Consider the following 229,752-nt stretch of genomic DNA (forward strand, 5'->3'; position numbering starts at 1 on the left):
GGGCGGGGTGGCTCGGGCCGGGGGTGCAGGCGGGCGTACGGCGGCGTGATGGAGCGGTGGGGTGGCTTGGGCCGGGGGTGCGCGCGGGCGTGTGCCGTGGGGAAGGAGCGGGGTGGTTTGGGTGGTGGGGCGAAGTGCATGGGGTTGCGCGGGGTGCCGATGGCAGATGCCCGGGGTGCAATGGCGGATGCACGGAATGCCGATGGCGATGCGCGGGATGTGAATGGCGATGCGCGAGTGCGCTTTTATGGGCCGGCGGCTACTCGTCAGCGTCGCGGTCTTTTCAGCCCGTCCGGCGTTTGAGGACGAGGCCCTTCAAGGGCCGAAGCGGGGGGTCTGGGGGCGGCAGCCCCCAGGAGCACCGGGGTCGAAGGGGCGGAGCCCCTTCAGGATGGGACGGGTAGGGGCGGCGGGGGCGAGAAAAACCCCGGGGCAGGCCTCACGCGCTCAGCTGCCTGGACCACGTCGGCGTAGTCCCCGTAACCCGGCACAACGCCAAATACAACGGAATCGGCGGCGTATAAGGCACCGACCCAGCCGGCCGATGAATCAACCGAGGCGTGTCCAGCACCACCGCCCCCGTCATGTACCGCACCGCCGCCGGCCACTCCAACGCGTAGTCGGAGTCCGCCGGCACGATCCACCACCAGTGCGTCTCATCGGCGTACACACACCCCACCCGAGGCAGCCGAGGCAACACAAGAGGCCCGAAACGGGCGGGCACCGCGACCGCGTCGCACCCCAGAGGAGCCGTCATCCCGTCCGGAACGGGCAGCCGCCGAGGGCCACCGGCATCGGTACGCAGACCGCGACGCAGCCGGACCAGCGAGTCCAGGCTCAGCACCTGCCCCCCGCCGGACGCACCGCTCACAGCCATCCGAGCCCCGTCCCCCCACCGTACGGCCCCCGCGCCCGTGCCCGCCCCTGCGCCTCGTCCTCGTCACCGGAACCGTCGGACGGCCCGGGCTTGGGGCGGGCTCCCCAGCCGAGGTCGCTGCGAGGCCCCGTGTCACCGCGGGAAGCGTCCCCGCGTGGCAGGTCCGCCCAGACCACCACCCCGGACCCCTGCTCATGGGCCCCCCACGCCTGACAGAGGGCGTCGACGAGGAGCAGTCCCCTCCCGTGCTCCTCCTCGGGCCGTACCGCCATCGGATGTGGCTCACCCGGCGCGCAGCCCTCGTCACGCACGGCTATTCGCACCATCTCGGCACCGTCGTTCAGCTCACAGACGATGTGCTCGCTGGCGGTGTGCACGATCGCGTTGGTGACCAGCTCGGACACGACGAGAGCCGCCGTGTCGCAGGTGTCCTCGCACACCGACCAGCCGTTCAGCCGCGCCCTGGTCAGGCGTCTGGCCTGCGCGGGGGAACCCGGATGCGCGGCCAGTTCGAAGCGGAACCGGCGCTCGGCGGCGGCGCCCCGCTGGGGGCCGACTCCGGTGTCGGCGCCGAGGCCGTGGGGGACCGCGGCGGCGTCTGTTCCTAAGGGCGGGGACGGAATCACGCTTGCCACTATCGCCCCGCCGTGAACACTTGGCAAGTGTCACTCTGAAAATTGCAGAGTGCGGTGTGACTCTCTGGAAGGCCGTGGCACACTGCTCGCAACAGCATGTCGAACGGCGCCAGTTGGGATCACCGAAGATCCACCGCGATCTTCGAAAAGGTCTTCGAATGGCGCCGTCGGCCTGTCAGGATTCAGCCACTCTGCCAGGCTTCGGGCACGCTGCCAGGCTTCGGGCACGCTGTCAGGGTTCAGGCACGCTGTCAGGGTTCAGACGGCCCGTCAGGGCTAAGGCAGCCTGCCGGGATTGAGTCGATCTGTCGGGAATCGATCGGGAAGCGATCGGTCTGGTCGGGATCCATCGTGGAGGTGGAGCGTGAGCGAGCCGCGGTCCGCGCCGACGGTCGGTCAGGTCGTCCTCGGTCGGCGCCTGCTGGATCTCAGGGAACGCGCCGGGCTCAAGCGCGAGGAGGCCGCCCGCATCCTCCGCGTCGCCCCCGCCACGGTCCGCCGTATGGAGATGGCCGAGGTCTCGCTCAAGATCCCGTATCTCCAACTGCTCCTGAAGGCCTACGGCATCCCCGACGACGAGGCCGACGCCTTCGTGCAACTGGCCGAGGATGCCAACAGACCCGGCTGGTGGCAGCGGTTCCACGACATCCTGCCGGGCTGGTTCTCGATGTACGTCAGCCTGGAGGGCGCCGCCGGCCTCATCCGGTCGTACGAACCCCACTTCGTGCCCGGTCTGCTGCAGACCGAGGACTACGCGCGCGGAGTGCTCCGGTCGGGCGCCATCGGCCAGACCAGCCCCGATGACATCGAGCGCCATGTCGCCCTGCGCATGCAACGCCAGCAACTGCTCACCCGTGAGGACGCGCCCCGGCTGTGGGTCGTGATGGACGAGACCGTGCTGCGCCGTCAGGTCGGCGGCCCGGAGGTGATGCGTGCCCAGATCGACCGGCTGCTCGAGGCCACGAAGCTGCCCAACGTGACGCTGCAGGTGGCCCCGTTCGCCAACGGGCCGCACCCGGGCACGTACGGGCCCTTCGTGCTGTTCCGATTCGCCGTGCCGGAGCTTCCGGACATGGTCTACAGCGAGTACCTGACCGGCGCCGTCTATCTCGACGCGCGCACCGAGGTGGCGACCCATCTCGAGGTCATGGACCGCATGGCGGCGCACGCCGCTACGGCACATCGCACGAAGGAGATCCTCCGGGATCTCCGCAAGGAGCTGTGAATGGATCGCATCAGGCCGCGCATACGCGTCTACAACGGCATGCCCGCGCGGGACTTGGGCAGCGAGGGCTGGCACAAGCCGTGGAGCGGCGGCAACGGAGGCAACTGCCTGGAGGCGATGAAGCTCGCCGACGGCCGGATCGCCGTCCGTCAGTCCACCGACCCGGACGGGCCGGCGCTGATCTACACGGCGGACGAGATGACGGCATTCATCGAGGGCGCCAAGGCGGGGGAGGCGGACTTCCTGTTGTCCTGACCCGGCACGGCCCCCTTGCTCACCCTTTCTGCCACCCCGTTGCGTTCAGCCAGATCTGTTCAGTCAGCCAGTTCTGTTCAGTCGATTCACTTATTTTGGTGCCGAGTTGATCACTTACCGTCCTTACTGTTCTTACCGTCCTCGAACCTTATGGAGTTCGTCATGACCGGGTCGAACCCCGTCGAGATCGACACCAGCAAGCCGCATCCCGCGCGGATGTACGACTGGTATCTCGGAGGCAAGGACAACTACCCCGTCGACGAGGCCATGGGGCAGCAGATGCTCGCCCTCGACCCGCGGGTGCCGGTGATGGCGCGGGTCAACCGCGCGTTCATGCACCGCGCCACCCGCTGGCTCGCAGGCCACGGCGTACGTCAGTTCCTGGATGTGGGCACGGGGATCCCGACCGAGCCGAACCTCCATCAGATCGCCCAGGGGATCGCCCCCGACGCCCGTGTCGTCTACTGCGACAACGACCCCATCGTGCTGGCCCACGCGGCTGCCCTGCTGCGCGGTACGGACGAGGGCGCCACCGAGTACCTGCAGGCCGATGTGCGCGACCCCGACGCCATCGTCGACGGCGCCCGGAAGGTACTGGACTTCGGCCGACCGGTGGCGCTTTCCCTCATCGCGCTGCTGCACTTCGTCTCCGACGAGGACGGCGCGCACGAACTGGTCCGCCGGCTGCTGTCCGAACTCCCCTCCGGCAGCTACCTGGTGGTGACCCACGCGACCGCCGACTTCACCCCTGAGGAGTCGAAGGCGGCGACAGAGAAGCTCAAGGCGGCCGGCGTCACGCTGCCCCTGCGCTCCCGCGAGGAGTTCACCCGCTTCTTCGGCGGCCTCGAACTCGTCGAGCCCGGCGTGGAAGTGCCCCACCGCTGGCACCCCGAACTGGGGGAGCCGGTACCCGGGCAGGACGACGGGGTCATTCCCGGGTACGGGGCGGTGGGGCGCAAGCCGTAGTGCCACGGCCACATGTGGCCGTCACCGGCCTCAGAAGTACGACATGATGCGCCGCGGAGCGTCCACCAGGCGGCTGAGCACCACCACCGGCAGCGGAGGCTGCTCCGCCTTCGCCGGGCTGAGGTTCAGTCCGTAGTAGATCTGCTCGATCGACGGCGGCCCGACCGCGAGGTTGCGTCGAACCGCCATCGACGGCGACTCCTCACCGGTCTTCACGAGGTACGAGGCGACCATCGCGCCCGTACGGCCGACACCCGCGCCGCAGTGCACGAACACCGGGCCGGAGGACGACGAGACGATGTCGAGGAAGCGCTGCACCTGCTTGGGAGACGGCGTCTGCCCGTCACGGATCGGCAGGCGTACGGCGTTCAGCCCGGCCTCGCCCGGTTCGGCCAGCTGGGCCGCGGTCATGCGCTCGGCGCGCAGGTCGACGACTGTGGTGATGCCCATGCTCGCCAGCGCCCGGTAACCGGCGGGGGAGGGGGCGGAGCCGCGCCACAGGCGGCCGTCGGTGTCCACGGCCTGGAAGTGGTTCACATCGTGCGACCAGTTCCGCCCACCGCAACAGCCCGAGGCGCTCCACGCCGATACCCAGCCGCCGCGCCACGTCGCGCGCGAGCCGGACCTGCAGTTCCTGTACCCAGCGGATACGGAGGCGGAGGGCTTCGCGGGGCGGGAGGGGGGTTCGGTGGGTCGGCAGAGGGTGGGTGGCTCGGGTTGTCGATGTGGTCCGGGAGCGCGCGGCTGGCGTGGCTGGTCCTGTTGGTGGGGGTTCGGTGGCTGGGGGCGGGGGCTGAGTGGGGGTGACGGCCTCAGGTTGGGGTGTCGGCGCGTACGGGCCGTCGGTGTGGCGGTGCGGAGTGAGGGTGGCCTGGGTGGTCCCGGTGAACGGGGTGGCGTAGATGGCGAAGGCAGCGCTGGTCGGGGTGGTCGCGGTCATGGGGATTGGCGAAGTGGTCGCGTTGGTTGCCGTGCCCGGCGGGGTGGATCGCTCTGCCGGCTTGTCGAGGGCGGGCGGCCGCGGAGAGGGCGGGCGGCTGCCGTTGCCGGTAGGTGGCGTGGGGGTGTGGGTGGTCCTGGTTGGTGCCGCTTCGGGGCGGGCGGTGCCGTTGGCTTTCCGGATGGGGGACGGCTCCGGGGCGGCGGTACCGTTGGCAGGCGGGTTCGCCTGAGGCCAGGGGGCTTGCTGGTCCGGTGGCCGTGGGCTCTGCTGTTCCGGTTCCGCTGCTGCCTGGTCTATCGCTGCCTGGCTGATCACTGCCGGGCCGGTCGGGTCGGCCGACCTGGCCGGTGTCGTCGGGTGCCGTAGCTGTCCGAGCTGTCCGAGCCGGCCACGTGCCGGTGCCTCTCCGGTGTGGGCCGTTGTCGGCGCTTCTGCGGGGTCGGTCGTCGTCGGTGTCGCCGTCGCCGTAACCCCGGGCAGTCGTCCCCGGCCTCGCAGGCTCGGGGCTGTGAGGGCCAGGATCACGGGGTTCGTGGCGGCCAGCTGGTCGTCGGGTATGCCCTGCGCGCGTGCTTCGGCCAGGGCGGCGAGAGCCGTGCCCGCCGCTGTGCGGCTCTTGGGCGGTTCGTTGAGGAGGGCGCCCGCGAGGGCCTCCTGGGCGCAGGGAGACCAGGGCCCGGCGGGTCCAGCGGAGCTCAGCGGCCAGGGCGGAACTGGAGAGTCCGCTGGGTGGCGGGATCTCGGCGAGACGGCGGTCGACGTCGGCGACGAGATCGGTCGCCAGCCCGGGCAAGGAGGACGCGAGACGCCCCACCCGCCAGGCCGCGACGAGCCTACGCGCTCCCGGCGCCGGGTTCAGCAGCGCGAGCCACCGGTGCCGCGGCGGCACGGCGCCGAGAAGACGCAGGTCGGCGGCGGCGCGTCCGGCGACCGTCGTGACCACGGGCACCGACTTCAGCAGCCGGCGCGGCGCGGTGCCGCCGATGTCGAGCGCGGCCGCGAGCCCACGGGCCATCGGCGCCACCCACAGGTCCTCCTCCAGCGGCGCCAGCTGATCCGGCAGCGTCTCCGCGACTGGGCCGGGCCCGAGGAGCCGCGCTCCACGGGCCGGCCGCGCCGCCATCGCCGTGATCGGTCGGCTCTGGAACAGCCACAGCCGCCCCTCCGCGTCGAACCCGAACTCCACGTCCTGCGGCCCGCCGAAGACCAGCCGAACCCGCCGGGCGAGCCGCGCCAGCCGGAACAGCTCGGCCCGCGTCAGCAATGTGCCGCCCTGCACGGACACGGCATGCGGGTCGCCCGAAGCCACGGCATGGGGGTTCGCCGGGGGTGGGGGGTGCGGGTCCTCCGAGGGTGCGGCGAGGTGCGGGTCGCCCGAAGCCACGGCATGGGGGTTCGCCGGGGATATGGCGTGGGGCTCCTCCGAGGGTGCGGCGGCGTGCGGGCCGCCCGAGGGCGCGGCCTGCCGGTTCCCCGGCAGCGCGGCGTTCGGGTTCGCCGACGACACGGCCTGCGGACCCCTGGAAGGCCTCCTCCGCGGGCCTTCCGACGACGCCGTCCACGGCTCCCCCGAAGACGCGGCTCGGGAGTCCCCCCGAGCCTCGCTCCCGAGGTCCGCCGAAACCTCTGTTCGCCGACCGTCCGGAGCCTCCGTCCGCTGATCTTCGCGAGCCTCCGTCCCCGGATCTCCGCGAGCCTCCGCCCCCGGATCTCCGCGAGCCCCCGTCCGCCGACCCTCCGGAGCCTCGACCCCGGGGTCCCCCGGGACCTCTGTCCGCCGACCATCCGCGGCCCTCGTCCCCGAATCCCCGGAAGCCTCCGTCCGCAGCAGCCGTCCGTGCTCGCTCAGCCAGTAGTCGGTGCCGGCCTGCACGCCGCTGACCAGGCTGTCCGGCCCGCCGCGCACCGCGCTGACCAGCATCCGGTCGGCCCGCCCCGCGACCGGGTCGGCGCCGAACATCACCCCGCCGACCCGTGCCGTGAGCATGGGCTGCACGAGCACCGCCATCGGCGCCGTGGACCCGTCGGCCCGGTGCGCCGAGTCGAGGACGGTCTGTACGGCCGTACGAAAGGCCCGCCAGCCGCGCACGTCGAGCACCGAGGTGAACTGGCCCGCCAGGGAGGATTCCTCGGTGTCCTCCTGAGGCGAGGAGGACCGCACCACGAGTGGGCGGGCGCCACCCTCGGAGAGCTCGTCCCAGGCGCGCCGCAGGGCGACCATGTCGCCGCCCGCTCGGTACGGAATCACGAACCCGGGCAGCACGGGCAGTCCGGCGCGGGCCGCGCGGGCGAGGTTTGCGGCCTTGGACCCCATCAGCTGTGGGATTGCCGCCTCGGGCTGGTCCAGCGGGACGATGGCCGGGCCGTACGCCTCGCCTGCCCGGTCGAGGGAGTTGTCCCCCCGGTGCACTTCCCTGTCGCGAGCACCGTCTCCATGACGTTCTTCGATCGTCGTCATCGAACACCCTCCAGGACCGACCGCCAACAGGGGGGACGCGCGGGGGTGGCCCTGCGCCTGACGGCGGAACGAAGGATGGGGGCGAGCCGCTACCGGCCCGGTCCGGGTGCGGCTACGGCACGCCTCCCGCTCCGATGATCCCACTCCTGTTCGCCTGCATGTAGCCCATAAGTCACTTTTCAGGCAGATGGGAGAACAAATCCGAATGTGGTGGTATGCCGGGACGGGGTGACTCGTCCGGCGGCAGCGGCCGCCGGCTCCTTCGTGGGCAGGACCGACGTGGGTGTCTCCGCCGCGGACAGGACCCCGGCAGGGCCGTCTGCCTCTTGGCTCCTCACCGCCGTGCACCCTCCGGCTCCCCACCCGGCGGCAGCACCCCGCACAACGCCTCCAGCGCCGCCGTGTACGCGTGCTCCGAAGGCGTCGCAAAGCCCACGACCAAGCCGTCATGGACCGGAATTTCCGGCTCCGCCGCCTCCGGGTGGCGGAACTCGGCGAGGCCGTCCAGGGCGATGCCCTGCCAGCCGGCCGCCTTGACGACGGAGCGCTCGGTGCCGGGCGGCAGCCGCAGTACGGCGTGCAGTCCTGCGGCGACACCCGTGACCTCGACCTGCGGCGCATGCGCGGCGAGCGCCGTGACCAGGCGGTCGCGGCGGCTCCGGTACCGCTGCCGCATGCGCCGTACATGACGGTCGTACGCCCCGGAGACGATGAGGTCGGCGAGGCTCAGCTGGTCGAGGACGCTCGCCCACGCCTCGCGCTCGCCCTTGGCCGCGAGCACGCCGTCGACGTACCGCTCCGGCAGTACCATCCACCCGAGCCGCACCGCCGGCGACAGGCTCTTGCTGACCGAGCCGATGAAGATCACCCGCTCGGGATCGAGGCCCTGGACGGCGCCGACGGGCTTGCGGTCGTAGCGGAACTCACCGTCGTAGTCGTCCTCAAGGACCACACTCCCACGCGCGCGTGCCCAGTCGATCACCGCTGCGCGGCGCTCGGGATGCAGCGGGCCGCCGGTCGGGAACTGGTGCGCGGGTGTGAGCAGCACGGCCCGCTCACGCGCCAGCCGGTCGACGCGTGCTCCGTCCTCGTCGAGGGGGAGCGGTACGGTCCGTACGCCCGCGGCGGCGAGGAGTTCCCGGTGGAAGCCGAGCCCGTACGCCTCGACCGCCAGCGGCCCGCGCAGCACGCTGCCACCTTTCTCCTGGGAGAACAGCAGCCGCAGGGCGTGCGCGAAGCCGGAACAGATCACGATGCGGCCCGGCTCGGTGCGCACGCCGCGCGCGCGTGCCAGGTACTCGCTGAGCGCCTCCCGTAGTTCGACCCGTCCGGCGGGGTCCCCGGGCCCGAAGACCTCGCTCGGCGCCTGCTGCAGAGCCCGCCGGTAGGAGGCCAGCCAGGCCGCACGCGGGAACGCCGACGCGTCCGGGGTGCCCTGCCGCAGGTCGTGGTGAGGTCCACGCGCGCGTGGAGGTGCCTTACGGGGCACCCGCTCCGCCCGCCGAAGCGGTTCGGCACGTTCCGCCACCCTCGTGCCCGAGCCCTGCCGGGCGGTGAGCCAGCCCTCGGCGACCAGTTCCGCATACGCGTCGGCCACCGTGTTGCGGGCGACTCCGAGGTCCGCGGCGAGCGAACGGTAGGGCGGCAGCCTGGTGCCGGGAGCCAGCCGCCCACTGCGCACGGCCTCCCGCAACGCCCGGGTCAACGCGGCCCGCCGCCCGCCGGGCCCGGCCGATTCCGTCAGATCCAGATGCAGGTCGGCGCCGATCCGCTCCGCAGAATTGACCCATGACTTTGCCATGGATTGCACCCTACCGTCGGTCTTTCGGGGCCGTAGCTTGGAGCGCATGACGACGAACACGACTACTGCGCACGGAACTTCCGACATCGACTCCGGGGCCCGTTCCGGCATCGGCTCCGGAGCCGGCTCCGGTATCGGCTCCGGAACTGGCTCCGGCATCGACGCCGCCATCGCCGCCGCCGAGGCCGCGAGGACCCGCCTGGATTTCGCGAAGTCCGCCCCGAAGGTCTTCCGCGCCATCGTCGGCTTCGACGCCGCCGCCCGCGAGGGCCTGGATCCGACCCTGGTCGAACTGATCCAGATCCGCGCCTCGCACCTCAACCACTGCGCCTACTGCCTCCACATGCACACCAACGACGCCCGCAAGGCCGGCGAGAGCGAGGACCGGCTGCACATGGTCGCGGTCTGGCGCGAGGCCCGGCACTTCTTCACCGAGAGGGAACAGGCGGCCCTGGCCCTGACGGAGGCGGTGACCCTGGTGGCCGACGGCGGGATCCCGGACGAGGTCTACAGCCAGGCGGCGGCCCACTTCGACGACGGGGAGCTGGCGCACGTACTGGCCCTGATCATGACGATCAACACCTGGAACAGGGTGGCGTTGGCTACGGGGAAAGTGGCGGGGACGGACGAGCGGAGGTAGCGGAGACGCAGGCTTCGCGCGCCGTCGGCGGCCCGGCACTGTGCGGCTTGCTTCCTTTGTCGGTCAACCATGAGTCCGCCGCAACGGCCCGCCGCAACGGCCGCCACCACGGCCCGGAACGACGGCCCGGAATGACGGCCCGGCCGTGCCGAACTCGCCGGAACCGCCCCCGCATTCCTCAAACGGTCATGGGCCGGTCATACGGCGAGATCGGTGCCGGCAGCCTCGAGCTCCCCGTCAGGTAGTGGTCGACGGCCGCCGCCACCGCCCGCCCCTCGGCGATCGCCCACACGATGAGCGACTGCCCCCGGGCGGCGTCCCCCGCGGCGAACACCCCGGGCACGTTCGTGGCGAAGCCGGCATCCCGCGTGATCGTGCCGCGAGGCTCCATCTCCAGCCCGAGCTGCTCGATCAGCCCGTCCTCCCGGTCGGGGCCGGTGAAGCCGAGGGCGAGCAGCACGAGGTCGGCGGGCAGTGTCCGCCCGGTGCCCGGCATCGGGCGGCGCTGCGCGTCCACCTCGACCAGGTGCAGCGACCGTACGTGCCCGTCGGCGTCACCCGTGAAGCGGAGCGTGGACGCCGCGAACAGCCGCGCGTCCGCGTCCGCCGCCGGCGCCGTCTCCAGATCACGCGCCTCCTCGTGCGCCGCCGACAGGCGGTAGATCTTCGGATACGTCGGCCAGGGCTCGGCCGCCTCGTCCCGCTCGGCGCCCGGCTGGGCGTAGATGTCCAACTGGGTCACGGACGCGGCACCCTCCCGCACGGCCGTGCCCAGGCAGTCGGCCCCGGTGTCCCCGCCGCCGACGATGACGACGTGCTTCCCGGCGGCGGACATCGGGGAGCTCTCCAGGTCCCCCTCGCACACCCGGTTGGCCAGCGGCAGATACTCCATCGCCTGCTGGATGCCGCTCAACTCCCGTCCTGAAACGGGCAGTTCACGCCAGGCCGTGGCTCCCGTGGCGATCACCACGGCGTCGTAGCGCGACCGCAGGTCGGCCGCTCCGACGTCCCGGCCGACCACCGTCGACGTACGGAACTTCGTCCCCTCGGCCCGCATCTGCTCGATCCGCCGCTCCAGATGGTGCTTCTCCATCTTGAACTCGGGGATGCCGTACCGCATCAGCCCGCCGATCCGGTCGTCCTTCTCGTACACGGCGACCGTGTGCCCCGCCCGGGTCAGCTGCTGCGCCGCCGCGAGCCCCGTGGGCCCCGACCCGACGACCGCGACCGTCCGCCCGGACAGCCGATCCGGCGGCCGAGGCGGAGCGAACCCGTCCTCCCAGGCCCGGTCCGCGATGGCGCACTCGACGTTCTTGATGGTGACGGCCGGCTGATTGATCGCGAGCACGCACCCGGCCTCACAGGGCGCCGGACACAACCGCCCGGTGAACTCGGGGAAGTTGTTCGTCGCGTGCAGCCGATCCGCCGCCGCCCGCCAGTCCTCCCTCGACACCAGGTCGTTCCACTCGGGGATCAGGTTGCCCAGAGGACAGGCGTCGTGGCAGAACGGTATGCCGCAGTCCATGCAACGATCGGCCTGCTTGCTGATGATCGGCAGCAGCGCCCCTGGGACGTACACCTCGTCCCAGTCCTTGACCCGCTCCTCGACGGGCCGGCGCGGCCAGTCCTGGCGGGGGGTGGTCATGAAGCCCTTGGGATCGGCCATGGCCGTCTTCCTCGCGTGCGCATGTGACGTGTTGGAGCCGTGCGTCATCGGGCGGCACTCTTCCCGCAACGATACGTCCCACCGGCCACGTACGCAGGGTGGGGGACAGCGCTTTCTCCCCGGCTTTCCCGCGGATTCCCTCCCGGCTCGGTCCGCGCCCGCGCGTCAGCTGATCGCCAGGACGTACGACACCGTCGCGGCGGCCGAGGCGACCATGCGGACGTGGTTCCACGCCGTCCACTCGCGCACGTACGTCGGCCAGTAGTCGGCCGCCTCAGGAGTGCCCGGGTCGAGCTTGAGCAGCGTGTCGTTGCGGGGGACGTTCGCCACCATGGTCACCCCGAACGACCCGAACAGATACAGCCCGCTGCCCAGCAGCAGTTCCACCGTGCCCTCGTCCGGCCACAGCACGAACGTCACCACGGCGATCACCGCGCACAGCACCGCCGACCCGAGGAACACCAGCATGAACGCCGGCGTCAACGCCGTCACATTGATCGCCTTCATCGCGGCCACGCCCTGCGCCGGCGGCAGCGCGGCCAGCCCACGCATCACGAAGGTCGAGAAAGCGCAGAAGACCCCCGCCACGAGACCGGTGCCCACCACGCCGATCACCACGAGCACGAAGTACGGCCCATCAATCATGTCAACGTCAACTCCCCGTATCCCGCCGAGATCCTTCCCGGCCCGGCCCATCTGTCACCTCAAGTGAAACCCTGAACGAGAACGGTCACCATGGCCGAGCGACGCGGGCACATACGCGAGCGTCCAGCCGGACGAGGCCCTGGCGCCGCGCCTTGAGGAACGGCACTGTGGGCGGCCGTTGGGTGTCCGAGGCCTGGCCGGCTGGTGCGTGTCGCCTGCCCGGCGCGTCCGCGTCCGCCACGCCCCTCCGCCTGCCGGTCTTGCCCGCCCGGCTTTCCCGACCGCCGGTCTGCGGTCCGCCTGCCCGGCCGACCCGCGCCGGCACGGCGGGCGTACGCATCCCGAGTGCGCCCTGCGTGGGCGGGTCCCGTCGGCATCGGCCGTTGCCGAGTCCGTCGACCGAAGGGACCCACCGAAGAGGATCACCGTCAGCCGGCGGCCTCCGACACCTCGGCCCGCCACGCCCGCAACGTCGTCTCCACCGCTGCTGCGATCCGCCGCCGAGCCTCGTGCCGTGGCATCCCGCCCATCAGCAACTGGTCGTACGAGGTGTCCAGATGCCGTACGGACGCCACGACCGCCGACGTCACCGCCCCTTCGGACAACGCCCGCCCCGCCGCACTCCGCCCCACGCGTCCGCTGCCCCGCACCGACGCATGCCCCGCGATGTCCCGCGCCCGCTCCACCGGACACCCCGGGAACAGCCGCAGTATCTCCGCCGCGAACGCTTCCGCGAGCCGCACGTCCTCCCGCTCCCGCCGCCGCGCGTCCCGCACCCGGCGCCGCCGCCGGGCCTCCGCGTCCGCCAGACACCGCCGCTCGGCCCTGGCGAGCGCCGCCTCCTCGACGAGCACGCCCTGCCGCTCGTAACGGCTTCTGCGCCGGTTGAACCGTACGACCACCGCCGACAGCGCACTCTCCTCCCGTGACCGACGCGTCAGCGCCGTGTCGCCGCGCGGCAGGAACACCAGATGCCCGAGATCGGCACAGTCGAGACAGCGTGGCGCCCCGTCCTCCAGCACGAGCATCTGCAACGGCCCCGCATGACACTCCGCACAGTGCCGCCGCTTGACGGGCTGAACCACCAGAAGGCCGGTACGGTGCGGGGTAGTTGCGAGGTGCGCCATACCCGGTTCATTCCCCTCGGGGCGGGCCTGGGGAACTACCCGACGCGGACCGGAAACTGCCTGATCGGGAGCGGTGTGCGGTTTGATCGATTCGGGTGGGCAGCTCGCTCGGGTCAGGTGAGTGGCCTGGTCGGTCTGTGATGTCGAGCCGATCGAGCTCGCCCCCTTCTTGGCGCCCCGCACCCCGCACCACCCCGACCACCCCTTGTCGCATCATGGGTCCTGTGCGACTCGAAGCGATCACCTGGGAGCGGCTCGGCGACCGGCTGGCCGAGCGGCTGCTCGACCGGAAACCGGCCGACGGCAGCCCCTGGCCGCGTGTCGCCTTCGACGGCGCCCCGGCGGCCCGGCCGGGAGACCTCGCGGAGCGGGTCGGCGAGGCGCTGCGCGTACGCGGACGCCCCTCGCTCTGTGTCGGCACGGAGGGCTTCCTGCGCCCGGCCTCGGTTCGGCTGGAGTACGGCCACCAGGATGTGGACGCCTATTACGACGGCTGGTTCGACACCGGTGCCCTGTGGCGCGAGGTCTTCGGCCCGCTCGAGCCCGGCGGTGACGGTCGCGTCCTGCCTGACCTGTGGGACCCGGAGACCGACCGGGCGACCCGCAGTCCTTACGTCCAACTCCCGCCCGGTGGCTTCCTGTTGATGCATGGTCCCCTCCTGATGCGCCACTGGTTCCCCTTCGACCTGACCGTCCACGTCCTCCTCTCACCCGGCGCCCTGCGTCGCCGTACCCCCGAGGCCGAGCACTGGACCCTCCCCGCCTTCGAGCGCTACGACAACGAGACCGATCCGGCCGGTACCGCCGACGTCCTGGTGCGCGCCGACGATCCGCGGCACCCGGCGTGGAACGGCTGAGCCCTCCACGAGTGATCCGATCTCCTTCGACGACTCCGTCCGCTCCCTGCTCGACGGGAAGAACTTCTACGACGGTGCGCTTATCGGCCTGATCGCCCCCGTCGCCGGTGGCCGTCACCGCTCGGTTCCGGGTGCACGCACGGGACGGCGCGGCGAGAATGAAGGGCGCCGGGACTTAGCGGTGCGTCCCGCGCCGCGCCGGCCGTCCGGCATCGGGAGGTACTCCAATGACCACTGCCGGAGACATCATGCACCGTGGCGCCCAGTGGATCCCCGCCCACGAGACCCTGGACCGCGCCGCCCAGCTCATGCGTGAGCTGGGCGTCGGAGCCCTGCCCATCAGCGATCAGAACGAACGGCTCTGCGGGATCCTCACCGACCGCGACATCGTCATCGGCTGCGTGGCCATGGGCCGCGACCCGAGCAAGGTCACCGCCGGCGAGATGGCCCAGGGCACCCCGCGCTGGATCGACGCGAACGCCGACATCAGTGACGTGCTCCGGGAAATGAAGGAGCACCAGATCCGCCGGCTTCCCGTCATCGACAACAAGCGCCTGGTCGGCATGATCAGCGAGGCTGATCTGGCCCAGCACCTGTCGGAGGGCCAGATCGGACAGTGGGCCGAGAGCGTCTACGCCAGGACCGCGGCGCCGACGACGCACTGACGCGGCGAACGCCCCACCCTCACCTCCAGTGCCGTCCTCGGCCGGCCGACCGTGCCGGTCGGGGACGCACCGGAGCAGCCCAAATCAGGCGTCAGAGCCATCCGTTGCGCCGGAAGCCCCGGTAGAGGACCACGCACGCGACGGATATCACCGCTATGACCAGCGGATAGCCGAACGTCCAGCGCAACTCCGGCATGTAGTCGAAGTTCATCCCGTACACCCCGCACACCATCGTCGGTACGGCGATGATCGCGGCCCAGGCCGTGATCTTCCGCATGTCCTCGTTCTGCGCGACGGTGACCTGCGCCAGGTGCGCCTGCAGGATCGAGTTCAGCAGTTCGTCGAAGGCGGCTATCTGCTCCTTGGCCCGCAGCAGATGGTCGGACACGTCGCGGAAGTAGGCCTGTATCTCCGGCTCCACCACCCGGATCGGCAGCGTGGCCAGGTCCTCGAGCGGTCGGCTGAGCGGGACGACGGCCCGCTTCAGCTCCAGGAGCTCCCGCTTGAGCTGGTAGATCCGCCCCGGGTCGGCCCGCGCGCCGTTCGCCGCGAACACATCCGTCTCGACCTCGTCGATGTCCTCCTGCACGGAGTCGGTGACGCTCAGATAGTCGTCGACCACATGGTCCGCGATCGCGTGCAGCACCGCCGCCGGCCCCTTGGCGAGCTGCTCGGGGTTCGACTCCAGCTCCTCGCGCAACGGCCCCAGGGAGCCGTGCCGCCCATGCCGCACGGTGATCACGAAGTCCTGGCCGACGAACACCATGATCTCGCCGGTGTTCACCACCTCGCTCGTCGCCGTGAGTTTCTCGTGCTCGACGTAGCAGACGGTCTTGAACACGGCGAACAGCGTCTCGTCGTAGCGCTCCAGCTTCGGCCGCTGATGCGCCTCGACCGCGTCCTCGACCGCCAGCGGATGCAGAGAGAAGAGTTCGGCGATGCCCGCGAACTCCTGGTCCGTCGGTTCATGGAGGCCCAGCCAGACGAACCCGCCCCCGCGTTTGCGCATCCGCTGCACGACGTCTACCAGATCGCCGTTCTCCTGGACCCGCACGCCGTCCCGATACGTCACGCAGTTCACCACGGAGGAGCCCAGCGGGGACCTGGCGGGATGGCTGAGGTCGACACGAGGGCGCCGTCGAGCCAGCCGTGCCACCCTGCGGAGGCTGCCGACCTTGTCGAGGCCCGTGACCTTCCGCAGATTCCCTGCCATGGACATCTGGATCTCCTTGCGTGGATCCTCGCGCCGCATTTCTGCGCCCTGGCTGGCCAGTTTGCCAGTTGGGGGTGAGCTGCGGGTAAGCCTGTGGGAGTACGGGATTCCGCTTTGTTCCCGCCTGTGGATGAAGGGCTTTGCCCAGGTTGCCGTGCGGAGTGGGCGTGATTCGGCGTGGATGGTCGGCGCGGGAGCAGGGCGGGCGGAATTCGCGTCCATCCCGCCGAGCGTCGACCGCTTCCGGCAAACAAGGCAAATGGGATGATCTCGGCATGATGCGAACCAATGGGTATCTCCTGGACAACCGGCAGGCCGAGGCGGACGAGCAATGCGACGCACTGGGCCCTCTCTTCGATCCCACGACGTTCCGTTACCTCGAAGGGTTCGGCATCGGACCCGGCTGGCGCTGCTGGGAAGTGGGCGCCGGCGGCACGTCGGTGGTCTCCTGGCTGGCCAAGAAGGTCGGCCCGACCGGAAAGGTGGTCGCGACCGACCTCGACACCTCACGGCTCGCCCCGGCCGCGCGCCATCCGGTGGAGGTCCGCGTGCACGACGTGGGCGCCGAGGAGCCGCCGGGGGAGGAGTACGACTTGGTGCACGCCCGGGTGGTCCTCTCTTATGTACCGGACCGCGAAAGGGCGTTGAGGTCCATGATCAAGGCCCTGCGCCCTGGTGGCCGGCTCCTGGTCGAGGACGCCGACCCCGTCCTGCAGCCCCTGCTCTGCCCCGACGAGTACGGCCCCGAACAGCAACTGGCCAATCGTCTCCGCGACGGCGTCCGCGCCCTTCTCGCCGAGCGTGGCGCCGACCTCTCCTTCGGCCGCAGACTCCCGCGCCTGCTCCGCGCGGCCGGACTGCGCCGGGTGGTTGCCGACGCGTACTTCCCGCTCTCCTCGCCCGCCTGCGCCGCCCTGGAGTCCGCCACCATCCGTGAGAACCGCGACCAGCTCGTCACCGCGGGCCTCGCGACCGACCACGACATCGACCGCCACCTCGACAACATCACCACCGGCGGCCTGGACCTTGCCGCGAGCCCGATGATCTCGGCGTGGGGGCGCAAGGCGTAGCCAGGGAGCGCGCACGGTGGAGGCAACTCGCCGTACGAGCGGCCGTCACCCCAGCCGTGGCGGCCTCCCTCCCACCCGCTCCACCGCCAGCGCCCCCGCCCGGCACCCCTCCCGAGCCGCGGCTTCCGGTACGGCGCCGGAGAGGAGAGTCGCGAGGAAGGCGCCGGTGAAGGCATCGCCCGCACCCGTCGTGTCCTTCGGCGTGGCCGGTACGGCGGAGACGCGGGCGCTCACGGTGCCCGACCGGGCGACCAGGGCGCCGTGAGCGCCCTGCTTGGCCACCACCAGCGGGACATGACGGCTCAACTTGGCCGCCGCGTCCGCCCCATCGGGCAGCCCAGTGAGCAGGCACGCCTCGTCGCGGCTGGGCAACAGGACGTCCACGCCCTCCACCAACGCCAGAAAACGGCCGACGCCGAGATCTGCGAGGAACCCCGCCGACGCCGGATCCAGGCTCACCGGCACGCCACGCGCGCGTGCCGACTCCAGAGCCACCGCCACGAGCGCCCGGCCCTGCTCGGAGAACAACAGGTAGCCCGAGAGGTGCAGTCGGGCGACACCGTCGAGCACCGCGTCCGACCAGTCACCGGGCTCGAGCCGCAGTGACGCGCCGCTGTCGGTGAGGAACGTGCGCTCGGCGGCGGCCCCGGTGTCGACCAGGCAGATCACCGTCCCGGTCGGCGCGTGCGGATCCACGACGAGGCAGGGCCGTACTCCGCCGGCGGCCAACTCGCGCTCGTGCCATGCGGCCGTGTCCGCGCCGACCCGCCCCAGCAACCGCACATCCGCACAGCCCCAATGGGCGGCCCAGCAGGCCACATTGGCGCCCGCGCCGCCCGGCACCGTCCGGATGGCCGCAGCCGTGTCCGTGCCCGAGGCGAGCGGTCCCCGGTGCCGGGCGATGACGTCCGTCACCACGTCCCCGACGACCAGCAGGGCGCCGCCGTGGGACCCACTGTCGGCCGGTGCGCCCCCCGAACCGGCGGTCCCCGTCCCGCCACCGGCGGGCTCGTGCGCCGCTGCCTCGTTCCCCGGCTCGTGACCACGCGGCGCCTCGTTCCCCGGCTCGCGACCGAGCGCCTCGCTCCCGGTCCCGTGTGCCCCCGTCCCGGTCACGTCCCGCTCACGCCCCGGTCCAGGCTGCCGCGATCCGACCCGCCAGCCGTACATTGCCGCGCACCGCCGCGAGATTGGCGCTCAGCGAGGCACCGTCCGTGTGCCGTACCAAGTAGTCCAGCAGGAACGGAGTGACCGCCTGACCGGTGACGCCCCGCTCCTCGCACGCGTGCAGCGCGTCGGCGAGTACACGCGCGTGCAGTTCGGGATCGAGCTGCTCCTCCTCCGGCACCGGGTTGGCGACGATCAGCGCCGACTCGGGCCCGTCGAGCGTGTCCTGAGCGCGCATCACCTCGGCCACCTCCTGCGGCGACTGCAGCGTCCAGTCCACGGGATGGCCCGAGTCGGAGAGGTAGAAGCCGGGGAAGCGCTCCGTGCGGTAGCCGGCCACCGCGACACCCAGGGTCTCCAGTCGTTGCAGGGTCGCCGGGACATCGAGGATCGACTTCACGCCGGCACACACCACCGTGATCCTCGTGCGCGCCAGGAGCCCCAGGTCGGCCGACTCGTCCTGCGTCACCGTCCACTCCCGGTGCACACCGCCGAGCCCACCCGTCGCGAACACCCGTACGCCGGCGAGGGCCGCGAGCAGAGCCGTCGCCGACACCGTGGTCGCTCCGCTCGCCCCGGAGGCCACCGCGAGCGGCAGATCCCGGTGGCCCAGCTTGCGGATCCCGTCCTCGTTCGCGACCCGCTCCAGCTGCTCCTTGTCCAGCCCGACATGGGGTCGGCCGTCCAGCACGGCGATCGTCGCGGGAACGGCGCCTTCCCGCCGTACGACGTCCTCCAGCTCCAGCGCCACCTGCAGATTGCGCGGACGCGGCAACCCGTGCGCGATGATCGTGGACTCCAGGGCCACCACGGGTTGACGCGCGTCGATCGCCCCCCGCACTTCTTCGGACACCACCAGCACCACGCGCCTGCCTCCTGTCAGTCGGTCTTCCCTCATCTCTGGCGGTCGGCGCACCGGGTCAAACCCTTGCGGCCTGTGGGAGACGACACCAGCCTGGGGGCATGACGGACAACACTGCACGTCTCGACCATGTCGTCCTCTGGGTACGTGATCCGGTGGCGTCGGCCGACTTCTACGAGAAGGCGGTCGGCATGGAGCCGGTCAGGCTCTCCGAATACTCCGCGGGGGCGGTTCCGTTCCCCTCGGTGCGCCTCAACGCGGAGACGATCCTCGACCTCATGCCGCTCGCCATGGCGGAGCGGATGACGATGTTTCCCGGCGCCGCCGACAGCTCCGGCCACCCGGTCAACCACGTCTGCCTGGCCCTGCCCGGAGACGACCTCGATGCCCTGCGGGCCCGCCTTGAGGAACGCGGCGCGCCCGTGTCGGACATCTCCCACGACTCCTTCGGCGCCCGCGGCAAGGCCAAGCGCAGCTTCTATTTCCGCGACCCCGACGGCAACGTGTTCGAGGCCCGGCACTACGACTAGGGAGCCGCGAAAGGGGGTCCGCGCGCGGGCCCCCTTTTTACGGCTGGAGCCCCGGTCCAACTCGGCGCAGCCGCGCGGTGCATCCTCACTTCCGGCTGCCAGTCGGATGCCAGCGGTTGTGGGCACGCCGGAGTCTGCTACCGCCGCCGTTTCCCGGGCAGCCTTCGCGCGCGTCCCGAGAGAACCCGGCCGCGAACCGGCACGGCGACCAAGGCCGCGCCGGACGTGGGGCGGCCACGCTGTGTTCGCTGCCTGAACCCCACGCCCGTGCCTGCGCCGTACGAACGCCACGTGGGCGCCTCGATCACCTGGCTCGGCCACTCACCCACGAGTGACGGCCCGGCGCGACCTCAACCGTTCACCGAGACATCCCGCGCCCGCCGCCTGCCCCGCGTGACCAGCGCCAGCGCCGCCAAGGGGACGAGCAGACACGCGGCCGTGAAGTTGAGCCAGGCGTAGCTCGCCTGGGCGACCACGAGCCCGGCGATCGCTCCGCCGACGCCCGCGGAGGCGTTCATGATCAGGTCCGACAGCCCCTGGGCGGCGGCCCGCGCGGGCTGTGGCACGGAGTCCGTGAGCAGTGCGGAACCGGAGACGAGCCCCGCCGACCAGCCGAGCCCCAGCACGAACAGCCCCAAGGCCGTCTGCCCATGACTGCTGCCCGCCGTACCGGCGAGGAACACCGCGCATGCCAGCAGTCCCACGGCGAGCCCGATCCCCGACAGCCGCCCCAGCCGGTCCGCCAACCGCCCCATGAGCGGCGCGAACGCGTACATGCCCGCGATGTGCCCGCTGATGACCAGCCCGATCAGGTCGATACCCGCGCCGTGGTGCGCGAGGTCGACCGGGGTCATCGACATCACCGAGACCATCGCCGTGTGCGCCACGGCGACCGTCACCACCGCGAGCCGCGCCCGCGAAGAGGCGGCCACCGCGGCCAGCCCGGCGCGCAGCGAACGACCCGCGGGCGACTGCTCCTCGGCGGGCGCGAGCGCCCGCGCCGTCAGCAGCGGGTCCGGCCGCAGCAGCACGGCCACCACGACCGCGGATATCAGGAAGATCCCGGCCGCCCACAGGAACGGACCCGCCGCCGGGGGTATCCCGAGACCCGTCACACTGCGGCCGGCGGGCGCGGCGATGTTCGGGCCGAGTACCGCGCCTATGGTCGTCGCCCACACGACGAGCGAGATGGCCCGGGCCCGCCGCTCCGGCTCGGCCAGATCGGCGGCCGCGAACCGCGCCTGCAGATTGCCGACGAGGCCGCGCCGAACGCGGCCATCCCGCACAGCAGCAGCGGAAAGCTCCCGACCCTGGCCGCGATCACCGTGACACCGGCGCCCACCGCCCCGATGAGATAGGCCAGCACCAGTCCGGGACGGCGCCCTCGCGCGGTCATCAGCGCGGCCAGCGGCATCGACAGCACCGCTGTACCGGCGACGGTCGCGGTGGGCGCGAGCCCGGACAAGGACTCGGCGCCACTGACTTCCGCGGCCAGCACGGCCGCGAGCGCGATGCCGGTGGCGACACCCAGCCCGCCCAGGATCTGCGTCGCGATCAGCACGGCCGATATACGGCGCCGCAGGGCCGGCAACCGGTCGGGCGTGACGGTCGCGACGACCTGCCGCTCGACGGCGGTCACCGGGCGCACCCGGCGTCCGCGTACAGGTGCGTGAAAAGTGTCCTCACAGGCGCAGTCTCCCCCTCTTGGCCCACCCGCCCAACCCGTGCGCCCCGCGCAGGCGACCGACGCAGAACGCTGCCGAACTCTCTGAGGCCCACACAGCCCTCAGAACAGCGGCTCCGGCAGCACCCCCTCCAGCGCGAGCAGCTTCCGCTTGGTCTCCAGGCCACCCCCGAATCCACCGATTCCGCCGTCGCTCTCGACGACCCGGTGACAGGGCACCACCACAGGCAGCGGATTGGCGCCCATCGCCATCCCCACCGCCTGCGCGGCACCCGGCTGCCCGACCCGCCCGGCCAGATCGCCGTACCCGACGACGGTGCCGTACGGGACCCCGGAGGCCAGCTCGCGCAGCACCTCCCGGTTGAAGCCGGAGATGAGCGCCCAGTCCAGCGGCAGCTCGAAGTCGCGCCGCGTACCCGCGAAGTACTGCTTCACCTGACGTATCGGCTCGGCCAGCAGTGGGGAGTCCGGCGCCTCGACCGGCTCGGTGCCCAGCCGGGACGCCAGTCGGCCGAGCGCCTTCTCACACACCTTCTCGGTGGCGTGGAAGACGACGCTGACCAGGCCGTCGCGGGTCGCGGCCAGCATCAGTGGACCGATGTCGGTACCGACGACGGCCCACGCGACCTGCTGCTCGTACTGCCCATGGCTGTCCATGCGCCCACCGTACGACCCGCCACTGACAACGCCACGGGAGCGGACGTGCGCTCCTGCGCGGGCCCCGCATCCTCGGACACGGCGTCCCGCACCACGTCGGGATTGTTGGTGATGATGCCGTCGACGCCGTACCCGGCGACCAGCCGGGCGGTGTCCGCGTCGTTCACGGTCCACGTGAAGACCTCCAGCGGCCTGCCGTGCGGTCCCGTGAACGCGTGGACGGAGGCGACATAGCTCCGGGAGATGGAGCCGTACGAGGGGTTGATCTGGTCGGCGAAGGTCGCGTAACCGGCGAGGTCGGCCGTGGGTGGCGTCCCGAGGAAGCCGGTCTTGACCGCCGGCTTCAGCTTGTGGACGGTCCGTGTGCTGTCGACGCTGAAGCTCTGCACGATCAACCGGCCCGCGAGGTGGTGCGGATCAAGCCAACCCGCCTTGTCCAGCACTTTGAGGGTCTGTCGCTCGATGCCCGGGTACAGATCGGGATTCTTGATCTCCAGGAGCAGGTTCTGGTGGTGAAGTTCCACGCGGTCCATGAACTGCTCCAGCGTCGGCACGCGCGCGTCCGCGTACACGGGGCTGAACCAGCCGCCCGCGTCCAGGCGGGCGATCTCGGCGGCGGTGAAGTCCTTCACCTTCCAGGGCGCCCGGTCGGGGAAGACCTGTTCCACATCGGTCGTGCGCTTCAGGTTGTCGTCGTGCAGGACGACCAGCTTGCCGTCCTTCGTGCGCTGGACGTCGTTCTCCACCCAGCTGATGCCCAGTTCAGCGGCCTTGTCGACGGCTGCCAGCGTGTTCTCGGGGGCGTAGGCGGAGGCCCCCCGGTGGGCGATGACCGTGGGCGGCTCGGCGCCGGCCCGGGCGTCGGAGCCGGGGAGCAGAAGAGCGGCGGTCCCCAGGAGCGCGGTCGTCGTGGCGACTACAGCGCGCGCGTGCATGCGTACTCCTCGCGTCGAACGATCACGGACAGCTCAACTGTGACAGCAGAGGGTCAACGGCGAAGGAGTACAGAATGGCCACAGATTGAATGGAGTTGCCCAGGCCCGCTCACCCGTGCCGCACAACTGGGGCAAGCCCGTGTTTCTTTGCCGGAAAATCGTTCGACCATTGCGGTGGGAGTTACTCTCTGCCTCAACCCTGACCGCTCGGGCGGTCGTGGGAGGGGGCGCATTTCACGGAGTTCCGGGACGTAAGAGGGCGGGAAGGGCAGCCGCGAATGCAGGGCACGATCGACGGTTTCAGCTACGGACTCGTCACACCGCTGGTGGCCTACCTCATGGCCTGCCTCGGCGGTGCCCTCGGCCTGCGCTGCACCACCAGATCGATGCTCGTCTCGCACTCCTGGCGCCCCGGCTGGCTCGCCCTGGGATCGGCGGCCATCGGCTCCGGCATCTGGACCATGCACTTCGTCGCGATGATGGGGTTCACGGTCGAGGAGACACCCATCCACTACGACAAACCGATGACGTTCGCCAGCCTGGCCGTCGCCATCGTCATGGTGGGTATCGGGATCTTCATCGTCGGCTACAAGGGGGCCAGCGGAACGGCCCTGTTCACCGGCGGCACCATCACCGGCCTGGGCATCGCCTCGATGCACTACCTCGGCATGGCCGGTATGCAGCTGAACGGCAAGCTCGAGTACAACACCTTCACCGTCGCCGTCTCCGTCGTGATAGCGATGGTGGCGGCCACGGCCGCCCTGTGGGCAGCCGGGCAGGTCAGAGGATTCCTGTGGAGCGTGGGCGCGAGCCTCGTCATGGGCCTGGCCGTCAGCGGCATGCACTACACGGGCATGGCCGCCCTCAGCGTGCATCTCCACGGCACTGAGTCCGCCTCGCAGGGCGACTCACCCGCCTCCCTGCTCGCGCCGATGCTGGTCGGCCCGCTCGCCTTCCTCCTCCTCGCGGGCGCCGTCGTGCTGTTCGACCCGAAGATGGTCATGGGGAAACCCACCGGGGCCCCCGTCGAGCACAAGCCGGGCGTCCCGGCCCACGCCACCGTCCCGCACCCGACCCGCCGCCCCCCGCTGCGGCCGCGCCGCGCGCAGGGGCACCGAAGCTCCCGAACCCCGCAAAACCACTGATCGGACCGCGTTGTCAGTGGCGGGTCGTACGGTGGATTCCATGCGGCCCGTTTCCAGCATCGAACGCACGGTGGCGCCCTTCGAGGTCGTCAGCCCCTACCAGCCCAGCGGCGACCAGCCGCAGGCCATCGCCGATCTCGCCCGGCGTATCGAGTCCGGCGAGAAGGACGTCGTCCTGCTCGGCGCGACCGGCACAGGCAAGTCCGCCACCACCGCGTGGATGATCGAGAAGCTCCAGCGCCCCACCCTGGTGATGGCGCCGAACAAGACGCTGGCCGCCCAGCTGGCGAACGAATTCCGCGAGCTCCTGCCGAACAACGCCGTCGAGTACTTCGTCTCGTACTACGACTACTACCAGCCCGAGGCGTACGTCCCGCAGTCGGACACCTACATCGAGAAGGACTCCTCGATCAACGAGGAGGTCGAGCGCCTGCGCCACTCCGCGACCAACTCGCTGCTCACCCGCCGCGACGTCGTCGTGGTCGCCTCGGTCTCCTGCATCTACGGCCTCGGCACCCCGCAGGAGTACGTGGACCGGATGGTCCCCCTCAAGGTCGGCGAGGAGATCGACCGGGACCAACTGCTCCGTCGCTTCGTGGACATCCAGTACACGCGCAACGACATGGCCTTCAGCCGCGGCACCTTCCGGGTGCGCGGCGACACCATCGAGATCTTCCCGGTCTACGAGGAGCTCGCCGTCCGCATCGAGATGTTCGGCGACGAGATCGAGGCCCTGTCCACGCTGCACCCGCTCACCGGCGAGATCATCAGCGACGACGAGCAGCTGTACGTCTTCCCGGCCTCCCACTACGTCGCCGGCCCCGAGCGCATGGAGCGGGCCGTCAACGACATCGAGAAGGAGCTGGGGGAGCGCCTGGCCGAACTGGAGAAGCAGGGCAAGCTCCTGGAGGCCCAGCGCCTGCGGATGCGCACGACGTACGACCTGGAGATGCTCCGCCAGATCGGCACCTGCTCCGGCGTCGAGAACTACTCGATGCACTTCGACGGCCGCTCGCCCGGCTCCCCGCCCAACACCCTGCTGGACTACTTCCCGGACGACTTCCTGCTCGTCATCGACGAGTCGCACGTCACCGTGCCGCAGATCGGCGCCATGTACGAGGGCGACGCATCGCGTAAGCGCACCCTCGTCGACCACGGCTTCCGGCTGCCCTCCGCGCTCGACAACCGGCCCCTGAAGTGGGAGGAGTTCCAGGAGCGCATCGGCCAGACGGTCTACCTGTCGGCGACCCCGGGCACCTACGAGCTCTCCCGCTCGGACGGCCAGGTCGAGCAGATCATCCGCCCCACCGGTCTCGTCGACCCGGAGGTGGTCGTCAAGCCCACCGAAGGCCAGATCGACGACCTGGTCCACGAGATCCGGGCGCGGGTCGAGAAGGACGAGCGCGTCCTGGTCACCACCCTCACCAAGAAGATGGCCGAGGACCTCACGGACTACTTCCTGGAGCTCGGCATCCAGGTGCGCTATCTGCACAGCGACGTCGACACCCTGCGCCGTGTCGAGCTGCTGCGCGAGCTGCGCGCCGGCGAGTTCGACGTCCTCGTCGGCATCAACCTCCTCCGAGAGGGCCTCGACCTGCCCGAGGTGTCCCTGGTGGCGATCCTCGACGCCGACAAGGAGGGCTTCCTGCGCTCCGGCACCTCCCTCATCCAGACCATCGGCCGCGCGGCGCGCAATGTCTCCGGCCAGGTCCACATGTACGCCGACAAGATCACCCCGGCGATGGAGAAGGCCATCGACGAGACCAACCGCCGCAGGGAGAAGCAGGTCGCGTACAACAAGGCGAACGGCATCGACCCCCAGCCGCTGCGCAAGAAGATCAACGACATCGTCGCGCAGATCGCCCGCGAGGACGTCGACACCGAGCAACTGCTCGGCACGGGTTACCGCGCGAAGAAGGACGGCCGGGGCACCAAGGCGCCCGTGCCCTCCCTCGGTGACAAGGCGGCCAAGGGCGCGAAGGCGGCCAAGTCCGCCAAGGGCAAGGCCAAGGAGACGGTGCCCACCGACCGTCCGGCGGCCGATCTCGCCGAGCAGATCGAGGAGTTGACGGAGCGTATGCGCGCCGCAGCCGCGGATCTGCAGTTCGAGATCGCGGCCCGGCTGCGCGATGAGGTGTCCGAGATGAAGAAGGAACTGCGCCAGATGAAGGAGGCGGGCCTGGCCTGACGGGACCACGGGCGCCGGTCCACGCCCCGCGACCGGCGCCCCGGAAGGCCTTCGAGGTCTTGCCGGGCACGCGCTGTGTTGCAAGACCGACACAAAGTACGTACCGGGGTACGGCACTGTCAGTGCCCCTGCGTAGGGTTCTGGTCATCCGCGGAGCCCGCGGGCAACAGGGGACAGCTCGAGAGGGGAATCAGCACGTGACCGTCAACATGACCAAGGGTCAGGCCATCAGTCTGCAGAAGAACGACGGCGGCAGCCTGACCGCGGTGCGCATGGGTCTCGGCTGGCAGGCGGCTCCCCGGCGCGGCCTGTTCGGCTCGCGGACGCGTGAGGTCGACCTCGACGCCTCCGCCGTCCTGTTCGCGGACAAGCAGCCGATCGACGTCGTCTTCTTCCGCCACCTGGTGAGCGACGACGGCTCGGTGCGCCACACCGGTGACAACCTCGTCGGCGGTGTCGGCCAGGGCGGCGACGACGAGGCGATCCTCGTCGACCTCGCGCGCGTCCCGGTCCACATCGACCAGATCGTCTTCACCGTGAACTCCTTCACGGGCCAGACCTTCCAGGAGGTCCAGGACGCGTTCTGCCGCCTGGTCGACGAGACCAACGGCCAGGAGCTCGCCCGCTACACCCTCGCGGGCGGCGGCTCCTACACGGCCCAGATCATGGCGAAGGTGCACCGCTCGGGCCCGGGCTGGACGATGACGGCCCTCGGCACCCCGGCCAACGGCCGCACCTTCCAGGACCTGATGCCGGCGATCCTGCCGCACCTGTAGGACCTGCGAGGCGGCCCCGGCGGGCGGCACACGACACGACAAGCGACACAGGGGGACGAAGGCATGACGGCCGAGCTGGTGCGGGGGCAGAACCACCCGCTCTCCCAGGCCCGACTGGAGATCCGGGTCTCGGCCGGCACGCCGATCGTCGCCGGAGCCACACTCGGCGACGAGCAGGGCAGGATCGACGGCGTCGAATGGGTGGCCCACCCCGGCGCCCCCACCCTGCCCGGCCTCGAGGTCTCGAGGCAGGCAGCCGCCGACCATCGCCTCGCGGTGGACCTGGACGCCATGCCGGAGGCCGTCCACCGAGTGAGTGTGCTGCTCGCCCTGCCGACCGGCGTCGCCGGCCCGACCCGCTTCGGCGCTGTCCGCGCCCCCGTCGTCGCGGTCACCGGCCTCGACGGCACCGAGGTCGTCAGTTACACCATCGCCGGCCTGGAGGCCGAGTCCGCCGTGGTCGCCCTGGAGCTGTACCGCCGCCAGGGCGCCTGGAAGGTACGCGCCATCGGCCAGGGCTACGCCGGTGGGCTCGCCGACCTCCTCACCGACCAGGGGCTGGCCCAGGCCCACCAACTCGCGGGCGGCATCAACGAGGCGGTGGCCCAGGGCATGGCCCGCTCGCTGCCGGCACCCCCGCCACGGGCGGACGGCGACCGCACCCGGCAGGCGGCCGCACCGGCGCTGGGCCCGGACCAGGGCGGCCCCGCACCGCAGAGCGGCCCCGGCCCCGTACCACCGCAGCCGACGTCGCCCTACGGTACCCAGGCACCGGGCGGTCCCGGGCAGCCGACACCGCAGCCCAACTCCCCGTACGACCTCCAGACGCCCGGTGTATCGGGGCAGCCCGCGCCGCAAACGTCGTACCAGGGCGGAACCGGCGCCGCCGACTCCGCGCAGCCGTCCGCGCCCACGTCCGGCGGCTCGATCAACTACAGCCACCCGCGCCGCCAGAACGCGGCTCCGCCGCCCCCGCCGACCGCGCCTCCGGCCCAGCCCGGGCAGCCCGCGCAGCCCGTCGCCGGCGACGCGACCGGCTGGTCCATGGACGAGCGGCTCTACAACCAGGTGTGGGGCATGTTCGAGGACCTGGCCCGTACGACCGCCGCGTACCGCAGCGCGGTCGACTTCGCCGACTCGCGCATGGACAAGGAGCTCGACCAGGTCCTGTCGGACCCGCGCAGCCGGATCGGCGGACAGGGCGACGCCGCGCGCGAGGAGGCCCAGGCCAAGCACGCCCAGCTCGTCAACCAGGCCAGGGCAGCGCTCGACCGGGACATCGCCCAGCTCACCGCCGAGGCCGAGGTCGTCGAACCCGCGCTGCCGCCCGCCTACGCGCGCTGGGACAACCCCGTCTGGCACGGCTACCGCGTACCGATGGAGATACCCATGGCCCTGCGCCTGGGCGACCTCCACCTGCCCGAAAGCGACCGGTTGCGCATCCCGATGCTGGTCCGGCTGCCGCTGGAGCGCGGTCTGTGGATCGACAGCGGACGCAGCGGATCGCTCGACGGCTCGTTCACCGACTCCCACGACCTGCGGCGTCTCGCGATGGAGACGGCGGTGGCGCACGCGGCACGGCTGCTCGCCGTCTATCCGGCGGGCGAGTTCACCGTGCACGTCATCGATCCGGCCGGTTCGGGCGCGCAGCCACTCGCACCGCTGGTGCAGACCGGCGTGCTCGCGGCCCCGCCCGCCCTAGGTGCCGCGGGAGTCGCGGAGGCCCTGGCGCGGCTCACTGAGCGCGTCGACCTTGTGCAGATGGCGGTGCGCGGCGGGGCGCCCGACTCCCTGCCGCCCGGGTTCGACACTGCCGAGCAACTGCTGATCGTCAACGACTTCCCGCATGGTTTCGACGACCGGGCCGTCAACCAGCTGCGCTACCTGGCGGACGAAGGGCCGGCCGTCGGCGTCCACCTGATGATGGTCGCGGACCGTGAGGAGGCGGCCGGCTACGGCCCGTTGCTCGACCCACTGTGGCGTTCGCTGCTGCGACTGACCCCGGTGCCGGACGACCACCTCGCCGACCCGTGGGTGGGGCATGCCTGGACCTACGAGCCCTCACTCGTGCCGTCCGGCAGCCAGGTGCTCCAGCAGGTGCTCACACAGGTCGCCGCAGCTCGGGCCAAGCGCTGGTAAAACGCCTCTGACCTGCCAACTTGGTGTTTCTTTTGCCAAGCGCTTTACCTTTCCTTGGTGATTGGGGTACTGTTCATCCCACGGAGGGGAGTACTCCCTGTCTGCTGCGACGTACCCGTCAATACGGATCCGGCCAGATCCCGGGGCGTCGGCCCATCGTGGGTGGAAGAGACCTCCGGCGCGCGACGACGCTGACATTTGCCGTTACGACTGCCGGAGGCGCAGTGGAAGTTTCCACGACCCTGTGGGTCCTGACCATCGTGGGCCTTGCCGCCCTGATCGCTGTCGATTTCTTCATCGGCCGCAAGCCGCACGACGTATCCATCAAGGAAGCCGGAATCTGGACGGTCGTCTGGATAGCCCTGGCCGGCCTCTTCGGCCTCGGCCTGCTGATCTTCGGCGGCGGACAGCCCGCCGGTGAGTTCTTCGCGGGCTTCATCACCGAGAAGTCGCTGAGCGTCGACAACCTCTTCGTCTTCGTCCTGATCATGGCGAAGTTCGCGGTGCCGTCCCAGTACCAGCAGCGAGTGCTGCTTGTCGGTGTTCTCATAGCCCTGGTGCTGCGGGCCATCTTCATCGCCGCGGGTGCCGCGATCCTCGCCAGCTTCTCGTGGGTGTTCTACCTCTTCGGCGCCTTCCTGATCTGGACCGCCTGGAAGCTCATCCAGGAGGCCCGGGCCGACGAGGAGGACGAGGAGTACGAGGAGAACAAGCTGCTCAAGGCTGCCGAGCGCAGGTTCGGTGTCGCCGACCGCTACCACGGCACCAAGCTGTGGATCCAGGAGAACGGCAAGCGGGTCATGACCCCGATGCTGGTCGTGATGCTGGCGATCGGCACCACGGACGTGCTGTTCGCCCTGGACTCCATCCCGGCGATCTTCGGCCTGACGCAGGACCCGTACATCGTGTTCACGGCCAACGCCTTCGCGCTGATGGGTCTGCGGCAGCTGTACTTCCTCATCGGCGGCCTGCTGAAGAAGCTCGTCCACCTCAGCTACGGCCTGTCGATCATCCTGGGCTTCATCGGCGTGAAGCTGGTGCTGCACGCGCTGCACGAGTCCGGCGTCCACGTCCCCGAGATCAGCATTCCGGTCTCGCTCGGCGTGATCTGCTCGGTCCTGATCGTCACCACGATCACCAGCCTGAGGGCCTCCAAGAAGCAGGCGGCGGCCGAGGCGGCGCAGGAGAAGAGCGCAAGCGCTCCGAAGGACAGCATCGACGTCTGACCACGGCGGACGTAGGAAAAACCAACACCGGGAGTGGTGCCCAGCGAATTGCGGCACCACTCCCGGTGCTTCGTCGGGTGATGGGTGTCCCCGGCCGGGGACACCACCGCCGGGGCTGAGGCACCTGTGGATGCACCCATGAAATTCGCGCAGATCATCGACTTCGAGACCGACCGCATCGACGAGATGAGGGAACTGGCCCAGGAGACGGAGCAGCGCCTGGCGGGTCGCAGCGGCGGCCCCACACGCCGTCTCGTCCTCAAGGACCGGGGTCAGGCCAACCGCTGACGTACAGGACATGACCGATTTCGCGTAGCGACATACGACCCACAGGGGCCCCGCATCCCGAGGGCGCGGGGCCGCCTGAGACCCCCACGGACCGGAATGCGAACCCCCAAGCCCTCTGCGACGATCGCTCCATGATCGCTCGGCTCAGGCCGCTCACAACCCGGTGGACGTCCTTCGTGCCGGTGCTCGCGGTCGTCCTGCTGGTCTTCACCTGGGGACGGGACCTGCCCGGCGCGGTCGTCGCGCTGGTGACGCTGGTCCTCGCGGGGGCCGTTCTGGCCGCCGTACACCACGCCGAAGTGATCGCCCACAGAGTCGGCGAACCCTTCGGCTCCCTCGTCCTCGCCGTCGCCGTCACGATCATCGAGGTCGCCCTGATCGTGACCCTGATGGCCGACGGCGGCGACAAGAGCTCCACCCTCGCCCGGGACACGGTCTTCGCCGCCGTGATGATCACCTGCAACGGCATCGTCGGCCTGTGCCTGCTGGTCGCCTCCCTGCGGCACCGTACAGCGGTCTTCAACCCCGAGGGCACGGGAGCCGCGCTCGCGACCGTCGCCACCCTGGCCACACTCAGCCTGGTGCTTCCGACGTTCACGACGAGCAAGCCCGGGCCGGAGTTCTCCAGCGTGCAGCTGACGTTCGCCGCGCTCTCCTCGCTGATCCTGTACGGCCTGTTCGTGGCGACCCAGACCGTGCGGCACCGCGACTACTTCCTGCCCATCACCCGGCAGGGCGAGGTGGTCACCGCGGACGACCACGCCGACGTGCCATCCGCCCGCACCGCCTTGATCAGCCTCGGGCTGCTCGGCCTGGCCCTGATCGGCGTGGTCGGTCTGGCCAAGGGGGTGTCACCCACCATCGAGTCGGCAGTGGCGGCCGCCCACCTGCCCCACGCCGTCGTCGGCGTGATCATCGCTCTGCTGGTGCTGCTCCCCGAGACGATCGCCGCGCTGCGCTCCGCCCGCCGTGACCGCGTGCAGACCAGTCTGAACCTCGCGCTCGGCTCGGCGATGGCCAGCATCGGCCTGACCATCCCCGCCGTCGCCCTGGCTTCCATCTGGCTCTCTGGGCCGCTCGTCCTCGGCCTCGGCCCCACCCACATGGTGCTGCTCGCCCTCACAGTGGTGGTGAGCTCGCTGACGGTCGTGCCGGGGCGGGCGACACCGCTCCAGGGCGGCGTCCACCTGGTGCTGTTCGCGGCGTATCTGGAGCTCGCGATCAATCCGTAGCCGCCGTTCATCGATGGTCGCCGTCCCTACGCAGTCACCCTCTGCGTCGGCCGCGGGCCATGTGCCCCTCGCCGTACCGGAACCCGTCACCCGGTGGCGGGCTCCGCCGCCACAGCCGGCACCGGACGCGTCTCGGGCAGCAGCGCGAAGCACCCCAGGCTGAGCAGCGCGATGCCCGTCAGATACGCCCCCACACCCCAGGGCACCCGACCGCCCTGCTCGGCGAGCGCCGTAGCCGCGATCGGCGTGAGCGCGCCCCCGAGAACGCCGCCGAGGTTGTAGCCCACCGCGGCGCCCGTACAGCGCACTCGGGGCTCGTACAACTCCGGGAGGTACGCGGCGATCACGGCGAACATCGTGATGAACGCGAGCATCGCCCCGAGGAAGCCCAGGAACATCAGCAACGGCTCACCCGTGGCGAGAAGCGCCACCATCGGGAACATCCACAGAGCGGCGGCAGCGCATCCGATCAGGGTCAGGGGACGCCGCCCGTACCGGTCGCCGAGCACCGCCGCCACCGGTGTGAGCGACCCCTTCACCAGCACCACGGCCATGATGCAGCTCAGCATGACGCTGCGGTCCACTCCCAGCCGTTCCGTGGCGTATGCGAGGGACCAGGTCGTCACCGCGTAGAAGATCGCGTATCCGATGGCGAGCGCCCCGGCGGTCAGCAGCACCAGCCGCCAGTGGTCGCGCACGACCTCGGCGAGCGGCACGCGCGCGTGGTCGTCGATTTCCAGGAACCGAGGGCTCTCGGTGAGCGACGACCGCAGCCGCAGCCCCACCACGGCCAGCACGCCGGCCGCCCAGAACGGCACCCGCCATCCCCAGGCCGCGAACTGCGCCTCGGACAGCGTCGCCGACAGCCCCAGCACCACCCCGTTGGCGAGCAGGAAGCCGAGCGCGGGCCCGACCTGCGGGAAGCTCGACCACAGACCGCGCCGGTCGGCGGGTGCGTGCTCCACCGTCAGCAGCACCGCCCCGCCCCACTCGCCGCCGAGGCCGAGCCCTTGCAGGAAGCGCATCAGGAGCAGCAGCAGCGGAGCGAGCACACCGAGCGTGTCGTACGTCGGCACGCAGCCGACCGCGACCGTGGAGGCGCCGGTCAGCAGCAGTGACGCGACGAGGACCGGCCGGCGGCCGTGGCGGTCACCGATGTGCCCGAACAACACCGACCCGAGCGGCCGCGCCACAAACCCCACGCCGAACGTCGCGAAGGCGGCCAGGGTCCCCGCGACCGGCGAGAACGTCGGGAAGAACAGCGGCCCCAGGACCAGCGCCGCCGCGGTCCCGTAGACGAAGAAGTCGTAGAACTCGATGGCCGTCCCGGCGAGCGAAGCGGCCGCGAGCCGCAGCATGGAGGGTGCCTTTACGGTGCGTAGATCGTGCATGCTGCGTCAACTACCCACGGTGACCACGGGTTACGGGGGCGCACGGGCGCGCCGGGGCTTCGTCAGTACGTGACGGTGATGCGCCGGGCGGGGCCGTCGACGCGGACGAGGCCGCCGTAAGGGATGACGAGTTGTGGGTCTGTGTGGCCGTAGTCGACGTCGAAGACGATCGGGGTGTCGGGGGCATACGTGCGCATGGCCCGCAGTACGGCCTCCCGCTGCTCCGTGGCGTAACGAGCGGCCTCCTCCGGGCTGTTGGGGCGCTCGAAGGACCAGGTCTTCGCCCGGCCCATCAGCAGCGCGGAGAAGCGCTGGAGCAGCCCGCGTTCACCCATGTTCCGGAAGGTCCAGAAGACCTCGTTGGCACTCGGCATCTCTTCCGAGGTCTCCAGCAGCAGCACTCCACCGTCGTACTCCGAGAGGTCACGCGCGATCTCCCGGTCGGCCATCAGCAGCCAGCCGACGATCTCCAGACAGCCGCCCCAAGTGCGGCCCTCCACCACCCGGTCGGCGTTCACCCAGGTCCACCCGTCGCCTGGCCTCGTCTCCGGCTCCGCGTCGAAGGTCGCCGGGTCGGCCCAGTCGCGGTTGATGTCGTTCCAGCGCTCGGCTGGCCTGAGTTCGTAGTCCCCCGAGGTGAAGAGTGCGGCCCGCAACGAGTCCGTGGTCTGCGGGTGCATGGCACCGGGGCGGCCCAGCTCGCACATCACGCTCGCGCCGTGGAAGCCGACGATTCCGGTGTTGCGCAGGAACATGAGCAGGTTCGTGTTGTCGCTCATCCCGAAGAACGGCTTCGGGTTCGCCCGGATCAACTCCCGGTCCAGCAGCGGCAGCACGGTGATCTGGTCGTCGCCGCCGATGGAGGCGATGACCGCCTTGATGTCGGGGTCGGCGAACGCGGCGTGGATGTCGTCGGCCCGCTCCTGCGGCGTCGAGCCCATCTTGCGGGTCGCCGGGTACTCGACCGGTTCGAGCTCGTAGTCCTTGCGCAGCCGCTCCAGCCCCAGCTCGAAGGGGCGCGGGAAGAGCCCGGGCAGGCCCGCGCCGGGGGAGATCACGGCGACGCGGTCGCCGGGGGAGGGCTTGGGAGGGTAGGAGATCATGGTCATGACTGGAGGGTAGGACCCACTGCGTGGCCCGTGCACCGTGATAAACCGGGGTCTGAGCAGCGGTCGTCGACGGACCGCCCGACCCCGAACGGACCGGAGGAACCGTGCCCCGCACCCTGGCCAACGCCCCGATCATGATCCTCAACGGCCCCAACCTGAACCTGCTCGGCCAGCGCCAGCCGGAGATCTACGGTTCCGAGACCCTCGACGATGTCAGGGCCCTGTGCGCCAAGGCGGCGGCCGCGCACGGCGGCACGGTCGACTTCCGGCAGTCCAATCACGAAGGTGAGCTGGTCGACTGGATCCACGAGGCACGGCAGAACCACAGCGGGATCGTGATTAATCCCGGCGCCTACTCGCACACGTCGGTGGCGATCCTGGACGCGCTCAACACCTGTGACGGACTACCCGTGTTGGAGGTTCACATCTCCAACATCCACAAGCGCGAGTCGTTCCGTCACCACTCCTACGTCTCCCTGCGGGCCGACGGCGTCATCGCGGGATGCGGTGTGCAGGGGTACGTCTTCGGCGTGGAGCGGGTCGTGGCGCTGGTGGGGGCGGGACAGGCGGACACGTGACCTCGACAGGCGGGGCGGGCGGACAGGCGCCCTCGGTGTAAGTACCGCCGGCCATGGCGAGCGGTCCTTACAGCCGTCCCGCCTCCACGATCCGCCGCAGGAAGCGCCGGGTGCGTTCCTGCTGCGGATCGCCGAAGATCTGCTCAGCTGTGCCCTGCTCCAGCACCACGCCTCCGTCCAGAAAACAAACCTGGTCGGCGACCTCGCGCGCGAATCCCATCTCATGGGTGGCCAGAACCATCGTCATCCCGTCCTCCTTCAAGTCGCGGACGACGGTGAGGACTTCGCCGACGAGTTCCGGATCGAGGGCGGCGGTGATCTCGTCGAGGAGCAGCAGCCGAGGCCGTACGGCGAGAGCGCGCACGATCGCGACACGCTGCTGCTGGCCGCCGCTCAGCCGGTCCGGGTACTCGCCCGCCCTGTCGGCCAGCCCGAGCCGCTCCAGCAGCTCACGCGCGCGTGCCTCGGCCTCCGCGCGGGAGACGCCGTGTACGCGGCGCGGGGCGAGGGTGATGTTCTCCAGGACCGTCATGTGCGGGAACAGGTTGTACGCCTGGAACACCACGCCGATACGGCGCCGTACGGCGTCCTGGTCGACCCGCGGATCGGTGATCTCCTCGCCGTCCAGCCAGATCGCGCCGTCGTCGATGTCCTCCAGGAGGTTCGCGCACCGCAACAGCGTGGACTTGCCGGAGCCGGAGGCGCCGATCAGCGCGGTCACCGTGTGCGGGGCGACCTCCAGGTCGACGTCCCGCAGTACCACCGAGTCGCCGAAGGTCTTGCGGACGGACTCCATCCGCAGCACGGGTGCGTCGCTCACAGGGCCCCTCCTTGGGCGCGCCGACGGTCCATCCGGGCGGTCACCCAGTCCGTGAAGCGGGTCATCGGAATGGTCAGCGCCACGAAGACCAGGCCCGCGACGATGTACGGCGTGTAGTTGAGGCTGCGGCCCACGATGATGTCCGCGGCCCGCACGGCGTCCACCGCGCCGCCGATCGACACCAGACCGGTGTCCTTCTGCAGCGACACCAGGTCGTTCAGCAGGGGCGGCACCTGACGGCGTACCGCCTGGGGGAGGACGACGTGCCGCAGTGCCTGGCGGTTGGTGAGGCCGAGGGAGCGGGCCGCGGCGCGCTGCGAGGGGTGGACGGACTCGATGCCCGCACGGAACACCTCCGCGACGTACGCCGAGTACGTCAGCGTCAGCGCCGTACCGCCCAGCAGCACCGGATCGACGGTCACGCCCTGGAGCCGCAGCGCGGGGACGCCCAGGACGACGATCATGAGGTTAATGATGAGCGGAAGGCCCCGGAAGAAGTCCGTGTACGCGGCCGCCAGCACCCTCAGCGGGAAGAACACCGGGCCACGCAGGGTGCGGGCGACGGCGATGAGCATTCCGAGAACCAGGACGCAGGCGCCGCAGATCAGCAGCAGCCGGACGTTGAGCCAGAGCCCTTCGAGGACCTTGGGGAACGCCTCGCGCGCGTACTCCCAGCTGAAGAACGTTTCCTTGGTGCGCGGCCAGCCCGGCGCGTTGACCACGACCAGATAGAGAACGACGCCGGTGACCAGTGTGGACAGCGCCGCGACAGCCGTGGCTCGGCGGGCGCGGGCCCGTTTGTAGCGCTCGCGGTCGAGACGTCGCTGAGAGGGGACGTAACCGTCGCCACCGGCGCCGGGCACGTCACCCTTGTCGTCGGCGCCCCCGTGGCCGGACTCCTGCTTGATGACCGTCACTTGAGCACCGGCGCGTCGACGGCGTCCGACAGCCACTGCTGCTCGAGCTTGGCCAGCGTGCCGTCCTCGCGCAGGGTGTCCACGGCGTCCGTCACACATGCGGTGATCGCGCTGCCCTTGTCGAGCACGAGCCCGAACTGCTCCGGCGTACCGCCCTGGTTCTCGAACTGGCCGACGATCGTCGCGTCCGTCACCTCGGCCGCGGTGATGTAGAAGGCGGTCGGCAGGTCGACCACGACGGCGTCGACCTGGCCGTTCTTCAGCGCGGACTTGGCCTGGTCGTTCTTGGCGTACGCGGCGGCCTGCTGCGTCGGCTTCACCACGTCCTCGATGTAGCCGAGACTGGTGGTGCCGACCTGTGCGCCCAGCTTGAGGCCCTTCAGGTCCGCGATGCTCTTCGCCTCGGCGGCCTGGGTGCCCTTCAGCGCGATGACGGCCTGACGGACGTCGTAGTAGCCGGACGAGAAGTCCACGGCCTTCTTGCGCTCGTCGCTGATGGACACCTGGTTGATGTCGAAGTCGAAGGTCTTCTCGCCGGGCGCGAAGGCCTTGTTGAACGGCACGCTCTGCCAGACGACGGCACTCTTGTCGTAGCCGAGCTGCTTCGCCACGGCGTAGGCGACCGCCGACTCGAAGCCCTCACCGTTGGCGGGCTTGTCGTCCTTGAACCAGGGCTCGTACGCCGGTTCGTCGGTGGCGATCGTCAGCTTGCCGGAGGTCTTGGTGGCCAACTTGCCCTTGGCGCAGGTGTTCCCGGCCGACCCCGACGGCGCGTCGGCGGCCTTCTCCTCGGGCTGTGGGGCGCAGCCGAGGGCGGTGGCGAGCAGGGCTGTCGTTGCGACGGCGACGGCGCGGCGCAGCGCGCGAGGGGCAAGGTGCATGGCGGGAGATTGACAGTACACCGTCGTTTTTGTCGAGGTCGCGACGGTGAATGTCCGCATAGTGGGAGCGGGTGTTGCGTTCCTGTGAACAGTTCCCACGGCAGTCGCCGGGGCCGCCGGTCGAGGGCGGGGATGTGAGACCGGCGGCCCGTACCGCTCAGGAGCCGTCATCCTGTGCGGGGCTGCTTCCAGTTGACTGCGCAACAACGCCCGCCGGGAGCGCGCGCATGACACCGGCGCGTGTGAATCGTTCACACGGGGCGCGTACGCGGGGGCGCGCGTGCTCACCGGCCGGCAGCCGCCGGCCTCGTTCTCACCAGCCCCGCGCGCGCCACTCCGGCAGATGCGGCCGTTCCGCGCCCAGCGTCGTGTCGTTGCCGTGCCCCGGGTAGACCCAGGTCTCGTCCGGCAGCGCGCCGAAGATCTTCGTCTCGACGTCGTGGATCAGGCTGGCGAACGCCTTCGGATCCTTACGGGTGTTGCCCACACCGCCCGGGAACAGACAGTCCCCGGTGAACACATGGGGATGCCCGTGCGGGTCGTCGTAGACGAGGGCGATCGAACCCGGCGTGTGCCCGACCAGATGGCGCGCGGTGAGTTCCACGCGCCCTACCCGGATGGTGTCGCCGTCGTCGACCAGGACGTCGGTCGGCACCGGGATGCCCTCGGCGTCGTCGCGTCCGGCGTAGGTGCGCGCGCCGGTGGCCTCGACGACCGCGGCGAGTGCCTGCCAGTGGTCGCCGTGCTGGTGCGTGGTGACGACGGACGCGATGCCGTCGTCGCCGATCATGCCGAGCAGTGCGTCCGCGTCGTTGGCGGCGTCGATCAGCAGCTGCTCGTCCGTGGCCCGGCAGCGCAGCAGATAGACGTTGTTGTCCATCGGACCGACCGCGATCTTGGTGATCATCAGGTCCTTGAGCTCGTGCACGTCGGCGGGGCCGCCGACCGTCACCTGTCCGCTGTAGGTCATGTCGGCAGCCTATAGCGGCAGAGCCGTCCCTGGGCCGGCCGGACGACGCGGCGGCCGAGCGGCCCAGGAACCGCCGGGTGCCGTGGCCGCCCGGCGACCGTCCAGGTGCGGAAACGGCCCCTCCGGCCACCAGGTGCCAACGGCCCCTTCGGCCACCAGATGGCTACAGCGGGGGAAGTGACGGCAGCGGGCCTCCCTGCGCGCTCAGGCCGGATCCGTCGCGGCGCCCGGCGAGCCAGCCCAGCAGTTCGGCTGCGGACCCTGTGACCGTGACCTCGGCGGCGCCGGCGTCCCGGCCCGTACTCCACGCGCGCGTGCCGTCCGTGAGACGGGTCGGCGGCACATCGGGGTGCCCGGTGAACCGCTCCGCGAGAAAGTCGATCTCCCGCTCCACGAACTCCGCCGGCAGGTCCTCCAGCTCGTACCCGATCCCGAGATCCACGTGGTGCAGCTCCACCTCCACCCACCGCCGGAACGGCACCCGGGCCGCCGCGTCCGTGACGCCGTTGCGCAGCTCCACCGTGCGCGACCAGTCCGCGGGTGCCGCTCCCGTGGCCTGGAAGCGGGCCGCGCTCTCGCGCACGTCGGTGAGCTGGACGTCGAGGGGGCGCGGGGCGTCGCGCTCGATGTCGGAGTCCCGGGCGGTGGCGGAGACGTACATGGGGCGCCCTTCGAGGACGTTCACGAGAGCGTCCGCGTTGCGGGCGAGATGGGCGAGGACGTGGCCGCGGCTCCAGCCGGGGAGCCGTGACGGCTCGGCCACCGACGCGTTGTCCAGCTTGGCCGCTGCGGTGAGCAGCCGCTCGGTGGCTTCACGTACAGACACCAGGTCACGAGCGTGATCAATCATGGTGCTGACACTAGCCCCGCCACACCTTTGGGTGAAGGTGGTGAACGGGTGCCGTAAATCGAATGCGCGTGCTATAGGGTCGGTCGTGGCGTCGGGCATGCTGGATGGCCCGGGATTGTTGTCGCATCCGGGAATCCGACCGGCGTTGTCAGTGGCTCCCCCTAGTCTGAGAAGGCACGGGGGCCTCGAGTCTGAGAAAGCACGGGGGCCTCGCCCCCCTGTCACTTCTCTCAAGAAAGGTGCGGACCGGCGTGGCCGACCGTCTCATCGTCCGTGGCGCGCGCGAGCACAACCTGAAGAATGTCTCGCTCGACCTGCCACGCGACTCGCTCATCGTCTTCACGGGCCTGTCGGGGTCGGGCAAGTCCTCGCTGGCCTTCGACACCATCTTCGCCGAGGGACAGCGGCGTTATGTGGAGTCGCTGTCGTCGTACGCCCGGCAGTTCCTCGGCCAGATGGACAAGCCGGACGTCGACTTCATCGAGGGCCTTTCCCCGGCGGTCTCGATCGACCAGAAGTCGACCTCCCGCAACCCGCGCTCGACGGTCGGCACCATCACCGAGGTCTATGACTATCTGCGTCTGCTCTTCGCGCGCATCGGCAAGCCGCACTGCCCCCAGTGCGGCCGGCCGATCTCGCGCCAGTCGCCGCAGGCCATCGTCGACAGGGTCCTGGAGCTGCCGGAGGGGAGCCGCTTCCAGGTGCTGTCGCCGCTGGTGCGCGAGCGCAAGGGCGAGTTCGTCGACCTCTTCGCCGATCTTCAGACCAAGGGCTACTCCCGCGCGCGTGTGGACGGCGAGACGATCCAGCTGTCCAACCCGCCCACGCTGAAGAAGCAGGAGAAGCACACTATCGAGGTGGTCGTCGACCGCCTCACGGTGAAGGACTCCGCCAAGCGCCGGCTCACCGACTCCGTGGAGACCGCCCTCGGCCTGTCCGGCGGCATGGTCGTGCTCGACTTCGTCGACCTGCCCGAGGACGACCCCGAGCGCGAGCGCATGTACTCGGAGCACCTGTACTGCCCGTACGACGACCTCTCCTTCGAGGAGCTGGAGCCCCGCTCCTTCTCCTTCAACTCGCCCTTCGGCGCCTGTCCCGAGTGCACCGGTATCGGTACGCGCATGGAGGTCGACCCGGAACTGATCGTCCCGGACGAGGACAAGTCCCTCGACGAGGGCGCCATCCATCCCTGGTCGCACGGCCACACCAAGGACTACTTCGGCCGCCTGATCGGAGCCCTCGCGGACGCGCTGGGATTCCGTACGGACATTCCCTTCGCGGGGTTGCCGCAGCGGGCCAAGAAGGCCCTGCTCCACGGCCACAAGACGCAGATCGAGGTCCGGTACCGCAACCGGTACGGCCGCGAGCGCGTGTACACGACGCCCTTCGAGGGGGCCGTCCCCTTCGTCAAGCGCCGGCACAGCGAGGCTGAGAGCGACGCCAGCCGTGAGCGCTTCGAGGGCTACATGCGCGAGGTGCCCTGCCCCACCTGTGAGGGCACACGTCTGAAGCCGATAGTCCTCGCGGTCACGATCATGGAGAAGTCGATCGCCGAGGTCTCCGCGATGTCCATCAGCGACTGTGCGGAGTTCCTGGGCGAGCTGAAGCTCAACGCCCGCGACAAGAAGATCGCCGAGCGCGTGCTGAAGGAGGTCAACGAGCGGCTGCGGTTCCTGGTCGACGTCGGCCTGGACTACCTCTCGCTCAACCGCGCGGCGGGCACGCTCTCCGGCGGCGAGGCCCAGCGCATCCGCCTGGCCACCCAGATCGGCTCCGGACTGGTCGGCGTGCTCTACGTCCTCGACGAGCCGTCCATCGGCCTGCACCAGCGCGACAACCACCGGCTGATCGAGACCCTGGTCCGGCTGCGCGACATGGGCAACACGCTCATCGTCGTCGAGCACGACGAGGACACCATCAAGACCGCCGACTGGGTCGTCGACATCGGCCCCGGCGCCGGTGAGCACGGCGGCAAGGTCGTACACAGCGGCTCTCTGAAGGAACTGCTCGCCAACGCGGAGTCGCAGACCGGCCAGTACCTGTCCGGCAAGAAGGCCATCCCGCTGCCCGACATCCGGCGCCCGCACGACCCGTCCCGGCTGCTCACGGTGCACGGCGCCCGCGAGAACAACCTCCAGGACATCGACGTCTCGTTCCCGCTGGGCGTGTTCACCGCGGTCACCGGCGTCTCCGGGTCCGGCAAGTCGACGCTGGTCAACGACATCCTGTACACACACCTGGCGCGCGAGCTCAATGGCGCGCGCAACGTCCCCGGGCGGCACACGCGCGTGGACGGCGACGACCTCGTCGACAAGGTCGTGCACGTCGACCAGTCGCCCATCGGCCGCACCCCGCGCTCGAACCCGGCGACGTACACCGGCGTCTTCGACCACATCCGCAAGCTGTTCGCCGAGACCACCGAGGCGAAGGTCCGCGGCTACATGCCGGGCCGCTTCTCCTTCAACGTCAAGGGCGGCCGCTGCGAGAACTGCGCGGGCGACGGCACGATCAAGATCGAGATGAACTTCCTCCCGGACGTGTACGTCCCCTGCGAGGTCTGCCATGGCGCCCGCTACAACCGGGAGACCCTGGAGGTCCACTACAAGGGCAAGTCCATCTCCGAGGTCCTGAACATGCCGATCGAAGAGGCCATGGACTTCTTCGAGGCCGTCCCGGCGATCAACCGCCACCTCAAGACGCTGAACGACGTCGGCCTCGGCTACGTCCGCCTCGGCCAGTCCGCGACCACCCTGTCCGGCGGTGAGGCACAGCGTGTGAAGCTCGCCAGCGAGCTGCAGAAGCGCTCCACCGGCCGCACGGTCTACGTCCTCGACGAGCCGACCACCGGACTGCACTTCGAGGACATCAGCAAGCTGCTGAAGGTCCTCTCCGGCCTGGTCGACAAGGGCAACACGGTCATCGTCATCGAGCACAACCTGGACGTGATCAAGACCGCCGACTGGGTCGTGGACATGGGCCCCGAGGGCGGCGCCGGCGGTGGCCTCGTCATCGCCGAGGGCACGCCCGAGGCGATCGCCGCGGTTCCGGCCAGCCACACCGGCAAGTTCCTGCGGGAGATCCTCGGCGCCGACCGGATCAGTGACGCGGCCTCCGTGACGGCCCCGCGCAAGACGGCGGCCAAGAAGACGGTGGCGGCGGGTTCGACGGCGAAGAAGACGGCGACGGCCAGGGCCACGAACGCGGTCAACAACAAGGCCACGGACAAGGCGACCGGAGCCACGAAGAAGGCGGCCGCCGCGAAGAAGGCCACGCCCGCGAAGAAGACGACCCGGGCCCGCAAGGCCTGAGGCCGGCGGACAACGAGTCCGAACAAATTCAGAAAAGTGCGGCGCCCCGTGGGAACTCCCCGCGGGGCGCCGTCCGTTGGATCATCAGCCGCCCGATCCAGGCGGCCATGACGGACCTTGACTCCTCAACAGTGGAAATCAGTGGATTGGAAAGCGAACGCCTCCTAGAAGTCCCCTAGTTCGGAGGCGTACGGCGGTTCTGCTCCCGACCGGGAGCAGGTGATCGCGGCAGCCCGCGCCGCGAACCGCAGCAGCCGTGTCCAGCCGTCGGCGCCGAGTCCCACGAGCGCCTCGGCGGACAGGGCGTCCTGGGTGGCCAGGCCGTGCAGCAGGGCCGCGTTCACGGTGTCGCCCGCACCGATCGTGTCGACGACGTCGACGTCCTCGCCCGGCACGGAATGAACGGCACCGTCCCGTGTGAAGGCGGTCAGCCCGTCACCGCCCTGAGTGATCACGACGGCCGCAGGTCCCGCGGCCAGCCACTCGCGCGGCGTGCCGCCCAGCCACAGTGCGTCCTCCTCGGAGAGCTTGAGCAGAGACACCGACGGCAGCCAGCTCTTGAACCGCGCCCGGTATCCGTCCGGGTCCGGGATCAGTCCGGCCCGGATGTTCGGGTCGAGCGCTGTGAAGACCCCTTGCGCGGCCGCGCTCCGCATCAGCTCCTCGTAGGCGCTCGCCCCGGGTTCCAGGACGAGCGAGCAGGTACCGAAGGAGACCGCGCGGGCCCGCGCGGGCAGCTCCGGAGGGGCCGTGAAGAGCCGGTCGGCCGTGCCCTCGACATAGAAGGAGTAGGCGGCCGAGCCCTTCTCGTCGATGGTGGCGACCGCGAGCGTGGTCGGCTCCATCCCACGCTGCACGGCCGACACGTCCACCCCGGCCTCCCGCAGCCCGTCGAGCAGGGCCTCACCGAAGGCGTCGTAGGAGGTGCGGGAGCAGAAGACGGTGGGGGAGCCGAGCCTGCCGAGGGCCACGGCGGTGTTGTAGGGGCCGCCGCCGAGCGCCGGCTGCAGACTCGCGAGGGCGCCCGTGCCCTGCGGTACCAGGTCGATCAGGGCCTCACCGGCGACGACGATCACGAGACGGTTCCTTTCACGGACGTCAGGGGCTGTTCGGAACTGTCGGATGTCAGGGGCGCGATGCCCTCGGTTCTCCCGGACCCCCGCGGCTGCTCGGCGCAGCCGCACGAGGTGCGGTGCACGAAGGTGCAGGGGAGACGCACGGTACGGGCGGGCCGGTCCGGTGAGGCGAGGCGGTCCAGCAGTACACGGACCGCCTCGGCGCCGATGTCCCTGCTGGGCTGGGCTATGGCGGTGAGCCGGGGCGAGAACAGGTCGGCCCAGGCGAAGTCGTCGAAGCAGCACAACGCGATGTCGTCCGGCACGGACAGACCCCGGTCGCGCAGGGCCCGCAGGGCGCCGATCGTCATCGCGTTGTTGGCGGTGACGAGTGCGGTGGGCGGTGAGGCCAGTGACAGCAGCTCGGCGGTGGCCTGTTCGGCGCCGGCCGACTCGGAGTTGCCATGCACCACGAGGTGTTCGTCGGGGGCGAGCCCGGCGGTCGTGAGTCCCTCCCGGTATCCCGTGAGTCGCTCACTGGTGGTGCTGAGTCCGGGCAGGCCGGCGATCATGGCGATCCGCCGGTGGCCGAGTCCCGCGAGATGCGTGACCAGCCGGGCAACGGGTTCGGCGCCGTCGGCACAGACCTGGTCGAAGCGCGGCGAGCCGTCAGCCGGGCTGTCGACCACCCGGTCGAGGAGGACGGTCGGCACCTTGTGGCGCCCGAGATACGCGACCAGTTCGCCAGGGTCGGCGGAGGGCGCGACGATCATGCCGTCCACCCGGCGTTCGTGCAGGAGCTGGACGACCTTGCGTTCATGCACCGGATCGTCGTGCGGGTCGGCGATCAGCAGGCTGTAGCCGTGTTCCAGGGCTGCGGCCTCGACGCCCTGGAGGATCTCCGTGAAGTACGGGTTGCTGATCGCCGACACCGCGAGCCCTATGGACCGGGTGCGGGAGGTCACCAGGGAACGGGCGAGGGTGTTGGGGGTGTAGCCGAGCTCGTCGATGGCGTCCAGCACCGCCTGGCGGGTGTGGGGCAGCACCGGCCGGGTGCCGTTCAGCACATGAGAGACGGTCGCCACGGACACGCCGGCACTCCGCGCGACGTCGGCCATGGTTGCCATCGGATCCCTCCCGGTTCCGCCCCCGCCACGCGACTCCCCGGGGCGCGGCGGTTTCTCTGGCCGGGAAGGTATCTCATTCGGAGCCGGACGTAAACGTTTGCGCAAGCGTTTACGTCAACGTCTGAGCCGCAGAGGGAGCGTCATGACGCGCCGGAACCAGGCCGCGCCGGAATCACGCCGTGCCGGAACGAGGCCGTTGTACCGGCATCAGAACACGGTGATCGGCCGTCCAGAGGGCATGCGGAAGCAGTGCCTCAGTCCCACTCCCACCCGATGCCCACGATCCCCGTCCGCACCCGTGGCTCGACAAGGTGGACGGAACGGTGCAATCCGCTGAGTGCGAGTCCCTGGCGGCCGCTGCGGGGCGCTGCCGCGGAGTGCTGGGCGAAGCGGTGGCAGCGGACGGGGAGTGCGTTCTGCGCGAAGTGGACCTGGAGGGCGTACTGGCCGCCCGCGAGATGGAAGCCGCGGGCGTACTCGCGGGACACGTCGGCCGTGCCGTCCTCGACGCCGTAGCGGAAGAGGTAGGTGTCGCCGGCCCGTAGACGCGTGCCGAAGAGCAGCTCGGCCACGAGGACGCCGGTGTCGTGGTGCCAACGGACGCGTCCGGTGCGGCAGTTCTCCAGGGCGTGCACCGTCATGTGCTCCGGCGTGCACCCCGGGTCGCCGTGGTGGACGGCCACGAAGCGGTCCACGCCGTCCTTGTGGGCGCGCACGATGTGGTGCGACTCGCGACCCGCCAGTTCACGGCGCGGCCCGATCCGGACCCGCTCGTGGTGCGCGAGGGTGTGGACGCCGCAGTCGACCGGGGAGTCCAGCTCGGCCAGCAGTTGTTCCAGAACGCCGGAGGCCTCGACCAGGGAGCGGTAGGAGCGGGCCGCGGGGCGTTGGAGGGCGGAGTGGTCGTCGGCCTCGGCGAGCAGCCGGATCAGGGACTCCTCCGGCAGCTGGAGTATCTCCTCCAGTGCCCGCACCGCGCGCAGTGACTCGGGGCGCTGGGGCCGACGCGCCCCCTGCTGCCAGTAGCTCAGGCTGGTGACGCCGACTTTCACGCCGCGACGGGACAGATGGTGCTGCACGCGCTGCAGCGGCAGTCCCCGGGCGGCTATCGCGGCGCGCAGGGCGACGTGGAAGGGGCCGCCTCGCAGGGCCGTGTCCAGTTCCGCGGTGGCGACGGCGGGGATGTCCGCTTGCTGTGTGGCGTGCGGCATGCAGGGGCCTTTCTGTGGTTGTTCACAACGGCTGGTCGGACCGTTCGCGCGGCTTGTCGGGGCCACCCCGTCGGCACGGCATGGGTCGTCACATTCGTACGCCGTCGTTCACGGCCCCGAGTTCCCCCGCATTGAAGCGTGTTGACCAAGTCCCGACAACACCTGATGTCCAACAGTGACGCTGTCTGACCGAGTCGTGATGCCGTCCCGCGCCGCGCTGCCCCGGCAGGGTGCGCGGGGCCGCCAGGAAGCGGGTACTGCCATCCACGAGCAGACAGCGCATGGACATGCCCGCAGCGCGTGGAGTGCTCACAGCGTGCCGATCGCTTCGCTGCCGCGTTTTCCAGTCGGCTGGAAAACGGCCCGTGCGATCCGCGAGCGCCACCTGCCGTGGGCCCCTCGTTCTGCCGGCATCCGTCGAGGTCGGACGACGCGGTCGGCCGAGGACCACCGCCGCGTGCCGGCCGTTCTGACCGCCCTGGAATCCTGGCAGGGCCCGGCGCTCCGCCCCTGCCCGCATGCTCCCCCGCTGCCCCTCGCGCAGCCCCAGGGCCCGGAGGCCCCGTTCTCGTCCACAGCCCCGCCGGACTGTCACCGCTCGCCAGTAGGGTGTGAGACATGGCCGATCCCTCCAGCTACCGCCCCAAGCCGGGACAGATCCCGGACTCTCCCGGGGTGTACAGGTTCCGCGACGAGCACCGCCGGGTGATCTACGTCGGAAAGGCGAAGAGCCTGCGCCAGCGCCTGGCGAACTACTTCCAGGACCTGGCGGGCCTCCACCCGCGTACCCGCACGATGGTCACCACGGCCGCGTCCGTGGAGTGGACCGTGGTGTCCACTGAGGTCGAGGCACTGCAGCTGGAGTACTCCTGGATCAAGGAGTACGACCCCCGGTTCAACGTCAAGTACCGCGACGACAAGAGCTACCCGTACCTCGCGGTGACGATGAACGAGGAGTACCCGCGCGTGCAGGTGATGCGCGGTCACAAGAAGAAGGGCGTCCGCTATTTCGGGCCGTACGCGCATGCGTGGGCGATCCGGGACACCGTCGACCTCCTCCTGCGCGTCTTTCCCGTGCGCACCTGCTCGGCCGGCGTCTTCAAGAACGCCCGCCGCACCGGCCGCCCCTGCCTGCTCGGCTACATCGGCAAGTGCTCCGCCCCTTGCGTGGACCGTGTCTCCGCGGAGGAGCACCGCGAACTGGCCGATGAGTTCTGCGACTTCATGACCGGCCGCACGGCCACCTATCTGCGCCGCCTGGAGAAGCAGATGATGGAGGCGGCCGAGGAGATGGAGTATGAGCGCGCCGCCCGCCTGCGCGACGACATCGAGGCCCTGAAGAAGGCCATGGAGAAGAACGCGGTCGTGCTCGCCGACGCGACCGACGCCGACCTCATCGCGGTCGCCGAGGACGAGCTCGAGGCGGCCGTGCAGATCTTCCACGTGCGCGGCGGCCGGGTGCGCGGCCAGCGCGGCTGGGTCACCGACAAGGTCGAGGAGATCACCACCGGTGCCCTGGTCGAGCACGCCCTTCAGCAGCTGTACGGCGAGGAGACCGGGGACGCCGTGCCCAAGGAGGTCCTCGTCCCGGCCCTGCCCGACCCGCTGGAGCCCGTGCAGGAGTGGCTCACGGGCCGCCGCGGCTCCAACGTCTCGCTGCGCATCCCCCAGCGCGGGGACAAGCGCGCCCTCATGGAGACCGTCGAGCGCAACGCCCAGCAGGCGCTCGTCCTGCACAAGACCAAGCGCGCCTCCGACCTGACCACGCGCTCGCGTGCCCTGGAGGAGATCGCCGACGCCCTCGAACTGGACAGCGCCCCGCTCAGGATCGAGTGCTACGACATCTCGCATCTCCAGGGCGACGACGTCGTGGCCTCCATGGTCGTCTTCGAGGACGGGCTGCAGCGCAAGAGCGAGTACCGCCGTTTCCAGATCAAGGGCTTCGAGGGCCAGGACGACGTCCGCTCCATGCACGAGGTGATCACCCGCCGCTTCAAGCGCTACCTGGCCGAGAAGGAGCGGACGGGTGAGTGGGCCGACGGCGAGAACACCCTCGCCGACGTGTCCTCCGACGGCGACAACGGCCTCACCTCCTCCGACCCCCTCACCGACACCCCCCTCGCCAACGGCCTCAAGGACGACGAGGGCCGCCCCAGGCGCTTCGCCTACCCCCCGCAGCTCGTCGTCGTCGACGGCGGCCAGCCGCAGGTCGCGGCTGCCCAGCGGGCTCTCGACGAGCTCGGCATCGACGACATCGCCGTCTGCGGTCTCGCCAAGCGTCTGGAGGAGGTCTGGCTGCCAGGCGAGGACGACCCGGTGGTCCTGCCCCGCACCAGCGAGGGCCTCTATCTGCTCCAGCGCGTCCGGGACGAGGCGCACCGCTTCGCGATCACCTACCAGCGCACCAAGCGCGCCAAGCGTTTCCGCTCCAGCCCGCTGGACGACGTGCCCGGCCTCGGCGACACCCGCAAGCAGGCGTTGATCAAGCACTTCGGTTCGGTGAAGAAGCTGCGGTCCGCGACAATCGACCAGATCTGCGAGGTCCCGGGCATAGGTCGAAAGACGGCCGAGACGATCGCCGCGGCCCTCGCCCGGGCGGCCCCGGCCGCACCCGCTGTGAACACGGCGACTGGAGAGATCATGGAAGACGAGGAATCCGAAACGACGGCGGAGACCTCGGGGGAGCCCGTGTCCGCGGGCGCCCCGGACGAACGACGGGGGCAGGAGAGATGAGCGAGCACGAGACACACCCCACAGCCGAGCGAGATCAGCAAACCCGCGAAGCACACGCAGCCCAGGAAACACACAAGAAGACCGGCGAAGATCTCACCCAGCAGGACGCACCCCAGGAAGACGGAGCGCAGGTGAGTACGGGCATCGACGCAGGCGGGGTCCCCGAGGCGGCCATCCCCGAGCTGGTGATCATCTCCGGCATGTCCGGGGCCGGCCGCTCGACCGCCGCCAAGTGTCTGGAGGACCTCGGCTGGTTCGTCGTCGACAACCTTCCGCCCGCGCTGATCCCCACCATGGTGGAGCTCGGCGCCCGCTCCCAGGGCAACGTGGCGCGGATCGCGGTGGTCGTCGACGTCCGCGGCCGGCGGTTCTTCGACAACCTCCGGGAGTCCCTCGCCGAGCTCGACACCCGGGGCGTCACACGCCGGATCGTCTTCCTGGAGTCCTCCGACGACGCCCTGGTGCGCCGCTTCGAGTCGGTGCGCCGCCCGCACCCCCTCCAGGGCGACGGCCGTATCGTCGACGGCATCGCCGCCGAGCGTGAACTGCTGCGTGAGCTGCGCGGCGACGCCGACCTGGTGATCGACACCTCCAGCCTGAACGTGCACGAGCTGCGGGCCAAGATGGACGCCCAGTTCGCCGGTGAGGAGGAGCCCGAGCTGCGGGCCACCGTCATGTCCTTCGGCTTCAAGTACGGCCTCCCGGTCGACGCCGACCTGGTCGTGGACATGCGCTTCCTGCCCAATCCGCACTGGGTTCCGGAGCTGCGCCCCTACACCGGCCTGAACGAGGAGGTGTCGGCGTACGTCTTCAACCAGCCTGGCGCGAAGGAGTTCATCGACCGCTACTCCGAGCTGCTGCAGCTGATCGCGGCCGGATACCGTCGTGAGGGCAAGCGGTATGTGACGATCGCGGTCGGCTGCACCGGCGGCAAGCACCGCTCGGTCGCCACATCGGAGAAGCTCGCGGCACGCCTTGCCTCGCAGGGCGTGGAGACGGTGGTCGTGCACCGGGACATGGGACGGGAATGACGGGACGTTCTCCGCGGCTGAGCAGGCTGCGCCGGGCGGTGCCCAAGTCGCGCGCCGGCCGGCCCGCCGAGGCTCGCGGTGCCAGGCCGCGCCGCCGGGGCACCCAGCCCAAGGTCGTCGCCCTCGGCGGCGGCATGGGTCTGTCCGCCTCACTCGCCGCGCTGCGCCGGATCACCGGCGACCTCACCGCCGTCGTCACGGTGGCCGACGACGGCGGCTCCAGCGGGCGCCTGCGCGACGAGCTGGGTGTGCTGCCGCCCGGCGACCTGCGCAAGGCGCTGGCCGCGCTGTGCGGGGACGACGACTGGGGCCAGACCTGGGCCCGGGTCATCCAGCACCGCTTCCACTCCAAGGGCGACCTGCACGACCACGCGGTCGGCAATCTGCTGATCGTGGCCCTGTGGGAGCAGCTCGGCGACCATGTCCAGGCGCTCGATCTGGTCGGGCGGCTGCTCGGCGCGCAGGGCCGCGTCCTGCCCATGTCCGCCGTACCGCTGGAGCTGCAGGCCCTGGTCAAGGGGCATGACCCGGACCGACCGGAGGAGGTCGACACCGTTCGAGGCCAGGCCAACGTCGCCCTCACCCGTGGCGAGGTCCAGTCGGTGCACGTCGTGCCCCACGACCCGCCCGCCGTCCCGGAGGCCGTCGCCGCCGTCCGGGATGCGGACTGGGTGGTGCTCGGCCCGGGCTCCTGGTTCTCCTCGGTCATCCCGCACCTGCTCGTGCCCGAGCTCCTGGACGCCCTCACCGAGACGAAGGCGCGCCGGGTACTCTCCCTGAACCTCGCCCCGCAGCCGGGAGAAACCGAAGGCTTCTCCCCGCAGCGTCATTTGGAGGTTTTGGGACGACACGCCCCTAAACTCGCCCTGGACGTGGTGCTGGCCGACGAGGCCGCCGTGCCCGATCGCGATGTCCTCACCGAGGCGGCCAAGCGGCTCGGTGCCGCGGTCGAGCTGGCCCCGGTGGCCCGGACGGACGGGACGCCCCGGCACGACCCGGAGCTCCTCGCCGCCGCGTACGACCGTATTTTTCGGATGCATGGAAGGATCGGCCCATGGCGATGACGGCAGCGGTGAAGGATGAGATCTCCCGGCTCCCCGTCACCCGGACCTGCTGCAGGAAGGCGGAGGTCTCCGCCATTCTGCGGTTCGCCGGCGGCCTCCACCTGGTGAGCGGACGCATCGTGATCGAGGCGGAGCTGGACACCGCGATGGCGGCCCGCCGGCTCAAGCGGGACATCCTGGAGATCTTCGGCCACAGCTCCGAGCTGATCGTGATGGCGCCGGGCGGGCTGCGCCGCGGTTCGCGCTACGTCGTGCGCGTGGTCGCCGGCGGTGACCAGCTGGCCCGCCAGACCGGGCTGGTCGACGGTCGGGGCCGGCCGATCCGCGGTCTGCCTCCGCAGGTGGTCTCCGGGGCCACCTGTGACGCCGAGGCCGCCTGGCGTGGCGCCTTCCTGGCGCACGGCTCGCTGACCGAGCCCGGCCGCTCGTCCTCCCTGGAGGTGACCTGCCCGGGTCCCGAGGCCGCGCTCGCCCTGGTCGGCGCCGCCCGCCGGCTGTCGATCGCCGCCAAGGCCCGTGAGGTGCGCGGTGTGGACCGCGTGGTCGTCCGCGACGGTGACGCGATCGGCGCCCTGCTGACCCGGCTCGGCGCGCACGAGTCGGTGCTGGCCTGGGAGGAGCGCCGGATGCGGCGCGAGGTCCGTGCCACCGCGAACCGGCTGGCCAACTTCGACGACGCCAACCTGCGCCGCTCCGCGCGCGCCGCCGTCGCCGCCGGCGCCCGTGTCCAGCGTGCCCTGGAGATCCTCGCGGACGAGGTCCCCGAGCACCTCGCCGCCGCCGGACGCCTGCGCATGGAGCACAAGCAGGCCTCCCTGGAGGAGCTGGGCGCGCTCGCCGACCCGCCGCTGACCAAGGACGCCGTGGCGGGCCGTATCCGCCGCCTGCTGGCCATGGCCGACAAGCGGGCCCAGGACCTGGGCATCCCGGGCACGGAGGCCAACCTCTCCGAGGAGCTGGCGGACAACCTCGCGGGCTGACGCGAAGGATCGTCAATACATCGGTGCCGACGTCCACTTGGGACGTCGGCACCAGTATTTGTCAGTCTTTGCGGCACTCTTGACTGGGCCATGAAGTGGCATGAGCCTGGCAGCTATTCGTCGCTGTGGCGAAACACTGCTAGGGGGGTTCATGAGACCCAGAGCGAGATCGATCCTCGCTGCCGGTGCGCTCCTGATAGGCGGAGCGAGTATCGCACCCATCGCCCAGGCACAACCGGGAAGTTCACAAGAAACGGACCCGAGCGAAGTCAAGGTCTTCCGGGCCGAGGTCACCAAGAAGCAGGTACCCCTGCTTCTGGCGGCCGGCCAGGACGGCCACGAACTCAGTGAGCAGGCGCCCGAGAAGGGCACGGCCACCGTCGAGGTCTACCTCACCGACGACCAGGCCAAGAAGCTCGAGAAGCAGGGAGTCGAGCTCACCGAGCACGACCTCTCCGCCCAGGCCGAGGCCCGCACCGAGAAGGCCGCGGAAGGCGTGTACCGCCCGTACAGCGGCAGCGGGGGCATCAAGGAGGAGATCGTCCGGACCGGACAGGAGAACCCTGGCCTCACCAAGGTCGTCTCCATCGGCAAGACGATCAACGGCCAGGACATCCTGGCGGTCAAGCTCACCAAGAACGCCAAGAAGACGAAGGACGGCTCCAAACCCTCCGTCCTCTACCTCTCCAACCAGCACGCGCGCGAGTGGATCACGCCGGAGATGACCCGGCGTCTGATGCACTACTACCTGGACAACTACAAGACGGACCAGCGCGTCAGGAAGATCGTCGACACGACCGAGCTGTGGTTCGTCATATCGGCCAACCCCGACGGCTACGACCACACCTTCAAGGACTCCACGACCCGCCTGTGGCGCAAGAACCTGCGGGACATCAACGGCGACGGCGCCATCAGCACCGGCGACGGCGTCGACCTCAACCGCAACTTCGCCTACAAGTGGGGCTACGACGACGAGGGTTCGTCCCCCAACCCCACCAGCGAGACCTACCGCGGCGCGTCCCCGGCCTCCGAGCCCGAGACCAAGGCGCTGGACGCCTTCCAGCGCCGTATCGGATTCGACTACGGCATCAACTACCACTCCGCGGCCGAACTCATCCTCTACGGCGTCGGCTGGCAGGTCGCAACCGACAGCCCGGACGACGTCCTCTACAAGGCCCTCGCCGGCACACCGGACAACCCCGCGGTCCCCGGCTACCACCCGCAGGTCTCCTCGGAGCTCTACACCACCAACGGCGAGACCGACGGCCACTCCGCGAACGTCAACGGCATCGCGATGTTCACGCCCGAGATGTCGACCTGCCAGACCGCGTCGAACATCGACCCGAACGACCAGTGGAACGCGCGGGACTGCCAGTCGGTCTTCAACTTCCCGGACGACGAGAAGCTGATCCAGGACGAGTTCGCCAAGAACGTGCCGTTCGCGCTCTCCGTCGCCGAGTCCGCCGCCAAGCCCGACCAGCCGAAGTCATCGGTCGGCCTCAGCGCCGCCGACTTCACCCCGGCGCCGTTCACCACGTCCTACTCCCGCGGTGCGGACCAGGAGGTCTCCGTCGTCGTACGCAAGTCCGTGCGCGACAAGGAGCTCAAGTACCGCGTCAACGGCGGCCGTACGAAGGACAAGGCGCTCAGGCCGTGGAAGGGCGGCGAGACGTACGGCGGTGAGGACAACCTCTACTTCGACGAGTACCGCGCCAAGGTCGCCGACGGCGACCCGGGCGACAAGGTCGAGGTGTGGTTCACCGGCGAGACGCGGAGCGGAAAGCCCGTCTCCAGCCGGCACTTCACGTACACCGTGGCGCAGCGGCCGCGCGCGGACGTCCTCGTGGTCGCCGAGGAAGGCGCCACCGCCACGCACGCGCAGAAGTACGTCGACGCTCTCAAGGCCAACGGCCGTAAGGCGATCGTGTGGGATGTCGCCACGCAAGGCGCGCCCGACGCCCTCGGTGTGCTGAGCCACTTCGACACCGTCGTCCACTACACCGGCGCGAGCGTCCCGGGCAACGCCACCCAGCTCCAGCTGCGCGCCTACCTCAACGAGGGCGGCAAGCTGATGGAGGCGGGCGAGGAGGCCGGCGGCAACGTCGACCTCGGCGGCGGCAACCTGTCGAACGACTTCAGCCAGTACTACCTGGGCGCCTACTCCCGTACGTCGCTGCCCGGGGCGACCGGCTTCAACGGCTCCGGCAGGCTCGGCGGCTTCACCGGAGCGCTCGGCGACGCCACCGGCAACCCGCTCGACAAGGCCGGCAGCTACAGCGTCACCTCGGACGAGCTGCCCGCCGCCACGTACCCGCAGTTCGCCAGCGCGGGCGCCGGCCAGTTCGCCGGGACCGTCAACCCGTACGGGCCCTACGCGGGCTCCTACATGGCGGCCGCCGTGCACACCGACGACGCCTACAAGCGGCTCACCAGGACCGTCGACCTCACCGGGGTGACCGCGGCGCAGAAGCCCACACTGCGCACCCAACTGCTGTGGGACGTCGAGCCCGGCTACGACAACGTCCTTGTCGAGGCCCACACCACCGGGGCCGAGGACTGGACGACGCTCCCCGAGGCGGGCGGCGCCAGTAGCAACACCGTGCCGGCGGACTGCGAGGCCGGGTTCTACGTGGGCGAGCACCCCTGGCTGGCCCACTACCTCACCGTGGCCACCAGCGGCTGCACGGCCAGCGGCAGCAGCGGTTCGTGGAACGCCCTCACCGGCGCCTCCGAGGGGTGGAAGCAGGTCGAGTACGACCTGAGCGCGTACGCCGGCAAGACCGTCGAGGTCTCGATCGCCTACGTCAGCGACCCGGCGTTCGGCGGTCGCGGCGTCCTCGCCGACGAGGCCTCGCTCGTCGTCGGCGGTGCGGCGACGCAGACCGAGGGCTTCGAGACGTCACTCGGCGCCTGGAGTGTGACCGGACCGCCCGCGGGCAGCCCGGCCGTGCTCAAGGACTGGGCGCGCACCGGGGCCCTGTTCCAGACCTATGGATCGGTCACCACGGACGACACCGTGCTGCTGGGCTTCGGCCTGGAACACGTCTCCGCGGCGGCCGACCGGGCGGCGCTCATCGGAAAGGCCCTCGACTCACTTGCGGAGTGACACGCCGAGGTCAACAGTGCACGACGCACCGTGACCGAAACGAGTGATCCGGGCTTCAAACCAGGGCGGTCCGTACCCCTACTGGCGGGTACGGACCGCCGTGCCGTGTATGGGACATCTGGATGTCACCACGGCGGCCTCAGAGAGGTAGGGTCGTAGGCGGTCGGGGACATCCCAAATAGAGCTCGCCGGCACCGCATGGCCGGCGTACCAACGAGGAGATCGGTTCGTGACGATCCGCGTAGGCATCAACGGCTTCGGTCGTATCGGTCGCAACTACTTCCGCGCGCTGCTGGAGCAGGGTGCTGACATCGAGATCGTGGCTGTCAACGACCTGGGTGACACTGCGACCACCGCTCACCTGCTGAAGTACGACACGATTCTGGGCCGCCTCAAGCAGGAGGTCACCCACACCGCCGACACGATCACCGTCGACGGCCACACCATCAAGGTCCTGTCCGAGCGCAACCCCGCCGACATCCCGTGGGGCGAGCTGGGCGTCGACATCGTCATCGAGTCGACCGGCATCTTCACCAAGAAGGCCGACGCCGAGAAGCACATCGCCGGCGGCGCCAAGAAGGTCCTCATCTCGGCTCCGGCCTCCGGCGAGGACATCACCATCGTGATGGGCGTCAACAACGAGAAGTACGACCCGGCGAACCACCACGTCATCTCCAACGCCTCCTGCACCACCAACTGTGTGGCGCCGATGGCGAAGGTCCTCGACGAGAACTTCGGCATCGTCAAGGGTCTGATGACGACGGTGCACGCGTACACCAACGACCAGCGCATCCTGGACTTCCCGCACAAGGACCTGCGTCGCGCGCGTGCCGCCGCGGAGAACATCATCCCGACCACCACGGGTGCCGCCAAGGCCACCGCGCTGGTCCTCCCGCAGCTCAAGGGCAAGCTGGACGGCATCGCGATGCGCGTCCCGGTCCCGACCGGCTCGGTCACCGACCTCGTCCTTGAACTCGGCCGCGAGGTCACCAAGGAAGAGATCAACGCCGCCTTCCAGAAGGCCGCCGAGGGCGAGCTCAAGGGCATCCTCGAGTACACCGAGGACCCGATCGTCTCCTCCGACATCGTCAACGCCCCGGCGTCCTGCACCTTCGACTCCTCCCTGACCATGGTCCAGGAGGGCAAGAACGTGAAGGTCATCGGCTGGTACGACAACGAGTGGGGCTACTCCAACCGCCTCGTCGACCTCACGGTCTTCGTCGGCAACCAGCTCTGATATCCAGAGCAAGCACATGATGTGAGTCAGGGCTCGGGCGACGCAGGGACGCGTCGCCCGAGCCCTGACGCGCGTGCAGAACAGACCTGTTGGATCACGAGCGCTTTCGAGCGATCAAGAGCGATCACGAGCCCTCCTCAGGAGTCCCCTTCATGAAGACGATCGACGAACTTCTCTCCGAAGGCGTCGCAGGCAAGCGGGTCTTCGTCCGCGCCGACCTGAACGTGCCGCTGGACGGCACCACGATCACCGACGACGGCCGTATCCGCGCCGTGCTGCCCACCGTCAAGGCGCTGGCCGAGGCGGGCGCCCGCGTGGTCGTCGCCTCGCACCTGGGCCGCCCCAAGGGCGCCCCGGACCCGGCCTTCTCCCTCGCTCCCGCCGCCGCACGCCTCGGTGAACTGCTCGGCGCGGAGGCCAAGTTCGCCACGGACACGGTCGGCGAGTCCGCCCAGGCCACGGTGGCGGCCCTGACCGACGGCCAGGTCGCGGTCGTCGAGAACCTCCGCTTCAACGCCGGCGAGACGAGCAAGGACGACGCCGAGCGCGCCGCCTTCGCCGACCAGCTGGCCGCCCTCGCCGACGTCTACGTCGGTGACGGCTTCGGCGCCGTGCACCGCGGGCACGCCTCGGTGTACGACCTCCCGGCCCGCCTGCCGCACTACGCCGGTTACCTCATCGCGAACGAGGTCGGCGTCCTCAAGAAGCTCACCGAGGACGTCAAGCGGCCGTACGTCGTCGCGCTCGGCGGCGCCAAGGTCTCCGACAAGCTCGCCGTCATCGACCAGCTGCTCGGCAAGGCCGACCGCCTGCTCATCGGCGGCGGCATGGCGTACACCTTCCTCAAGGCCAAGGGCTACGAGGTCGGCATCTCCCTCCTGCAGGAGGACCAGATCCCGACCGTCATCGAGTACATGGAGCGCGCCGAGAAGAATGGCGTCGAGCTCGTCCTGCCGGTCGACGTCCTGGTCTCCACCGAGTTCCCGGACCTGAAGACCAAGGCACCGGCCAACCCCACGACCGTCGCCGCGGACGCCATCCCGGCCGACCAGGAGGGCCTGGACATCGGTCCGGAGACCCGCAAGCTGTACGCCTCGAAGCTCGCCGACGCCGGCACCGTCTTCTGGAACGGCCCCATGGGCGTCTTCGAGCACCCCGACTACGCCGAGGGCACCAAGGCGGTCGCCCAGGCCCTCGTCGAATCCAAGGGCTTCACCGTGGTCGGCGGTGGCGACTCCGCCGCGGCCGTCCGCACCCTGGGCTTCGACGAGTCGGCATTCGGCCACATCTCGACCGGTGGCGGCGCCTCCCTCGAATACCTCGAGGGCAAGACGCTCCCCGGCCTCGCCGCACTGGAGGACTGACCTAGATGAGCACGCGCACGCCGCTGATGGCGGGCAACTGGAAGATGAACCTCAACCACCTCGAGGCCATCGCCCACGTCCAGAAGCTCGCCTTCGCCCTGGCCGACAAGGACTACGAGGCCGTCGAGGTCGCCGTCCTGCCGCCCTTCACCGACCTGCGCTCCGTGCAGACCCTGGTCGACGGCGACAAGCTGAAGATCAAGTACGGCGCCCAGGACATCTCGGCCCAGGACTCCGGCGCCTACACCGGCGAGATCTCCGGCCCGATGCTGGCCAAGCTGAAGTGCACGTACGTGGCGATCGGCCACTCCGAGCGCCGCCAGTACCACGCCGAGACCGACGAGATCGTCAACGCAAAGGTCAAGGCCGCCTACAAGCACGGCCTCACGCCGATCATGTGCGTCGGCGAGGAACTGGAGGTCCGCGAGGCAGGCAACGCCGTCCCGCACACGCTCGCCCAGGTCGAGGGCGGTCTGAAGGACCTCCCGGCCGAGCAGGCCGAGACCATCGTGATCGCCTACGAGCCCGTCTGGGCCATCGGCACCGGCAAGGTCTGCGGCGCCGAGGACGCCCAGGCGGTCTGCGCGGCCATCCGCGGCAAGCTCGCCGAGCTGTACTCGCAGGACGTGGCCGACAAGGTCCGTATCCAGTACGGCGGCTCCGTGAAGTCGGGCAACGTCGCCGAGATCATGGCGCAGGCCGACATCGACGGCGCCCTGGTCGGCGGTGCTTCGCTGGACGCCGACGAGTTCGTCAAGATCGTGCGGTTCCGCGACCAGTGAGTATGCGGTAGCGGCGATACGTCGTACCCTTGCGGGGGCTAGTAGGCGTCTACTAGCCCCCCGTCGTTATCCGAATCCGAGGAAGTTGGTCCAGCCGTGGTTCTGGGGTTCTCCATCGCCCTGATCGTCTTCAGCCTGCTGCTGATGCTGCTGGTGCTGATGCACAAGGGGAAGGGCGGCGGCCTCTCCGACATGTTCGGTGGCGGCATGCAGTCGTCCGTCGGCGGCTCCTCGGTCGCCGAGCGCAACCTCGACCGGATCACCGTCGTGGTCGGTCTGCTGTGGTTCGCGTGCATTGTCGTGCTCGGCATCCTGATGAAGGTGAACAACTGACCGGCACGCACAATCGGTACGTAAGGCCCCATGTTCGGTACGCGCAGCTGAGCGCGGCCTATCATGGGGCTTGCGTCTAGGTGTGAGGGCTCTGTAACTCCAATCACTGGACGCGCGTTGGGCCTTACGTAGACTGAGGCGCTCGCAGCGAAGCGAAACGCCGACTCGCTTCGCGGCACCATCACGCAGGGAGTTACAACCGTGGCAAGTGGCAACGCGATCCGAGGAAGCCGGGTCGGGGCGGGGCCGATGGGCGAGGCCGAGCGCGGCGAGTCCGCGCCGCGGCTGCGCATCTCCTTCTGGTGCTCCAACGGGCACGAGACGCAGCCGAGCTTCGCCAGCGACGCGCAGGTACCCGACACCTGGGACTGCCCGCGCTGCGGCTTTCCCGCCGGGCAGGACCGGGACAACCCGCCGGACCCGCCGCGCACCGAGCCCTACAAGACGCACCTGGCGTATGTACGGGAACGGCGCAGCGACGCCGACGGCGAGGCGATCCTCGCCGAGGCACTCGCCAAACTTCGGGGCGAGATCTAGGAGTTGAGGACCGGCCGGGCGCCTGCGGGTGCCTGGCCGGGCCTGTTTGACGCACCGGCACGGAACCGCTCGCGGACCGATTGTCAGTGGTGCCCTCTACGGTTTGTGTATCGATCTTCTGCATCGGTGGACCGTAAGGGGGAGTTGTGGCGACGGCTGAGGCGGCGGGACTGCGTGTGCCCGCGTGGCGCGGGGGATTCGGGCGGTTGTGGACCGCCGCCGTGGTCTCGCGGTTCGGAGACGCACTGCGTACGACCGCGCTGCCGCTGCTCGCCGTGCAGCTCACGGGCGATCCCCTGATCATCGCCTCGGTCACCGCCTGCGGCTATGTTCCCTGGCTGCTGTTCGGGCTGCTCGGCGGCGCCGTGGCGGACCGGGTGGACCAGCGGCGCGCGATGTGGGCGGTCGATCTCGTACGAGGCCTCCTCGTCGCCGTATTCGCGCTCGCCGTCGGACTCGGCCACGCGTCGATCCCGCTGCTGCTGGTGCTCGCCTTCACGTTGACGACGCTCCAGACGCTGTTCGACAACGCGTCCACGGCCCTGCTGCCGTCCCTCGTCGACCGAGCGGCACTGGGCAGTGCCAACGCCCGGCTGATGACGGGCCAGCAGCTCGCGGGCGGCCTGCTGGCGGGCCCGTTCGTGCCGCTGCTGCTCACGGCCGGGGCCGCCATGCCGTTCGCGGCCGACGCGGGCACCTATCTGCTGGCCGCCGCCCTGGTGGCGTCCCTGCGGGTGCGGCCGCCCGAGCGGGCGCGGCGCGCGCAAGGCAGCACACTGCGGGCCGAGATCGGCGACGGACTGCGCACCCTCTGGCGCGACCGGGCGCTGCGGGCGGTCTGCGTGGCCACGCTGCTGTGCAACATCGGTATGGGTGCCCTGATCGCCACGCTGGTGCTGCATGTGACGCGCTGGCTGGACGGGGGCCACGCGGCGTACGCGGCGGCCATGACCGCATACGCGGCCGGCGGCCTGGCCGGCGGTTTCGTGGCCCGGCGCATCGCGCACAGGATCGGGCGGGTGCGGGCATTGCTGCTGGCCGGGGCCGTCCAGACGTCCTCGCTGCTGCTCACGGGGACCGTCCGCCACCTGGCGGCCCTCCTGGTGGCCATGGCACTGCTCGGCGCCATGGGCATGGTGTGGAACGTCAACCAGGTCACGCTCATGCAGCAGCGCAGCCCCGAGTCCATGGTGGGCCGTATCGCCTCGGCCTTCCGCACCGCCTCGACGTCCGGCGCCCCGATAGGTGCCCTGCTCGGCGGCGCCGTGGCGGGGGCGTTCGGGCTCAACTGGCCCGCCTTGCTGGCCGGGGTGCTCTTCGCGCTCGCCGTCACCTCGTTGATACCGGCGCGCAAGGCGGACGTACCTGTTGTTGCGCCGGACGACGACGCCACGACGGGTCACGCGGTGCGCTGATCAATTAGGTTGGAACAGCTGGGACAGGCACGAAAGAAGGCTGAAGTCGGACATGAACGCAGACGGCCGTACCAGGCTCAACCGGACGCCCGAGTGGACCGCGCTGGCCAAGCACCGCGAGGAGCTGGGCGAGGTGCGGCTGCGGGAGCTGTTCGCCGCCGACCCGGGCCGCGGTGCGGGGTACACACTGCAGGTCGGCGACCTGCACATCGACTACTCCAAGCACCTGGTCACCGACGAGACACTGCGGCTGCTGCGCGAGCTGGCCGCCGCGACGGACGTGTTCGGGTTGCGGGACGCCATGTTCCGCGGCGAGAAGATCAACACCACCGAGAACCGCGCCGTGCTGCACACGGCGCTGCGCGCCCCGCGTGACGCGGTGATCGAGGTCGACGGGGAGAACGTCGTCCCCGATGTGCACGCCGTCCTCGACAAGATGGCCGACTTCGCCGAGCGGGTCCGCTCCGGCGCCTGGACCGGCCACACCGGCAAGCGCATCAGAAACGTCGTCAATGTCGGCATCGGCGGTTCCGACCTCGGCCCGGCGATGGCGTACGAGGTGCTGCGTAGCTACACCGACCGCGACCTGACGGTTCGCTTCGTGTCGAACGTCGACGGCGCCGACCTGCACGAGGCCACGCGCGACCTGGATCCCGCGGAGACGCTGTTCATCATCGCCTCCAAGACGTTCACCACGATCGAGACGATCAGCAACGCGACCTCGGCGCGCAACTGGCTGCTGGGCGAGCTGAAGGCGGGTCCGGAGGCCGTCGCCAAGCACTTCGTCGCCCTGTCGACGAACGCCGAGAAGGTCGCCGACTTCGGTATCGACACGGCCAACATGTTCGAGTTCTGGGACTGGGTCGGCGGGCGGTACTCGTACGACTCGGCGATCGGGCTCTCGCTCATGATCGCCATCGGCCCGGACCGCTTCCGGGAGATGCTCGACGGCTTCAGGATCGTCGACGAGCACTTCCGCACCGCGCCCGCTGAGACCAACGTGCCTTTGCTGCTGGGCCTGTTGGGCATCTGGTACGGCAACTTCCACGACGCCCAGTCGCACGCGGTGCTGCCGTACAGCCACTACCTGTCCAAGTTCACGGCGTATCTGCAGCAGCTGGACATGGAGTCCAACGGCAAGTACGTCGGCCGGGACGGGCGGGAGGTCGACTGGCAGACCGGGCCGATCGTGTGGGGCACGCCGGGCACCAACGGGCAGCACGCTTACTACCAGCTGATCCACCAGGGCACCAAGCTGATCCCGGCGGACTTCATCGGCTTCGCCGAGCCGGTCGCCGAAATGAGCGACGAACTCAAGGCGCAGCACGACCTGTTGATGGCGAACTTCTTCGCGCAGACGCAGGCTCTGGCGTTCGGCAAGACGCCGGAGGAGGTGCGCGCCGAGGGGGTGCCGGAGGAGCTGGTGACCCACAAGACGTTCAAGGGCGACCACCCGACGACGACGATCCTCGCGCGCGAGCTGACCCCGTCGGTGCTCGGCCAGCTGATCGCGCTGTACGAGCACAAGGTGTTCGTGCAGGGCGCGGTGTGGAACATCGACTCCTTCGACCAGTGGGGCGTGGAGCTGGGCAAGGTCCTCGCCAAACGGGTCGAGCCCGCGCTGACCGAGGGGGCGGACGTGCCGGGGCTGGACGCGTCGACGAAGGCGCTCGTCGCCAAGTACCGGGAGCTGCGCGGCCGGCAGTGACGGGTCCCTCCGGGGGTCGGGCGGGGCGCCTATGACCTCGGTGCCTTCTGTTTGATGGCGGCTGCGGGGGTGTGCGTGGTTGCTCGCGCCCACGCGGCGGAGCCGCATAGGGATACAGCCCCGCGCCCCTTGGCTGCAGCGGCTGCGCCGCTGCAGCCAACCTCAGGCGACCGCGCTCAGCGTGTCCGCGAGGCGGCGGCGTGCCGCGCGGGAGGCGGGGACGGCGGCGAGCGCGGCCGCTCCCGTGACCGCGGCCGCGCCGAACAGCAGCAGGAGCGCGGCGGACGGGCCCTGGGCGATCCCGGCGCCGATGCCGCTCGATCTGCCCTGTTCGTCGATCAGCCAGTGAGCGAGGGGCGTGCCCAGGGCCGTGCCGATGACGACCGCGACGAGGGCGGTGCAGGCGGTGGACGTGACGGTGATCGCGGTGATCTGCCGCGGGGACAGGCCGATGGCCTTGAGCGCCAGCAGGTCGCGCTCGCCCTCGCGGACGGTGCCGCCGATCGCGGTCAGCAGTTCGATGAGCCCGATGAGGGCCAGGACGGCGATGAGGCCCACGACCACGCCGCGCAGGGGGGAGAGGCCGTCGGCGGGGTTCGGGACGGTGTGTACGTCAAGGCGTCCGTGCCCGGCGGTGGTGAGGCGGTCGGCGACCCGCTGCGGATCCGCGCCCGGGTGGAGCCGCAGCTCGTAGAGCGTGGGGCCGAGGTCGGGGTCGTTCTCGCGAAGGGTGTCCAGGGAGGTGGAGATGACCCGGCCGGCGTTCTCCGGCTCGATGCCGCGGCCGACGATGTGCAGGATCTGCGGCTGGTCGCCGACGGTCATGCGGACCCAGTCGCCGACCTCCACGTCCAGCAGGTCGAGCAGTCCCTGCCCGGCCACCGCCTCGTCACGGCCCTGCGGGGGGCGGCCCTCGACCAGGGCGTACGGGTAGGGGTCCTGGTGGGTGCCGAGGCCGCGCAGGGCGATGGTGGCCGTCTGGCCCGGGACCAGGGCGGCCACCTCGACGCCCGGGTAGGCGGCGGCGACCTGCGGATCGCGTTCCAGCAGCGCGCGGGCGTCCGGGTCGGGCAGGCCGGAGTCGGCGCGGGCGGTGAGGGCGGTCGGCAGGCCGATCTGGTCGGGCCTGCTGTCGAAGCGCTCGATGGTGGTCCACGCGCTCATCGCCACCACGATCAGCAGCAGGGGCAGGGCGAGCCGGGCGACGGTGGCCAGCGAGCGCAGGCGGCGCGTGAAGGCCCGGTGCCAGCCCAGTACCAGCGCGGGCGGCAGCCGCAGCCCGAGCGCCTGCCGGGCCGCACCGGAGAGCCGCCCGCCGAGCGGAGCCGCGGGCCGTGGCACCGGAACCGGTGGCACCCGCCCCGCGCGCCATGCCGCGAGCCCCGTGGTCGCGCCGATGAACAGCACGGCACCCACCGGCACCGCGAACAGCGCCACGGTGTGCCCGGGCAGCCCCTGCCACACCCCGACCGCGTCCCCGAGCCGACCGGGGATACGGCTGCCGAGCGCCTGGATGAGGGACGCCGCGGCCACGGCGCCCAGGAGCGCGTAGGCGAGGTGCTGGAGCAGGAAGACACGGACCACCTGGCCCGGGGTGAAGCCGATCGCCTTCAGTACCGAGATGTCCCGCAGATGGCCGCGGATCCGGGTGCCGATCGCACCGTGCACGGCGAGCCCGGCGGCGACCAGCGCGCCCAGCCCGAACAGTCCCAGCACCTGCCCGAGCAGCCGGTTGTCGCCCTGCGCCTCGGAGCGGGCCTGCTTCCAGGTGGAGACCTCGCTGACCGCGCCGGCGCCCAGTACGGTCACGGCGCGCTGCACGGCGTAGTCGGTGTCCTCGGAGTCCGTCAGGCGCAGCCCGATCACCTGGCCGTCCACCTGGCCGCCCGGGTCGCGCACGGCTGACGGCGGCGCCCAGACGAGCCCCGGCTGTTCACCCGCCCGGTAGCGCGGCTCGGCGCTGTCGGCGATGCCGAGGACGGTCAGGGTCCGGGTGCCGGTGCCGGTGCCGGTGCCGGTGCCCGTGTCCGTGCCGGGCAGCGTGAGGGTGTCGCCGGGTGCGGCCAGCAGGGCGCGCGCCAGCCGGGTCTCCAGGACGACGCCGTCGGGCTTCGCGGGGTCCAGCCAGCTGCCGGAGGTGAGCAGTGGGCGGCCGACGGTGGGGCGCTCGGAGGTCCCGCGCAGTTCGACGGAGGCGCGGGTGCCGCGGGAGGAGGCCAGGGTGGTGGAGGCGGTGGGGTAGGGGCCGGCGACGGACTCGACGCCGTCGAGGCCGGACAGTTTCCCGGTGTCCGCCGAGGTGCCGGTGTGCAGCCAGACGTGCGCGCCGTGCGCCTGGGTGAAGACACGCTGCCACGGGTTGGTGGCGTAGCCGAAGAGCGCCGTGGCCAGCAGCAGTGAGACCACGATCCCGGCGGTGGCCAGCACGAGGAACAGCGCCTCGCCACGGTGTGTACGAAGATCGGAGTGCGCCCAGCGCAGGGTGGCTCGCATGGGCGTCAGCCTCGCCGCTCGCGACCAGGAGGCCTGCGGAGGGGATGGGGAGCGTCGTAGTCCCGCATGTCAGTCCTTGAGCTCCAGTACGCCCGATATCCCGGCCCGGCGCGGCGGGGTGCCGCCGTCCAGTTCGGCGTCGTCGGCGATCCGGCCGTCGAAGAAGCTGATCACCCGGTCCGCGGCGCTCGCCAGCCGGGCGTCATGGGTGACCAGCACGATCGTCTGGCCGCGCTGGTGGAAGCGGGACAGCAGCCGCATCACCTCGCGGGTGCCCTTGCTGTCCAGGCTGCCCGCGGGCTCGTCGGCCAGCAGCAGCGGGGGACGGTTGACCAGGGCCCGGGCCAGCGCGACGCGCTGCTGCTCGCCGCCGGACAGTTCGCCCGGCATGCTCCGCTCCTTGCCCGCGAGCCCCAGCTCGGCCAGCAGCTCCGCCCGCTCGGCGCGCGCCCGCTTCGGCGGGACGCCGGCCAGCAGCGCGGGGAGCTCGACGTTGTCGGCGACGGAGAGGTCGGAGACCAGGTTGAAGAACTGGAAGACGATCCCGATGCGCTTCCTGCGCTCCACCGCCCAGCGGGCCTCGCGCCACGCGTCCGCGCACTCGCCGTCCAGCCAGATGCTGCCGCTGTCGGGCCGCTGCAGCCCGCCCAGCAGATGCAGCAAGGTCGACTTGCCGGCACCGGAGGGGCCGGTGACGGCCACGAACTCGCCCTGCCGTACGGAGAGATCGACTCCCCGCACGGCATGCGCCGGAGCGCCCTCGCCGTAATGCGTCTTGACCAGGCCCTCGGCGCGCAGCACCGGACTCCCGGCGCCCGGCACAGGAGTGGAATCGTCGTTCACTCCAACTCCTCCAGCTCTTCCTGGCACCGCTCCAGCCAGTCCAGGTCGGCCTGCAGATGCAGCATCGCGCCCTCTATCAGCAGCTGGGCGATGCGGTTGTCCCGGTCCTCGGCGGCGGCCAGTTTCGACAGTTGACGCATGGTGTTCAGGTACTGGCGCCGCTGTCGGTTGATGAGGGCGATCTGTTCGGCGAGACCGGTCTGCGGGGCGAGGGCCAGCTTCATGAAGAACTCGTCCCGGACCCGCGGCTCGTCCTCGGGCTCCTCGAACCAGGCGCGCAGCGCCTCACGCCCGGCGTCGGTGAGGTGGTAGACCTTTTTGTTGGGCCGGCTGGACTGCTCGACGTCCTCGCCCTCGATCAGTCCCTGCTTCTCGAGGCGGCCGAGGGTCACATAGATCTGGCCGACATTCGGCTGAGGGTACGCGGAGCCCAGCGTCTGCTCAAGGTCCTGCTTGAGCTCGTACCCGTGGGCCGGTCCGCGTGCGAGCAGGGCCAGGAGGGGCAGCCGCACTCGTGCTCTCCTCCTCGCATCTGGGTAATGTGCCGCGAGGCCTAGTATCGCGCATACCTAACAGGTATACATGGCCCCTGACAAAGGGTGAAGATGCCCGATGCCGGTGTGCAAGGAGGAACCTATGCGGTGGATCCACGCCGCCGGTAGGGGCCTCCTCGTTCTGGTCGTGGTCATGACCGGCTACATCACCTCCGGCGTCAACGCCGACGAGGGCGCCGGCAGCGGCCGAGGGCCGCTGACCCTCGCCACCGCGGGGGACCTCACCGGCTACCTCGGCTCCGTCCTGGAGGGCTGGAACCGCACCCACCCCGACGAGAAGGTCACCCTCGTCGAGCTGCCGGACTCCGCCGACGAGACGCGCGCGCAGATGATCACCGACCTGCGCGACGGCGACGACGGTGGCGGCCGCTTCGACATGCTCAACATCGACGTCAGCTGGACCTCGGAGTTCGCGGCGCACGGCTGGATCCGCCCGCTTCCCCGCGACCGCTTCCCGCTCGGCACCTTCCTGCCGCCGGTCGTGGACACGGCGACCTACGACGGGCGGCTCTACGCGGTCCCGTACGTCACCAACGCCGGCTTGCTCCTCTATCGCGCGGACATCCTCGCGAAGGAGGGCGTCGACCCCCCGCGCACCTGGGCCGAGCTGGAGAAACAGGCGAAGACCCTGGCTCCCGAGCACGGTCTCGACGGCTACGCCGGTCAGTTCCTGCCCTACGAGGGCCTCACCGTCAACGCCGCCGAGGCCGTCTACTCGGCGGGCGGCTCGATCCTCGGCGACGAGGGCGAGCGCGTCACCGTCAACTCCACGGCGGCCCGCGAAGGCATCGAATTCCTCTCCCGTGGCGTGCGTGAGGGCTGGATCCCCAAGCGGGCGCTCACCTACAAGGAGGAGGAGTCCAAGCAGGCCTTCCAGGACGGCCGCCTGCTCTTCCTCCGCAACTGGCCGTACGCCTATGTCGGCGCCTCGGCCGAGGGCTCACCGGTCGCCGGGAAGATCGGCGCCGTACCGCTGCCGGGTCCGGACGGGCCCGGGACGAGTGTGCTGGGCGGCTCCAATCTCGCCGTCAGCACCCACGCCCGGCACCCCGACTCGGCCGCCCGCCTGATCGCCTACCTGACCAGCGAGCGGGTGCAGCGCCAGGTCTTCACGCGCGGGGCGCTGCCGCCCGTGCGGGCCGACCTGTACGAAGATCCCGAGCTCGTGCGCGAGTTCCCGTATCTGCCGACCCTGCGCGAGAGCGTGCTGACGGCCGCCCCGCGCCCCAAGAGCCCGCGCTACGACCAGGTGAGCCTGGTGGTGCAGGCGGTCGTGCACGACGCGATGACCGGCCGTGAGACGCCCGAGGCGGCCGTGCGACGGCTGGCGCGGGAACTGGCGGCCATCTCCAGCCGCTAGTTACTTGTTAAGTAACGGCGACGTCTCATCTGTCGTGCGGTTGTCCCAGTAAGTCCATATTTGGCTGGCCGACTGGGCAGTAACTCCTGTTCTTTTCATTGACACTCCCGCGACACACCTACCTAACATGCATGCATGTTGAGTAAGTACCACTGGTGGCGCGACGCGGTGATCTACCAGGTGTATGTCCGCAGCTTCCTGGACAGCACCGGTGACGGCATCGGCGATCTGGCCGGGGTCCGCGCCGGACTGCCGTATCTGAAGAAGCTCGGCGTCGACGGCATCTGGCTGAGCCCCTTCTACCCCTCGCCGCAGCACGACCACGGCTACGACGTCGCCGACTACTGCGACGTCGACCCGCTCTTCGGCGACCTCGCCGAGTTCGATCTGCTCGTCGCGGCGGCCCGGCGGCTCGGGATCAAGGTGCTGCTCGACATCGTCCCGAACCACTGCTCCAGCGAGCACCCGTGGTTCGAGGAGGCGCTGGCCGCCGAACCCGGCAGCGCCGCCCGCGCCCGCTTCCACTTCGCCGACGGCCGTGGCGCCGACGGGTCCGAGCCGCCCAACAACTGGCACGCGATGTTCGGTGGCCCGGCGTGGAGCCGGGTGACCGAGGCGGACGGGCAGCCCGGTCAGTGGTACTTGCACATGTTCACTCCCGAGCAGCCCGACTGGAACTGGCGCAACCCGGAGGTCGGCGCCGAGTTCGACCGGGTCCTGCGCTTCTGGCTGGACCGAGGCGTCGACGGCTTCCGCATCGACGTCGCCGCCGGTCTGTACAAGCACCCGGAGCTGCCCGACTCCGACGACCCGGAGGCCGACGCCCGCACCCGCGACTCGGTCAACCCGCTCGCCTGGAACCAGCCCGAGGTGCACGCGGTGTGGCGCGGCTGGCGTTCCATATGCGAGGAGTACACCGCCCGCGACGGCCGCGAGCGGCTCCTCGTCGGCGAGGTGTCCGTCCCGACCGCCCGCGAGCACGCCCTCTACGTCCGCTCCGACGAACTCCACCAGGCCTTCTTCTTCGACCTGCTCAGCGCCCCCTGGGAGGCCGACGCCTTCCGCAAGGTCATCTCCGAGGCCATGCAGGACATCGCCGGCACGGGCTCGACGGTCACCTGGGTCCTCAACAACCACGACCAGGTCCGCACCGTCACCCGCTACGGCGAACCCGCCACCGAGGGCAGCGGCCTCGGCGCCGCCCGCGCCCGCGCCGCCGCGCTGCTGATGCTGGCGCTGCCCGGAGCCGCGTACATCTACCAGGGCGAGGAACTGGGCCTGCCCGAGGTCGTCGACCTGCCCGACGACGTGCTCACCGACCCGATCTTCCGCCGCACGGGCAGCCGCGCCCGCATCCGCGACGGCTGCCGGGTGCCGCTGCCCTGGTCGGGACAGGCGTCGCCGTTCGGCTTCACCTCCGGCGTGGAGAGCGCCAAGCCGTGGCTCCCGCAGCCGGACTACTTCGCCGAGTACGCCACCGACCGCGCCCTCGCCGACACCCGCTCCTTCTGGCACCTGTACCGCGACGGTCTCCAACTGCGCGAGGCGCTGCCCCAGTTGGGCGAGGGCACGCTGCGCTGGCTGGAAAGCCCGCCCGGCGTCCTGGCCTTCGTCCGCGGCGACGGCCTCGTCTGCGCCGTCAACTTCGGTACGGCGCCCACGTCGGCGCCGGTCTCCGGTACCCCGCTGCTGTCGAGCGGCCCCTGCCCGGCCGGCGTGCTGCCCGGCTCCACCGCGGCCTGGTGGATGAGCGACGGGACCGAGTCCGTAGCCCCCTGAACCTCCGCCGAAGCCCTGAACCCCCGTCAGTTTCCCCATTTCCGAAGGGACATCGATGATGATGCGACGACGTACCACCCTGCTCACCGGCTGCACCGCCCTCGTCCTGGCACTCGGCGCGACCGCCTGCGGCGGCGGACCGGTCTCCGCCGGCGGGGGTGACAAGGCGCTCAGCGGTCAGACGGTCACCGTGGCCGGTGTCTGGACCGGCACCGAGCAGAAGAACTTCCAGAAGGTGCTGGACGCCTTCACCGAGAAGACCGGCGCCCAGACCGAGTTCGTGTCCACCGGGGACAACGTCTCCACCGTCGTCGGCAGCAAGATCGAGGGCGGCAACGCCCCCGACGTCGTGATGGTCCCGCAGGTCGGCGTGCTCCAGCAGTTCGCGAAGAGCGGCTGGCTCAAGCCGCTGTCCGGTGCGGCCCAGAAGTCCGTCGACGCCAACTTCGCACCCGTCTGGAAGAACTACGGCAGCGTCGACGGCGCCCTGTACGGCCTCTACTTCAAGGCCGCCCACAAGTCGACCGTCTGGTACAGCCCCGACGCCCTCGCCCAGGCCGGCGTCGAGCCGCCGAAGTCGTACGACGACATGCTGAAGGCCGGACAGACGGTCTCCGACTCGGGCCTCGCCGCCTTCTCGGTCGCCGGGCAGGACGGCTGGACGCTGACCGACTGGTTCGAGAACGTCTACCTCTCCCAGGCCGGGCCGGAGAAGTACGACGCCCTCGCCGCGCACAAGCTGAAGTGGACCGACGCCTCGGTGGTCGAGGCGCTCACCACGCTCGGCAAGCTGTTCAAGGACAAGCAGCTGATCGCGGGCGGCCAGAAGGGCGCCCTCAACACCGACTTCCCGGGCTCGGTGGAGAAGGTGTTCGGGCCGAAGCCCGAGGCGGGCATGGTCTACGAGGGCGACTTCGTCGCGGGCGTCGCGAAGGACCAGTTCGGCAAGTCGATCGGGGAGGACGCGAACTTCTTCCCCTTCCCGGCGGTCGGCGGGGGCAAGGCGCCGGTGGTCAGCGGTGGTGACGCGGCCGTCGTCCTGAAGGACGGCAAGAACCAGAAGGCCGGCATGGCGCTGCTCGAGTACCTGGCGACACCGGAGGCCGCGGCGGTGTGGGCGGAGGCGGGCGGCTTCCTGTCCCCGAACAAGAACGTCGACCTCGCGTCGTACGGCGACGACGTCACCCGCGAGACGGCCAAGTCCCTTGTGGCGGCGGGCGATTCGGTTCGCTTCGACATGTCCGACCAGGCCCCGGCGGCCTTCGGCGGCACCAAGGGCGCGGGCGAGTGGAAGCTGCTCCAGGACTTCCTGCGCGACCCGTCGGACCCGAAGGGCACCGCGGCGAAGCTGGAGGCCGCGGCGGCCAAGGCGTACCAGGGTCAGGGCTGACCGGACATGACCGCCACACTCGTGAAAGAGGCGAGCCGGGGGGCCGCCGTGGGCGCCGGCAGGGAACGTGCCCGGCGCTCGCGGCGGCGCGCGCGGATCATCGCCCTGCTCTTCGTCTTCCCGGCGCTGCTCCTGTTGGGCGCGCTGGTGGTGTATCCGGTGCTGTTCTCGGTCGGCCGCAGCTTCTTCGACGCCTCCGGCACCCGTTTCGTGGGCGGCGAGAACTACGCCGAGATGTTCCGCGACCCGGCCACCCTCAAGGCCATCCGCAACACCACCATCTGGGTCGTCGTGGCCCCGGCCCTGCTCACCGGCCTCGGCCTGATCCTGGCCGTGCTGGTGGAGAAGGTCCGCTGGGCGACCGCGTTCAAGCTGCTGCTGTTCATGCCGATGGCCGTGTCCTTCCTCGCCGCCGGCATCATCTTCCGGCTCGCGTACGACGAGGATCCGGACAAGGGCGTGCTGAACGCCGCCGTCGTCTCGGTGCACGACGCCTTCCAGGGCACGTCGACGTATCCGACGGCCCGCGCGCGTGACGGGCAGGGGCTGGCGAAGGGCACGGACGGCTCGTACCGCACGAACGGGACCGTGTCCCCGGGGGAGTCTGTGACGCTGGGGCTGGTAGGCGTCCTGCCCGCGGATCTGCCCGGGGACGCCCGTCCGGCCTACACCGCGGCGGAAGGGAAGGCCGGCCCCGGTGAGCTGCGCGGCGTCGTGTACCTCGACTTCACGCCCGGTGGGGGAGGGGAGCAGGGCAAGGTCGACCGGCGGGAGAGCGGGCTGCCGGAGATGACGGTCGAGGCCGTGCAAGCCGGGAAGGCGGTCGCCTCGACGACCACGGCCGCCGACGGTTCCTTCCGCTTCGAGGGGCTGGACGACGGCTCGTACACGGTGAAGCTGCCCGGGTCGAACTTCGCCGCTCCCTACGAGGGCGTCTCCTGGCTCGGGCCCACGCTCGTCACACCGGCGATCATCGGTGCGTACCTGTGGATCTGGACCGGGTTCGCCATGGTCCTGATCGGCGCCGGTCTCTCGGCCCTCCCCCGGGACGCGCTGGAGGCGGCGCGGATGGACGGCGCGAACGAGTGGCAGATCTTCCGCAGGATCACCGTGCCACTGCTGGCGCCGGTCCTGACGGTCGTGTTCATCACCCTCGTCATCAACGTGATGAAGGTCTTCGACCTCGTCTACATCATCGCGCCCGGCCCGGTGCAGGAGGACGCGACCGTGCTCGCGACACAGATGTGGCTGGTGTCGTTCGGCGGCGGCAACAACCAGGGCCTGGGAAGCGCGCTCGGCGTACTGCTGTTGCTGCTGGTCATCCCCGCCATGGTCTTCAACGTCCGTCGTTTCCGAGGGAGTCAGCGATGAACGCGGTCCGGCGCGGACTGGGCAACGGCCTGGTCCAGGCTTTTCTGGTGGTGGTCGGGCTGGTGTGGATGACACCGCTGGCCGGGCTGTTCCTCTCCTCGCTGCGGTCCGCCGAGGACACGGCGAACGGCGGTTGGTGGACGGTCTTCACCAGCCCCGGCCAGCTGTCCTTCGACAACTACTCGGCCCTGCTGGAGAACGCCGGGATCAGCCAGGCCTTCTGGAACACGGTGCTGATCTCGGTGCCGGCGACCCTGCTCGTCGTGGTCATCGCCGCGCTCGCCGGGTACGCCTTCGCGTGGCTGGACTTCCCCGGGCGCGAGGCGATCTTCCTGGTGGTGGTGGCGCTGCTGGTGGTGCCCGTGCAGATCGGACTGCTGCCGGTCGCCAAACTCTTCGGCCAGCTCGGGCTGTTCGGCACGATTCCCGGGGTCGTCCTCTTCCACGTGGCTTACGGGCTGCCGTTCGCGGTGTTCCTGCTGCGGAACTACTTCGCCGAGATGCCGAAGGAGATGCTGGAGGCGGCGCGGATGGACGGCGGCAGTGAGTGGCGGATCTTCACGCGGCTGGTGCTGCCTGTGGGGCGCCCTGCGATCGCCTCGCTCGCCATCTTCCAGTTCCTGTGGGTGTGGAACGACATGCTGGTGGCCCTGCTCTTCGCGGACAGCGCCTCGCAGCCGCTGACCGTTGAACTCCAGTCACAGATACGGCAGTTCGGCAGCAACATCGATGTGCTCGCGCCCGGGGCCTTTGTGTCGCTGGTGGTGCCGGTGGTGGTGTTCTTCGCGTTCCAGCGGCACTTCGTGCAGGGGGTCATGGCGGGGTCGGTCAAGTAGCGCACGTGATTCGGGCCCTCGCTTCACATCGAAGCGAGGGCCCGAAAGGCGTTCACGGTGACGCAGGTGGATACAGCGACCTCGGCAACTGCGAAGCCGCCGCCGCGTCCAGCAGCCACAGGGTCCGCCTACGGCCGTACGCCCCCGCCGCCGGCGCCTGGATCTCTCCCGCGCCCGACAGGGCGATCGCCGCGGCCTGCGCCTTGTCCTCGCCCGCTGCCAGGAGCCACACCTCACGCGCGGCCCGGATCGCGGGGAGCGTGAGGGTCACTCGGGTCGGGGGCGGCTTCGGGGCGCCGTGGACGCCGACGACCGTGCGCTCGGTCTCCCGTACGGCGGGGAGTTCCGGGAACAGGGAGGCGACGTGGGTGTCGGGGCCCACGCCCAGCATCAGGACGTCGAAGGTGGGCACCGAGCCGTGGTTCTCGGGGCCCGCCGCACGCGCCAGTTCCTCCGCGTACGCGGCAGCGGCCGCCTCCACGTCCGTGCCGAACGGGCCGTCCGACGCCGGCATGGCGTGCACCCGCTTCGGATCCAGCGGCACCGCGTCCAGCAGGGCCTCGCGCGCCTGCGTGACGTTGCGCTCCGGGTCGCCCTCGGGCAGGAAACGCTCGTCGCCCCACCACAGGTCGAGGCGGGCCCAGTCGATGGCGTCCCGGGCGGGGGCGGCCGCCAGCGCGGCCAGCAGGCCGTTGCCGTTGCGGCCGCCGGTGAGGACCACGGACGCCGAGCCCCGGGAGGCCTGCGCGTCCACGATCTTCGTGATCAGCCGGGCCGCCGCGGCCTGCGCCATCAGCTCCTTGTCGTGGTGCACGACCAACTGCGGAGTGCTCACTTCGCCGCCGCCTTCTTCACCGGTTCCGGCGCCGCCGTTTCCTGCGCAGCGGCTTCGACGGGAGCTTCGACCGGTTCTCCTTCGGCCGGTTCTCCTTTGGCCGGAGATCCCTCCCCGGCCTGTTCGGCTTCGCCGGCCGGAGAATCCTCGGCCCGCGCCACGGCGGCCTCCGCCAGCGCCACGGCCTGCACGGCCTTGGCCACGGCGGCCTCCGCTGCCTCCGCCGCTTCAGCACCCCGAACCGCGGCGGCCGGCACCGAGTTCAGCCGCTCCACCCCGAACCGCAGCGCCGACGCGTAGGTGTCGTCCGGGTCGAGCCGCCGCAGCTCCTCCGCGATCAGCTCGGCCGTCTCCCGCCGCTTCAGCGCCACCGCACGGTCCGGCTGGCCCTGGATGGAGAGGGTCGCCAGGGAGCCGTCCGCCCGGTCGAGCGTTATCGGGCCGCAGTCGGTGTCCATACGGACCGCCGTCAGACCGGGGCCCGACGACAGCGACCGCTTCACGGGCACGTCCAGCCGGTCCGCGAGCCACATCGCCAGCAGCTCACAGCTCGGGTTGAACTCCTCGCCCTCCACCTCGACGGCCTTCACCTCGCAGACCACCTGGTCCAGGGCCGCCGCGAGCATCGAGCGCCACGGCGTGATCCTGGTCCAGGAGAGATCCGTGTCGCCGGGTGTGTAGGTGTCCGCCCGCGCCGACAGCTCCCGCACCGGCTGCTCCGAGGCGTACGTGTCCGTCACCCGGCGCTGGGCCAGCGCGCCCAGCGGGTCGTTCGCCGGGTCGAGCGGCGCGTTCACCGGCCACCAGACCACCACCGGGGCGTCCGGCAGCAGCAGCGGAAGGACGACGGACTGGGCGTGGTCGGACACCTCGCCGTACAGCCGCAGGACGACCGTCTCACCGCTGCCCGCGTCGGCGCCCACCCGCACCTCGGCGTCCAGCCGGGACTGCGTACGGTCACGGGGCGAGCGCGAGACCCGCTTGATGACGACCAGCGTGCGCGAGGGGTGCTCGTGCGAGGCGTCGTTCGCCGCCTTGAGGGCGTCGTACGCGTTCTCCTCGTCCGTCACGATGACCAGCGTGAGCACCATGCCGACGGCCGGCGTCCCGATGGCCCGGCGGCCCTGCACCAGCGCCTTGTTGATCTTGCTGGCGGTGGTGTCCGTGAGGTCTATCTTCATGGCCGGCGCCAGCTCCGTCCGTCTCGCTCCAGCATGTCGTCCGCCTCGACGGGGCCCCAAGTACCGGCCGGGTACTGGGCGGGCGCGCCGTGCGTGTCCCAGTACTCCTCGATCGGGTCGAGGATCTTCCAGGACAGCTCGACCTCCTCGGTGCGCGGGAAGAGGTTGGAGTCACCGAGCAGGACGTCCAGGATCAGGCGCTCGTACGCCTCCGGGCTCGACTCCGTGAAGGACTCGCCGTACGCGAAGTCCATCGACACGTCCCGGATCTCCATCGAGGTGCCGGGCACCTTGGAGCCGAAACGGACCGTGACGCCCTCGTCCGGCTGGACGCGGATCACGATCGCGTTCTGGCCGAGCTCCTCGGTGGCCGTCGTGTCGAAGGGGGAGTGCGGCGCCCGCTGGAAGACCACCGCGATCTCCGTGACACGCCGGCCGAGCCGCTTGCCGGTGCGCAGATAGAAGGGGACGCCCGCCCAGCGGCGGTTGTCGATGCCCAGCTTGATCGCGGCGTACGTGTCGGTCTTCGACTTGGGGTCGATGCCCTCCTCCTGGAGGTACCCGACCGCCTTCTCGCCGCCCTGCCACCCGGCCGAGTACTGCGCGAACACGGTGTCCCGGCCCAGGTCCTTCGGCAGCCGTACGGCACCGAGCACCTTGGTCTTCTCGGCGGCCAGCGCGTCCGCGTCGAAGGATGCCGGCTCCTCCATGGCCGTCAGGGCCATCAGCTGCAGGAGGTGGTTCTGGATGACGTCACGGGCGGCGCCGATGCCGTCGTAGTAGCCGGCCCGGCCGCCGATGCCGATGTCCTCGGCCATGGTGATCTGCACGTGGTCCACGAAGGACCGGTTCCAGATCGGCTCGAACATCGTGTTGGCGAAGCGCAGCGCCAGGATGTTCTGGACGGTCTCCTTGCCCAGGTAGTGGTCGATCCGGAAGACCTGGTCCGGGGCGAAGACCTCGTGGACGACCTTGTTGAGCTCCTCGGCCGAGGCAAGGTCGTGGCCGAACGGCTTCTCGATGACCGCGCGACGCCAGGAGCCGGACGTCTGGTCGGCGAGGCCGTGCTTCTTCAGCTGCTGGATGACCACCGGGAAGGAGCGCGGCGGCACGGAGAGGTAGAAGGCGAAGTTGCCGCCCGTGCCCTGGGCCTTGTCCAGCTCCTCGATGGTGGCGCGCAGCCGCTCGAAGGCGTCGTCGTCGTCGAAGGTGCCCTGCACGAAGCGCATGCCCTGGATGAGCTGCTGCCAGACCTCCTCGCGGAAGGGTGTGCGGGCGTGTGCCTTGACCGCGTCGTGGACCTCCTGCGCGAAGTCCTCGTGGGCCCACTCGCGGCGGGCGAAGCCGACCAGCGAGAAGCCCGGCGGCAGCAGACCCCGGTTGGCGAGGTCGTACACGGCGGGCATCAGCTTTTTACGTGACAAATCGCCCGTAACGCCGAAGATCACCAGGCCCGACGGCCCCGCGATACGCGGGAGCCGTCGGTCGGCGGCGTCACGAAGCGGGTTCGCTTCAGTGACGGTAAAGGGTGACAAGGGATCAGCCCTCCGAGGGGGCGAGGCGCTCCAGCTCCGCCTCGGTCGACTTGAGCAGGTCGTTCCAGGACGCCTCGAACTTCTCGACGCCCTCGTCCTCAAGGAGCTGGACCACGTCGTCGTACGAGATCCCGAGCGCCTCGACGGCGTCCAGGTCGGCACGGGCCTGCTCGTAGGTGCCGGCGATGGAGTTGCCGGTGATCTCGCCCTTCTCCTCCGTGGCCTGGAGGGTGGCCTCGGGCATGGTGTTGACCGTGTTCGGCGCGACCAGGTCGTCGACGTACAGGGTCGGCTTGTAGGCCGGGTCCTTCACGCCGGTGGAGGCCCACAGCGGACGCTGCTTGTTGGCGCCGGCGTTCTCCAGCGCGCTCCAGCGGTCCGACGAGAAGACCTCCTCGTACGCCTGGTAGGCGAGACGCGCGTTCGCCACGCCCGCCTTGCCACGCGCGGCCTTGGCCTCGTCCGTGCCGAGCGCGTCGATCCGCTTGTCGATCTCCGTGTCCACGCGGGAGACGAAGAAGGACGCCACGGAGCGGATGAGCGACAGGTCCAGCCCGCGCTCCTTGGCCTTCTCCAGGCCGGCCAGGTAGGCGTTCATGACCTCGCGGTAGCGCTCCAGCGAGAAGATCAGCGTGACGTTGACGCTGATGCCGAGGCCGATGACCTCGGTGATCGCCGGGAGGCCCGCCTTGGTGGCCGGGATCTTGATCAGGGTGTTCGGGCGGTCGACCAGCCAGGCCAGCTGCTTGGCCTCGGCGACGGTCGCGCGGGTGTTGTGCGCGAGCCGGGGGTCGACCTCGATGGAGACCCGGCCGTCCTGGCCGCCGGTGGCGTCGAAGACCGGGCGCAAGATGTCGGCGGCGTCGCGGACGTCCGCCGTGGTGATCATGCGGATCGCCTCTTCGACCGTCACCTTGCGGGCGGCGAGGTCGGCGACCTGCTGCTCGTAGCCGTCACCACTGCTGATCGCCTTCTGGAAGATCGTCGGGTTGGTGGTGACACCGACGACGTGCTGCTGGTCGATCAGCTCGGCGAGGTTGCCGGACGTGATGCGCTGGCGCGACAGGTCGTCCAGCCAGATCGCGACGCCTTCCTCGGAGAGGCGCTTCAGTGCGTCTGTCATGGAAAATCAAACTCCTACGTCTCGTATATGAGCGTCAGCGCTGGGCGGCAGCGAGGGATTCCCGCGCGACGGCGGCCACGTTCTCGGCAGTGAAGCCGTACTCCCGGAAAAGGACCTTGCCGTCGGCCGAAGCACCGAAGTGCTCCAGGGAAACGATGCGACCCGCGTCCCCGACGTACTTGTGCCAGGTCAGACCGATACCCGCCTCGACGGCGACCCGCGCCTTGACGGCCGGCGGCAGAACGCTGTCCCGGTACCCCTGGTCCTGCTCCTCGAACCACTCCACGGACGGCATGGACACCACCCGCGTCGGCACGCCGGAAGCCTGGAGCTGCTCGCGCGCCTCGACGGCGATGTGCACCTCGGAACCGGTCGCGATGAGGACGACCTGCGGCTCGCCGCCGTCGGCCTCGAACATCACGTAACCACCGCGCGCGGCGTCCTCGTTCGCCTCGTACGTCGGCACGCCCTGACGGGTCAGCGCGAGCCCGTGCGGGGCGCCCTTGCCGAACTCCTTGGTGTAGCGCCCCAGGATCTCGCGCCAGGCGATCGCGGTCTCGTTGGCGTCGGCCGGGCGGACGACGTTGAGACCGGGGATGGCCCGCAGGGACGCGAGGTGCTCGACCGGCTGGTGGGTGGGGCCGTCCTCGCCGAGGCCGATGGAGTCGTGCGTCCACACGTACGTCACCGGCAGGTGCATCAGCGCCGACAGACGCACGGCGTTGCGCATGTAGTCGGAGAACACGAGGAACGTGCCGCCGTAGATACGGGTGTTGCCGTGCAGCGCGATGCCGTTCATCTCCGCGGCCATGGAGTGCTCGCGGATGCCGAAGTGGATCGTGCGGCCGTACGGGTCCGCCTCCGGCAGCGGGTTGTCCGCCGGAAGGAACGACGACGTCTTGTCGATGGTGGTGTTGTTGGAGCCGGCCAGGTCGGCCGAGCCGCCCCACAGCTCCGGGATGACCGCGCCGAGCGCCTGAAGGATCTTGCCGGACGCGGCACGGGTGGCGACGCCCTTGCCGGGCTCGAAGACCGGGACCTTCTCCTCCCAGCCGGTGGGCAGCTCGCCCTTGCTGATGCGGTCGAACTCGGCGGCGCGCTCGGGATTGTTGTCCCGCCACAGCTGGAAGGACTTCTCCCACTCCGCCTTGTCCTGGGCGCCGCGCTCCAGGGCCTTGCGGGTGTGGCCGATGACCTCGTCGGAGACCTCGAAGGACTGCTCCGGGTCGAAGCCGAGGACGCGCTTGGTGGCCGCGACCTCCTCGTCGCCGAGCGCCGAGCCGTGGGCGGCCTCGGTGTTCTGGGCGTTCGGGGCGGGCCAGGCGATGATCGAGCGCATGGCGATGAAGGACGGCTTGTCCGTCACCTTCTTCGCTTCCTCGATCGCGTTGTAGATGGCGTGCGGGTCGAGGTCGCCGTCCGGCTTCGGGGCGATGCGCTGCACATGCCAGCCGTACGCCTCGTAGCGCTTGACGGTGTCCTCGGAGACGGCCGTCTCGGTGTCGCCCTCGATCGAGATGTGGTTGTCGTCCCACAGCATGATCAGGTTGCCGAGCTTCTGGTGGCCGGCCAGCGAGGACGCCTCCGCGGAGATGCCCTCCTGCAGACAGCCGTCACCGGCGATCACGTAGACGAAGTGGTCGAAGGGGGAGGTGCCCTCGGCGGCCTCCGGGTCGAACAGACCGCGCTCGTAGCGGGCGGCCATCGCCATGCCGACGGCGTTGGCGACACCCTGGCCCAGCGGACCGGTCGTCGTCTCCACACCCACGGTGTGGCCGTACTCCGGGTGACCGGGGGTCTTCGAACCCCACGTCCGGAAGGCCTTCAGATCGTCCAGCTCCAGGCCGAAGCCGGCCAGGTACAGCTGGGTGTAGAGGGTCAGGGACGAGTGGCCGGCGGACAGCACGAAACGGTCGCGCCCGACCCACTCGGCGTCCGCGGGGTCGTGCCGCATCACCTTCTGGAAGAGGGTGTAGGCGGCAGGCGCCAGGCTCATCGCCGTACCCGGATGGCCGTTACCGACCTTCTGTACGGCGTCGGCGGCCAGGACACGGGCGGTGTCGACGGCCCGCTGGTCCAACTCGGTCCACTCGAGGTCTGTGGTGGTCGGCTTGGTGCTCACCCTGGGTCAGGGCTCCTCTCCACATGTCGGTTGCCGGTGTCACGGGCACACGCCCACCGGCTGCCGGCGTTCTCGGCGTCGGCCGGCCGCTGTCGAGCCTACCCCTGGAAGTACGTGCGTTTTTTCGAGTCATTCCAGACTGCCGGGAGTCTTCGGGATGTGCCTCCCGACCGGGTCGTTCCGCATTCGACACGTGAATACGCAGCCGCTCATCCGGGTGCTCAATCGAGCTTCGGCGCGCCCGTCGGACGGCCCCCTCCAACACGACCCCACCCCCGCGAATGTCCGGGTCTGGGCAACGTCTACAGTGGCGTGGTACGCGCGAGCCTTTACCGGGACTTCACACGGGGAGGCTTGCTGGGATGTCTCTGTCAGGGGTGTGCGTGACGGCCGTTGAATCCCGTCCAGCGGGGATTATCGGGACGAGCCAGAGCCCGAGCCGGCGGCCGGTAGGGGCCCGGGTCAAGGCGTTCGTGGCGCTGACCAAGCCGCGGATCATCGAGCTGCTGCTCATCACCACCGTTCCGGTGATGTTCCTGGCCGAGCAGGGTGTGCCCGACCTCGGTCTGGTGCTGCTCACCTGCCTCGGCGGCTACCTCTCCGCCGGTGGCGCCAACGCGCTGAACATGTACCTCGACCGCGACATCGACGCGCTCATGGACCGCACCTCGCAGCGCCCCCTGGTCACCGGCATGGTCAGCCCCCGCGAGTGCCTGGCCTTCGGCATCACGCTGGCGGTCGTCTCGACGCTGCTGTTCGGCCTCACCGTCAACTGGCTGAGCGCCTGGCTCTCACTCGGCGCACTCCTCTTCTACGTCGTCGTCTACACGATGATCCTCAAGCGCCGTACCTCGCAGAACATCGTGTGGGGCGGCATCGCGGGCTGCATGCCGGTGCTGATCGGCTGGACGGCCGTCACGAACTCCCTCACCTGGGCGCCGCTCATCCTCTTCATGGTGATCTTCTTCTGGACGCCGCCGCACTACTGGCCGCTGTCCATGAAGGTGAGGGACGACTACGCGCGCGTGGGCGTGCCGATGCTCCCGGTCATCGCCTCCAACAAGGTCGTCGCCAAGCAGATCGTCATCTACAGCTGGGTGATGGTCGCGGTGTCGCTCCTGCTCACGCCGCTCGGCTACACGGGCTGGTTCTACACCGTGGTCGCGCTGGGCGCGGGCGGCTGGTGGCTGTGGGAGGCGCACGCCCTGCAGAACCGCGCCAAGGCCGAGGTGACGGGCGCGAAGCTGAAGGAGATGCGCCTGTTCCACTGGTCCATCACCTATGTGTCGCTGCTCTTCGTGGCGGTGGCGGTGGACCCGTTCCTGCGGTAGCTCCGCTGAGGCACGGGTCACTCACCCCGCCCGTCGCCATTCGATCTACTCGTCGGTAGCATCCTGGCCATGGCAGACAAGGTGGCCAAGCTGGCCAAGCAGATCAACTCCTTCGCGAAGTCCCACGGCGGCGCCGAGGCCCAGGTCGCGTACATCGGACAGCGCGGCGCCCGCATCGTGCTCGTGGGCGAGGACGGCGGCTGGGGCGACCTGGTGGCACCGTCGTACGAGACCGCCGAGAAGGCGGTGGAGAAGGCCGGGATCACGCGCCACGAGTCCTTCGACGGCGAGTTCGCGGCGAAGGTGACGACCGGCCCGTACGAGTGGAGCCGTATGGCGGGCATCCAGGTCGGTGGACCGAGGAACGGCTGAGACCTGTCGGCTTTTCGCACGAGGTGCGTGACACCAACACCTGAGGCCTGTTCACCCGTTAGGACCTGTGAGGAGCACACGGTCCAGCAACGGGGAGCCCGGATGATCGAAACACCGTCCCTCGTGGACCAGTACTGCCACGGCGTACTGAGAACGGAACTGGGCCTCGGCACGTTCGAGGCCCAGCTGGCCCGCACCGAAGGTCCCCCGGCTCCCGGCACCACCCTCTTCGACACGCAGACAGGCTTCGCCGTACGGCGCTGGTGCCCCCCGTTACTCGGCCTGGAACCGCACTGCCCTCCCGCCCGCTATCTCGCCCGCCGCCGTGAACTGGGCGTACTGGAAGCGGGCCGCAGGCTGCTGCGCGGCAGCGGCATCACGACGTATCTGATCGACACCGGCGTCCCCGGCGACCTGACCAGTCCTGCCGAGATGGCCTCCACGGGCGAGGCCGACGCCCACGAAATCGTGCGCCTCGAGCTGCTCGCCGAACAGGTCGCCGACACCTCCGGCACCGTCGAGTCCTTCCTCGCCAACCTCGCCGAATCGGTGCACGGTGCGGCGGCTAACGCGGTGGCCTTCACGTCGGTCGCAGGCGCCCGGCACGGACTCGCGCTCGCCCCGGAGCCCCCGGGGCCGGGAGAGGTACGGGGCGCGGCGGGCCGCTGGCTGGCGGGGCGCAGGGTGGGCGGGGAGCTGAGCGATCCGGTGCTGCTACGGCACCTGCTGTGGATCGCGGTGGCGTCGGGACGGCCGCTGCAGCTGCACGCCGGGCTGGGGGAGCCGGGCCTGCGCATCGACCGTACGGACCCGGTGCTGCTCACGGACTTCGTCCGCGCCACGGTCGGCCTCGGCACCGATCTGATCCTGCTGCACGGCTACCCGTACCACCGGCACGCCGCCCACCTGGCCGGCGTCTTCCCGCACGTCTACGCCGACTCCGGCGCCGCACTCATCCGCACGGGCGCCCGCGCCGCGACGATCCTCGCCGAGATCCTGGAACTCGCCCCCTTCGGCAAGATCCTCTTCTCCAGCGGCGCACAGGGCCTGCCCGAGCTGCACGTGGTGGGCGCGGGACTCTTCCGCGAGGCCCTCGCACGGGTGCTCGGGGGATGGGTCGCCGAGGGGGCGTGGTCGCTGGCGGACGCGCAACGGGTGGCGGGGATGGTGGCGGCGGGGAACGCCAGACGGGTGTACGGGCTGGAGTGAGCCGGTCCGCTGCACGCGCGCGTATGCCGAGCGGGAGCGCTACGCGCGCGTGCCCACCGTCGCCTCGGGCGCCGGAGCCGGGAGGCCGGTCTCGTCCTGCGGCCGTTCCCGCAGGGCGAGCAGCACCCGCAGCACCGCGATCCATGTCACGGCCGAGCCGAACATGTGCAGGCCGACCAGGAGCTCCGGCAGGTCCGTGAAGTACTGGACGTAGCCGATGACGCCCTGGGCGAGAAGGATCAGGAACAGGTCGCGGGTGCGGTTCAGGGGGCCCTTCGGGGCGTCGACCGCCTTGAGGACGAACCACAGGGCGAACGTCAGCGTCACCACGATCCAGGCCAGCACGGCGTGCAGCTTGGTGACGTTCTCCCAGTTCACCGGCATCCGCTCGACCTCGCTGGAGTCGCCCGCGTGCGGGCCCGCGCCGGTGACCACTGTGCCGACCAGGATCAGCAGCACCGAGGCCCCGACCAGGAACCACACCAGCTGCTGGACCGCCTTGCCGACCAGCGGCCGCGGCGCCGCGTCGCCCTCCCGGGCGCGCTGCCACATCACCGTCGCGACCGCGATGAGCGCGGACGTCGCCACGAAGTGGGCCGCGACCGTGTACGGGTTGAGGCCGACGAGGACGACGATGCCGCCGAGCACCGCGTTGCTCATGACGATCCAGAACTGCGCCCATCCCAGGCGGGTCAGGCTGCGCCGGTACGGCTTCTCGGAGCGCGCGGCGATGATCGCCCAGCCGACCGCGGCGCACAGCACATAGGTCAGCATGCGGTTGCCGAACTCGATGGCGCCGTGCAGGCCCATCTCGCTGGTGGCGGTGAGCGAGTCGTCGGTGCACTTGGGCCAGGTCGGACAGCCGAGCCCGGACCCGGTGAGGCGTACCGCACCGCCGGTGACCACGATGACCACCGACATCAGCAGCGCGGCGAGAGCCGCCCGCTGGACCGTCCTAGGGGTCGGGGTCCAGCGTGCGGCGATGAAGGCGAGGGGGTTGCGCACGGCCGCTACGGCGTCGGCGCGGGTCAGCTTTGGCACGCGCCCTATCGTAGGCGGCCGCTTGTGCACGTTTTCACGTGGGGCCGACAGCCGCCTGGATGCCCTGAGCCCTGGCCAGGTACTCCGAGGTGAGCTGTGTGCCCGTGCTGCACGAGGCGAGCCTCTCGTACACGGCCACCAACGAGGGATGGACGTCCCCGAGCCGCCCCCGGATGATGCCCTCCGCCTCGCGCAACGCGTTCTCCGCCCCTTGGCGGTCCCCGCAAGCGAGCAGGACGGGCCCCAGCCTCGACAGTGTCTTGGCACGGTAGTGGTGGTCCCTGCCGTACTGGGCGATGTAGATGGCCTCGGCCTCGCGCAGCGTCTCCAGGGCCTGCGCGGCGCGACCCTGCGCGTGCTGAAGGGAGCCGAGCTTGTTGAGGCAGGCGGCGTACTTGTGGGCCTCCGCGTCGCGGCGCTTGCGGTGCAGTTCGACCACCGGGCCGAGCAGCTCGGCCGCTTCCCGGAGCCGGGCGCGCGCATCCCTGCGCAGTCGTCGTCGGCGTAACGGGCGGTGGGTCGCCCGGGATCGCGCGCGCAGTTCCTCCCCTTGGCGTCGTCGTATGTCCCCGAGGAACTTGGCCACCTGCGAGGTCTCGAAGTCGTCGGTCCCCCGGAAGGCCGTGAAGACGTCGAGGGCGTGTTTCAGCTCCCGGGCGGCCTCCTCCAGGTCCCCGCGGTCCTGGGCCACGATCCCGAGGTCCCGCCGGAGCATCGCCCGGAAGACCTGGTGCTCCCGTGGCTCCTGGCTGCCGTTGCGCGGGATCATGTGACCGGCTCGCGCGTAGCGCTCGAGAGCCTCCGTGAGCCGCCCGGCATTCCGGTGGATCATGCCGGCCTCCTGCTCGGCGACGGCCCGGTCCATTGCCTCCCACTCGGCGCCGTACCGCTCGTAGATGTCGATCGCCTGCTCCACCGCGGCCATGGCCTCGCGGAACTCGAGGTTCTCGCGCAGGATGCCGCCGAGCTGCCGCAGGCAGCGTGCCCGCAACGGGAGGAAAGCCGGATCGTCCGGTCGGCGCAGGCACTGCTCGAGCGCCAGCCTGCAGTGTTCCTCCGCCTCTCCCAGGCGGGCGAGAAGATAGAGCTGGCGTGCGACCCCGAGCTGGGCGGTGGCCAGGCCCAGGACGTCGCCCGGGTGGGTCTCGCGAAGTGCCGCTTCCTTCTCGAAGTACTCCAGGGCGTGGACCCAGTCACAGCGGTGTTCCTGGTAGACCCCCACACGGTGCAGCAGCCGGGCCAGCGCCTGGGGGTCGCGGGCCGCCCCGTACTCGTGGTCGTCGCTGTCGGCGCCCCACACCAGTTCCGCCGACACCGCCTCGACGTGCGGCATCAGCCGCTCACACGCGGCACGCTCGTCCAGTAGCTCCGGCGCCCGTGGGAAGGCGGCCTCCAGCAACTGGACCGCCGACTGCGACCACAGCAGTCTGGCCTGGGGGTCCATGCCCTCGCGGACGAAGGACTGGACCTGCGGATGCATGGCGTAGATGACGGTGGCCGCCCTGCTGTCCCCGCTCCGGCTGAGCAGGGAGTGGTTGGACAGGCGCCGGACCACGCGGTTGAACTCGGCCTCGTCCTCCATCACCTCCCGCAGGGGCGAGGGGATCACCTCACAGTGGCCGAGCAGCATGTCGCGTCGTACGTCCTCCGACGCCAGAAAGGAACAGAGCCGCATGAGGTCCTCGGCCACGGGGGCGGCCGAGACGATCCTGTCGATCGAGAGCCGGAAGGTGGCGGCCGCGCTGCTGGTGGAGTGGCCGGGCAGCCGGCGCAGATACTCCTTCACGGAGATCTCGGCATCCGCGATGTACGCCCCCGCCTGATCCAGGGCCAGGGGCAGCCAGTGCAGTTGGGCGCCCAGCTCGTCCAGCGCCCTCTCGTCGTCCTCGGCCTCGATCCTCTTGCGCAGGAAGGCGCGTCCGTCCGCCGAGTTCAGGTCGGGCAGGGCGATCAGCTCGACCGACTGGGCACGCAGGTGCTCCCAGCCCTCACGCCGCTGGGTGGTGATCAGTACGGCTCCGTCTCCGGCGCGGGGCAGCAGAGAGGGACGAGCATCGCTCACCCACTCGTTCAGCGGCCCCAGGCTGTCCTCCTGCACGTCGTCGTAGACCAGGAGCCAGCCGGGAGCGTCGCGCAGCCGGCCCCAGAGCCGGTTGAGCATGACGCTCTTGGAGTTGTGCTCGGGTATGCCGAGGCACGCGGCGAGTTCCAGCAGTTCCCCCATCAGGCGTTCGTAACTGGAGGCGGAGAGCCACCAGACGAGGGACCGGTGCTGCTGCCGCAGCCGGCCGTCCGCGACGGTGGCGGCCAGCTGGGTCTTGCCGAGGCCTCCGCGGCCGTGCACGACGCAGATCCGCACGCCGCCGTCGCGGTCCCGGGGTGGCCGCAAAGCGCCTTCCACAAAGGCCAGTTCGGCCCTACGCCCGGTGAAGTAGCGGGAAGGTGCGGGGATGTTCGGCGGGGGTACGTACGTCGCCTCGTGATCCGTGCTGCCGAGGGCCGAGGGGGCGGTGCGTGGGCGGTGCACCGAGAAGTAGCCCGTTACTGCCGAGATGCCACCCAGGACCCCGGCGCTCGATGCCAGCAGCATCAGCGCGGTGCCATGGGTGTCCTGAGCGAGCACGGACAAAAAGATCGCTCCGGCCCCGGTCACGGAGCTGAGAGCGGACTTCAGGCGCCGTTGGGCGACGGGCGAACGGGAGCGAAGCCGTAATGCGGTGCGTATCGACATTGTCGTCCCCCCGGCCGCCGCGCCTGTACTACAGTCCATTCTCCTCGTCGGTGGCACGGGCATCCAGGAAAATCGGCACGGAACCGAGCGGCGTCTAATCAGTGTCCTCACTCTGTACTAGTCGTTGATTTCTGCGTTTCGGCATCTACGACTCGCGGAGGCGCGGTGGCTCAGCAGCAGACGGGACCCGGCGGGGACGCCGGGCCCGATCAGGGGCCGAAACTGCACGTCGGCCTGGTCCACTGGTCCTTCCCGCCGTGTGTCGGCGGGGTGGAGACCCATCTCTGGGACTTCTCCAGGGCATTGGCGGGCCGGGGCCACCAAGTCACCGTGTTCACCGGATCGGTCGGAGCCTGTTCACCCTGTGACGGGGTGCGCGTCCTGCGGCACCCCCTGCTCGACCTGTCGGCCGAACGCCCGGACGACGACGCGTCGATGCGCCGGCTGTGCACGTGGTTCCAACAGGTGTGCACCGACCCCGACGCGCCCGTCCACCTCATCCACGGCCACAACCTGCACCACTTCTCCAGCGCCCCCGCCCGCGCGCTGCACACGCTGAAGCAGGAACTCGGCCTCGTACTGCTGCACACCTACCACAGCATCTGGCGCACTCCCGAGGACGAGGAGCTCGCCAGGACATGCGCGGTCTGGGACGTTCACCACGCCGTGTCGGACTTCCTCGTCAAGGCATGTACGGACGTGCTGGGCGAAGCCGCACACGTCGACCGGACCTACCTCGGTGTGAACACCGGCGCGTACCTGGGCATCCCGGATCTCGACGAGGCCGAGCGGCATCCGGTCGTCCTGCTGCCGGCCCGGCTCATCCCCAACAAGGGTGCCAAAGTGGCCATCCGGATGCTGAAGCACCTTGTCGTACTCGCGGAGAAGTCCCCGCGGGCGGACTCGCCGCGCCCCCGACTGGTGCTCACGGATCCCTTCGACACCGTCGACTTCCATGGTGAACGCGGCTCTTTCCGTGATGAGTTGTCGCGGCTCGTCAAGGAATTCGGTCTGAGCGAGGGGCAGGACGTCGAGTTCAGGCCGGCGGGCATCGACGACATGCGGAAGCTGTACGAGGAGGCCACTGTCGTCGTCTACCCTTCGCGTTTCGACGAGCCCATGGGCCTCGCTCCGCTGGAGGCCATGTGCGCCGCCCGTCCCGTGGTGGCCACCGGCGTCGGAGGGCTCGGGGAGGGCGGCAGCACGCTGGTCGCGCCCGACGCGGACGAGGAGGAACTGGCGTCCCGCTTCGCCAGGGAGGTGTGGCGGCTGCTCGTCGTGCCCGCGGAGGCCAGGGCTGCCGGGCGTAGGGCCCGCGAACACGTCCGTGACCGCTTCGACCTGGAGCGTGTCTACGTGGAGCCCATGCTCGCCGAGTACGGACGTCTCGTGCGCGGGACCGGGCAGGCCGGGACCTCCGGAGGGCATCGGCGCTCCACGGCCCGACAGCATGTCTAGGAGTGCGTCACCCGCCAGCCCGGCGGCAGGTCCGAGACCTCGGCCCGGCCGTCCCCGTCCACCTCGACGGTCAGCCGGTGCCCTGCGAGCACCAGGCCTCCCACCGACATCGGCCACCGCGGCGCAGGGTTCAACCGCAACGTCCGGTGAGTGACGTCGGGCTTCAGCCCGAGCAGCGCCGCCAGCACGGCCACACCCGAAGCCGCCGACCAGCCCTGCGGGCTGCAGGCGGCGGGATAGGCGAGCGGCGCCGGGGAGTCGTCCGTGCGGGCGTCGCCCGCGTACAACTCCGGCATCCGGTACGAGAAGTGGGGCGCGGCGTCCAGCAGGCCGTCCACCAGCAGGGTCGCCTCCTTGTGGTGTCCGGTCGCACACAGTCCCTGTACGGCTATCGCGGTGTCGTGGGTCCACACCGAGCCTCCGTGATAGCTGAGGGGGTTGAAGCCGGGCACGGCGGCCGAGCGGCTGCGCAGTCCCCAGCCCGAGTTGAGCTCGGGGTGCGCCAGCCAGGCGGCGACGTCATGGGAGCCGTCGGGGTCGAGGATGCCTGTGGAGAGCAACTGGCCCATGTTCGATGCCGGACCGCTCACCTGGGACAGCTCCTGCCCCACGGCTATGGCCACATAGCGGGGTGCGGGGCCGCCGGAGGCCGGGATCCAGAAGCACTCGGCGAAGCGTTTGCGCAAGTCCCGAGCCCAGCCGGCCAGCCGTTCGGCCTCCCGGGACTTGCCGCGGGCCGCCAGCAGCCCGGCCAGTCCGCTCGCGGCCTGATACGCGTACCCCTGCACCTCGCACAGCGCCAGCGGCGGCTCGATCGGGCGTCCCGCCGCGTCACGCACCGCGTCGTCACTGTCCTTCCAGGACTGGTGGCGCAGGCCTCCCGCGCGGGGGTAGTAGCGCAGGAGGCCGTCCTCGTCGGCGGCGCTGGTCTCCACCACCCAGTCCATCGCGCGCTCCGCGTACGGCAGCAGGGCGTCCACGTCCGCGTCCGGCAGGCCCCAGTGCCAGGCCTCCACCAGAAGAGTCACGAACAGCGGAGTGGCGTCGACCGAGCCGTAGTAGCGGGAGGGCAGGAACAGACCGTTGCCGTGGTCGACGTCCGCCGGACGCAGTTCGTGCAGGATGCGTCCGGGTGCCTCCTCGCGGAAGACGTCATGGGCCGTGCCCTGGCGGCGGGCCAGCGCCCACAGCGTGCCGCGGGCGAGGCCCGTGCCCAGCGGCAGCATCATCCGGGCCGCCCAGATGGAGTCCCGCCCGAAGAGCGTCAGGTACCAGGGGCAGCCCGCCGCGATGAACTGGTCCTCGGGGCCGCCGGGATCAGTGCGCTCCGGGTCCGCGAGGCGCAGGGCACTCAGATCACCGAGGCCCGTGCGCACCAGCGCCATCAGCCGGCGGTCGCCGTGCACGTCGGGCTCGGACCAGGGCGCCGGCGAGCTCGGTGCGCGAGGGTGGCCGGGAGGCTCGGGGACGGCGCTTCCCGACACGGCCAGCCGGATCTGCCGGCTCTCGCCGGGGCGGAGCAGCACCCGGGGCCACGTGAGAGTGCCGCCCTCCGGGCCGTCCGTGACCTCGGGGGCCCGGCCCGGCTGGGTCACGCGGACGTGGGCGCGGCCGGTCCGGGAATGCCAGTCCAGCCCCGGGGCGTCGACGGCGGTCGTGCAGCGCACGGTGGTGCCCGTCCGCCCCCGCTTCACGTCGGCGATGTCCGCGAGGTCGGTCGCCAGGGCCAGTTCCACATGTAATCGCCGTATCACGGTGCCGACGTTGCGTACGAGAATGCTCTCGCCCTCGCCGGCGGTGCGCACCCGCTCGATGATCACCGTCGGGTCGTTCGTCCGGTCCCTGGGGTCACGGTGCACCGAGGTGAACCGCACCTGGTCGGGACCCAGCGGCTGGATGCCGATGGGTTCGGGTTCACGCCCGTCGATCAGCAGGCACGCCGTGTGCAGCAGTCTGCGGTCGTGGCCGTAGAACCCCTCCGTGCTCCGGCCGCGCAGCTGCCCGTCCCGGGGGGAGGCGGCGAACGCGGGGGCCATGACGCAGATCACCACGTCGTGGAGCAGTGGTTGCAGAGCACGCACACTCGGGGAATCCGCGGACTCATACACGGAGCGTCTCTTCCCACTCCATGCGAACGTCACTCACATCGCCTACGCCGAGATGTTCACACCGTGCTCACTCCCAGCGGAAGAATCTCCCCGCCGCGCCCAACCCCACAACCGCCCACACGGCCAGAATCCCCAGGTCACCCCAGGGCATCCCGGCCCCGTGCTGCACCACGTCCCGCAACCCGTCCGACAGCGCCGAGATCGGCAGCAGACCCAGCACGTCCTGCGCGCCCGCCGGGAACTTGTCCAGCGGCACGATCACCCCGCCACCCACGAGCAGCAGGATGAAGACCAGGTTGGCGGCGGCCAGGGTGGCCTCGGCCTTGAGGGTGCCGGCCATCAGCAGGCCGAGCCCGGAGAAGGCCGCCGTACCGAGGATGAGGAGGAGCAGTACAGCCAGCGGATTGCCCTGCGGCGACCAGCCCAGCGCGAAGGCGATCACCGTCAGCAGGACGATCTGCAGGACCTCGGTGACCAGCACCGACACCGTCTTCGCCGTCATCAGGGCCCAGCGGGGCAGCGGCGAGGACGCCAGCCGCTTCAGCACGCCGTACCGGCGTTCGAAGCCCGTGGCGATCGCCTGCCCGGTGAACGCCGTCGACATCACGGCGAGCGCGAGGATGCCGGGGGCGAGGAAGTCGACGGCCTCGCCGGCGCCCGTGTCGACGATGTCCACCGAGCTGAAGAGGACCAGCAGCAGGGTGGGGATCACGACGGTCAGGAGGAGCTGCTCGCCGTTGCGCAGCAGCATCTTCGTCTCGAGGGCCGCCTGGGCCGCGATCATGCGGGGCAGGGGGGCGGCGCCCGGCTTTGGGGAGTACGTACCCGTACCGGCGGTGGTCACGAACGCAGCTCCTTGCCAGTGAGTTCCAAGGCTGTGCCTTCCCGGGGGCGCTGCACCTGATTGCGGCTGCGCCGCGGGCCGGACCCCCGGCCGATCTCAATGTGGGCCGGAATCATGAGCGCAACTCCTTGCCCGTGAGCTCCAAGAACACGTCCTCCAAGGTGTGCCGCTCGACCGAGATCTTCTCCGGCATCACCCCGTGCTGCGCACACCACGACGTCACGGTCGCGAGCAGCTGGGGGTCGACCTTGCCGACGACGCGGTACGAGCCCGGCGTCAGCTCCGCGGCCGTGCAGTCGGCGGGCAGGGCCTTCAGCAGGGACCCCACGTCGAGGCCGGGGCGGCCGGTGAAGCGCAGGGTGTTCTCGGCGCCGCCGCGGCACAGCTCCTCGGGGGAGCCCTGGGCGATGACCCGGCCCCCGTCGATGATCGCGACGTCGTCGGCGAGCTGCTCGGCCTCGTCCATGTAGTGCGTCGTCAGGATCACGGAGACTCCGTCGGCCCGCAGGTCCCGGACCAGGTCCCAGGTGGCCCGGCGGGCCTGCGGGTCGAGCCCGGCCGTCGGCTCGTCCAGGAACACCAGCTCGGGGCGGCCGACCACGGCCATGGCGAGCGCGAGCCGCTGCTGCTGGCCACCGGAGAGGCGGCGGTAGGTGGTCCGGCCGCAGCTGCCGAGGCCGAGCCGCTCGATGAGCGCGTCGACGTCCAGGGGGTGCGCGTGCAGCTTCGCCACGTGCCGCAGCATCTCGTCGGCCCGCGCGCCCGAGTAGACGCCGCCGGACTGCAGCATCACGCCGATCCGGGGCCGCAGCTCGCCGGACTGTCGTACCGGGTCGAGCCCCAGGACGCGCACCGAGCCGGAGTCCGGTTTCCGGTATCCCTCGCAGGTCTCGACCGTCGTCGTCTTGCCCGCGCCGTTGGGTCCGAGCACGGCGGTCACGCCCGCCCGGGCCACCAGGTCGAGGCCGTTCACCGCGGTCTTCGTGCCGTACCGCTTCACCAGGGCCTGGACCTGGACCACGGGCTCAGTTCGCATGGCTCCAGAGTCTAGGTACGCGGGCCGGGCCCGCTGCGGGCGGGTTCAGATCTCCTCCTCACGGGGCCGGTGCACGGCAAGCCACCGCTGCGCGTACGCCACCGCGTCGGCCAGCGGGAACAGTCGTACGTCGGCCGACCCGACCTTCCCGCGTACGACGGGGCGGTCCCGCTCGAAGTCGTGACCCAGCTCGTCGAACCGGTCGGAGGTGATCGACACCTCGGTCACCACCTCCCAGCCCGCGGGCCCCGGCCGGCCCGACTTCACCAGCGGCGACGGGATCCGGTACTCGGCCAGGTGGAAGCCGGTGCACGTGTCATAGCCGGCGCCGAGGAGAAGCACGCGCGCGTGGAGCTCCTCCAGCCGCGCCAGCGGGCTGCGTTCACCGAGGCTGCAGTCGAGGGCGTGACCGTCGGTCACCTGGGCCGCGTGAGGGCCGATGGCGGCGAACGAGGCCTGGGGATGCGCACTGCGCAGGGCGCCCGGCCAGGTCCGTACGGTCTCCGGGATCACGCCCATCCCGCGCGTGGGCGTGAGCAGGGGGTCGTAGACGGGCATCGTGGCCCGGATCGTCTCCCACCACTCCTCGGGCACCGGCGGATTTCCCCACTCGGCCGGGTCCGAGAGGTCGGCGGACTGGGTGGGGACGACGAGCGTGCCGTCCGGGCCGAGGGTGTCGAGGAGTCCCTGGACGACCGCGACGGCTCCTCCGCAGACCCAGCCGAGGGAGCTGAGGGAGGAGTGCACGAGGAGGGTGTCACCGCTTCGGACGCCGAGCTCGCGCAGTTGTGCGGCGAGGGTGTCCCGAGTGACAAGAGGGCCGGTCGGAGGCGGTATCGACATGCTTCGGGAGTGTCCCGGAGAGGGCCTCGCGACGCCACCGAATTGATCGATCAAAGATCGTTTCCGCAGGTCAGATTAGGTATGCCTAAGTGACGCAGCGCACCGTCGAGGCGCCCGGACGCGGCTTGCCCGGTCCTGAGGAATTACGCAACAATGGCGTTGTGAAAAACGTCGGCGAGGCTCGGGAGACCCCCATGGGAACCCCACAGGAGGAGCTCGCGACCGGTGAGCGCTCCACGCGCAACCGCGTCGCGCGGTCCATCCTGGACCACGGCCCGTCGACCGTCGCCGAGCTGGCCGGCCGTCTGGGGCTGACCCAGGCCGCCGTACGCAGGCATCTGGACGCGCTGGTCGCGGACGATGTCGTGGAGGCCCGGGAACAGCGGGTGTACGGCACGCGCACGCGTGGCCGTCCCGCCAAGGTCTTCGCGCTCACCGACTGCGGCCGCGACGCCTTCGACCAGTCGTACGACAAGCTCGCCGCGGACGCCCTGAAGTGGATCGCCGAGCGCGAGGGCGGGCAGGAGGCGGTCGCCGCCTTCGCCCGCGCCCGGATCGCCTCCCAGGCGAGCGCGTACCGCAAGGCGATCGAGGCGGCCACCCCGGACCAGCGGACCGAAGCCCTGGCCAAGGCCCTGAGCGCAGACGGGTACGCTGCAACGGCGCGCAGCGCACCCCTCCCTCAAAAAGGCGAGCAGCTCTGCCAGCACCACTGCCCGGTCGCCCATGTCGCGGAGCAGTTCCCGCAGCTGTGCGAGGCGGAGACGGAGATCTTCGCCGAGCTGCTCGGAACGCACGTCCAGCGACTGGCGACCATCGCGCACGGCGACGGCGTCTGCACGACGTTCATCCCAAAGATTTCCCATACCTCACATAACGCATCTGCAAGCACGGCCGGGAGGAACCCCGCATGACTCTCCCCATCGAGGAGACTGCCCACCCTGAGCTCGAGGGGCTGGGCAAGTACGAATACGGCTGGGCGGACTCCGACGAGGCCGGTGCCGCTGCGAAGCGCGGTCTGAGCGAGGCTGTCGTCCGCGACATCTCCGGCAAGAAGTCGGAGCCGGAGTGGATGACCAAGCTGCGCCTCAAGGGCCTGAAGCTCTTCGAGAAGAAGCCCATGCCGAACTGGGGCTCGGACCTGTCGGGCATCGACTTCGACAACATCAAGTACTTCGTGCGCTCCACGGAGAAGCAGGCGGAGTCCTGGGAGGACCTGCCCGAGGACATCAAGAACACCTACGACAAGCTGGGCATCCCGGAGGCGGAGAAGCAGCGCCTCGTGGCCGGTGTCGCCGCCCAGTACGAGTCGGAGGTCGTCTACCACCAGATCCGCGAGGACCTGGAGGAGCAGGGCGTCATCTTCCTGGACACCGACACCGCGCTGAAGGAGCACCCGGAGCTCTTCAAGGAGTACTTCGGCACCGTCATCCCGGCCGGCGACAACAAGTTCGCCGCGCTGAACACCGCCGTGTGGTCCGGTGGCTCCTTCATCTACGTGCCGAAGGGCGTGCACGTCGAGATCCCGCTCCAGGCCTACTTCCGGATCAACACCGAGAACATGGGCCAGTTCGAGCGGACGCTGATCATCGTCGACGAGGACGCCTACGTCCACTACGTCGAGGGCTGCACGGCGCCGATCTACAAGTCGGACTCCCTGCACTCCGCGGTGGTCGAGATCATCGTCAAGAAGGGCGCCCGCTGCCGCTACACGACCATCCAGAACTGGTCGAACAACGTCTACAACCTGGTCACCAAGCGCGCCGTCGCCTACGAGGGCGCGACCATGGAGTGGATCGACGGCAACATCGGCTCCAAGGTGACGATGAAGTACCCGGCCGTCTACCTGATGGGCGAGCACGCCAAGGGCGAGACCCTGTCCATCGCCTTCGCGGGCGAGGGCCAGCACCAGGACGCGGGCGCCAAGATGGTCCACATGGCGCCGAACACGTCGTCCAACATCGTCTCGAAGTCCGTGGCGCGCGGCGGTGGCCGTACCTCCTACCGCGGTCTGATCGAGATCGGCGAGGGCGCTCCGGGTGCGAAGTCCAACGTGCTCTGTGACGCTCTGCTCGTCGACACCATCTCCCGGTCGGACACGTACCCGTACGTCGACGTCCGCGAGGACGACGTCTCCATGGGCCACGAGGCGACCGTCTCCAAGGTCTCCGAGGACCAGCTCTTCTACCTGATGAGTCGCGGTCTCTCCGAGGACGAGGCGATGGCGATGATCGTGCGCGGCTTCGTCGAGCCGATCGCCAAGGAGCTCCCGATGGAGTACGCCCTTGAGCTCAACCGGCTGATCGAGCTGCAGATGGAAGGCGCGGTCGGCTAAGGCCCGCCATCCGGTTCAGCAGCAGGCGGCCCGCCCCCTGGGCGGGCCGAAGATCGCAAACGTAGGAAAGAGAGCAGACCGACAGCCATGGCTGAGGCTCAGAACATCCCGGTGGGGTCCACCACCGCCGGCTCGATCGCGGTCGCCGCGGAGTCGACCGTCGTCTCGCGCATGAGCGCACCCCCGTCCTTCGACGTGGCGGACTTCCCGGTCCCGCACGGCCGTGAGGAGGAGTGGCGGTTCACCCCGCTGGAGCGCCTGCGCGGGCTGCACGACGGCACCGCCGTCGCCACCGAGGGCCTGAAGGTCGACGTCCAGGCCCCCGAGGGCGTCACCGTCGCGACCGTCGGCCGCGACGACGTGCGGCTCGGCAAGGCGGGCACCCCGGTGGACCGCGTCGCCGCCCAGGCGTACTCCGCGTTCGAGAAGGCCGGCGTGATCACCGTCCCCAAGGAGACGGTCCTCACCGAGCCGATCCGCGTCGCGGTGCACGGCGAGGGCGGCACCGCCTTCGCCCACCAGGTCATCGAGCTGGGCGCCTTCGCCGAGGCCGTCGTCGTCATCGACCACACCGGTGACGCCGTGCTCGCCGCCAACGTCGACTACATCCTGGGCGACGGCGCCAAGCTGACCGTCGTGTCGGTCCAGGACTGGGACGACAAGGCCGTGCACGTCGCTCAGCACAACGCGCTGATCGGCCGGGACGCGTCCTTCAAGTCCGTCGTCGTCACCTTCGGCGGTGACGTCGTACGCCTGCACCCGCGCGTGACGTACGCCGGCACCGGCGGCGAGGCCGAGCTGTTCGGCCTGTACTTCACCGACGCCGGGCAGCACCAGGAGCACCGCCTCCTGGTCACCCACAACACCCCGCACTGCAAGTCGAACGTCGTCTACAAGGGCGCGCTCCAGGGCGACGACGCGCACGCCGTGTGGATCGGTGACGTGCTGATCGAGGCAAAGGCCGAGGGCACGGACACGTACGAGATGAACCGCAACCTGGTCCTGACCGACGGTGCCCGCGTCGACTCCGTGCCGAACCTGGAGATCGAGACCGGCGAGATCGTCGGCGCCGGCCACGCCTCGGCGACCGGCCGCTTCGACGACGAGCAGCTCTTCTACCTGATGGCCCGCGGCATCCCGGAGCACGAGGCCCGCCGCCTCGTCGTCCGCGGCTTCTTCGCCGAGCTGGTCCAGCAGATCGGCATCGAGGACATCGAAGAGCGCCTGATCGCCAGGATCGAAGAGGAGCTGGAGGCGTCGGTCGCATGACCACGTTCGTACGCGCCTGTGGGCTGAGCGAGCTGGAGGAGGACACCCCGAAGCGGGTGGAACTCGACGGCACGCCGGTCTCGGTCGTCCGTACCGAGGGCGAGGTGTTCGCGATCCACGACATCTGCTCCCACGCGAACGTCTCCCTCTCCGAGGGCGAGGTGGAGGACTGCCAGATCGAGTGCTGGCTGCACGGCTCCAGCTTCGACCTCCGCACCGGCAAGCCGTCCGGCCTTCCCGCGACGCGCCCCGTCCCCGTATACCCCGTAAAGATCGAAGGGGACGACGTTCTCGTCTCCCTCAACCAGGAGTCCTGAGGCACCCATGGCAACGCTTGAAATCCGAGACCTGCGCGTCACCGTCGAGGCCGACAACGCCACGAAGGAGATCCTCAAGGGCGTCGACCTCACCGTGAAGCAGGGCGAGACGCACGCCATCATGGGCCCCAACGGCTCGGGCAAGTCGACCCTCGCCTACTCGCTCGCGGGTCACCCGAAGTACACGATCACCGGCGGCACCGTCACCCTCGACGGCGAGGACGTCCTGGAGATGTCCGTCGACGAGCGCGCCCGCGCCGGCCTGTTCCTGGCGATGCAGTACCCGGTCGAGGTCCCCGGCGTCTCGGTCTCCAACTTCCTGCGCACCTCCGCCACCGCCATCCGCGGCGAGGCCCCCAAGCTGCGCACCTGGGTGAAGGAGGTCAAGGAGGCCATGGAGCGCCTCAACATGGACCCGTCCTTCGCCGAGCGCAACGTCAACGAGGGCTTCTCCGGCGGTGAGAAGAAGCGCCACGAGATCCTTCAGCTGGAGCTGCTCAAGCCGAAGATCGCCATCCTCGACGAGACCGACTCCGGCCTGGACGTCGACGCCCTGCGCGTCGTCTCCGAGGGCGTCAACCGGGTCCGCGAGACCGGTGAGGTCGGCACCCTTCTGATCACGCACTACACGCGCATCCTGCGCTACATCAAGCCCGACCACGTCCACGTCTTCGCGGCCGGCCGGATCGCCGAGTCCGGCGGCCCCGAGCTCGCCGACAAGCTGGAGGCCGAGGGCTACGAGGCATACACGAAGGGTGGCGCATCCGCGTGACACAGCTGCCGGGCCTCCTCGACACCGAGGCGCTCCGCAAGGACTTCCCGATCCTGGACCGCGTCGTCCACGGCGACAAGAAGCTCGTGTACCTGGACAACGCGGCGACCTCGCAGACGCCGCGCCAGGTGCTCGACGTGCTCTCCGAGTACTACGAGCAGCACAACGCCAACGTCCACCGTGGCGTGCACGTCCTCGCCGAGGAGGCCACGGCGCTGTACGAGGGCGCGCGCGACAAGGTCGCGGAGTTCATCAACGCGCCCAGCCGCAACGAGGTGATCTTCACCAAGAACGCCTCCGAGTCGCTCAACCTGGTGGCGAACATGCTCGGCTGGGCCGACGAGCCCTACCGGGTGGACTCCGACACCGAGATCGTCATCACGGAGATGGAGCACCACTCCAACATCGTGCCGTGGCAGCTGCTCGCGCAGCGCACGGGCGCGAAGCTGAAGTGGTTCGGCCTCACGGACGACGGCCGTCTCGACCTGTCCAACATCGACGAGGTCATCACGGAGAAGACGAAGATCGTCTCCTTCGTGCTGGTGTCGAACATCCTGGGCACGCTCAACCCGGTCGAGGCGATAGTGCGCCGCGCTCAGGAGGTCGGCGCGCTGGTCTGCGTCGACGCCTCGCAGGCGGCGCCCCACATGCCGCTGGACGTGCAGTCGCTGCAGGCCGACTTCGTGGCCTTCACCGGCCACAAGATGTGCGGCCCGACCGGCATCGGCGTCCTCTGGGGCCGCCAGGAGCTACTGGAGGACCTGCCTCCGTTCCTGGGCGGCGGCGAGATGATCGAGACGGTGTCGATGCACTCGTCGACCTACGCTCCCGCCCCGCACAAGTTCGAGGCGGGCACGCCCCCGATCGCGCAGGCGGTCGGGCTGGGCGCGGCGATCGACTACCTCAACTCGATCGGCATGGACAAGATCCTCGCCCATGAGCACGCGCTCACCGAGTACGCGGTGAAGCGGCTGGGGGAGGTCCCCGACCTGCGGATCATCGGCCCGACGACGGCCGAGGACCGCGGCGCCGCGATCTCCTTCACCCTCGGCGACATCCACCCGCACGACGTGGGCCAGGTCCTCGACGAGCAGGGCATCGCGGTCCGGGTCGGCCACCACTGCGCCCGCCCCGTGTGCCTGCGGTACGGAATTCCTGCGACCACGCGAGCGTCGTTCTATCTGTACTCCACGCCGGCCGAGATCGACGCTCTGGTGGACGGCCTGGAGCACGTACGGAACTTCTTCGGCTGACGGGACGAGCGATCGCATGAAGCTGGATTCGATGTACCAGGAAGTCATCCTGGACCACTACAAGAACCCGCACGGGCGGGGCTTGCGGGATGGCGACGCCGAGGTGCACCACGTGAACCCGACGTGCGGTGACGAGATCACGCTCCGTGTGAAGTACGACGGCACGACGATCGAGGACGTCTCGTACGAGGGCCAGGGCTGCTCGATCAGCCAGGCCTCGGCGTCCGTGCTGAACGACCTGCTGGTCGGCAAGGAACTCACGGACGCGCAGAAGATCCAGGAGACCTTCCTGGAGCTGATGCAGTCCAAGGGGAAGATCGAGCCCGACGACGCGATGGAGGAGGTCCTGGAGGACGCGGTCGCGTTCGCCGGGGTCTCCAAGTACCCGGCCCGGGTCAAGTGCGCCCTCCTCAGCTGGATGGCGTGGAAGGACGCGACGGCCCAGGCCCTGGGCGGAGCCGACGCCGAAAGGAAGACGGCATGAGTGACACCGTGGAGATGAAGCCGGCCTCGGAGGAGGAGCTCCGCGAGGCCCTGATGGACGTGGTCGACCCCGAGCTGGGCATCGACGTCGTCAACCTCGGCCTGATCTACGGCATCCACGTCGACGACTCGAACGTGGCGACGGTCGACATGACCCTGACGTCGGCGGCCTGCCCGCTGACGGACGTCATCGAGGACCAGGCCAAGTCCGCCACGGACGGCCTCGTCAGCGAGCTGCGCATCAACTGGGTCTGGATGCCGCCGTGGGGCCCGGACAAGATCACGGACGACGGCCGCGAGCAGCTTCGGGCGCTCGGGTTCAACGTCTGATATCCCCACGCGTGGGAAAGCGGCGGCACCTGCCGGGTGCCGCCGCTTTCATGTGTTCAGGCCGGCCCGCCCACCAGGTGGAACGACGAGTCCGCCAGGTACAGGGAGCTGTACTCGAAGCGTTCGAGGCGCAGGACGAAGTTCTTGTGGCGGAGGAAGTAGCCCGGGTAGTTGACGGACTCGAGCATCTTCGCGCCGGAATAGGCCGAGTCGCGAGGGCAGAAGGTGGCGTCCTGTGCGAAGAGGCGCGAGCCGTCGCCGCGTTCGGCGCGCAGGACGAAGTCGTGGTGGCGCAGGTACTTGCCGTCGTGTGTGGCGAAGGAGTAGCAGGAGCTGTTCGCCAGGCCCTTGACCTGCTTGAAGGTCGAGTCCTCGCGGGATTCCGAACCACGGACCGGGTCCAGCTTCACGTAGCCGTCACTCACGTGCCAGTAACGGTCGGCGTAGTTGACCGAACGGACGGAGCGCCAGGTGACGGTGGCCGTCGGCTTCGGTTCTGCAGTCGGTGAACTGCCCTCGCGGGAAGGCGACTTCGACGGCTCGGGCGCCGGCTTGGGCGTGCCGGCGTGCTGTTGGCCGGGTGCCTCGGCGGTCGGCCGGTCCGTCGACAGGCCGCTCTTGCCCTTGGGAGGAGTCTCCGAAGGGGTGGCGAAGGAGATCAGACCGGGGAGCGTCGTCGCCTCCGTGGAGGGCGACGCGGAGGATGACTCGTCGTCATATTCCTTCTCCGATACGGCGATCGCCGTGAAGCAGGCGATGATCGTCGCCACCGCCATCCCGCCCGCCAGCCACAGGCGGCGCGTCCCCGGCGCCCGTGAGGTGTCCGGGGCCCAGCCGTTCTCCCAAGGTTGCTCCTGAGACGGCCGGGACTTGTTTTCCTGCATGCGCTGTTCCCCCCAGCGGCGTCATGGGGTTGACGACCGCGGCTGCGAAGGCCCGGTGTGTGAATGGTGAACAACACTAATGGACCCAGTGGTCCCACAGCAGCCCTTGGAACCAGCCGTATCCACATCGATTTCTCAGCGGTCTTTGAGGCTCGCCCTGTCCGGCACCGACAGCATGGATCCGGGACGACGCTCCTCGCACTCATGCTGCCCGCCTACGCCCTGTATGCGTGAACCGGGGCCGTTGGCGGCGCAGTTGGGGGCCCGAGGTCGCGCCGCCCGTCCAGGATCCACCGCCCCGGCCGGATGGGCGCCCCCGCGGTCTTGGCACCAGGGCATCATGATCCGGCAGCCCCGCAGCTCACGCACCGACAGGAGCCCCCGGATCATGGTCCACCGCAACTCCCAAGCCCTTCGCCGGGCGCTCGCGGCAACGGCGTTGTGCGGTGCCCTCGCCATGGCCGCGGGCGGATGCACGGCGTCGTCCGACGATGAGGGCACCGACGCGAAGAAGGTGGAACTGCCTGAGCCGGGGGTCGCCTTCGACTACCAGATCGGCGGCTCCTACCCGCCGCCCGCCGGTGTACGTGCCGTCTCCCGCGACCGCACCGCGAAACCGGCGCTGGGGGTCTACAACGTCTGCTACGTCAACGCCTTCCAGGCCCAGCCGGACGCCGAGGGCTGGTGGCAGGACCACCACCCCGACCTGCTGCTCCGGGCCGCCGACGGCGAACTGGTCGTCGACGAGGACTGGGACGAGGCCCTGCTGGACATCTCGACGGCCGCCAAGCGTGAACGCCTCGCCCGGATCGTGGGGGAGTGGATCGACGGCTGTGCCGAGGCCGGGTTCCAGGCGGTCGAGGCCGACAACCTCGACTCCAACGAGCGGTCCGACGGGCTGCTGACCGCCGCCGACGACCTGGCCTTCGGCCGGCTGCTCGTCGACCGGGCCCACGCGGCCGGTCTGGCCCTCGGCCAGAAGAACGCCGCCGGCCTGGCGCGGCAAGCACGGCGCCTCGGCTTCGACTTCGCGGTCGCCGAGGAGTGCGGACAGTACGACGAGTGCGGCGCCTACGCGGACGCCTACGACGACCGGGTCTTCGTCATCGAGTACCGCTCGGACGGCCTCGCCGCGGCCTGCGCGGACTGGGCCGACAGGCTGTCGGTGGTCCTGCGCGACCTGGACGTCGTCAAGGCGGGGGAGGACGGGTACCGCCGCCGGACCTGCTGAACCGGGCCGCCGTCTTGTGTACGGGCGTACGCAACGTTGTGTACGCTCGTACACATGGGATACCTGCTGCTCGCCGGAGCCATAGCGGCCGAGGTGGCCGCCACCACCGCCATGAAATACAGCGACGGCTTCAGCAGGCTGTGGCCTTCGCTGCTGACCGCACTCGGATACGTCGTCTCCTTCGCGTTGCTCGCCCAGACGCTGAGGACCGTCTCCGTGGGCACGGCCTATGCGATCTGGGCCGGTGTCGGCACCGCGGCCATCGCGACCATCGGGATCCTGTTCCTGGGGGAGGGAATGACGGTCACGAAGGCCGTCGGCATCGCGCTGATCATCGTCGGCGTGGTGGTGCTGAACCTGGGAGGTGCGCACTGATGGCCCGGCGCTACGACCCCGATCGACGTCAGCGGATCATCGACGCGGCGATCCGGGTCGTCGGGGCGAAGGGCATCGCCGGGCTGAGCCATCGCACCGTCGCCGCCGAGGCCGACGTGCCGCTCGGCTCCACGACGTACCACTTCAAGACCCTCGACGATCTGCTGGTCGCCGCTCTGCGCCAGGCCAACGAGGGCTTCGCCAAGGTGATCGCCTCGCGCGGCGGACTTGAGGACCCGCAGACCGACCTGGCGGCCGAACTCGCGGGCTGGATGGGCGAGTGGCTCGCCGGGGACCGTACGGGCGTCGAGCTGGAGTACGAGCTCTACCTCGCCGCCCTGCGCCGGCCCGCCCTGCGCCCGGTCGCCGACGAGTGGGCACGCGATCTCGCCGAGCGGCTGTCCCGCCGCACGGACGCGGTCACGGCGCGGGCGCTGGTGGCGGTGATGGACGGGATCTGTCTGCAGGTGCTGCTCGCCGGTGGCACGTATGACGAGGCCTACGTACGGGAGGTGCTGGCCAGGGTCATCCCGTGACGGGCGCGGACGCAGGAGTACGCAAACGCAGACGAGAGCCGGGCCTGGACCCGGACCCGGACCTGGCACGTACCGCCCGGCACGTGAGACGCACTCCCACCGGTTCGCCCCTGCGGGCAGCGTCACGTTAGGTTGCCCTTATGACCGACACGACTGCTCCTCGCACCACCGGCGCCGTGGCCGCCGGCCTCGCCACGATCGCCGCCGACGGCACCATCCTCGACACCTGGTTCCCCGCGCCCGAGCTCGTCGCCGAGCCCGGCCCCTCCGGCAGCGAGCGGCTGTCCGCCGAGCGCGCCGCGGAGCTGCTCGGCGGCGGTGCCACCGCAGCGATCGGGCCGGACGCCCGCCGGGGCGTCGAGGTCGTCGCGGTCCGTACGGTCATCGCCTCGCTCGACGAGAAGCCGATCGACGCGCACGACGTCTACCTGCGCCTGCACCTGCTCTCCCATCGCCTGGTCAAGCCGCACGGCCTGAGCCTGGAGGGCCAGTTCGGCTTCCTCGCCAACGTCGCCTGGACCTCGCTGGGCCCGGTCGCCGTCGACGACGTCGAGAAGGTCCGGCTGAACGCCCGCGCCGAGGGCCTGCACCTCCAGGTGACCTCGATCGACAAGTTCCCGCGCATGACCGACTACGTCGCCCCCAAGGGCGTCCGCATCGCCGACGCCGACCGGGTCCGCCTGGGCGCCCACCTCGCCGCGGGCACCACCGTCATGCACGAGGGCTTCGTCAACTTCAACGCCGGCACGCTCGGCACCTCCATGGTCGAGGGCCGTATCTCCGCGGGCGTCGTGGTCGGCGACGGCTCCGACATCGGCGGCGGCGCGTCCACCATGGGCACGCTGTCCGGCGGCGGCAACGTGATCATCACCATCGGCGAGCGCTGCCTGATCGGCGCCGAGGCGGGCGTCGGCATCGCGCTCGGCGACGAGTGCGTCGTCGAGGCCGGTCTCTACGTCACCGCGGGCACCCGCGTCACCATGCCCGACGGCCAGATCGTCAAGGCCCGCGAACTCTCCGGCGCCTCCAACATCCTCTTCCGCCGCAACTCGGTCACCGGCACCGTCGAGGCCCGCCCGAACAACGCGGTCTGGGGCGGCCTGAACGACATCCTGCACAGCCACAACTGACGACGGCCGACATCGACGAACGCCCTCCGGCAGCCGGACCCGGCTGCCGGAGGGCGTTCGTCGATGTGGCGCCGCGGCGCGCTCACGTTCGGGTTACTCGTCGTGACCTCAGCACGGTCCAGGCAGATGAACGGGTGGACGCAGTTTCCGATCACACGCCGAACCGACGAAATGAGGGCCGTGGGCTGATGACGGGTCGAGGGATGACGAGCGAGCGGACCAGGACCGTGCTGCGCCTGGTGGTGGGGGTGCTGGCCGCGGGGGCGGCGTGCTGGTTGCCGGCCGGGACCGCGTACGCCGACGAGACCAACACGGGTTCGCACAACGGTCCCCGCATCGGGCTGGTCAATGTGGGGCAGGTGGACGACCCGATGGAGGATGTGCTGGAGCACTTCCTGCTCTTCGGCGACGGGTACAAGTGGGGCTGATCGCGCACCGGGCACGACGCGGGGCTCTTGTCGCACAGGGATGCGGCAAGGGCCCCGGCTCTTTTTCCGACTTCTTCCTGTGCGCAGGCATAGCGGCGGCACGCGGCACGCGTCACGAAGGGTAGGAGAGGCGGGCACCCGGTCCGTCCGGGGGAAGAGAAGGTGACGATGGATGCCCAAGCGCAGGACAGCTTTCGGAAGTTCGTGGAGAACCGGTCGTCCGCGCTGCTGAAGACGGCCGTACTGCTGACCGGCGGCGACCGGCACGCGGCGGAGGACCTGCTGCAGAACGCCCTGATCAAGGCGGCCGGCCGCTGGCATCGCATCGACGAGCCGGAGGCGTACGTGCGCCAGATCCTGTACCGGCAGCAGATCAGCCGCTGGCGACTGAAGTGGTGGCGGCGTGAGCTGACCGTCGCCGAGCCGCCCGAGACCGGCGCGAACCCGGACGCCGCCCCCGCCGCGGAGCTGCGGCTGCTCATGCGCGGCGCGCTGGCCCGGCTGACCGACCGGCAGCGCACCGTGCTGGTGCTGCGCTACTTCGAGGACCTGCCGGAGGCCGACGTGGCCCGCATGCTGGGCTGCTCCGTGGGCACCGTACGGTCCACCACCCACCGCTCACTGGCCCGGCTGCGTTCGCTCGCGCCGGAACTGGCCGCCCTCGGCGAGGCCGAGGCCGAGCGCCGCCCGTCCCGTGACTACTCGCCCATGGAGGTGCGGCCGTGAACGTCGACGAACTCATGCGCGACGCCCTGCGCGAGCAGGCCGCCGAACAGCCCCCGGCGGCAGCGGGATTCGCCGACCGTGTGCTGGCCGTCCGCCGGCGCCGCCGCAACCGCAGGCTCGCGGCCGCCGCCGTTGCCGCCGTGGCCGCGGTCGCCGTCGGGGTGGCGGTGCCCCTGCTGGACTCCGGCAAGCGGGACGTCCGCCCCTCGGGCGGCGGCATCGTGGAGGAGGAGAAGGAGACGAAGGCGCACCCCGACCAGTCGCCGCCGCGCGAGGAGATCTCCGTCGGGGGCACGACCCTGGCCGGGTACTTCATCCCGGAGACGGTCAAGAAGTCCCAGGACACCGCCGTCTACGAGCGCACCTATCACCTGCTGAACCCGACGACCGGCAAGTACACCAAGACCGAGAACTGGTCCTGGGTCGCCGTCGCTCCCGGCATGAAGACCGCCGCCGTCCTCGAACGGGACCTGCCCGTCTCGCGGATCGGCCTGCTCGACCTGCCCACCGGCAAGGTTCAGCGGTGGATCCCGGTCGAGCACGACGTCGCCGGGCTCGCCTTCTCCCGCGACGGCCGCAAGTTGGTCGCGACGACCTACAGCGACAACCCCGACCGGCGGATCAAGACGGAGGGCTCCGAAGGGTGGGGCCAGCCCTGGGAGTCGAGCCGCACCGGCTTCTACGTCCTCGACGTGGCCTCCGGGAAGGGCCCCTGGACCGAGGTCGCGTCGGAGAGCGACCCCGACGACCCCATGGGCGGCACCTTCCTCAACTCCCGCCAGGACTTCGCCCTCACCGACGACGCCCGGCATGTCTGGTCCGGGCACCCCATGGGGGACATCGGCAAGGAGTTCTGGGACCTCACGGGCAAGAAGGTCTCCGCACCCGCGGGCGAGGAGCATCTGAACTGGTTCGTCGACGCGGGCAAGTCGCCGAACGGCAGCCTCGTCGCCGGCGAGTTCGCGGGGGAGAAGTGGAAGACCTCCTCCTACGTCGTCGACGCCATGACCGGCGCGAAGACCGAGGTGCGCGGGCAGCAACTGCTCGCCTGGGTCGGCAACAAGCAGCTGATCGCCTGGGACATCGGCAAGGACGACGACAACGAGTTCCACCAGCGGCTCGTACTGGTCACGATCGGCAGCGACAAGACCGTCCCGCTCAGCGGCTTCCGTCAGGGCAACGACGGCGGCGCCGGGCGCTGGGAACCGGTCTTCTCGCAGCCCTGATCAGGCGGCCACGAGTCGTTCGTACTCCGCCAGCAGCCCGTCGGTCGCCTCCCGGCCGGCGGGCCGCAGCGGGGCGCGGACCGGGCCCGCCGGCAGACCGAGCGCGTTGAGCAGCGCCTTGGCGGTCACCGTGCCGGGCAGCCCCGCCGACATCATCAACTCGATGAGCGGCGTGGCACGTTGTTGGAGGCGGGCGGACACGGGGGTGTCGCCCGCCTCGAACGCGTCGAGGACCGCACGGAGTCGGGCCGGTACGACGTTCGCGACCGTACTGATGTAGCCGGCGCCGCCCACCGCGTACAGCGCGAGGTTGTGCTCGTCGCAGCCCGCGTAGTACGCCAACTCCGTGCGGGACAGCACCTTCTGGGCGCCGAGGAAGTCGTAGGAGCAGTCCTTCACCGCGACGATCCGGGGGTGCTCGGCGAGCCGGATCAGCGTCTCCGGCTCGATGCGGGTGCCGGTGCGGCCGGGGATGTCGTACAGCACGAGCGGCAGCCCGGCCGCGTCGGCCACCTCACGGAAGTGCGCCTCGACCGCGTCCTGCGGGGGCCTGCTGTAGTACGGCGCGACCACCAGCAGGCCGTCGGCGCCCGCCTTCTGCGCCGCCTGGGCCAGCTCGACGGTGTGCCGGGTGTCGAAGGTGCCCACGCCCGCGACGACCGACGCCCGCTCGCCCACCGCCTCCTTCACGGCCCTGACCAGCTCCGACTTCTCGGCGTCCGTCGTGGTCGGCGACTCACCCGTCGTACCGGAGAGCACCAGACCGTCACATCCCTCGCTCACCAGCCGGTCGGCCAGGCGCTGGGCGCCGTCCAGGTCGAGCGCCCCCGCCTCGGTGAAGGGCGTGATCATGGCGCACAGGGCGCGGCCGAAGGGAGCGGCGGGGGGCGAGGCGGAGGCGTCGGCAGTCGTCATGGGAGTAGTGTCGGCTCGACAATCGCGTAGCTCCACTTAATTCTCCTAAGGGGTATTGCTTAGCGCTGCTTTGGTGTGGGGGTTTGCCCTATGTCCAAAGCCGGGCACTTGGGTCACCATGGCCAGGACGGTCAAGGGCCCCTGGTCATGGGAGGCGTCATGAAGCTCGGCAAGGCACTCGCCACCGGAGTCGCGGAAGAGCGGCCGCAGACCCACGACGAAGAACTCGGACTCGATCAGGAACTCCAGGACCTCGAGGTGTCCGCGCCCGAAGAGGTCCCGGCCGCCCGATGAGGCTGCGGCTTCCCGAGGAACGCCCGACGGAGCCGCCGACCGGATACAAGATCGCCCACCCGATGCTGTTCCAGGACGGCACCCGGGCCGGGTTCACCGGTGTGTCGCTGGGCGGCGCGCTGCCGTACGGAGTCCTGGCCGACGCATCCTGCGTCTACGGCCTGCGGCACCGGGCGCCGAGCCGCCGCTGCGACTGCGGCTTCCACTGCGTGCACGACCGTACGACGGCCGAGGCGCTGCTGTGCACCGCCGAGCACCGGACGGCCGTACTGCTCGAAGTCACCGTGCTGGGCCGGTACATCCGCTTCGAGCGCGGCTTCCGCTACGCCCGCCAGCGGGTGCGCACCGCCACGGTCGGGCCGTGCGTCTGCGGTACGGCCGCCGCCGCCCTGGCCGACGCCGGCTGGGGCCGCCCAGGCTGGCGGGCGCTCGCCCCGTCCTGTGCGGGCTGTCTGCGCGGCCGTACGTCCGTCTCGCTCGCGGGGTTCGCCCGGCTGGCGGCGGAGGGGCTGCGGGTGGTGGCCGGCAAGGGAGTGTCCGTCGGGACGACCGACCCGGTACCGGCCGACGACCTCGGGGTGCCCGAACTCGCCGCCGAGGCCGCGCTGTTGCAGGCCCGCCTCGACTGGTTCCAGGCCCAGCTTGCCCGGCTGGGCGAGCACGGCCCGGGCGGCGGTGAACGGCAGGGATAGCACAGGCCGGTCCGGGTACCCGGGGTTCCGAACCGGGGCAGCGGGCGCCTGACCGGAACCACGGCTTGCGAGCCCGGCACGGGACGGCCACCGCTCGGTGCGCGGAGCCGGTGCGCGGGCCGGTGAACCGCTCGCCCGGTTCGGACCGGACATCGGGGAGACCGAGGAGATCGAAGGAAGGGCACATCGATGACGGACAGGAGGACGGGGCCGGAAGGGGCCGCAGGGGAGCCGGGCGGCGAAGCGGCCAAGGGTGCTGCCGCGAAAGGCGGAGCCAAGGGGCCCGAGGAACTGCGGCGGCAGATGGAGGAGCCGGTGACCGGGAGCGGCCCTGGCGACACCGCGGCGGACCTCGCGGGGACGGCGGACGCCAAGGGCCGAACCCTGACCCGTGCCGCCGACCTGATGGACAAGGCGGGCGCCATGACCGTGCAACTGCGCAGCAGCGTCGGTCAGGCCGGGCACGCGGTACATGACAAGGCGGCGCAGGCCGGGCACGTCGTGCAGGACCGGGCGACCCGCACCGGACACGCCGTTCACGACAAGGCGACGCGCGCGGGTCACGCGGTGGAGGACAGTGTGCCGCGCCCCGTCCGCACCGTCGTCCAGGCCGGCCTACGTCATCCACGGCCGGTACTGGTCGCCGGGGTGGCGGTGGGAGCGGCGGTCGCGACGGGGATACTGCGGCGACGGCACCACACGCACCACTGAGACGCCGGACGACGACGCGGCGAGACGGCGCGGGACCGGTCACCGGTCCCGCGCCCCGCTGTGTTATCCCGCCTCCTGCGAACCGCGCCCCCCTCAGGGATCGCTTGACCTCAAGTCCGGTTGAGGCCGAAAGGTGGTCGACGCACCCACCGACCACCGACTCCCGGAGGCCTCCGTGACCCGCCGCACCACCACCCACCCCGACCTCACCCGCCCCGAAACCGGCGCCCTCTTCTTCAGCACCTGGCGCGTCGGCACCCCCGTTCGGCAGCGACAGACGGTCGAGGCGATCGCCGATACCTGGCAGCGCCGCCCCTGGCCCGCCGACGGCCTCCTCGGCTACCACGTCTACACCGGCCACGACGGCTCCACCCTCCTCCACTACTCGCAGTGGAGGAGTGAGGACGCCTACGAGGCGTTCGTCAAGACGCACCGGCAGGAGCGCGTCGACGAGATCGACGTCGCCGTACCGGGCATCGAGCGACTGTGGCTCGGCCGGTACCGGCACCACCGCAGCGGCGGCCGGGAGGGCGACACCCGCGTCCCCGGCTGCGTCGTGATCGTCGACGTCGAGTTCGAGGGGCCCGACCCCGACCGTCAGCGCGCCTGGGTAGACGCCGTCTTCGAGGCGCTGGAGAGCGAGCCGACCCCTCACCCCGGCGGCATCGCCGGCCACTTCCACCTGAGCACCGACGGCACCCGCGTCCTCAACTACGCCGAGTGGGAGAGCGCCCAGGCACACATCGAAGCCCTCGCCGCTCCGGGCGACGGCATCGGCTCGGCGACGGAGCTGTGGCACCGCGTACAGAACTGGCCGGGTCTGAAGAGCAGCACGGTCAGCCGGTACGAGCACGCCCTCGGTCTCGTCCCCGACTGAACCGCAAAGGCCTCCTCCGAAAACTCGAACTGTCTGGACAAAAAAAGTTTTCGGTGAGACGGTGGAACCATGCTGGACGTCACCGTGATCGAGGACCCCGAGGCCGCAGCCGTCTCCCTGGACCCCATAAGGGCCCGGCTGCTCGCCGAGCTGGCGGCCGGGCCCGCGTCGGCCGCCATGCTCGCCGGCAAGGTCGGGCTGCCCCGGCAGAAGGTGAACTACCACCTCAAGGCGCTGGAGCGGCACGGACTGGTCGAGCTGGCCGGTGAGCGCCGCAAGGGCAACGTGACCGAGCGGCTGATGCGGGCGACCGCGGCGTCGTACGTGATCTCGCCGCTCGCGCTCGCCTCCGTACAGCCCGACCCGGACCGTTTCCGGGACCAGCTCTCCGCCCGCTGGCTGCTCGCGCTCGGCGCCCGGCTCGTCCGGGACGTCGGTTCGCTGATCACCGGCGCGACCAAGGCCCGCAAGCGGCTGGCGACGTACGCGCTGGACGGCGAGGTCCGCTTCGCCTCGGCCGCCGAACGGGCCGCGTTCATCCAGGAGTTGACCGCGGGTGTGAGCGCGCTGATCCGCAAGTACGACGCGCCCGACGCCGAGGGCGGCCGGGATCACCGGATCGTCATCGCCGTACATCCCACGGTCAAGGACCAGCAGCCGACCCAGGAACTGAACCAGTAGTACTCAGGAGCCCATCATGTCCAAGGAATTCGAGATCGCCCGCGAGTTCGAGGTCGATGCCACGCCGGAGCAGGTGTGGGACGCGATCACCAACAACACCGGTGGCTGGCTGTGGCCGTCGGAGCCGCCCGAGCCGCGCGTCGGCGGCAAGGGCGCGATGGGCTCCACGGTCACCGCCTGGGACCCGCCGCACCGGTACACCAACCGCATCGAGAACGTCGAGGAGATCGCCGAGCAGACCCTCAACCAGCTCGACTACACCATCGAGCCGCGCGAGGGCGGTCGGCGTGCCTGGGTGCGGTACGTGCACAGCGGCATCCTCGTCGAGGACTGGGACAACCAGTACGACGCCGCGAACCGGCACACCGACTTCTATCTGCACACCCTGCGCCAGTACCTGACGCACTTCGGCGGCCGTACCGCCGCCTTCGCGACCTTCGACGGACCGGAGGCCTCGAAGGCCGCGGACGCGCTCGTCGCCGTCGGGCGGGCGCTCGGCGTCGGGGAGGACGTGGCCGAAGGGACGCGGTTGACGGTCCACGGGCCCGACGAGTTCGACGCCGTGGTCGACTTCCGCACCCCGTACTTCATCGGACTGCGCACGGACCGGGGCCTCACCCGGGTCTTCGGGCGCAACCACTGGGGCTACCCGGTCGGCATCTCCCTGCACGACTTCACACCGGGCGCCGACATCAAGGAGTGCGAAGCCGCCTGGCAGGACTGGCTGAACGGCGTGTTCAGCCAGTCCTGAGACCCCACCGGAGGTTACGGGCGGAACCGCAGCACCTGCGGGTCGTGGTCGCTGATCTGGTCGTTGAACTCCGCGTTGATGTGCACGCTGTCGTACTCGAAGTCGCAGTCGCGCCGGATCGACGGGCTGACCAGGATCTGGTCCAGCGTCTGGGCGTTGCCCTGGTAGACGTACGAGTAACGCTCGCTCTTCGGCAGCGACTTGATCGCCGACCAGAGCACGCCGTCGCCCTCGAGGATCTTCACGGTGTCGGAGAACTCGAAGTCGTTGATGTCGCCGAGGGCGATCACGTCCGCGTTCTTCTGCGTGTCGAGGATCTCCTTGACGAAGGCGTGGAGGGCCGTGACCTGCGCGTGGCGCTGAACCTCAGAGCTGCGGGCCGGCGGCTGGTACTGCGAGGTCAGACCCTGGTCGCCGCCCTTGGAGTTGAGGTGGTTGGCGATCACGAAGACGGTCTTGCCGCGGAAGACGAACTCGCCGGCCAGCGGCTTGCGGCTGTTGGTGAAGGCCGCGTTCGCCGGGTCGATCCGGCCCGGCGAGACCGTCAGCGCGGCCTTGCCGCGCACCTTCGTCACGCCGGCGGCGGTGGTGGCGTCGCCGCCCGCGCGGTCGGTGAAGGAGACCCGCTCCGGGTTGAACAGGAACACCTGGCGGATGTTGCCGCCCGGCTCACCGCCGTCGGCCTTGTCGACCGGGTCGATCGAGCGCCAGTCGTACGTCGGGCCGCCTGCCGCGACGATCGCGTCGATCAGCTTCTGCATCGTCTGGTCGGCGGCGACCGTACCGTCGTTCTTCGCACCGTTGTTGTCCTGGATCTCCTCCAGGGACACGATGTCCGGCGACTGCAGGTTGTTCACGATCGCGGAGGCGTGCTGGGCGAACGTGGCGTCGGACGGGTCGAGGTTCTCCACGTTGTACGTGGCGACCGCCAGCTCCCCGCGCGACTGCTTCCGCGTCGTCTCCCGCTCCAGACCGGCGCTCTTGAGCGTGCCGATCTGGTTGGCGATCAGGGTGTAGCCGCCGAACTGGTTGTAGTCGAGGGGGCCGGCCGTGGCGCCCTGGAGGACGTCACCGACGTTCGCGACGGGGAAGTCGGCGGTCTTGCCCAGCGACTGGATCTGGATCCGGCCGGTGTTCTGGGAGTCGTAGGAACCGTAGACCGTACCGCCGCGGCGGTTGCGGTGCTCCCACGGCTTCACCGTGACCCACAGCTCGGTGTACGGGTCGGTGGCGCCGACCACGCGGGTGTCGGCGACCTGGACGTTCTCGCCCTCCAGGGACTCGTAGTAGTCCAGGGCGTACTTCGCGGGCTCCAGGGTCAGACCGTTGACCGAGCCGCCCGCGGAGCTGTCGCCCTGCGGGCTGTAGGCGGCCGGAACCGACTTCGCGTCGATCGCCTTGGCGGCCGGGACGGCGTTGCCGCTGGAGACGACGGTGATCGTCGGCTTGGTGATCTCGGTCAGCGACTGGTTGCCGGAGGACGCGCCGCCCGGGACGTACTCCGCGACCGTGCCGGAGACCAGGACCGAATCGCCGACGGCGACCTTCGGGGCGGAGCTGGTGAAGACGAAGACGCCATCGCTGGTGGCCGGGTCGTCGTCCGCCTGGGCGTCCTGGATCCAGAAGCCTTTGGACGAGCCGTAGGTGCGCACGCCGGTGACGATGCCGGCCACGTCGGTGACCTGCTTGCCGGCGTACGGGGATATTCGGGTGCTGCCCTGGATGTCATGGATGCGCACGGAGTCGGCGTGCGCGGGCGCGGTCAGCGCGACGGTGGACGCCGCGGAGCAGACGGCGGCGACGGTGAGCGCGGCAAGACGCGCGGACTTGTTGCTCGGCAACGGGATCCCTCCGGGGACATACGTGGGTGCCGGGACGAGGGTGGTGCGTGGAACGTGGGGGGTGCGACCGGTGGGGCGGCGGCAACGCGCGTAGAAAACCCAGTGAACAGATGTCCGCCAGACTTCTACGCGCGTAATCTCCTGCCTGGTCACGCCACTTGTCAAGGTTTCGGCCATGTACGCCGCCTGACGGGGAGATGAACCGGGCGGCATGGGTGGAAATCCGTCTAGGCTGAGCGGTTGAGCCGTGATGTGAAGCGGCAGAGCCGTGATGCGTCGTGATGCGTACGGCCACGCAGAGCGCCCTAGGAGAAACAGCAGATGTCAGACAGCTCCCGCTCCCCCCTGCCGCCGGTGCGGCTGCACCCCGAGGCGGAGCTGGCGCGGGACGCGCTGTCCACGCCGTTGCTCTCCCGGGCTGCCCGGCTGGCCCGCTGGGCCGGGCCCGACACCCGGGTCGACGCCGGGGGAGGGCTCGTCGAGGAGCAACTGCCGGCCGCCGCCGAGGTGCTCGGGCTGAGCGGGGACGACGCCGCCGCGTACGCGAGCGAGGCCTGGCGGGTGGCCGTCGACACCGGACTGGTCGAGATCGCCGACGAGGAGGCGGGCATCGTCGCGGCCGGCGCGGAACTGGCCGTGCTGACCGGCGGTTCGCCGCAGGACGTGCTCGGCGTGTGGCTCGGCGCGCTGGACACGGTCCTCGCCGATGCGAGCGTGCCCGACCTCGACGACCTGGTCGACGCCATGGACGCGGGCGGCGAGGTCGACTTCTCCTCGCTGGACTGGGACCCGGAGGCCGAGGCGGAGTTCCTCGACGGCGTCCTCGGCAACCTGTACCTGCTGACGGTCAGCGACGACGGCCCCGGCGACAGCCCCGTACCGCTGCCCGCCCTCGCCGCGTCGATGATCGTGCCCAGCGACATGGGCGAGCCCACGAACGACGTGCTGGAGCAGGTGTCCGACGCGATGATGCGCCTCGACGACCAGTTCCGGCTGCTGGCGCCGGTCGGCCTCGTGGACTACCAGCCGGTGGACGAGGCGCTGATGGCGGACGCCGAGGGCGCGGCCGATGAGCAGCTGGGGGGCGTCGACGACACCGACGTGTCCCGCTACGGCATGGTGCGGCTGACCCCGCTCGGGCGGTACGGGCTGCGGGCGCGGCTGCTGGAGGCCGGGTTCGAGGCGCCGGCGGTCGGGGAGCTCGCGGACAAGGGCGCGGACGCGCTGCTCGACGGGACGGCCACGTTTCCGCAGGGCGCGGCCCAGGCCGAGACCGAGCAGTGGCTGGCCGCCCGGCCCGAACCGCTCAACGCGGCACGGGAGTTGCTGGCGGCGGCACGCGGCCTGGACGCCGGGGCGCCGCTGCGGCGGCTGCGCTGCCAGCAGGCGCTGTCCCTGGTGGGTGCGGAGGCCGAGCCGGCGCTGCGGGAAGTCCTCGACGATCCGGAGCTGGGCGGGCTGGCGCGGGTGTGGCTGACGGAGGCGGGGTTCGGTGATGTTCCCGCGCCGACGCAGGACCTGGTGTTCTGGCTTACCGTCGACACGGTTGCCGCGCAGCTGGCTGCGGAGGGGAACTCCGATGAGCTGAGGGCGTTGGTGGAGGGGTTGGCCGCGCAGCACAGTGGGTTCTTCGCCGCGGCTTGGCGGGTGGGTCATCCGGCTACGGCGGATGTGCTGGAGGCGATGGGGCGGTTGCATCCGGACAAGAAGATCGCGAAGGAAGCGAGGAAGGCTGCGTTCAAGGCGCGGTCGCAGCAGGGGGGCTGAGCTTGTTGTGCGGGTGCGGGTGGGGTGTGGCTGGTCGCGCAGTTCCCCGCGCCCCTAGGGGGTTGCCCGCACCCGGCGTTGAATCATGGAAGCGAGTCTTCTGAGGACGTCTGGTGTTCAACCGGTGTTCACGCGTGGGCGGGACCCTTGCGCCGTCCCGGAGTCCGCCACCTCCCACGGCACACCCACTGTCACAGGAGACACCATGTCGCTCACCCGTAGGGACTTCGCCCGGAACTCAGCGATCACCGGTGCCGGTGTCGCGCTGGCGGGCAGCGCCGGCGTTCTCGGTACCGCGCCGAACGCGCTCGCGTCCGCGGACACCGAGATCGCGAGCGAGGAGTCCGCGGACGCTCAACGTGGCGGTGTCGGATACGGACCGCTGATCTCGGACCCCAACGGCATCCTCGCGCTGCCGGCCGGGTTCAAGTACCGCGTCATCACCTACAGCGGCAAGACGAAGCTGGAGTCGGGCGAGTTCACCCCCTCCAACCACGACGGCACGGCCGCCTTCGACGGCCCGCGCGGCACCACCCTCCTCGTCAACAACCACGAGCTGAAGGGCCCGCGCGCCAACTGGAAGCACCCCGTCCCGCTGACCGAGGGGCTCGTCTACGACCCGGCCGCGTCCGGCGGCTGCACCGTCGTCGAGGTCCGCCCCGACGGACAGGTCGCCGAGTGGGTCGGCATCGCCGGCACCTCCACCAACTGCGCGGGCGGCCGCACGCCCTGGGGTACCTGGCTCACCTGCGAGGAGAACTCCGACAGGGCCGGCACCAACGGCATGACCAAGGACCACGGCTACGTCTTCGAGGTCGACCCGAGCGACCGCCGGGCCAACCAGAATCCCAAGCCCCTGAAGTTCTTCGGCCGCTACGACCACGAGGCCGTCGTCATCGACCCCAAGCGCGGCCACGCCTACCTCACCGAGGACGCGGCGAACCCCAACGGCCTGCTCTTCCGCTGGACCCCGCCGAAGGGCTTCGAGTACGGCCGCGGCAAGTTCCGTACGCTCGCCGACGACGCGGGCGTCCTGCAGGCCCCCAAGTGCTTCGACTCCGGCGGCAAGTTCGTCGACGACCTGTCCCGCGCCACGAAGATCGGCACGGTCTACGGCGTCGACTGGGTGGACGTCCCCGACCGCGACGCCAGGACCGTCGCCGTGCGCAAGCAGTTCGGCGCCGGCGAGATCACCCGCGCCCGCAAGCTGGAGGGCATGTGGTGGGGCGACGGCGGCGCGTACATCGTCTCCTCCTACGCCCGTGCGGAGAGCCCCGGTGCCGCGCACGACGGCCAGGTCTGGTTCTACGACCCCAAGCGCCGCACCCTGACCCTGAAGGTCCTGCTCGGCGTCAACCCCGACCCGTCCAAGGACGGCGCCTTCGACGGCCCGGACAACATCACCGTCTCCCCGTACGGCGGCCTCGTCATCGCCGAGGACGGAGAGGGCGTCCAGCACCTCTTCGGCGCCACCGACAGCGGCCGCACCTATCCCATCGCCCGCAACGAGCTGAACCTCGGCACCGAGGACGAGCCCGAGTACAGCGAATTCGCCGGCGTGACCTTCTCGTGCGACGGCAGGACCCTGTTCGCGAGCATCCAGACGCCCGGCATCATGCTCGCCATCACCGGGCCGTGGAAGCGGCAGCGGCGGTAATTAATTCGTTCGCCCGGCCCGCGGTACGCCTCCTAGAGTGATGAACGTCCAGGTGCGAAGGCAGGACCTACTTCCACTCATAATGGGGCGGCCGCGGGTTCGAGTCCCGCCACCGGTACAACGCGCCGGTGTAGCTCAGGGGTTAGAGCACCTACGTCGGTTCCGCCGACTTCGATCTCTGGACACCACAACTTCATGCACCTCCCGGTGCGCAGGCCGCGGCTACTTCTTCTCCAAAAAGAATCCCATGCCGCAGCCGACTTGATCTCGGGAGGCGCAGCTCATGGTGGGTGCCCGGTGCGCAGGCGGCGGATACTTCGGGAACTGGTGGGGGACACCCCTCGTGCGGGTTCGAATCCCGTCATCGACCCAGGGTCGATGTGGCGGAACGGAAGACGCGCCAGTTTATAAGCACCGCAACCGACTTCGACCTCGGGCACCCTCCTTTTGCTGCGCCTCCCTCCGAAACCACAGTGAATTCGGGGGAATTCAGCATGGCGCGATTCAACACACGTGCGGCCAAGGCGCGTCCCACTTCGCGAGTGACGTCGACGGGGCGTGTGCTGCGCACCTATGAGGGCGGCCGCGGTCATGAGCGCGACGCGCGCTCCGAGCTCTTTCTGCTCGCCATCGCCAATTTCGTCTCGCAGGAGACCTTCTACGAGAGCGGCGCCGACCGCGACGACCGTTTCGCGACCCTAGTACGCGAGCTCGCCGTCACCGACCCGGTCTGGACGGCCGGCCTGCTCGGCTGGCTGCGCGGCGAGGGCAACCTCCGTACGGCCGCTCTCGTGGGCGCCGCCGAGTACGTGAAGGCACGCCTCGACGCGGGCGCCACCGACGGCCCGTCCAACCGGCAGGTCGTCGACTCCGTGCTCCGGCGTCCCGACGAGCCCGGCGAACTGCTCGCGTACTGGACGGCGACGTACGGCCGCAACGTGCCCAAGCCCGTCAAGCGCGGTATCGCCGACGCCGTACGGCGTCTGTACAGCGGCAAGTCGCTGCTGAAGTACGACACCGCGTCCAAGGGCTACCGCTTCGGCGACATCCTCAACCTGACCCACGCCGCGCCGGACCCGGCGAAGCCCTGGCAGGGCGAGCTGTTCCGGTACGCGCTCGACCGCCGGCACAACCCGGACACGGCTGTGCCGCCCGCGTCGAACGCCGTACTCACCGCGCACCGCGAGCTGATGGCGCTGCCGGTCGGGCAGCGGCGTGCGGTCGTCACGTCCACGGGCGGCGCCGAGCGGCTGGCGGCGGCCGGGATGACGTGGGAGGCGCTGGCCGGCTGGCTGCAGGGCCCGATGGACAAGGCGGCCTGGGAGGCCGTGATTCCGTCCATGGGCTCGATGGCGCTCATCCGTAACCTGCGGAACTTCGACGAGGCGGGTGTGTCCGACGAGGTGGCGGCCCAGGTCGCCGCCCGGATCAGCGACCCGGCGGAGGTCGCGCGTTCGCGGCAGTTCCCGTTCCGCTACCTCGCCGCGTACCGGCACGCGCCCTCGCTGCGCTGGGCGTACCCGCTGGAGCAGGCGCTCGGCCACTCGCTGGCCAACGTGCCGGCGCTGCCCGGCCGGACGCTGGTCCTGGTGGACCGTTCGGGCTCGATGTGGGCGCGGCTGTCCGACCGTTCGCAGCTCAACCGGGCCGACGCGGCGGCGATCTTCGGCACGGCTCTGGCGCTGCGCGCGAAGGACGCGGACCTCGTCGAGTTCGGCACCACGAGCCGGCGCCTGACCTTCGGCAAGGGCGAGTCGGTGCTCAAGATCCTGGGCCGCTTCGGCGACCTGGGTGGCACGGACACCACCTCGGCGATCCGCGCGCACTACCGGGGACAGGACCGGGTGCTGATCGTCACCGACGAGCAGTACGCGTACAGCCACCACGGCGACCCGACCGAGCAGGTCCCCGCCGACGTGCCGGTCTACACCTGGAACCTCGCCGGGTACCGGGCGGGCCACGGCCCGTCCGGGAAGGCGAACCGGCACACCTTCGGGGGCCTGTCGGACGCCGCTTTCCGGATGGTTCCGCTGCTTGAAGGCGCCAGGGATGCCGACTGGCCCTGGGCGGCCTGAGGCCTGAGCCGAGCTTTTGAGTGTGGCCCGCACTTCACGGGGGTGCGGGCCACACCCCTGTCCGTGCCCTTGTCCGGGCGCACACTGATATCTAACATTTCAGTTCGTGGAGGCCATACGACCCGTAGCCCGGACCCTGCTCAGGGACCGGGCGTACGAAGCGATCCGGGACGCCATCGTGGCCGGGGAGATCGAGCCCGGCGCGGTGGTGCGGGACGCCGAACTCGCCGAGCGGCTCGGGCTGTCCCGGGCGCCGGTGCGCGAGGCGTTCTCGCGGCTCGTGGACGAGGGGCTGCTGGAGAGCAAGCCGCAGAGCTACACACGGGTGACCCCGGTCGTGGCGGCCGAGGTACAGGACGCGGCCGCCGTGGTCGGTGCCATGCATGAGCTGGTGACCCGGGTCGCCGTGCCCCGGCTGATGGCCGCGGACGTGGAGATCATGCGCGCCGCCAACGCGAGATTCGCCGCCGCCGTCGAGGCCGGTGAGGTCGGCCTCGCCCTGCGCGCCGACGACGAACTGCACGACGTACTGGTCCGGGTGAGCGGCAACCGCGCGGCCGCCGCCACCGTCGCCCGCTACACCCCGCTCATCCGCCGCCTGGAGCGACAGCGGTTCGGTGAGGGCGGGACCTGCCGCTCGGCCGGGCTGCACGAGCGGCTGATCGAGGCGTGCGCCGCCGGTGAGGTGGACGCGGCGGTCCACGTCACGGCGGAGATCTGGCGCACCCTCGCCGACCTGGCCGACTTCGACTGACGCCGTTGCCTCTGGAGGCGCCTGATGTCCTCTTCCCCGTCCCTCTCCTCGTACGAGCGCTACCCCCTCCTCTTCGGCCCGTCCCCCGTGCACCCCTTGGAGCGCCTCACCGCCCACCTCGGCGGCGCCTCCCTCTGGGCCAAGCGCGAGGACTGCAACTCCGGGATCGCGTACGGCGGCAACAAGACCCGCAAGCTGGAGTACCTGGTCGCCGACGCGCTCGCGCAGGGCTGCGACACGCTCGTCTCCATCGGCGGCGTGCAGTCCAACCACACCCGGCAGGTCGCGGCGGTCGCCGCTCGTGCCGGTCTCAAGTGCGTGCTGATCCAGGAGAGTTGGGTGGACTGGCCCGACTCCGTCTACGACAAGGTCGGCAACATTCTCGTCAGCCGCCTCGCCGGCGCCGACGTACGCCTCGTGCGGGCCGGGTTCGGGATCGGCTTCAAGGAGAGCTGGGAGCAGGCGCTGCGGGACGTGGAGGAGTCGGGCGGCAAGCCGTACGCCATCCCGGCCGGTGCCTCCGACCATCCGCTCGGCGGTCTCGGCTTCGCAAGGTGGGCGTACGAAGTCGCCGAGCAGGAGCGGGAGTCGGGCGTCTTCTTCGACACGCTGATCGTCTGCTCGGTGACCGGCTCCACCCAGGCGGGCATGGTCGCCGGCTTCGCCGCCCTGGAGGGGGCCGGTGGCCGCCCGCGCCGCGTCCTCGGCATCGACGCCTCGGCCAAGCCCGCCGCGACCCGCGAGCAGATCGCCCGGATCGCCCACAACACCGGCCGACTCATCGGCGTCCAGCGGGAGTTGACCGAGGCCGACGTCGAGCTCGACGAGCGGTACCACGGCAGCACGTACGGCATCCCGGACGAGACGACCCTGGAGGCGATGCGACTCGCCGCACGGACCGAGGGCATGGTCACCGACCCCGTCTACGAGGGGAAGTCGATGGCCGGGATGATCGACCTGGTCCGGCGGGGAGAGATCGGCCGGGACTCGACCGTGCTGTACGCCCACCTCGGGGGGCAGCCGGCGCTCAACGCTTACAGCGCGTTGTTCTAGGGACGGTTCGGCAGCGCGCCCCCCAAGGGGCGCGGGGCTGTATCGACGTGCGGCTCCGCAGCGTGGACGCGACCAGCCACGATGGCGCCGCAGGCGACCGACGACGACAAACCGTGGCAGTCCGTAGTCGCACCCGCTCCTTCACCCGGCAGGGTCCTCGCGCCCACTTGGCCGGATACAGTGCTCAGCGTGTTGGCGGACGATCAGCGGCAGGAGCCGAGTGTCGACCGGACCGACGGCCCCCGCCGCCGGGCCACGATCCACGACGTCGCCAAGCTGGCCGGAGTGTCGCGGCAGACGGTCTCCCGTGCGGTGAACGACCAGGGTGAGATCGACCCGGGAACCAAGGAGCGCGTCCTGGAGGCGGCGCGGCTGCTGGACTACCGGCCGAGCCGGTTCGCGCGCGGTCTTGTGCGCAAGGGGACCGTGACGGCCGGGCTGGTGATCCCGGATCTGATGAACCCTTTCTTCCCCGAGGTGGCCGCGGGCGTGCTGGAGGCGGCCGAGCAGCGCGGCTGGCAGGTGGTCGTGTGGGACTCCCGCATCGACGAGGCCCGCGAGCGGGATGCGCTCGACGTGCTGTCCCACCAGGCGGATGCGGTCGTGGGCTACTTCAAGAGCCCGGACGACGTGCTCGCCCAGCATCTCGGCGGTGTACCGCTGGTGCTGCTGGAGCGCGGCCCGCAGCAGACCCGGTTCGCGGCCGTGGGGATCGATGCCGCCGCAGGGCTCGAGCAGGGCATGGCGCACCTCGTGGCGGCTGGTCACCGCAGGATCGGCATGTTGGACGGCGTCTACGGCCCCGGCCTGCGACGGGAGGCCTTCCTCAAGGAGGCCCGGCGGCACGACCTGCCCGTTGACGACAACTGGATCGCGCTGTGCGACGACCACAGCGTGGCGGGGGGCGAGGCCGGCATGGAGCGGCTGCTGGACGAGCGGACCGAGATCACCGCCGTGTTCGGCTTCAACGATCTCCTCGCGATCGGCGCCATGCGCGCCGCCCGGCGCCGCGGCCGCCGGGTCCCGGACGACCTCGCCGTCCTGGGGTTCGACGGACTGTCGCTGGGCGAGTTGGTCGACCCCGCCCTGACCACCCTGCACATCGACAAACGGCGGCTCGGTCGGCTGGCTGTCGAACAGGTGGCCCGGCTGCGGGCGGGCGAGGATCCGATGAGCGGCGCGGATGCCTGGATCATCCCGGAGCTGGTCGTGCGGGCCTCCGCCTGATACCGCATCGACGTCCCGTAGGGATCTGGTGACGGGCGCCACGAAGATGTGACCGGGACCGCGGGCCGTGCACCGGACGCGCCGGGCGCCCCCTGTCTGTCGGACGGGGGCGCCCCGGACGTCGTACGAATGCGACTGTCTACAGCGCCTGGGCCGCCGGCTTCACCATTCCCCGCACCGTGCGGGACTTCACGAAGTCGCCCATGGCCGTCATCTCCCATTCGCCGGAGAACTGCCTGATCAGCTTCGCCATCATCACGCCCGTCTGCGGCTCGGCGCTGGTGAGGTCGAAGCGGACGAGTTCCTCGCCGGACGTGGCGTCGATCAGCCGGCAGTAGGCCTTGGCGACCTCGGTGAACTTCTGGCCGGAGAACGAGTTGACCGTGAAGACCAGGCCGGTGACGTCCTGCGGGAGGCGGCCGAGGTCGACGGTGATGACCTCGTCGTCGCCTCCGCCCTCACCCGTGAGGTTGTCGCCGGAGTGGCGGATGGCGCCCTGCACGATCTGGAGCTTGCCGAAGTAGCAGCTGTCGATGTGGTTGCGCTGCGGGCCGTAGGCGATGACCGAGGCGTCCAGGTCGATGTCCTTGCCACGGTACGCCGGCTCCCAGCCGAGGCCCATCTTGACCTGGGAGAGCAGGGGGCGGCCGCCCTTCATCAGGGACACGGTCTGGTTCTTCTGGAGGCTGACGCGGCCCTTGTCGAGGTTGATCTTCCCGGCGCCGGGCGCGGGCGGGGCGGGGGGCGCCGGAGGGGCCGGGGGAGCGGCCGGGGTGGACATGGGCGGGGCCGGCGGGGTGACCGGGGGCTGCATGGTGGGCTGCGGCGGGGTCACGGGGGCCGGGGCCGGCTGGGCCGGTTCCTCGACCGTGACGCCGAAGTCGGTGGCGATGCCGGCCAGGCCGTTGGCGTAGCCCTGGCCGACCGCGCGGGCCTTCCAGGCGCCGTTGCGCAAGTAGATCTCGACGATCACCAGTGCCGTCTCGGTGCCGAGCTGCGGGGGAGTGAAGGTGGCCAGGACGCTGTTGTCATCGGCATTGCGGATGGTGGCCGTGGGTTCGATGCCCTGGAAGGTCTGGCCGGCGGCGTCCGGGCTGGCGGTGACGACGATCTTCTCGATGCCGGGGGGTACGGCTGCCGTGTCGACCGTGATCGCGTCGGGGCTGGTGCCGCCGCCCGAGCGGTACGTCACGCCCGGGCCGCTCGGCTGGTTGTAGAAGATGAAGTCGTCGTCGGAGCGCACCTTGCCGTCGGCGGTGAGCAGCAGGCCCGATACGTCGAGCCGCACCGGGGCGGCGACGTCCACCGTCACGCGCGCGGCGGAGAGAGGGATGTTCGAGCCGGGGGTCATAGCTGTCATGCCCGGTGAACGAGCGGGGGCGATTTACCGTTCCCTTACCAGGGACCGTTCGGGTCAGTGACGGTTGCGGGGGTGGTTGCGGGCCGTGCGTTCGTTGCCCCGCTTGTAGTTTCCGGTCCAGCGGGCCATGACGAGCTGAGGGTCGGACGTCTCGACCTCGGCGAGAAACTGGGCGGCGCGGGGGCCGTGGAGGGTGGTGGCGGGACGGCCGTGGTGGGTGATGTGCACGGTGCCGTTTGCTTGTTCCTGGTAGCTGAATCCGTGAGGTCGGGGCATGTCCGGGATCGTAGGCGGAGGTGGAGTGGAGCCCCAACGGTCTCGAGACCGTTTCCTTGGGCCGCTCGCCCAGGGCCCTGGTTCTCGGAGGAGGTCAGTTAATCGGTTGCACGCCACCGAGACGGGGTGTCTGATCCGGGCTGTGACGATTGTGCTGAGGACGCCGACGGCCGACGGAGTGCGCGAAGCCATTGCGGCGCTGCGGGAGTGGCAGCACGACGAAGCGCCGATGCAGCTGCATCCCGGGGACATCGGTTGGAACTACCGGTTCGGAACGGCCGAGACGGCCGCGGTGGTCCGGACCTGGAGCCGGGACGGACGGATCCTCGCTGCCGGGATGCTGGATTCGCCGACATTGGTGCGGATGACGGTCGCTCCCGACGCTTTCCAGGACGAGGAATTGGCGCGGCGGCTCGTCGAGGACTTCTCGCTGCCTGAGCGCGGCGTGCTGCCGGAAGGAGCGGTGTCCATCGAGGCGCCGCAGGGCCTGCTGGTCCACGACCTGTTGACCAAGGAGGGCTGGGGCGTCGACGAGCCGTGGACGCCGCTCTTCCGCGACCTCGCCGAAGCGGTGGAGGACCCCGGCGTGCGGATCAAGGAGATCGGTCTGGAGCAGGCACAGGACTTCGCCGACGTCCTGCGGTCCGCGTTCAACACCACGAGGCCCACGCAGGAGTACCGGCACGAGATGTCCGCGGGACCGTTCTACGCCGACGCCCGATGCCTGGGTGCTTACGACGACCAGGGCAACCCCGCGGCGGTGGTGACGGTCTGGTCGGCCGGTCCTGGGAAGCCGGGACTGGTCGAGCCGATGGGCGTCCACGCGGACCACCGCGGCCGCGGCTACGGCAGGGCGATCACCGTCGCCGGGGCGGCCGCACTGCGGGAGATGGGCTCGTCGAGTGTGCGCGTGTGCACGCCGAGCTCCAACCTCGGCGGCGTCGCCACGTACAAGGCGGCCGGGTTTGCGGCGAGACCGGAGACCGCCGACCGGATCCGGAAGGTCTGAACGTCGGGGTCACCGGACCTTCTCACCATGCGGCGGCGGCTCGATCGAACATCCGCGAGTCTGCCACTAAGGCACCACCACGATCTTCCGCCCCACCCCCGACGCGAACTGCCCCAGCGCCTCGGGATACCGCTCCAGCGGGATCCGGTCGCTGATGAACACGTCCGGATCCAGCACCCCGTTCGCGAACAGCTCCGCCGCCCGCTCGAAGCTGTGCAGCACGGCCATGGAGCCCGTGATGGTGATCTCCTGGTTGTAGATGCGGTACGGGTCGATCGTCACGCGCGTCGCGTAGTCCGCCACGCCGAACTGGAGGAACGTGCCCGCCTTCGCCACCCGGTCCAGGCCGTCCTGGATCGCGGCCGCGTTGCCGGTGGCGTCCACCACCAGGTCCCAGCCCTGGGGGCGGTCCAGTTCGTCCGGGTTCGCCGCCGAGGCGGAGACGCCGAGGCGGCGTGCCGTCTCCAGGCGCTGTGGGTTGACGTCCACCACGTCCACGCTCGCGGCCCCCGTCCGCTTGGCAAGCTCCAGCATCATCAGGCCCATCGTGCCCGAGCCGTAGATCAGGACATGGGCGCCGAGGCGGGACTGCAGGACGTCGTAGCCCCGTACCGCGCACGACAACGGCTCCACCAGCGCCGCGTCCTGCGTGCGTACGTGCTCGGGGAGCCGTACGCAGTTCGCCACCGGTGCCACCGCGAACTGGGCCGCGCCTCCCGCCCTCGTCACGCCGATCGCCGCCCAGCGTTCGCAGAGGTTGTTGTGGCCGGTACGGCAGTAGCGGCACTCGTAGCAGTACAGGGAGGGGTCGACCGCGACCCGGTCGCCGACCGAGAGTTCCGTGACCTCGCCGCCGACCCCGACCACCTCGCCCGCGAACTCGTGCCCGGGCACGATCGGCAGCTTGGGCGCGAACTCGCCCTGGAGGATGTGCAGATCGGTGCCGCACAGGCCGCACGCGGCGACCTCGACCACGACGTCGCGCGGTCCCGGCGTCGGGTCGGGGACCTCGGCGACGACTGCCTTGCCCACGGACTCGATGACGGCGGCCTTCATTTCACGGCTCCCAACGACAGGCCCTGGACCAGCTTGTCCTGGGCGGCGAACCCCGCGGCGAGCACCGGCAGGGAGATGACGAGCGACGCGGCGCACACCTTCGCCAGGAACAGGCCCTGGCTGGTGATGAAGCCGGTCAGGAAGACGGGGGCGGTCTCCGCCACCACGCCGGTCAGTACGCGGGCGAAGAGAAGCTCGTTCCAGCTGAAGATGAAGCAGATCAGGGCTGTCGCGGCGATGCCGGGCAACGCGATGGGGGCCACCACGCGCGTGAGGATCGTCGGGAGCTTCGCGCCGTCCACCCTTGCCGCCTCGATGATCGCCACCGGGATCTCGGACAGGAAGGAATGCATCATCCACACCGCGATCGGCAGATTCATGGAGGTGTAGAGGATGACCAGCAGCCAGATGTTGTCGAGCATGTCGGTGTTCTTCGCGAACAGGTAGAGCGGCAACAGGCCCGCCACGGCCGGCAGCATCTTCGTCGACAGGAAGAAGAACAGGACGTCGGTCCACTTCTTCACCGGGCGGATCGACAGGGCGTACGCCGCCGGGAGGGCGAGGACCAGGACGAAGAGCGTCGACGCCACCGATGCCACCGTCGAGTTGATCAGTGCCGGCCAGGGACTCGCCCCGCCGCCCGCGCCGAAGAACTCCCGGTAGCCGTCCAGCGTCAGCGAGGCGGCGAAGGACGGCGGATTGGTCGCCGCGTCCGCCTCGGAGTGGAAGGACGTCAGGGCCATCCACGCGATCGGCAGGAAGAACACGATCCCGAGCAGCCAGGCCACGAGGCCCAGGCCAACTCCCTTGCGGCGGCTGCGAAGTCGTACGGCCACTGCACTCATGCGTGCGACACCTCCTCGCGGAACAGGGACGACACCACGCGCAGTGCGAAGGTCGCGATGATGATCGAACCGATGACCACCAGGACACCCGCGGCCGAGGCGAGGCCGTTCTCATGGGCCTGGTAGAAGCTCTGGTAGACGGTGTAGGGGAGGTTGGCGGTGCCCAGGCCGCCCGAGGTGATGGTGAACACCGCGTCGAAGTTCTGGACTATGTAGATCGAGCCCAGCAGGGCGCCGAGTTCGAGATAGCGGCGCAGGTGCGGGAGTGTCAGGTGGCGGAATATCTGCCAGTCACTCGCGCCGTCGACCCACGCCGCCTCGATCTGCTCGTGGTCACGGCTCTGCAGACCGGCCAGCAGGATCAGCATCATGAACGGCGTCCACTGCCACACCAGGGAGGCCTCCACCGCGAGCAGCGGTGTGTTGGAGATCCAGTCGGGCTGTGGGCCGCCCACATAGTGCAACAACCCATTGAACAAGCCGTATTCAGGGTTGTAGAGCACATGTTTCCAGAGCAGGGCAGCGGCGACGGGGACTACCAGGAACGGCGCGATCAGCAGGGTGCGCACCACACCCCGGCCGCGGAACCTGCGGTCCAGGAGCAGGGCGAGCACCAGGCCGAGGACCAGGCTGGCCAGCACCACCGCGACCGTCAGCAGCACGGTCGTCCACACCGAGTGGCGCAGGTCCGCGTCGGTGAGGACCTCCCGGTAGTTGTCGATGCCGGCGAAGTGGCGGGCGTCCGGGTAGAGGGAGTTCCAGTCGAAGAACGAGATCACCAGCGTCGCCACGAACGGCAGCTGGGTCACCACGATCATGAAGACCAGGGCGGGCAGCAGGGGAGCCCGGGTCGCCCAGGCACGCAGCCGGGCGGAGGGTTGGCGGTTGGTATGCACGGGAGTCGTGGCCACGGGGGCCGTAGTCGTCGCTGTCATCGCCCCTCGTACTCCTCGGAGATCTTCTCGGCGAGCTGCTGGGACTTCTTCAGGGCCGAGTCGACGGACTGGCGTCCGGCGATGGCCGCGCTGATCTCCTGGGAGACCCTGGTGCCGAGGTCGGTGAACTCGGGGATGCCGACGAACTGGATGCCGGGCGCGGGGCGCGGCTGTACGCCGGGGTCGTTCGGGCGGGCGCCCTCGATGGCTTCCTTCGTCATCTCCTGGAAGGCGGCGGCCTCCTGGCGGTACGCCGGGTTGGCGTACGTCGAGGCGCGCTTGCCGGCCGGCACGTTGGACCAGCCGATCTCGTCGCCGACCAGCTGCTCGTACTGCTTGCTGGAGGCCCAGGACACGAACTTCCAGGCTTTGTCCGGGTTCCGGGACGCCTGCTGGATGCCCCAGGCCCAGGTGTAGAGCCAGCCGGAGGACTCCGTCTTCTCGACGGGTGCGGGTGCGTAGCCGACCTTGCCCTTGACCGGGCTGTTCGCCGCCTCCAGGGAACCGGCCGCGGAGGTGGCGTCGTACCACATGGCGACCTTGCCCTGGGTCATGTTGTTCAGGCACTCGGCGAAGCCGGACTGGGCCGCTCCGGACTCACCGTGTTCGCGTACCAGGTCGACATAGAACTTCGTCGCCTTCTGCCATTCGGGGGAGTCCAGCCGTGCCTTCCAGTCCTTGTCGAACCAGGTGCCGCCGAAGGTGTTCACGACGGTGGTGAGCGGGGCCATCACCTCGCCCCAGCCGGGCAGGCCGCGCAGACAGATGCCCTTCATGCCCGGCTCGGCGCCGTCCGCCTTCGCCGCGAGGTCCGCCACCTGCTGCCAGGTGGGGTTCGCGGGCATGGTGAGCCCCTCCTTCTCGAACACGTCCTTGCGGTACATCAGGAAGGACGACTCGCCGTAGAAGGGCTGGCCGTAGAGCTTGCCGTCGTCGCCGGTGAGGGACTGGCGCATCGGCCCCAGGACGTCCTGCTCGTCGTACTCCGGGTCCCTGGCGACGTAACCGTCCATCTCCTTGAGCCAGCCGTTGCGGGCGTAGATCGGTATCTCGTAGTTGGAGAGGGTGGCGACGTCGTACTGGCCCGCCTGGTTGGCGAAGTCCTGGCTGATCTTGTCGCGCACGTCGTTCTCGGGCAGGACGGTGAAGTTGACCTTGATGCCGGTCTCTTCGGTGAAGCGGGGGGCGAGTTTCTGCAGCTCGGTCATCTGGGGGTTGTTGACCATGAGGACGTTGATCGAGTTGCCGCCCGATCCCGCCCCGCCGGCTCCGGCCCAGCAGCCGGAGAGCAGCGGGGCGAGCAGCGTCCCTGCGGCGGCCGCGACGAGCGTGGCTCGCGACCTCCGCCGGCTCTGGGTTCGCATGGATCGCTCCTGAACAAATGAAGGGGCATATGGGGAGATAAGGGGTGCAGTCGGGTAGGGGCGTGCCTGACGGGGGCGTGAGAGGAAAGGTCAGACGCGGATGACCTGGGGTCCCAGCAGCGAGTACCGATGCGCCTCGGCGGCCGGAAGCAGCGTGCTCGTCACGATCGCCTCCAGTGCGCCGATGTCGGCGAACCGGCAGAAGCTGACCGCTCCGAACTTGGTGTGGACGCCCGCGAACACCGTGCGGCGCGCGGCCCGGATCGCCTGCGCCTTCACCTCGCTCACCGCGGGGTCGGGAGTGGTGAGGCCGTGCTCGCGGGAGATGCCGTTGGCGCCGATGAACGCCAGGTCGATGACGAAGCCGGCCAGCATCTTCGTCGTCCAGTGGTCGACGGTGGCGAGCGTGCCGGCCCGCACCCGGCCGCCGAGCAGCAGCACGGAGACATGCTCCGACTCGGCGAGCGCGCCCGCGACCGGCAGGGACGCGGTGACCACGGTCAGCGGCCGCTCGGTGGGCAGGGCCTCGGCGATGAGCTGCGGGGTGAAGCCCTCGTCGACGAAGACCGTCTCGGCGTCCCCCAGCAGCTCGGCCGCCGCGGCCGCGACCCGGCGCTTCTCGGGGACATGGCTGGTGGCGCGGAAGGCGAGCGTCGTCTCGAAGCCGGCGCTCTCCACCGGGTAGGCGCCGCCATGGGTGCGGCGGAGAAGGCCGTGGTCCTCCAGGACGCGCAGATCCCGCCGTACGGTCTCCTTGGCCACGCCCAGCTCGACGGCGAGCGCGGTGACGTCGACGGAGCCGCTCGCGCGGGCGGCGCGGACGATCTCGCGCTGGCGTTCCTCCGCTGTTCTGTTCATGGTCGTCACCTGCCTCGCTGTGCTGCCCGTTCGGGCTCTCCTGTGGCCCTTGGGGGAAGTTCTACAGCGGGTATGAGGTGGTGACCAGGTCTGTTACGGGGGTGATACTGCCCGGTGTGTGCCCGTTCGGTCGTGTGGGTGCCCGGGCTGGACTCAGGGCTCGGGCGGTGCGGTCGTGTGGTGGCCGCGGGTGTGTTGTGGCTGGTCGCGCAGTTCCCCGCGCCCCTTTGGGGCGCTGTGGTGCCGTGTCTGGGCATGCGGGAGTCGGGCCTGAGCGCTGCCCGAATGTGGCGGCGGGCGGGCCCGTTCGGTGCCCGCCCGCCCTTTTGCGACGACTCGTTTCGGTCAGTACGGCCAGAGGGGCGGGTCGCTCACGAAGTGACCGCCCAGGTAGGCGTGCGCGATGTTGCCCGGCTCGAGCTCACCCTGCTCCGCGATCAGCTTCTCGGCGTACGGCTCGGAGTCGTCCTGCGGCTCGTAGCCCAGGGAGCGGGCGGTGGTCAGGTCCCACCACAGGCGGGTGTTCGCGGAGGAGCCGTAGACGACGGTGTGCTCGACGTTCTCGGCGGTCAGGGCCGCGTGGAAGAGGCGGGCGCCGTCGGCGGGGCTCATCCACACCGAGAGCATGCGGACGCTGGTCGGCTCGGGGAAGCAGGAGCCGATGCGTACGGACACCGTCTCCAGGCCGTACTTGTCCCAGTAGAACTGCGCGAGGTCCTCGCCGAAGGACTTGGACAGGCCGTAGAAGGTGTCGGGGCGGCGCGGGGTGTCGATGGGGATCAGCGCGCCCGGATCAAAGGGCGCGTCGCCCTGGGGGCGTGGCGTGAAGCCCACCGCGTGGTTGGAGGAGGCGAAGACGATACGGCCGACGCCCTCCTCTCGGGCGGCCTCGTACAGGTTGTAGGTGCCCTCGATGTTCGCCCGGAGGATCTTCTCGAACGGGGCTTCCAGGGAGATGCCCGCGAGGTGGATGATCGCGTCGACGCCCCGCACGGCCTCGCGCAGCGCCTCCCGGTCGCCGAGGTCGGCGACGATCGCGTCCGGCGCGCCCTCGATGGGGCGCAGGTCGAGGAGGCGAAGTTCGTAGCCGTACCCCGGGAGGAGGTCCCGCATCAGGGTGCCGAGTCCGCCGGCGGCGCCGGTGAGCAGAACGGTGCGGGGTGCGGGCATCGTCGGGGCTCCTTGGGTGATCGGCCGCATGCGTGCACGGTATTCACATTCGTGGACAAGTTAAGGATCACGACCCTGGCGAGTCAAGGGTGGTGCAGTCGATGTTCATAAACGTAAACTCTGATCAGAATCCTGCACTCATCCCGCCACTCGTCCCGCACGTACCCGCACTCGCCCCAGGGAGAGCCCGTGACGCCTGCCCCCCTCGCCGCACGCCTCAGCATCCCCGGTGGGCCGCTGTTCTTCCCCGTCACCGCCTACGGCCCCGACGGCTCCGTCGACCTCGACACGTACCGCACCCATGTGCGCCGGGGCGTCGAGGCCGGGGCCGCCGCCGTGTTCGCCTGTTGCGGCACCGGGGAGTTCCACGCGCTCACGCCCGAGGAGTACGAGGTGTGCGTGCGGGCGGCCGTCGAGGCGGCGGACGGACAGGTCCCGGTCGTCGCAGGCGTGGGATACGGCACCGCCCTCGCCGTGCGGTACGCCGGGCTCGCCGAGAGCGCCGGCGCGGACGGGCTGCTCGCCATGCCGCCGTATCTCGTCGTCGCCGGGCAGGAAGGGCTCCTTCGGCACTACCAGGAGATCGCGGCGGCGACCGCGCTGCCCGTCATCGTCTACCAGCGCGACAACGCCGTCTTCACCCCGGCAACCGTCGCCGAACTGGCCCGCACGGACGGGATCATCGGCCTCAAGGACGGCCTGGGCGACCTGGACCTCATGCAGCGGATCGTCAGCGCCGTACGCACCGAAGTCACCGGCGCCTTCCTGTACTTCAACGGCCTGCCGACCGCCGAACAGACCCAGCTCGCCTACCGGGCCATCGGCGTCCCGCTGTACTCCTCCGCCGTGTTCTGCTTCGCCCCGGAGATCGCCCTCGCCTTCCACGGGGCGCTGGAGTCCGGTGACGAGGCGACCGTCACCCGCCTGCTGGACGGCTTCTACCGCCCGTTCGTCGAACTGCGCGCCCAGGGCCGCGGTTACGCCGTCGCCCTCGTCAAGGCCGGCGTACGCCTGCGGGGGCTGGACGTGGGAGAGGTCAGGCCCCCGCTGCACGAGCCGAGCGAGGAGCATGTCAAGCAGCTCGCCGAGGTGATCGAGCGCGGCTACGCGCTGCTGGAGAAGGAGCCGGAGGAAACCAAGTGAAGGCGTCGACATTCGTCTACCCCTGGGACGTCAACGGGGACCCGGAGGCCCCCGGAAGGATCGCCGCCCTCGGCGTGCGACAGGTGACCCTCGCCGCCGCCTACCACTCCACCCGCGCCCTCACCCCGCGCCACCCGCGCCACCGCGTCGTCACCGCCGAACACGCCGCCGTGCTGTACCCGACGGACGACCGGTGGGCGGGCCGGGAACTGCGCCCGTACCCGGCCGGGGCCTGGGCGCCGGGTGACGCGTACGGCGAGGCGGCCGGCGCCCTCGCGGACGCGGGCCTGGAGGTCCACACCTGGGTCGTCCTCGCGCACAACTCCCGGCTGGGCGCCGAGCACCCGGACACCTCGGTCGTCAACGCCTACGGCGACCGCTACCCCTGGGCCCCCTGCATCGCCCAGCCCGCCACGCGCGCGTACCTCGTCGACCTGGCCGCCGAGGCAGCCGTACGCCCCGGGGCGCGCGGCACCGAACTGGAGTCCCTCGGCTGGTACGGCCTCCAGCATCTGCACGCCCACGACAAGACGGCCGGGGTCCCGCTCGGGGACGCCGGGTACTACCTGATGGCGCTCTGCTTCTGCCCGACCTGCAAGGAGGGATACGGCGCCCACGGCCTGGACGCCGACGAGCTGGCGGCCGCCATGCGCGCCGCCCTGGAGCCGCTGTGGCAGGGGGCGCAGGACGACCAGGGCTGGGCCGGCGTCGAGAAGCTGCTCGGCTCGGAAGTGGCGGCGGCCACGCGCGCGTGGCGCGACGAAACCGCCCGTACGCTCCAGGAGACGGCGGTCCGTGCGGTGCGCGCGGCCGCCCCCGACGGCTTCCAGGTGCTGCTGCACGCCGACCCCGTGACGTACCACGTCGGCGCCAACCCCGGCGTCGACCCCGAGCACATCCTGTCCCTCGCGGACGGCGTGGTCGTGCCCTGCGCGGGCGGCCCCGCCCTGCTCACACCCTTCGCCGAGCAGGGCCGCGAGGGCGCCGTCGTCGCGGCCAACTTCGGTGTGGTCTCCGGGATGGGCGGCAGCCCGGGCACGCTGGCGTCGGACGCGGCACGCGCGCGTGAGCTGGGCGCCACGGAAATCCGGCTCTATCACGCGGGGTTGGCGTCGGACGGGGACCTGGCGGCGGTGCGGGAGGGCCTCGCCGGACTCTGAAGCAGCGGCAGGGCGGTCACCAGCCACGCCGGGCCGATGACCGCCAACAGCAGCCGTACGTCGAGCAGTTCGACGAGCGCCGCCCCCGCTGCCAGCCCAAAGACGTTCGGCGTGAAGACGAGCGTGTTGGCCGTGGCGGCCGTACGGCCGAGCAGCGCGTCCGGTGTCTCGCGCTGCACGGCGGTGAGGGCGGCGATGAGCACGCAGGGCAGGCCCGCGCCGATCGCCGTGCTGCAGACCAGGGCCACCGGGTCGGACGGGATCGCCCTCAGCCCCGCCGCGGCGGCCGTCACGGCGATGCCGTACGCGGCGAAGCGGCGTTCCCCGAGTCGGCGCAGGGCCGGGCCGGAGAGCAGCCCGATCGCCACCGAACCGGCGCCCTGGACGGCGTACAGCACACCGGCGTACGCGGGGGTGTGCCCTAGGCCGTCGATGACGGCGTAGGTCATCGCACCGCTGAGACCGGCGAACAGCATGGTGGTGCCGCCGGCCAGGACAAGTGGGCGCAGCCGGGGGTGCGACCAGAGGTGGCGGGCGCCCTCGGCGGTCTGCGTCCGCCAGTCGCCGGCCGGGCGCTCGGGCTTGCTCTCGCGCACGCGCAGGCACGCGTACAGGCCGGTCGCGACCACGAACGTGCCCGCGTCGAGCAGGGCGACGCTCGCTCCGCCGTACGCCGCGTAGACGCCCGCGCCGGCCAGCGGGGCGAGGAGTTTCATGCCCTCGGTGGCCGTCATGCGCAGCCCGTTGAAGTCGCCGAGCAGGGGTGCCGGGACCGCGCCCGCGACGAGGGCGGACTCGGCGGCGTCGTGCACGACACCTGCCGCGCCGTACACGAACAGGACCGCGAAGAGCAGCCAGAGGCGGTCCGGGGAGTCGACCGTGAGGAGGGTGAGCAGGAGGGCGGCCAGCAGGAGGTTCGCGCCGATCAGCAGCGGTTTGCGGCGGGTGCGGTCGGCGAGCGTGCCGAGCAGCGGGCCGGCCAGGGTGGGCGCCCACATGGCGAGCATGCACAGCGCGGCCAGGCCGTCGGACCCGGTGAGGTCCTTGACCCATACGCCGGATGCCAGCCACAGCGCCGAGGTGCCGAAGCCGGAGATCACGACTCCGGTGAGGTAGAGGCGGGCGTCGCGGTCGCGCAGGACGCGTAGGAGTGCCCAGGTGGTGGTCGTCATGCCTGGCCACTGTGCGGCTAAGGCGGGGGCGCCGGGATCGGGGAAGTGCCTTAGAGGGAGGCGGCTTCGGCTGCGCGTCGTAGGGAGTGCGGAAAGGGGGGCAGTCCGTAGAGCGACCCGTGTCGGCGATGAGTTTCGCCGTCGCCGTCGGTCAACCTCTCAGGAAACAGATCCGTGAGGAGCCGGCCCATGACTGACAGCGCCCTCGACCTCGAACCACAGACCGGTGTCATCGCCCGCCTGGCGGACGGCGTCCGCGACGATCAGCTGACGGACGGCACACCGTGCCCGCAGTACGCGGTGCGCAACCTGCTGGGCCATCTGCTCGGCCTGTCCGTCGCCTTCCGCGACGCCGCCCGCAAGGACCTGGGACCCACCACCGACACGCCCCCGGACGCCGCCGTACCGGACATCGGGCCGGGCTGGCGCGAGGAGCTGGCCAAGGTCCTGGCGGAGCTGGCCGAGGCCTGGCGCGACCCGGCCGCCTGGACCGGAGAGACCCGCGCGGGCAGCGTACCCCTGACGGGCGCGGAGGCGGGTGTCGTCGCCGTGAACGAGCTGGTGATCCACGGCTGGGACCTGGCCCGCGCGACCGGCCAGCCGTACGCCCCCGAGCCGGCCGCCCTGCAGCTGTCGTACGGCATGCTCCTCGCGGCCGCCGACGACCCGAGCCGCGGCGGCGGCATCTTCGGCCCGGTCGTCCCCGTCCCGGACGAGGCACCGCTGCTCGACCGGGCGGTGGGGCTGAGCGGACGCGACCCGCGGTGGCAGGCGTCGGCCGACTAGTCCTGACCAGCAGAAACAAGACACAAGTCCTGACCAGCACAAGCAAAAGGAGTCGCCAGCCATGTCACTCGCCCGCGTCCACAACTTCGCCATCTCGCTCGACGGCTTCGGCACCGGTGAAGGGCTGAGCCATGACGCGCCGTTCGGCCACGCCGGCGAAAGGCTGCACGAGTGGATGTTCGCCACCCGGTGGTGGCACGAGATGGTCGGCAAGCCCGGCGGGAGCGGCGGCCTCGACGACGCCTTCGCGCGGCAGTTCGCACCCGGTATCGGCGCCGAGATCATGGGCGCCGGGAAGTTCGGCTTCCCCGGATGGCACGAGGACCCGGAGTGGAAGGGGTGGTGGGGGCCCAACCCGCCGTTCCACACACCGACCTTCGTCCTCACCCATCACACCCGCCCGTCGATCGAGATGGAGGGCGGCACGACGTTCCACTTCCTCGACACCTCACCCGCCAAGGCGCTGGAGACGGCCCGCGAGGCCGCGGGCGGCCAGGACGTACGCATCGGCGGGGGCGTCACCGTCCTCCGCGACTTCCTCGCCGCCGGGCTCATCGACCAGATGCACGTCGTGGTGGTCCCGATCCTGCTCGGCCGGGGCGTACGCCTCTGGGACGGACTGGAGGACGTCCAGCAGGACTACGAGGTCGAGGCCACCTCCTCGCCCAGTGGAGTCACGCATATGACGTTCACCCGCGCCGGTCTCTGAGCCGCCCGGGCCGAGGTCCCGCCAGGGCCGGGCACTGCGTACGCTCCTCTTCATGCCCCTCACCCTCACCGTCCTCGGCACCGCCTCCCCGTACCCCGGCCCCGGCCGCAACTGCTCCGGCTATCTGGTGCGCGGGGGAGGGGCCGAGGTGTGGGTGGACGCCGGGACCGGTACCTTCGCGGAGTTGCAGCGGCACACTGATCCGGCACGGCTGAGCGCGATCTGGATCTCGCATCTGCATGCCGACCACAGCGCCGATCTCCTGGCCGCCTTCTACGGTCTGGCCTATGGCGGGCTCACTCCGGACGCACCCATCCCGGTCTACGCGCCGAAGGATTGCGCGCGGCGTCTCGCCGGGTTCCTCGGGCGGGCGGACGTCGATTTCCTGAGCGGGGTCCTCGACTTCCACGCCCTGTTCGACGGTCACACCGTCCGGCACGGCGACCTGCTGCTCACCTCGTGTGCCGTCGCCCACGATGTCGAGGCGTACGGGCTGCGGGCGGAGCATGACGGGCGGGTCCTCGCGTACTCCGGGGACAGCGGGCCCTGCCCCGCGCTCACCGAACTCGCCCGCGACGCGGACCTGTTCCTGTGCGAGGCCGACATCGATGAGCATCGCGATGGCGAACAGGTTCACCTCACTCCCGAGGACGCCGGAACCGCCGCCTGTCAGGCGGGCGCACGACAACTCGTCGTCACGCACGTGGGGCCCACGCTCACCCCGGAGGTGGCGACCTCCCGCGCCGCCGCGGCCTTCGGCGGGCGTACCCGCACCGCGTTCGAAGGTCACACGCTGCACCTCTAGGCGATCCCTGAGGCACTCCCTGAGGAAGCCTCAACTTCCTTTGCCAGAAGCATTGACGAAACATGCGCCCCCTCCTACCTTCATCGCGTCGTACTTCGTACGTCATATATGAGACGCGATACGTGAGATCCCATACGCGAGAGCCATCTCGCGAAGATCCGAGAGGCGCGCATGACCTCTGTGCCCACGCCGATCCCCTCGCGCACGCAGTACGTGCTGGAGGAGATCAAACGCCGCATCCTCACCGGGCAGTTGACGCCCGGTCAGGCCCTCGTCGAGACCGAGCTCGCCGCTCGGTTCGGGGTGTCGAAGACCCCGGTGCGCGAGGCGCTCAAGACGCTGGCCGGGACCGGCCTGGTCGTGATGAGCCAGTACAAGGGCGTCACGGTGCGCATGGTGGACGCGGACATGGCGCGCGAGGTCTACGACGTGCGGCTGCTCCTCGAACCCGAGGCCCTCAGGCGGGCCGTCCGGCGCGGAGCCTCCCTCGACGCCGCCCGTGACGCGCTGACCCGTGCCGACGAGGCCACCGACACCGCCGAACGCTCCCTCGCCAACCGGGAGTTCCACCGCGCCCTCTACCTGCCGTGCGGTAACCCGCTGCTCGGCCGGATGCTCGACGAGGTCCGCGACCAGGCCGCCCTCGTCTCCGCTGTCGCCTGGGCGGCCTCGCCCTCCTGGGAGCGGGAGGCCGGCGAGCACCGGGAGATCCTGCGGCTCGCGCTGGAAGGGGACGCCGACGGCGCCGCGCGCGCCCTGCGCGCCCACATCGCGTCGTTCGTCGAGCGGGCCTTCCCGGACGCGGGAGTCGAGGCCCAGGGAGAGGACGGTCCGGCATGACAACGACGTTCGAGACCCAGCGGACGGCCCTGGCCGACGTGGTGGCGATCCCGGTGACCCCGTTCGCCGAGGACGGCCGCGTCGACCAGGACGCCCACCGGGCCCTGCTGCGTCGTCTCCTCGACGGGGGGATCAGGACCCTGACCCCCAACGGGAACACCGGCGAGTTCTACGCCCTCGCCCCCGAAGAGCGCCGCCTCGTCACCGAGTTGACCGTCGACGAGGCCGGCGATCGCGCGGTCATCCTCGTCGGTGTCGGCCACGACGTGCCCACCGCCGTCGCCTCCGCCCGGCACGCCCGCGAGCTGGGCGCCCAGATGGTGATGGTGCATCAGCCCGTCCACCCCTACGTCTCGCAGAGCGGCTGGGTCGACTACCACCGCGCCGTCGCCGCGGCCGTCCCCGAGCTCGGCGTCGTGCCGTACATCCGCAACGCCCAGCTCGGCGGCGCGCGCCTGGCCGAGCTCGCCGACGACTGTCCGAACGTGATCGGCGTGAAATACGCCGTCCCGGACGCCGCCAAGTTCGCCGCGTTCGCCCGCGACGCCGGTCTGGAGCGCTTCGTGTGGGTCGCCGGGCTCGCCGAGCCGTATGCGCCCTCGTACTTCTCGGCCGGTGCCACCGGCTTCACCTCCGGGCTCGTGAACGTCGCCCCGGCCGTTTCGCTGAACATGATCGAAGCGCTTCGATCCGGGGACTACCCGGGCGCGATGAAGGTCTGGGAGCAGATCCGCCGCTTCGAGGAGCTGCGGGCCGCCAACGGCTCCGCCGACAACGTCACCGTCGTCAAGGAGGCCCTCGCCTCCCTCGGCCTGTGCCGCCGCGAGGTCCGCCCGCCGAGCCGGCACCTGCCAGAGAGCGAGCGCGCCGAGGTCGCCGCCATCGCCGCCGGGTGGTCGATATGACCGACAGAGAGCGAAAGCGCCCCGAGGAACTCCGCAGCCATCAGTGGTACGGAACCGAGGGCCAGCTGCGCACCTGGTCGCACAATGCCCGCATGCGCCAGCTGGGATACGAGGCCGAGGAGTACCGGGGCCGCCCGGTGATCGCCGTCCTCAACACCTGGTCCGACATCAACCCCTGTCACGTTCATCTGCGTGAGCGTGCCGAGGCGGTCAAGCGGGGAGTGTGGCAGGCCGGGGGTTTCCCGCTCGAGTTCCCGGTCGCCACGCTCTCGGAGACGTACCAGAAGCCGACCCCGATGCTCTACCGCAACCTGCTCGGGATGGAGACGGAGGAGCTGCTGCGGTCGTATCCGATCGACGCGGCGGTGCTGCTCGGCGGCTGTGACAAGTCGACGCCGGCACTGCTGATGGGCGCGGCCTCGGCCGACGTACCGTCGATCTTCGTGCCCGCGGGGCCGATGCTGCCGGGGCACTGGCGCGGTGAGACCCTCGGGTCCGGCACCGACATGTGGAAGTACTGGGACGAGCACCGCGCGGGCAATCTGACCGACTGTGAACTACGCGAGCTCCAGGGCGGGTTGGCGCGTTCCCCCGGTCACTGCATGACCATGGGGACCGCCTCCACGATGACCGCGGCGGCGGAAGCCCTCGGTATGACGCTGCCGGGTGCCTCCTCGATCCCGGCCGTCGACTCCGGGCACGAGCGGATGGCCGCCGCCTCCGGGCGCCGCGCCGTGGAACTCGCCTGGACCGGTCTGAAGCCGTCGCAGATCCTCACCCGCGAGGCCTTCGAGGACGCCGTCACCACCATCCTCGGCCTCTGCGGCTCCACCAACGCCGTCATCCACCTGATCGCCATGGCCGGCCGCGCGGGCGTCGAGCTCACCCTCGACGACTTCGACCGCATCGCGCGGACCGTGCCGGTGCTCGCCAACGTCCGGCCCGGCGGACAGACGTACCTCATGGAGGACTTCTACTTCGCCGGCGGTCTGCCTGCCTTCCTCTCGCGGATCACCGACCTGCTCCACCTTGACCGGCCGACCGTCAACGGCACCCTCGGGGAGCAGCTCGAGGGCGCCGAAGTCCACAACGACGACGTCATCCGGCCCCGCGACAACCCCGTCGCGAGCGAGGGCGGGGTCGCCGTGCTGCGCGGCAACCTCTGCCCGGACGGCGCCGTCATCAAGCACATCGCCGCCGAGCGGCACCTGCTGAAGCACACCGGCCGTGCGGTCGTCTTCGACGACTACAGGACGATGCAGCGGACCATCAACGACCCGTCGCTCGACATCACCGCCGACAGCGTGCTGGTGCTCCGGGGCGCCGGGCCCAAGGGCGGCCCGGGCATGCCCGAATACGGGATGCTGCCCCTGCCCGACCATCTGCTGAAGCAGGGCGTACGGGACATGGTGCGGATCTCCGACGCCCGGATGAGCGGCACGAGTTACGGCGCGTGTGTGCTGCATGTGGCGCCGGAGTCGTACGTCGGCGGACCGCTCGCCCTCGTACGCACCGGGGACCTGATCACCCTGGACGTCGAGGCACGCACCCTCCAACTCAACGTGGACGACGAGGAGCTGGAGCGTCGCAGGGCCGAGTGGACACCGCCGCCCGCACGCTACGAGCGCGGCTACGGCGCGCTCTACAACGAACAGATCACCCAGGCCGACACCGGCTGCGACTTCGAGTTCCTGGCCCGGCCGGGCCAGGTACGGGACCCCTACGCCCTCTAGGGGCGCGGGGAACCGCGCGACCAGCCACAAGGCACCCGCAGCCGCCACACAACATCAAGAGGCACCCCCTATAGCGCGACTAGGGCAACCCGCACTCACCGAGAAAGCGCTTCCTGCACCACGAAAGCAAGCCGCACGCACGACGTACCAAGAACGGAGACCTTGTCATGGCCCAAGCCGCAGCCGTGGCGAAACCGCCCGCGCCACCCCGGCGGCGCCGTGCCTCCGCCACGCCGCGCAGGCTCCCGTATCTGCTGATCGCCCCGGCGGCCCTGCTCATGCTGGGCTTCATCGCCTACCCGGTCCTCAGCGTCTTCTACTACAGCCTGCAGGAGTACAACCCCACCAAGCCGTGGCGGAACGGCTTCACGGGCTTCGACAACTTCGTCCACGCCTTCACCGAGGACCCGCTGTTCTGGGACACGCTGGTCTTCAGCGCCAAGTGGGTGTTCGTCGAGGTCGGGCTCCAACTGCTGTTCGGGCTCGCGCTCGCGCTGATCGTCAACCAGACGTTCGTGGGCCGTGCGCTGGGCCGGGCGCTCGTCTTCTCCCCGTGGGCCGTCTCCGGCGTGCTGACCTCGGCGATCTGGGTGCTGCTCTACAACTCCCAGACGGGCATCACCCGTTACCTCGCGGACGTCGGCATCGGCTCGTACGGCACCAGCTGGCTGTCGGACACCTCCACCGTGTTCCCGGCCGCGATCGTCGCCGACCTGTGGCGCGGCGTGCCGTTCTTCGCGATCCTCATCCTCGCCGACCTCCAGTCCGTCTCGAAGGACCTGTACGAGGCGGCCGAGGTCGACGGGGCCAGCCGGATCAAGCAGTTCTGGCATATCACGCTGCCCCACCTCAAGGACGCGATCGTGCTGTCCACGCTGCTGCGCGCGGTATGGGAGTTCAACAACGTCGACCTGCTCTACACCCTGACCGGCGGCGGTCCGGCCGGCGAGACCACGACACTCCCGCTCTACATCGCCACCATCAGCGTCGACGCCCACAACTTCGGCTACGCCTCCGCCCTGACCACGGTCGCGTTCGTGATCCTGCTCTTCTGCTCGATGGTCTATCTGCGGCTGAGCAAGTTCGGAGGTGAGGACAAGTGAGCGTGAAGGAAGCCACCAAGGCCGCGCCCGCGCCCGTGCGCGCCGCCCCCGAGCCGCGACGTCCGACGAAGCGGAACCGCTCCTGGGACGAGGCCCCTCGCTGGCAGATCTACCTCCCGCTGTCGATCTACCTGGTCTTCACCCTGATCCCCTTCTACTGGATCCTGCTGTTCTCGCTGCGCCCGGCCGGCTCGACCTCCCTCGTGCCCTGGCCGATCACCTTCGACCACTTCGAGAAGGTCTGGACGGAGCGGAGCTTCGGCACCTACTTCCAGAACAGCGTGCTCGTCGGCGTCGTCACCCTGCTGATGACGACGCTCGTCGCCCTGGCCGGCGGCTACGCCCTCGCGCGCTTCAACTTCAAGATCAAGCGGGCGTTCATGCTCGCCCTGCTCTGCTCCCAGTTCGTGCCGGGCGCGCTGCTCCTGGTGCCGCTGTTCGAGATCTTCGCCGAGCTCCAGATGATCAACTCGCTGGGCAGCGTCATCATCGCTGAGACGGTCTTCCAACTGCCGCTGTCGATGATCCTGATCAGCAACTTCATCAAGAACGTGCCGTACTCCCTGGAGGAGGCGGCCTGGGTCGACGGCTGCAACCGGATGACGGCCTTCAGGATCGTCGTCCTGCCGCTGCTGAGGCCCGGTCTGATCGCGGTCGGCTCCTTCGCCTTCGTGCACTCCTGGAACCACTTCCTGTTCGCCCTGATGTTCCTCAACAACCAGGAGAAGCAGACCATCCCGGTCGGCCTCAACACCCTGATGGGCGCGGACAGCGTGGACCTGGGTGCGCTGGCCGCCGGCGGGATCATCGCGGCCGTGCCGGTGGTGATCGTGTTCGCCTTCATCCAGAAGTGGCTGATCACGGGGTTCAGTGCGGGGGCGGTGAAGGGATGAGGCTCCGTCAGATCGCCGCGCTGACCGCGCTGCTGGGGCTCCTCTGCGTCCCCGCCCACGCCGACGACACCCGCGACATCAGCCGCGACACCCTCGCCGCGAACGACGGCTGGGCGGCGGCCGACGGTGGTACCACGGGGGGTTCCACCGCCGACGACGCCCACGTCTTCACCGTACGGAACCGGAGTGAGCTGGTCCGCGCCCTCGACGGCGGCAGCGCGACGCCGAAGATCATCCAGGTCGCCGGCACCATCGACGCCAACACCGACGACGACGGCGACCACCTGGACTGCGCCGACTACGCCACCGATGGCTACAGCACCAAGGGGTACCTGGCCGCCTACGACCCCCGCACCTGGGGCTCGGCCAAGCCCAGCGGTCCGCTGGAGGAGGCCCGCCAGGCCTCGGCGGCCAGGCAGGCCGAGCGGATCGAGCTGGCCGTCGGCTCCAACACCACCATCGTCGGACTCGGCGCCAAGGCCGTGCTGAAGGGCGCCAGCCTCCAGCTCAGGGGCGCGGACAACGTCATCGTCCGCAACCTCGAACTCCGCGACACCTACGACTGCTTCCCCGTCTGGCAGCCCAACACCGGCGGCCTCGGCGACTGGAAGACGGCGTACGACAACATCTGGCTGCGCGGCGCCACCCACGTCTGGATCGACCATGTGACCCTCAGCGACCAGGGCCATCCAGACGAACAGGAACCCACCCACTTCGGCCGCAACTACCTCCGTCACGACGGCCTGCTGGACATCACCAACGCCTCCGACCTGGTCACCGTCTCCTGGAGCCGGTTCACCGACCACGACAAGGCGATCCTCATCGGCAACGGCGACACGGCCACCGGCGACCGGGGCAGGCTCCGCGTCACCCTGCACCACAACGAGTTCGAGTCCGTCGTCCAGCGCGCCCCGCGCGTCCGCTTCGGCCAGGTGCACCTCTACAACAACCGGTACGTCGTCCCGGCCGACGCCCACGACTACCGCTACTCCATCGGCGTGTCGACCGAGTCGGCGATCCACGCCGAGAACAACGCCTTCCACACCCCCGGCCACGTAGAGGTCGCCGACCTGGTCAAGAGCTGGAACGGCACCGCCCTCCACCAGTCCGGAACCCTCTTCAACGGCTTCCCCGTCGACCTGCTCGCCATCCACAACGCCTACAACTCCGGCAGCGAGCGCGACCTCACGGCCGACGTCGGCTGGACACCTACCCTGCACAAAAAGATCGACAGCGCCGAGACGGCCGACCGAGCGGTGGCCCGTGGCGCGGGCGCAGGGAGGACCCCATGAGCACTGCCGTACCCATCGTGCTGGCCGGCGCGCGCGGCCACGGCCGCTGGCACCTCGACAACATCCGCCGGCTCCAGGACAAGGGGATCGTGCGGCTGGCGGGGATCTGCGAGCTGACCCCGCTCACCGCACAGGAGCTCCCCGAGGGCCTGGGCGCACCGGAACAGTCCGCCGACTTCGGCGCCCTCCTCGACGCCACCGGCGCGCGGATCGCGGTGATCTGCACGCCGATCCCGACCCACACCGACCTGGCGCTGACGGCCGCGCACAGGGGAGTGCACATCCTGCTGGAGAAGCCGCCCGCCCCGTCGTACGCCGAGTTCCGGCGCATGGCCGACGGGATCGCCGAGGCCGGGGTCGCCTGTCAGATCGGCTTCCAGTCGCTGGGCTCGCACGCGGTGCCGGCGATCCGGACGCTGCTGGCCGAGGGCGCCGTCGGCGAGATCGCCGGGATCGGCGGGGCCGGTGCCTGGGCGCGTCCCGAGGCGTACTACCGGCGGGCGCCCTGGGCGGGCAGGCGCAGGCTGAACGGTGTCGACGTGATCGACGGGGTGCTCACCAACCCGCTCGCCCACGCCGTCGCCACCGCGCTCGCACTCGGCGGCACCACCCGCGCCGAGGACGTCACGGACATCGAGACCGAGCTGCTGCGCGCCAACGACATCGAGTCCGACGACACCTCCTGCGTCCGTGTCACCACGAGCCGCACCCCGGTCGTCGTCGGCGCGACCTTGTGCGCCGAGGACCCCGACGACCCGTACGTCGTCGTCCACGGCGAACACGGCCGGATCACCTTCTGGTACAAGCAGGACCGCGTCCTGCTCCAGCGCGCGAACCACGGCCCGGAGGAGTTCGAGTACGGCCGCACCGACCTGCTGGAGAACCTCGTCGACCACCTCACCGACGGCACCGACCTGCTGGTCACACCCGACGCGACCGGTGCCTTCATGCGGGTCGTTGAAGCGATTCGACTGGCCCCCGACCCGGCCCCGCTGCCGGACGGGGCCTGGCACCTGCTCCCCGACGAGCAGCGCCGGGTCGTGCCCGGCATCGACGGCCTGGTCGCGGCCGCCGCCGACACCCTCGCCCTCTACTCCGAGCTGGGCGCCCCCTGGGCTCCTCCGGCACGAACGAATGAGGTGAGCACCTGATGACCCCCCACGACACCGCGGTGCTGCGCGTCGCGGGCCGGCCGGTCGGCCGGTACGTCACCCGGCCAGAACTCCCGGCCCGGCTCTCCCCGCGCCCGTACCTGCACCCCGTCACCACCCTGGCCGGCACGGCGGTCACCGAGCTCAGCCCGGCCGACCACACACATCACCTCGGCGTCGGTGTCGCCGTTCCCGACGTCGAGGGGTCCAACTTCTGGGGCGGCCGCACCTTCGTCCGCGACCAGGGCCCGACCGAGCTGGACAACCACGGTGCCCAGCGGCACACCGCCTTCCAGCTGCGCGACCCCGACGGCTTCGTCGAGGAACTGCGCTGGGTGGCGTCCGGCGCCGAGCTGCTGTGCGAACGCCGTACGGTCGCGGCGACGGAACTCACCGAGTTCGCCTGGGCGTTGGACTTCACCTTCTCCCTGACCAACGTCACCTCCGGCCCGCTGTCGATCGGCAGCCCAGCCACCAACGGGCGTCCGGGTGCCGCGTACGGCGGCTTCTTCTGGCGGGCCCGCAAGGAGGCGTCGGCGCCGACGGTGTTCACCGTCGAGCGGGAGGGCGAGGCGGCGATCCACGGCACCCGCGCCGACTGGATAGCCCTCGCGGGCAGCACCTGGACGCTCGTCTTCGCCGGGGCCACCGACCGGACCCGGCAGGACCCGTGGTTCGTGCGAGCCGAGGATTACCCGGGCGTCGGCTCCTCGCTGGCGTCCGAGGAACGGCTGCCGATCCCACCCGGCGAGACCGTCGTACGGCGGATCGTCACCGTCGTGGCCGACGGGCGCCTGCCCCGCCTCGAAGTGGCGGCCCTGGTCCGCAAGGTGGTGAGCCAGTGACGTACAGGAATCCCGTCCTCAACGCCGACTGGTCCGACCCGGACGTCGTCCGCGTCGGCGACGACTTCTACCTGACCGCCTCCAGCTTCGGCCGTGCCCCGGGCCTGCCCCTGCTGCACTCCCGGGACCTGGTCAACTGGACCCTGGTCGGCCACGCCGTCGAACGCCTCGAACCGGCGGAGGAGTTCGCGGCCCCCCGCCACGACTGCGGCATCTGGGCCCCGTCGATCCGCCACCACGACGACCGCTTCTGGATCTTCTGGGGCGACCCCGACCAGGGCATCTTCCAGGTCAACGCCCCCGAGATCCGGGGCCCCTGGACCCAACCCCACCTGGTGAAGGCGGGCAAGGGACTGATCGACCCTTGCCCCCTCTGGGACGACGAGACCGGCGAGGCCTACCTCGTGCACGCCTGGGCCAAGTCCCGCTCCGGCGTCAAGAACCGCCTCACCGGCCACCGGATGCACCCCGACGGCTCCGAACTCCTCGACGAGGGCAAGCTGATCGTCGACGGCGACCGGATCCCCGGCTGGTTCACCCTCGAAGGACCCAAGCTCTACAAGCACGACGACTGGTTCTGGATCTTCGCGCCCGCCGGGGGAGTGGAGACCGGCTGGCAGGGCGCCTTCCGCTCGCGCGAGTTCTTCGGGCCGTACGAGGAGAAGATCGTCCTCGAACAGAAGGACACCGACGTCAACGGGCCGCACCAGGGCGGCTGGGTTCGCACCCCCTCCAGTGAGGACTGGTTCCTGCACTTCCAGCAGCGGGGCGCGTACGGCCGGGTCGTCCACCTCCAGCCGATGCGCTGGGGCGCCGACGGCTGGCCGGTACTCGGGAACGAAGGCGCCCCCGTTGCCGTACACCCACTTCCCGACCTGCCACCGCACCCGCCGGCCGCGCCCGCCACCGACGACGACTTCCCCGGCGGACGCTTCGGCCGCCAGTGGTCGTGGACGGCCAACCCTCCCCCACTCTCGGCTTCGCTCGAGCGGGGGGACCCCCATGCCGGCTGGGCCACCCAGCACTCCGGCGACGGGCTGAAACTGGCCTGCGTCCGCTCGGCCGACGCGCACGACCTGCGCAAACTGCCCAACGTCCTCACCCAGCGGCTGCCGGGCACGCCCTGCGCGGTCGAGGTCGACCTGCGGCTGGACAGCGAGGAGTCGGGGACGCGGGCGGGGCTCGCGGTGCTCGGGGACGCGTTCGGCTGGATCGGGCTCCAGCGGGGCGCGGACGGGGCGGTGCATGTCGTGCACCGGTTCGCGGAGGCCGTCGCCGAGAGGGAACGGGACGCCGCACACGCGCGGCTCGCACCTCAGGGGCGGGTGCGGCTGCGGATCGAGATCGGGGCGGGAGCGCGCTGCCGCTTCCTCTACGACATCGGGGAGGGCCCGCGCGTTTCCGGCCCCGTCTTCGCCGCCACCCCCTGGCGCTGGGTCGGTGCTCTGCTCGGCCTGTTCGCCCTCGCGCCCGCCGGAACGGGACACGCCGGCGCGGCAACCTTCTCGCACTTCAGGATCGACCCCCTGTAACGCACCTGACCCGTAAGCCCGTTGGGAGCCGCAATGACGCAGCACCTTGATAGCAAGCGCTTGCACAGACCGACCGGGAGACCGGGCCACGGCAGGGTCCTGGCCGCCGTGTTCGGCCTTGTCGCCGCGCTGAGCCTCGGGACGATGGCGGAGGCGAAGGCCGAGACCCCCACGGCGACTTCGGCCTCCGTCGACCGCTGGACGGACCGGCCCCACGGCTTCGCCTCCCTCGCCGGGGGCACCACCGGCGGCGCGGGCGGCAAGGTCGTGACCGTCACGGACCGGGCCTCGCTGGCCGAGTACGCGGCGGCCAAGGAGCCGTACATCATCCGTGTGTCGGGTTCGATCGACGTCGAACCCTTCGGCTCGGACATCGTGGTGGCGTCGAACAAGACCATCGTCGGGGTCGGTGACACCGGCGAGATCGTCCACGGCGAGCTGCATCTCAACCCCGGCACGAGCAACGTCATCATCCGCAACCTGACGATCCGCGACAGTTACGTCGAGGGCGACTGGGACGGCAAGACCACCGACTTCGACGCCATCCAGATGGACACCGTCGACCACGTCTGGATCGACCACAACCGATTCACGCGCATGGGCGACGGTCTGCTCGACATCCGCAAGGACAGTCAGTACATCACCGTCTCCTACAACCAGTTCACCCACCACAACAAGGCGTTCGGGATCGGCTGGACGACCAACCTCCAGACGCAGATCACCGTCGACCACAACTGGTTCACGGGCACCAAGCAGCGCAACCCGTCGGCCGACAACTGCGCCTACGCGCACCTGTACAACAACTACCTCTCGGCGCAGGTGGCCGACGGTGACCCGACCTGGACGTACGGGAACTGGTCGCGCGGCAAGACCCGGATGGTCATCGAGAACAGTTACTACGACGGGGTCCAGCATCCCTATCAGGCCGATGCGACGGCCGAGTTGGTCGAGCGTGGGTCGATTCTGCGGAACGTCAGCGGGCGGCAGGACGAGTGGGGTGCCGCCTTCGACCCACGGGAGTTCTACGACTACCGGCTGGACCCGGCCGCGGCCGTGCCCGCGCTGGTGAAGCGGTTCTCCGGGCCGCAGAAGCGGATCGGTGACTCGGTGACGCTGCGGGTCCCCGGGGACTACGCGAGTGTGCAGGCCGCCGTGGACGCGGTGCCGGCCGGGAACGCCGGACGGGTCGTGATCGCCGTGGCGCCCGGGACGTACCGCGAGAAGGTGTTCATCCCCTCGAGCAAGCCGGACATCGTGCTGCAGGGCACCGGACGGGACCGGTCCGACACCGTCATCGTCTTCGACACGCCTGCCGCGTACGGGGGTTCGACGGGGAGCGCGACCGTCAGGATCGCCGCGAACGACGTCACCGCGCGCAACCTCACCTTCAGCAACGACTTCGACGAGGCCGCGCACGAGCTGAACGGCGAGCAGGCTCTGGCGATGAAGACGACCGGTGACCGGATCGTCTTCGAGGACACCGCGTTCCTGGGCAACCAGGACACCCTGATGACCGACAGCCCCAAGCTGGACGTGATCAGCCGGGTGTACATCCGGGACTCGTACATCGAGGGCGACGTCGACTTCGTCTACGGACGGGCGACCACCGTGATCGAGCGTTCGGTGATCCGTGCGCTCAGCCGGGGATCGGCCACCAACAACGGCTACATCACCGCGGCCTCGACGTGGACGGGCAATCCGTACGGGTTCCTGATCACCGACTCGAAGGTGGTGAGCGACGCGCCGGCCGGGTCGTTCCACCTGGGGCGGCCCTGGCACCCCGGTGGTGAACCGGCAGCCGTCGCCCAGGTGCTGATCAGGAACACCGAGCTGCCCGCCGCGATCAAGGCCTCGCCGTGGACCGACATGAGCGGGTTCTCGTGGAAGGACGCGCGGTTCACGGAGTACCGGAACGTCGGACCCGGGGCCGCCATGACCGCGGACCGGCCGCAGATGAGCGATGCCGAGGCGCGGTCCCACACCGTCGCCGACTACCTCCGGGGCGCCGACGGCTGGAAGCCGTACGCCCACCACCACTGACCCCCACGACTTCACATCTCCGCTGGATCCAGAACGAAGAGAGCCGACCAATGAAGATCAGCATCCGTAGAAGCAGGCGCGCTGCCATAGCCGTCGCCCTCGGGTCCGTCCTCGCCCTGACCGCCACCGCCTGCGGTGACGATGGGAGCGGCGCGGGCGGGGACAAGGGCGCCGAGGGCAGCGGCACGGGAAAGATCGTCTTCTGGGACAACAACGGCGGTGTCCGCACCGACATCTGGAAGGAGATCATCGCCGACTTCGAGAAGGCGAACCCGGACATCGAGGTCGAGTACGTCGGGATCCCGTCCACCGACTACCAGTCCAAGGTGGACACCGCCATCCAGGGCGGCGGCCTGCCGGACGTCGGCGGCGTCGGCGCGGCGATGCTCGCCGGGTTCGCCGCGCAGAACGCGCTGGAGCCGCTGGACGACCGGCTCGCCAAGTCGTCTCTGAACGGCAAGCTCAACGAGGACATGGTGGCTTCGCTGAAGGCCGCGGGCGGTGGGGACGGCAAGCTGTACTCGGTGCCGACCTCCGCGAACAACGGTGTGCTGTACTACCGCACCGACCTGTTCGAGAAGGCCGGGCTGGACGAGCCGTCGACCTGGGACAAGTTCTTCGAGGCCGCGGAGAAGCTCACGGACGCCAAGAAGAACGAGTTCGGGTACACCATTCGTGGTGGTGCCGGGTCCATCGCCCAGGCGCTGGACGCGATGTACGGGCAGTCCGGGATCACGTCCTTCTGGAACGGTGACAAGACCACGGTCAACGACCCGAAGAACGTGGCCGCCCTGGAGAAGTACGCCGCGCTCTACAAGAAGGTCACTCCGGCCGCCGACCTCAACAACGACTTCACCAAGATGGTCGCGCAGTGGGACTCCGGCACGATCGGGATGCTGAACCACAACCTGGGGTCGTACCAGGACCATGTGAAGGCGCTGGGGACGGACAAGTTCCGGGGAATTCCGCAGCCGGTTGGCTCCGCCGGTAAGCGGGTCCAGGTGTCCAACCCCGTTGATGGAATGGGTCTCTTCAAGAGCTCCAAGAACAAGGAGGCCGCCTGGAAGTTCATCGAGTTCGCGACCTCGCACGAGGAGAACTCGAAGTTCAACGAGGCGGCGGGGCAGGTTCCTTCGAACAACGACGCCGCCAAGGATGCGTGGATCTCCGAGGCCGAGCCGACGAAGTTGGCTGCCGCCGCGTTGACGGACGGGTCGACGACGATTGTCCAGCTGCCGTACTACCTGCCTGACTGGAACACCATCTCCAAGGCCGACAACGAGCCGAACTTCCAGAAGGTGCTGAACGGGGACATGAGCGCGAAGGAATTTCTGGACACGATGGCTGAGCAGTTGAATGAGGCTCAGGCCGAGTGGACGGAAAGGAACGGCTGAGAGCTCGGTCGGTTCTGTGCGCGGCCGGCTGCGAGTGGTTTGTGGCTGGTCGCGCAGTTCCCCGCGCCCCTGAGGGAGCTTCACTGTCCCCTGTTGAAAGGCACCCTTGTGTCCCTTAACCGTAGACAGGTCAGTTTGGCGGCCGTTGCCGCCGTTCCTCTCGCCCTCGCGGTCACCGGTCCCGCGCAGGCAGCGCAGCGCCATCGCACTCTCTACATCGCCGGCGACTCCACCGCCGCCCAGAAATACGCCCCCGCCGCTCCCGAGACCGGGTGGGGCATGGCGATCCCTTCCTTTCTGCGCAAGGACCTCCTCGTCTCCAATCACGCCGTGAACGGGCGCAGTTCCAAGAGCTTTGTCGATGAAGGGCGGCTCGACGTCATCCTCCAGGCCATCCGGCCCGGTGACTTCCTGCTGATCCAGTTCGCGCACAACGACGAGAAGGCCGAGGATCCCGCTCGGTACACCGAGCCCTGGACGACGTACCAGAACTATCTGCGGCTGTACGTCGACGGGGCGCGGGCCCGGGGTGCGCGGCCGGTGCTGGCCACCGCCGTCGAGCGGCGCCGGTTCGACGCGGGCGGCAACGCCGTGCCGACCCACGGCGACTATCCGGCGGCGATGCGCGCGCTCGCCGAGGAGGAGCGCGTGGCGCTGCTCGACCTTCAGGCGCTGTCGCTCGCGCTGTGGCAGCGGCTCGGGGTCGAGGAGACGAAGAAGTACTTCAACTGGACCGCCACCGAGCAGGACAACACGCACTTCAACCCGCCCGGCGCGATCGCCGTGGCGCGTCTCGTGGCGCGGGAGCTGCTGCGTACGCGGGTGCTCGGCCCGCGGGACGTGCGCCGACTGGACGAAGAGATCCCGGAGTCCTGGATCACCTGGCCGCAGGCCGTCGCGTAACACCACCCGACCGCAGAAGAGAGAGCCGCACAATGAACGTACAGACATGGCATGGGCATGCCACAAAGCGGGCCGCTGTTCTGATCGGCTGCACCGCGCTCGTCCTCGGGCTGACCGGCACCGGAGCGCAGGCCGGGCCCCGTGACCTCGGCCGTCAGGTCCTCGGCGCGGGCGACGGCTGGGGCTCGGAAGGGGCCGGGACGACCGGTGGGTCGGCCGCCGACCCCGAGCACGTCTACACCGTCACCACCTGGGCCGAGTTCAAGGCCGCACTGAAGGACGGGGGTGACGCGCCGAAGATCATCAAGGTCAAGGGCATGATCGACGCCGTCTCCCAGGGCTGCGAGGCCTTCGTCACAGACGGCTACGACCTCCAGCAGTACCTGAAGGACTACGACCCGGCCGTCTACGGCAACGACAAGGTCGCCATGGGTCCGCAGGAGGACGCGCGGGTCGCGTCCGCCGCCAAGCAGGACACGGAGATCAAGGCCAACATCCCCAGTAACACCACCATCGTCGGCGTCGGCAGGAACTCCGGCATCCTCGGCGGCAGCCTCCAGATCAAGGGCGTCTCGAACGTCATCCTGCGCAACCTCACCATCGAGGCGCCGCTCGACTGCTTCCCCAAGTGGGACCCGACCGACGACAACAACACGGGCAACTGGAACTCCGAGTACGACACCGTGGTCGTCTACGGCAGCGACCATGTGTGGATCGACCACAACACGCTCACCGACGGGCGCTTCCCCGACAGCGAGCGGCCGGTCCACTTCGGCAAGGTCTTCCAGCAGCACGACGGGCTGACGGACATCGTGCGTGGCTCCAACTACGTGACCGTGTCCTGGAACTCCTTCGAGAACCACGACAAGAACATGCTGATCGGCAACGGCGACGGCCTCGCCGCCATCGACGCCGGCAAGCTCAAGGTCACCATGCACCACAACCGCTTCGAGGGGATCCTCCAGCGCTCCCCGCGCGTGCGGTTCGGACAGGTCGACGTCTACAACAACCACTACGTGGTGACCGAGGAGCAGAAGGACGACTACTACATCTTCGGTGTCGGCATCTCCTCGCAGCTGTACGCCAGCGACAACTCCATCTCCCTGCCGGCCGGCGCGGGCGTCGGCAAGGTGCTGAAGAAGTGGAACGAGTCCCCGCTGACCGCCGAGAACAACCACGTCAACGGAAAGCTCACGGATCTCATCGCCGTCCACAACGCCGAGATCCCGGAGGAGACCCTCCAGTCGGGCGCCGGCTGGACGCCGACCCTGCGGACGAAGGTCGACAACCCCAAGGCCGTGCCGGGAATCGTCGACAACTGCGCGGGCGCCGGCCGCCTGCGCTGACGCCTCCACGAGGGAGGGGCGTAACCCGGGTAAGGCCGCCCCTCCCCGGAAGTCCCGCACGAGCCGCCCTGCGAAGGAGCACCCGCATGCCCTCGCCCCACCTCCGACTGCCCCTGTCCAGAAGGGGATTCCTCACCGCGAGCGCCGCCCTCGGCACCGCGCTCGCCTTCGCGCCGGCCCCCGCACGGGCCGCCGGCCACGCCCCCTGCCCCTTCGGCCGGTACGGATCACCGGCCGCGCGCCTCACCCCGCGGACCCTCTACGTCGACGTGGCCGGCCAGGGCGACTTCACCACCGTCCAGGCCGCCGTGACCGCCGCGACCGGCAGCGGCTGGACGCTGGTCATCGCGCCGGGGACGTACCGCGAGACGGTCGCCGTCGACGTGAGCCGTACGGAGATGACCTGGCTCGGCGCGGGCGACGACCCGCGTGACGTCGTCATCGTCTACGACAACGCGGCCGGCACCCCCAAGCCCGGCGGCGGCACCTACGGCACCACCGGCTCCGCCACCACCCTGGTCCAGGCCGACGGCTTCACCGCCCGCCACATCACCTTCGCCAACGACTGGCTGCGCGCCGACCACCCCGGCATGAGCGGCACCCAGGCCGTCGCCATCAAGGTGCAGGGCGACCGGTCCGCGTTCCACCACTGCCGGTTCCTCGGCCACCAGGACACCCTGTACGCCGACTCCATGGCGCTCGGCGTCTTCGCCCGCCAGTACTTCTCGCACTGCTACGTGGAGGGCGACGTCGACTTCGTCTTCGGGCGGGGCACGGCCGTGTACGAGCACTGCCACTTCCGGACCCTGACCCGGACGGACCTGTCGTCCGCCCCGTACGGCTTCGTCTTCGCGCCCTCCACCGCGGGCGCCAACCCGCGCGGCTACCTCGTGACCAGGAGCCGCATCACCAGCGAGGCCCCGGACGCCTACTACAAACTGGCCCGCCCCTGGGTGCCCAGCTCCGATCCCACCGCCCACCCGTCGCTCACCGTCCGCGACACCCACCTCGGCCCCGCCATCGACGCGGTCGCGCCCTACACCGACATGTCGGCGTCCTTCCCCTGGCAGGAGCAGCGGTTCGCCGAGTACCGCAACACCGGGCCGGGAGCGGAGATCACCGTCCCGGAGAACCGGCCCCAACTCACCGCCGTACAGGCCCGGTCGGCGACTCGGGAGGCGTACCTCGGGGATTGGGCGCCCTGGAAGGAGGGGCGCTGAGATGCGCAGGCGGACCGTGCTGACAGGGATCGCGGGGATCGCCGGGGGACTCGTCGCCGTCGAGCCCCCTGCCTTCGCCGCCGGTGCCCGCCGGGTGCTGCACGTCCGGCCCGGCGACTCCGTGCAGGCGGCCGTGGACGCGGTGGACGGGCCCGGCTGGACGATCGTCGCGGGCCGGGGGCGGTGGTCACGGTGCTGGAGAACCGGCCGCAACTCGCCCCCGCCGAGGCGCGGTTCCACACGCCGAGGGCGTATCTCGGGGACTGGCGGCCGTATGCGTAGGCGACTTCCCCGACGTGGCGAGCATCGCCGCCCCCAGGCCGATGCTCTTCCTCAACGGCGGCCTCGATCCGCTGTTCCCCGCCGACGGCGTCCGCGTGGCGTACGACAAGCTGCGCGCCGTCTGGCGGTCCCGCCACTCCGAGGAGCGGCTGCGGCTGAGGACCTGGCCCGACCTCGGCCATGTCTTCACCGCACCCCTGCAGGACGAGGTCTTCGACTTGGACACGGTCCGGCTCGACTCCGCCCTGTGAACCGTCCCCCCACCCGCACGAGAGAGGAACCGCTCTCCATGTCTCGTCGTACCGCCCTCGCCGCCCTCACCCTGGGCACCGGCCTCGCCGTACTCCCCACCCAGGCTCAGGCCGCGACCGTCGTGGTCGACACCTCGGCCGAACTGTCCAGCGCTCTGGCCGGCGCCACCGCCGGCACCGTCATCCAGGTCCGCGGCGGCACCTACTACCCGACGGCCACCCTGCAGTCCACGGCCAACGGCACCTCGTCGTCGCCGATCACCCTCACCGCGTACGGCTCGGAGACCGTGAAGATCGACGGCTCGAACCTCCCCGACGGCGACTGGATCTTCAAGCTGACCGCCGACTACTGGAACGTCTCCACCCTCACCTTCCAGAACTCCCCGGACAGCGCGGTCGTCTGCCAGTCCTGCACAGGGACGGTCTGGAACAACATCAAGACCATCAACGGCGGCGACTCCGGTTTCACGCTCACCGGGGACGGCACCGTCAACAACACGGTCCGCAACATCGACTCCTACGGCCACTACGACCCCGCCAACCACGGCGAGAACGCCGACGGCATCGCCGTGAAGTACGGCTCCGGCACCGGCAACCTCATCACCGGGGCCCGCCTCTACAACAACTCGGACGACGGGCTCGACTTCTGGTCCTTCTCCTCGCCCGTCACCGTCGAGCACACCTGGGCCTTCGGCAACGGCAAGAACCGCTGGTCCGACTCGGCCTTCGCGGGCGACGGCAACGGCTACAAGCTGGGCGGCGACGGGGAGACCGTGGCGCACGTCGTCAACAACTCCGCCGCCTGGGACAACGCGGGCAACGGCTTCACCGAGAACAGCAACAGGGGCGCCATCGTCATCAACCGCACCACCGCCTACGCCAACGCCAAGTGGGGTTACTACTTCGCCACCGGCGCCGCCCGCCTCGGCAAGAACCTCGCGGTGAGCAATGGCAGCGGGCTGGTCAACAAGGGCTCGTCGGTGGTCTCGCAGGGCAACAGCTGGGACTCCGGGATCGCCACTCCGGCCTTCCGCTCCACGGACGCCAGTACGTGCTACAACGCCCGCCAGTCAGACGGCTCGCTCCCGGCGACGACCTTCCTGACCACCGGCAGCACGACCATCGGGGCGACGATGGACTGAGCTGTCCCGAGGCAGACGAAGCGGGCCGGAGGATCCTCGTGTCCTCCGGCCCGCTTGATGTGTCTGTGCGGTACGACCCGTCAGTCCCGGCGGATCAGCTCGGGGTCAATGTGGCGGCCGACCAGGGGGAGGGTGCCGACGATCGCTATGGCGAGGACGCCGAGGGCGGAGACCAGCAGTACGGGCACGCCGGCGCCGTCCCAGAAGATCTCGCCGCCGCCCGTGACCAGATAGGCGGTCTCGGCCAGCTTGCCCGCGACCAGGGCCAGCAGCAGGCCGATCGCGAGAGGCAGGACTACCTGCAGGCACTGCACCGTGCGCAGGGTGCCGGCCCGGGCTCCGATGAGGGCGAGGGCGGTGACCTGGGACCGGCGTTCCACGGCCCGGTCGGTGACGGACACGAGGAACGCGGCGACGCCGATGACCAGACCCATCACCATGCCCAGCACGAGGAGCGTCTTGATGACTGTGAGCTGCTGCAGCGCCTCGATGTTGATGCCGGTCGGATCCACGTCGGCCGTCGGTGCGATCGCGCCGATCCCGTCCAGGACGGAGCGCACCGTCGACGGGTCGGAGGAGGAGGCGAGGACCAGCGTGGCGGACGCCGGGACGGCGCCGGGCGGCAGCTTTCCGGGCGGGACGAGGATGTAGACGCTGGACAGGTTCGTCACGCCCTGACCCGCGTACAGCACGGTGTCCTTCGGCACCGGGATGCGCAGTGTCATGCGCTTGCCGTCCTTCTCCAGCGTGTAGGTGGAGGTCTTGAAGGGCTCGTCCCCGGTGTTCGGGTCCGACATGCGCATCACCTTGCCGTCCACACAGCCCTCGACCCGTCGGGTCAGCGCGGCGAGCTGGTCACAGGTGGCGATCAGGGCCGTGGCCTGGTTGTCGTCGGTGTCGCTCTGCAGGTCGTTGTCGAAGTTCATGACGACGGCGGACACATCCACGCCGGGAATCTCACGCAGCCGTTGCTGCTGGTCCCGGCTCAGCTGGGACATCTGCAGACCGTACTCCTGGGTCGGCGAGGTGTTGCGCGAGACCTGGCTCAGCTCGACCAGGACGCCCTGGGCGAGGGACGCCGAGAACACCAGCAGGACCAGGCCGGTGACCACGCGCATCGCGCTGCCCGGTTCGACCTCGTTGCGGCGCATGGCCAGGTTGAGGGCGAGGTTGCCCGAACGGGCGAGCCGCTTCGCCAGCAGGTACGACAGCAACGGCAGCGTCAGGACCAGGCCGAGGCCGGTCAGCAGCACGCCGCCCGGCACCAGGAGGGCGTTGATGCCGTCGCTGCGCGCGGGGTGGTCGGTCAGGCCGGTGGCACTGAAGCCGATGATGATCCCCAGGCCGGTGACGAACAGCAGCCCACCCCAGACGCGGGGCGCCCTGGGGGCCGCCGAACGGCGGGTGGCGAGCGGGTTCCGGGCCGCCGCGCGGGCGCTCGCCCGGCCGACGAACCAGGCCAGCGCCGGACAACCGAGCAGACAGATGGCCATGGTCTGCCCCGACACGGCGCCGTCGGCGGCGTACCACTTCAGGCCGGGCAGGCCCGTCCGGGCGACGATCTGGTTGAGCAGCCAGAACTCCGCGAGGCCGAGGGCCGCACCGAGCAGGGCCGCCACGACGGTCTCGGCGGCGTTGACCCGCTGGGTGCCCTTCGCACTGAGGCCGAGCAGACGCAGGGCAGCGAGCCGGCGGTTGCGGCTGGCGGCGGACAGCTTGGCGCACACCGACAGGAAGACGGCGAGGGGCAGCAGGACCAGGGTGGCCAGAGTGAAGCGGAGGATCTCCAGGGTGGAGGGATCGACGGCCCAGGTGGGCGGATACTCCTTGCCGAAGCTCTTCAACGCCCGGGCGTCGCCGCCCAGGTGGGCACGGGTTGTGCCGATGTAGGCGTACAGCTCGTTGGGGTCGGTCAGACCGGCCGCGCCGATCAGGCCCTTCTCGGTGCCCGGCAGCAGGCCCTTGAGGCCGGGCTCGCGCTGGAGTTGGTCGTGCAGGGCCGGGGAGACGTACACCTCACCCGGACCGGGCAGCCTGCTCAGACCGGGCGGCGGCGCGGGCGTGTCCTGGGTGCCCGGGGCGATGAAGACGCGGCCGAACGGCCGGGAGCCGTGCGGGTCCCGGAACTCCTGCACCAGGGTCCGCTGACCGGTCGGCTCACCGGCGTAGACCCGGGGGTACCGGGCGGCGGCCCGCCCGTCGTGGGCATCGAGGATCGCCGGGACCGTGAGGACGAGGGCGAGACAGCACACGCCGAGCGACCCGCCCAGGGTCATCAGCAAGAAGCGGGCGCGGTTGCCCCGGCCGGACCCGAACAGCAACCGCAGACCGAGTAGGAACTCCCTCATCCCGCCGCTCCCATGGGGGCGAGCACCCCGTCGGCCATGGTGTAGCGGCTGTCGGCGCGGGCGGCCACCGTCGCATCGTGGGTCACCAGCAGCACGGCGGTGCCCTGCGAGCGGGCCAGATCCAGGAACTCCTTCAGAACGGCACCGGCGTTGGCACTGTCGAGGGCGCCCGTCGGCTCGTCCGCGAACACCACAGCGGGCTTGTGCACCAGGGCCCGGGCGACGGCGACGCGCTGGTTCTGCCCGCCGGACACCTGGGAAGGCCGCCGCTCACGCAGATCGGCGATCCCCAGCCGGTCGAGCACCTCGGCGGCGGCCTTGAGCGCGGGCCGCTTGCGCTGACCGGCGAGGCGCAGCGGCAGGGCGGTGTTCTCCTCGATGGTCAGTTCGGGCAGCAACTCGCCGTACTGGAAGACGAATCCGAACCGCTCCCGGCGCAGGGCGCTGATCTCCTCGTCGTCCAGGTCGGCGTAGGGCTGCCCCTCGAAGCTGATCCGGCCCCGGGACGGGGGCAGCACACCCGCCAGGCAGTAGAGCAGCGACGACTTGCCGGAACCGCTCGCCCCGGTGATCGCCGCGACCTCGCCCCGCGCGAGCACGAGATGGGCGTCGCGCACGGCCGGTGTGGAGCCGTAGGAGAACTCGACACCGCTGGCGGAAAGGATGTGTGACGTGTCTGACGTGCTGGTACTGATCGTGTCCCCCGGAGGCCGGAGGGCCCCGGATGGTCAGACCGGGGCCCAAGGGTTTTTCTGTGACTGACGGTGTTACCCGTCAGCCTCTCCTAGCGGTGGTATGCCTTCGTCGCCGAGCAGTTGTCCGGGCGGAGCGAACCCCGGTCGCGGCAGGCACGTATCCACGCGTCATCGGTGTGCAGCGCGGCACCGTCGTAGCTGAGCTTGTCCAGCCAGACGGTCTTCTTCTGCGTGCCGTTGAACCGGCTCCAGTCGTATCCCTCGACGCGGACCTGCATGTAGACGTTGTGTCCGTCGCCGTGGTCGGCGTCCCGGAGGTTGCCCTTCCAGTGGAAGGCACCCTTGTGGGGGTGCGGAGCCTCGAACTTGTACTTGCCGTCCTTGAACTGGACACCCCCGCTGTTCAGCGTGGGGATGCCCTTCCACGCGGCACGAGCCTCGGCCGCACCGGTCGTTTCCCCGCTTGCTTTCGATTCACTTGTTTTCCTCCCGCTTTCCCGATGACACCTTGATCATCGGGGGCGGGGGGACGTTAACACGCCATGGGTGGAAGGGGGTTGGGTATTTGATCAAGGTGGCGCACGCGGGGCGATCATTGCGGATGCCATGCACATCATTCACAGTCACCCCCCGAACGGAACGGAACGGAACCCGAAACCTGGATTTCCCCTCCGCGCCGCACGCCCGGAGGCTCACCCCCGCACCGGCCTGATTCCCTCCAGCGTCGGCACCACCGTCTCGATCGTGCCGTCGGCCGCGAACGTCATGCGGTCGACGGTCGTCTCCCGGTGCATGCCGTCGCCGCCCGGCCTTCCGGGGCCGTTCAGGGCGAAGCGGTGGTAGACGACGTACCAGTCGTCCGTGCCGGGGGTGTTCACCACCGAGTGATGGCCGGTGCCGAGGATGCCGTACTCGGGGCGCTTCTCAAGGATCGTGCCGCGCTTGGTCCACGGGCCGAGCGGGGACGGACCGGTCGCGTACGCCACGTGGTAGTTCTCGCTGCGGGTGTCGTCCTCGGACCACATGAAGTAGTACGTGCCCTTCCGCTTGACCACGAAGGATCCCTCGCGGAAGTTGTCGGGGGTGATGTCCCGCACCTGCGAGGCGTCGTACGACACCATGTCGTCGTTCAGCGGGACGACATACCCGTGCCCGTTGCCCCAGTACAGATACGCCTGGCCGTCGTCGTCCGTGAAGACCGCCGGGTCGATCATCTGGCCCTGGAGCGAACCGCCCTTGGTCACCAGCGGTTTGCCCAGTGCGTCCTTGAAGGGACCCGCTGGGGAGTCGGCCACCGCCACACCGATCTGCTGCTCGGCGCAGAAGTAGAAGTAGTACTTGCCGTCGCGCTCGGCGATCGCCGGTGCCCAGGCGTACTTGTCGGCCCAGCTCACGTCCGGCCCCAGGTCCAGGATCACGCCGTGGTCCTTCCAGTGGACCAGGTCCTTCGACGAGTACCCCTTGAAGTTCGTCCCGCTCCAGCCCTGGAAGCCGTCCGTCGTCGGGTAGATCCAGTACTCGCCGTTCAGATAGTGCACGTCCGGGTCGGCGTTGAGGCCGGGCAGGATCGGGCTGCGGGTGCGCACCGCCTCCACCGTCCAGGTCCGGGGCGTGCCGTCCGCGGCCGTCACGGTGTACGTCTGCGGCTTGCGGAAGTCGCGTCGGGTGCCGGAGCGCGGGCTCACGGTGGCGCCCTCACCGGCCCAGAGCTTGGGGGCGAGGCGGGAGAGGTCCGCGTCCGGCTGCATCGGGAGCACGACCTTCGAGGCGCTCTCGGTGACGATCGCGTACCCCTTCTGGTCCTTGGCCGTCGCGTCCACGACCGAGGTGGGGCTCGCTGGGTACGCGGCGAGCAGCCGGTCGTACTCGGCCTGCGTCACCGGGATCACCGTGCCGTGCCGTGGGCTGGCCGGCAGTTGGTAGTCCTTCGACGGGGTCCACTTCCCCGAGTCGAGGTCGGTGGTCTCGAAGGGGACGTAGCCGCGGCCGCCGTACTCGTCGATGAACAGGTACCACTTGTCCTCGGTGTTCGACTTGAACACCGTCGGGCCCTCGCCCCGCTCCATCGCGCCGCTGCCGATGCAGTCGGCCACGAAGTCGTACTTCGTCGAGGTCAGCGATGTCGACTTCTCCCCGGTGATGAACTTCGCGCAGGGACGGGAGGAGCTCGGGTCCCGCTCGTCCTTGGTATAGCGGTAGTACGTGCCCTTGTGCCCGACGACTGTCGAGTCGATGACCGAGTAACCGGGGTCGTTCCAGACCTTCGGCTCGCTGAACGTGCGGAAGTCCTTCGTGGTCGCGTACAGCATCTTGTTGTACGTCGATCCGGTGTGGTCGGGGTCGTCTGCCGCGTAGAGCTTCGAGGCCCAGAAGACGACGAACTCACCGAGGCTGTCGTCCCAGTAGGCCTCCGGCGCCCAGGTGTTGCCCGCATTGTCCGGGGCGACCTTCACCAGGCGCTGGTCGGTCCAGTGCACCAGGTCCGTGGACTCCCAGACCATGATCGACTTGCTGCCGTGCCGCTGGACGTGGTCCCAGCTGCCGCTGCTGTTCTGATACATGCGCAGATCGGTGGCGATCATGTAGAACCTGTCGCCCTTGGGGGAGCGGATCACGAACGGGTCGCGCAGGCCCTTCTCACCGATCGTGGAAGTGAGCACCGGCTTCCCGGCGTTCAGCTCACGCCAGTGCAGCGGGTCGTTGCCACGGCTGAGGGCGTAGCGGATCTGCTCGCCGTCGGCGGTGCCTTCGCCGGTGAAGTAGGCGAAGAGGTAGCCGGCGTACCTGGGCTGTTTCACGGGTGGTGCTCCGGAGTTCGCGGTGCTGGGCGGGGTGATCAGGAGAGAGAGGAGCAGCGAGAGACAGGCGACGAGAAGTATGCGTGGGCGCATATCAGTCCTGTGTGAGTGTGGGGGTTCGTGTTGGGTGGTGTTGCCTTCGGAGTCTCACCAGCCGGAAACAGCACGTCAATCGGTGGGTGCGGGATGAGGGGCGGCGAAAGTTTCGCTCGTTTTCGGTGAGGCGCGGCAACCTTCGCGGCCATGGCGGCGACCGGATGTCAGAAGCGGGCCGGGGCGGCCCCTCCGGCCCGCTTCGCCCCCATTGCCCCAGGAAGGGAACCATCCGTGCGCCTCAGCACCGGCCGTCACCGCAGGACCCGCACCCTCTCCATCGCCGCGGCGATCGCCGTCGCCTCAGGAGCGGGAGGCGTCTACCTCGGCCTCTCGAACGGTGGCGCCGAGGCCGCCTCGACGACGGTCACCGTGGCCGGCACCGCTCAGCTGGAGTCGGCTGTCCGGAACGCCGTCGCCGGTACGACCATCCAGGTGCGCGGCGGCACCTACCAGCCGACCGCCACCCTCAAGTCCACGGCGAACGGAACTAGTTCGGCGCGGATCACGCTGCGGGCGTACGGCGGCGAGAAGGTCAGGATCGACGGTTCCAAGCTGCCCGACGGCTCCTGGCTCGCCGGGATCTACGGCGACTACTGGACCGTGCAGAACCTCACCTTCGTCAACTCCCCGGCCCAGGGCTTCGTCGCCACGTCGTCGGTGGGCGGCGTTTTCAAGAACCTGGTCACGGCCGACAACGGCGACTCCGGCTTCACCCTGCGCGGCGACGGCACGACCGGCAACCTCGTGCAGAACCTGGACAGTCACGGCAACTACGACCCGGCCGGGCACGGCCAGAACGCCGACGGGATCGCCATCAAGTTCGGCTCGGGCACCGGCAACGTCGTGGACGGGGCGCGCCTCTACAACAACTCGGATGACGGTGTCGACCTCTGGCAGTTCTCCACGCCCGTCACCATCAAGAACTCGTGGGCCTTCGGCAACGGCAAGAACCGGTGGAGCGACTCCGCCTTCGAAGGCAACGGCAACGGATTCAAGCTTGGTGGCGGCGGGGCCTCCGTGGCGCACAAGGTGCAGAACAACGCCGCCTGGGGCAACACCCTGCACGGTTTCACCGAGAACTCCAACACCGGCGCCATCGTCATGTACCGCAACACGGCTTACTCCAACGCCGAGTCGGGGTTCTACTTCGCCACCGGTAAGGCGCGGCTGGCCCGAAACCTCGCCGTGAGCAACAAGGGCCTGGCCAGGCTGGGGTCCTCGGCCGTCTCCGCCGCGAACAACTGGGACAGCGGCGTCTCCACCCCGTCGTTCAAGTCGACGGACGCCACGACGGCGTACGGCGCCCGCGGGGCGGACGGCTCGCTGCCGGCCACCACCTTCCTCACGACGGGTTCGGCCACCATCGGCTCGACGATGAACTGAGCGCCGGGAAGAGGAACGCCCCGCCGGTCGTCACCGGCGGGGCGTTCTTCTGCTGACCGAGGGGGGCTCAGGCCAGCAGGCTTGTCACCAGCGGGCTCACTGGTACGTGAGGTCAGATGACGAGAACCTGCACGAGGTTGCGTCCGGGCCGGTGCCGAGTTCCTTCGGCTCCTTGCCGCTGCTGTTGCCCTCGAAGCGGGTGCAGGTCTTGATCTTCTTGCCGGTGTCGCCGTGGATGCGGACCTTGCGCAGGGCGGCCGTGTCGCCGTAGTTGGAGTTGACGCCGACGATCGACTTGCCGGGCGCGGTCACGTCCACGTCGTTGATGACGACCGTGCGCTTGTACTGCGTGGAGCAGTTGCCGCAACTGCGCACCAGCTTGCCGAAGTTCTCGACCTGGAACTTGGTCACGACCAGCTTGCCCGCGCCGTTGAACTGGAGCACCTTGTCGTCGGCGTTCCTCGCGCCGCCGCCGTAGACCTTGTACACGGCCGACGACGACTTGCCCTTGAAGGTGGCCGCGTCCTCGCCGACGTCCAGCCACCACACGTTCTGCAGCGTGCACGAGCCGAGGCAGTGGACGCCGTCCGCGGCCGGGGTGCCGATGACCACGTTCTTCGGGACCGCGCCGTCGGCCAGCTGGAAGATCGGGTCCTGGCCCTCCTCCTGGCCGCTGCCGCCCAGCTCGCCGGACCCTTAGAACTTCGTCAGCTTGCCGTCGTAGGTGCCCGACACCTTGATGGTCGACGACACGGCCTTGCTGCCGTTCGCCGTCGGCCAGGAGGAGGCCGCGCCGGCCGACGACAGTAACGACGTGGTGACGATCGCCGCGCCGGTGATGCCGAAGGCGGAGAGTCCGGCGATCACCCCCCGCCGCCTGGTGGCCTTGCGGCGGTGACGGACGCGCTGTTCGCAGTGAGCTGTCATTACCCGGTTCCTTGCGTGGAGGGGATCCTTGCGTCTCCTGGTCGCCACGCGTGAGGAAAGGGCTGCCGGGCCTCCGGAATTTGTTTACGAATCCCCGTCGGCCGTCGAGTCGTTGTCGTTGTGGTGTGCGAAGTCGCCCGCCACGGACAGCTGTTCGCCGCCCGCCGTGGCCGTCATCGAGTAGCTGTCGTCCTTGGCGTCCCGGCCGCCGCGCTCATGGTCGTACTGCCCCGCGAACACCCACTCGCCCGCGCGGACCGTACGGCCCTCCTTGAGCACCCAGGTATAGACGAGGAAGCCGTCCTTCTCCTCGACCGTGAGTGTGAAGTCGTCCTCGGGCAGTGAGCGCCAGGCGCCGGTGGAGGTGACCCCTCCTGTCTGCGCGACCTTCAACTGCACAGTGAGCGCGGTGAGTTGCTCGCTCGTCTTGAGGGTCAGGTTGCTCTGCGCCCAGAAGTCGTTGCTGTGCGGGTCCACCGAGCCGTCCGACCACAGCGGGCCGTCCTCCTCGCCCTCGGCGGCGGGCGGTTCGGCGGTGGCGGTCGGTCGCGCCGGCCCCGTCGGCGCCGTCGTCTCGCGGGACTCCGAGGTGTCCTTCGGCGTCGGGTCGGCCGGCGGGACCGGGGCGCGGCTCGTCGCGTCCGGCGACGGGGTGGGCGTCGGCGACGTGGCCACCGTCTGCTTCGGGGTGTCCTCCTTCACGGCGGACGCCACCGCGTAACCGCCGACCGCGAGGACGCCGGCCACCGCGGCCGTCGCGGTCACGACCCGGAACCAGCCGTAGACCGGCGGACGGGTCGCCCGGTGGTCGCCGCGGGTCTGCCCGGAGGGTTCGGCCATGCCCTGCTCGACGCGGGCCAGGATCCGCTCGCGGTTGGGCTGGTGCGCCTCGGCCGCCTCGTGCAGCCGGGCGCGCAGTTCGTCGTGCACGTCCCGCCGCATCATCGGTTCCTTCCTCCGGCGTTCCCGGTGCGCGCCATCGCCGCCGCGTGCACCTTGAGCGGAGCCCCCTGGGTCCCGAGCGACCGTTGCAGCTCGGCCATCCCCTTCGAGGTCTGGCTCTTCACCGTACCGACCGAGATGCCCAGGGCGAGCGCGGTGTCCTTCTCGGAGAGGTCGAAGGCGTGCCGCAGCACCACACAGGCGCGTTTGCGGAACGGGAGTCTACGCAATGCCTCCTGGACGTCGACGACGCCCGCGATGTCCGGGTTCTCGGTCTTCTCCTCGCGCTGCGACCAGAACAGCGCGATACGCCGCCGCTCCCGGACCGCGCTGCGGATCCTGGTGCGGGCCAGGTTGGCCACGACCCCACGCGCGTACGCCACCGGATGGTCGGCCGCGCGCACCCGGTCCCAGCGGTGCCACAGTGCCAGCAGCGCGTCCGCCGCCAGGTCGTCGGCGGCGTCCGCCTCACCTGTCAGCAGATGGGCCAGACGTGACAGTTCGGCATAGTGGCGGTCGAAGAAGGCGTGGAACTCCACGGAGGCGGCGTCGTCGACGACCGTGCCCACGGGCGACCCCTCCTGCCTGTGCGTGCCATGTGAATGACATGTGCTCGTCCGGAGATCATTTGGACGAGATGCGGAAGCGTAGCAGTGATCGCGTGCCTGGTTCGTACGAGGCTTCGAACGGCGTATGGCCGTCCGTACGGTGAGCAGCCCTGATTCCGTAACACGGGGAAAACCTGAAACGAGTTCAACGCGGGAACAATCCAGCCAGCATCCGCACACCGATCAATCAGGCAACAAGGAGCACCCGTCATGTCCGAGTCCCAGAAGGTGGCCGACCGGTCGGACGCCACGCCACCCGGCGTGAACAGCGTCGACCGGTTCTTCAAGATCTCCGAACGGGGATCCACCTTCGCCCGTGAGATACGCGGCGGCTTCGCCACGTTCTTCACGATGGCCTACATCCTTGTCCTGAACCCCATCATCCTCGGCAGCGCGAAGGACAAGTTCGGCGAGCAGCTGGATGCCGTCCAACTCACCACCGCCACCGCCCTGGTGGCCGCGGTCATGACGATCATCATGGGCGTCGGCGGCAACCTGCCGCTCGCGCTCGCCGCCGGCCTCGGCCTGAACGCCGTCGTCGCCTTCCAGATCGCCCCGCTGATGGCGTGGGACGACGCGATGGGCCTGGTCGTCCTCGAAGGCCTGCTGATCTGTGTGCTGGTGGTCACCGGTCTGCGCGAGGCCGTCATGCACGCCATCCCGCAGCCGCTCAAGCAGGCGATCAGCGTCGGCATCGGCCTGTTCATCGCCTTCATCGGCTTCGTCGACGCCGGGTTCGTCAGCCGTATCCCGGACGCCGCGAACACCACCGTGCCGGTTCAGCTGGGCGGCACCGGCACGCTCACCGGGTGGCCGATTCTCGTCTTCTGCCTCGGAGTTCTGCTGACGATCGGTCTGCTCGCCCGCAAGGTGAAGGGCGCCATCCTGATCAGCATCGTCACCATGACGGTGGTCGCGATGATCATCAACTCGATCGCCGACATCAAGGCCTGGGGCCTGACCACGCCGGCCTGGCCCGACAAGGTGGTCGACACCCCCGACTTCGGACTCATCGGCGACTTCAGCCTGTTCGGCGCGTTCGGCGAGACCACCGCCATCACCGTCGTCCTGCTCATCTTCACGCTGGTCCTGTCCGACTTCTTCGACACGATGGGCACGGTCGTCGGCATCAGCGCGGAGGCCGGTCTCCTCGACGAGCGGGGCAAGGTGCCGAACCTCGGCCGGGTGCTGCTGATCGACGGTGCGGCGGCGGCCGCGGGCGGTGCGGCCTCGTCGTCCTCCGCGACCTCCTACATCGAGTCGGCGGCGGGTGTCGGTGAGGGAGCGCGTACGGGCTTCTCCAACCTGATCACCGGCGGTCTGTTCGGGCTCGCCCTGTTCCTGACCCCGCTGCTCACGATCGTCCCGCTCCAGGCCGCCGCGCCCGCCCTCGTCGCCGTCGGCTTCCTGATGATGACCCAGGTCAAGCACATCGACTGGGACAAGTACGAGATCGCCATCCCGGCGTTCCTGACCATCGCGGTGATGCCGTTCACGTACTCGATCACCAACGGCATCGGGGCGGGGTTCGTCGCCTACGTCGTGATCAAGGCGGTGCTCGGCAAGGCGAAGGAGATCCACTGGCTGATGTGGGGGACCTCCGTGCTGTTCCTGGTGTACTTCGCCATCAACCCGATCGAGCAGATCCTGGGCGTCAAGTGAGCTAGCCGTTGAGTGCCGCCTCCATCACCTTCTGGGCCACGGGGGCGGCCAGCCCGTTACCGCTGACCTCCGACCTCGCCGCGTCCGACTGCTCCACCACCACCGCCACGGCGACCTCCTTGCCGTCGGCCTTCGCGTACGACGTGAACCAGGCGTACGGCGTCTTGCTGTTGTTCTCGCCGTGCTGGGCCGTGCCCGTCTTGCCGCCGACCGTCGCGCCGGAGATCTGGGCGTTCGTGCCCGTGCCCTCCTCGACGACCGTCTGCATCGCCGACTGGAGTTGCTCGGCCGTGTCGGAGCTGACGATCTCCTGGCTGTCGGCCCGGTCGTCGTAGTTCTCCAGGACGTCCCCACCGCTGTCGGTGATCCGCGACACCATATGCGGCGAGACCAGCTTGCCGCCGTTGGCTATGGCCGCCGACACCATGGCCATCTGCAGCGGCGTGGCGGTGACGTCGAACTGGCCGATGCCGGACAGCGCGGTCTGCGGCTTGTCCATGTCGGAGGGGTACACGCTGGTGTACGCCCGCACCGGCACGTCCTGCTCCTTGTCGTTGAAGCCGAACTTCTCGGCCATCGCCCTGACCTTGTCCTGGCCCAGGTCGACGGCCATCTTCCCGAAGACGTTGTTGCAGGAGTACTGCAGCGCCACCCGGATCGAGGCGTTCTCGCAAGGGGCGGACGGATTCTCGTTCGTCAGCTTGCTGCTCGACTGCGGCAGGTCGTACGGGTCCGGGCTGTCCGTCTTCTCGTCCACCGACGAGTACAGCCCGTCCTCCAGCGCGGCCGCCGCGACGACCAGCTTGAACGTCGAACCCGGCGGCAACGGCTGGCGCAGCGCTCGGTTCGTCAGCGGCTTGTCGGCGTCCTTGGTCAGCTGCTTCCAGGCGTCCGAGTCGCCCGTGGTGATCCGCGACGGGTCGTACGACGGAGTGGAGACGACCGCCAGGATCTTCCCGGTGGTGGGGTCGATCGCGACGGCGGCGCCCTTCTTGTCGCCGAGCGCGTCGTACGCCGCCTTCTGCACGTCCGGGTCGATCGTCGTGATCACGTTGCCCGGGTCGGACCGCTTGTTGGTGACCGTGTCCAGCACGCTCTTCAGCCGGTTGTCGGTGCCGTCGAGGAGGTTCCGGTAGATGCCCTCGAGCTGGGTGGCTCCGAACGCCTGCGAGCTGTAGCCGGTCAAGGCCGCGTACAGCGAGCCGTCCGTGTACGTCCGCTTGTACGCGAGGTCACCGCTCGTCGTCCGCGCCGAGCCGGTGATCGCCTCGCCACCCACGACGATGTTGCCGAGCGGCTCGCTGTACAGCGCGATCGTGTTCCGCCGGTTGTCCTTGTCGTCCGCGAGCGCCTGGCCTTCGTAGAACTGCACCCAGGTCGCCCTGACCAGCAGAGCGAACACCAGCAGCAGCGTGAAGACGGACACCCGCCTGATCGTCTTGTTCATCCCACTCGAGAAGACGAGCGGGATGCGGGCAATCGTTCCCTTGCGCCCCGTTTTCTCATCGAGCGTTCATGAAGCCCGCCTCATAGGCGGCGATCACCGCCTGCGTGCGGTCCCGGGTGCCGGTCTTCGCCAGGACCGCCGCCACATGCGACTTCACGGTGGCCGGACCGACCTCCATCCGCCGCGCGATCTCCGCGTTGGTCAGGCCCTGTGCCATCAGGCGCAGCACCTCGCTCTCCCGGCACGTGAGCCGTGCCACCCAGGGCGGAGGCGCGGGGTACGCGCGCGCGTGCTCGGCGGCGAGGCTGCGGACGGCCGCCGGGAACAGCAGGGTGTCGGTGTGCGAGACCAGACGTACGGCCTGGACGAGCGCGTCGGCCTCCGCCCGCTTCAGCAGGAACCCGGCGGCTCCGGCGCGCAGGGCGTCGTACACGTAGGAGTCGTTCTCGAAGGTCGTGACGACGACGATCCGGGGCGGGTCGCTCAGCGTGGCGAGGATCTGCTCGGTGGCCCGGATGCCGTCGATCTCGGGCATGCGGACGTCCATGAGCACCACGTCGGGCCGCCGCTCCCGCACGACGGACACGGCCTCGGCACCGGTCGCCGCCTCGCCGACCACCTCCAGGTCCGGCTCGGCGGAGAGGATCGCGCGCAGGGCAGAGCGCACCATGCGCTCGTCGTCGGCGAGGACGATCCGGACGGTCGGGCGGGGCGTCATGCGGGTCCTTTCACGGGCAGTCGTACGTTCAGCCGCCACACTCCCTGTGCGGCACCGGCCTGAGCCGTCCCGCCCAGCAGCCGCGCCCGGTCGGCGATGCCGCGCAGGCCGTGGCCACCGCCGGGGCGGCACTCGGGGACGCCGGCGACGGGATTCTCGACGGTGATCTCCAGGTGCCCGTCGGCCACCTCGATCCGCAGCCGCACGGTCACCCGCTCACCGGCGTGCTTGAGGGCGTTGCTCAGCCCTTCCTGCACGATGCGGTAGGCCTCGCGGGCGAGGACGGGCGACAGGGCCTCGGGGTCGGTGCCGATCGTGGCGGTCACCCGCAGCCCGCCCGCGCGCGTGCGGCGCAGCAGGCCGTCCAGGTCGGCGGCGAGGGTGGGCGCGGGCGCCGTACCGGGAGCGTCACCGTCTCTCAACACGCCGAGCACGGCGTCGAGTTCGCCCACCGTGCGGCGGGTCGTGTCCTCGATCGCGGCGAGGGCCTCGCGGACGAACTCCGGGTCGCTGTCGAGGACCCGGCGGGCCGCGCTCGCCTGGAGGGTGACGGCGCTGAGGGCGTGGCCCACGGAGTCGTGCAGCTCGCGTGCGAGCCGGTTGCGCACGGCGAGGTCGGCGGCGCGCGCCTCGGCCGCCGCGAGCCGGTCCTCGGGCGTGAGGCCGAGCAGCGCGGGCGCCCAGCGGGCGAGGAGCATGCCGGAGCCGGCCGCGCAGGCGGCGAGCGCGAACACCGTCGCCACGCCCGCGACCGGCGCGAGCGCCAGCACCCAGGTCTGGTCGAGGGCTTCCGGCAGCTCGAGGAACTCTCTGCCGCCCAGCCAGACGATCAGCGGCAGCGCGGTGAGGAAGCCCGCGAACGGCGGCACCGCCAGCGACATCCCGGAGATGATCCCGCCGACCCCGAGATGCAGCGTGAACCAGGCCGCCGTACGCCCCTTCGCGGCCCGCGTCCGGGCCGGCCCGTGGGCGAGCCGGTCCCGGTCGACCCCGCACAGCCACCACACGGCGCCGGCCTCCAGCGGCCGGGTCAGCGGGAACAGCACGGCGGTGACCGAGGCCAGGGGCAACCCGACGGCGAAGGAGAGGAGTTGCAGGGGCAGGTCGTGGAAGACGTACCGGGAGTCGGTGGCGGGGCCGACGACGAGCTGCCCGACGAAGACGTACGGCATGGCGAGCGCGCCGCCGATGATCAGGTGAAGCCATCGGCGCCGCGCCCGCCTGCCGAACAGGAACCGGAGGTACGCGCTCACGCCGGCCGCTTCACGGCGGATCGCTCCGCGAAGTAGTACGCGCCGACGACGGCCACCAGGATGCCGACGATCATCTGGCCAGCGTAGGCGAGGTTCATCAGCGGTGTCGGGCGGTCGGCGATGTCGTCGACGCCGCCGAGGGAGGCCAGCGACAGCCAGCCGCCCCAGCAGGTCACGGCGGCCGAGCCGACCCAGGCCAGCGCGAGCGGCGTGCGCACCTTCAGCGCGCGGCCGCGCCGGAAGGCGAGCAGCCAGCCGCCCGTGACGGCGGCGACGAGGAAGACGACGTACATGGCCTCCAGGACGTGGAAGTCACCGGTGCGCTCCGCCGCCCGGCCCGCGGAGAGCCCCGCCGTGGAACCGCAGGCCCACAGCAGGTGCACGGTCAACGGGAACAGCGCGAGGAGGCCGGCGGCGCCGGCGGTCGCCCGCTGTGCCGCGCCGATGACCCCGACCGGCAGCTCCCACACCCGCCCCCGCCACAGATGCCCCCACCGGTCCCGGGCGTACAGCACGAACAGCGCTCCCAGCGCGAGCCCTTGCAGGATGAACCCGCTGTAGACGACCGCGAACACCCACTCGTGGAGGAAGTCTTCACGCCCCGGGCCCCGCTGCGCGTGGTTCGTGCTCCCGCCGAAGGCGCGCACCGCGAGCTGCAGCGGGAACCCGGCCATGATCGGCGCGAGCAGCCCGGTGGCGACCCACACCGGGAAGGCCAGCAGCCAGGCGGGCACCCTGAGCCCCCAGGGCCTGGTCAGCACCAGCGCCAGCACGATCACGGCACTGTCCAGCAGTACGGAGATGCCGTTGACGATCGCCATGGACGTCCGGTGGTCCAGGAGCGAGCTGCCGTCGGGGATCCCGACGTGACTCCCGGCGATCCAGGCCGCCTTGAGCCCGAGATACGGCACACAGGAGACGACGGCGACGGCCCGAAGCACTCGGCGGGACCGACTGAGGACGAAGGGGCCGGCGGGGTCGGTGGCGGGTGCCGGGGAGAGTGTCTGCGTCATGCGTCCACGCTCCCGTGCGCCCGGCACCGGGCACCTCCTGCTCGCCGACGATCCGTCTCCCCCTGACGGCGGAGGGGCCCTCAGCCCGCCAGCTGGAGCACGACCTCGTCGATCTCCTCGCCCCGCGCGTTCGCGAAGCCCCTGGCCCGGGCGGTCACCCGGAAGCCGCACTTCGCCAGGACCCGCAGCGAGCCCTCGTTGTCCGCCGCCGCCCGGGCGTACAGCGGGCGTTCGGGGACCTCGGCGAGCAGCCTGCGCAGCGCGGCCGTGGCGACACCGCGGCCCCAGTACGCGCGGTCGACCCAGTAGGTCACCTCCCGCTCGCCCGGCTCCCCGTAGACGGCCGCGCTGCCCACCACGTCACCGTCGGCCAGGATCGTGCGCAGGACGTACGACGAGGAGCGGATCCGTGCCCACTGCGCGTCGAAGGCGTCCCGGTCCGCCGGGTCCTTGGGGGTGAAGGCCGCCATCCGCAGGGCCTCCGGGTCGTTCATGTGCCGGTAGAAGACCGGCAGATCGCTGTCGTGAACCTCGCGGAGTGACACATCCATGAAGTCGGAATCCATGGAGTCAGAGCCTACGGGTGGCCAGCGTCAGTCTGTCGCGCGCGTCGAACAGCGCGTCCTTCACCATCTGTTCGTGGGCGGGCGTCAGCCGCGCCACCGGGACCGAGCAGCTGATGGCGTCCCGGGCCGGGGTGCGGTACGGGATCGCGACGCCGAAGCAGCGCAGGCCCAGCGTGTTCTCCTCGCGGTCCACGGCGAAGCCCTGCTCGCGAACCTGGTGGAGCTCCTCGATGAGCTTCTCGCGGTCGGTGATCGTGTTCTCGGTCAGCGCGGGGAGCGTCTCCGGGAGCATCTTGCGGACCTGCTCGTCCGAGTAGGTGCTCAGCAGCGCCTTGCCGAGGGACGTCGAGTGCGCGGGCAGGCGGCGGCCGACCCGGGTGAAGGGGCGCAGGTAGTGCTGGGACTGGCGGGTGGCCAGGTAGACGACGTTCGTGCCGTCCAGACGGGCCAGGTGGATCGTCTCGGTCGTGTCGTCGGAGAGGCGGTCCAGCGTCGGACGGGCCGCCGCGACCACCTCGTCGCCGTCGATGTACGACGTGCCCACCAGCAGCGCCCGTACGCCGATGCCGTACCGCGTCCCCGTCGCGTCCGTCTCCACCCAGCCGAGCTCGACAAGCGTGCGCAGCAACATGTAGAGGCTGGACTTGGGGTAGCCGACGGCCTCCTGGACCGACGCGAGGGAGTGCATACCGGGGCGTCCGGCGAAGTACTCGAGCAGTTCAACCGTCCGTACCGCGGACTTGACCTGCGCCCCGCCGCCCGTCTCGCCAGCCGACATCGCCCTTGACCCCTTCGTTCGACGGGAAATAGTCTCCACAGCATATTCATCATCAGAGACAGCGTTCAGTATATCGAACGTCCCTGGTGGATGACCCCGTACTGCGGCAATACATGTGGAGGGACCCGCGGTGGCAGCAGCACCAGTCTGGAGTGTCGACCCCCGAACCGGGAAGCAGCGTGAACAGGTTGCGGTGGAGGCCACAGCCCAGGAGGTGGACGCCGCCGTCCGCGCCGCGCACGACGCGCGCGGTTCGCTCGCCGACCGCACGGTCCGCTCGGCCTTCCTGCGCACCGCCGCCGACAAGCTTCAGGCGGCCAAGGACCAGCTCGTCGAGGCCGCCGACGCCGAGACCGCGCTCGGCCCGGTCCGCCTCACCGGCGAACTCGCCCGCACCTGCTACCAGCTGAGGGCGTTCGCGGACATCGTCGACGAGGGCGCGTTCCTCGACGTCGTCATCAACCACCCCGACGACACCGCCACCCCGCCGATCCCTGACCTGCGCCGCTACAAGGTGTCCCTCGGCGTCGTCGCCGTCTACTCGGCCTCCAACTTCCCCTTCGCCTTCTCCGTCGCCGGCGGCGACACCGCGAGCGCGCTGGCCGCGGGCTGCCCGGTCGTCGTCAAGGCCCACCCCGACCACCCGGGCCTGTCCGAGCTGGTCGCTCACGTGCTGCGTACGGCCGCCGCCGAGCACGACATCCCGGCCGGCGTCGTGGGTCTCGTGCACGGTTTCGAGGCCGGCATCGAGCTGATCAAGCACCCGCTGGTCGCGGCGGCCGGGTTCACCGGTTCGGTACGAGGCGGACGCGCCCTCTTCGACGCCGCCGCCGCGCGTCCGGTCCCGATCCCCTTCCACGGCGAGCTGGGCTCCCTGAATCCTGTCGTGATCACCGAGGCGGCCGCGGCCGAGCGGGCCGAGGCGATCGGTACCGGGCTGGCCGGGTCCATGACGCTGGGCGTCGGGCAGTTCTGTGTGAAGCCCGGCCTGGTTCTGGTGCCGTCCGGTGCGGCGGGCGACGGCCTGGTCAAGTCCCTCACGGACGCCGTCAGCGACACCGAGGCGGGCGTCCTGCTGGACCACCGCATGCGGGACAACTTCATCGCCGGGGTCGCCGAGCGCACCGAACTGCCGGACGTGGAGTCGCCGGTGACGCCGGGCGCGGGCGGCGAGCACACGGTCAGCGCCGGGTTCCTGACGGTCGCGGCCGAGAAGCTGACGAGTGAGGGGGCGTACGACCTGCTCCTCGAGGAGTGCTTCGGGCCGGTGACGGTGGTGGTCCGCTACGACGACGACGCGCAGGCGCAGGCCGTGCTGTCCCGGCTGCCCGGCAACCTCACCGCGACGGTTCACCTGTCGGCCGAGGAGGCCGCCGGTGAGGGCCGGGGGGCGGAGATTCTGGCGGAGCTGACGCCGTTGGCCGGTCGGGTGCTGGTGAACGGGTGGCCGACGGGAGTCGCGGTCGCGCCGGCTCAGCATCACGGCGGTCCGTACCCGGCGACGACCTCGACGTCCACCTCCGTGGGCGGTACGGCGATCGAGCGCTGGATGAGGCCGGTTGCCTACCAGGGCGCCCCCGAGGCGCTCCTGCCGCCCGAGCTGCGGGACGACAACCCGCTGGGGCTGCCCCGGAGGTTCAACGGCCGGCTGGAGCGCTAGGCGCTCCGCTGGAAGGACGGTGCTGAGCCTGCGGGCCGGTGGGGGCTGGCCGCGCCCACGCGGCGGAGCCGCATATCGATGCGGTACCGCACTCAGCCCGCGTTCGACTCCAGGCCCGCGTCCCGGGCCAGGAGTGCCGCCTGCACCCGGTTCTCGCAGTCGAGCTTGGTCAGGATGCGGCTGACGTACGTCTTCACCGTGGCCTCGCTCATGTGCAGCCGGGCGCCCGCGTCCGCGTTGGACAGGCCCTCGCCCAGCAGGGCCAGTACGTCCCGTTCCCGTTCGGTGAGGCCGGCGAGGCGGCGGCGGGCCTCCTCGCCGCGTGCGGTGGCGGCGGGGGAGGCCAGGGTGTCCACGACGTGCCGGGTGGCGGCCGGGGAGAGATAGGCGTTGCCGGCCGCCGCCGCACGCACCGCGTGGATCAGCTCCTGCGGCGCGGAGTCCTTCAGCAGGAAGCCCGCGCCGCCGTGGCCGAGCGCCCGCAGGACGTTCTCGCGCTCCCCGAACGTCGTCAGGATCAGCACACGCACCCCCGGCGCGGCCCGCCCCAGCTCGGCCAGCGCGGTCAGCCCGTCCATCACCGGCATCTGGATGTCCAGCAGGGCCACGTCGACCGCGGTGCTCCGGGCGGTCTCCACCGCTTCCCGGCCGTCCGCCGCCTCGGCGACGACGTCGATGTCGTCGGCCGACGTGAGGATCATCCTGATGCCGGCCCTGATGAGCGGCTCGTCATCGGCGACGAGGACCCGGATCACGCGGCCTCCTGCGCGGTATCGGTGTGATGAACGGATGACAAAGCCCCGCCATCATGCCCGATCAGGTCACGGGGGCGACCGCGTGCCGCCGGTCACAGCTTGTCTTTGAAGGTCTCCTTCGCGACCAGCTTCCCGTCGCGGAAGCAGAACCGGTAGACGATGTCGTCGTCCACGTCCAGGTAGTGACGGCACGTCGCACCCTCGGGCAGCGGCGGGCCCTGCTTCTCCTGGCCGTCGGTGAGCAGGGAACTGCCTTCGGGCAGCTGGGACTTCACGTCGGCCTCGGCGTCGCCGACCTTCACGGACTGGTACACGTCCGCCGATATCGTGCCGGTCTTCACCTCGTCCCACAGCGCCTTCAGCCCCCACGCCTCGAGGGCGACGACGCCCACGACGAGGACGACGGCGGTGACTGCGCAGCCGAGTGCGACCTTCTTCTTGCTGCTCATGATGGCGGCGAACTCCCCTTGCGGATCGGAACGGTCGATGACCGCTCCACCGTCGCCCGCCGCACCCCCGCCGAGCTGCCCCCGAAAGTCGTCGTCCGGGGCGACGGAGGTCGCGTCCTTCGGCCGGGGCAGGGTCTCGCCACCGCCGTACGGCAGCACACCGGCGAGCCGGAACCCGCCGTCGGGCGTCGGGCCGGTGTGCACCATGCCCCCGACCAGCCGGGCCCGCTCCCGCAGGCCCGCCAGCCCCTGACCGCCGCTGACCGCGGGTGGGCCCGCCGGTACTCCGGCCGGCACGGGCCCGTTGGCCACCTCGACGACCAGGCTGTCGGGCTCGTAGCGCAGGGCCACGGTGATGGGGGCGCCCGGCGCGTGCTTGTGCGCATTGGTCAGGCCCTCCTGGGCGATGCGGTACGCCGCGTGGTCGGCGGCCGGCGCGAGGGGCCGTACGGTGCCGGAGCGGTGCAGTTCCACCGCGGCGCCGGCGGCCCGCGACGACTCGACGAGGCCGTCTACGGCGGCCGCCACACGGGCCGCCGGGTGCTCGGCGTCGGCCGGGTCCGGCCGATCTCCGGTCGGCGCCTCGACGCCGTCGCGCAGGATGCCCACCGCCTCGCGCAGCTCCCGCATCGCCGCGCGTGAGGCCTCCCGGAGGATGCCCACCCCTTCCCGGTGCCGCGCGCTCAGCTCGGGGTCGACCTCCAGCGCCCCGGCGTGCACGGCGATCAGGGCGAGCTGGTGACCGAGGCTGTCGTGCATGTCCTGGGCGATGCGCTGGCGTTCCAGGAGCCGGGCCTGCCGGGCCACCATCGCCTGTTCGCGCACCAGTTGGGCGTTGTGCCGCCGCAGCGCGTCGAGCAGCGCGTGCCGCTGGGCGCGGTAGCGGGAGGCGAGCCCCGGCACCACGGCCAGCGCGAGGAACGTGCCCGCCGCCAGCGCGCCCGTCAGGAGCAGCGACAGCTCGAACGCGTCGTCGCCCGCGTCGTGGGCGCCGACGGCGAAGTAGAGCACGAACGCCGCGGCGTACGCGGCCAACGCGCGCCCGGGGCGCAGGATGCGGCTGCCCGCCGACCAGCTCGCGCACATCAGCAGCGGGACCGCGCCCGCCACCACCCCGCTCAGGGCCGACGCGAGGACCAGCACCGTCGCCGGCAGTGAGCGGCGGGCCAGCGAGAGTACGGCGGCGGCCAGGGCCACGGCGACGGTCCGCGCCCCGAAACCCGGCCGCTCGTCGAAGAGGCCCGCCATCCCGGCCAGCACGACGGCGAGCACCGTCTCGCCGACGATCCGCTTGCGGGGCCAGGGGGAGGCGGCGGCGAGCCGGGACAGGAGCGGCTTGTCGGTGCGGGGTGTGTTGCCTGCGTCCATGCGCAGAGCGTTGGCTGCGTCCACGCGCAGACGATAGACAGCCGCCCGTGGGCGCCCGCATCCGCCCTTCGGCGCGGCCCCGAACGACGAAAGTCGACACCCGGCACCCACCCGCCCCGTCATCTTTCGTCGCTGCGGATGTCGACTTACGGAGACTGACCCGGCCCGGGGCGCGCGGGAACGATGGAGGGACCCGCCGGACCGGAGCGCCGGCGGCAGGGATCACCGGATCGGGGAGCGGAACAGTGGACAGTGCGCGGCAGCAGGCGAACGAGCGTTTCACCATCCGGCAGAAGACCACCTTCATGATCAACCGGTATGTCGTGACCGAGACCCTGCCGGACGGCTCCGACGGCCGCGTCGTCGCCTTCGCCGAGCAGAAGCGGATGACGCTCAAGGAGCAGATGACCTTCTACACCGACGAGTCCAAGGACCGGGTCATGTTCACCGCCAAGGCCCGCCAGGTCCTCGACGTCGGCGCCGTCTACGACGTACGGGACGCGACGGGCAACCCCGTCGGCACGTTCCGCAAGAAGTTCGCCGCCTCCCTGCTGCGCTCGACGTGGGAGCTGGACCAGCCGGGCTCCATCGCGGCCGTCGGGCGGGAGCGCAACCGGGTCGTGGCCGTGCTGCGCCGGGCCTGGGAGCTGCTGCCGCTCGACCTGGTGCCGTTCGTGTGGCCGTACCACTTCGACTTCGCCTCGGGCGACAAGCACGTGATGAGGGTGGACAAGAAGATCGGGCTGCGCGACCGCTATGTGCTCGACGTGGCCTCGCCCGATCTGGACCTGCGCCTCGCCATCGCCCAGGCCGTCGCCCTGGACGCGCTCCAGTCCCGCTGACCGGGATCCCCCTCGGGCACCCGGCACGGGGGGCGGCCTGGAAGAATCCCTGCATGGAATTGAAAATCCCCGAACTCCCTTTCCCGCTGCGCACCTACGGCCCCGACGGCCACTGGTCCTACGAGGACGACGGCATTCTCTCCGGCTGGGCCGGCCCCCGGCAGGACCGCTTCGTGCCGCCCACCGGTGAGGCGCTGGACGCCGCCTCCGACGCGCCCCGGCTGCTCGGGGCGCCCGAGGGGGACTTCCAGCTGATCGCCCGGGTCACCGTCGGATTCGCCGGCGCCTTCGACGCCGGCGTCCTCTACGTCCACGTCGGCGAGCGGGCCTGGGCCAAGCTGTGCCTGGAGTACTCCCCGGACGTGCCCACCGTCTGCACGGTCGTCACCCGGGGCCACTCCGACGACGCCAACTCCTTCACCGTGGAGGGCAGTTCGGTGTGGCTGAGGGTGAGCCGGACCGGCCGCGCCTTCGCCTTCCACGCCTCCCGCGACGGCGAGCGGTGGACCTTCGTCCGGCTGTTCACCCTCGGCGACGAGAAGGAGACCGGCGCGGCCCTCGTCGGCTTCATGGCGCAGTCGCCGCTGGGGGAGGGGTGCGTGGTGACGTACGACCACCTCGAGTTCAGGCCGAGCTGGCCGCAGGACCTGCGAGACGGAAGCTGAGCAGGCCCGTCACCGCCGAGCGCTCGTCGGGCGCGGTTCAGCCGGCTCGGAACCGGCGCGGCCGGGGTCACGTCCTCCGTTGCATGATCAGAGACCGACTGACCAGGAGCCGCGTGATCCGCACCGCTGTGCCCGCCGAGGTGCAGGACATCGTCGCGCTGCACGCGCGCGCCCGGGCGACGTACTACCCCGACGGGCTGCCGCAGGACGGCACCGACTGGCTCGCCGCCTGGCAGACCGCCATCGCGCGACCGGACGGGCGCGTGCTGTGCGTCGTCGAGGAGGGCCGTATCGCGGGCCTGGCCTCCTTCCGCACCCCGGAGGGCGCCCAGGCCGACACGGTCAAGCTGTTCCAGTTCCACGTCGACCCCGACCGCTGGCGCTCCGGCATCGGCACCGCCCTGCACACGGCCTGCGTCGAGGAGTGGCAGGCCGACGGCAGGCGGACGGCCGTCCTCGACGTGCACGTCGACAACCAGCGGGCCCAGGCCTTCTACGCCCGCCAGGGCTGGGTCCCGGACCCGGACAACCCGCCCGCCGAGGGCGACCACCACCTGAACCTGCGCCTCTGCGTGACCGGGAAATCGGTCCGCGGCGGGGAATGAACCCCGCTGCTTGAACGTTCATCCACTCGACGGAGGGAGTCTCCGTTTCCCGTACGAGCTGGAGAGAGCCACAGACATGCGCGTCGAGATCTGGAGCGACATCGCCTGCCCCTGGTGCTACGTGGGCAAGGCCCGCTTCGAGAAGGCGCTCGAGGCCTTCCCGCACCGCGACCAGGTCGAGGTGGTGCACCGCTCGTTCGAGCTGGACCCCGGGCGCGCCAAGGGCGACATCCAGCCCGTGATCACCATGCTCACCAAGAAGTACGGCATGAGCGCGGCGCAGGCCCGGGCCGGTGAGGAGAACCTCGGCGCGCAGGCCGCCGCGGAGGGTCTCGACTACCGCACCGAGGGCCGCGACCACGGCAACACCTTCGACATGCACCGCCTCCTGCACCTCGCCAAGGAGCAGGGCAGGCAGGACGAGCTGATCCAGATCCTCTACCGGGCGAACTTCGCCGAGGAGCGGTCCGTCTTCTCCGAGGGCGACGAGCGGCTGGTGGAGCTGGCCGTGGAGGCCGGGCTCGACGCCGACGACGTCCGCAAGGTGCTGGCCGCCCCGGACGCCTACGCCGACGACGTCCGCGTCGACGAGCGCGAGGCCGCCCAACTCGGCGCGAACGGCGTGCCCTTCTTCGTCCTCGACCGCAAGTTCGGCGTCTCCGGCGCCCAGCCCGCCGAGGTCTTCGAGCGGGCGCTGACGCAGGCGTGGGGCGAGCGGTCGCCGCTGCGGATCGTCGACCAGGGTGACGCGGAGGCGTGCGGTCCCGACGGGTGCGCGGTGCCGCAGCACTGAGCGGCCGAGCGAACGCGCAGGTCGGGGCCGATCTATAAGCGTTCCTTAGCGAAACCACGTAAAGAATCGCAATGGACCGATAGGTGTTCAGGGCCCACAGTGGAGCCATGGAGACCTTCGAGAGCCTCGTCCGTGCCGAGTTCGCCCCGAAGAACGTCTATCTCAACACCGCGAGCAACGGCCTGCTGCCGGCCCGCACCGTCACCGCCCTGGACCGGGCCGTGCGGATGCGGGCCGAGGGCATCCCGCTCGGCCCGCTCTACGAGGACGTGGAGGCCGTCCGCGCCTCCTTCGCCCGGCTCGTCGGCGTGCCCGTCGAGCGGGTCGCGACCGGGGCCTCGGTCGCCGAGTACGGCGGGCTGATCGCCGCCTCGCTGCCCGCCGGCGCCGAAGTCCTCACCGCCGAGGGCGACTTCTCCTCCCTGGTGAACCCCTTCCACATGCGCGGCGACCTCAAGGTGCGCGCCGTCCCGCTGGACCGCCTCGCCGAGTCGGTCCGCCCCGACACCGCCCTCGTCGCGGTCAGCGCCGCGCAGTCCGCCGACGGCCGGATCGCCGACCTGCCCGCGGTGCGCGCCGCCGCCCTGGAGCACGGCGCCCGCACCTACGTCGACGCCTCCCAGTCGGCCGGCTGGCTGCCGCTGGAGGCGGGCGCGTACGACTACGTCGCCGCGGTCGGCTTCAAGTGGCTCCTGGGCCCGCACGGGGCCGCCTTCTGCGTCGTCCCCGAGGACTTCGGCGGGCTGACGCCGCTGCTCGCCGGCTGGGTCGCCGGGGAGATCCCCTGGGACAGCTGCTACGGCCCCGTAGAGGACCTCGCCCACTCCGCCCGCCGCTTCGACATCAGTCCCAGCCTCTTCACCTACGCCGGACTGCGCGCCTCCATGGAGCTGATCGAGGAACTCGGCGTGCCCGCGATCCAGGCCCACGACCTCGCCCTCGCCGACCGCTTCCGGGCCGGACTGGCCGTCCTCGGCCACGAACCTGTGCCCTCACCGGGCTCGGCGATCGTCTCCGTGCCTGGACTCGGCGACCGCCAGCCGGCGCTCGGCGACGCCGGAATCCAGGTCTCCAACCGCGCGGGCAACCTGCGCGCGGCCTTCCACCTCTACAACACCGTCGAGGACGTCGACCGCCTGCTGGACGCCCTGTCCGACTGAACCACTGGCGCGGGCCCGCCGAGGACGCTAGGAAGGGCACCAGGGGTGGTGGTGCAGGTGGAGTCCACGGGCGACACGTCCGGCCGGCCGCTCGCCGACGCGGAGGTGCACCGGCGGCTGGTGTACGGCGACGAGTCCGCGCTGGCCGAGGTGTACGCGGCGTACGGCGGCCTTGTGCGGCGGGTCGCCGTGCGGGTCACGCGCTCGCCGGGCGGCGCCGAGGACGTGGCGCAGGAGGTCTTCGCCCAGCTGTGGAGCAGGCCGTACGCCTTCGACCCGGAACGCGGCACGCTGCGCACCTGGCTCTCCGTGCTCGCCCACCGGCGGGCCGTGGACTGGGTCCGCAGCGAGGCCCGGCACCGCAAGGACGCCGGCGCCGACGACTCCGCGCTCCAGGCCATCCCCGACGCCGGGCCCGGCCCCGATGAGACGGTCGTCGACCGGGAACGCTCCCTGCTGCTGCACACCGCCCTCGCCGAACTACCGCAGTCGCAACGGGAGGTCGTGCATCTCGCGTACTTCGCAGGCCGCACCTACCGGCAGGCCGCCGTGGAGCTGGGGATACCCGAGGGCACGGCCAAGACCCGGCTGCGCACGGCCCTGCGCTCCCTGGCGGAAACTTTGGCCGACCCGCCGGACCCGGCGCTGGAAAGGGGCGCATGATGGCGAGAGGGGTACGAGCGGGGCACGGGCACCGGGACGGGTCAGGGGGAGGAGGCGCGGGATGACCGAGGGAGGAGGCGCGGGATGACCGACGATCACGAGGCGGTACGCGACCTGCTTGCCGCCTGGGCCTTCGGCGCCCTCGCCCCGGCCGACGAGAAGACGGTTGCGGCACACCTGGCCGGGTGCGAGAGCTGCGCGGCGGAGGCGGCACGGCTGCGGGAGACGGTACGGCTGCTGGACGGACCGCCGCCGGCCGGCATCCCCGAACGGCCGGCCACCGACGTGCTGTCCCGCGCTCTGCGCGAGCGGCCCGCCGTGCCGCGCCTCGCCGCGCACGCCGCGCCCTATGCGGCCGCCGTCGCCGGGCTGAAGGCGCTGCTGCCCGAGGTGTACGGCCGCTGGGGGTACGACCGCTGGAGGGCCCCGGTCGTACACGACTGGGACGTGCACGCGACCGTCGCCCATCTCCTCGCCGCCGACGAGCACCTTGCCGTGCTGCTCGGCATCGAGGCGCGGGTGCCGCCCTCACGGATCCAGGAGGGCACGGGCTGGGAGGCCGACTGGAACCGGCGCACGGCCGACGTGATCGTCCACGAGCGACGCCGCAGCCCCGAGAAGACGGTCGCCGCCTGGTCCGCTCAGGCGGACTCCCTGCTCGCCTCGCCCGAGGCCCACGACGCCGAACTCGCCGCCCGCGCCGTGACGTTGATGGGCCTGCGACTGCCCGTCGCCGACCACTTCCTGGTGCGTGCCTTCGAGACGTGGATCCACACCGACGACATCGGCCGCGCCCTGGGCCTGTCGGTCCCGGCGCCCCCGCGGGACCACCTGTGGCAGCTCGTCCGTCTCGCCGTCCGCGTCCTCGGCCTGGCCCTCGGCCCCACCGCGCCCCCGGTGCTGTTCTCGGTCACCGGGGGCGAGGAATGGGTACTGGGCTCCGATGCCGAGCCCGTACAGGCCGAACTCACCCTCGATCCCGTCGACTTCTGCCTGCTCGTCGGCGGACGGTACGCCCCCGAGGCGGTACCGAAGGGCGAAACGGGCGACGCGGCCGCCGTACGGAACGTACTGGAGCGGGCCGCGTCGCTGTCGTGGCTGTGAGGTCACCTCACATGTGGCTCACTTCACGGGCGTGAAGTCCCGCGCACCGATGAACTCCGGCCGCCGTACCGGAGCCGCGAAGGGCTCGACGGCCGCGTTCTCCACGCTGTTGAACACGATGAACACGTTGCTGCGCGGGAACGGCGTGATGTTGTCGCCGGAACCGTGCATGCAGTTGCAGTCGAACCAGGTCGCCGAACCGGCCTTGCCCGTGAAGAGCTTGATGCCGTACTCGGAGGCCATCTTGGTCAGCGCCTCGTCGGAGGGCGTGCCCGCGTCCTGCATCTGCAGGGACTTCTTGTAGTTGTCCTTCGGCGTGGCCCCCGCACACCCGAGGAAGGTCTTGTGCGAGCCGGGCATGATCATGAGCCCGCCGTTGGTGTCGTAGTTCTCGGTCAGCGCGATCGAGACGGACACCGTCCGCATGTTCGGCAGACCGTCCTCGGCATGCCAGGTCTCGAAGTCGGAGTGCCAGTAGAAGCCGCTGGCCCCGAAGCCCGGCTTGACGTTGATCCGCGACTGGTGGACGTAGACGTCCGAGCCGAGGATCTGCCGCGCCCGGCCGACGACCCGCTCGTCACGGACGAGCGCGGCGAACACCTCACTGATCCGGTGCACTTCGAAGACGGACCGGATCTCCTTGGACTTCGGCTCGATGATCGACCGCTCGTCCGCGCGGATCTCCGGGGCGGCGATCAGCCGCTCCAGCTCCTGCCGGTAGACGGCGACCTCGTCCTCGGTGATCAGCTGGTCGATGGCGAGGAAACCGTCGCGCTCGAAGGACTGGAGGTCGGCGGTCGCGATCGGGCCGGGGGTGTCGGGGGAGCCCCACACCACGGGGTCCTGGCGCGGGGTCGCCACCTCGGTGGCGCCGCGGCTGGGGTACAGGTCAGTCATCGTCGTCACGATGTCTCACACCTCCTCGGGCTCGGTGAGCAGCGGGTACACGCCGTTCTCGTCGTGGTCCTCCCGGCCGGTCACGGGCGGGTTGAAGACACAGATGCAGCGGAAGTCCTCCTTGATCCGCAGCGTGTGCCTCTCGTGCCCGTCCAGGAGGTACATGGTTCCGGGCGTGATGGTGTACGTCCGCCCGGTCTCGTGGTCGGTCAGCTCGGCCTCGCCCTCGACACAGACGACGGCCTCGATGTGGTTGGCGTACCACATCGACGTCTCCGTACCCGCGTACAGGACCGTCTCGTGCAGCGAGAAGCCGACCTTCTCCTTGGCGAGGACGATGCGCTTGCTCTCCCAGGTGCCGGACGCCGATTTCACATGGCGCTCGGTGCCTTCGATGTCCTTGAACGAACGGACGATCACGGTGCTGCGATGCCTCCTAGGTGGGGGTGTGCTGTTGCGATGAGGGGTTGGTCAGGCGGTCTCGCGGACGGCGCGGGCGAGGATGCTGAGGCCCTCGTCCAGCTCGTCCGGGGTGACCGTGAGAGCGGGCAGCAGCTTGACGACCTCGCTCTCCGGGCCGGACGTCTCGATGAGCAGCCCGAGTTCGAAGGCGCGCTGGGCGACCCGCCCGGCCCGCTCCTTGTCGTGGAACTCCATGCCCCACACCAGCCCGCGGCCCCGGTACTCCTTCACGTCGGCGAGGTTCTCCTCGCAGATCGCGATCAGGCCCTGCTCGACCTGCTCGCCGCGCGCCCGGGTCTGCTTCTCCATGGCGCTGCCGTCGGCCCAGTACATCTCCAGGGCGGCGGTGGCCGTGACGAAGGCGGGGTTGTTGCCACGGAAGGTGCCGTTGTGCTCGCCCGGCTCCCAGATGTCCAGCTCGGGCTTGAACAGGCACAGCGACATGGGCAGTCCGTAGCCGCTGATGGACTTGGACACGGTGACGATGTCCGGGGTGATGCCCGCCTCCTCGAAGGAGAAGAAGGCACCGGTACGACCACACCCCATCTGGATGTCGTCGACGATGAGCAGCATGTCCTGCCGCTCGCACAGTTCGGCGAGCGCGCGCAGCCACTCGGGACGCGCGACGTTGATGCCGCCCTCGCCCTGCACGGTCTCGACGATCACGGCGGCCGGCTTGTTGAGCCCGGAGCCCTGGTCCTCCAGGAGCCGCTCGAACCACAGGAAGTCCGGGACGGTGCCCTCGAAGTAGTTGTCGAACGGCATGGGCGTGCCGTGCACGAGCGGGATCCCGGCGCCGGCCCGCTTGAACGCGTTGCCGGTGACGGCGAGCGAGCCCAGGGACATGCCGTGGAAGGCGTTGGTGAACGAGACGATGGCCTCGCGCCCCTTCACCTTCCGGGCCAGCTTCAGAGCCGACTCGACGGCGTTGGTGCCGGTCGGACCCGGGAACATGACCTTGTACGGCAGGTCGCGCGGCCGCAGCACCAGGTCCTGGAAGGTCTGCAGGAAGGCGCGCTTGGCGCTGGTGGACATGTCGAGCCCGTGCGTGACGCCGTCCCGCTCCAGGTAGTCGATCAACGCCCGTTTCAGGACCGGGTTGTTGTGCCCGTAGTTCAGCGAGCCGGCGCCGGCGAAGAAGTCCAGGTATTCGTGGCCGTCCTCGTCGTACATGCGGCTGCCACGCGCACGGTCGAAGACGGTGGGCCAGCCGCGGCAGTAGCTGCGCACCTCGGACTCCAGGGTCTCGAAGACGCTGAGGTCGGGCTGGGTGATGGTCACGACTAATCGCTCCTCGTTGCGTGGGGGGATGCGAGAGGTGGGGGTCAGAGGGAGAGGGGACCGATGCGGTACAGGACTTCGGGGTCGTGCGGTCCGTCCGGGAACACGCTCGTGGGGAACAGCACCTCGCGCTCCAGGGCGGCGCCGTGCCGCTCCGCGAAGGAGCCGAACAGCCGCTCAGAGGCGGTGTTGCCGGGCGTGATGGTGGTCTCGACGCTCGTGACGCCGTACTCGCCGCCGACCCGTGCGACGAGCCCGTCGAGCAGCGCGGCGGCGATGCCGCGGCCGCGGTAGGCGTCGTCCACGGCCACCTGCCAGACGAGCAGGGTGCGCGGGCGTTCCGGCCGTACGTATCCGGTGACGAAGCCGACCGGCTCCCCGCGCTCGTCACGCGCGACGGCCGACGTGCCGGAGAAGTCGCGGCACCACAGCAGATAGCTGTACGACGAGTTGAGGTCGAGGGCCTTGGAGTCTCTGGCAATCCGCCACAGCGCGGCCCCGTCGGCCACCGCCGGACGGTCGATTTGCAGGTCTGCTTGTGCGGCAGTCATGCGAATTGAATTTACCGAGGGAAATTTGAAATTGCATGGCCGTGAGGGGTTACGTGTGAGCCATGGGTGTGTTATCACGCGGGCGTGAGGGGTGGCGCGAGAGGGCTGTGGAATGCCAGGTCTGTCCGGTTAATACCGGACAAAAAGGGTGCGATGTGGAACGCGTCACAGCCGTGTAACCCTCACGAGACCTGCCCGAATTACGCCGGTTGGTGTTCGCGGAATCTTTGCGTTTAGGTTCGGGGAAAGCGGGCAGAAGAGGATGGGAAGCTGCCCTTGAAAAGAATTCCCGGAATTACGCTGAATTCAGGCTCCGGTAACACCGTCGATACGCTCTCGCAGAATGTCGGCGTGCCCGTTGTGCCGTGCGTACTCCTCGATCATGTGAATGAGCACCCAGCGCAGGCTGACCTGCACTCCGGCCATGGGGCCGTCGGGAACCAGTTCCGCTCACACTCGGCGAGGTGCTGCGGGCGGGGTCGAAGGGGCGGCAGCCCCTTCGGGATGGGACGGGTGGGGGCGGCGGGGGGCGCGAAATTCCTACCGCCGGCCACCGTCCACGGCCCGCAGTGCCCCCTCCACGTCCACATCCAACCCCTGCTCCGCCAGCGCGGCGCCCAGCGCCGTCAGGCACCCCTTCACCGCTTCCGGCGTCGCATCCACCCCGTAGTGGTTGACCCGAATCATCTCCTTGGCCAGCGCACCCCCACCCGCGGCCAACGGCAACCCCGGCTCCGACTCCAGCGCCCGAGCCGCCACCTCCGACGCCACCACCCCCGCCGGCACCCTCAACGTGGTAGCGACCGGCGCCGCCTCCCGCTCCTCGTACACATACGGCTCCAGCCCCCCACCCAACGCGACAGCCCCCGCCCGAGCGGCCAGCGCGGCACTCCGATGCCGGCCCATCACCGCATCCAGGCCCTCCGTCTCGAGCCGCTCCACACACGCCTCCAGCGCCAGCATCTCCAGCTGCGCGGGCGCATGCAGCAGTGCCTTCCGCCCGCCGTCGATCCACCGCTCCTTCCAGTCGAGCAGCGACAGATACGACCGCCGCGGCGCCCCCGGATTCGCCGCCATCCGCGCCCACGCCCGCTCGCTCACCGACACCGCCGACACCCCGGCCGGCCCGCCCATCGCCTTCTGCGCCCCGATGACGCACAGGTCCACGCCCCAGGCGTCCGGCAGCACCGGCTCCGCGCCGATCGACGCCACCGCGTCCAGGTAGAACAGTGCCCCGTGCGCCCGCACGACCTCGCCGATCTCGGCTACGGGGTTGGTGTTGCCGGTGGCGGCCTCCGCGTGCACGAGGGACACGAAGTCGATCTCGGGGTGCTCGGCGAAGGCCGCCCGGATCTGGTCAGCCGTGACCGCCGTGTGGAAGGGCACCGCCAGATCGATCACGGTCGCCCCGCAGTCCCGCAGCCAGTTCCCGAAGGTCTGCCCGTACGGGCCGGTGATCACGTTCAGGGCGGTCGTGACGGGCCCGGCCGTCCCCCGGATCGCCCCTTCCAGCGGCAGCAGCGCCTCGCCTTGCATGATCACGACGTCCTGCTCGGTCCCGAGCAACCGCGCCACCCGGTCCTCGATCGCGGCGAACCGGGCGGCACTCAGCGGGGCCAGGTCCAGGAAGGGATGGGTCACGGCGGGGACTCTCTTCGCTCAGGGAATCGACGGCATGAGCGTAACCGGGGACCTCAACACCCCTCCCACTCCCGACTTCTTAGGTCGAAAGCCCCGGTTACCATCGGTTTGGTTTGAGGATCTCAAACCTCTCCTTATAATCGGAACCTACAGTTCCCTCACAGGAGGCTCCCCGTGAAGACGACCCTCGGGCGCCGGACCCGCATTCTGGCCGCATCCACCGCGACGGCCGGGCTGGTGCTCGTGGCCGGCTGCTCCTCCGACGACAACGGCGGCAGCGGTACGCAGACGGCGGCCGGCGGCGTCGAAGTCGTCAAGGCGGGCCAGCTGACCACCTGCACCCACCTGCCGTACCCGCCCTTCCAGTCGGAGATCGACGGCAAGGTGCAGGGCTTCGACGTCTCCCTCATCGACCTCGTCGCGGACGACCTGGGCGTCAAGCAGGCGATCGTCGACCAGCCCTTCGAGAACTTCAAGACCGGCGGTTCCCTCAACGCCGGCCAGTGCGACCTCGCCGCCGCCGGAATGACCATCACCGAGGAGCGCAAGAAGAACGTCGACTTCTCGGACCCGTACTTCGAGGCGACCCAGGCCGTCTTCGTCGACAAGAAGAGCGGCATCTCCTCCTTCGCCGACCTCAAGGGCAAGAAGGTCGGCGCCCAGGCGCAGACGACCGGCGAGGACTACGCCAAGAGCAAGGGCCTGGACCCGGTCTCCTTCGAGTCCTCCGACGCCGTCCTCAACGGCCTGCGCACCGGCCAGGTCCAGGCGGTCGTCATCGACTACCCGGTCGTCCAGGGCTGGCTTAAGGACAAGGCCAACGCGGATGCCTTCGCGGTCGCCGAGCAGATCAACACCGGTGAGCAGTACGGTTTCACGGTGAAGAAGGGCAACGACAAGCTCCGCGAGGCCATCAACAAGGCGATCGCGGACGCCAAGGCCGACGGCACGTACAAGAAGCTGTACGAGCAGTGGATCGGCCCGTACGACGAGTCAGCCGCCTCCGCCTCGCCCGCCGCCTCCTGACCCATGACCGACACGGACGTACAACTCCAGCCGAGGCAGCCCAAGAAGAAGGGCCTGACCCGGCGTCAGAAGCGCAGCCTGTCGCGCGGCATCCAGTACGTCGTCTTCGTCGCGGCCGTGATCGCCTTCGCGGTCGCGGCCGACTGGGACCGGCTGGCGAACCAGTTCGCGCAAGGCGACATCGCCGAGCAGATGTTCCCGGACGTCATCACGCTCGCGCTGAAGAACACCGTGCTGTACACCCTGTCCGGCTTCGCCGTCGGACTGGTCCTCGGCATGGTGATCGCGCTGATGCGCCTGTCGTCGGTGGGCCCGTACCGCTGGCTCGCCGGCGTCTACATCGAGATCTTCCGCGGTCTGCCCGCCCTGCTGATCTTCATCTTCATCGGGGTCGCCGTACCGCTGGCCTTCCCGGGCACCGAGATCCCGGGCGGCACATACGGCAAGGTCGCGCTCGCGCTCGGCCTGGTCGCGGCCGCCTACATGGCGGAGACGATCCGCGCGGGCATCCAGGCGGTGCCCAAGGGGCAGATGGAGGCGGCGCGCTCGCTCGGCTTCTCGCCCGCCCGCGCCATGGTCTCGATCATCATCCCGCAGGCGTTCCGGATCATCCTCCCGCCGCTGACCAACGAACTCGTCCTGCTCTTCAAGGACTCCTCGCTGGTGCTGTTCCTCGGTGTGACGCTGGAGGAGCGCGAACTGTCCAAGTTCGGCCGCGACCTGGCCAGCCAGACCGCCAACTCCACGCCGATCCTGGTCGCGGGCCTGTGCTATCTGCTGGTCACGATCCCGCTCGGCTTCGTCGTACGCCGTATGGAGGCGAAGGCCCAGGAGGCCGTGAAATGAGCGAGAGGCTTCTCAAGGCCGGCCCGGAGATCGAAGTCCGCGGCCTCAACAAGTCCTTCGGCGACAACGAGGTGCTGCGCGGCATCGACCTGGAGATCGGCCAGGGCGAGGTCGTGTGCGTCATCGGCCCGTCCGGCTCGGGCAAGTCGACGTTGCTGCGCTGCGTGAACCTGCTCGAGGAGCCCACCAAGGGCCAGGTCTTCGTCGGCGGCACCGAGCTCACCGACCCGGACGTCGACATCGACGCCGTACGCCGCCGTATCGGCATGGTCTTCCAGCAGTTCAACCTGTTCCCGCACCTCACGGTGACCGAGAACCTCACGCTGCCGCAGCGCCGGGTCCTGGGACGCGACAAGGCCGCCGCGGCCAGGGTCGCCGCCGAGAACCTGGAGCGGGTCGGCCTGTCGGAGAAGGCGTCGGCCTACCCGGCCTCCCTCTCCGGCGGCCAGCAGCAGCGCGTCGCCATCGCCCGCGCCCTCGCCATGGGCCCCGAGGTGATGCTCTTCGACGAGCCGACCTCCGCGCTCGACCCCGAGCTGGTGGGCGACGTCCTGGCCGTCATGCGCATGCTCGCGAACGAGGGCATGACGATGATGGTCGTCACCCACGAGATGACCTTCGCGCGCGAGGTCGCCGACCGGGTCGTCTTCATGGACGGCGGAGTGATCGTCGAGGACGGCACCCCCGACCAGGTCATCGGCAACCCGCGGCACGAACGCACCCGCCACTTCCTCTCCCGCCTCCTCGACCCGGCGATGGCGGACGTGGAGGAGGAGACCTCGGACCAGGTGGGCAAGGGCGACTAGCCGGTCATCGGGTGCGGGCCGCCGGTCACTAGGGTGCAGTCATGAGCGAACGCGCGGTGCTGCACGTGAAGGGCCGGATCCTCGTCGGGCCGGACGACGTCAGGGACGAGCTGTGGGTCGTCGACGGCCGGATCTCATACGACCGTCCCGTCGGCGCCCGCGACGTCCGGACCGTCGCGGGCTGGGCCCTGCCCGGCCTGGTCGACGCGCACTGCCATGTCGGCCTCGGCGCGCACGGCCCCGTCGGTGACGACGTCGCGGAGAAGCAGGCGCTCGCCGACCGCGAGGCGGGCACCCTGCTGATCCGCGACGCCGGCTCACCCTCCGACACCCGCTGGGTCGACGACCGCGACGACCTGCCGAAGATCATCAGGGCCGGCCGGCACATCGCCCGCACCCGCCGCTACATCCGCGGCTACGCCCACGAGATCGAGCCGGAGGACCTGGTCGCCTACGTCGCCCAGGAGGCCAGGCGCGGCGACGGCTGGGTCAAGCTCGTCGGCGACTGGATCGACCGTGACCTCGGGGACCTCGCGCCCACCTGGCCGCGCGAGGCGGTCGAGGCGGGCATCGCGGAGGCCCACCGCCTGGGCGCCCGGGTCACCGCGCACTGCTTCTCGGAGGACTCCCTCCAGGACCTGGTCGAGGCGGGCATCGACTGCGTCGAGCACGCCACGGGCCTGACGGAGGACCTGATCCCGCTGTTCGCCGAGCGCGGGGTGGCCATCGTCCCCACCCTCGTGAACATCGCGACCTTCCCGAAGCTGGCCGACGGCGGCGAGTCCAAGTTCCCCCGCTGGTCGGCCCATATGCGCCGGCTCCACGAACGCCGCTACGACACCGTCCGCTCCGCACACGACGCCGGCATCCCGGTCTTCGTGGGCACCGACGCGGGCGGCACCCTGCCCCACGGCCTGGTGGCGGCCGAGGTGGCGGAACTGGTCACCGCCGGCATCCCGGTGGTCGAGGCCCTCGCGGCGACGACCTGGGCGGCGCGGGCCTGGCTGGGCCGGCCGGGACTGGAGGAAGGGGCCGCGGCGGATCTCGTGGTGTACGAGTCCGACCCCCGGGCCGACGTACGGGTGCTGGCGGCACCGCGACGCGTGGTCCTGAACGGGAAGATCGTGAGCTGAGCCCGCCGATGAGCGGGTGACTGTGGAGAACGTGCGTGTCACCTGGTTCGAAAACCTGCACGGGAAACACACGTAGGGGTGAACTCCTGTCAGGGTGCTGACCGTGCATCCCGCATGCGCGATTCTTGCCGGGTCCCGAGCAAGTCTCCGCCGAGGAGTCCCCACCTTGAACGGCAAGAACTTCCGCATGCCCGCACGCCGTCTCGCCACCGTCGCGACGGCCACCGCCCTGGCAGCCGGTCCAGCGGCCCTGGCCGCGGCGGGCCCAGCGCACGCGACCGGCGACAAGGGCCACGCGAGCGCCGTCGTGCTGCGCACCGGGCTCGACGTCTCCCTGCTCAACAAGACCGTGAACGTCCCGCTCGCGGTCTCCCTGAACGAGGTGCGGGCGCCGCGGAGCGCCGAGAAGACCACGCTGACGGCCCAGTTGAACGGCGTCGACGGCGGGCAGCCCTTCAGCGTCCTCAACGCCGAGGTCGCCCAGTCGAAGGCGACGGTCGAGGAGGGAAAGGCCGAGGGGTACACCAACCTCGCCCATGCCAAGGTCCACGTCCCGGGTCTGCCCCTGCTGTCGCTCATCGAGGTCGGCCAGGTCACCTCGAAGGCCACCTGCGAGGCCGGGAAGAAGCCGACCGCCTCGTCCAACCTGCTGGGCGACGTCACCGTGCTGGGCAAGAAGGTCACGCTCACCGCCGGAGGGACCACGAACGTCGAGGTGCCGGGCGTCGGCGAGGTCCGGCTCGACTACTCCAGGACGGAGCACACCTCGCGCACGGCCGCCGCCACCGCCCTCGAACTCAAGGTCACCGTCAACCCGTTGAAGCTGAACGTCGCCAATGTCGAGGGCACCCTGACCCTGGCGGAGGCGACCTGCGAGACACCGGCCGGGTCCGCAGCGGGAGCCGACCCGAGCACCGAGCCGAGCACCGATCCGGCCGGCGACGTCAGGCCCCAGGGCGAGCCCGCCGACGAAGGCCTCGCGGAGACCGGCGGCAGCTCCATGACGCCGTACATCGCGGGCGGCGCCGTAGCCCTGCTCGTCGCGGGCGGCGGAGCGGTGGCGCTGGCACGCCGTCGGCAGGGCTGAACCGGGAGGCCGGTTCCCGGCTTCACAGGCTCTCGCGGCGCGCCGCCTCCACCGCCCGCTCCAGCGCTCCCAGGAACCGGCTGACCGTCGCCCGGTCCCGCACCGCAAGCCGCAGCCACTCCTCGCCCAGCCCGGGGAAGGTGTCCCCGCGCCGGACCGCGAACCCGAGTTCGCGCAGATGCCGTCGTACGGCGGCCGCCTCCGGCAGTCGTACGAGGACGAAGGGGCCCTCGGCCGGTTCGACCACCCGCAGACCGGCCGAGGCGAACTCGCCGAGTCCCGTGACGAGATGGGTCCGGTCGGCGGCGATGCGGTGGGCCGCGTGGGCGGCCTCCGCCAGTGCCGTGGAGGTGACGCAGGCCTCGGCGGCGGCGAGAGCGGGTGTGGAGACCGGCCACAGGGGCTGGGCGCGCTCCAGGTCGGCGATGGTCTCGGGGGAGGCCAGGACGTAGCCGATCCGCAGGCCGGCCAGTCCCCAGGTCTTCGTCAGGCTGCGAAGAACCACCAGACCGGGGACGTCCGTACGCCCCGCCAGCGCCTCCCGCTCACCCGGCACCGCGTCCATGAACGCCTCGTCCACCACCAACGTCCGTCCCGGGCGGGCGAGTTCGGTGATGGACGCGGCCGGGTGCAGCACCGAGGTCGGGTTCGTCGGGTTGCCGATCACCACCAGGTCGGCCTCCTCGGGGACGGCCGCCGGGTCGAGCCGGAAGCCGTCCTCCTCCCGCAGCAGCACCCGGTCGACCGTGTGCCCCGCGTCGCGGAGCGCCGCCTCCGGTTCCGTGAACTGCGGGTGCACCACGACCGGCCGGCGCACCTTCAGGGCGCGGGCGAGCAGGACGAACGCCTCCGCCGCCCCCGCCGTCAGCAGCACCCGCTCCACCGGAAGCCCGTGCCGTGCCGCCACCGCCGCCCGAGCGGGCCGCCCGTCCGGGTAGGCCGCGAGGGAGCCCAGTGACCCGGCGATCCGCTCCCGCAGCCACGCGGGCGGCGTGTCCGCGCGGACGTTCACGGCGAGGTCGACGAGCGCCGCGCCGCCGTCACGGACCTCGGCGTCGCCGTGGTGGCGCAGGTCGTGCCCGCCCTCAGTGCGCATGCGCGTGTCCGCCGTGATGGTGATGGTGGTGTCCGTGGTGGTGGCCGTCGTCGTCCGGGTGGAAGTGCGGCTGCTGCGGCAGGCCGACCTTGTCCTCGAAACCGGGCAGCGCGATGCGGTACACGCACGAGTCGCAGTTCATCCGCAGGTCGCCCTTGAGCGCCTCCTCGTACCGCTCCATCACCAGGTCGAGGAGCTCCGGCTCCGGGCCGATGACGTCCGCCGAGCGCACCTCGATGTCCGGGTGCGCCGCCGCCCAGCCCTCGGTCTGCTGGCGGACCCGGTCCGGGAGGATGCCCGTGAAGAGGAAGTAGGGCAGGACGACGATCCGCCGGGCCCCGAGCCGCACGCACCGGTCGAGTCCGCTCGGCACGTCCGGCGCCGCCAGCGACACGAACGCCGTCTCCACGCCCGCGTATCCGCGCCCCTCCCACAGCAGCCGCGCCGCCTTGTGCACCTCGGCGTTGGCGTCCGGATCCGTCGAGCCGCGCCCGACCAGCAGCACGGTCACATCCGCACGGTCCCCGGGCGTGCGGTTGCCCTCGGTGCCGAGCGCCTCGTCGAGGCGCCGCTCCAGCACCGACAGCAGCGCCGGGTGCGGGCCCAGCGGGCGGCCGTAGGTGTACGAGATCCCGGGGTGCCGCTCCTTCTCGCGGGCCAGCGCGGCCGGGATGTCGCCCTTGGCGTGCCCGGCGGACACCAGCATCAGCGGCACGGCGGCGAACCGCCGTACGCCCCGCTCGACCAGCTCGGTGACGGCCTCGCCCAGCGGCGGCGGGGACAGTTCGATGAAGCCGCCCGCGACGGGCAGTTCGGGGTGGCGGCGCCCCAGTTCCCGTACGAAGTCGCGGAACGCCTCGGCTCCGGCATCGTCCCGGGTGCCATGACCGGCGATGAGCAGGGCGGGCGGCGGGGTGGTCACAGTTTCTCCTCGGGATGGGAAGCGGGGTGGTACAGCAGGGCGTTGAGCGCGGCCGATGCGACCGCCGAACCGCCCTTCTCGGACACGTTGCTCACGGCGGGCAGCCCGCTCTCGCGCAGCGCGGCCTTGGACTCGACCGCGCCGACGAAGCCGACGGGCAGGCCGATGACGAGGGCTGGGTCGGCGTCCAGCGTCAGCAGCTCCTCCAGCGCGGTCGGCGCGTTGCCGATCACCCACAGGGCGCCCGGGCCGACCTGCTCGAAGGCGAGCCGGATGCCGTGTGCCGAACGGGTCAGCCCCGGCCCGGCCACGGCGTCCTTGAGCCGGCAGACCGTCTCGCGCCGGGTGATGCCGGCTCCGACCATCTCCACGTCCACGACGACGGGCGCCCCCGCGTGCAGGGCCGCATGCGCCTTCTCCAAGTCGGCCTCGCCCATGACGAGATCGGTGGCGTAGTCGAGGTCGGCGGCGGAGTGGATGACCCGCTCCACCACCGCCCTGGTCAGCGGAGGGAGGTGCGAGGTGTCCAGGCGGGCGCGCAGCCGCCGGTAGGACTCCTCCTCGATGGGATGAACGACGCGGTTCACTCGGCCTCCTGCCAGCGGTAGCCGCGCGGCGTCACCATGCGCCCCGCGATGTCGCGGGTCGCCGTGTTGCCCACGGTCACGACCGTCATCATGTCGACCGTCGCCGGGTCCAGGGCGGCCAGTGTGGTGAGCCGACCGGACTCGTCCGGCCGCGACGCGTTGCGTACGACCCCGACCGGCGTCGTCGGCTCGCGGTGCTCGGCGAGGATGGCGAGGGCCTTGGGCAGCTGCCAGTCCCGGCCCCGGGAACGGGGGTTGTAGAAGGTGACCACGATGTCCGCCTCGGCCGCCGCCCGCACCCGCCGCTCGATGACCTCCCACGGCGTGTGCAGGTCGGAGAGGCTGATGGACACGTGGTCGTGGCCGAGCGGCGCACCGAGGATCGCGGCCGCCGCGAGGGCCGCCGTCACGCCGGGCACGCCGATCACGTCGATGTCGTCGGAGGCCTCCGCGAGCGCGGGGGAGGCCATGGCGTACACGCCCGCGTCCCCGCTGCCGATGAGCGCGACGGCCTGCCCCTTGCGGGCCTCCGCCACGGCCGTGCGCGCCCGCTCCTCCTCGGCGCCGAGCCCCGACTCCAGGACCCGGGTGCCCGGCCGCAGCAGATCGCGGATCTGGTCGACGTACTGGTCGAGGCCGACGAGCACGGAGGCGCGCCGGAGTTCGGCCTTCGCGCGGGGCGTCAGCAGGTCCCGGGCACCCGGCCCGAGCCCGACCACCGCGAGCCGCCCGCGCCCCGGACGCCGTACGACGGCACAGGTCAACATCGCCGGCCGCCCGTCGGCGCGCTCCGACTTCCGCTTGGGTACGAGGAGTTCACCGCCGCGGACCAGGGCGGCGGCCTCGGCGACGGAGGGGGTGCCGACGGCCGCGAGGGGCGCGTCGGAGGGGTTGGGGACCTCGACGGCCGCCAGTCCCTCGGCGGAGTGGGTGACCAGGGGGACGCCGAGGCGGGCGGCGGCCTCGACGATGCCGGGTTCTTCAGCCTTGGCGTCGACGGTGGCGAGTTCGGCGAGCGAGGCGGGGGAGAGGCCGGCGTCGCGGAGGGCCTCCGAGACGAGGGTGAGGACCTCGTCGACCGGGGCGCCCTTGGAAGCTCCCACACCGACGACGAGGGACGGCGGGCGCAGGACGACCTCGCGCTCGGCGGGCTCCACAAGCCGGTCCGTCAGCCGGATCGCATACGACCCCTCGGCGCCGACCCGGAGGGGAGGCAGGGGCCAGCTGAGCTCGGCCCGCAGAGCCACCGGCTCACCATCGAGCAGGGCCCGCGAAACCCCGGCGACATCGCCCTCCACCGGGAACCCGAGCGTGTCCAGACCGGGCACCCCCACGGCATCCGTCGCCGTGGTCACCACGGGCTCGGCGCCGAGCAACTCACCGACCTCCTGGGCGAGTTCATTGGCCCCGCCGCCGTGCCCGCCGACCAGGGACACGGCGAACCGCCCGCCCTCGTCGACGCACACCACACCCGGGTCGGCCGCCTTGTCGGCCAACAGCGGGGCGATCAGGCGTACAACCGCACCCGTCGCCAGGAAGCACACGAGCTGCTCGCACTCCGCGAACGCCCGCCGTACGGCGTCCCCCACGGGCCCGTCGTACACGCGGGTGCGGTCCGGCCACACTGCGGCCAGCCGGTCCCGCGCCGCCGCCCCCGCCGAGGTGGCGGAAATGAGGCCGATCACTGGGCAACTCCTTCATGAGAGAGGGGGGTTCGAGTCCCCCACAGCAGGAAAACCGGATTGGTCGCCGCGAGCCGGGTCACGTCCCCCGGCAGCGGCGCGAGCCGGGACGACTGCAACAGCACCCCGTCGCAGGAGAACCCGGCGCTGGTCAGGGCCTCACGCGCGGCCGGCACCCGGTCGAGCGCGGCCATGGCGACGACCACCGTGCGCCGGGCGCGCCGCGCGCAGGCGCCGACGATCGCGGGCAGTTCGCGCCCGCCGCCGCCCACGAACACGGCGTCGGGGTCGTCGGCGAGATCCGCCAGCGCGTCCGGCGCCGTGCCGTGCACGACGTGCACGTCCACGCCGTGCGCGGCGGCGTTGGCGCGGATCCGCTCCACCCCGTCCGGAGCCTTCTCCACGGCGACCGCCGCCGCCCCGAGCCGGGCGCACTCCACGGCCACCGAGCCGGAGCCCGCGCCGACGTCCCACACCAGGTCGCCGAGGCGTGGCCCCAGCCGGGCCAGGGCCAGCGCCCGCACCTCGAACTTGGTGATCATCGAGTCGCGGTGCGCGAAGTCGGCCTCGTCCAGGGCCCATCCGGCGGGCCCCGGCGCCGGACCGGCCACCGTGCGCACCGCGCCCAGGGCCCGCTCGGGGTCCAGGCACAGCACGACGCTCACCGCCGTACCCCAGTCGCGGGCCGCCGCCTCGGCGGGCGTCACCCGCTCCACGCGCTCGCGCTGCGGATCACCCAGCGCGGAGGCGACGACCAGGGCACGCCGGCTGTCCCGCAGTGCCGCGCCCAGCTCGGCGGGCCCGGCGCCCGGCCCGGTCAGCACCGCCACCTTCGGATGCGCCCGGCAGACGTTGACGGCGGTCCGCGGATCCCGCCCGTGCGCGCTGACGACGACAGCGTCGTCCCAGGTCAGCCCGAGCCGTGCGAAGGCGGTGGCAACGGACGACACGCCGGGCCGCACATCCAGCAGCTCCGGCCCGAACCGTTCGGCCAGCGCCCGCACGATCCCGAAGAACCCGGGGTCGCCGGAGGCCAGCACCACCACAGGCCGATCCTTGGCGACGTACTCCTCGATGGTGTCGAGGGCGGGCGCGAGCGCCCCGAGCACGACCGTCTCCGCCCCGTCGGGCAGCCGTACGGCGTCCAGATGCCGCCGCCCGCCGACGACCAGCTCGGCACCGGCGACGATGTCCTCGGCCGGCGTCGCCCCCGTCCCCGTACCGACGACGGTGATCACGTACTGGCCCCCCGCTCACGCAGCGCCTTGCGCGCCTCCGGGTCGGCCTTCCGATAGCCGTGGAAGTGACCGGGGTGGTAGAGGTGTGAACGCGTGCCCTGCGCGTCGAGGGCCGGGCCGACCAGGAACAGGGTGTGCTTCCAGAGCTTGTGCTCCTTGACGGTCTCCTCCAGCGTGCCGATGGTGCACTTCACGACGAGCTCCTCGGGCCAGGTCGCCTGATAGGCGACGACGACCGGAGTGGACGTCGGATAGCCGCCCTCCAGCAACTCCCGCACGAGCTGCCCGCTGCGGGCAGCCGACAGGAAGATCGCCATGGTGGTGCCGTGCTTGGCGAACTCCCTGACCTCCTCCCCGGGCGGCATCGGCGTCTTGCCGCCCCCGAGCCGGGTGAGCACGACCGACTGGGCGACCTCGGGGATGGTCAGCTCCCGCTGGGCGAGCGCGGCGACGGCGGAGAACGCGGAGACGCCGGGCACGACCTCGGTGGCGATGCCGAGGGCGGCACACCGGTCGAGCTGCTCCTGAGTACCGCCCCAGAGGGCGGGGTCACCGGAGTGAATACGGGCGACCTTCCGGCCCTGAGCCCGGGCCCGCTCGTACACGGCGACGACGTCTTCGAGGGACATGGCCGCCGAGTCGAGGATCTCGGCGTCCTCACGCGCGTGCTGGAGGACCTCCGCCTGGACCAGGCTGGCCGCCCAGATCACGACGTCGGCCTCGGCGATGGCACGCGCGGCACGGAACGTCAGCAGATCGGCGGCGCCGGGGCCGGCACCGACGAAGGTCACCTTGCCGGTGGGGGCATCGGCCATGGGAACGGTCCTCTCCTAACAGGTACTACTGGAGTTGAGCTGGGGTGGTCGGTGTGCGGGGCGTCGTACGGGCGTCAGAGCTTGCCGCCCCGCCCGCCGTCGCGCCGCGCGGGTGCGATGAGGGTCGACAGGTAGGGGAGGGGAGCGCCGTCGAGCTCGGCGGCCGGCCGGATCGACTCCTCCGTCAGTCCGAGCGCCGACCCCCACACCGCGTCCTCGATCCGCCCGGTCTCCCGCAAGGCCTCGGCGACCTCTGCGGCCTGCCGCCCGAACTTGTAGGCGACGACGGTGCCGGGCCCGGCGAGGGCGTCCTTGAGCACGGCGGATCCGGCCGTGACGGGGACGAGCGTGAGCGGCTCGGTCCCCTCGGTGAGCACGGCCCCCGAGCGGGCGGCGAGGTCCTGCATGGCGGTGATGCCGGGGACGGTCTCGACGACGGCGTCGGGCACCAGCTCGCCGATGGTCTGGGCGAGATACGTGAACGTGGAGTACACGTTGGGGTCGCCGATGGTCGCGAAGGCGACGGTGCCATGCCCGCGCAGCAGCTCGGCCACCCGCTCGCCCGCCGCGTCCCAGGCGGCCTCGCGCCGCGCGCGATCGGTCCGCTCGTTGAGCGCGAACACGACCCGCACGACCTTCTCCTCGGGCACGTAGTGCAACACGGTCGCCTCCGCGCGCCCGCGCTCACCCGTGTCCATGACCGGTACTACTACGACATCGGCGGCGCGCAGAGCGTTGACGCCCTTGACGGTCACCAGCTCCGGATCACCGGGACCGACCCCGACTCCGACCAACCTGCTGTTGCTCATGACGTCCGGCACCTCTCCACGAACCGACGGGCGACACCGGGCTGTGCGGCCCAGTGCGTGTGCAGATAACTGGCGTGCACGCCCTGCTGTACAAAACCTTCGACCCGCCGCGTCGGCGTACGCACTCCCCAGGCGGGCGCCGCCCCCGAGCCCGGCTCGACGACGGTCCGGTGAAACTCGTGCCCCCGCATCCGCGTCCCCGCGGCGGCGAGGGAACTGTCACTGACGGCAACGGCGTCCCGGTACCCGAGGGTGAGCCGCTCGCTCATCCGCGCGGTGGCGTCCAGCACCCCGCACATGGGCTGCCCGTCGAGCTCACGACAGAGGTAGAGCAGCCCGGCACACTCGGCGGCGACGGGAGCACCGCTCAGCGCGAATTCACCGATGGCCTTGCGCAGGGTTTCGTTGGCGGACAGCTCGGCGGCGTACACCTCGGGGAACCCACCGCCGATGACCAAGCCCCGGGTGCCGTCGGGGAGTTGTTCGTCCCGCAGCGGATCGAAGGGGACGACTTCGGCGCCGGCGGCGGTGAGCAGTTCCGCGTGTTCAGCGTAGGAGAACGTGAACGCTGAACCTCCGGCAACGGCGACGACCAGCCCGTCCGGCGATTGAGGACGAGGCCCTTCGGGCCGATCGGGGGTCCAGGGGGCGGAGCCCCCTGGCGGGGTCGAAGGGGCGGAGCCCCTGGAGGACGGGGAGGGTAGGGGCGGCGGGGGCGAGGAAGAGACGACCTCATCCGCGTCCCAAGCCGCACACGACAACGCACCCGCACTCCGCGCCAGCGCGACCAACGCCTCCAGATCGCACCCTGCGGAAACCTGCGCCGCCATCGCCGCAACCGCATCCAACGCGGCAGCCCGCCGCTCGGCGACCGGCACCAGCCCCAGATGCCGCGACGGCGTGTCCACCTGGACAACCCGCCGCAGCACCCCCAGCACAGGCACCCCCGCCTGGTCCAACGCCTCCCGCAGCAACTCCTCATGCCGATCCGACGCGACCTTGTTCAGGATCACGCCCCCGACCCGCACCTCCGGATCCCAGGAAGCGAACCCGTGCACCAGCGCCGCAACAGACCGCGACTGCGACGACGCGTCGACGACCAGCACCACCGGCGCCCGCAACAGCTTCGCCACATGAGCCGTGGACGCCAGCTCACCTTCCCCCGCGGCCCCGTCGTACAGCCCCATCACCCCCTCGACGACGGCGATGTCACACCCACGCGCCCCATGCAGGAACAACGGCCCGACCAACTCCGGCCCGCACAGATACGCGTCGAGATTCCGCCCCACCCGCCCGGTGGCGAGCGCGTGGTACCCGGGATCGATGTAGTCCGGCCCCACCTTGTGCGGGGACACGGCAAGCCCCCGCGCGGCGAACGCGGCCATCAGCCCCGTGGCAACGGTGGTCTTGCCGCTCCCGGAAGAGGGCGCGGCAATGACCAGCCGAGGGACGGAAGAAGTCACCACTCGATGCCCCTCTGCCCCTTCTGCCCCACGTCCATCGGGTGCTTGACCTTGAACATGTCGGTCACGAGGTCCGCGAAGTCGACGAGCTTCTCGGGCGCGTTCCGCCCGGTGATCACGACATGCTGGGTCCCGGGCCGGTCCCGCAGCACGGAGATCACCTCATCGGTGTCGACCCACCCCCAGTGCATGGGATAGGCGAACTCGTCCAGCACGTACAGCTTGTACGTCTCGGCGGCGAGGTCCCGCTTGACCTGCTCCCAGCCCTCCCGGGCCTTCTCCTCGTTGTCCATCTGCTGATCGCGCTGCACCCACGACCAGCCCTCACCCATCTTGTGCCAGTCGACGGACCCGCCCTCACCACTGGCACCGAGCACCCGCAGCGCGTTCTCCTCGCCGACCTTCCACTTGGCCGACTTCACGAACTGGAACACCCCGATGGGCCACCCCTGGTTCCAGGCCCGCAGAGCGAGCCCGAAGGCGGCGGTCGACTTGCCCTTCCCGATGCCCGTGTGTACGACCACCAACGGACGATTACGGCGCTGACGAGTCGTCAGACCATCGTCCGGCACCACACTCGGCTGCCCCTGAGGCATTACGCGGCCCTCCTCTGTACGTCCTTCACCAACCCGGCGATCGACTCCGCCCGCAGCTCGTCAAGCGTCACCGCCGTACCCTCCAACTCACCCGCGAGCTGCCCCGCCAGCCCCAGCCGCACCGGCCCGGACTCGCAGTCGACGACCACCGACGCGACCCCCTCGGCCGCGAACAGCCGAGCCGCCCGCCCCGCGAGCACCACCGGCTCCGGTCCACCCGTGGCCCGCCCATCGGTCACCACCACGACCAGCGCCCGCCGGGCCGGATCCCGCAACCGCTCCACCCGCAGCACCTCATGGGCCTTCAACAGCCCCGCCGCGAGCGGCGTGCGCCCACCCGTCGGCAGCGACTCCAAGCGAGCCGCCGCCGCGTCCACCGAAGACGTCGGCGGCAGCGCCACCTCGGCGCCCGCGCCCCGGAACGTCACCAGCCCCACCTTGTCGCGCCGCTGGTACGCGTCCAGCAGCAGCGACAGCACGGCCCCCTTCACCGCGCTCATCCGCTGCCGAGCCGCCATCGACCCGGAGGCGTCCACGACGAACAGCACGAGGTTCCCCTCGCGCCCCTCCCGCACGGCCTGCCTCAGATCGTCCCGGCGCACCACCAGCCCACGCCCCGACCGCCCACGCGCCCGCTGATGCGGCGCCGCCGCCTGCACGGTGGCCGCCAGGTGCAACTTGGTCAGCGTCCCCCGCGGCCGCCGGGCCCCGGTCGTCCGCCCGTGCTCGGTCCGCGCCCGCGAACGCCGCCCGGCGGCACCCTCACCGATGCCCGGCACGCTCAGCACCCTCGTACGGAACGGCTCGGCAGCCCGTACGGCGGACTGCTCGCCCGAACCGGCCCCCGCGGGCTGCGGCTCGCCACCGTCACCGGCCTCCGGCCGAGCCCCGGAACCCCCCTCGCCCTGCGGCCCCTCGCCCTGCGGCCCCTCCGACGGCGGCTGCCCGCCACCGCCACCGGGACCGTCCGGGTCGGGATCCTCGTCGCCCTCGCCGCCGAACTCCTCCAGCGTTTGGTCCAGCTTGTCCTCGTCGAGTCCCGGCGCGTCGAAGGGATTACGCCGCCTGCGGTGCGGCAGCGCGAGCAGCGCCGCCTGCCGGACGTCCTCGGCGAGCACATCCGTGCGCCCGGCCCACGCGGCCAGCGCGGTGGCCGTCCGGGCCATCACGATGTCGGCCCGCATCCCGTCCACCTCGAACGCGGCACAGGTCGCCGCGATCTGCCGCAGCGCCCCGTCACCGAGCCGCACCGACGGCAGCAGTTCCCGTGCCGCCACGATCCGTGCCCGTACGGCGGCCTCCTCGTCCGCCCACCGCGCGGCGAACCCGGCCGGATCGTCGTCGTACGCGAGCCGCCGTCGTACGACCTCCACCCGCTGGTCGGGCTCCCGCGAGGCCGCGACCTCGACGGTCAGCCCGAACCGGTCGAGCAACTGCGGCCGCAGCTCGCCCTCCTCGGGGTTCATGGTGCCGACGAGCAGGAAACGCGCCGCGTGCCGGACCGACACACCCTCGCGTTCCACGTACGACGCGCCCATCGCCGCCGCGTCCAGCAGCAGGTCGACCAGGTGGTCGTGGAGGAGGTTGACCTCGTCGACGTACAGGATTCCGCGGTGCGCGTCGGCGAGCAGCCCCGGCTCGAAGGCCTTGACGCCCTCGGCGAGCGCCCGCTCGATGTCCAGCGCGCCGACCAGCCGGTCCTCGGAGGCGCCGACGGGCAGTTCGACCATGCGGGCGGGGCGGTGCGTGGCAGCGCCCGCCTCCTCGTGCGGCCCGTCCGGGCACGCGGGGTCGGGGGCGCCCGGGTCGCAGGAGAAACGGCACCCGGCGACCACCGGCACCTGAGGCATCAGCGCCGAAAGCGCCCGTACCGCCGTCGACTTGGCGGTGCCCTTCTCGCCGCGCACCAGTACGCCGCCCACCGCCGGCGACACGGCGTTCAGCAGCAGCGCGAGCCGCAGATCGTCCTGGCCGACAACGGCCGTAAAGGGGAAGGGGGTTGTCACTTCTCGTCGCCCTCCAAGTCGCCTTCGAGCTCCAGGTAGGTGGCGCGCAGCCGCTCCAGCGTGTCGGCGTCCGGCTCGGCCCACAGACCGCGGTCGGCGGCCTCCAGGAGCCGCTCGGTGATCCCGCGCAGCGCCCACGGGTTGGACTTCTTCATGAAGTCCCGGTTCTCGGCGTCGAAGACGTACTCCGCGCTGAGCTTCTCGTACATCCAGTCGTCGACCACGCCCGCCGTGGCGTCGTAGCCGAACAGGTAGTCCACGGTCGCCGCCATCTCGAAGGCGCCCTTGTAGCCGTGCCGGCGCATGGCCGCCATCCAGCGCGGGTTGACCACGCGGGCGCGGAAGACGCGGTGCGTCTCCTCGCCGAGGGTGCGGGTCTTCACCTGGTCGGGGGTGGCGCTGTCACCCACGTATGCCTCGGGGTTGGCGCCGGTCAGGTGGCGCACCATGGCGACCATGCCGCCGTGGTACTGGAAGTAGTCGTCGGCGTCGACGAGGTCGTGCTCGCGGGTGTCGACGTTCTTCGCGGCGACGGCGATCCGCTTGAACGCCGTCTCCATGTCCCCGCGCGCCGCCCGCCCGTCGAGCCCGCGCCCGTAGGCGTAGCCGCCCCAGACGGCGTACACCTCGGCGAGGTCGGCGTCCGACCGCCAGTTGCGGGCGTCGATCAGCGGCAGCAGACCGGCGCCGTACGCGCCCGGCTTCGAGCCGAAGATCCGCGCCGTCGCGCGCCGCCGGTCGCCGTGCTCGGCGGTGTCCTCGTCGGCGTGCGCCTTGACGTAGTTCCGGTCGGCGGGCTCGTCCAGCTCGGCGACCTTGCGGACGGCGTCGTCGATGAGCCCGACGACGTGCGGGAACGCGTCCCGGAAGAAGCCGGAGATACGGACGGTGACGTCGATGCGGGGTCGGCCGAGCTCGGCGAGGGGGATGATCTCGAAGCCGGTCACCCGGCGCGAGGCGTCGTCCCACACCGGGCGGCAGCCCAGCAGCGCGAGGATCTCGGCGATGTCGTCGCCCTGGGTGCGCATCGCGGACGTACCCCACACCGTGAGGCCCACGGACTTCGGGTACTCACCCGTGTCCTGCAGATACCGCTGCACCAGCGAGTCCGCGAGCGACTGCCCGACCTCCCAACTGAGCCTGGACGGGATGGCCTTGGGGTCGACGGAGTAGAAGTTCCGGCCGGTCGGCAGGACGTTCACCAGTCCACGCGTCGGCGAACCGGACGGACCCGCCGGGACGTAGCCGCCGTCGAGGGCCTTGAGGATGTGGCCGATCTCGTCGGTGGTGCGGGCGAGGCGCGGCACGACCTCCTTGCAGGCGAACTCCAACACGGCGACCGCGTCCGGGAGTTCGCTGCCGAGGACCGCGCGGATGATCTCCCGGCTCTCGGCGACGGCCCAGCCCCGCTCCTCCATCCCCTCCGCGATCCGCCGGCACAGCTGCTCCAGCAGGTCGATGGCGTCGGCCGCCGTGCGGGACGGGCCCTCGACGAGGTCGCTCAGCTCGACCGGAACCTTCACCGGCGCGCCCGGCTCGGCGAGCAGCTCCTTCTCGACCAGGCCGAAATGCTCGGCCAGCGACGCCCGAAGCCCCGGCAGCGCGTTCGCCTGGCCGCCCCACACCTGGGAGGCGCGCAGCACGGCGAGCACGAGGTTCACGCGCGGCTCGCCGGCCGGTCCGCCGCCGAGGATGTGCAGACCGTCGCGGATCTGCACGTCCTTGATCTCGCACAGATAGCCGTCGATGTGCATGACGAACTCGTCGAAGTCGTCGTCGCCCGGCTGCTCGTCGACATGCAGGTCGTGGTGCAGCTCGGCCGCCTTGACCAGCGTCCAGATCTGCGCGCGCACCGCCGGTGCCTTCGTCGGATCCAGATCGGAGACGAGCGCGTACTCGTCGAGCAGCTGCTCCAGCTTGGCCAGGTCGCCGTAGGTGTCGGCGCGGGCCATCGGCGGCACGAGGTGGTCGACGACGGTGGCGTGGCCACGGCGCTTGGCCTGGGTGCCCTCGCCGGGGTCGTTGACGATGAACGGGTAGATCAGCGGCAGATCGCCGAGGACGGCGTCCGGCGCGCAGCCGCCGCTGAGCCCGAGTCCCTTGCCGGGCAGCCACTCCATGGTGCCGTGCTTGCCCATGTGCACGATGGCGTCGGCGCCGAACCCCCCCTCCGATGTTGCGGCCTCCAGCCACCTGTACGCCGCCATGTAGTGGTGCGACGGCGGCATGTCGGGGTCGTGGTAGATCGCGATCGGGTTCTCACCGAAGCCACGCGGCGGCTGGATCATCACGACGACGTTCCCGAACTGGAGCGAGGCGAGGACGATGTCCTCCCCGTCGACGTACAGCGACCCCGGCGGCTCGCCCCACGCCTCCAGCATCGCGTCCCTGAGTTCCGGGTCGAGCTTGTCGAACCACGCCCGATAGTCGGCGAGCGGCACGCGCGCGGGCGCGGCGGCCAGCTGGTCCTCGGTCAGCCACTCGACGTCGTGACCGCCGGCCTCGATGAGGCGGTGGATCAACTCGTCGCCGTTGTCGGGGTATTCGCTGAGCGAGTACCCGGCGTCCCGGAGCGCGTCCAGGACGCGCACCGCCGACGCGGGCGTGTCGAGGCCGACCGCGTTGCCGACGCGCGAGTGCTTGGTCGGGTAGGCGGTGAAGACGAGCGCGAGCTTCTTGTCGCCGTTCGCCTTGTGCTTCAGCCGCGCATGCCGTACGGCGATCCCGGCGACGCGTGCGGCCCGCTCGGGGTCGGCCACGTACACGGGAACGTCGTCCGGTCCCTGCTCCTTGAAGGAGAACGGGACGGTGACGAGACGGCCGTCGAACTCGGGGATCGCGACCTGCATCGCCGCGTCCATGGGGGACAGGGCGGCGTCGGACTCGTCCCAGGCGGCGCGCGAGGAGGTCAGGCACAGGCCCTGCAGCACCGGCACGTCGAGCTCGGCGAGCCTGCCGATGTCCCAGGCCTCCTCGTCGCCGCCCGCCGAGGCCTGCGAGGCGTGCGTGCCGCCGGCCGCGAGGACGGTGGCGACGAGAGCGTCGGCCTTTCCGAGGATCTCGTAGAGCCCGGCATCGGCCCCACGCAGCGAACCGCAGTACACGGGCAGGGCATTGGCGCCGTGCGCCTCGACGGCGTCGCACAGGGTGTCCACGAAGGCGGTGTTGCCGCTCAGCTCATGGGCCCGGTAGAAGAGCACGCCGACGGTCGGACGGCCTTCGACGAACGTACGCTCGCCATGGACGCCGTACTCCGGCATCTTCTGCGGCTCGACGAACCCCTCGCCCGTCAGCAGCACGGTGTCGGAGAGGAACCGGGCGAGTTCGGTGAGGTTGGCGGGTCCGCCCTCGACGAGGTACTTCAGCGCCTCGGCCACCACACCGGCCGGGACGGACGACTCGGCCATCAACTCCGCGTCCGGCACGGCCTCGCCGCCCAGCAGCACGGTCGGGACGCCCGAGGCCTTGAGCCTGGCGAGCCCGTCCTCCCAGGCCCGCTTGCCGCCCAGCAGCCGTACGACGGCGATGTCCGCGCCGTCGAGCAGCGCGGGCAGTTCGGCCTCGACGTCCACGCGGGTCGGGTTGCCGATCCGGTAGTCGGCACCGGAGGCGGCCCTGGCCGCCAGCAGATCCGTGTCGGCGGTCGACAACAACAACACAGTGCTCATGCGGGCGCTCCCGGTGGAATGAAAGGCAGTCCTTGCGGCGCGCCCGACTCGATGAGCCGCCAGAGCGCGTCCGTGTCCGCGTGCTGTTCGATCAGATCGCCGAGCCGGTCGAGCTGCTCTTCACGCAGCGCGGCGAACGAGGTGTCGGGGGCCGGCACGAAGCGACGGCCCGCGGCGGCCGCCACCTCACGCAGGAAGGCCCGCCGGAAACCGTCCGACTCCAGCGAGCCGTGCCAGTGGGTGCCCCAGGTCTGCCCGACCCGGCAGCCGTCCAAGAAGGGCTCGCCCCCTGTGATGTCGGCGACCCCGTGATGGATCTCGTACCCCTCGACGGGCTCCCCGAGGGCCTCGCCGACGGGCCGGGTGAGGGTCTTCTCCCGCGCGAACCGCACCCGCACGGGCAGCACCCCGAGCCCCTCGACATGCCCGCGCCGGCTCTCGACCTCGTCCTCGATGTGCTCGCCGAGCACCTGGAAGCCACCGCAGATGCCGAGGACGGGCCGTGCTTCGGCGACCCTGCGCCGAATCGCCTCCGCGAGCCCGCGCTCCCGCAGCCACTCCAGGGCGCGGACGGTTCCCCGGGTGCCGGGGATCACGACCAGGTCCGCGTCGGCCAGCTCCTCCGGCCGGTCCACGAAGCGCACCACGACGCCGGGTTCGGCGGCGAGGGCGTCCACGTCGGTGAAGTTGGACATCAACGGAATCGCGCACACGGCGATGCGCAGCACGTCCTCCCCGACGGGCGGGGCGACGTTCGACTCCCGCACCGTGCCGCGCAAGGAGACCCGCAGTCCGTCCTCCTCGTCGATGCCGAGGCCATGCTGGAAGGGCAGGACGCCGTAGGTGTGGCGTCCGGTGAGCCCGTGGAGCATGTCGAGGCCGGGTTCGAGGAGGGACACGTCCCCGCGGAACTTGTTCACCAGGAACCCGGCGACGAGTTCCTGGTCCTCCCGCGAGAGAAGCGCCACGGTCCCGAAGAAGGAGGCGAAGACGCCGCCGCGGTCGATGTCCCCGACCACGAGCACGGGCAGCCCGGCATTGCGCGCTATGCCCATGTTCACGATGTCGGTCCGCCTGAGATTGATCTCCGCCGGGCTCCCGGCCCCCTCACAGATCACCGCGTCATACGTGCCCCGGAGTTCGGCGAGACAGTCGAGCACGGTCCCGAGCAACTTCTGCTGCCGGCCACCGTGATAGCCACGCGCACTGAGCTCACCCACCGGCTTCCCGAGCAGCACGACCTGACTGCTCTGCTCACCACCGGGCTTGAGCAGCACGGGATTCATCAGCGCGGTCGGCTCCACCCGGCAGGCCTGCGCCTGCATGGCCTGAGCCCGCCCGATCTCGGCGCCCTCGCGGGTCACGAACGAATTGAGGGACATGTTCTGCGCCTTGAAGGGCGCGACCTTGACCCCCTGCCGCACCAGCCACCGGCAGATCCCGGCGGTGACGACGCTCTTGCCGGCGTCGGAGGTGGTGCCGGCGACGAGAAGCCCCCCGCCCGTCATGACGTACGCCCCTTCACGATCCGGCGCGCGGCGACACAGACGCCGAGCGCGAGCCAACCGACGCGCCGGGACAGCCGTACGGCCCGCTCGATGTCGTGGACGGCGACGGCCCGCCCCGCCCCGTTGAGGACAGGCCGGTGCTCGATCCGCCCGCCGTACGACAGGGTCCCGCCGAGCCGAACCCCGAGCGCCCCCGCGAACGAGGCCTCCACGGGCCCGGCGTTGGGGCTCGGATGCCGGTCGGCGTCGGCACGCCAGGCGCGCACGGCCCCCCGCGGATCACCACCGGCGACGGCGGCGAGCACGGCGGTCAGCCGCGCCCCGGGCCACCCCGCCACGTCGTCGAGCCGAGCCGAAGCCCACCCGTACCGCCGGTACCGCGGCGACTTGTGCCCCACCATGGCGTCCAGCGTGTTCACGGCCCGGAACCCGACCAGCCCCGGCACACCACCGACGGCCCCCCACACGAGGGCTCCCACCACGGCGTCGGAGGTGTTCTCGGCGACGGACTCGACCACGGCCCGCGCGATGCCGTCGGCATCCAGCGCCTGCGGATCCCGCCCGCACAGATGCGGCAGCCGCTCCCGGGCGGCCTCGACGTCCCCCGCCTCCAGGGCCCGCCCGATACTCCGGGCCTCCCGCGCGAGAGAGGTTCCGCCGACAACGGCCCAGGTGGCGGCGGCGGTCAGTGCGACGGAAGCGGTACGGGACGGACGTACGACCCGCTGCGCCACGGCACCGAGCGCCACGGCACCCCCCGCACACACGGCGGTGTGCAGCGCGCCCCACCCCCGGTGCTCCCGCCACAACACCTTCTCCACGGCCCCGGCGGCCCGTCCGAACACGGCGACCGGATGCCCGCGACGCGGATCACCGAGCAGCACATCACCGAGAAGTCCGGCGGCGGCGCCGTACGCGAAGACGCGATCGGCACGCATCGGGGTCAGCCGACCGTCGGTTCAGACAAGGGTCTGACACTGCATGTCGATCGGCAGGCGAGCATCGCGTTATGTCCTCACTCAGGGTGTCCACGCCCTGGTTCGACGAGACCGACGGCGAGAGTTCCTGGCTCCCGGGGCTATCTACCCCGGTGACAGTGGCGGGACCGCGCCGGATTCACACCGGCTTCCTCTCCTGCCGTCGTACATGGCTCCGGCAGTCCACCATGGGGTCGGAAGGGGCGTCAACTTGCCTTTGACCTGCGGTGGGGGAGTGTGCACAACCCCACACCGCCGAGCGGGCGTGCCCCTTCACACCCCCTTCGTCACCGTGCGCTCACCCACATGAGCTGACTCCGGGGCTGTGCCTTGCGGGCACGGTGCGTGGCGTCCTGCAATACGGGATCGAGATGACACGCGCCGAGGGGGAGGGCCGGGGTTGTGGCGTACGTGGGCGAGATGCTGCTGGACGACGGGCAGGTCGTGTTGCTGGAGGTGGCCGGGGACGGGCCGGCCGGGGTCCAGCGAGTCTCCCGTGGCGGTGTCGTGGCGGGAGCGGCCGAAACACTCCAACAGGCGCTCGCCCGGGTGCGTCCCGCCCTCGGCGCGGTCGTGGACGGTGCCCGGGAACTGCCGAGACCGCCGGAATCGGTGACCGTGGAGTTCGGCATCACACTCAGCGCCGAGGCGGGGGTCGTGGTGGCACGGGGCTCCACGGAGGCCCACTTCACCGTGAGCATGGAGTGGACGAATCCCACCGGATCGGGCGTGCCGGGGCAGCGCGATGGCGACCGCTGACGACGAACTTCCGCGGGGTATCGCACGGTTCTGGGGCGAGGACGGCCGCGTCACCGGCTGCGGCTTCCTGATCGCGGAGCGAACGCTGTGCACCTGCGCCCATGTCGTGGCGGACGCGCTCGGCCTGGACGAGGCCGAACCGGCCCCGCCTGCCGCTCCCGTGACCATCGACTTCCCTCTCCTGACGCCGTCCTCCGCCCAGGTGCGGGCGACGGTCACGCACTGGCGCGCCGTCACCGAGGACGGCAGCGGCGACATCGCCCTGCTGTCCCTCGCCGAGCCCGTCCCGGGCACCGCCCCGGTGCGCTTCGCGGGCGGTACGGCCGTGTGGGACCACCCGTTCCGCGTGCTGGGCTTCCCGCTGCGGACCGACGACCACGGGGTCTGGGTGTGCGGTCGGCTCCGCGCACCGGTCGGCAAGGGCTGGACGTCCATGGAGGCCCAGGAGACGCCGCACGGCCCGGCGATCGGCCAGGGCTTCAGCGGGGCGCCCGTGTGGGACACCGAGCAGGGCGGGGTGGTCGGCATGACCGTGGCCGCGGATGTCGGCTCCGGCGCGCGCACCGCCTACCTCATCCCCACCGCCCTGCTGCTCGGCCTGGAACCAGGCCTGCGCCGCTGCCCGTTCCGAGGGCTGGAACCCTTCCGTGAACAGGACGCGGCCCTCTTCTTCGCCCGGCGTGACGACAGCGCACGCATCGCGGAGGCGGTCCGCGCCCACGCCTTCGTCCCGGTCGCCGGGGCGTCCGGGGTGGGCAAGTCGTCACTCGTGCGGGCCGGTGTCCTGCCGTTGCTGCGGGCAGCGGGCCTGACCGTGACGGACTTCGTGGGGCAGCCGGAGACGGATCCGGTACGGACACTGGCAGAGGCGCTCGCCGGACAGTTCCCGAGGACACAGCGGCTGGCGGGGCAACTGGACGCCGCCACGGCCGCCACCCGAGGCAGGGAGACGGCCGTACTGCTCGGCGCCCGTCTCCTGGACGAGGCCGGCCCCAGGGGCCATGTGATCCTTCTCGACCAGTTCGAGGAGACGGTCGGGGCACGCCCCGCCGACGCCCGCGCCCTGCTGGACGTCCTCCTGCCGATGACCCGCGCCGTCCACCCGGACGGCCGCCGCCTGCACATCCTGGCCACCCTGCGCTCGGCCTCCCTCGAGGAACTGGTCGCCGACGGCCGGGCGGCGGCCTTGAGCGGCACCGTCCAGATGGTCGCGCCGATGACCCCCGCCCAGCTCGACCAGGTGGTGCGCCGCCCCGTCGACACGGTTCCCGGCGTGGAGTTCGAACCCGGCCTGGCGGAACTGATCGTCTCCGACGCGGGTGGCGAGCCCGGTGCCCTTCCCCTGGTGGAGTTCGCGCTCGCCGAACTGTGGGAGCGGCAGACGCACGGCCGCCTCACCCATGCCGCGTACCGGGAGATCGGCCGGGTCGAGGGCGCGCTGTCCCGCTATGCCGACCAGCAGTTGGCCCAGGTCTGCAAGGCCCCGGGCGGCCCCGACGAGACGGTCGCCCGCCGCCTCTTCGAACGCCTCGCCCGGCCGGTCAAAGGCAAGGAGTACGCCCGCGTGGCCCGCGCCTTCGACCACCTCCCACCCGAACTCCGCACCGCCGCCCAGGCCCTGGCCGCCACCCGCCTCCTGGTCATCGCCCGCGACAGCTCCGGCCGGGAGACGGTGGCCCTGGCCCACGAGGCGCTGCTGCGCCAGTGGCCGACCTTGCGGGGTTGGCTGGACGAGTCGCGGGACTTCATCGTGTGGCTCGAGAGGCTGCGTGGACGGATGCGGGAGTGGGAGGAGGGCGGCCGAGACCCCGACCTGCTCTTGAGACAGCAGGAGTTGGCGGCCGCCAGGACTTGGGCAGTTCAGCGGCCGGACGAAGTCTCCGCCGAGGAGGCGGAGTTCGTGCGCCTCAGTCGGCTGCAGCGGAGGCGGTCGGTGCGGCGGGGGCGGACCGGGGTCGCGCTGGTCGCGTGTCTGACGGTGCTGGCTGTCGGGCTTTCCTTCGGGCTTTACAAGCTCATCGACGAGGACGGCCGACGGGACAAGGACGAAGCCGCGCGGATTCTCGCCGGGCACGCGGAGGCCAGCGCGGAGCGCAATCCGGTCGACGCCGCCCTCTTCGCGCTGTCGGCCGGCCGCACCACCAGCAGCAGCGCGGAGGCACGGGCGGCGCTGACCCGCCAGGGGTTCGAGCTCTCCTCGCTGAGCTCCGCACACCGCATCTTCCCCTCGGGGAGAGTGCTGCAGCTCGCGGCCTCGACGGACGGTCGCCGGATGGTCGTGCGGCACGAGGGAACGGAGGTGGGTCACCAGGTGTACGTCGTGAGCGACCTCCTCGGCAACGCACCCCGGAGCGTGAGGCTGCCGGATCCACCGGACGCGGCCGATGAGGTGGCGGTGAGTGATGACGGGCGCAAGGCCGCGGCCGCGTCGGCGGACGGGACGCTTCGGATCTGGGATCTGACGGGTCCCTTGGACACGGACCGGATTCCGACGCAGAGGTGGCAGTGGGACTCGCCGCCGGATGCCGAGGACTCGCTGACCCTGGACTTCTCGCCGGACGGCGGGCGGCTGCTGCACGCTGTCGAGCACGCGTCGGGCGACCCGCTCTGTGGTCCGGATGACTTGAGGGAGCGGCTGCGCGTCGTATCTCTCAGCGGTGTGAAGGTGAAAGGCCGGGGCCACCAACCTCCTGACGGACTGTTGAAGCCGGACGAGTGTCTGGGCGAGGCCGCCCTGCGGAACCGGGGCACGGGCGAAGTGACCGTCACCGTCTACAGCGACGACGCCGAGGCGGTGCGCGCGAACCCGAACGAGCGCCTCGGAGAAGGGCTGTACAGCGCGACGCTGGGCACGGGTGGACGTTCTCTCGGGATGTTGACGAAGGACGACACCTTCTGGCAGGCGCAGCTCAGTACGTCGAGCGACCGGAAAATCAAGGGCAAGTGGCCTGCCGACTACTCCTTCGACACCGACTGCGCCGGTCGGTTTCTGGTACAGGAGGGGAGGCTCGACGAGCGCTTACGGCTGGAGAGGAGCGTGCTCGAGACAGGTCCTGTGCAGTTGCAGGATCTCGTCACCGGAAACCGCTCGTACCTGGTGCTGCCCAAGGTGATGTCAACGGACGCGCTGTGCGTCGTCAAGGAGGCCGGGGAAGTCGTCGTGTTCAGCGCGTTCGGCCGAGACCTCCTCAGGTTCGCAGCTCTCCCGACACCCCTGCCCGCGTGGGACACCGACCAGGCGGATGTGAGGGACTCCGACCATGTATCGGTTCCCGGCGTCACCGCGCAGCTGCGTCAAGTGGGCGACGACGGCGAGCAGTATGTGCTTCATGCAGTCGTGTATGACGACGCGAAGGAAACCCGGCACGGCACGGTGCCCATGAAGCCTTCCAGAGAGTTCTCGGAGAGCGTCGTCCTCAGCCAGGACGGCAGCCTTCTCCTCATCTGGCGCGAAGACGCCTGGGAACTGCTCAACACCACGGATGTCACCCACCGGGATGCGGACGCGTCCACCACAGGTCATCGCTTCGTGATCCAGGACGTGCAGCGCTACCGGGAGAGGGATTTCCTGCTCTTGCAGGAAAGCGGACTGTCGGTGCTGCACGGGCACAGCGGCAACGTGACCCCTCTTCCCCACGTGGACTGCCCCCCGGGAAGCACTCCGAACCCGCGTGCGTGTGTGCTGGCCGTCGGGCGGCCGGAGAACGACGACGAGGTGTTCGTGCTGAGAGCCGGCGGGCAGGCGGAGGTCTGGCGGCGGGGGCAGAGCGACCCCGAGTGGGACACCGATTTCGGTGTTGTGGTCGAGGCACCGGGGCACCCGGAGGCGGTGTTCAGATCCGATGGCGTCGCCGTGGCGGTGAGTACGACGAGAGGCGTCGAGCTGTGGACACCGGGGCACGGAGAACCGCGCCTCCTCACCGGTGACGCGGGGTTCGTCGGGCTGTACGACAGGAGCGGGCGGCTCGTGGTGGTCCCCAGCGACAGCGGGGGCGGAAAGCCGGAGCTGTGGGACGAGGAAGACGGGTCGGCCCCGCTGATGACACTGAACACGCAATCCCATGTCTGGAGCCTCACCGGCAACCGTCTGCGCGGCTTCACCGACACCGGCTTCCTGGACTACGACCTCAGGCCCCTGGCGAACGGCTCCCCCACCTACCTCTGCGGCCGCCTCGGACCCCAGCCTCCTGACGTCCGAGAAGCACTCCGCCAGTCCTCCTTGAACGCCCCCGAGGACGCGGACATGGATCCGCCCTGCTGATAGTCGCCGCTGGGCGACCACCGCAGGGCGGATGGAGAGGCAAACGGCGTCAGGCCACGATCAGATAGATCCCGTACGCCACGGCCCCCGCGCACGCCGCGAAGCACGCGTACGCTCCGGTGACCGCGAGGGCGGCCGAGCCGCCCTGGGCCGTGGCCTTCTCCTGGCGGGACAGGCCCGCGATGCCGAGGGTGAACAGGCCTACCAGGGCCACGGTGACCACGAGGCTGACGCCGAAGACGGAGCCGAGGGCCGCCCAGTCGATCTTCATGTTGCTGCTTCCTTGAGTAGCCGGGAGGAGTAACCGGGCGGGGTCAGACGCCGGCCTGGGAGGGCGTCGGCTCGGAGGACGGGGCCGGGATCGTGGCCGTGAGGTCCTCCGCGGCCGTGCCTGCCGGAGGCGGGGTCACGGCGGCGATGGCGGTGGTCACCACGCCGGCCGGCTCATCGGTCTCGTTGACGTTCGTGTGGTCGACGACCTCACGGCGGGAGATCTTCCAGATCGCGGCACTGGAGGCGACCAGGAAGACCGCGACGACGGCCGTGCCCCAGGAACCGAAGCCGGTCACGTACTCAGCGATCGCGCCGACCAGGGCCGCGGCCGGGAGCGTGAGACCCCAGGCGACGAACATGCGAGTGGCCGTCGACCAGCGGACCACGCCGCCCTTGCGGCCGAGGCCCGCGCCCATCACCGCGCCGGAGACGGAGTGCGTGGTGGAGAGGGAGAAGCCGAGGTGGGAGGAGGCCAGGATGACCGTCGCGGCGCTGGTCTGGGCGGCGAAGCCCTGCTGCGGCTGGAGGTCGGTCAGGCCCTTGCCCATGGTGCGGATGATGCGCCAGCCGCCGAGGTAGGTGCCGAGCGCGATGGCGACGCCCGCGGAGAGGATGACCCACATGGGCGGGTCGGAGTCGGGCGCGAGGGTGCCGCCGGCGACCAGGGCGAGGGTGATGATGCCCATCGTCTTCTGTGCGTCGTTGGTGCCATGGGCGAGGGAGACCAGTCCGGCGGAGGCGATCTGGCCGGCGCGGTAGCCCTTCTTGGAGGCGTTGCCGTCGGCCTTCTTGCCGAGGCTGTACGTCAGGCGGGTGGCCAGCAGTGCGGCGAGGCCCGCGACCAGCGGGGCGGCGATCGCCGGGATCAGGACCTTGGTGACGAGCACGTCGCCGTGCACCGCGCCGACACCGGCCGAGGCGATGGTGGCGCCGATCAGACCGCCCATCAGGGCGTGCGAGGAGCTGGACGGCAGTCCGACCAGCCAGGTCAGCAGGTTCCAGAGGATCGCGCCGACCAACGCGGCGAATATGACCTCGGGACGGATGCCGGTCTCGTCCACGAGACCTTTGGAGATCGTGTTGGCGACCTCCACGGAGAGGAAGGCGCCGACAAGGTTCAGCACGGCGGACATGGCCACCGCGACCTTGGGCTTGAGCGCACCGGTCGAGATGGTCGTGGCCATCGCGTTGGCGGTGTCGTGGAAACCGTTCGTGAAATCGAACGCGAGTGCGGTTACCACCACAATCGCGAGGATCAGCGAGAAGTTTTCCATTTACCCAGGCAATCGTTCGAGGTCGTTGGCCGGATGAACGTACGTAACCTGAGTGAACGAAAGGTGAACTGAGGGGGGCCGCGCGGTGTCCGGACGAGGGGGTTGATCTTCCCGAAGGGGAGCTCCCTCTCGGTCGTTCACGGCGCGGCCCGGGCGCCGCAAGGGCTAGTAGCCTCGGGCGAACTTCTTGAGCTGGGTCATGGACCCGTTGAAGAGATTTTGGTCACCCGGCAGGCTGCCGCCGTTGTCGTACTGCCAGATGGTCCAGAACTGCCATCCCGCCGGCAGTGATCCCGCGCTGGACGAGTTGTAGCGGGCTATCCACAGTGCGTGATTCGAGCCGAAGGCGCGGCTGGCGCCCGTGCAGGTGTTCCACCAGTGGGTCGTGGTGTAGATCACCGGGCGACGGCCGGTGAGCCGCTTCACCTCGTTGCTGAAGGACTGGATCCAGTTGACCATCCTGGCCTTGCTGAGCCCGTAGCACTTGTGCTTGCTGTACGGGTTGTACTCGATGTCCAGTGCGGGCGGCAGAGTCCAGCCGTCCGACGTCCATCCGCCGCCGTTGCGCACGAAGTGCTGCGCCTGCGTCTTGCCCGACGACTTGTTCGGCAGCGCGAAGTGGTACGCGCCGCGGATGAGGCCCGCGTTGCGGGAGCCGTTGTACTGCTGGTTGAAGTACGGGTTGCGGTAGGTGTGGGACTCGGTCGCCTTGACGTAGACGAACCGTGCGCCCTTCGCCTTCGAGCTCTGCCAGTTGACGTTCTTCTGGTGGGAAGAGACGTCGTGGCCCTTGGGCTTGCCGGCTGCCGTCGCCGGGATCTCGGCGAGGGCGGTTCCCCCCAGGGCGAGTGTTGCCACGGATGCCGCTATGAGGCGGGAGCGGTGGCGGGACGGTTTGCGATCACGAGCCATATTTCCCCCCGGAATGGCGACGTGCACGACAAATCCCCCAGAGATTACTGGAAGGTCATTGAAAGTCGATCGATCTCCGGCCAAGCCTGGGAGAGGGGTGTTCATCCCGGTATGTCACCTTCCGGACGTCTGCCTTCCGCCCTAAAGTGCCCCGGCTCGTGAGCGACTTGAGGGCCGCGTCGTGGTGGCGGCTGGCAGGATCGCCGCATGGGTGAGGAGCGGCGGGACGAGCGGGGCGTTCGGGAAGCGCGGGATGCGCGGGAGGGCGCACAGGAAGTGGGGGGGTCGTGGGGCAGGAGTGTGCGGCCCGAGGAGGCGGAGGCATGGGAGGCCCTCGTGGCGACGGCGCGGCGGACCGTCTCCGACGGGCTGGTCGTCGGCACGTCCGGGAACGTCTCGGTGCGGGTCGGTGACACGGTGCTGGTCACGCCGTCGGGGGTGCCGTACGACCGGCTGACGCCGGAGGATGTGACGGGGGTCGACCTGGACGGCGGGCGGGTGCTGGGGTCGCTGGTGCCGACGAGTGAGCTGCCCATGCATCTCGCCGTCTACCGGGCCACGGATGCCGGCGCCGTCGTGCACACGCACGCGGTCCACGCGACGGCCGTCTCGACTCTCGTCCCCGGGCTTCCGTTGATCCACTACATGGCCGCCGCCCTCGGAGGCCCTGTCCGGGTTGCCCCCTATGCGACGTACGGCACCCAGGAGTTGGCCGAGAACATGCTCCGTGCGCTCACCGACCGCACCGCCTGTCTCCTCCAGAACCACGGCACGATCAGCTACGGCACCACCCTGGACCAGGCCTACGACCGCACGGCCCAACTGGAGTGGATGTGCCGCCTGTGGCTCACGGCCGCCTCAGTGCCGGGACTCTCGCCGACGCTGCTCTCGGAGGGGCAGGTGGCGGAGGCGGGGGAGCGGTTGCGGGGGTATGGGCAGCGGGGGTGACGGTTGCTTCCGGCGGTCGGGCGGGGAGGCGGTCGTCGGTCAGGGGCGCTGGCGCCTCCAGGCGCCGGCCCGCGCCTTTCGGCCCGTCCGGAAGGGGCCTCACCCCGACCCGTCCTCCCACTGGCCGCTCGCCCCGTCCGCCCGGACACTGGACACGTGCGCACTGTCAAAGCGACGGCCGCCGCCGTCACCGTGGCCCTGGCCGCCGGCGCCGCGAGCGTCGCGGCCGGCCGGATCGCCAGTGGCGCCGCACTGACGGCGCCCCCCGGCCGGCCCCTGCCCACCGAACCCCGGCTCACCGTGCACGCCACGGCAGCCGGCCAGATCGCGCTCACCCGCGACCTCGCCTCCCTGCGCCCCGGCACCTACGGCCTCTCCGGCGACGGCTCCCACGCGGTCGTCGGCCCCGTCATCGTCACGGCGAACCACTCCGCCGACACCGTCGTACGCCGCCTGGAACGCGTCACCCACGGCACCCTCCGCCCCGGCGACAGCGTCTGGCTCACCCCGAACGTGTACGTCGGCAACCCGAGCGCCGCCCTCGGCCTCGACCACGCCGACGTCGACGTCCCCGGCGAACTCGGCTCCCTGCCCGCCTGGTTCGTCCCCGGCAGCCGGGACACCTGGGTCATCGCGGTGCACGGCCTCGGCACCACCCGCGAACACGCCATGAACGTCATGCGGTTCCTCAGCGGCCGCCACTTCCCGGTCCTCGCCCTCTCCTACCGCGGCGACCTCGGCGCGCCCCGCCCGCCGGACGGCCTGAACCACCTCGGCGAGACCGAGTGGCGTGACCTGGACGCGGCGATGCGCTACGCCGTGCGGTACGGCGCCAAGCAGTTCGTCCTCCTCGGCTGGTCCACCGGCGCGACCATGGCGCTGCGTGCCGCCGCGCACTCGGGGCTGCGCGACCGTGTCTCCGGCCTCGTCCTCGACTCCCCGGTGCTCAGATGGGAGGCCACACTGCGCGCCCTCGCCAAGGCCCGCCACACGCCGAGCGCGCTGCTGCCGCTCGCGGTGCGCGCGGCGCAGGGCCGCACGGGCCTGGACATCGACCGCGCCGCCGGCGACGGCGCGCCCGACCGCCTCAGGGTGCCGACCCTTCTCTTCCACGGCCCCGGCGACAGGGTGGCCCCCTGGACCCTCTCCCGTCGCCTGGCCGACGCCCAGCCCAACCTGGTCGCCCTCCACACGGTCCGGAACGCCCCCCATGCCGCCATGTGGAACGCCGACCCCGAGGCCTACGAAGAGGCCCTGCGCCGCTTCATGACGCCGCTCATGTGACACCGCCCTCCCGTACCGGTCCCACAGGTTCCGTTTAACCCCGTACCACTGGCCTGTTATCGGCCCCTTTCCGCCCGCCGGGCCCCGTGCGTTGGCCATCCCCGTCGCCCCTCGTGGCGTTCCGTTTGGGTTTTCGGACCGTCAACCGGAAGACTGCACCCGTGACGTCCCGTATCCCGCGCGACTCCAGGCTTCGACTCGTCCGCCCGCGACCCCTGGCCGCCGCCCCCCGAGCCGTGAACCAGCGACGCCCACGGCGCCCCGTTCCCCGCCCTCCGGAGGGCACACCGGCCCAGGCCGAGCTGGCCAGAATGGCTCGCTCCGTTCTGGCCGCCGCAGCCCGCGTCGCCCACTGGGCCGACGCCGCCCTGCGTCACGGCCGCGACGGTGCGGGCTCCGACGGCAAGGGCACCCTCTCCGACGCGACCGCCGAACGGGCGGCGAGCGACCTGGGCCTGACCGTGGCTCAGGTGCGCGCCGACTGGGACACCGCGCGGCTCGCCGGTCTCGTGGAGGTGCACGGCGACACCGCCCGGCCCGGCTGGCGGCTGCGCGCCTGGAACCGCGACGACAGTGCCGTCCTGCGTGGCTGGGTCGCCCTCTTCGACGCCTGGTCGCTCGCGCACCCGGATCCCGACCGGCATGAGCACGGCGCCGTCTCCGACGTCGTGTCCGCCATGCCCCAAGTGCTCTCCTTCCTCCAACTGTCCGCCGGGCCCGTCCCCGTCGAGCAGCTCCTGGACCTGCTGGAGCAGCGCGTAACCGAACTGCGCACCGAGAGGTGTGAGATCCCCTACGGTCCGCAGCCCGAGCCGGTCGCCGACCCCGCGGCCGCCGCTGCCGCCGCCGCGGACACGCCCCTCGCCCCGCTCCTCGACTGGGCCCTGCACGCCCTCGCCTCCGTCGGCGCCCTCACCTACGGCGACGGACAGGCCACCCTCACTCCGCTCGGCAACTGGGCGGTCTGGGTCAAGCTGGAGCAGATCTGCGTCGCCGCCCAGAGCCCCGCCGGGAACATCGAGCAGGCGGCCGAGGACATGCTCCGCGGCTGCGCCCAGCTCCGCCCCAACGCCGCACGCGACGAGTACCGCGCCTGGCTCGCCGCCCGCCCCGTCGGCAGCGCCGTCACCGAACTCCTGGGCGCCGCCCGTGGCGAGGACGCCCTCCTGCGCGGCCTCGCCTTCGAGGCGCTGCGCGTCGTCGGCGCCCCCGCCGAGCCCGACGTACGCGCCGTCGTCGACGAGCCGGCCCTGCGGCCGTACGCCCTCCTCTGGCTCGCCGAGCACGAGGGCGTCGACCCGGAGGACGCCCACGAGGTGCTGACCCGGGAAGAGGCCACCTGGCTGTGGGTCGACACCGCCGCCGCCGTCGCCGATCACGGCGAGTCCCCCATGCTCGTACGGCACCTGGAGTCCGCGCTCCAGCCGACCGTGCCCGCGCTGCTCGACGAGGTGCGTGCCGTCGGGCATCCCCGCACCGTGCAGGTCCTGGTCGCGCTCGCCGCCGCGCACCCCGATCCCGCCCTCGCGAAGGTCGTGCGCCGCGCCGCCTTCCAGGTGCACACCGGGGGGAGTTGAGCCGGGGCGGCGCTCAGCCCGCTATCGCGGGGGCGTAGGTGCCGAAGCTCCACACATTGCCCCCGATGTCCCGGGCCATGTAGTCCCGTGAGCCGTAGTCCTGGTCCGTCGGGGGCATCAGGATCTCCGCGCCGTGCTCCACGGCCCGCCGGTGGTGTGCGTCGACGTCGTCCACGACGACGTACACGCCGGTCGGCCCCGCGTCCTTCATCAGCTTGTCGTAGGCGCTGCCGGTGCCTGTCGAGCCGAGCATCACCGCGCCGTTGCCCTGCACCAGTTCGGCGTGCGCGATCTTGCCGTCCTCGGTCTCGTACACCGCCAGCTCCGTGAACCCGAAGGCCTCCGTGAGCTGCTTGATCGCCGCCTTCGCGTCCGCGTAGTGCAGCGTCGGGTAGATGCTCGGACGCCCACTGCCCATGCCTGCCATGCCGATCACCCCTTTGTGATCCGTCGCCGATCCGAAGCCGTGATCGGTCCACGTGGTCCATCGCGTCGACTGCCGGAATTCCGATCCGCTGCCAGTCTCGCAGCGACCACTGACAACGGCCCGCCGGCCGGGACACCGGGCCGGGCGGAGAGCCGAACGAGGGGAGACCCACGCCGACTCGCCGTGTCCCGACGGCATCTGCGGCCGCTCGCCCCGGACATGGCTACGCTCTGCGCCTGATTCGTCGGAAGCGGATGCCGGGACGGGCCGAAAAGGCCCCGGGACGGGTTTCGAGGGGGCGCTGGTGGGTCGTTCCGAGGCACCCGGGGTCCGTGCCCCCGACCGGCTCCGCGTTCCCGTGCAACTCCGCGTTCCCGTGCGTCTTCGCGCTCCCAGCCGCACCCGCACCCGTCGCCGACTGCGCGCCCTCCTGACCCCCGCCCTGCTCCTCCTCCTGGCACCCCCACTCCTCACCGCCGCCCACCACGCCCGCCCGACCCCCTACGGCGACCACCTCACCACCCACGCGAGCGTCCACTCGCACGCGCACCACGCCACCACCGCACAGGCCACCACCCCGCACGCCCCACCCCCGCAACAGCCGCCGACGCCCCACCTCCGTACGACCCCCACAGCCATCGAGGCCTACGACCCCCGTACCGGCACACCCCACTGGCGCTACACCCGGGAAGGCCGCCGCCCCCTCACCTCACTCCCCCTCACCTCGCCCCACGCGCGCGTAGACGTGATCACCCTCTGGGACGACGGCATGGTCACCGACACCGACGGCCGTACCGTCCGCTGGCACCGAGCCCTCCCCGCGGCCCGCGACTGGCTGGCCGCCCACGGCGGCGCCGGTGTCCTGCGCCCCCTCGGCCGCGGCATGCTCGCGGTCGTGACACCGCGCCGCGTCTTTGCGTACCGGATCGCCGACGGCGACCTGCGCTGGGTGCTGCCCGCGCGCGAGGGCTGTGCCTTCGAGCCCGCACGTGCCGAACATCACGGCGAGGTGCTTCTCCTGGCCCAGCCGTGCCCCCGAGCGGCCTGGACCGCCAGCTCATCGCCCTGGACGACCTGGGACGGATCGCCCCGCACCGCCGGCCGCTCGGCAACGAAGTCCGCGAGGAGGGCGCTGAGCGGCTCCCCGAACACGTGAACCCAGAAAAAGTGGTTGCACGGCCCCGTTAGACTGGCCCTCATGGCCATTCTCCTCGCGCATTAGACGGCGGGAACGTCCTCAGCCGCCCATCCCGCCACCAACCCCCGCCCTGGAGTCTGTCCGTGATCTCCGCCTCCGGTATCGAGCTGCGCGCCGGTGCGCGCGTCCTCATCGAGTCCGCGACCTTCCGCGTCGCCAAGGGCGACCGCATCGGCCTCGTCGGCCGCAACGGCGCCGGCAAGACCACCCTCACCAAGTGCCTCGCCGGCGAGGGCATCCCCGCCGGCGGCACCATCACCCGCTCCGGCGAGGTCGGCTACCTCCCGCAGGACCCCCGCACCGGCGACCTCGACGTCCTCGCCCGCGACCGCGTCCTCTCCGCGCGCGGCCTCGACGTACTGATCCGCAAGATGCGCGAGAACGAACAGCGCATCGCCAACGGCCAGGGCGCGACCCGGGAGAAGGCCCTCAAGCAGTACGAGCGCCAGGAGACGGAGTTCCTCACCAAGGGCGGGTACGCCGCCGAGGCCGAGGCCGCCACCATCGCCGCCGCGCTCAACCTGCCCGACCGGGTGCTCGGCCAGCCGCTGCACACCCTCTCCGGTGGTCAGCGCCGCCGTATCGAGCTCGCCCGCATCCTGTTCTCCGACGCGGACACCCTGCTGCTCGACGAGCCGACCAACCACCTCGACGCCGACTCGATCGTCTGGCTGCGCGACTACCTGAAGACCTACCGCGGCGGCTTCATCGTGATCTCCCACGACGTCGACCTGGTCGAGACGGTCGTCAACAAGGTGTTCTACCTGGACGCCAACCGCGCCCAGATCGACATCTACAACATGGGCTGGAAGCTCTACCAGCAGCAGCGCGAGGCCGACGAGAAGCGCCGCAAGCGCGAACGGCAGAACGCCGAGAAGAAGGCCGCGGCCCTCCACTCGCAGGCCGACAAGATGCGCGCCAAGGCCACCAAGACGGTTGCCGCGCAGAACATGGCCAGGCGGGCCGACAAGCTCCTCGCCGGCCTCGAAGCGGTGCGCATGCAGGACAAGGTCGCCAAGCTCCGCTTCCCCGAGCCCGCGCCCTGCGGAAAGACCCCGCTGACCGCCGAGGGACTGTCGAAGTCCTACGGCTCCCTGGAGATCTTCACCGATGTCGACCTGGCCATCGACAAGGGGTCGAGGGTGGTCATCCTCGGGCTGAACGGTGCCGGCAAGACGACCCTGCTCAGGCTTCTCGCGGGAGTCGAGCAGCCGGACACCGGCGCCGTCATCCCCGGTCACGGCCTCAAGATCGGCTACTACGCCCAGGAGCACGAGACCCTGGACGCCGACCGCACCGTCCTGGAGAACATGCGCTCCGCCGCCCCGGACATGGACCTCGTCGAGGTCCGCAAGGTGCTCGGCTCGTTCCTGTTCTCCGGCGACGACGTCGACAAGCCGGCCGGTGTCCTCTCCGGTGGTGAGAAGACCCGCCTCGCGCTCGCCACCCTCGTGGTGTCGTCGGCGAACGTCCTGCTCCTCGACGAGCCCACCAACAACCTCGACCCGGCCAGCCGCGAGGAGATCCTCGGGGCCCTGCGCACCTACAAGGGCGCGGTCGTGCTCGTCACCCACGACGAGGGCGCCGTGGAGGCCCTGCAGCCGGAGCGGATCATTCTGCTGCCGGACGGTGTCGAGGACCTGTGGGGCGCCGACTACGCGGATCTCGTCGCCCTGGCTTGATCGAATGCGTGATCACCGGCGTATGGATCATTCGGCCCATCGGTGATCCATCATCTGTGTGAGATCTCCTCGTACCGAGGTGTGTACTACATCAATTTCACGGCCGAGTCCTTTATCGACAAGGGCTCGGCCGTCGCGCGTCCCTGACCTGGCCATTCGCGAAAGAACCCGTTCGGCCGTACGGACACCACTCAGCGGAATTACAGATTCCGCATGTGGGGATGTGCTCCTGTCGTCAAAACCTTGTCTCACGGACCTTGCCGAATGGGTGGCCATGAAGGCCCGGAGGGGTGATCATGAGGAGACCAGAGCGCACTTCCCATGAGGAGGCACGGGTGGCCGAGACTCTGAAGAAGGGCAGCCGGGTAACCGGCGCCGCGCGCGACAAGCTCGCGGCAGACCTGAAGAAGAAGTACGACTCCGGTGCGAGCATTCGGGCGCTGGCCGAGGAAACCGGCCGCTCGTATGGCTTCGTTCACCGGATGCTCAGCGAATCGGGCGTCACGCTCCGTGGGCGTGGCGGGGCGACGCGGGGCAAGAAGGCCGCTTCGTCCTGAGCCCGGGCGGCCCATCGGCTTCGATGGTGGCCACCCGGTCGGTCGGCTGACTGGCCGGGTGGTTACTGTGCAGTCACTTAGTGGGTGCCCTCCGGGCATCCCGTGATGACCGCACGCATCGGAGGCACCCCATGGCTTCGTCCGACCAGGAACTCGCTCCCCTGCTCGACAAGAACGGCGTACGGCTCACCGTCGACGGCGCGATCGCCACGGTGACGCTGACGAACCCGGCCAAGCGCAACGCGCAGAGCCCCGCCATGTGGCGGACGCTCGCCGAGGCCGGGCGGGCCGTGCCGGGCAGTGTGCGGGTCGTCGTGCTGCGCGGTGAGGGCAAGTCCTTCTCCGCCGGGCTCGACCGGCAGATGTTCACGCCCGAGGGGATCGAGGGCGAGCCCTCCTTCATCGACCTCGCGCGCAGCAGCGACGGTGAACTCGACGCTGCCATCGCCGAGTTCCAGGAGGGCTTCACCTGGTGGCGGCGCAACGACATCGTGTCCATCGCCGCCGTCCAGGGCCATGCCATCGGGGCGGGCTTCCAGCTCGCGCTCGCCTGTGATGTGCGCGTCGTCGCCGACGACGTGCAGTTCGCCATGCGTGAGACCAGCCTCGGGCTGGTGCCGGACCTGACGGGTACGCATCCGCTGGTCGGGCTGGTCGGTTACGGCCGTGCGCTGGAGATCTGCGTGACCGGGCGGTTCGTGTCGGCCGAGGAGGCCGTGAGCAGCGGGCTCGCCAACCTCGCGGTGCCCGCCGAGCAGCTCGACGACGCCGTACGGGATCTGGCGGGGGCCATCGTGGCCGCGCCGCGGGATGCCGTGATCGAGACCAAGGCGCTGATTCGTGGTGCCGTGGATCGTACCTACGACGAGCAGCGCGGTGCCGAGCGTGCTGCGCAGGCGCGGCGGCTGCGGGACCTGGCCGGTCTCGGCGAATGAGCCGCGCGGCGATCAGCCGACGGCCGTGATCAGCACGGCCACCGTCGGGTGATCGGCCGACGCCTGTGCCACTTTCTTGCGGACCTCCCGGGCCACGTCCACGGCCCGGTGGTCCGCCCGCACCGCGATCTCCACGCGCACGTGCCGGTGCGGCAGGGCGGCCTCGTCCTGCCGTTCCTCGATGTGCACCGCACGGCCCAGCCCGCCCAGGGTGCCCGTCATCCGGATCACCCCGGGGACCGCGAGGGCCACGGCCGCGATGCGCTCCTCGTCGGGGCTGCCGGGCTCCGCGGCCCGCGCCGGCTCGGGCTGCCGCACCGGAGCGGGCTGCGCGTCCTCGTCGAGCAAGGCCGTCACGCGCAGGTCCACGTCGGTCACCGTCAGGCCGAGACGTTCCGTCGCCGCGGTGGCCAGCAGGGCGCGCAGCCGTTCCGCCGTCGCCGGCAGCGGCTCGCTCGCCGTCGTCGCGAAGTCCGCCGTCACCCGGAGCGGCCCGGGCGGAAGGGCGCTCGGCGGGGGCGGTACGGCGGCCTCGTGCGTGTCCTCCGGATCTGTGAGCGCGATCCGGAGCCCACCCAGCCGTACCCCGCGCATCTCCTCAGCCGCGCGCCGCAACACCGCCTCGGCCGCCCGCTCGGAGATCCACGCGCCGTCGTGCGCGCCGCCCAGGGGCAGGAGTCTGCCCAGCCCCAGTTGCTGCCGGACTGTCTGCGTCCACCGCTCCGCCGTCGTCATTCCTCCAGCCTGCCCCATCCCTGGCGCGCAATGGCGTAACCGTGCTTACCGTGGTCATGGGACGACAATCGAAAAGGACGAACGGCCATGACTGACACGACGGAGCAGAACCGGGTGACGGAGGGCGAGTCTCCCCTCACGCGAAAGACGCAGGCGACCAAGCGGGGCGGCGGAGATCCCGGTGCCCGGGGGCGGACGACCATCGCGGACGGCGTCGTGGAGAAGATCGCCGGGATGGCCGCGCGCGATGTGGACGGTGTGCACGCCATGGGCAGCGGACTGTCACGGACCTTCGGGGCCGTCCGCGACCGGGTGCCCGGCGGGACGAAGTCCGTGACGCGGGGAGTGAAGGCCGAGGTCGGTGAGGTGCAGGCCGCGCTCGACCTGGAGATCGTCGTCGAGTACGGAGTGTCGATCGCCGACGTCGCCCGGGACGTGCGCGAGAACGTGATCACCGCCGTCGAGCGGATGACAGGCCTCGAAGTCGTCGAGGTCAACATCGCGGTGAGTGATGTGAAGCTCCCGGAGGAAGAGGAAGAAGAACCGGAGCGCCGGATCCAGTGAGGCGTCGGCGACCGGCAAACGCAGTGGCCGGTGAACTGCTGAGGAGCTGAGGAGCGCACCATGAGCATGGCCGTGGCCGGCATGATCGCCGGCTTGGCACTGGGCTTCGCCGGGTACTTCGGCGGATTCGGCGCCTTCTTGCTGGTGGCGGCCCTGGGCGCCGTCGGTTTCGTCGTCGGGCGGTTCCTGGAGGGGGACTACGAGCTCGGTGACTTCTTCCGGCACCGTGACGAACGGCGGCGGTGACGTCGGTGAGCGCGGGGGCCGGTGAACTCGGCAGACCCCTTCCCGCCGTCCCGCCGGGCGAGCGCGGGGCGACCCGGATCGCCGACCGGGTCGTCTCCAAGATCGCCGCACAGGCCGCACGCGAGGCGGTGGGGCGGCCGGCCGAGGATGCCGCGCGGCCGTCCGCCGACGTCGTCGTCGCCCACCGGACCGCCCGGATCCGCATCCACCTCGAACTCGACTACCCCACCGACATCGGCGCCCGCTGCGCGGCCGTGCGTCGGCATGTCGCGGAGCGGGTAGGCGCGTTGGTGGGCATGGAGGTGCCGGAGGTCGCCGTGCACGTGGAGCGGCTGCACCCGGCGCCCGGACAGGGCGCGGCAGGGAGGACGCGATGAGCGAGTCCCAGGGCTCCGAGGGCACCACACAGCGACTGCCGGTCATCGAGAAGGCGACCGGCCCCGACACTCTCGACCAGTCGGCGTCGGCGGCGGACTACGAGCCCCCGCCCACGGCCGACGGCGACGGCGGTGGGGACGGCAGGTTCTGGTCGGCACGCCGGATCCCGGCCGCGATCACGGCCCTGCTGCTCTTCGTCCTCGCCGGCTTCTTCCTCTACGACATCGCCTCGGTGCGCGCCGACCGGCCCGCCATGCAATGGCGCCGGGAACTGGCCGACCAGCTCGCCCGGCGTCCCCTCGACGACATCTGGGTACTCGTCGGCGCCGGTGTCGCCGCCGTCCTGGGCCTCTGGCTGCTCGTCCTGGCGGTCACACCCGGCCTGCGCTCCGTCCTGCCGATGCGGCGCACCCACCGCGACGTCCGCGCCGGCCTGCACCGCGACCTCGCCGCGCGCGTCCTGCGCGACCGGGCCATGGAGGTCTCCGGCGTCCAGTCGGTACGGGTACGGATGGTCCGGGCCCGCGCCGATGTCCGCGCCGTCTCGCACTTCCGCGAACTGGACGAGGTACGCACCGACCTGGACGCCACGCTCGCCGACGCGATCAGGGGCCTCGGCCTGTCCCGCCCGCCCGCGCTGTCGGTGCGGGTACGGCGGCCCGGACGGAAGGGGTGAGCGCCGTGCTCAGGGTGGTCAACCGGGTGCTGATCGGGATCCTCGGGCTGGTGCTGCTCGTGATCGGCGGCTCGGTGCTCGCCGTGGGACTGGGGGCCCCGGCTCCCTCCTGGTGGATCCACGACGACCGGCACGACGTACTGCTCAGCGACGCCGAGCGGACCCGCTGGCGGGACGACGGCTGGTGGTGGCCGACGGTCCTCGCCGTCCTGGCCGTCCTGGTCCTGCTCGCCCTGTGGTGGCTCACCGCGAACCTGCGCCGGCGCCGCCTCACCGAGGTCCTCGTCGACACCGGCGACGGCGAGGGCGCCCTGCTGCGGGGTCGGGCCCTGGAGAACGTACTGGCGAGCGAGGCGACGGGCCAGGAGGGCGTGCAGCGCGCCCACGTCCGTCTGACGGGCAGGCGCAGCGCCCCCGAGGCCCGCGTACGCCTCCTGCTGGAACCGCACGTGGACCCCGGGACGGCACTGAACGACCTCACCGGCGAGGCCCTGGCGCACGCCCGCAATTCGGCGGGCTTGGCGGAACTGCCGACGGAAGTCCGCCTGCGGGGCGTCAAGCACCGTGCCGAGAGGGTCAGTTAGAACCCGTGCCGACTGCCGCCGTCCACCGGCAGCATGATCCCCGTCAGATAGGAAGCCGCCGGCGACAGCAGGAACGCCGCCGTACGCCCGAACTCCTCCGGAGCTCCGTACCGCCGCAGCGGAATGCGCGCTTCGTGCGCGGCCCGAGTGGCCTCCGGGTCCGCGGACAGCCCGTCCAGCTCCCGCACCCGGTCCGTGTCGATGCGCGCCGGAAGCAACCCGACGACCCGGATTCCCCGCGGCCCCACTTCGTCCGCGAGGGACTTGGCGAACCCGGCGAGCCCCGGCCGCAGCCCATTGGAAATGGTCAGCCCCGGAATCGGCTCGTGCACCGACGCCGACAGCACGAACCCGATGACCCCGCCCTCGTCGAGTTCCGCCGCTGCCGCCCGGGCAAGCCGCACGGCCCCCAGGAACACCGACTCGAAGGCCGACTGCCACTGCTCGTCCGTGTTGTCCGCGGCGAACCCGGCCGGCGGCCCGCCCACACTCACGAGAATGCCGTCGAACCCGCCGAAGGCATCCCGCGCGGCGGCCACGAGCCGCGCCGGCGCCTCCGCGTCGGCGTTGTCGACGGCCACCCCGACGGCGTTCGGCCCCAGTTCGGCCGCGGCGGCGGCGACCCGCTCCTCGTCGCGGCCGGTCACGACCACCTTGGCGCCGTCCGCCACCAGCTCACGCGCCGCCGCGTTGCCCAGTCCACGGGTGGCGCCCGTGACGACGTACACCCGGTCCTTCAGTCCAAGATCCATGGCCCCTATCCTGCCCCGTCGCCCCCGAACAGGGCGAGGGCGGTGTTCACCAGGCCGATGTGACTGAAGGCCTGCGGGAAGTTGCCCAGCTGGCGGTCGGCGAGGGGGTCGTACTCCTCGGACAGCAGGCCCACATCGTTGGCGAGGCCCACCAGCCGGTCGAACAGCTCATGGGCCTCCTGCGTACGCCCCGTCATCTGCAGCGCCTCCGCCAGCCAGAACGAGCAGGCCAGGAACGTGCCCTCGCTGCCCGGCAGCCCGTCGACGGTCGTACCGTCCACGCTGTAGCGGCGCAGGAAGCCGTCGTGGCTGAGCTCGGCGCAGATCGCGTCGATGGTGCCGATCACGCGCGGGTCGTCGGGCGGCAGGAAGCCGACGCGGGGGATGAGCAGCAGCGCGGCGTCCAGTTCACGGGAGCCGTAGGACTGGGTGAAGGTGTTGCGCTCGGCGT

General features: G+C 70.6%; 203 protein-coding genes, 5 pseudogenes and 1 riboswitch (1 of these 209 only partly in view). Of the genes and pseudogenes, 117 read left to right on the forward strand and 91 right to left on the reverse strand.

Features of this window, described 5'->3' with window-relative positions:
• Positions 1–439 precede the first annotated feature (439 nt).
• Together IF78_RS49430 and IF78_RS0103925 are read right to left on the reverse strand one after the other, a co-directional pair.
• On the reverse strand, positions 440–877 hold the full coding sequence (locus tag IF78_RS49430) for a hypothetical protein (RefSeq protein ID WP_031477464.1): 438 nt from the start codon (positions 875–877) through the stop codon (positions 440–442).
• Positions 868–1,512: an ATP-binding protein gene (locus tag IF78_RS0103925; RefSeq protein WP_051827491.1), complete on the reverse strand. Its 645-nt coding sequence runs from the start codon at positions 1,510–1,512 to the stop codon at positions 868–870. The genes IF78_RS49430 and IF78_RS0103925 overlap by 10 nt, the downstream gene beginning before the upstream one ends.
• Positions 1,513–1,876: 364 nt before the next feature.
• Between IF78_RS0103925 and IF78_RS0103930 the strand changes: the two genes are divergently transcribed.
• From IF78_RS0103930 to IF78_RS0103940, 3 genes are all read left to right on the forward strand, one after another.
• Positions 1,877–2,737, forward strand: coding sequence for a helix-turn-helix domain-containing protein (locus IF78_RS0103930; RefSeq protein WP_031477462.1), 861 nt, complete (start codon positions 1,877–1,879; stop codon positions 2,735–2,737).
• Positions 2,738–2,992 (forward strand): DUF397 domain-containing protein, encoded by a 255-nt coding sequence (locus IF78_RS0103935; RefSeq protein ID WP_031477461.1) that lies wholly within the window; start codon positions 2,738–2,740, stop codon positions 2,990–2,992.
• Positions 2,993–3,154: 162 nt separating this feature from the next.
• Positions 3,155–3,958, forward strand: coding sequence for an SAM-dependent methyltransferase (locus tag IF78_RS0103940; protein WP_037639682.1), 804 nt, complete (start codon positions 3,155–3,157; stop codon positions 3,956–3,958).
• Positions 3,959–3,988: 30 nt separating this feature from the next.
• Here IF78_RS0103940 and IF78_RS0103945 read toward each other — a convergent pair whose 3' ends face one another.
• From IF78_RS0103945 to pdxR, 3 genes are all read right to left on the reverse strand, one after another.
• Positions 3,989–4,495 (reverse strand): fused DSP-PTPase phosphatase/NAD kinase-like protein, encoded by a 507-nt coding sequence (locus IF78_RS0103945; RefSeq protein ID WP_078662298.1) that lies wholly within the window; start codon positions 4,493–4,495, stop codon positions 3,989–3,991.
• 275 nt (positions 4,496–4,770) lie between these two features.
• The gene (locus tag IF78_RS49435; protein WP_234439730.1) at positions 4,771–7,359 is read right to left on the reverse strand and encodes a PEP/pyruvate-binding domain-containing protein; all 2,589 of its coding nucleotides are present in this window, start codon (positions 7,357–7,359) and stop codon (positions 4,771–4,773) included.
• A gap of 334 nt (positions 7,360–7,693) precedes the next feature.
• Positions 7,694–9,160, reverse strand: a complete 1,467-nt coding sequence (gene pdxR, locus IF78_RS0103960) for a MocR-like pyridoxine biosynthesis transcription factor PdxR (protein WP_031477456.1) — start codon at positions 9,158–9,160, stop codon at positions 7,694–7,696.
• A 37-nt stretch (positions 9,161–9,197) separates the two neighbouring features.
• Here pdxR and IF78_RS0103965 point away from each other — a divergent pair, with 37 nt between their 5' ends.
• Entirely contained in the window at positions 9,198–9,800 is a 603-nt protein-coding gene (locus tag IF78_RS0103965; RefSeq protein ID WP_234439729.1) for a carboxymuconolactone decarboxylase family protein, read from the forward strand.
• 178 nt (positions 9,801–9,978) lie between these two features.
• Here the strand turns inward: IF78_RS0103965 and IF78_RS0103970 are convergent, their stop codons facing one another.
• The 3 genes from IF78_RS0103970 to IF78_RS0103980 all read right to left on the reverse strand — a co-directional run bounded on the left by IF78_RS0103970 (position 9,979) and on the right by IF78_RS0103980 (position 13,238).
• The gene (locus tag IF78_RS0103970; protein ID WP_031477454.1) at positions 9,979–11,466 is read right to left on the reverse strand and encodes a glutamate synthase subunit beta; all 1,488 of its coding nucleotides are present in this window, start codon (positions 11,464–11,466) and stop codon (positions 9,979–9,981) included.
• Between the two features lie 165 nt (positions 11,467–11,631).
• On the reverse strand, positions 11,632–12,111 hold the full coding sequence (locus IF78_RS0103975) for an anthrone oxygenase family protein (protein ID WP_031477453.1): 480 nt from the start codon (positions 12,109–12,111) through the stop codon (positions 11,632–11,634).
• A gap of 428 nt (positions 12,112–12,539) precedes the next feature.
• Positions 12,540–13,238 carry a DUF2293 domain-containing protein gene (locus IF78_RS0103980; RefSeq protein ID WP_037639648.1) on the reverse strand — a complete coding sequence of 233 codons (699 nt, stop codon included), beginning with the start codon at positions 13,236–13,238 and terminating at the stop codon, positions 12,540–12,542.
• Positions 13,239–13,453: 215 nt separating this feature from the next.
• On the opposite strand from IF78_RS0103980, the gene IF78_RS0103985 reads away from it, so the two are divergent.
• Together IF78_RS0103985 and IF78_RS0103990 are read left to right on the forward strand one after the other, a co-directional pair.
• A complete protein-coding gene (locus tag IF78_RS0103985; RefSeq protein WP_031477451.1) occupies positions 13,454–14,095 on the forward strand; it encodes a nucleoside/nucleotide kinase family protein in 642 nt (213 codons plus the stop codon).
• 227 nt (positions 14,096–14,322) lie between these two features.
• A complete protein-coding gene (locus tag IF78_RS0103990) occupies positions 14,323–14,760 on the forward strand; it encodes a CBS domain-containing protein (protein ID WP_031477450.1) in 438 nt (145 codons plus the stop codon).
• Positions 14,761–14,851: 91 nt separating this feature from the next.
• Here the strand turns inward: IF78_RS0103990 and corA are convergent, their stop codons facing one another.
• On the reverse strand, positions 14,852–15,979 hold the full coding sequence (gene corA / locus IF78_RS0103995; RefSeq protein ID WP_031477449.1) for a magnesium/cobalt transporter CorA: 1,128 nt from the start codon (positions 15,977–15,979) through the stop codon (positions 14,852–14,854).
• Here corA and IF78_RS48250 point away from each other — a divergent pair.
• Positions 15,972–16,241, forward strand: coding sequence for a hypothetical protein (locus IF78_RS48250; RefSeq protein ID WP_158751263.1), 270 nt, complete (start codon positions 15,972–15,974; stop codon positions 16,239–16,241). The genes corA and IF78_RS48250 overlap by 8 nt on opposite strands.
• 7 nt (positions 16,242–16,248) lie before the next feature.
• A complete protein-coding gene (locus IF78_RS0104000; protein ID WP_031477448.1) occupies positions 16,249–17,043 on the forward strand; it encodes a methyltransferase in 795 nt (264 codons plus the stop codon).
• Between the two features lie 45 nt (positions 17,044–17,088).
• Here the strand turns inward: IF78_RS0104000 and IF78_RS0104005 are convergent, their stop codons facing one another.
• Positions 17,089–17,979 carry a carbohydrate kinase family protein gene (locus IF78_RS0104005; protein WP_037639683.1) on the reverse strand — a complete coding sequence of 297 codons (891 nt, stop codon included), beginning with the start codon at positions 17,977–17,979 and terminating at the stop codon, positions 17,089–17,091.
• 187 nt (positions 17,980–18,166) lie between these two features.
• Entirely contained in the window at positions 18,167–19,075 is a 909-nt protein-coding gene (locus IF78_RS0104010; protein WP_031477446.1) for a pseudouridine-5'-phosphate glycosidase, read from the reverse strand.
• 98 nt (positions 19,076–19,173) lie between these two features.
• Here IF78_RS0104010 and IF78_RS0104015 point away from each other — a divergent pair, with 98 nt between their 5' ends.
• On the forward strand, positions 19,174–19,602 hold the full coding sequence (locus tag IF78_RS0104015; protein ID WP_031477445.1) for a VOC family protein: 429 nt from the start codon (positions 19,174–19,176) through the stop codon (positions 19,600–19,602).
• Positions 19,603–19,952: 350 nt separating this feature from the next.
• On the opposite strand, the pseudogene IF78_RS43305 reads toward IF78_RS0104015, so the two are convergent.
• The 3 genes and pseudogenes from IF78_RS43305 to IF78_RS0104030 all read right to left on the reverse strand — a co-directional run.
• Positions 19,953–21,241: pseudogene (locus IF78_RS43305) on the reverse strand (MFS transporter).
• Between the two features lie 147 nt (positions 21,242–21,388).
• Positions 21,389–21,943: a methylated-DNA--[protein]-cysteine S-methyltransferase gene (locus IF78_RS0104025; RefSeq protein ID WP_031477444.1), complete on the reverse strand. Its 555-nt coding sequence runs from the start codon at positions 21,941–21,943 to the stop codon at positions 21,389–21,391.
• Positions 21,944–22,020: 77 nt separating this feature from the next.
• Positions 22,021–22,878 (reverse strand): annotated as a pseudogene (locus IF78_RS0104030) (glycerophosphodiester phosphodiesterase); the annotation flags it as partial.
• A gap of 278 nt (positions 22,879–23,156) precedes the next feature.
• Here IF78_RS0104030 and IF78_RS0104035 point away from each other — a divergent pair.
• The 7 genes from IF78_RS0104035 (at position 23,157) to IF78_RS0104065 (ending at position 31,872) form a co-directional block, all read left to right on the forward strand.
• Positions 23,157–24,023: an MHYT domain-containing protein gene (locus tag IF78_RS0104035; protein WP_031477442.1), complete on the forward strand. Its 867-nt coding sequence runs from the start codon at positions 23,157–23,159 to the stop codon at positions 24,021–24,023.
• Positions 24,024–24,063: 40 nt separating this feature from the next.
• The gene (uvrB, locus tag IF78_RS0104040; protein WP_031477441.1) at positions 24,064–26,211 is read left to right on the forward strand and encodes an excinuclease ABC subunit UvrB; all 2,148 of its coding nucleotides are present in this window, start codon (positions 24,064–24,066) and stop codon (positions 26,209–26,211) included.
• Positions 26,212–26,408: 197 nt separating this feature from the next.
• The gene (locus tag IF78_RS0104045) at positions 26,409–26,987 is read left to right on the forward strand and encodes a TerD family protein (protein WP_031477440.1); all 579 of its coding nucleotides are present in this window, start codon (positions 26,409–26,411) and stop codon (positions 26,985–26,987) included.
• A gap of 63 nt (positions 26,988–27,050) precedes the next feature.
• A complete protein-coding gene (locus tag IF78_RS0104050) occupies positions 27,051–29,126 on the forward strand; it encodes a TerD family protein (protein ID WP_031498032.1) in 2,076 nt (691 codons plus the stop codon).
• Positions 29,127–29,350: 224 nt separating this feature from the next.
• Positions 29,351–30,352 (forward strand): TerC/Alx family metal homeostasis membrane protein, encoded by a 1,002-nt coding sequence (locus IF78_RS0104055; RefSeq protein ID WP_031477438.1) that lies wholly within the window; start codon positions 29,351–29,353, stop codon positions 30,350–30,352.
• Between the two features lie 138 nt (positions 30,353–30,490).
• Positions 30,491–30,640 (forward strand): hypothetical protein, encoded by a 150-nt coding sequence (locus tag IF78_RS48255; protein WP_167348302.1) that lies wholly within the window; start codon positions 30,491–30,493, stop codon positions 30,638–30,640.
• A 131-nt stretch (positions 30,641–30,771) separates the two neighbouring features.
• On the forward strand, positions 30,772–31,872 hold the full coding sequence (locus IF78_RS0104065; RefSeq protein ID WP_031477437.1) for a calcium:cation antiporter: 1,101 nt from the start codon (positions 30,772–30,774) through the stop codon (positions 31,870–31,872).
• An 86-nt stretch (positions 31,873–31,958) separates the two neighbouring features.
• On the opposite strand, the gene IF78_RS0104070 is transcribed toward IF78_RS0104065, so the two are convergent.
• On the reverse strand, positions 31,959–33,230 hold the full coding sequence (locus tag IF78_RS0104070) for an MFS transporter (RefSeq protein WP_031477436.1): 1,272 nt from the start codon (positions 33,228–33,230) through the stop codon (positions 31,959–31,961).
• A 95-nt stretch (positions 33,231–33,325) separates the two neighbouring features.
• Positions 33,326–34,372, reverse strand: coding sequence for a S66 family peptidase (locus IF78_RS0104075; RefSeq protein ID WP_031477435.1), 1,047 nt, complete (start codon positions 34,370–34,372; stop codon positions 33,326–33,328).
• Between the two features lie 104 nt (positions 34,373–34,476).
• Between IF78_RS0104075 and aroQ the strand changes: the two genes are divergently transcribed.
• Positions 34,477–34,950 (forward strand): type II 3-dehydroquinate dehydratase, encoded by a 474-nt coding sequence (gene aroQ / locus IF78_RS0104080; protein ID WP_031477434.1) that lies wholly within the window; start codon positions 34,477–34,479, stop codon positions 34,948–34,950.
• Between the two features lie 67 nt (positions 34,951–35,017).
• Here the strand turns inward: aroQ and IF78_RS0104085 are convergent, their stop codons facing one another.
• The 5 genes from IF78_RS0104085 to IF78_RS0104105 form a co-directional block, all read right to left on the reverse strand.
• Positions 35,018–35,746 carry an amino acid ABC transporter ATP-binding protein gene (locus IF78_RS0104085; protein ID WP_037639687.1) on the reverse strand — a complete coding sequence of 243 codons (729 nt, stop codon included), beginning with the start codon at positions 35,744–35,746 and terminating at the stop codon, positions 35,018–35,020.
• Positions 35,747–35,766: 20 nt separating this feature from the next.
• A complete protein-coding gene (locus tag IF78_RS0104090) occupies positions 35,767–36,687 on the reverse strand; it encodes an amino acid ABC transporter permease (RefSeq protein ID WP_031477432.1) in 921 nt (306 codons plus the stop codon).
• Positions 36,684–37,568, reverse strand: coding sequence for an ABC transporter substrate-binding protein (locus IF78_RS0104095; RefSeq protein WP_031477431.1), 885 nt, complete (start codon positions 37,566–37,568; stop codon positions 36,684–36,686). Before IF78_RS0104095 ends, IF78_RS0104090 begins: the two co-directional genes overlap by 4 nt.
• 313 nt (positions 37,569–37,881) lie before the next feature.
• On the reverse strand, positions 37,882–38,538 hold the full coding sequence (locus tag IF78_RS0104100) for an MBL fold metallo-hydrolase (protein ID WP_031477430.1): 657 nt from the start codon (positions 38,536–38,538) through the stop codon (positions 37,882–37,884).
• 163 nt (positions 38,539–38,701) lie between these two features.
• Positions 38,702–39,388, reverse strand: coding sequence for a maleylpyruvate isomerase family mycothiol-dependent enzyme (locus IF78_RS0104105; protein ID WP_031477429.1), 687 nt, complete (start codon positions 39,386–39,388; stop codon positions 38,702–38,704).
• Between the two features lie 251 nt (positions 39,389–39,639).
• On the opposite strand from IF78_RS0104105, the gene uvrA reads away from it, so the two are divergent.
• Positions 39,640–42,696, forward strand: a complete 3,057-nt coding sequence (gene uvrA, locus IF78_RS0104110; RefSeq protein WP_031477428.1) for an excinuclease ABC subunit UvrA — start codon at positions 39,640–39,642, stop codon at positions 42,694–42,696.
• Between the two features lie 164 nt (positions 42,697–42,860).
• On the opposite strand, the gene IF78_RS0104115 is transcribed toward uvrA, so the two are convergent.
• The 3 genes from IF78_RS0104115 to IF78_RS0104125 form a co-directional block, all read right to left on the reverse strand.
• Positions 42,861–43,772 (reverse strand): carbohydrate kinase family protein, encoded by a 912-nt coding sequence (locus IF78_RS0104115; protein WP_031477427.1) that lies wholly within the window; start codon positions 43,770–43,772, stop codon positions 42,861–42,863.
• The gene (locus IF78_RS0104120) at positions 43,769–44,878 is read right to left on the reverse strand and encodes a LacI family DNA-binding transcriptional regulator (protein WP_031477426.1); all 1,110 of its coding nucleotides are present in this window, start codon (positions 44,876–44,878) and stop codon (positions 43,769–43,771) included. Before IF78_RS0104120 ends, IF78_RS0104115 begins: the two co-directional genes overlap by 4 nt.
• 254 nt (positions 44,879–45,132) lie before the next feature.
• Positions 45,133–46,089, reverse strand: coding sequence for a hypothetical protein (locus IF78_RS0104125; RefSeq protein WP_031477425.1), 957 nt, complete (start codon positions 46,087–46,089; stop codon positions 45,133–45,135).
• Positions 46,090–46,707: 618 nt separating this feature from the next.
• On the opposite strand from IF78_RS0104125, the gene uvrC reads away from it, so the two are divergent.
• The 12 genes from uvrC to pgi all read left to right on the forward strand — a co-directional run bounded on the left by uvrC (position 46,708) and on the right by pgi (position 62,379).
• Positions 46,708–48,822, forward strand: a complete 2,115-nt coding sequence (gene uvrC / locus IF78_RS0104130) for an excinuclease ABC subunit UvrC (RefSeq protein ID WP_031477424.1) — start codon at positions 46,708–46,710, stop codon at positions 48,820–48,822.
• Positions 48,819–49,853: an RNase adapter RapZ gene (gene rapZ / locus IF78_RS0104135; protein WP_031477423.1), complete on the forward strand. Its 1,035-nt coding sequence runs from the start codon at positions 48,819–48,821 to the stop codon at positions 49,851–49,853. Before uvrC ends, rapZ begins: the two co-directional genes overlap by 4 nt.
• Positions 49,850–50,917, forward strand: coding sequence for a gluconeogenesis factor YvcK family protein (locus tag IF78_RS0104140; protein ID WP_031477422.1), 1,068 nt, complete (start codon positions 49,850–49,852; stop codon positions 50,915–50,917). The genes rapZ and IF78_RS0104140 overlap by 4 nt, the downstream gene beginning before the upstream one ends.
• The gene (gene whiA / locus IF78_RS0104145) at positions 50,908–51,897 is read left to right on the forward strand and encodes a DNA-binding protein WhiA (RefSeq protein WP_031477421.1); all 990 of its coding nucleotides are present in this window, start codon (positions 50,908–50,910) and stop codon (positions 51,895–51,897) included. Before IF78_RS0104140 ends, whiA begins: the two co-directional genes overlap by 10 nt.
• Positions 51,898–52,048: 151 nt before the next feature.
• Positions 52,049–55,003, forward strand: a complete 2,955-nt coding sequence (locus tag IF78_RS0104150) for a M14 family metallopeptidase (protein WP_031477420.1) — start codon at positions 52,049–52,051, stop codon at positions 55,001–55,003.
• Between the two features lie 229 nt (positions 55,004–55,232).
• Positions 55,233–56,240 carry a type I glyceraldehyde-3-phosphate dehydrogenase gene (gap, locus tag IF78_RS0104155; RefSeq protein WP_031477419.1) on the forward strand — a complete coding sequence of 336 codons (1,008 nt, stop codon included), beginning with the start codon at positions 55,233–55,235 and terminating at the stop codon, positions 56,238–56,240.
• A gap of 152 nt (positions 56,241–56,392) precedes the next feature.
• Positions 56,393–57,604: a phosphoglycerate kinase gene (locus tag IF78_RS0104160; RefSeq protein WP_031477418.1), complete on the forward strand. Its 1,212-nt coding sequence runs from the start codon at positions 56,393–56,395 to the stop codon at positions 57,602–57,604.
• A 5-nt stretch (positions 57,605–57,609) separates the two neighbouring features.
• Complete coding sequence (gene tpiA, locus IF78_RS0104165) at positions 57,610–58,386, forward strand: triose-phosphate isomerase (RefSeq protein ID WP_031477417.1); 777 nt, start codon at positions 57,610–57,612, stop codon at positions 58,384–58,386.
• A 96-nt stretch (positions 58,387–58,482) separates the two neighbouring features.
• The gene (secG, locus tag IF78_RS0104170; RefSeq protein ID WP_031121198.1) at positions 58,483–58,719 is read left to right on the forward strand and encodes a preprotein translocase subunit SecG; all 237 of its coding nucleotides are present in this window, start codon (positions 58,483–58,485) and stop codon (positions 58,717–58,719) included.
• A 201-nt stretch (positions 58,720–58,920) separates the two neighbouring features.
• Positions 58,921–59,256, forward strand: coding sequence for an RNA polymerase-binding protein RbpA (locus tag IF78_RS0104175; RefSeq protein WP_003957010.1), 336 nt, complete (start codon positions 58,921–58,923; stop codon positions 59,254–59,256).
• A 146-nt stretch (positions 59,257–59,402) separates the two neighbouring features.
• Positions 59,403–60,671: an MFS transporter gene (locus IF78_RS0104180; protein WP_031477416.1), complete on the forward strand. Its 1,269-nt coding sequence runs from the start codon at positions 59,403–59,405 to the stop codon at positions 60,669–60,671.
• A gap of 52 nt (positions 60,672–60,723) precedes the next feature.
• Positions 60,724–62,379 carry a glucose-6-phosphate isomerase gene (gene pgi, locus IF78_RS0104185; protein ID WP_031477415.1) on the forward strand — a complete coding sequence of 552 codons (1,656 nt, stop codon included), beginning with the start codon at positions 60,724–60,726 and terminating at the stop codon, positions 62,377–62,379.
• 162 nt (positions 62,380–62,541) lie between these two features.
• Here the strand turns inward: pgi and IF78_RS0104190 are convergent, their stop codons facing one another.
• The 3 genes from IF78_RS0104190 to IF78_RS0104200 form a co-directional block, all read right to left on the reverse strand.
• On the reverse strand, positions 62,542–64,872 hold the full coding sequence (locus IF78_RS0104190; RefSeq protein WP_031477414.1) for an ABC transporter permease: 2,331 nt from the start codon (positions 64,870–64,872) through the stop codon (positions 62,542–62,544).
• Positions 64,873–64,941: 69 nt separating this feature from the next.
• Positions 64,942–65,715: an ABC transporter ATP-binding protein gene (locus tag IF78_RS0104195; RefSeq protein WP_425314597.1), complete on the reverse strand. Its 774-nt coding sequence runs from the start codon at positions 65,713–65,715 to the stop codon at positions 64,942–64,944.
• Complete coding sequence (locus tag IF78_RS0104200; protein ID WP_031477412.1) at positions 65,712–66,227, reverse strand: PadR family transcriptional regulator; 516 nt, start codon at positions 66,225–66,227, stop codon at positions 65,712–65,714. The genes IF78_RS0104195 and IF78_RS0104200 overlap by 4 nt, the downstream gene beginning before the upstream one ends.
• A 124-nt stretch (positions 66,228–66,351) precedes the next feature.
• Between IF78_RS0104200 and IF78_RS0104205 the strand changes: the two genes are divergently transcribed.
• From IF78_RS0104205 to IF78_RS0104225, 5 genes are all read left to right on the forward strand, one after another.
• Positions 66,352–67,629, forward strand: coding sequence for an ABC transporter substrate-binding protein (locus IF78_RS0104205; protein ID WP_031477411.1), 1,278 nt, complete (start codon positions 66,352–66,354; stop codon positions 67,627–67,629).
• A 135-nt stretch (positions 67,630–67,764) separates the two neighbouring features.
• A complete protein-coding gene (locus tag IF78_RS0104210; RefSeq protein ID WP_031477410.1) occupies positions 67,765–69,408 on the forward strand; it encodes a glycoside hydrolase family 13 protein in 1,644 nt (547 codons plus the stop codon).
• Positions 69,409–69,466: 58 nt separating this feature from the next.
• The gene (locus tag IF78_RS0104215) at positions 69,467–70,798 is read left to right on the forward strand and encodes an ABC transporter substrate-binding protein (protein WP_031477409.1); all 1,332 of its coding nucleotides are present in this window, start codon (positions 69,467–69,469) and stop codon (positions 70,796–70,798) included.
• A gap of 6 nt (positions 70,799–70,804) precedes the next feature.
• A complete protein-coding gene (locus tag IF78_RS0104220; protein WP_031477408.1) occupies positions 70,805–72,169 on the forward strand; it encodes an ABC transporter permease in 1,365 nt (454 codons plus the stop codon).
• Positions 72,166–73,005, forward strand: a complete 840-nt coding sequence (locus tag IF78_RS0104225) for a carbohydrate ABC transporter permease (protein WP_031477407.1) — start codon at positions 72,166–72,168, stop codon at positions 73,003–73,005. The genes IF78_RS0104220 and IF78_RS0104225 overlap by 4 nt, the downstream gene beginning before the upstream one ends.
• Positions 73,006–73,057: 52 nt before the next feature.
• Here the strand turns inward: IF78_RS0104225 and pgl are convergent, their stop codons facing one another.
• The 5 genes from pgl to tkt are packed head-to-tail and all read right to left on the reverse strand — an operon-like array spanning position 73,058 to position 79,801.
• Entirely contained in the window at positions 73,058–73,840 is a 783-nt protein-coding gene (pgl, locus tag IF78_RS0104230; RefSeq protein ID WP_031477406.1) for a 6-phosphogluconolactonase, read from the reverse strand.
• Entirely contained in the window at positions 73,837–75,021 is a 1,185-nt protein-coding gene (opcA, locus tag IF78_RS0104235) for a glucose-6-phosphate dehydrogenase assembly protein OpcA (protein WP_031477405.1), read from the reverse strand. Before opcA ends, pgl begins: the two co-directional genes overlap by 4 nt.
• Positions 75,018–76,556: a glucose-6-phosphate dehydrogenase gene (gene zwf, locus IF78_RS0104240; RefSeq protein WP_031477404.1), complete on the reverse strand. Its 1,539-nt coding sequence runs from the start codon at positions 76,554–76,556 to the stop codon at positions 75,018–75,020. The genes opcA and zwf overlap by 4 nt, the downstream gene beginning before the upstream one ends.
• A 4-nt stretch (positions 76,557–76,560) precedes the next feature.
• Positions 76,561–77,679: a transaldolase gene (gene tal, locus IF78_RS0104245; RefSeq protein WP_031477403.1), complete on the reverse strand. Its 1,119-nt coding sequence runs from the start codon at positions 77,677–77,679 to the stop codon at positions 76,561–76,563.
• Between the two features lie 34 nt (positions 77,680–77,713).
• Complete coding sequence (gene tkt, locus IF78_RS0104250; RefSeq protein ID WP_031477402.1) at positions 77,714–79,801, reverse strand: transketolase; 2,088 nt, start codon at positions 79,799–79,801, stop codon at positions 77,714–77,716.
• 362 nt (positions 79,802–80,163) lie between these two features.
• Here tkt and IF78_RS0104255 point away from each other — a divergent pair, with 362 nt between their 5' ends.
• The 3 genes from IF78_RS0104255 to IF78_RS0104265 all read left to right on the forward strand — a co-directional run bounded on the left by IF78_RS0104255 (position 80,164) and on the right by IF78_RS0104265 (position 82,713).
• Positions 80,164–81,132, forward strand: a complete 969-nt coding sequence (locus IF78_RS0104255) for a heme o synthase (RefSeq protein WP_425314598.1) — start codon at positions 80,164–80,166, stop codon at positions 81,130–81,132.
• 69 nt (positions 81,133–81,201) lie between these two features.
• Positions 81,202–81,504 carry a hypothetical protein gene (locus IF78_RS0104260; protein WP_031477400.1) on the forward strand — a complete coding sequence of 101 codons (303 nt, stop codon included), beginning with the start codon at positions 81,202–81,204 and terminating at the stop codon, positions 81,502–81,504.
• A gap of 102 nt (positions 81,505–81,606) precedes the next feature.
• Positions 81,607–82,713 carry an amidohydrolase family protein gene (locus IF78_RS0104265; RefSeq protein ID WP_031477399.1) on the forward strand — a complete coding sequence of 369 codons (1,107 nt, stop codon included), beginning with the start codon at positions 81,607–81,609 and terminating at the stop codon, positions 82,711–82,713.
• 39 nt (positions 82,714–82,752) lie between these two features.
• On the opposite strand, the gene IF78_RS0104270 is transcribed toward IF78_RS0104265, so the two are convergent.
• Together IF78_RS0104270 and IF78_RS0104275 are read right to left on the reverse strand one after the other, a co-directional pair.
• Positions 82,753–83,745, reverse strand: a complete 993-nt coding sequence (locus IF78_RS0104270) for a COX15/CtaA family protein (RefSeq protein ID WP_234439734.1) — start codon at positions 83,743–83,745, stop codon at positions 82,753–82,755.
• A gap of 43 nt (positions 83,746–83,788) precedes the next feature.
• Positions 83,789–86,377 (reverse strand): tetratricopeptide repeat protein, encoded by a 2,589-nt coding sequence (locus IF78_RS0104275; RefSeq protein ID WP_158751267.1) that lies wholly within the window; start codon positions 86,375–86,377, stop codon positions 83,789–83,791.
• A gap of 273 nt (positions 86,378–86,650) precedes the next feature.
• Between IF78_RS0104275 and IF78_RS49440 the strand changes: the two genes are divergently transcribed.
• Positions 86,651–87,943 (forward strand): glycosyltransferase family 4 protein, encoded by a 1,293-nt coding sequence (locus IF78_RS49440; RefSeq protein ID WP_051827492.1) that lies wholly within the window; start codon positions 86,651–86,653, stop codon positions 87,941–87,943.
• Here the strand turns inward: IF78_RS49440 and IF78_RS0104285 are convergent.
• The 4 genes from IF78_RS0104285 to IF78_RS0104300 all read right to left on the reverse strand — a co-directional run bounded on the left by IF78_RS0104285 (position 87,940) and on the right by IF78_RS0104300 (position 92,774).
• Positions 87,940–90,024 carry a glycogen debranching N-terminal domain-containing protein gene (locus IF78_RS0104285; protein WP_051827493.1) on the reverse strand — a complete coding sequence of 695 codons (2,085 nt, stop codon included), beginning with the start codon at positions 90,022–90,024 and terminating at the stop codon, positions 87,940–87,942. The genes IF78_RS49440 and IF78_RS0104285 overlap by 4 nt on opposite strands.
• A 94-nt stretch (positions 90,025–90,118) precedes the next feature.
• Positions 90,119–90,835 carry an ABC transporter permease gene (locus tag IF78_RS0104290; protein WP_234439733.1) on the reverse strand — a complete coding sequence of 239 codons (717 nt, stop codon included), beginning with the start codon at positions 90,833–90,835 and terminating at the stop codon, positions 90,119–90,121.
• A gap of 172 nt (positions 90,836–91,007) precedes the next feature.
• The gene (locus IF78_RS0104295) at positions 91,008–91,931 is read right to left on the reverse strand and encodes an ABC transporter ATP-binding protein (RefSeq protein ID WP_031477393.1); all 924 of its coding nucleotides are present in this window, start codon (positions 91,929–91,931) and stop codon (positions 91,008–91,010) included.
• A gap of 45 nt (positions 91,932–91,976) precedes the next feature.
• Positions 91,977–92,774: an AAC(3) family N-acetyltransferase gene (locus IF78_RS0104300; RefSeq protein WP_031477392.1), complete on the reverse strand. Its 798-nt coding sequence runs from the start codon at positions 92,772–92,774 to the stop codon at positions 91,977–91,979.
• A 161-nt stretch (positions 92,775–92,935) separates the two neighbouring features.
• Between IF78_RS0104300 and IF78_RS0104305 the strand changes: the two genes are divergently transcribed.
• The 8 genes from IF78_RS0104305 to IF78_RS0104340 all read left to right on the forward strand — a co-directional run bounded on the left by IF78_RS0104305 (position 92,936) and on the right by IF78_RS0104340 (position 99,533).
• The gene (locus tag IF78_RS0104305) at positions 92,936–93,688 is read left to right on the forward strand and encodes a helix-turn-helix transcriptional regulator (protein WP_031477391.1); all 753 of its coding nucleotides are present in this window, start codon (positions 92,936–92,938) and stop codon (positions 93,686–93,688) included.
• Entirely contained in the window at positions 93,685–95,109 is a 1,425-nt protein-coding gene (gene sufB / locus IF78_RS0104310; RefSeq protein WP_031477390.1) for a Fe-S cluster assembly protein SufB, read from the forward strand. The genes IF78_RS0104305 and sufB overlap by 4 nt, the downstream gene beginning before the upstream one ends.
• An 87-nt stretch (positions 95,110–95,196) precedes the next feature.
• Complete coding sequence (gene sufD, locus IF78_RS0104315; protein ID WP_031477389.1) at positions 95,197–96,378, forward strand: Fe-S cluster assembly protein SufD; 1,182 nt, start codon at positions 95,197–95,199, stop codon at positions 96,376–96,378.
• Positions 96,375–96,695 (forward strand): non-heme iron oxygenase ferredoxin subunit, encoded by a 321-nt coding sequence (locus tag IF78_RS0104320; protein ID WP_031477388.1) that lies wholly within the window; start codon positions 96,375–96,377, stop codon positions 96,693–96,695. Before sufD ends, IF78_RS0104320 begins: the two co-directional genes overlap by 4 nt.
• Before the next feature lie 7 nt (positions 96,696–96,702).
• Entirely contained in the window at positions 96,703–97,467 is a 765-nt protein-coding gene (gene sufC / locus IF78_RS0104325) for a Fe-S cluster assembly ATPase SufC (RefSeq protein WP_031477387.1), read from the forward strand.
• Positions 97,464–98,720, forward strand: coding sequence for a cysteine desulfurase (locus IF78_RS0104330; protein WP_031477386.1), 1,257 nt, complete (start codon positions 97,464–97,466; stop codon positions 98,718–98,720). Before sufC ends, IF78_RS0104330 begins: the two co-directional genes overlap by 4 nt.
• Before the next feature lie 16 nt (positions 98,721–98,736).
• Positions 98,737–99,204 (forward strand): Fe-S cluster assembly sulfur transfer protein SufU, encoded by a 468-nt coding sequence (gene sufU, locus IF78_RS0104335; RefSeq protein ID WP_031477385.1) that lies wholly within the window; start codon positions 98,737–98,739, stop codon positions 99,202–99,204.
• Positions 99,201–99,533 carry a metal-sulfur cluster assembly factor gene (locus tag IF78_RS0104340; protein WP_004002168.1) on the forward strand — a complete coding sequence of 111 codons (333 nt, stop codon included), beginning with the start codon at positions 99,201–99,203 and terminating at the stop codon, positions 99,531–99,533. The genes sufU and IF78_RS0104340 overlap by 4 nt, the downstream gene beginning before the upstream one ends.
• A gap of 56 nt (positions 99,534–99,589) precedes the next feature.
• Here the strand turns inward: IF78_RS0104340 and IF78_RS0104345 are convergent, their stop codons facing one another.
• Complete coding sequence (locus IF78_RS0104345; RefSeq protein WP_031477384.1) at positions 99,590–100,417, reverse strand: AbfB domain-containing protein; 828 nt, start codon at positions 100,415–100,417, stop codon at positions 99,590–99,592.
• A gap of 388 nt (positions 100,418–100,805) precedes the next feature.
• Between IF78_RS0104345 and IF78_RS0104350 the strand changes: the two genes are divergently transcribed.
• The 7 genes from IF78_RS0104350 to IF78_RS0104380 all read left to right on the forward strand — a co-directional run bounded on the left by IF78_RS0104350 (position 100,806) and on the right by IF78_RS0104380 (position 106,069).
• A complete protein-coding gene (locus IF78_RS0104350) occupies positions 100,806–101,648 on the forward strand; it encodes an endo alpha-1,4 polygalactosaminidase (RefSeq protein ID WP_031477383.1) in 843 nt (280 codons plus the stop codon).
• 54 nt (positions 101,649–101,702) lie between these two features.
• A complete protein-coding gene (locus IF78_RS0104355; RefSeq protein ID WP_031477382.1) occupies positions 101,703–102,023 on the forward strand; it encodes a DMT family transporter in 321 nt (106 codons plus the stop codon).
• A complete protein-coding gene (locus IF78_RS0104360) occupies positions 102,023–102,559 on the forward strand; it encodes a TetR/AcrR family transcriptional regulator (protein ID WP_031477381.1) in 537 nt (178 codons plus the stop codon). Before IF78_RS0104355 ends, IF78_RS0104360 begins: the two co-directional genes overlap by 1 nt.
• A 140-nt stretch (positions 102,560–102,699) precedes the next feature.
• On the forward strand, positions 102,700–103,689 hold the full coding sequence (dapD, locus tag IF78_RS0104365) for a 2,3,4,5-tetrahydropyridine-2,6-dicarboxylate N-succinyltransferase (RefSeq protein WP_031477380.1): 990 nt from the start codon (positions 102,700–102,702) through the stop codon (positions 103,687–103,689).
• A 203-nt stretch (positions 103,690–103,892) separates the two neighbouring features.
• Entirely contained in the window at positions 103,893–104,117 is a 225-nt protein-coding gene (locus tag IF78_RS0104370; protein ID WP_031477379.1) for a hypothetical protein, read from the forward strand.
• A 168-nt stretch (positions 104,118–104,285) separates the two neighbouring features.
• Positions 104,286–104,843 carry a SigE family RNA polymerase sigma factor gene (locus IF78_RS0104375; RefSeq protein ID WP_031477378.1) on the forward strand — a complete coding sequence of 186 codons (558 nt, stop codon included), beginning with the start codon at positions 104,286–104,288 and terminating at the stop codon, positions 104,841–104,843.
• Positions 104,840–106,069 carry a YncE family protein gene (locus IF78_RS0104380; RefSeq protein WP_031477377.1) on the forward strand — a complete coding sequence of 410 codons (1,230 nt, stop codon included), beginning with the start codon at positions 104,840–104,842 and terminating at the stop codon, positions 106,067–106,069. The genes IF78_RS0104375 and IF78_RS0104380 overlap by 4 nt, the downstream gene beginning before the upstream one ends.
• Here IF78_RS0104380 and dapA read toward each other — a convergent pair whose 3' ends face one another.
• The gene (dapA, locus tag IF78_RS0104385; RefSeq protein ID WP_031477376.1) at positions 106,070–106,984 is read right to left on the reverse strand and encodes a 4-hydroxy-tetrahydrodipicolinate synthase; all 915 of its coding nucleotides are present in this window, start codon (positions 106,982–106,984) and stop codon (positions 106,070–106,072) included.
• A gap of 159 nt (positions 106,985–107,143) precedes the next feature.
• On the opposite strand from dapA, the gene IF78_RS50360 reads away from it, so the two are divergent.
• From IF78_RS50360 to IF78_RS0104415, 6 genes are all read left to right on the forward strand, one after another.
• On the forward strand, positions 107,144–107,278 hold the full coding sequence (locus tag IF78_RS50360) for a hypothetical protein (protein WP_267882939.1): 135 nt from the start codon (positions 107,144–107,146) through the stop codon (positions 107,276–107,278).
• The gene (locus IF78_RS0104395) at positions 107,275–107,970 is read left to right on the forward strand and encodes a hypothetical protein (protein WP_031477375.1); all 696 of its coding nucleotides are present in this window, start codon (positions 107,275–107,277) and stop codon (positions 107,968–107,970) included. The genes IF78_RS50360 and IF78_RS0104395 overlap by 4 nt, the downstream gene beginning before the upstream one ends.
• Before the next feature lie 189 nt (positions 107,971–108,159).
• Positions 108,160–108,681, forward strand: a complete 522-nt coding sequence (locus tag IF78_RS0104400) for a hypothetical protein (RefSeq protein ID WP_031498038.1) — start codon at positions 108,160–108,162, stop codon at positions 108,679–108,681.
• A gap of 175 nt (positions 108,682–108,856) precedes the next feature.
• Positions 108,857–109,558 (forward strand): antibiotic biosynthesis monooxygenase, encoded by a 702-nt coding sequence (locus tag IF78_RS0104405; protein WP_031477373.1) that lies wholly within the window; start codon positions 108,857–108,859, stop codon positions 109,556–109,558.
• Between the two features lie 69 nt (positions 109,559–109,627).
• Complete coding sequence (locus IF78_RS0104410; protein ID WP_031477372.1) at positions 109,628–110,239, forward strand: ArsR/SmtB family transcription factor; 612 nt, start codon at positions 109,628–109,630, stop codon at positions 110,237–110,239.
• Positions 110,240–110,255: 16 nt separating this feature from the next.
• On the forward strand, positions 110,256–110,990 hold the full coding sequence (locus tag IF78_RS0104415) for an SRPBCC family protein (protein WP_031477371.1): 735 nt from the start codon (positions 110,256–110,258) through the stop codon (positions 110,988–110,990).
• A 14-nt stretch (positions 110,991–111,004) separates the two neighbouring features.
• On the opposite strand, the gene IF78_RS0104420 is transcribed toward IF78_RS0104415, so the two are convergent.
• On the reverse strand, positions 111,005–112,831 hold the full coding sequence (locus IF78_RS0104420; RefSeq protein WP_031477370.1) for an endonuclease/exonuclease/phosphatase family protein: 1,827 nt from the start codon (positions 112,829–112,831) through the stop codon (positions 111,005–111,007).
• 321 nt (positions 112,832–113,152) lie between these two features.
• Here IF78_RS0104420 and IF78_RS0104425 point away from each other — a divergent pair, with 321 nt between their 5' ends.
• The 6 genes from IF78_RS0104425 to IF78_RS0104450 all read left to right on the forward strand — a co-directional run bounded on the left by IF78_RS0104425 (position 113,153) and on the right by IF78_RS0104450 (position 121,364).
• Positions 113,153–114,598 (forward strand): hypothetical protein, encoded by a 1,446-nt coding sequence (locus IF78_RS0104425; protein ID WP_031477369.1) that lies wholly within the window; start codon positions 113,153–113,155, stop codon positions 114,596–114,598.
• Positions 114,599–114,803: 205 nt separating this feature from the next.
• Positions 114,804–116,255: an alkaline phosphatase PhoX gene (locus IF78_RS0104430; protein ID WP_031477368.1), complete on the forward strand. Its 1,452-nt coding sequence runs from the start codon at positions 114,804–114,806 to the stop codon at positions 116,253–116,255.
• A gap of 494 nt (positions 116,256–116,749) precedes the next feature.
• Positions 116,750–118,330, forward strand: a complete 1,581-nt coding sequence (locus IF78_RS0104435; RefSeq protein ID WP_031477367.1) for a TROVE domain-containing protein — start codon at positions 116,750–116,752, stop codon at positions 118,328–118,330.
• A 106-nt stretch (positions 118,331–118,436) separates the two neighbouring features.
• Positions 118,437–119,084 carry a GntR family transcriptional regulator gene (locus tag IF78_RS0104440; RefSeq protein ID WP_031477366.1) on the forward strand — a complete coding sequence of 216 codons (648 nt, stop codon included), beginning with the start codon at positions 118,437–118,439 and terminating at the stop codon, positions 119,082–119,084.
• Between the two features lie 24 nt (positions 119,085–119,108).
• Entirely contained in the window at positions 119,109–120,137 is a 1,029-nt protein-coding gene (locus IF78_RS0104445) for a 1-aminocyclopropane-1-carboxylate deaminase (protein ID WP_031477365.1), read from the forward strand.
• Between the two features lie 189 nt (positions 120,138–120,326).
• Positions 120,327–121,364 carry a LacI family DNA-binding transcriptional regulator gene (locus tag IF78_RS0104450; protein WP_107049883.1) on the forward strand — a complete coding sequence of 346 codons (1,038 nt, stop codon included), beginning with the start codon at positions 120,327–120,329 and terminating at the stop codon, positions 121,362–121,364.
• A gap of 139 nt (positions 121,365–121,503) precedes the next feature.
• Here IF78_RS0104450 and IF78_RS0104455 read toward each other — a convergent pair whose 3' ends face one another.
• Both IF78_RS0104455 and IF78_RS0104460 read right to left on the reverse strand, forming a co-directional pair.
• Complete coding sequence (locus IF78_RS0104455; protein ID WP_031477363.1) at positions 121,504–122,715, reverse strand: TerD family protein; 1,212 nt, start codon at positions 122,713–122,715, stop codon at positions 121,504–121,506.
• Positions 122,716–122,778: 63 nt separating this feature from the next.
• Complete coding sequence (locus IF78_RS0104460; RefSeq protein WP_031477362.1) at positions 122,779–123,000, reverse strand: hypothetical protein; 222 nt, start codon at positions 122,998–123,000, stop codon at positions 122,779–122,781.
• Between the two features lie 142 nt (positions 123,001–123,142).
• On the opposite strand from IF78_RS0104460, the gene IF78_RS0104465 reads away from it, so the two are divergent.
• Positions 123,143–124,009, forward strand: coding sequence for a GNAT family N-acetyltransferase (locus tag IF78_RS0104465; RefSeq protein WP_037639706.1), 867 nt, complete (start codon positions 123,143–123,145; stop codon positions 124,007–124,009).
• 66 nt (positions 124,010–124,075) lie between these two features.
• Here IF78_RS0104465 and IF78_RS0104470 read toward each other — a convergent pair whose 3' ends face one another.
• The 6 genes from IF78_RS0104470 to IF78_RS0104495 all read right to left on the reverse strand — a co-directional run bounded on the left by IF78_RS0104470 (position 124,076) and on the right by IF78_RS0104495 (position 130,237).
• Positions 124,076–125,065, reverse strand: coding sequence for a zinc-dependent alcohol dehydrogenase family protein (locus tag IF78_RS0104470; RefSeq protein WP_031477360.1), 990 nt, complete (start codon positions 125,063–125,065; stop codon positions 124,076–124,078).
• A complete protein-coding gene (locus IF78_RS0104475; RefSeq protein ID WP_031477359.1) occupies positions 125,062–125,910 on the reverse strand; it encodes a carbohydrate ABC transporter permease in 849 nt (282 codons plus the stop codon). Before IF78_RS0104475 ends, IF78_RS0104470 begins: the two co-directional genes overlap by 4 nt.
• On the reverse strand, positions 125,907–126,845 hold the full coding sequence (locus IF78_RS0104480) for a carbohydrate ABC transporter permease (protein WP_031477358.1): 939 nt from the start codon (positions 126,843–126,845) through the stop codon (positions 125,907–125,909). Before IF78_RS0104480 ends, IF78_RS0104475 begins: the two co-directional genes overlap by 4 nt.
• On the reverse strand, positions 126,842–128,209 hold the full coding sequence (locus IF78_RS0104485; protein ID WP_031477357.1) for an ABC transporter substrate-binding protein: 1,368 nt from the start codon (positions 128,207–128,209) through the stop codon (positions 126,842–126,844). The genes IF78_RS0104480 and IF78_RS0104485 overlap by 4 nt, the downstream gene beginning before the upstream one ends.
• A 90-nt stretch (positions 128,210–128,299) precedes the next feature.
• Positions 128,300–129,067, reverse strand: a complete 768-nt coding sequence (locus IF78_RS0104490) for a DeoR/GlpR family DNA-binding transcription regulator (protein ID WP_031477356.1) — start codon at positions 129,065–129,067, stop codon at positions 128,300–128,302.
• 345 nt (positions 129,068–129,412) lie between these two features.
• Positions 129,413–130,237, reverse strand: coding sequence for an NAD-dependent epimerase/dehydratase family protein (locus IF78_RS0104495; RefSeq protein WP_031477355.1), 825 nt, complete (start codon positions 130,235–130,237; stop codon positions 129,413–129,415).
• A gap of 189 nt (positions 130,238–130,426) precedes the next feature.
• Here IF78_RS0104495 and IF78_RS0104500 point away from each other — a divergent pair, with 189 nt between their 5' ends.
• Together IF78_RS0104500 and IF78_RS0104505 are read left to right on the forward strand one after the other, a co-directional pair.
• Complete coding sequence (locus IF78_RS0104500; RefSeq protein ID WP_031477354.1) at positions 130,427–131,380, forward strand: 5-dehydro-4-deoxyglucarate dehydratase; 954 nt, start codon at positions 130,427–130,429, stop codon at positions 131,378–131,380.
• The gene (locus IF78_RS0104505; protein WP_031477353.1) at positions 131,377–132,540 is read left to right on the forward strand and encodes a hypothetical protein; all 1,164 of its coding nucleotides are present in this window, start codon (positions 131,377–131,379) and stop codon (positions 132,538–132,540) included. Before IF78_RS0104500 ends, IF78_RS0104505 begins: the two co-directional genes overlap by 4 nt.
• Here the strand turns inward: IF78_RS0104505 and IF78_RS0104510 are convergent.
• Positions 132,477–133,712, reverse strand: a complete 1,236-nt coding sequence (locus tag IF78_RS0104510; protein ID WP_031477352.1) for an MFS transporter — start codon at positions 133,710–133,712, stop codon at positions 132,477–132,479. The genes IF78_RS0104505 and IF78_RS0104510 overlap by 64 nt on opposite strands.
• 189 nt (positions 133,713–133,901) lie before the next feature.
• On the opposite strand from IF78_RS0104510, the gene IF78_RS0104515 reads away from it, so the two are divergent.
• From IF78_RS0104515 to IF78_RS0104605, 19 genes and pseudogenes are all read left to right on the forward strand, one after another.
• The gene (locus IF78_RS0104515; protein ID WP_031477351.1) at positions 133,902–134,498 is read left to right on the forward strand and encodes a TIGR03086 family metal-binding protein; all 597 of its coding nucleotides are present in this window, start codon (positions 133,902–133,904) and stop codon (positions 134,496–134,498) included.
• Between the two features lie 61 nt (positions 134,499–134,559).
• Entirely contained in the window at positions 134,560–135,207 is a 648-nt protein-coding gene (locus IF78_RS0104520) for a dihydrofolate reductase family protein (protein ID WP_031477350.1), read from the forward strand.
• 52 nt (positions 135,208–135,259) lie between these two features.
• Entirely contained in the window at positions 135,260–136,012 is a 753-nt protein-coding gene (locus IF78_RS0104525; protein ID WP_031477349.1) for an MBL fold metallo-hydrolase, read from the forward strand.
• A gap of 171 nt (positions 136,013–136,183) precedes the next feature.
• Positions 136,184–136,852, forward strand: a complete 669-nt coding sequence (locus IF78_RS0104530; RefSeq protein WP_031477348.1) for a GntR family transcriptional regulator — start codon at positions 136,184–136,186, stop codon at positions 136,850–136,852.
• The gene (locus IF78_RS0104535) at positions 136,849–137,757 is read left to right on the forward strand and encodes a dihydrodipicolinate synthase family protein (RefSeq protein ID WP_031477347.1); all 909 of its coding nucleotides are present in this window, start codon (positions 136,849–136,851) and stop codon (positions 137,755–137,757) included. The genes IF78_RS0104530 and IF78_RS0104535 overlap by 4 nt, the downstream gene beginning before the upstream one ends.
• Positions 137,754–139,490 carry an L-arabinonate dehydratase gene (gene araD / locus IF78_RS0104540; RefSeq protein ID WP_031477346.1) on the forward strand — a complete coding sequence of 579 codons (1,737 nt, stop codon included), beginning with the start codon at positions 137,754–137,756 and terminating at the stop codon, positions 139,488–139,490. Before IF78_RS0104535 ends, araD begins: the two co-directional genes overlap by 4 nt.
• 167 nt (positions 139,491–139,657) lie before the next feature.
• On the forward strand, positions 139,658–140,593 hold the full coding sequence (locus IF78_RS0104545; RefSeq protein WP_031477345.1) for a carbohydrate ABC transporter permease: 936 nt from the start codon (positions 139,658–139,660) through the stop codon (positions 140,591–140,593).
• Entirely contained in the window at positions 140,590–141,486 is an 897-nt protein-coding gene (locus IF78_RS0104550) for a carbohydrate ABC transporter permease (protein ID WP_031477344.1), read from the forward strand. Before IF78_RS0104545 ends, IF78_RS0104550 begins: the two co-directional genes overlap by 4 nt.
• Positions 141,483–142,778 (forward strand): pectate lyase family protein, encoded by a 1,296-nt coding sequence (locus IF78_RS0104555; RefSeq protein WP_031477343.1) that lies wholly within the window; start codon positions 141,483–141,485, stop codon positions 142,776–142,778. Before IF78_RS0104550 ends, IF78_RS0104555 begins: the two co-directional genes overlap by 4 nt.
• A complete protein-coding gene (locus tag IF78_RS0104560) occupies positions 142,775–143,929 on the forward strand; it encodes a Gfo/Idh/MocA family protein (RefSeq protein ID WP_031477342.1) in 1,155 nt (384 codons plus the stop codon). Before IF78_RS0104555 ends, IF78_RS0104560 begins: the two co-directional genes overlap by 4 nt.
• Positions 143,929–144,774: a DUF6807 domain-containing protein gene (locus IF78_RS0104565; RefSeq protein WP_031477341.1), complete on the forward strand. Its 846-nt coding sequence runs from the start codon at positions 143,929–143,931 to the stop codon at positions 144,772–144,774. The genes IF78_RS0104560 and IF78_RS0104565 overlap by 1 nt, the downstream gene beginning before the upstream one ends.
• On the forward strand, positions 144,771–146,306 hold the full coding sequence (locus tag IF78_RS0104570) for a glycoside hydrolase family 43 protein (RefSeq protein WP_031477340.1): 1,536 nt from the start codon (positions 144,771–144,773) through the stop codon (positions 146,304–146,306). The genes IF78_RS0104565 and IF78_RS0104570 overlap by 4 nt, the downstream gene beginning before the upstream one ends.
• 33 nt (positions 146,307–146,339) lie before the next feature.
• A complete protein-coding gene (locus tag IF78_RS0104575) occupies positions 146,340–148,346 on the forward strand; it encodes a pectinesterase family protein (RefSeq protein ID WP_031477339.1) in 2,007 nt (668 codons plus the stop codon).
• A gap of 50 nt (positions 148,347–148,396) precedes the next feature.
• Positions 148,397–149,740 carry an ABC transporter substrate-binding protein gene (locus IF78_RS0104580; protein ID WP_031477338.1) on the forward strand — a complete coding sequence of 448 codons (1,344 nt, stop codon included), beginning with the start codon at positions 148,397–148,399 and terminating at the stop codon, positions 149,738–149,740.
• A 108-nt stretch (positions 149,741–149,848) separates the two neighbouring features.
• Positions 149,849–150,643 carry a rhamnogalacturonan acetylesterase gene (locus IF78_RS0104585; RefSeq protein ID WP_031477337.1) on the forward strand — a complete coding sequence of 265 codons (795 nt, stop codon included), beginning with the start codon at positions 149,849–149,851 and terminating at the stop codon, positions 150,641–150,643.
• Positions 150,644–150,675: 32 nt separating this feature from the next.
• Positions 150,676–151,989, forward strand: a complete 1,314-nt coding sequence (locus tag IF78_RS0104590) for a pectate lyase family protein (protein WP_031477336.1) — start codon at positions 150,676–150,678, stop codon at positions 151,987–151,989.
• An 86-nt stretch (positions 151,990–152,075) separates the two neighbouring features.
• Complete coding sequence (locus IF78_RS0104595; RefSeq protein ID WP_031477335.1) at positions 152,076–153,209, forward strand: pectinesterase family protein; 1,134 nt, start codon at positions 152,076–152,078, stop codon at positions 153,207–153,209.
• A 284-nt stretch (positions 153,210–153,493) separates the two neighbouring features.
• Positions 153,494–153,742 (forward strand): annotated as a pseudogene (locus tag IF78_RS0104600) (hydrolase); the annotation flags it as partial.
• Positions 153,743–153,780: 38 nt separating this feature from the next.
• Entirely contained in the window at positions 153,781–154,884 is a 1,104-nt protein-coding gene (locus IF78_RS0104605) for a right-handed parallel beta-helix repeat-containing protein (RefSeq protein ID WP_031477333.1), read from the forward strand.
• A gap of 80 nt (positions 154,885–154,964) precedes the next feature.
• Here the strand turns inward: IF78_RS0104605 and IF78_RS0104610 are convergent, their stop codons facing one another.
• From IF78_RS0104610 to IF78_RS0104625, 4 genes are all read right to left on the reverse strand, one after another.
• A complete protein-coding gene (locus tag IF78_RS0104610) occupies positions 154,965–157,232 on the reverse strand; it encodes an ABC transporter permease family protein (protein WP_031477332.1) in 2,268 nt (755 codons plus the stop codon).
• On the reverse strand, positions 157,229–157,849 hold the full coding sequence (locus IF78_RS0104615; RefSeq protein ID WP_234439728.1) for an ABC transporter ATP-binding protein: 621 nt from the start codon (positions 157,847–157,849) through the stop codon (positions 157,229–157,231). The genes IF78_RS0104610 and IF78_RS0104615 overlap by 4 nt, the downstream gene beginning before the upstream one ends.
• Before the next feature lie 167 nt (positions 157,850–158,016).
• Positions 158,017–158,205, reverse strand: coding sequence for a hypothetical protein (locus IF78_RS0104620; RefSeq protein ID WP_031477330.1), 189 nt, complete (start codon positions 158,203–158,205; stop codon positions 158,017–158,019).
• Positions 158,206–158,619: 414 nt separating this feature from the next.
• Entirely contained in the window at positions 158,620–160,818 is a 2,199-nt protein-coding gene (locus IF78_RS0104625) for a glycoside hydrolase family 43 protein (RefSeq protein ID WP_031477329.1), read from the reverse strand.
• Between the two features lie 234 nt (positions 160,819–161,052).
• On the opposite strand from IF78_RS0104625, the gene IF78_RS0104630 reads away from it, so the two are divergent.
• Positions 161,053–162,204, forward strand: a complete 1,152-nt coding sequence (locus tag IF78_RS0104630; protein ID WP_031477328.1) for a right-handed parallel beta-helix repeat-containing protein — start codon at positions 161,053–161,055, stop codon at positions 162,202–162,204.
• A gap of 96 nt (positions 162,205–162,300) precedes the next feature.
• On the opposite strand, the pseudogene IF78_RS43310 reads toward IF78_RS0104630, so the two are convergent.
• From IF78_RS43310 to IF78_RS0104645, 3 genes and pseudogenes are all read right to left on the reverse strand, one after another.
• A pseudogene (locus IF78_RS43310) lies at positions 162,301–163,131 on the reverse strand (pectate lyase).
• 84 nt (positions 163,132–163,215) lie between these two features.
• Positions 163,216–164,076: a hypothetical protein gene (locus tag IF78_RS0104640; protein WP_031477327.1), complete on the reverse strand. Its 861-nt coding sequence runs from the start codon at positions 164,074–164,076 to the stop codon at positions 163,216–163,218.
• Complete coding sequence (locus IF78_RS0104645) at positions 164,073–164,642, reverse strand: SigE family RNA polymerase sigma factor (RefSeq protein ID WP_031477326.1); 570 nt, start codon at positions 164,640–164,642, stop codon at positions 164,073–164,075. The genes IF78_RS0104640 and IF78_RS0104645 overlap by 4 nt, the downstream gene beginning before the upstream one ends.
• Positions 164,643–164,891: 249 nt before the next feature.
• Here IF78_RS0104645 and IF78_RS0104650 point away from each other — a divergent pair, with 249 nt between their 5' ends.
• Positions 164,892–166,343, forward strand: a complete 1,452-nt coding sequence (locus IF78_RS0104650; RefSeq protein ID WP_031477325.1) for an NCS2 family permease — start codon at positions 164,892–164,894, stop codon at positions 166,341–166,343.
• 1 nt (position 166,344) lies between these two features.
• Here IF78_RS0104650 and IF78_RS0104655 read toward each other — a convergent pair whose 3' ends face one another.
• The 6 genes from IF78_RS0104655 to IF78_RS0104680 form a co-directional block, all read right to left on the reverse strand.
• Complete coding sequence (locus IF78_RS0104655; RefSeq protein WP_031477324.1) at positions 166,345–167,790, reverse strand: peptidoglycan D,D-transpeptidase FtsI family protein; 1,446 nt, start codon at positions 167,788–167,790, stop codon at positions 166,345–166,347.
• Between the two features lie 55 nt (positions 167,791–167,845).
• The gene (locus IF78_RS0104660) at positions 167,846–168,508 is read right to left on the reverse strand and encodes a response regulator transcription factor (RefSeq protein ID WP_031477323.1); all 663 of its coding nucleotides are present in this window, start codon (positions 168,506–168,508) and stop codon (positions 167,846–167,848) included.
• A complete protein-coding gene (locus tag IF78_RS0104665) occupies positions 168,505–169,761 on the reverse strand; it encodes a sensor histidine kinase (RefSeq protein WP_037639669.1) in 1,257 nt (418 codons plus the stop codon). The genes IF78_RS0104660 and IF78_RS0104665 overlap by 4 nt, the downstream gene beginning before the upstream one ends.
• On the reverse strand, positions 169,758–170,774 hold the full coding sequence (locus tag IF78_RS0104670) for a hypothetical protein (protein WP_031477321.1): 1,017 nt from the start codon (positions 170,772–170,774) through the stop codon (positions 169,758–169,760). Before IF78_RS0104670 ends, IF78_RS0104665 begins: the two co-directional genes overlap by 4 nt.
• Positions 170,775–170,854: 80 nt before the next feature.
• Complete coding sequence (locus IF78_RS0104675) at positions 170,855–171,325, reverse strand: GNAT family N-acetyltransferase (protein WP_031477320.1); 471 nt, start codon at positions 171,323–171,325, stop codon at positions 170,855–170,857.
• A 19-nt stretch (positions 171,326–171,344) separates the two neighbouring features.
• Positions 171,345–172,118, reverse strand: coding sequence for an IclR family transcriptional regulator (locus tag IF78_RS0104680; RefSeq protein WP_031477319.1), 774 nt, complete (start codon positions 172,116–172,118; stop codon positions 171,345–171,347).
• Positions 172,119–172,248: 130 nt separating this feature from the next.
• On the opposite strand from IF78_RS0104680, the gene IF78_RS0104685 reads away from it, so the two are divergent.
• The gene (locus IF78_RS0104685) at positions 172,249–173,778 is read left to right on the forward strand and encodes an aldehyde dehydrogenase (NADP(+)) (protein WP_078662306.1); all 1,530 of its coding nucleotides are present in this window, start codon (positions 172,249–172,251) and stop codon (positions 173,776–173,778) included.
• A 92-nt stretch (positions 173,779–173,870) separates the two neighbouring features.
• Here IF78_RS0104685 and IF78_RS0104690 read toward each other — a convergent pair whose 3' ends face one another.
• Positions 173,871–174,533 carry a response regulator transcription factor gene (locus tag IF78_RS0104690; protein ID WP_031477317.1) on the reverse strand — a complete coding sequence of 221 codons (663 nt, stop codon included), beginning with the start codon at positions 174,531–174,533 and terminating at the stop codon, positions 173,871–173,873.
• Positions 174,534–174,625: 92 nt separating this feature from the next.
• Positions 174,626–176,350 (reverse strand): sensor histidine kinase, encoded by a 1,725-nt coding sequence (locus tag IF78_RS0104695; protein ID WP_031477316.1) that lies wholly within the window; start codon positions 176,348–176,350, stop codon positions 174,626–174,628.
• 245 nt (positions 176,351–176,595) lie between these two features.
• Here IF78_RS0104695 and IF78_RS0104700 point away from each other — a divergent pair, with 245 nt between their 5' ends.
• The 7 genes from IF78_RS0104700 to IF78_RS0104730 all read left to right on the forward strand — a co-directional run bounded on the left by IF78_RS0104700 (position 176,596) and on the right by IF78_RS0104730 (position 182,182).
• Positions 176,596–177,192, forward strand: coding sequence for an LURP-one-related family protein (locus IF78_RS0104700; protein ID WP_031477315.1), 597 nt, complete (start codon positions 176,596–176,598; stop codon positions 177,190–177,192).
• Positions 177,193–177,245: 53 nt separating this feature from the next.
• Complete coding sequence (locus tag IF78_RS0104705; protein WP_031477314.1) at positions 177,246–177,857, forward strand: DUF1349 domain-containing protein; 612 nt, start codon at positions 177,246–177,248, stop codon at positions 177,855–177,857.
• Between the two features lie 83 nt (positions 177,858–177,940).
• Positions 177,941–178,462: a GNAT family N-acetyltransferase gene (locus IF78_RS0104710; RefSeq protein ID WP_031477313.1), complete on the forward strand. Its 522-nt coding sequence runs from the start codon at positions 177,941–177,943 to the stop codon at positions 178,460–178,462.
• A gap of 76 nt (positions 178,463–178,538) precedes the next feature.
• Complete coding sequence (locus tag IF78_RS0104715) at positions 178,539–179,255, forward strand: DsbA family oxidoreductase (RefSeq protein WP_031477312.1); 717 nt, start codon at positions 178,539–178,541, stop codon at positions 179,253–179,255.
• A 107-nt stretch (positions 179,256–179,362) separates the two neighbouring features.
• Entirely contained in the window at positions 179,363–180,415 is a 1,053-nt protein-coding gene (locus IF78_RS0104720) for an aminotransferase class V-fold PLP-dependent enzyme (RefSeq protein WP_031477311.1), read from the forward strand.
• Between the two features lie 45 nt (positions 180,416–180,460).
• Positions 180,461–181,078 carry an RNA polymerase sigma factor gene (locus IF78_RS0104725; protein ID WP_031477310.1) on the forward strand — a complete coding sequence of 206 codons (618 nt, stop codon included), beginning with the start codon at positions 180,461–180,463 and terminating at the stop codon, positions 181,076–181,078.
• An 84-nt stretch (positions 181,079–181,162) separates the two neighbouring features.
• Positions 181,163–182,182: a maleylpyruvate isomerase family mycothiol-dependent enzyme gene (locus IF78_RS0104730; RefSeq protein ID WP_031477309.1), complete on the forward strand. Its 1,020-nt coding sequence runs from the start codon at positions 181,163–181,165 to the stop codon at positions 182,180–182,182.
• 18 nt (positions 182,183–182,200) lie between these two features.
• Here the strand turns inward: IF78_RS0104730 and thpD are convergent, their stop codons facing one another.
• The 6 genes and pseudogenes from thpD to IF78_RS0104760 form a co-directional block, all read right to left on the reverse strand.
• Positions 182,201–183,079 carry an ectoine hydroxylase gene (gene thpD / locus IF78_RS0104735; RefSeq protein ID WP_031477308.1) on the reverse strand — a complete coding sequence of 293 codons (879 nt, stop codon included), beginning with the start codon at positions 183,077–183,079 and terminating at the stop codon, positions 182,201–182,203.
• A 15-nt stretch (positions 183,080–183,094) separates the two neighbouring features.
• Positions 183,095–183,499: an ectoine synthase gene (locus IF78_RS0104740; protein WP_031477307.1), complete on the reverse strand. Its 405-nt coding sequence runs from the start codon at positions 183,497–183,499 to the stop codon at positions 183,095–183,097.
• Between the two features lie 51 nt (positions 183,500–183,550).
• On the reverse strand, positions 183,551–184,822 hold the full coding sequence (gene ectB / locus IF78_RS0104745; protein ID WP_031477306.1) for a diaminobutyrate--2-oxoglutarate transaminase: 1,272 nt from the start codon (positions 184,820–184,822) through the stop codon (positions 183,551–183,553).
• A 44-nt stretch (positions 184,823–184,866) separates the two neighbouring features.
• A complete protein-coding gene (ectA, locus tag IF78_RS0104750; RefSeq protein WP_031477305.1) occupies positions 184,867–185,373 on the reverse strand; it encodes a diaminobutyrate acetyltransferase in 507 nt (168 codons plus the stop codon).
• Positions 185,374–185,679: 306 nt separating this feature from the next.
• Positions 185,680–185,814: pseudogene (locus IF78_RS45695) on the reverse strand (mycothiol transferase); the annotation flags it as partial.
• A 99-nt stretch (positions 185,815–185,913) separates the two neighbouring features.
• Complete coding sequence (locus IF78_RS0104760; RefSeq protein ID WP_031477304.1) at positions 185,914–187,014, reverse strand: pyridoxal-phosphate-dependent aminotransferase family protein; 1,101 nt, start codon at positions 187,012–187,014, stop codon at positions 185,914–185,916.
• Between the two features lie 174 nt (positions 187,015–187,188).
• Here IF78_RS0104760 and IF78_RS0104765 point away from each other — a divergent pair, with 174 nt between their 5' ends.
• From IF78_RS0104765 to IF78_RS0104785, 5 genes are all read left to right on the forward strand, one after another.
• Complete coding sequence (locus IF78_RS0104765; protein ID WP_031477303.1) at positions 187,189–188,040, forward strand: transporter substrate-binding domain-containing protein; 852 nt, start codon at positions 187,189–187,191, stop codon at positions 188,038–188,040.
• 3 nt (positions 188,041–188,043) lie between these two features.
• Entirely contained in the window at positions 188,044–188,886 is an 843-nt protein-coding gene (locus IF78_RS0104770) for an amino acid ABC transporter permease (RefSeq protein WP_031477302.1), read from the forward strand.
• On the forward strand, positions 188,883–189,692 hold the full coding sequence (locus tag IF78_RS0104775; protein ID WP_031477301.1) for an amino acid ABC transporter ATP-binding protein: 810 nt from the start codon (positions 188,883–188,885) through the stop codon (positions 189,690–189,692). The genes IF78_RS0104770 and IF78_RS0104775 overlap by 4 nt, the downstream gene beginning before the upstream one ends.
• A gap of 41 nt (positions 189,693–189,733) precedes the next feature.
• Positions 189,734–190,825, forward strand: coding sequence for an amidohydrolase family protein (locus IF78_RS0104780; RefSeq protein ID WP_031477300.1), 1,092 nt, complete (start codon positions 189,734–189,736; stop codon positions 190,823–190,825).
• A 166-nt stretch (positions 190,826–190,991) separates the two neighbouring features.
• On the forward strand, positions 190,992–191,912 hold the full coding sequence (locus tag IF78_RS0104785; protein WP_031477299.1) for an SCO1860 family LAETG-anchored protein: 921 nt from the start codon (positions 190,992–190,994) through the stop codon (positions 191,910–191,912).
• Positions 191,913–191,934: 22 nt separating this feature from the next.
• Here the strand turns inward: IF78_RS0104785 and cobC are convergent, their stop codons facing one another.
• From cobC to IF78_RS0104850, 13 genes are all read right to left on the reverse strand, one after another.
• On the reverse strand, positions 191,935–193,008 hold the full coding sequence (gene cobC / locus IF78_RS0104790) for an Rv2231c family histidinol phosphate aminotransferase CobC (RefSeq protein WP_031477298.1): 1,074 nt from the start codon (positions 193,006–193,008) through the stop codon (positions 191,935–191,937).
• Entirely contained in the window at positions 192,998–193,930 is a 933-nt protein-coding gene (locus tag IF78_RS0104795) for a sirohydrochlorin chelatase (protein ID WP_031477297.1), read from the reverse strand. Before IF78_RS0104795 ends, cobC begins: the two co-directional genes overlap by 11 nt.
• On the reverse strand, positions 193,927–194,517 hold the full coding sequence (locus IF78_RS0104800; RefSeq protein WP_031477296.1) for a precorrin-8X methylmutase: 591 nt from the start codon (positions 194,515–194,517) through the stop codon (positions 193,927–193,929). Before IF78_RS0104800 ends, IF78_RS0104795 begins: the two co-directional genes overlap by 4 nt.
• The gene (cobJ, locus tag IF78_RS0104805) at positions 194,514–196,202 is read right to left on the reverse strand and encodes a precorrin-3B C(17)-methyltransferase (protein ID WP_031477295.1); all 1,689 of its coding nucleotides are present in this window, start codon (positions 196,200–196,202) and stop codon (positions 194,514–194,516) included. The genes IF78_RS0104800 and cobJ overlap by 4 nt, the downstream gene beginning before the upstream one ends.
• A complete protein-coding gene (locus IF78_RS0104810) occupies positions 196,199–197,437 on the reverse strand; it encodes a bifunctional cobalt-precorrin-7 (C(5))-methyltransferase/cobalt-precorrin-6B (C(15))-methyltransferase (RefSeq protein ID WP_031477294.1) in 1,239 nt (412 codons plus the stop codon). Before IF78_RS0104810 ends, cobJ begins: the two co-directional genes overlap by 4 nt.
• Positions 197,434–198,252: a precorrin-4 C(11)-methyltransferase gene (cobM, locus tag IF78_RS0104815; protein ID WP_031477293.1), complete on the reverse strand. Its 819-nt coding sequence runs from the start codon at positions 198,250–198,252 to the stop codon at positions 197,434–197,436. Before cobM ends, IF78_RS0104810 begins: the two co-directional genes overlap by 4 nt.
• Positions 198,253–198,326: 74 nt before the next feature.
• Positions 198,327–199,073: a precorrin-2 C(20)-methyltransferase gene (cobI, locus tag IF78_RS0104820; RefSeq protein WP_031477292.1), complete on the reverse strand. Its 747-nt coding sequence runs from the start codon at positions 199,071–199,073 to the stop codon at positions 198,327–198,329.
• Positions 199,058–200,524, reverse strand: a complete 1,467-nt coding sequence (locus tag IF78_RS0104825) for a cobyrinic acid a,c-diamide synthase CobB (protein ID WP_031477291.1) — start codon at positions 200,522–200,524, stop codon at positions 199,058–199,060. Before IF78_RS0104825 ends, cobI begins: the two co-directional genes overlap by 16 nt.
• Complete coding sequence (gene cobO, locus IF78_RS0104830; RefSeq protein ID WP_031477290.1) at positions 200,521–201,120, reverse strand: cob(I)yrinic acid a,c-diamide adenosyltransferase; 600 nt, start codon at positions 201,118–201,120, stop codon at positions 200,521–200,523. The genes IF78_RS0104825 and cobO overlap by 4 nt, the downstream gene beginning before the upstream one ends.
• Positions 201,120–203,126 carry a putative cobaltochelatase gene (locus IF78_RS0104835; RefSeq protein ID WP_031477289.1) on the reverse strand — a complete coding sequence of 669 codons (2,007 nt, stop codon included), beginning with the start codon at positions 203,124–203,126 and terminating at the stop codon, positions 201,120–201,122. Before IF78_RS0104835 ends, cobO begins: the two co-directional genes overlap by 1 nt.
• Positions 203,123–206,794 (reverse strand): cobaltochelatase subunit CobN, encoded by a 3,672-nt coding sequence (cobN, locus tag IF78_RS0104840; protein WP_031477288.1) that lies wholly within the window; start codon positions 206,792–206,794, stop codon positions 203,123–203,125. The genes IF78_RS0104835 and cobN overlap by 4 nt, the downstream gene beginning before the upstream one ends.
• Entirely contained in the window at positions 206,791–208,302 is a 1,512-nt protein-coding gene (locus tag IF78_RS0104845) for a cobyric acid synthase (RefSeq protein ID WP_031477287.1), read from the reverse strand. The genes cobN and IF78_RS0104845 overlap by 4 nt, the downstream gene beginning before the upstream one ends.
• Complete coding sequence (locus tag IF78_RS0104850; RefSeq protein WP_031477286.1) at positions 208,299–209,240, reverse strand: cobalamin biosynthesis protein; 942 nt, start codon at positions 209,238–209,240, stop codon at positions 208,299–208,301. Before IF78_RS0104850 ends, IF78_RS0104845 begins: the two co-directional genes overlap by 4 nt.
• Before the next feature lie 102 nt (positions 209,241–209,342).
• Positions 209,343–209,482, reverse strand: a riboswitch (cobalamin riboswitch).
• 199 nt (positions 209,483–209,681) lie between these two features.
• Between IF78_RS0104850 and IF78_RS0104855 the strand changes: the two genes are divergently transcribed.
• Positions 209,682–210,038, forward strand: coding sequence for a CU044_2847 family protein (locus IF78_RS0104855; RefSeq protein WP_063762133.1), 357 nt, complete (start codon positions 209,682–209,684; stop codon positions 210,036–210,038).
• Positions 210,025–214,299 (forward strand): nSTAND1 domain-containing NTPase, encoded by a 4,275-nt coding sequence (locus IF78_RS0104860; RefSeq protein WP_031477284.1) that lies wholly within the window; start codon positions 210,025–210,027, stop codon positions 214,297–214,299. Before IF78_RS0104855 ends, IF78_RS0104860 begins: the two co-directional genes overlap by 14 nt.
• 49 nt (positions 214,300–214,348) lie before the next feature.
• Here IF78_RS0104860 and IF78_RS0104865 read toward each other — a convergent pair whose 3' ends face one another.
• The 3 genes from IF78_RS0104865 to IF78_RS0104875 form a co-directional block, all read right to left on the reverse strand.
• On the reverse strand, positions 214,349–214,570 hold the full coding sequence (locus tag IF78_RS0104865; RefSeq protein ID WP_031477283.1) for a hypothetical protein: 222 nt from the start codon (positions 214,568–214,570) through the stop codon (positions 214,349–214,351).
• Between the two features lie 43 nt (positions 214,571–214,613).
• Positions 214,614–215,846 carry an inorganic phosphate transporter gene (locus tag IF78_RS0104870; RefSeq protein WP_031477282.1) on the reverse strand — a complete coding sequence of 411 codons (1,233 nt, stop codon included), beginning with the start codon at positions 215,844–215,846 and terminating at the stop codon, positions 214,614–214,616.
• Between the two features lie 165 nt (positions 215,847–216,011).
• Positions 216,012–216,758 carry a lysozyme gene (locus tag IF78_RS0104875; protein ID WP_031477281.1) on the reverse strand — a complete coding sequence of 249 codons (747 nt, stop codon included), beginning with the start codon at positions 216,756–216,758 and terminating at the stop codon, positions 216,012–216,014.
• Positions 216,759–216,965: 207 nt separating this feature from the next.
• On the opposite strand from IF78_RS0104875, the gene IF78_RS0104880 reads away from it, so the two are divergent.
• From IF78_RS0104880 to IF78_RS0104890, 3 genes are all read left to right on the forward strand, one after another.
• On the forward strand, positions 216,966–217,706 hold the full coding sequence (locus IF78_RS0104880; protein ID WP_031477280.1) for a class II aldolase/adducin family protein: 741 nt from the start codon (positions 216,966–216,968) through the stop codon (positions 217,704–217,706).
• Between the two features lie 156 nt (positions 217,707–217,862).
• Positions 217,863–218,990, forward strand: coding sequence for an alpha/beta hydrolase (locus IF78_RS0104885; RefSeq protein ID WP_031477279.1), 1,128 nt, complete (start codon positions 217,863–217,865; stop codon positions 218,988–218,990).
• Positions 218,991–219,151: 161 nt separating this feature from the next.
• Positions 219,152–220,567: a hypothetical protein gene (locus IF78_RS0104890; RefSeq protein ID WP_199921352.1), complete on the forward strand. Its 1,416-nt coding sequence runs from the start codon at positions 219,152–219,154 to the stop codon at positions 220,565–220,567.
• A gap of 13 nt (positions 220,568–220,580) precedes the next feature.
• On the opposite strand, the gene IF78_RS0104895 is transcribed toward IF78_RS0104890, so the two are convergent.
• Positions 220,581–220,994: a VOC family protein gene (locus IF78_RS0104895; RefSeq protein WP_031477277.1), complete on the reverse strand. Its 414-nt coding sequence runs from the start codon at positions 220,992–220,994 to the stop codon at positions 220,581–220,583.
• A 376-nt stretch (positions 220,995–221,370) separates the two neighbouring features.
• On the opposite strand from IF78_RS0104895, the gene IF78_RS43315 reads away from it, so the two are divergent.
• From IF78_RS43315 to IF78_RS0104915, 4 genes are all read left to right on the forward strand, one after another.
• A complete protein-coding gene (locus IF78_RS43315) occupies positions 221,371–222,150 on the forward strand; it encodes a hypothetical protein (protein WP_063762132.1) in 780 nt (259 codons plus the stop codon).
• Positions 222,151–222,275: 125 nt separating this feature from the next.
• A complete protein-coding gene (locus tag IF78_RS0104905; protein WP_031477276.1) occupies positions 222,276–223,874 on the forward strand; it encodes an ABC-F family ATP-binding cassette domain-containing protein in 1,599 nt (532 codons plus the stop codon).
• A 335-nt stretch (positions 223,875–224,209) separates the two neighbouring features.
• Positions 224,210–224,431, forward strand: a complete 222-nt coding sequence (locus tag IF78_RS0104910) for a helix-turn-helix domain-containing protein (protein ID WP_004002281.1) — start codon at positions 224,210–224,212, stop codon at positions 224,429–224,431.
• Positions 224,432–224,562: 131 nt separating this feature from the next.
• A complete protein-coding gene (locus tag IF78_RS0104915) occupies positions 224,563–225,366 on the forward strand; it encodes an enoyl-CoA hydratase/isomerase family protein (protein WP_031477275.1) in 804 nt (267 codons plus the stop codon).
• Positions 225,367–225,378: 12 nt separating this feature from the next.
• Here the strand turns inward: IF78_RS0104915 and IF78_RS0104920 are convergent, their stop codons facing one another.
• Positions 225,379–226,101 (reverse strand): hypothetical protein, encoded by a 723-nt coding sequence (locus tag IF78_RS0104920; RefSeq protein WP_031477274.1) that lies wholly within the window; start codon positions 226,099–226,101, stop codon positions 225,379–225,381.
• 87 nt (positions 226,102–226,188) lie between these two features.
• Between IF78_RS0104920 and IF78_RS0104925 the strand changes: the two genes are divergently transcribed.
• From IF78_RS0104925 to amaP, 5 genes are read left to right on the forward strand one after another with little or no spacing between them, the layout of a single operon-like run.
• Entirely contained in the window at positions 226,189–226,665 is a 477-nt protein-coding gene (locus IF78_RS0104925; protein ID WP_031477273.1) for an Asp23/Gls24 family envelope stress response protein, read from the forward strand.
• A 60-nt stretch (positions 226,666–226,725) separates the two neighbouring features.
• On the forward strand, positions 226,726–226,911 hold the full coding sequence (locus IF78_RS0104930; RefSeq protein WP_031477272.1) for a hypothetical protein: 186 nt from the start codon (positions 226,726–226,728) through the stop codon (positions 226,909–226,911).
• Positions 226,908–227,288, forward strand: a complete 381-nt coding sequence (locus IF78_RS0104935; protein WP_031477271.1) for an Asp23/Gls24 family envelope stress response protein — start codon at positions 226,908–226,910, stop codon at positions 227,286–227,288. The genes IF78_RS0104930 and IF78_RS0104935 overlap by 4 nt, the downstream gene beginning before the upstream one ends.
• Entirely contained in the window at positions 227,285–227,965 is a 681-nt protein-coding gene (locus IF78_RS0104940) for a DUF6286 domain-containing protein (protein ID WP_031477270.1), read from the forward strand. Before IF78_RS0104935 ends, IF78_RS0104940 begins: the two co-directional genes overlap by 4 nt.
• The gene (amaP, locus tag IF78_RS0104945; protein WP_031477269.1) at positions 227,962–228,549 is read left to right on the forward strand and encodes an alkaline shock response membrane anchor protein AmaP; all 588 of its coding nucleotides are present in this window, start codon (positions 227,962–227,964) and stop codon (positions 228,547–228,549) included. Before IF78_RS0104940 ends, amaP begins: the two co-directional genes overlap by 4 nt.
• Here amaP and IF78_RS0104950 read toward each other — a convergent pair.
• Together IF78_RS0104950 and IF78_RS0104955 are read right to left on the reverse strand one after the other, a co-directional pair.
• Positions 228,546–229,301, reverse strand: a complete 756-nt coding sequence (locus IF78_RS0104950; RefSeq protein WP_031477268.1) for an SDR family oxidoreductase — start codon at positions 229,299–229,301, stop codon at positions 228,546–228,548. The genes amaP and IF78_RS0104950 overlap by 4 nt on opposite strands.
• A gap of 5 nt (positions 229,302–229,306) precedes the next feature.
• A protein-coding gene (locus IF78_RS0104955; protein WP_031477267.1) for a glycoside hydrolase family 15 protein crosses the window boundary here: on the reverse strand, positions 229,307–229,752 show its final stretch. It continues 1,342 nt past the right edge of the window; 446 of the gene's 1,788 nt are visible here — the last part of the coding sequence; its start codon lies off the right edge, out of view; it ends in the stop codon at positions 229,307–229,309.

This window comes from Streptomyces bicolor, from assembly GCF_000719285.1.
Classification (GTDB): Bacteria; Actinomycetota; Actinomycetes; order Streptomycetales; family Streptomycetaceae; genus Streptomyces; species Streptomyces bicolor.

What these genes read in the sequence shown, in the direction of transcription:
- IF78_RS49430 (WP_031477464.1), bottom strand. Translation starts at nt 877, where the DNA reads ATGGCTGTGAGCGGTGCGTCCGGCGGGGGGCAGGTGCTGAGCCTGGAC.
- IF78_RS0103935 (WP_031477461.1), top strand. Translation starts at nt 2,738, where the DNA reads ATGGATCGCATCAGGCCGCGCATACGCGTCTACAACGGCATGCCCGCG.
- IF78_RS0103940 (WP_037639682.1), top strand. Translation starts at nt 3,155, where the DNA reads ATGACCGGGTCGAACCCCGTCGAGATCGACACCAGCAAGCCGCATCCC.
- IF78_RS49435 (WP_234439730.1), bottom strand. Translation starts at nt 7,359, where the DNA reads ATGACGACGATCGAAGAACGTCATGGAGACGGTGCTCGCGACAGGGAA.
- pdxR (WP_031477456.1), bottom strand. Translation starts at nt 9,160, where the DNA reads ATGGCAAAGTCATGGGTCAATTCTGCGGAGCGGATCGGCGCCGACCTG.
- IF78_RS0103970 (WP_031477454.1), bottom strand. Translation starts at nt 11,466, where the DNA reads ATGGCCGATCCCAAGGGCTTCATGACCACCCCCCGCCAGGACTGGCCG.
- IF78_RS0103975 (WP_031477453.1), bottom strand. Translation starts at nt 12,111, where the DNA reads ATGATTGATGGGCCGTACTTCGTGCTCGTGGTGATCGGCGTGGTGGGC.
- IF78_RS0103980 (WP_037639648.1), bottom strand. Translation starts at nt 13,238, where the DNA reads ATGGCGCACCTCGCAACTACCCCGCACCGTACCGGCCTTCTGGTGGTT.
- IF78_RS0103985 (WP_031477451.1), top strand. Translation starts at nt 13,454, where the DNA reads ATGGGTCCTGTGCGACTCGAAGCGATCACCTGGGAGCGGCTCGGCGAC.
- IF78_RS0103990 (WP_031477450.1), top strand. Translation starts at nt 14,323, where the DNA reads ATGACCACTGCCGGAGACATCATGCACCGTGGCGCCCAGTGGATCCCC.
- IF78_RS48250 (WP_158751263.1), top strand. Translation starts at nt 15,972, where the DNA reads ATGGACATCTGGATCTCCTTGCGTGGATCCTCGCGCCGCATTTCTGCG.
- corA (WP_031477449.1), bottom strand. Translation starts at nt 15,979, where the DNA reads ATGTCCATGGCAGGGAATCTGCGGAAGGTCACGGGCCTCGACAAGGTC.
- IF78_RS0104000 (WP_031477448.1), top strand. Translation starts at nt 16,249, where the DNA reads ATGATGCGAACCAATGGGTATCTCCTGGACAACCGGCAGGCCGAGGCG.
- IF78_RS0104015 (WP_031477445.1), top strand. Translation starts at nt 19,174, where the DNA reads ATGACGGACAACACTGCACGTCTCGACCATGTCGTCCTCTGGGTACGT.
- IF78_RS0104025 (WP_031477444.1), bottom strand. Translation starts at nt 21,943, where the DNA reads ATGGACAGCCATGGGCAGTACGAGCAGCAGGTCGCGTGGGCCGTCGTC.
- IF78_RS0104035 (WP_031477442.1), top strand. Translation starts at nt 23,157, where the DNA reads ATGCAGGGCACGATCGACGGTTTCAGCTACGGACTCGTCACACCGCTG.
- uvrB (WP_031477441.1), top strand. Translation starts at nt 24,064, where the DNA reads ATGCGGCCCGTTTCCAGCATCGAACGCACGGTGGCGCCCTTCGAGGTC.
- IF78_RS0104050 (WP_031498032.1), top strand. Translation starts at nt 27,051, where the DNA reads ATGACGGCCGAGCTGGTGCGGGGGCAGAACCACCCGCTCTCCCAGGCC.
- IF78_RS48255 (WP_167348302.1), top strand. Translation starts at nt 30,491, where the DNA reads ATGAAATTCGCGCAGATCATCGACTTCGAGACCGACCGCATCGACGAG.
- IF78_RS0104065 (WP_031477437.1), top strand. Translation starts at nt 30,772, where the DNA reads ATGATCGCTCGGCTCAGGCCGCTCACAACCCGGTGGACGTCCTTCGTG.
- IF78_RS0104070 (WP_031477436.1), bottom strand. Translation starts at nt 33,230, where the DNA reads ATGCTGCGGCTCGCGGCCGCTTCGCTCGCCGGGACGGCCATCGAGTTC.
- IF78_RS0104075 (WP_031477435.1), bottom strand. Translation starts at nt 34,372, where the DNA reads ATGACCATGATCTCCTACCCTCCCAAGCCCTCCCCCGGCGACCGCGTC.
- IF78_RS0104085 (WP_037639687.1), bottom strand. Translation starts at nt 35,746, where the DNA reads ATGGAGTCCGTCCGCAAGACCTTCGGCGACTCGGTGGTACTGCGGGAC.
- IF78_RS0104095 (WP_031477431.1), bottom strand. Translation starts at nt 37,568, where the DNA reads ATGCACCTTGCCCCTCGCGCGCTGCGCCGCGCCGTCGCCGTCGCAACG.
- IF78_RS0104100 (WP_031477430.1), bottom strand. Translation starts at nt 38,538, where the DNA reads ATGACCTACAGCGGACAGGTGACGGTCGGCGGCCCCGCCGACGTGCAC.
- IF78_RS0104105 (WP_031477429.1), bottom strand. Translation starts at nt 39,388, where the DNA reads ATGATTGATCACGCTCGTGACCTGGTGTCTGTACGTGAAGCCACCGAG.
- IF78_RS0104120 (WP_031477426.1), bottom strand. Translation starts at nt 44,878, where the DNA reads ATGGCAACCATGGCCGACGTCGCGCGGAGTGCCGGCGTGTCCGTGGCG.
- IF78_RS0104125 (WP_031477425.1), bottom strand. Translation starts at nt 46,089, where the DNA reads ATGCCGCACGCCACACAGCAAGCGGACATCCCCGCCGTCGCCACCGCG.
- uvrC (WP_031477424.1), top strand. Translation starts at nt 46,708, where the DNA reads ATGGCCGATCCCTCCAGCTACCGCCCCAAGCCGGGACAGATCCCGGAC.
- rapZ (WP_031477423.1), top strand. Translation starts at nt 48,819, where the DNA reads ATGAGCGAGCACGAGACACACCCCACAGCCGAGCGAGATCAGCAAACC.
- IF78_RS0104140 (WP_031477422.1), top strand. Translation starts at nt 49,850, where the DNA reads ATGACGGGACGTTCTCCGCGGCTGAGCAGGCTGCGCCGGGCGGTGCCC.
- whiA (WP_031477421.1), top strand. Translation starts at nt 50,908, where the DNA reads ATGGCGATGACGGCAGCGGTGAAGGATGAGATCTCCCGGCTCCCCGTC.
- IF78_RS0104150 (WP_031477420.1), top strand. Translation starts at nt 52,049, where the DNA reads ATGAGACCCAGAGCGAGATCGATCCTCGCTGCCGGTGCGCTCCTGATA.
- IF78_RS0104160 (WP_031477418.1), top strand. Translation starts at nt 56,393, where the DNA reads ATGAAGACGATCGACGAACTTCTCTCCGAAGGCGTCGCAGGCAAGCGG.
- tpiA (WP_031477417.1), top strand. Translation starts at nt 57,610, where the DNA reads ATGAGCACGCGCACGCCGCTGATGGCGGGCAACTGGAAGATGAACCTC.
- pgi (WP_031477415.1), top strand. Translation starts at nt 60,724, where the DNA reads ATGAACGCAGACGGCCGTACCAGGCTCAACCGGACGCCCGAGTGGACC.
- IF78_RS0104190 (WP_031477414.1), bottom strand. Translation starts at nt 64,872, where the DNA reads ATGCGAGCCACCCTGCGCTGGGCGCACTCCGATCTTCGTACACACCGT.
- IF78_RS0104205 (WP_031477411.1), top strand. Translation starts at nt 66,352, where the DNA reads ATGCGGTGGATCCACGCCGCCGGTAGGGGCCTCCTCGTTCTGGTCGTG.
- IF78_RS0104210 (WP_031477410.1), top strand. Translation starts at nt 67,765, where the DNA reads ATGTTGAGTAAGTACCACTGGTGGCGCGACGCGGTGATCTACCAGGTG.
- IF78_RS0104215 (WP_031477409.1), top strand. Translation starts at nt 69,467, where the DNA reads ATGATGCGACGACGTACCACCCTGCTCACCGGCTGCACCGCCCTCGTC.
- IF78_RS0104220 (WP_031477408.1), top strand. Translation starts at nt 70,805, where the DNA reads ATGACCGCCACACTCGTGAAAGAGGCGAGCCGGGGGGCCGCCGTGGGC.
- IF78_RS0104225 (WP_031477407.1), top strand. Translation starts at nt 72,166, where the DNA reads ATGAACGCGGTCCGGCGCGGACTGGGCAACGGCCTGGTCCAGGCTTTT.
- opcA (WP_031477405.1), bottom strand. Translation starts at nt 75,021, where the DNA reads ATGAAGATAGACCTCACGGACACCACCGCCAGCAAGATCAACAAGGCG.
- tal (WP_031477403.1), bottom strand. Translation starts at nt 77,679, where the DNA reads ATGACAGACGCACTGAAGCGCCTCTCCGAGGAAGGCGTCGCGATCTGG.
- IF78_RS0104255 (WP_425314598.1), top strand. Translation starts at nt 80,164, where the DNA reads ATGTCTCTGTCAGGGGTGTGCGTGACGGCCGTTGAATCCCGTCCAGCG.
- IF78_RS0104260 (WP_031477400.1), top strand. Translation starts at nt 81,202, where the DNA reads ATGGCAGACAAGGTGGCCAAGCTGGCCAAGCAGATCAACTCCTTCGCG.
- IF78_RS0104265 (WP_031477399.1), top strand. Translation starts at nt 81,607, where the DNA reads ATGATCGAAACACCGTCCCTCGTGGACCAGTACTGCCACGGCGTACTG.
- IF78_RS0104290 (WP_234439733.1), bottom strand. Translation starts at nt 90,835, where the DNA reads ATGATCGCGGCCCAGGCGGCCCTCGAGACGAAGATGCTGCTGCGCAAC.
- IF78_RS0104295 (WP_031477393.1), bottom strand. Translation starts at nt 91,931, where the DNA reads ATGCGAACTGAGCCCGTGGTCCAGGTCCAGGCCCTGGTGAAGCGGTAC.
- IF78_RS0104300 (WP_031477392.1), bottom strand. Translation starts at nt 92,774, where the DNA reads ATGTCGATACCGCCTCCGACCGGCCCTCTTGTCACTCGGGACACCCTC.
- sufB (WP_031477390.1), top strand. Translation starts at nt 93,685, where the DNA reads ATGACTCTCCCCATCGAGGAGACTGCCCACCCTGAGCTCGAGGGGCTG.
- sufD (WP_031477389.1), top strand. Translation starts at nt 95,197, where the DNA reads ATGGCTGAGGCTCAGAACATCCCGGTGGGGTCCACCACCGCCGGCTCG.
- IF78_RS0104320 (WP_031477388.1), top strand. Translation starts at nt 96,375, where the DNA reads ATGACCACGTTCGTACGCGCCTGTGGGCTGAGCGAGCTGGAGGAGGAC.
- sufC (WP_031477387.1), top strand. Translation starts at nt 96,703, where the DNA reads ATGGCAACGCTTGAAATCCGAGACCTGCGCGTCACCGTCGAGGCCGAC.
- sufU (WP_031477385.1), top strand. Translation starts at nt 98,737, where the DNA reads ATGAAGCTGGATTCGATGTACCAGGAAGTCATCCTGGACCACTACAAG.
- IF78_RS0104340 (WP_004002168.1), top strand. Translation starts at nt 99,201, where the DNA reads ATGAGTGACACCGTGGAGATGAAGCCGGCCTCGGAGGAGGAGCTCCGC.
- IF78_RS0104345 (WP_031477384.1), bottom strand. Translation starts at nt 100,417, where the DNA reads ATGCAGGAAAACAAGTCCCGGCCGTCTCAGGAGCAACCTTGGGAGAAC.
- IF78_RS0104350 (WP_031477383.1), top strand. Translation starts at nt 100,806, where the DNA reads ATGGTCCACCGCAACTCCCAAGCCCTTCGCCGGGCGCTCGCGGCAACG.
- IF78_RS0104355 (WP_031477382.1), top strand. Translation starts at nt 101,703, where the DNA reads ATGGGATACCTGCTGCTCGCCGGAGCCATAGCGGCCGAGGTGGCCGCC.
- IF78_RS0104360 (WP_031477381.1), top strand. Translation starts at nt 102,023, where the DNA reads ATGGCCCGGCGCTACGACCCCGATCGACGTCAGCGGATCATCGACGCG.
- dapD (WP_031477380.1), top strand. Translation starts at nt 102,700, where the DNA reads ATGACCGACACGACTGCTCCTCGCACCACCGGCGCCGTGGCCGCCGGC.
- IF78_RS0104370 (WP_031477379.1), top strand. Translation starts at nt 103,893, where the DNA reads ATGACGAGCGAGCGGACCAGGACCGTGCTGCGCCTGGTGGTGGGGGTG.
- IF78_RS0104375 (WP_031477378.1), top strand. Translation starts at nt 104,286, where the DNA reads ATGGATGCCCAAGCGCAGGACAGCTTTCGGAAGTTCGTGGAGAACCGG.
- dapA (WP_031477376.1), bottom strand. Translation starts at nt 106,984, where the DNA reads ATGACGACTGCCGACGCCTCCGCCTCGCCCCCCGCCGCTCCCTTCGGC.
- IF78_RS50360 (WP_267882939.1), top strand. Translation starts at nt 107,144, where the DNA reads ATGAAGCTCGGCAAGGCACTCGCCACCGGAGTCGCGGAAGAGCGGCCG.
- IF78_RS0104395 (WP_031477375.1), top strand. Translation starts at nt 107,275, where the DNA reads ATGAGGCTGCGGCTTCCCGAGGAACGCCCGACGGAGCCGCCGACCGGA.
- IF78_RS0104400 (WP_031498038.1), top strand. Translation starts at nt 108,160, where the DNA reads ATGACGGACAGGAGGACGGGGCCGGAAGGGGCCGCAGGGGAGCCGGGC.
- IF78_RS0104410 (WP_031477372.1), top strand. Translation starts at nt 109,628, where the DNA reads ATGCTGGACGTCACCGTGATCGAGGACCCCGAGGCCGCAGCCGTCTCC.
- IF78_RS0104415 (WP_031477371.1), top strand. Translation starts at nt 110,256, where the DNA reads ATGTCCAAGGAATTCGAGATCGCCCGCGAGTTCGAGGTCGATGCCACG.
- IF78_RS0104425 (WP_031477369.1), top strand. Translation starts at nt 113,153, where the DNA reads ATGTCAGACAGCTCCCGCTCCCCCCTGCCGCCGGTGCGGCTGCACCCC.
- IF78_RS0104430 (WP_031477368.1), top strand. Translation starts at nt 114,804, where the DNA reads ATGTCGCTCACCCGTAGGGACTTCGCCCGGAACTCAGCGATCACCGGT.
- IF78_RS0104435 (WP_031477367.1), top strand. Translation starts at nt 116,750, where the DNA reads ATGGCGCGATTCAACACACGTGCGGCCAAGGCGCGTCCCACTTCGCGA.
- IF78_RS0104445 (WP_031477365.1), top strand. Translation starts at nt 119,109, where the DNA reads ATGTCCTCTTCCCCGTCCCTCTCCTCGTACGAGCGCTACCCCCTCCTC.
- IF78_RS0104455 (WP_031477363.1), bottom strand. Translation starts at nt 122,715, where the DNA reads ATGACCCCCGGCTCGAACATCCCTCTCTCCGCCGCGCGCGTGACGGTG.
- IF78_RS0104460 (WP_031477362.1), bottom strand. Translation starts at nt 123,000, where the DNA reads ATGCCCCGACCTCACGGATTCAGCTACCAGGAACAAGCAAACGGCACC.
- IF78_RS0104470 (WP_031477360.1), bottom strand. Translation starts at nt 125,065, where the DNA reads ATGAAGGCCGCCGTCATCGAGTCCGTGGGCAAGGCAGTCGTCGCCGAG.
- IF78_RS0104475 (WP_031477359.1), bottom strand. Translation starts at nt 125,910, where the DNA reads ATGAGTGCAGTGGCCGTACGACTTCGCAGCCGCCGCAAGGGAGTTGGC.
- IF78_RS0104480 (WP_031477358.1), bottom strand. Translation starts at nt 126,845, where the DNA reads ATGACAGCGACGACTACGGCCCCCGTGGCCACGACTCCCGTGCATACC.
- IF78_RS0104485 (WP_031477357.1), bottom strand. Translation starts at nt 128,209, where the DNA reads ATGCGAACCCAGAGCCGGCGGAGGTCGCGAGCCACGCTCGTCGCGGCC.
- IF78_RS0104490 (WP_031477356.1), bottom strand. Translation starts at nt 129,067, where the DNA reads ATGAACAGAACAGCGGAGGAACGCCAGCGCGAGATCGTCCGCGCCGCC.
- IF78_RS0104495 (WP_031477355.1), bottom strand. Translation starts at nt 130,237, where the DNA reads ATGCCCGCACCCCGCACCGTTCTGCTCACCGGCGCCGCCGGCGGACTC.
- IF78_RS0104510 (WP_031477352.1), bottom strand. Translation starts at nt 133,712, where the DNA reads ATGACGACCACCACCTGGGCACTCCTACGCGTCCTGCGCGACCGCGAC.
- IF78_RS0104515 (WP_031477351.1), top strand. Translation starts at nt 133,902, where the DNA reads ATGACTGACAGCGCCCTCGACCTCGAACCACAGACCGGTGTCATCGCC.
- IF78_RS0104520 (WP_031477350.1), top strand. Translation starts at nt 134,560, where the DNA reads ATGTCACTCGCCCGCGTCCACAACTTCGCCATCTCGCTCGACGGCTTC.
- IF78_RS0104525 (WP_031477349.1), top strand. Translation starts at nt 135,260, where the DNA reads ATGCCCCTCACCCTCACCGTCCTCGGCACCGCCTCCCCGTACCCCGGC.
- IF78_RS0104530 (WP_031477348.1), top strand. Translation starts at nt 136,184, where the DNA reads ATGACCTCTGTGCCCACGCCGATCCCCTCGCGCACGCAGTACGTGCTG.
- IF78_RS0104535 (WP_031477347.1), top strand. Translation starts at nt 136,849, where the DNA reads ATGACAACGACGTTCGAGACCCAGCGGACGGCCCTGGCCGACGTGGTG.
- araD (WP_031477346.1), top strand. Translation starts at nt 137,754, where the DNA reads ATGACCGACAGAGAGCGAAAGCGCCCCGAGGAACTCCGCAGCCATCAG.
- IF78_RS0104545 (WP_031477345.1), top strand. Translation starts at nt 139,658, where the DNA reads ATGGCCCAAGCCGCAGCCGTGGCGAAACCGCCCGCGCCACCCCGGCGG.
- IF78_RS0104555 (WP_031477343.1), top strand. Translation starts at nt 141,483, where the DNA reads ATGAGGCTCCGTCAGATCGCCGCGCTGACCGCGCTGCTGGGGCTCCTC.
- IF78_RS0104560 (WP_031477342.1), top strand. Translation starts at nt 142,775, where the DNA reads ATGAGCACTGCCGTACCCATCGTGCTGGCCGGCGCGCGCGGCCACGGC.
- IF78_RS0104565 (WP_031477341.1), top strand. Translation starts at nt 143,929, where the DNA reads ATGACCCCCCACGACACCGCGGTGCTGCGCGTCGCGGGCCGGCCGGTC.
- IF78_RS0104575 (WP_031477339.1), top strand. Translation starts at nt 146,340, where the DNA reads ATGACGCAGCACCTTGATAGCAAGCGCTTGCACAGACCGACCGGGAGA.
- IF78_RS0104580 (WP_031477338.1), top strand. Translation starts at nt 148,397, where the DNA reads ATGAAGATCAGCATCCGTAGAAGCAGGCGCGCTGCCATAGCCGTCGCC.
- IF78_RS0104590 (WP_031477336.1), top strand. Translation starts at nt 150,676, where the DNA reads ATGAACGTACAGACATGGCATGGGCATGCCACAAAGCGGGCCGCTGTT.
- IF78_RS0104595 (WP_031477335.1), top strand. Translation starts at nt 152,076, where the DNA reads ATGCCCTCGCCCCACCTCCGACTGCCCCTGTCCAGAAGGGGATTCCTC.
- IF78_RS0104605 (WP_031477333.1), top strand. Translation starts at nt 153,781, where the DNA reads ATGTCTCGTCGTACCGCCCTCGCCGCCCTCACCCTGGGCACCGGCCTC.
- IF78_RS0104610 (WP_031477332.1), bottom strand. Translation starts at nt 157,232, where the DNA reads ATGAGGGAGTTCCTACTCGGTCTGCGGTTGCTGTTCGGGTCCGGCCGG.
- IF78_RS0104620 (WP_031477330.1), bottom strand. Translation starts at nt 158,205, where the DNA reads ATGCAGGTCCGCGTCGAGGGATACGACTGGAGCCGGTTCAACGGCACG.
- IF78_RS0104625 (WP_031477329.1), bottom strand. Translation starts at nt 160,818, where the DNA reads ATGCGCCCACGCATACTTCTCGTCGCCTGTCTCTCGCTGCTCCTCTCT.
- IF78_RS0104640 (WP_031477327.1), bottom strand. Translation starts at nt 164,076, where the DNA reads ATGATGCGGCGGGACGTGCACGACGAACTGCGCGCCCGGCTGCACGAG.
- IF78_RS0104650 (WP_031477325.1), top strand. Translation starts at nt 164,892, where the DNA reads ATGTCCGAGTCCCAGAAGGTGGCCGACCGGTCGGACGCCACGCCACCC.
- IF78_RS0104655 (WP_031477324.1), bottom strand. Translation starts at nt 167,790, where the DNA reads ATGAACAAGACGATCAGGCGGGTGTCCGTCTTCACGCTGCTGCTGGTG.
- IF78_RS0104660 (WP_031477323.1), bottom strand. Translation starts at nt 168,508, where the DNA reads ATGACGCCCCGCCCGACCGTCCGGATCGTCCTCGCCGACGACGAGCGC.
- IF78_RS0104670 (WP_031477321.1), bottom strand. Translation starts at nt 170,774, where the DNA reads ATGACGCAGACACTCTCCCCGGCACCCGCCACCGACCCCGCCGGCCCC.
- IF78_RS0104675 (WP_031477320.1), bottom strand. Translation starts at nt 171,325, where the DNA reads ATGGATGTGTCACTCCGCGAGGTTCACGACAGCGATCTGCCGGTCTTC.
- IF78_RS0104680 (WP_031477319.1), bottom strand. Translation starts at nt 172,118, where the DNA reads ATGTCGGCTGGCGAGACGGGCGGCGGGGCGCAGGTCAAGTCCGCGGTA.
- IF78_RS0104695 (WP_031477316.1), bottom strand. Translation starts at nt 176,350, where the DNA reads ATGGACGCAGGCAACACACCCCGCACCGACAAGCCGCTCCTGTCCCGG.
- IF78_RS0104705 (WP_031477314.1), top strand. Translation starts at nt 177,246, where the DNA reads ATGGAATTGAAAATCCCCGAACTCCCTTTCCCGCTGCGCACCTACGGC.
- IF78_RS0104710 (WP_031477313.1), top strand. Translation starts at nt 177,941, where the DNA reads ATGATCAGAGACCGACTGACCAGGAGCCGCGTGATCCGCACCGCTGTG.
- IF78_RS0104715 (WP_031477312.1), top strand. Translation starts at nt 178,539, where the DNA reads ATGCGCGTCGAGATCTGGAGCGACATCGCCTGCCCCTGGTGCTACGTG.
- IF78_RS0104720 (WP_031477311.1), top strand. Translation starts at nt 179,363, where the DNA reads ATGGAGACCTTCGAGAGCCTCGTCCGTGCCGAGTTCGCCCCGAAGAAC.
- IF78_RS0104730 (WP_031477309.1), top strand. Translation starts at nt 181,163, where the DNA reads ATGACCGACGATCACGAGGCGGTACGCGACCTGCTTGCCGCCTGGGCC.
- thpD (WP_031477308.1), bottom strand. Translation starts at nt 183,079, where the DNA reads ATGACTGACCTGTACCCCAGCCGCGGCGCCACCGAGGTGGCGACCCCG.
- ectA (WP_031477305.1), bottom strand. Translation starts at nt 185,373, where the DNA reads ATGACTGCCGCACAAGCAGACCTGCAAATCGACCGTCCGGCGGTGGCC.
- IF78_RS0104770 (WP_031477302.1), top strand. Translation starts at nt 188,044, where the DNA reads ATGACCGACACGGACGTACAACTCCAGCCGAGGCAGCCCAAGAAGAAG.
- IF78_RS0104775 (WP_031477301.1), top strand. Translation starts at nt 188,883, where the DNA reads ATGAGCGAGAGGCTTCTCAAGGCCGGCCCGGAGATCGAAGTCCGCGGC.
- IF78_RS0104780 (WP_031477300.1), top strand. Translation starts at nt 189,734, where the DNA reads ATGAGCGAACGCGCGGTGCTGCACGTGAAGGGCCGGATCCTCGTCGGG.
- cobC (WP_031477298.1), bottom strand. Translation starts at nt 193,008, where the DNA reads ATGCGCACTGAGGGCGGGCACGACCTGCGCCACCACGGCGACGCCGAG.
- cobM (WP_031477293.1), bottom strand. Translation starts at nt 198,252, where the DNA reads ATGGCCGATGCCCCCACCGGCAAGGTGACCTTCGTCGGTGCCGGCCCC.
- cobO (WP_031477290.1), bottom strand. Translation starts at nt 201,120, where the DNA reads ATGCCTCAGGGGCAGCCGAGTGTGGTGCCGGACGATGGTCTGACGACT.
- cobN (WP_031477288.1), bottom strand. Translation starts at nt 206,794, where the DNA reads ATGAGCACTGTGTTGTTGTTGTCGACCGCCGACACGGATCTGCTGGCG.
- IF78_RS0104845 (WP_031477287.1), bottom strand. Translation starts at nt 208,302, where the DNA reads ATGACGGGCGGGGGGCTTCTCGTCGCCGGCACCACCTCCGACGCCGGC.
- IF78_RS0104850 (WP_031477286.1), bottom strand. Translation starts at nt 209,240, where the DNA reads ATGCGTGCCGATCGCGTCTTCGCGTACGGCGCCGCCGCCGGACTTCTC.
- IF78_RS0104860 (WP_031477284.1), top strand. Translation starts at nt 210,025, where the DNA reads ATGGCGACCGCTGACGACGAACTTCCGCGGGGTATCGCACGGTTCTGG.
- IF78_RS0104865 (WP_031477283.1), bottom strand. Translation starts at nt 214,570, where the DNA reads ATGAAGATCGACTGGGCGGCCCTCGGCTCCGTCTTCGGCGTCAGCCTC.
- IF78_RS0104870 (WP_031477282.1), bottom strand. Translation starts at nt 215,846, where the DNA reads ATGGAAAACTTCTCGCTGATCCTCGCGATTGTGGTGGTAACCGCACTC.
- IF78_RS0104875 (WP_031477281.1), bottom strand. Translation starts at nt 216,758, where the DNA reads ATGGCTCGTGATCGCAAACCGTCCCGCCACCGCTCCCGCCTCATAGCG.
- IF78_RS0104880 (WP_031477280.1), top strand. Translation starts at nt 216,966, where the DNA reads ATGGGTGAGGAGCGGCGGGACGAGCGGGGCGTTCGGGAAGCGCGGGAT.
- IF78_RS0104895 (WP_031477277.1), bottom strand. Translation starts at nt 220,994, where the DNA reads ATGGCAGGCATGGGCAGTGGGCGTCCGAGCATCTACCCGACGCTGCAC.
- IF78_RS0104915 (WP_031477275.1), top strand. Translation starts at nt 224,563, where the DNA reads ATGGCTTCGTCCGACCAGGAACTCGCTCCCCTGCTCGACAAGAACGGC.
- IF78_RS0104920 (WP_031477274.1), bottom strand. Translation starts at nt 226,101, where the DNA reads ATGACGACGGCGGAGCGGTGGACGCAGACAGTCCGGCAGCAACTGGGG.
- IF78_RS0104925 (WP_031477273.1), top strand. Translation starts at nt 226,189, where the DNA reads ATGACTGACACGACGGAGCAGAACCGGGTGACGGAGGGCGAGTCTCCC.
- IF78_RS0104930 (WP_031477272.1), top strand. Translation starts at nt 226,726, where the DNA reads ATGAGCATGGCCGTGGCCGGCATGATCGCCGGCTTGGCACTGGGCTTC.
- IF78_RS0104940 (WP_031477270.1), top strand. Translation starts at nt 227,285, where the DNA reads ATGAGCGAGTCCCAGGGCTCCGAGGGCACCACACAGCGACTGCCGGTC.
- IF78_RS0104950 (WP_031477268.1), bottom strand. Translation starts at nt 229,301, where the DNA reads ATGGATCTTGGACTGAAGGACCGGGTGTACGTCGTCACGGGCGCCACC.